General features: G+C 70.0%; 226 protein-coding genes and 1 tRNA gene (2 of these 227 only partly in view). 151 read left to right on the top strand and 76 right to left on the bottom strand.

Annotation, left to right across the window (positions count from 1 at the left end; genetic code table 11):
• The 7 genes from H4Q84_RS04455 to H4Q84_RS04425 all read right to left on the bottom strand — a co-directional run.
• A protein-coding gene (locus H4Q84_RS04455; protein ID WP_248582205.1) for a histidine kinase crosses the window boundary here: on the bottom strand, positions 1-1,494 show its 5' portion. The gene continues 99 nt to the left of window position 1, outside the view; 1,494 of the gene's 1,593 nt are visible here — the first part of the coding sequence; it begins with the start codon at positions 1,492-1,494; its stop codon lies off the left edge, out of view.
• The gene (locus H4Q84_RS04450; RefSeq protein WP_248582204.1) at positions 1,494-2,423 is read right to left on the bottom strand and encodes a type II secretion system F family protein; all 930 of its coding nucleotides are present in this window, start codon (positions 2,421-2,423) and stop codon (positions 1,494-1,496) included. Before H4Q84_RS04450 ends, H4Q84_RS04455 begins: the two co-directional genes overlap by 1 nt.
• Position 2,424: 1 nt before the next feature.
• Positions 2,425-4,338 carry a type II secretion system F family protein gene (locus H4Q84_RS04445; protein WP_248582203.1) on the bottom strand — a complete coding sequence of 638 codons (1,914 nt, stop codon included), beginning with the start codon at positions 4,336-4,338 and terminating at the stop codon, positions 2,425-2,427.
• Positions 4,338-5,888: a CpaF family protein gene (locus tag H4Q84_RS04440; protein ID WP_248582202.1), complete on the bottom strand. Its 1,551-nt coding sequence runs from the start codon at positions 5,886-5,888 to the stop codon at positions 4,338-4,340. Before H4Q84_RS04440 ends, H4Q84_RS04445 begins: the two co-directional genes overlap by 1 nt.
• Positions 5,889-5,892: 4 nt before the next feature.
• Positions 5,893-7,056 carry a P-loop NTPase gene (locus tag H4Q84_RS04435; RefSeq protein WP_248582201.1) on the bottom strand — a complete coding sequence of 388 codons (1,164 nt, stop codon included), beginning with the start codon at positions 7,054-7,056 and terminating at the stop codon, positions 5,893-5,895.
• Positions 7,057-7,062: 6 nt separating this feature from the next.
• The gene (gene cpaB / locus H4Q84_RS04430) at positions 7,063-7,788 is read right to left on the bottom strand and encodes a Flp pilus assembly protein CpaB (protein ID WP_248582200.1); all 726 of its coding nucleotides are present in this window, start codon (positions 7,786-7,788) and stop codon (positions 7,063-7,065) included.
• Positions 7,789-7,940: 152 nt separating this feature from the next.
• Positions 7,941-9,728: an AMP-dependent synthetase/ligase gene (locus H4Q84_RS04425; RefSeq protein ID WP_248582199.1), complete on the bottom strand. Its 1,788-nt coding sequence runs from the start codon at positions 9,726-9,728 to the stop codon at positions 7,941-7,943.
• Between the two features lie 173 nt (positions 9,729-9,901).
• Here H4Q84_RS04425 and H4Q84_RS04420 point away from each other — a divergent pair, with 173 nt between their 5' ends.
• Genes H4Q84_RS04420 through H4Q84_RS04400 form a run of 5 tightly spaced genes read left to right on the top strand, consistent with a single transcriptional unit; the run spans position 9,902 to position 13,805 of the window.
• Positions 9,902-10,339: an SRPBCC family protein gene (locus H4Q84_RS04420; protein ID WP_248582198.1), complete on the top strand. Its 438-nt coding sequence runs from the start codon at positions 9,902-9,904 to the stop codon at positions 10,337-10,339.
• 2 nt (positions 10,340-10,341) lie between these two features.
• Positions 10,342-11,511 (top strand): ArsA family ATPase, encoded by a 1,170-nt coding sequence (locus tag H4Q84_RS04415; protein ID WP_248582197.1) that lies wholly within the window; start codon positions 10,342-10,344, stop codon positions 11,509-11,511.
• Entirely contained in the window at positions 11,508-11,912 is a 405-nt protein-coding gene (locus tag H4Q84_RS04410; RefSeq protein WP_248582196.1) for a hypothetical protein, read from the top strand. Before H4Q84_RS04415 ends, H4Q84_RS04410 begins: the two co-directional genes overlap by 4 nt.
• The gene (locus H4Q84_RS04405; RefSeq protein ID WP_248582195.1) at positions 11,909-12,856 is read left to right on the top strand and encodes an ROK family glucokinase; all 948 of its coding nucleotides are present in this window, start codon (positions 11,909-11,911) and stop codon (positions 12,854-12,856) included. The genes H4Q84_RS04410 and H4Q84_RS04405 overlap by 4 nt, the downstream gene beginning before the upstream one ends.
• Positions 12,849-13,805: an ROK family protein gene (locus H4Q84_RS04400; protein ID WP_248582194.1), complete on the top strand. Its 957-nt coding sequence runs from the start codon at positions 12,849-12,851 to the stop codon at positions 13,803-13,805. Before H4Q84_RS04405 ends, H4Q84_RS04400 begins: the two co-directional genes overlap by 8 nt.
• Here H4Q84_RS04400 and H4Q84_RS04395 read toward each other — a convergent pair.
• Positions 13,802-15,040 (bottom strand): TIGR00300 family protein, encoded by a 1,239-nt coding sequence (locus tag H4Q84_RS04395; RefSeq protein WP_248582193.1) that lies wholly within the window; start codon positions 15,038-15,040, stop codon positions 13,802-13,804. The two genes, H4Q84_RS04400 and H4Q84_RS04395, sit on opposite strands and share 4 nt — an antisense overlap.
• A 31-nt stretch (positions 15,041-15,071) precedes the next feature.
• The gene (locus tag H4Q84_RS04390; protein ID WP_248582192.1) at positions 15,072-15,485 is read right to left on the bottom strand and encodes a hypothetical protein; all 414 of its coding nucleotides are present in this window, start codon (positions 15,483-15,485) and stop codon (positions 15,072-15,074) included.
• 73 nt (positions 15,486-15,558) lie between these two features.
• On the opposite strand from H4Q84_RS04390, the gene H4Q84_RS04385 reads away from it, so the two are divergent.
• A complete protein-coding gene (locus H4Q84_RS04385; protein ID WP_248582191.1) occupies positions 15,559-16,428 on the top strand; it encodes a matrixin family metalloprotease in 870 nt (289 codons plus the stop codon).
• 37 nt (positions 16,429-16,465) lie between these two features.
• On the opposite strand, the gene H4Q84_RS04380 is transcribed toward H4Q84_RS04385, so the two are convergent.
• The gene (locus tag H4Q84_RS04380; RefSeq protein WP_248582190.1) at positions 16,466-17,248 is read right to left on the bottom strand and encodes an alpha/beta fold hydrolase; all 783 of its coding nucleotides are present in this window, start codon (positions 17,246-17,248) and stop codon (positions 16,466-16,468) included.
• A gap of 71 nt (positions 17,249-17,319) precedes the next feature.
• On the opposite strand from H4Q84_RS04380, the gene H4Q84_RS04375 reads away from it, so the two are divergent.
• Genes H4Q84_RS04375 through H4Q84_RS04350 form a run of 6 tightly spaced genes read left to right on the top strand, consistent with a single transcriptional unit; the run spans position 17,320 to position 21,707 of the window.
• Positions 17,320-18,069, top strand: a complete 750-nt coding sequence (locus tag H4Q84_RS04375) for a lysophospholipid acyltransferase family protein (protein WP_248582189.1) — start codon at positions 17,320-17,322, stop codon at positions 18,067-18,069.
• A 17-nt stretch (positions 18,070-18,086) separates the two neighbouring features.
• Positions 18,087-19,220, top strand: coding sequence for a DUF5931 domain-containing protein (locus tag H4Q84_RS04370; RefSeq protein ID WP_248582188.1), 1,134 nt, complete (start codon positions 18,087-18,089; stop codon positions 19,218-19,220).
• Positions 19,217-19,723 carry a flavin reductase family protein gene (locus H4Q84_RS04365; RefSeq protein WP_248582187.1) on the top strand — a complete coding sequence of 169 codons (507 nt, stop codon included), beginning with the start codon at positions 19,217-19,219 and terminating at the stop codon, positions 19,721-19,723. The genes H4Q84_RS04370 and H4Q84_RS04365 overlap by 4 nt, the downstream gene beginning before the upstream one ends.
• A 10-nt stretch (positions 19,724-19,733) precedes the next feature.
• Entirely contained in the window at positions 19,734-20,405 is a 672-nt protein-coding gene (locus tag H4Q84_RS04360) for a response regulator transcription factor (protein WP_248582186.1), read from the top strand.
• Complete coding sequence (locus H4Q84_RS04355; protein WP_248582185.1) at positions 20,398-21,240, top strand: arylamine N-acetyltransferase; 843 nt, start codon at positions 20,398-20,400, stop codon at positions 21,238-21,240. Before H4Q84_RS04360 ends, H4Q84_RS04355 begins: the two co-directional genes overlap by 8 nt.
• Positions 21,198-21,707: a GNAT family N-acetyltransferase gene (locus tag H4Q84_RS04350; protein WP_248582184.1), complete on the top strand. Its 510-nt coding sequence runs from the start codon at positions 21,198-21,200 to the stop codon at positions 21,705-21,707. The genes H4Q84_RS04355 and H4Q84_RS04350 overlap by 43 nt, the downstream gene beginning before the upstream one ends.
• Here the strand turns inward: H4Q84_RS04350 and H4Q84_RS04345 are convergent, their stop codons facing one another.
• Positions 21,708-22,940: an oxygenase MpaB family protein gene (locus H4Q84_RS04345; protein ID WP_248582183.1), complete on the bottom strand. Its 1,233-nt coding sequence runs from the start codon at positions 22,938-22,940 to the stop codon at positions 21,708-21,710. It lies immediately after the preceding gene.
• 22 nt (positions 22,941-22,962) lie between these two features.
• Here H4Q84_RS04345 and H4Q84_RS04340 point away from each other — a divergent pair, with 22 nt between their 5' ends.
• Positions 22,963-23,862, top strand: coding sequence for a hypothetical protein (locus tag H4Q84_RS04340; protein WP_248582182.1), 900 nt, complete (start codon positions 22,963-22,965; stop codon positions 23,860-23,862).
• A 316-nt stretch (positions 23,863-24,178) separates the two neighbouring features.
• Positions 24,179-24,775, top strand: coding sequence for a class I SAM-dependent methyltransferase (locus H4Q84_RS04335; protein WP_248582181.1), 597 nt, complete (start codon positions 24,179-24,181; stop codon positions 24,773-24,775).
• Here H4Q84_RS04335 and H4Q84_RS04330 read toward each other — a convergent pair whose 3' ends face one another.
• On the bottom strand, positions 24,776-25,588 hold the full coding sequence (locus H4Q84_RS04330; protein WP_248582180.1) for a DUF1028 domain-containing protein: 813 nt from the start codon (positions 25,586-25,588) through the stop codon (positions 24,776-24,778).
• Positions 25,589-25,656: 68 nt separating this feature from the next.
• On the opposite strand from H4Q84_RS04330, the gene H4Q84_RS04325 reads away from it, so the two are divergent.
• Positions 25,657-26,892, top strand: a complete 1,236-nt coding sequence (locus H4Q84_RS04325; RefSeq protein ID WP_248582179.1) for an MFS transporter — start codon at positions 25,657-25,659, stop codon at positions 26,890-26,892.
• A 6-nt stretch (positions 26,893-26,898) separates the two neighbouring features.
• Here the strand turns inward: H4Q84_RS04325 and H4Q84_RS04320 are convergent, their stop codons facing one another.
• Positions 26,899-27,207, bottom strand: a complete 309-nt coding sequence (locus tag H4Q84_RS04320; RefSeq protein WP_248582178.1) for a hypothetical protein — start codon at positions 27,205-27,207, stop codon at positions 26,899-26,901.
• A gap of 91 nt (positions 27,208-27,298) precedes the next feature.
• On the opposite strand from H4Q84_RS04320, the gene H4Q84_RS04315 reads away from it, so the two are divergent.
• The 4 genes from H4Q84_RS04315 to H4Q84_RS04300 all read left to right on the top strand — a co-directional run bounded on the left by H4Q84_RS04315 (position 27,299) and on the right by H4Q84_RS04300 (position 32,520).
• The gene (locus H4Q84_RS04315; RefSeq protein WP_248582177.1) at positions 27,299-28,327 is read left to right on the top strand and encodes a 6-phosphofructokinase; all 1,029 of its coding nucleotides are present in this window, start codon (positions 27,299-27,301) and stop codon (positions 28,325-28,327) included.
• A gap of 200 nt (positions 28,328-28,527) precedes the next feature.
• On the top strand, positions 28,528-29,997 hold the full coding sequence (locus H4Q84_RS04310) for an APC family permease (protein ID WP_248582176.1): 1,470 nt from the start codon (positions 28,528-28,530) through the stop codon (positions 29,995-29,997).
• A 71-nt stretch (positions 29,998-30,068) separates the two neighbouring features.
• The gene (locus H4Q84_RS04305; RefSeq protein WP_349238404.1) at positions 30,069-31,406 is read left to right on the top strand and encodes a 3-deoxy-7-phosphoheptulonate synthase class II; all 1,338 of its coding nucleotides are present in this window, start codon (positions 30,069-30,071) and stop codon (positions 31,404-31,406) included.
• Positions 31,407-31,524: 118 nt separating this feature from the next.
• Positions 31,525-32,520: a threonine aldolase family protein gene (locus H4Q84_RS04300; RefSeq protein WP_248582175.1), complete on the top strand. Its 996-nt coding sequence runs from the start codon at positions 31,525-31,527 to the stop codon at positions 32,518-32,520.
• Here H4Q84_RS04300 and H4Q84_RS04295 read toward each other — a convergent pair.
• From H4Q84_RS04295 to pknB, 3 genes are all read right to left on the bottom strand, one after another.
• Positions 32,517-33,416 (bottom strand): hypothetical protein, encoded by a 900-nt coding sequence (locus tag H4Q84_RS04295; RefSeq protein WP_248582174.1) that lies wholly within the window; start codon positions 33,414-33,416, stop codon positions 32,517-32,519. The two genes, H4Q84_RS04300 and H4Q84_RS04295, sit on opposite strands and share 4 nt — an antisense overlap.
• An 82-nt stretch (positions 33,417-33,498) precedes the next feature.
• Entirely contained in the window at positions 33,499-34,425 is a 927-nt protein-coding gene (locus tag H4Q84_RS04290) for a DMT family transporter (RefSeq protein ID WP_248582173.1), read from the bottom strand.
• Positions 34,426-34,466: 41 nt separating this feature from the next.
• Entirely contained in the window at positions 34,467-36,491 is a 2,025-nt protein-coding gene (gene pknB / locus H4Q84_RS04285) for a Stk1 family PASTA domain-containing Ser/Thr kinase (RefSeq protein ID WP_248582172.1), read from the bottom strand.
• Positions 36,492-36,618: 127 nt separating this feature from the next.
• Between pknB and H4Q84_RS23120 the strand changes: the two genes are divergently transcribed.
• From H4Q84_RS23120 to H4Q84_RS04270, 4 genes are all read left to right on the top strand, one after another.
• Positions 36,619-36,753: a hypothetical protein gene (locus H4Q84_RS23120; RefSeq protein ID WP_282580309.1), complete on the top strand. Its 135-nt coding sequence runs from the start codon at positions 36,619-36,621 to the stop codon at positions 36,751-36,753.
• A 99-nt stretch (positions 36,754-36,852) separates the two neighbouring features.
• Positions 36,853-37,212 (top strand): Rv2175c family DNA-binding protein, encoded by a 360-nt coding sequence (locus H4Q84_RS04280; protein ID WP_248582171.1) that lies wholly within the window; start codon positions 36,853-36,855, stop codon positions 37,210-37,212.
• Positions 37,213-37,252: 40 nt separating this feature from the next.
• Complete coding sequence (locus tag H4Q84_RS04275) at positions 37,253-37,654, top strand: ribonuclease domain-containing protein (protein WP_248582170.1); 402 nt, start codon at positions 37,253-37,255, stop codon at positions 37,652-37,654.
• Positions 37,651-38,085, top strand: coding sequence for a barstar family protein (locus H4Q84_RS04270; RefSeq protein WP_248582169.1), 435 nt, complete (start codon positions 37,651-37,653; stop codon positions 38,083-38,085). Before H4Q84_RS04275 ends, H4Q84_RS04270 begins: the two co-directional genes overlap by 4 nt.
• Before the next feature lie 8 nt (positions 38,086-38,093).
• On the opposite strand, the gene H4Q84_RS04265 is transcribed toward H4Q84_RS04270, so the two are convergent.
• The 3 genes from H4Q84_RS04265 to H4Q84_RS04255 form a co-directional block, all read right to left on the bottom strand.
• Positions 38,094-38,972: an RNA polymerase sigma-70 factor gene (locus tag H4Q84_RS04265; protein WP_248582168.1), complete on the bottom strand. Its 879-nt coding sequence runs from the start codon at positions 38,970-38,972 to the stop codon at positions 38,094-38,096.
• Positions 38,969-39,583 (bottom strand): carboxymuconolactone decarboxylase family protein, encoded by a 615-nt coding sequence (locus tag H4Q84_RS04260; protein WP_248582167.1) that lies wholly within the window; start codon positions 39,581-39,583, stop codon positions 38,969-38,971. Before H4Q84_RS04260 ends, H4Q84_RS04265 begins: the two co-directional genes overlap by 4 nt.
• A gap of 77 nt (positions 39,584-39,660) precedes the next feature.
• Entirely contained in the window at positions 39,661-40,740 is a 1,080-nt protein-coding gene (locus tag H4Q84_RS04255) for a polyprenyl synthetase family protein (protein ID WP_248582166.1), read from the bottom strand.
• Between the two features lie 63 nt (positions 40,741-40,803).
• Here H4Q84_RS04255 and metF point away from each other — a divergent pair, with 63 nt between their 5' ends.
• Together metF and H4Q84_RS04245 are read left to right on the top strand one after the other, a co-directional pair.
• Entirely contained in the window at positions 40,804-41,694 is an 891-nt protein-coding gene (metF, locus tag H4Q84_RS04250; RefSeq protein ID WP_248582165.1) for a methylenetetrahydrofolate reductase [NAD(P)H], read from the top strand.
• Positions 41,695-41,716: 22 nt separating this feature from the next.
• Complete coding sequence (locus H4Q84_RS04245; RefSeq protein ID WP_248582164.1) at positions 41,717-42,322, top strand: SIMPL domain-containing protein; 606 nt, start codon at positions 41,717-41,719, stop codon at positions 42,320-42,322.
• Between the two features lie 2 nt (positions 42,323-42,324).
• Here H4Q84_RS04245 and H4Q84_RS04240 read toward each other — a convergent pair whose 3' ends face one another.
• Genes H4Q84_RS04240 through H4Q84_RS04215 form a run of 6 tightly spaced genes read right to left on the bottom strand, consistent with a single transcriptional unit; the run spans position 42,325 to position 46,651 of the window.
• On the bottom strand, positions 42,325-43,641 hold the full coding sequence (locus tag H4Q84_RS04240) for an FAD-dependent oxidoreductase (protein WP_248582163.1): 1,317 nt from the start codon (positions 43,639-43,641) through the stop codon (positions 42,325-42,327).
• 10 nt (positions 43,642-43,651) lie between these two features.
• Complete coding sequence (locus tag H4Q84_RS04235) at positions 43,652-44,236, bottom strand: DUF4126 domain-containing protein (RefSeq protein WP_248582162.1); 585 nt, start codon at positions 44,234-44,236, stop codon at positions 43,652-43,654.
• A 22-nt stretch (positions 44,237-44,258) separates the two neighbouring features.
• Positions 44,259-45,197 carry a hypothetical protein gene (locus tag H4Q84_RS04230; protein WP_248582161.1) on the bottom strand — a complete coding sequence of 313 codons (939 nt, stop codon included), beginning with the start codon at positions 45,195-45,197 and terminating at the stop codon, positions 44,259-44,261.
• The gene (locus H4Q84_RS04225) at positions 45,197-45,742 is read right to left on the bottom strand and encodes a SigE family RNA polymerase sigma factor (RefSeq protein WP_248582160.1); all 546 of its coding nucleotides are present in this window, start codon (positions 45,740-45,742) and stop codon (positions 45,197-45,199) included. The genes H4Q84_RS04230 and H4Q84_RS04225 overlap by 1 nt, the downstream gene beginning before the upstream one ends.
• 40 nt (positions 45,743-45,782) lie before the next feature.
• Entirely contained in the window at positions 45,783-46,166 is a 384-nt protein-coding gene (locus H4Q84_RS04220) for an ArsC/Spx/MgsR family protein (RefSeq protein WP_248582159.1), read from the bottom strand.
• Positions 46,167-46,177: 11 nt separating this feature from the next.
• Entirely contained in the window at positions 46,178-46,651 is a 474-nt protein-coding gene (locus H4Q84_RS04215; RefSeq protein WP_248582158.1) for a YbaK/EbsC family protein, read from the bottom strand.
• Positions 46,652-46,743: 92 nt separating this feature from the next.
• Between H4Q84_RS04215 and H4Q84_RS04210 the strand changes: the two genes are divergently transcribed.
• The 9 genes from H4Q84_RS04210 (at position 46,744) to H4Q84_RS04170 (ending at position 55,804) form a co-directional block, all read left to right on the top strand.
• A complete protein-coding gene (locus H4Q84_RS04210; protein ID WP_248582157.1) occupies positions 46,744-47,256 on the top strand; it encodes a hypothetical protein in 513 nt (170 codons plus the stop codon).
• Between the two features lie 153 nt (positions 47,257-47,409).
• Entirely contained in the window at positions 47,410-47,787 is a 378-nt protein-coding gene (locus H4Q84_RS04205) for a DUF6504 family protein (protein WP_248582156.1), read from the top strand.
• Positions 47,787-48,242 (top strand): SAV_6107 family HEPN domain-containing protein, encoded by a 456-nt coding sequence (locus H4Q84_RS04200; protein ID WP_248582155.1) that lies wholly within the window; start codon positions 47,787-47,789, stop codon positions 48,240-48,242. The genes H4Q84_RS04205 and H4Q84_RS04200 overlap by 1 nt, the downstream gene beginning before the upstream one ends.
• Before the next feature lie 27 nt (positions 48,243-48,269).
• Positions 48,270-48,851, top strand: coding sequence for a hypothetical protein (locus H4Q84_RS04195; protein ID WP_248582154.1), 582 nt, complete (start codon positions 48,270-48,272; stop codon positions 48,849-48,851).
• On the top strand, positions 48,737-49,348 hold the full coding sequence (locus H4Q84_RS04190) for an endonuclease (protein ID WP_349238419.1): 612 nt from the start codon (positions 48,737-48,739) through the stop codon (positions 49,346-49,348). The genes H4Q84_RS04195 and H4Q84_RS04190 overlap by 115 nt, the downstream gene beginning before the upstream one ends.
• A gap of 76 nt (positions 49,349-49,424) precedes the next feature.
• On the top strand, positions 49,425-53,294 hold the full coding sequence (locus H4Q84_RS04185; protein WP_248582153.1) for a DNA polymerase III subunit alpha: 3,870 nt from the start codon (positions 49,425-49,427) through the stop codon (positions 53,292-53,294).
• 22 nt (positions 53,295-53,316) lie between these two features.
• Positions 53,317-54,051, top strand: coding sequence for a methyltransferase (locus H4Q84_RS04180; protein ID WP_248582152.1), 735 nt, complete (start codon positions 53,317-53,319; stop codon positions 54,049-54,051).
• A gap of 30 nt (positions 54,052-54,081) precedes the next feature.
• On the top strand, positions 54,082-55,254 hold the full coding sequence (gene dinB, locus H4Q84_RS04175; RefSeq protein WP_248582151.1) for a DNA polymerase IV: 1,173 nt from the start codon (positions 54,082-54,084) through the stop codon (positions 55,252-55,254).
• A 127-nt stretch (positions 55,255-55,381) separates the two neighbouring features.
• A complete protein-coding gene (locus H4Q84_RS04170; protein WP_248582150.1) occupies positions 55,382-55,804 on the top strand; it encodes a DUF3040 domain-containing protein in 423 nt (140 codons plus the stop codon).
• Positions 55,805-55,966: 162 nt separating this feature from the next.
• Here the strand turns inward: H4Q84_RS04170 and H4Q84_RS04165 are convergent, their stop codons facing one another.
• From H4Q84_RS04165 to H4Q84_RS04155, 3 genes are read right to left on the bottom strand one after another with little or no spacing between them, the layout of a single operon-like run.
• Entirely contained in the window at positions 55,967-58,339 is a 2,373-nt protein-coding gene (locus tag H4Q84_RS04165; protein WP_248582149.1) for a DUF3488 and transglutaminase-like domain-containing protein, read from the bottom strand.
• Positions 58,336-59,619, bottom strand: a complete 1,284-nt coding sequence (locus H4Q84_RS04160; RefSeq protein ID WP_248582148.1) for a DUF58 domain-containing protein — start codon at positions 59,617-59,619, stop codon at positions 58,336-58,338. The genes H4Q84_RS04165 and H4Q84_RS04160 overlap by 4 nt, the downstream gene beginning before the upstream one ends.
• Entirely contained in the window at positions 59,612-60,622 is a 1,011-nt protein-coding gene (locus H4Q84_RS04155; RefSeq protein WP_248582147.1) for a MoxR family ATPase, read from the bottom strand. The genes H4Q84_RS04160 and H4Q84_RS04155 overlap by 8 nt, the downstream gene beginning before the upstream one ends.
• A 473-nt stretch (positions 60,623-61,095) precedes the next feature.
• Between H4Q84_RS04155 and mraZ the strand changes: the two genes are divergently transcribed.
• The 28 genes from mraZ (at position 61,096) to H4Q84_RS04015 (ending at position 90,177) form a co-directional block, all read left to right on the top strand.
• Complete coding sequence (gene mraZ / locus H4Q84_RS04150) at positions 61,096-61,524, top strand: division/cell wall cluster transcriptional repressor MraZ (protein WP_248582146.1); 429 nt, start codon at positions 61,096-61,098, stop codon at positions 61,522-61,524.
• 189 nt (positions 61,525-61,713) lie between these two features.
• Positions 61,714-61,863: a hypothetical protein gene (locus H4Q84_RS04145; RefSeq protein ID WP_248582145.1), complete on the top strand. Its 150-nt coding sequence runs from the start codon at positions 61,714-61,716 to the stop codon at positions 61,861-61,863.
• Between the two features lie 7 nt (positions 61,864-61,870).
• The gene (gene rsmH / locus H4Q84_RS04140) at positions 61,871-62,869 is read left to right on the top strand and encodes a 16S rRNA (cytosine(1402)-N(4))-methyltransferase RsmH (protein WP_248582144.1); all 999 of its coding nucleotides are present in this window, start codon (positions 61,871-61,873) and stop codon (positions 62,867-62,869) included.
• Position 62,870: 1 nt separating this feature from the next.
• Positions 62,871-63,443, top strand: coding sequence for a hypothetical protein (locus H4Q84_RS04135; protein WP_248582143.1), 573 nt, complete (start codon positions 62,871-62,873; stop codon positions 63,441-63,443).
• A gap of 118 nt (positions 63,444-63,561) precedes the next feature.
• On the top strand, positions 63,562-65,379 hold the full coding sequence (locus H4Q84_RS04130) for a penicillin-binding protein 2 (protein ID WP_248582142.1): 1,818 nt from the start codon (positions 63,562-63,564) through the stop codon (positions 65,377-65,379).
• Between the two features lie 118 nt (positions 65,380-65,497).
• Entirely contained in the window at positions 65,498-66,946 is a 1,449-nt protein-coding gene (locus H4Q84_RS04125) for a UDP-N-acetylmuramoyl-L-alanyl-D-glutamate--2,6-diaminopimelate ligase (RefSeq protein WP_282580340.1), read from the top strand.
• A 5-nt stretch (positions 66,947-66,951) separates the two neighbouring features.
• Positions 66,952-68,337, top strand: coding sequence for a UDP-N-acetylmuramoyl-tripeptide--D-alanyl-D-alanine ligase (murF, locus tag H4Q84_RS04120; RefSeq protein ID WP_248582141.1), 1,386 nt, complete (start codon positions 66,952-66,954; stop codon positions 68,335-68,337).
• Positions 68,334-69,422, top strand: a complete 1,089-nt coding sequence (mraY, locus tag H4Q84_RS04115) for a phospho-N-acetylmuramoyl-pentapeptide-transferase (RefSeq protein WP_248582140.1) — start codon at positions 68,334-68,336, stop codon at positions 69,420-69,422. Before murF ends, mraY begins: the two co-directional genes overlap by 4 nt.
• Entirely contained in the window at positions 69,419-70,891 is a 1,473-nt protein-coding gene (gene murD, locus H4Q84_RS04110) for a UDP-N-acetylmuramoyl-L-alanine--D-glutamate ligase (protein WP_248582139.1), read from the top strand. Before mraY ends, murD begins: the two co-directional genes overlap by 4 nt.
• 28 nt (positions 70,892-70,919) lie before the next feature.
• The gene (gene ftsW / locus H4Q84_RS04105; RefSeq protein ID WP_248582138.1) at positions 70,920-72,179 is read left to right on the top strand and encodes a putative lipid II flippase FtsW; all 1,260 of its coding nucleotides are present in this window, start codon (positions 70,920-70,922) and stop codon (positions 72,177-72,179) included.
• A gap of 5 nt (positions 72,180-72,184) precedes the next feature.
• Positions 72,185-73,258, top strand: a complete 1,074-nt coding sequence (locus H4Q84_RS04100; protein WP_248582137.1) for a UDP-N-acetylglucosamine--N-acetylmuramyl-(pentapeptide) pyrophosphoryl-undecaprenol N-acetylglucosamine transferase — start codon at positions 72,185-72,187, stop codon at positions 73,256-73,258.
• Positions 73,255-74,610: a UDP-N-acetylmuramate--L-alanine ligase gene (gene murC / locus H4Q84_RS04095; RefSeq protein WP_248582136.1), complete on the top strand. Its 1,356-nt coding sequence runs from the start codon at positions 73,255-73,257 to the stop codon at positions 74,608-74,610. Before H4Q84_RS04100 ends, murC begins: the two co-directional genes overlap by 4 nt.
• A complete protein-coding gene (locus H4Q84_RS04090; protein WP_248582135.1) occupies positions 74,607-75,371 on the top strand; it encodes an FtsQ-type POTRA domain-containing protein in 765 nt (254 codons plus the stop codon). Before murC ends, H4Q84_RS04090 begins: the two co-directional genes overlap by 4 nt.
• 225 nt (positions 75,372-75,596) lie before the next feature.
• Positions 75,597-76,808 (top strand): cell division protein FtsZ, encoded by a 1,212-nt coding sequence (gene ftsZ / locus H4Q84_RS04085; RefSeq protein ID WP_248582134.1) that lies wholly within the window; start codon positions 75,597-75,599, stop codon positions 76,806-76,808.
• Positions 76,809-76,812: 4 nt separating this feature from the next.
• Positions 76,813-77,493 carry a polyphenol oxidase family protein gene (locus tag H4Q84_RS04080; protein WP_248582133.1) on the top strand — a complete coding sequence of 227 codons (681 nt, stop codon included), beginning with the start codon at positions 76,813-76,815 and terminating at the stop codon, positions 77,491-77,493.
• The gene (locus H4Q84_RS04075) at positions 77,490-78,188 is read left to right on the top strand and encodes a YggS family pyridoxal phosphate-dependent enzyme (protein WP_248582132.1); all 699 of its coding nucleotides are present in this window, start codon (positions 77,490-77,492) and stop codon (positions 78,186-78,188) included. The genes H4Q84_RS04080 and H4Q84_RS04075 overlap by 4 nt, the downstream gene beginning before the upstream one ends.
• A 58-nt stretch (positions 78,189-78,246) precedes the next feature.
• Positions 78,247-78,723 (top strand): cell division protein SepF, encoded by a 477-nt coding sequence (sepF, locus tag H4Q84_RS04070; protein WP_248582131.1) that lies wholly within the window; start codon positions 78,247-78,249, stop codon positions 78,721-78,723.
• 5 nt (positions 78,724-78,728) lie between these two features.
• Positions 78,729-79,022, top strand: coding sequence for a YggT family protein (locus H4Q84_RS04065; protein WP_248582130.1), 294 nt, complete (start codon positions 78,729-78,731; stop codon positions 79,020-79,022).
• Between the two features lie 94 nt (positions 79,023-79,116).
• Complete coding sequence (locus tag H4Q84_RS04060) at positions 79,117-79,905, top strand: DivIVA domain-containing protein (protein WP_248582129.1); 789 nt, start codon at positions 79,117-79,119, stop codon at positions 79,903-79,905.
• 157 nt (positions 79,906-80,062) lie between these two features.
• Complete coding sequence (locus tag H4Q84_RS04055; protein WP_248582128.1) at positions 80,063-80,908, top strand: TraR/DksA C4-type zinc finger protein; 846 nt, start codon at positions 80,063-80,065, stop codon at positions 80,906-80,908.
• Positions 80,881-81,483, top strand: a complete 603-nt coding sequence (gene lspA, locus H4Q84_RS04050) for a signal peptidase II (RefSeq protein ID WP_248582127.1) — start codon at positions 80,881-80,883, stop codon at positions 81,481-81,483. The genes H4Q84_RS04055 and lspA overlap by 28 nt, the downstream gene beginning before the upstream one ends.
• Positions 81,480-82,418, top strand: coding sequence for an RluA family pseudouridine synthase (locus H4Q84_RS04045; protein ID WP_248582126.1), 939 nt, complete (start codon positions 81,480-81,482; stop codon positions 82,416-82,418). The genes lspA and H4Q84_RS04045 overlap by 4 nt, the downstream gene beginning before the upstream one ends.
• 18 nt (positions 82,419-82,436) lie before the next feature.
• Positions 82,437-83,141, top strand: a complete 705-nt coding sequence (locus H4Q84_RS04040) for a GNAT family N-acetyltransferase (protein ID WP_248582125.1) — start codon at positions 82,437-82,439, stop codon at positions 83,139-83,141.
• Entirely contained in the window at positions 83,138-83,683 is a 546-nt protein-coding gene (locus H4Q84_RS04035; protein WP_248582124.1) for an AAA family ATPase, read from the top strand. Before H4Q84_RS04040 ends, H4Q84_RS04035 begins: the two co-directional genes overlap by 4 nt.
• Before the next feature lie 158 nt (positions 83,684-83,841).
• Entirely contained in the window at positions 83,842-87,411 is a 3,570-nt protein-coding gene (gene dnaE, locus H4Q84_RS04030; protein WP_248582123.1) for a DNA polymerase III subunit alpha, read from the top strand.
• Positions 87,396-87,953, top strand: a complete 558-nt coding sequence (locus H4Q84_RS04025; RefSeq protein WP_248582122.1) for a hypothetical protein — start codon at positions 87,396-87,398, stop codon at positions 87,951-87,953. The genes dnaE and H4Q84_RS04025 overlap by 16 nt, the downstream gene beginning before the upstream one ends.
• Positions 87,954-88,036: 83 nt before the next feature.
• Positions 88,037-89,881 carry a DUF3352 domain-containing protein gene (locus tag H4Q84_RS04020; protein WP_248582121.1) on the top strand — a complete coding sequence of 615 codons (1,845 nt, stop codon included), beginning with the start codon at positions 88,037-88,039 and terminating at the stop codon, positions 89,879-89,881.
• 155 nt (positions 89,882-90,036) lie between these two features.
• Positions 90,037-90,177 (top strand): hypothetical protein, encoded by a 141-nt coding sequence (locus H4Q84_RS04015; protein WP_248582120.1) that lies wholly within the window; start codon positions 90,037-90,039, stop codon positions 90,175-90,177.
• Between the two features lie 198 nt (positions 90,178-90,375).
• Here the strand turns inward: H4Q84_RS04015 and H4Q84_RS04010 are convergent, their stop codons facing one another.
• Entirely contained in the window at positions 90,376-91,050 is a 675-nt protein-coding gene (locus H4Q84_RS04010) for an LON peptidase substrate-binding domain-containing protein (protein WP_248582119.1), read from the bottom strand.
• Between the two features lie 100 nt (positions 91,051-91,150).
• Here H4Q84_RS04010 and hisD point away from each other — a divergent pair, with 100 nt between their 5' ends.
• From hisD to H4Q84_RS03950, 12 genes are all read left to right on the top strand, one after another.
• Complete coding sequence (gene hisD, locus H4Q84_RS04005; RefSeq protein WP_248582118.1) at positions 91,151-92,467, top strand: histidinol dehydrogenase; 1,317 nt, start codon at positions 91,151-91,153, stop codon at positions 92,465-92,467.
• Positions 92,464-93,555 carry a histidinol-phosphate transaminase gene (locus H4Q84_RS04000; RefSeq protein WP_248582117.1) on the top strand — a complete coding sequence of 364 codons (1,092 nt, stop codon included), beginning with the start codon at positions 92,464-92,466 and terminating at the stop codon, positions 93,553-93,555. Before hisD ends, H4Q84_RS04000 begins: the two co-directional genes overlap by 4 nt.
• Complete coding sequence (gene hisB, locus H4Q84_RS03995) at positions 93,552-94,172, top strand: imidazoleglycerol-phosphate dehydratase HisB (RefSeq protein ID WP_248582116.1); 621 nt, start codon at positions 93,552-93,554, stop codon at positions 94,170-94,172. The genes H4Q84_RS04000 and hisB overlap by 4 nt, the downstream gene beginning before the upstream one ends.
• A gap of 2 nt (positions 94,173-94,174) precedes the next feature.
• Positions 94,175-94,819, top strand: a complete 645-nt coding sequence (gene hisH / locus H4Q84_RS03990; protein WP_248582115.1) for an imidazole glycerol phosphate synthase subunit HisH — start codon at positions 94,175-94,177, stop codon at positions 94,817-94,819.
• Positions 94,816-95,151: a hypothetical protein gene (locus H4Q84_RS03985; protein ID WP_248582114.1), complete on the top strand. Its 336-nt coding sequence runs from the start codon at positions 94,816-94,818 to the stop codon at positions 95,149-95,151. Before hisH ends, H4Q84_RS03985 begins: the two co-directional genes overlap by 4 nt.
• Before the next feature lie 179 nt (positions 95,152-95,330).
• Positions 95,331-95,846 (top strand): hemerythrin domain-containing protein, encoded by a 516-nt coding sequence (locus H4Q84_RS03980; RefSeq protein ID WP_282580339.1) that lies wholly within the window; start codon positions 95,331-95,333, stop codon positions 95,844-95,846.
• Between the two features lie 70 nt (positions 95,847-95,916).
• A complete protein-coding gene (gene priA / locus H4Q84_RS03975) occupies positions 95,917-96,657 on the top strand; it encodes a bifunctional 1-(5-phosphoribosyl)-5-((5-phosphoribosylamino)methylideneamino)imidazole-4-carboxamide isomerase/phosphoribosylanthranilate isomerase PriA (protein ID WP_248582112.1) in 741 nt (246 codons plus the stop codon).
• Positions 96,654-97,412 carry an imidazole glycerol phosphate synthase subunit HisF gene (gene hisF / locus H4Q84_RS03970; RefSeq protein WP_248582111.1) on the top strand — a complete coding sequence of 253 codons (759 nt, stop codon included), beginning with the start codon at positions 96,654-96,656 and terminating at the stop codon, positions 97,410-97,412. Before priA ends, hisF begins: the two co-directional genes overlap by 4 nt.
• 25 nt (positions 97,413-97,437) lie before the next feature.
• The gene (locus H4Q84_RS03965) at positions 97,438-98,049 is read left to right on the top strand and encodes a LysE family translocator (protein WP_248582110.1); all 612 of its coding nucleotides are present in this window, start codon (positions 97,438-97,440) and stop codon (positions 98,047-98,049) included.
• Between the two features lie 32 nt (positions 98,050-98,081).
• Positions 98,082-98,966, top strand: a complete 885-nt coding sequence (locus H4Q84_RS03960) for an ABC transporter substrate-binding protein (protein ID WP_248582109.1) — start codon at positions 98,082-98,084, stop codon at positions 98,964-98,966.
• A 38-nt stretch (positions 98,967-99,004) separates the two neighbouring features.
• The gene (locus H4Q84_RS03955; RefSeq protein WP_248582108.1) at positions 99,005-99,829 is read left to right on the top strand and encodes an amino acid ABC transporter permease; all 825 of its coding nucleotides are present in this window, start codon (positions 99,005-99,007) and stop codon (positions 99,827-99,829) included.
• 104 nt (positions 99,830-99,933) lie between these two features.
• Positions 99,934-100,650: an amino acid ABC transporter ATP-binding protein gene (locus H4Q84_RS03950; protein ID WP_248582107.1), complete on the top strand. Its 717-nt coding sequence runs from the start codon at positions 99,934-99,936 to the stop codon at positions 100,648-100,650.
• A gap of 129 nt (positions 100,651-100,779) precedes the next feature.
• Here H4Q84_RS03950 and H4Q84_RS23115 read toward each other — a convergent pair whose 3' ends face one another.
• On the bottom strand, positions 100,780-100,911 hold the full coding sequence (locus tag H4Q84_RS23115; protein ID WP_282580308.1) for a hypothetical protein: 132 nt from the start codon (positions 100,909-100,911) through the stop codon (positions 100,780-100,782).
• 101 nt (positions 100,912-101,012) lie between these two features.
• Complete coding sequence (locus H4Q84_RS03945) at positions 101,013-101,639, bottom strand: TIGR03085 family metal-binding protein (protein ID WP_248582106.1); 627 nt, start codon at positions 101,637-101,639, stop codon at positions 101,013-101,015.
• A gap of 123 nt (positions 101,640-101,762) precedes the next feature.
• On the opposite strand from H4Q84_RS03945, the gene H4Q84_RS03940 reads away from it, so the two are divergent.
• Both H4Q84_RS03940 and H4Q84_RS03935 read left to right on the top strand, forming a co-directional pair.
• Positions 101,763-103,553, top strand: a complete 1,791-nt coding sequence (locus H4Q84_RS03940; protein ID WP_248582105.1) for an ABC transporter ATP-binding protein — start codon at positions 101,763-101,765, stop codon at positions 103,551-103,553.
• Entirely contained in the window at positions 103,553-105,364 is a 1,812-nt protein-coding gene (locus H4Q84_RS03935) for an ABC transporter ATP-binding protein (protein WP_248582104.1), read from the top strand. Before H4Q84_RS03940 ends, H4Q84_RS03935 begins: the two co-directional genes overlap by 1 nt.
• 4 nt (positions 105,365-105,368) lie before the next feature.
• Here the strand turns inward: H4Q84_RS03935 and H4Q84_RS03930 are convergent, their stop codons facing one another.
• On the bottom strand, positions 105,369-106,061 hold the full coding sequence (locus tag H4Q84_RS03930) for a hypothetical protein (RefSeq protein ID WP_248582103.1): 693 nt from the start codon (positions 106,059-106,061) through the stop codon (positions 105,369-105,371).
• Positions 106,062-106,204: 143 nt separating this feature from the next.
• On the opposite strand from H4Q84_RS03930, the gene H4Q84_RS03925 reads away from it, so the two are divergent.
• The 15 genes from H4Q84_RS03925 (at position 106,205) to H4Q84_RS03855 (ending at position 123,547) form a co-directional block, all read left to right on the top strand.
• Complete coding sequence (locus H4Q84_RS03925; RefSeq protein ID WP_248582102.1) at positions 106,205-107,023, top strand: DUF4397 domain-containing protein; 819 nt, start codon at positions 106,205-106,207, stop codon at positions 107,021-107,023.
• A gap of 35 nt (positions 107,024-107,058) precedes the next feature.
• Positions 107,059-107,805 (top strand): sortase, encoded by a 747-nt coding sequence (locus H4Q84_RS03920; protein WP_248582101.1) that lies wholly within the window; start codon positions 107,059-107,061, stop codon positions 107,803-107,805.
• 67 nt (positions 107,806-107,872) lie between these two features.
• A complete protein-coding gene (hisI, locus tag H4Q84_RS03915) occupies positions 107,873-108,232 on the top strand; it encodes a phosphoribosyl-AMP cyclohydrolase (RefSeq protein ID WP_248582100.1) in 360 nt (119 codons plus the stop codon).
• Positions 108,225-108,806 carry a Trp biosynthesis-associated membrane protein gene (locus H4Q84_RS03910; RefSeq protein ID WP_248582099.1) on the top strand — a complete coding sequence of 194 codons (582 nt, stop codon included), beginning with the start codon at positions 108,225-108,227 and terminating at the stop codon, positions 108,804-108,806. Before hisI ends, H4Q84_RS03910 begins: the two co-directional genes overlap by 8 nt.
• 61 nt (positions 108,807-108,867) lie before the next feature.
• Positions 108,868-109,101, top strand: coding sequence for an HGxxPAAW family protein (locus H4Q84_RS03905; protein WP_248582098.1), 234 nt, complete (start codon positions 108,868-108,870; stop codon positions 109,099-109,101).
• Entirely contained in the window at positions 109,073-109,525 is a 453-nt protein-coding gene (locus H4Q84_RS03900) for a DUF2752 domain-containing protein (protein WP_248582097.1), read from the top strand. The genes H4Q84_RS03905 and H4Q84_RS03900 overlap by 29 nt, the downstream gene beginning before the upstream one ends.
• 151 nt (positions 109,526-109,676) lie before the next feature.
• Complete coding sequence (trpC, locus tag H4Q84_RS03895; protein ID WP_248582096.1) at positions 109,677-110,459, top strand: indole-3-glycerol phosphate synthase TrpC; 783 nt, start codon at positions 109,677-109,679, stop codon at positions 110,457-110,459.
• Complete coding sequence (gene trpB, locus H4Q84_RS03890) at positions 110,456-111,685, top strand: tryptophan synthase subunit beta (RefSeq protein WP_248582095.1); 1,230 nt, start codon at positions 110,456-110,458, stop codon at positions 111,683-111,685. Before trpC ends, trpB begins: the two co-directional genes overlap by 4 nt.
• Complete coding sequence (trpA, locus tag H4Q84_RS03885) at positions 111,682-112,479, top strand: tryptophan synthase subunit alpha (protein ID WP_248582094.1); 798 nt, start codon at positions 111,682-111,684, stop codon at positions 112,477-112,479. The genes trpB and trpA overlap by 4 nt, the downstream gene beginning before the upstream one ends.
• Entirely contained in the window at positions 112,472-113,089 is a 618-nt protein-coding gene (locus H4Q84_RS03880; RefSeq protein WP_248582093.1) for an SCO family protein, read from the top strand. Before trpA ends, H4Q84_RS03880 begins: the two co-directional genes overlap by 8 nt.
• Before the next feature lie 2 nt (positions 113,090-113,091).
• Positions 113,092-114,033 (top strand): prolipoprotein diacylglyceryl transferase, encoded by a 942-nt coding sequence (gene lgt, locus H4Q84_RS03875; RefSeq protein WP_248582092.1) that lies wholly within the window; start codon positions 113,092-113,094, stop codon positions 114,031-114,033.
• Positions 114,034-114,206: 173 nt separating this feature from the next.
• Positions 114,207-118,751: a glutamate synthase large subunit gene (gene gltB, locus H4Q84_RS03870; RefSeq protein ID WP_248582091.1), complete on the top strand. Its 4,545-nt coding sequence runs from the start codon at positions 114,207-114,209 to the stop codon at positions 118,749-118,751.
• Between the two features lie 71 nt (positions 118,752-118,822).
• Positions 118,823-120,283: a glutamate synthase subunit beta gene (locus H4Q84_RS03865; protein WP_248582090.1), complete on the top strand. Its 1,461-nt coding sequence runs from the start codon at positions 118,823-118,825 to the stop codon at positions 120,281-120,283.
• A 56-nt stretch (positions 120,284-120,339) separates the two neighbouring features.
• Entirely contained in the window at positions 120,340-121,785 is a 1,446-nt protein-coding gene (gene pyk / locus H4Q84_RS03860) for a pyruvate kinase (RefSeq protein WP_248582089.1), read from the top strand.
• Between the two features lie 109 nt (positions 121,786-121,894).
• Positions 121,895-123,547, top strand: a complete 1,653-nt coding sequence (locus tag H4Q84_RS03855; protein WP_248582088.1) for a methyl-accepting chemotaxis protein — start codon at positions 121,895-121,897, stop codon at positions 123,545-123,547.
• Positions 123,548-123,603: 56 nt separating this feature from the next.
• Here H4Q84_RS03855 and H4Q84_RS03850 read toward each other — a convergent pair whose 3' ends face one another.
• A complete protein-coding gene (locus H4Q84_RS03850) occupies positions 123,604-124,347 on the bottom strand; it encodes a helix-turn-helix domain-containing protein (protein WP_248582087.1) in 744 nt (247 codons plus the stop codon).
• Between the two features lie 37 nt (positions 124,348-124,384).
• A tRNA-Leu gene (locus H4Q84_RS03845) sits at positions 124,385-124,457 on the bottom strand.
• A 28-nt stretch (positions 124,458-124,485) separates the two neighbouring features.
• On the opposite strand from H4Q84_RS03845, the gene H4Q84_RS03840 reads away from it, so the two are divergent.
• The 6 genes from H4Q84_RS03840 to H4Q84_RS03815 all read left to right on the top strand — a co-directional run bounded on the left by H4Q84_RS03840 (position 124,486) and on the right by H4Q84_RS03815 (position 130,187).
• On the top strand, positions 124,486-125,097 hold the full coding sequence (locus H4Q84_RS03840; protein WP_282580307.1) for a response regulator: 612 nt from the start codon (positions 124,486-124,488) through the stop codon (positions 125,095-125,097).
• A 152-nt stretch (positions 125,098-125,249) separates the two neighbouring features.
• On the top strand, positions 125,250-126,401 hold the full coding sequence (locus H4Q84_RS03835; protein WP_248582086.1) for a branched-chain amino acid ABC transporter substrate-binding protein: 1,152 nt from the start codon (positions 125,250-125,252) through the stop codon (positions 126,399-126,401).
• A gap of 107 nt (positions 126,402-126,508) precedes the next feature.
• Entirely contained in the window at positions 126,509-127,510 is a 1,002-nt protein-coding gene (locus H4Q84_RS03830) for a branched-chain amino acid ABC transporter permease (protein ID WP_248582085.1), read from the top strand.
• On the top strand, positions 127,507-128,667 hold the full coding sequence (locus H4Q84_RS03825; protein ID WP_248582084.1) for a branched-chain amino acid ABC transporter permease: 1,161 nt from the start codon (positions 127,507-127,509) through the stop codon (positions 128,665-128,667). The genes H4Q84_RS03830 and H4Q84_RS03825 overlap by 4 nt, the downstream gene beginning before the upstream one ends.
• Positions 128,660-129,478, top strand: coding sequence for an ABC transporter ATP-binding protein (locus tag H4Q84_RS03820; protein ID WP_248582083.1), 819 nt, complete (start codon positions 128,660-128,662; stop codon positions 129,476-129,478). The genes H4Q84_RS03825 and H4Q84_RS03820 overlap by 8 nt, the downstream gene beginning before the upstream one ends.
• Positions 129,462-130,187 (top strand): ABC transporter ATP-binding protein, encoded by a 726-nt coding sequence (locus H4Q84_RS03815; protein ID WP_248582082.1) that lies wholly within the window; start codon positions 129,462-129,464, stop codon positions 130,185-130,187. Before H4Q84_RS03820 ends, H4Q84_RS03815 begins: the two co-directional genes overlap by 17 nt.
• Before the next feature lie 4 nt (positions 130,188-130,191).
• Here H4Q84_RS03815 and H4Q84_RS03810 read toward each other — a convergent pair whose 3' ends face one another.
• On the bottom strand, positions 130,192-130,677 hold the full coding sequence (locus tag H4Q84_RS03810) for a GNAT family N-acetyltransferase (RefSeq protein WP_248582081.1): 486 nt from the start codon (positions 130,675-130,677) through the stop codon (positions 130,192-130,194).
• Positions 130,674-131,420, bottom strand: a complete 747-nt coding sequence (locus tag H4Q84_RS03805; protein ID WP_248582080.1) for a DUF554 domain-containing protein — start codon at positions 131,418-131,420, stop codon at positions 130,674-130,676. The genes H4Q84_RS03810 and H4Q84_RS03805 overlap by 4 nt, the downstream gene beginning before the upstream one ends.
• A gap of 99 nt (positions 131,421-131,519) precedes the next feature.
• Here H4Q84_RS03805 and H4Q84_RS03800 point away from each other — a divergent pair, with 99 nt between their 5' ends.
• Together H4Q84_RS03800 and polA are read left to right on the top strand one after the other, a co-directional pair.
• The gene (locus H4Q84_RS03800) at positions 131,520-132,134 is read left to right on the top strand and encodes a GNAT family N-acetyltransferase (protein ID WP_248582079.1); all 615 of its coding nucleotides are present in this window, start codon (positions 131,520-131,522) and stop codon (positions 132,132-132,134) included.
• Between the two features lie 50 nt (positions 132,135-132,184).
• Positions 132,185-134,881 (top strand): DNA polymerase I, encoded by a 2,697-nt coding sequence (polA, locus tag H4Q84_RS03795; protein ID WP_248582078.1) that lies wholly within the window; start codon positions 132,185-132,187, stop codon positions 134,879-134,881.
• Here the strand turns inward: polA and H4Q84_RS03790 are convergent.
• Positions 134,878-136,131, bottom strand: a complete 1,254-nt coding sequence (locus H4Q84_RS03790; protein ID WP_248582077.1) for a polysaccharide biosynthesis protein — start codon at positions 136,129-136,131, stop codon at positions 134,878-134,880. The two genes, polA and H4Q84_RS03790, sit on opposite strands and share 4 nt — an antisense overlap.
• An 88-nt stretch (positions 136,132-136,219) precedes the next feature.
• Here H4Q84_RS03790 and H4Q84_RS03785 point away from each other — a divergent pair, with 88 nt between their 5' ends.
• On the top strand, positions 136,220-137,929 hold the full coding sequence (locus tag H4Q84_RS03785) for a hypothetical protein (RefSeq protein ID WP_248582076.1): 1,710 nt from the start codon (positions 136,220-136,222) through the stop codon (positions 137,927-137,929).
• 71 nt (positions 137,930-138,000) lie between these two features.
• The gene (locus tag H4Q84_RS03780) at positions 138,001-138,162 is read left to right on the top strand and encodes a DUF2613 family protein (RefSeq protein ID WP_248582075.1); all 162 of its coding nucleotides are present in this window, start codon (positions 138,001-138,003) and stop codon (positions 138,160-138,162) included.
• 58 nt (positions 138,163-138,220) lie between these two features.
• Here H4Q84_RS03780 and H4Q84_RS03775 read toward each other — a convergent pair whose 3' ends face one another.
• Positions 138,221-139,411 (bottom strand): glycosyltransferase family 4 protein, encoded by a 1,191-nt coding sequence (locus tag H4Q84_RS03775; RefSeq protein ID WP_248582074.1) that lies wholly within the window; start codon positions 139,409-139,411, stop codon positions 138,221-138,223.
• A 78-nt stretch (positions 139,412-139,489) separates the two neighbouring features.
• On the opposite strand from H4Q84_RS03775, the gene H4Q84_RS03770 reads away from it, so the two are divergent.
• Both H4Q84_RS03770 and H4Q84_RS03765 read left to right on the top strand, forming a co-directional pair.
• Complete coding sequence (locus H4Q84_RS03770; protein WP_248582073.1) at positions 139,490-140,242, top strand: class I SAM-dependent methyltransferase; 753 nt, start codon at positions 139,490-139,492, stop codon at positions 140,240-140,242.
• Positions 140,239-144,375: an alpha-(1->3)-arabinofuranosyltransferase gene (locus H4Q84_RS03765; protein ID WP_248582072.1), complete on the top strand. Its 4,137-nt coding sequence runs from the start codon at positions 140,239-140,241 to the stop codon at positions 144,373-144,375. The genes H4Q84_RS03770 and H4Q84_RS03765 overlap by 4 nt, the downstream gene beginning before the upstream one ends.
• Here H4Q84_RS03765 and H4Q84_RS03760 read toward each other — a convergent pair.
• Positions 144,270-145,487: an acyltransferase gene (locus H4Q84_RS03760; protein WP_248582071.1), complete on the bottom strand. Its 1,218-nt coding sequence runs from the start codon at positions 145,485-145,487 to the stop codon at positions 144,270-144,272. The genes H4Q84_RS03765 and H4Q84_RS03760 overlap by 106 nt on opposite strands.
• Positions 145,484-147,301 carry a hypothetical protein gene (locus H4Q84_RS03755; RefSeq protein WP_248582070.1) on the bottom strand — a complete coding sequence of 606 codons (1,818 nt, stop codon included), beginning with the start codon at positions 147,299-147,301 and terminating at the stop codon, positions 145,484-145,486. The genes H4Q84_RS03760 and H4Q84_RS03755 overlap by 4 nt, the downstream gene beginning before the upstream one ends.
• A gap of 117 nt (positions 147,302-147,418) precedes the next feature.
• Between H4Q84_RS03755 and H4Q84_RS03750 the strand changes: the two genes are divergently transcribed.
• The gene (locus tag H4Q84_RS03750) at positions 147,419-148,414 is read left to right on the top strand and encodes a DUF3068 domain-containing protein (protein ID WP_248582069.1); all 996 of its coding nucleotides are present in this window, start codon (positions 147,419-147,421) and stop codon (positions 148,412-148,414) included.
• Positions 148,415-148,480: 66 nt separating this feature from the next.
• Here the strand turns inward: H4Q84_RS03750 and H4Q84_RS03745 are convergent, their stop codons facing one another.
• On the bottom strand, positions 148,481-149,296 hold the full coding sequence (locus H4Q84_RS03745) for a class I SAM-dependent methyltransferase (protein WP_248582068.1): 816 nt from the start codon (positions 149,294-149,296) through the stop codon (positions 148,481-148,483).
• Positions 149,297-149,395: 99 nt separating this feature from the next.
• Here H4Q84_RS03745 and H4Q84_RS03740 point away from each other — a divergent pair, with 99 nt between their 5' ends.
• The 5 genes from H4Q84_RS03740 to H4Q84_RS03720 all read left to right on the top strand — a co-directional run bounded on the left by H4Q84_RS03740 (position 149,396) and on the right by H4Q84_RS03720 (position 154,559).
• Positions 149,396-150,283 (top strand): phosphotransferase, encoded by an 888-nt coding sequence (locus tag H4Q84_RS03740; protein ID WP_248582067.1) that lies wholly within the window; start codon positions 149,396-149,398, stop codon positions 150,281-150,283.
• A gap of 17 nt (positions 150,284-150,300) precedes the next feature.
• Positions 150,301-151,146, top strand: coding sequence for an oxygenase MpaB family protein (locus H4Q84_RS03735; protein WP_248582066.1), 846 nt, complete (start codon positions 150,301-150,303; stop codon positions 151,144-151,146).
• Between the two features lie 177 nt (positions 151,147-151,323).
• Positions 151,324-152,817, top strand: coding sequence for a 30S ribosomal protein S1 (gene rpsA, locus H4Q84_RS03730; RefSeq protein WP_248582065.1), 1,494 nt, complete (start codon positions 151,324-151,326; stop codon positions 152,815-152,817).
• Between the two features lie 442 nt (positions 152,818-153,259).
• Positions 153,260-153,499 (top strand): hypothetical protein, encoded by a 240-nt coding sequence (locus tag H4Q84_RS03725; protein WP_248582064.1) that lies wholly within the window; start codon positions 153,260-153,262, stop codon positions 153,497-153,499.
• 46 nt (positions 153,500-153,545) lie between these two features.
• Positions 153,546-154,559: an HNH endonuclease signature motif containing protein gene (locus H4Q84_RS03720; RefSeq protein ID WP_248582063.1), complete on the top strand. Its 1,014-nt coding sequence runs from the start codon at positions 153,546-153,548 to the stop codon at positions 154,557-154,559.
• A gap of 294 nt (positions 154,560-154,853) precedes the next feature.
• Here the strand turns inward: H4Q84_RS03720 and H4Q84_RS03715 are convergent, their stop codons facing one another.
• On the bottom strand, positions 154,854-156,128 hold the full coding sequence (locus tag H4Q84_RS03715; RefSeq protein WP_248582062.1) for an AMP-binding protein: 1,275 nt from the start codon (positions 156,126-156,128) through the stop codon (positions 154,854-154,856).
• Between the two features lie 44 nt (positions 156,129-156,172).
• Here H4Q84_RS03715 and H4Q84_RS03710 point away from each other — a divergent pair, with 44 nt between their 5' ends.
• The 6 genes from H4Q84_RS03710 to H4Q84_RS03685 all read left to right on the top strand — a co-directional run bounded on the left by H4Q84_RS03710 (position 156,173) and on the right by H4Q84_RS03685 (position 161,265).
• The gene (locus H4Q84_RS03710; protein WP_248582061.1) at positions 156,173-157,072 is read left to right on the top strand and encodes a sulfotransferase domain-containing protein; all 900 of its coding nucleotides are present in this window, start codon (positions 156,173-156,175) and stop codon (positions 157,070-157,072) included.
• Positions 157,073-157,208: 136 nt separating this feature from the next.
• Entirely contained in the window at positions 157,209-157,442 is a 234-nt protein-coding gene (locus tag H4Q84_RS03705) for a hypothetical protein (protein ID WP_248582060.1), read from the top strand.
• Between the two features lie 46 nt (positions 157,443-157,488).
• Positions 157,489-158,751 carry a Fic/DOC family N-terminal domain-containing protein gene (locus H4Q84_RS03700; RefSeq protein ID WP_248582059.1) on the top strand — a complete coding sequence of 421 codons (1,263 nt, stop codon included), beginning with the start codon at positions 157,489-157,491 and terminating at the stop codon, positions 158,749-158,751.
• A gap of 107 nt (positions 158,752-158,858) precedes the next feature.
• Positions 158,859-159,353: a hypothetical protein gene (locus tag H4Q84_RS03695; protein WP_248582058.1), complete on the top strand. Its 495-nt coding sequence runs from the start codon at positions 158,859-158,861 to the stop codon at positions 159,351-159,353.
• The gene (coaE, locus tag H4Q84_RS03690) at positions 159,353-159,955 is read left to right on the top strand and encodes a dephospho-CoA kinase (RefSeq protein ID WP_248583602.1); all 603 of its coding nucleotides are present in this window, start codon (positions 159,353-159,355) and stop codon (positions 159,953-159,955) included. The genes H4Q84_RS03695 and coaE overlap by 1 nt, the downstream gene beginning before the upstream one ends.
• Positions 159,946-161,265, top strand: a complete 1,320-nt coding sequence (locus tag H4Q84_RS03685) for a glycoside hydrolase family 3 N-terminal domain-containing protein (protein WP_248582057.1) — start codon at positions 159,946-159,948, stop codon at positions 161,263-161,265. Before coaE ends, H4Q84_RS03685 begins: the two co-directional genes overlap by 10 nt.
• A 171-nt stretch (positions 161,266-161,436) precedes the next feature.
• On the opposite strand, the gene H4Q84_RS03680 is transcribed toward H4Q84_RS03685, so the two are convergent.
• The 5 genes from H4Q84_RS03680 to H4Q84_RS03660 all read right to left on the bottom strand — a co-directional run bounded on the left by H4Q84_RS03680 (position 161,437) and on the right by H4Q84_RS03660 (position 166,890).
• Entirely contained in the window at positions 161,437-162,615 is a 1,179-nt protein-coding gene (locus tag H4Q84_RS03680; protein ID WP_248582056.1) for a GDSL-type esterase/lipase family protein, read from the bottom strand.
• A gap of 152 nt (positions 162,616-162,767) precedes the next feature.
• Positions 162,768-163,724, bottom strand: a complete 957-nt coding sequence (locus tag H4Q84_RS03675) for a sigma-70 family RNA polymerase sigma factor (protein WP_248582055.1) — start codon at positions 163,722-163,724, stop codon at positions 162,768-162,770.
• A gap of 194 nt (positions 163,725-163,918) precedes the next feature.
• Positions 163,919-164,392 carry a hypothetical protein gene (locus H4Q84_RS03670; RefSeq protein ID WP_248582054.1) on the bottom strand — a complete coding sequence of 158 codons (474 nt, stop codon included), beginning with the start codon at positions 164,390-164,392 and terminating at the stop codon, positions 163,919-163,921.
• Positions 164,393-164,402: 10 nt separating this feature from the next.
• Complete coding sequence (locus H4Q84_RS03665) at positions 164,403-166,541, bottom strand: S9 family peptidase (RefSeq protein ID WP_248582053.1); 2,139 nt, start codon at positions 166,539-166,541, stop codon at positions 164,403-164,405.
• 10 nt (positions 166,542-166,551) lie between these two features.
• Positions 166,552-166,890, bottom strand: coding sequence for an ROK family protein (locus tag H4Q84_RS03660; protein ID WP_248582052.1), 339 nt, complete (start codon positions 166,888-166,890; stop codon positions 166,552-166,554).
• Positions 166,891-166,897: 7 nt separating this feature from the next.
• On the opposite strand from H4Q84_RS03660, the gene H4Q84_RS03655 reads away from it, so the two are divergent.
• From H4Q84_RS03655 to H4Q84_RS03645, 3 genes are all read left to right on the top strand, one after another.
• Positions 166,898-167,581 carry a 5-oxoprolinase subunit PxpA gene (locus H4Q84_RS03655; RefSeq protein ID WP_248582051.1) on the top strand — a complete coding sequence of 228 codons (684 nt, stop codon included), beginning with the start codon at positions 166,898-166,900 and terminating at the stop codon, positions 167,579-167,581.
• Positions 167,582-168,021: 440 nt separating this feature from the next.
• On the top strand, positions 168,022-168,630 hold the full coding sequence (locus H4Q84_RS03650) for an allophanate hydrolase subunit 1 (protein ID WP_248582050.1): 609 nt from the start codon (positions 168,022-168,024) through the stop codon (positions 168,628-168,630).
• A complete protein-coding gene (locus H4Q84_RS03645) occupies positions 168,627-169,472 on the top strand; it encodes a biotin-dependent carboxyltransferase family protein (protein WP_248582049.1) in 846 nt (281 codons plus the stop codon). Before H4Q84_RS03650 ends, H4Q84_RS03645 begins: the two co-directional genes overlap by 4 nt.
• Here H4Q84_RS03645 and H4Q84_RS03640 read toward each other — a convergent pair whose 3' ends face one another.
• The gene (locus tag H4Q84_RS03640; protein ID WP_248582048.1) at positions 169,473-170,783 is read right to left on the bottom strand and encodes a DNA polymerase IV; all 1,311 of its coding nucleotides are present in this window, start codon (positions 170,781-170,783) and stop codon (positions 169,473-169,475) included.
• Positions 170,784-170,942: 159 nt separating this feature from the next.
• Here H4Q84_RS03640 and H4Q84_RS03635 point away from each other — a divergent pair, with 159 nt between their 5' ends.
• Both H4Q84_RS03635 and H4Q84_RS03630 read left to right on the top strand, forming a co-directional pair.
• Entirely contained in the window at positions 170,943-171,902 is a 960-nt protein-coding gene (locus H4Q84_RS03635) for a DUF4192 domain-containing protein (RefSeq protein ID WP_248582047.1), read from the top strand.
• A 38-nt stretch (positions 171,903-171,940) separates the two neighbouring features.
• Complete coding sequence (locus H4Q84_RS03630; protein ID WP_248582046.1) at positions 171,941-173,407, top strand: glutamate--cysteine ligase; 1,467 nt, start codon at positions 171,941-171,943, stop codon at positions 173,405-173,407.
• A 7-nt stretch (positions 173,408-173,414) separates the two neighbouring features.
• Here H4Q84_RS03630 and H4Q84_RS03625 read toward each other — a convergent pair whose 3' ends face one another.
• Complete coding sequence (locus tag H4Q84_RS03625; RefSeq protein WP_248582045.1) at positions 173,415-173,837, bottom strand: hypothetical protein; 423 nt, start codon at positions 173,835-173,837, stop codon at positions 173,415-173,417.
• A 134-nt stretch (positions 173,838-173,971) separates the two neighbouring features.
• Here H4Q84_RS03625 and H4Q84_RS03620 point away from each other — a divergent pair, with 134 nt between their 5' ends.
• The 6 genes from H4Q84_RS03620 (at position 173,972) to H4Q84_RS03595 (ending at position 178,887) form a co-directional block, all read left to right on the top strand.
• The gene (locus H4Q84_RS03620) at positions 173,972-174,373 is read left to right on the top strand and encodes a universal stress protein (RefSeq protein WP_248582044.1); all 402 of its coding nucleotides are present in this window, start codon (positions 173,972-173,974) and stop codon (positions 174,371-174,373) included.
• A gap of 9 nt (positions 174,374-174,382) precedes the next feature.
• Complete coding sequence (locus H4Q84_RS03615) at positions 174,383-175,222, top strand: VOC family protein (protein WP_248582043.1); 840 nt, start codon at positions 174,383-174,385, stop codon at positions 175,220-175,222.
• 9 nt (positions 175,223-175,231) lie between these two features.
• Entirely contained in the window at positions 175,232-175,735 is a 504-nt protein-coding gene (locus H4Q84_RS03610) for a GNAT family N-acetyltransferase (protein WP_248582042.1), read from the top strand.
• On the top strand, positions 175,732-176,295 hold the full coding sequence (locus H4Q84_RS03605; protein ID WP_248582041.1) for an HhH-GPD-type base excision DNA repair protein: 564 nt from the start codon (positions 175,732-175,734) through the stop codon (positions 176,293-176,295). The genes H4Q84_RS03610 and H4Q84_RS03605 overlap by 4 nt, the downstream gene beginning before the upstream one ends.
• Positions 176,296-176,414: 119 nt before the next feature.
• On the top strand, positions 176,415-177,908 hold the full coding sequence (locus H4Q84_RS03600) for an RNA polymerase sigma factor (protein WP_248582040.1): 1,494 nt from the start codon (positions 176,415-176,417) through the stop codon (positions 177,906-177,908).
• A 10-nt stretch (positions 177,909-177,918) separates the two neighbouring features.
• Complete coding sequence (locus tag H4Q84_RS03595) at positions 177,919-178,887, top strand: M28 family peptidase (RefSeq protein ID WP_248582039.1); 969 nt, start codon at positions 177,919-177,921, stop codon at positions 178,885-178,887.
• A 1-nt stretch (position 178,888) separates the two neighbouring features.
• Here the strand turns inward: H4Q84_RS03595 and H4Q84_RS03590 are convergent, their stop codons facing one another.
• The 4 genes from H4Q84_RS03590 to H4Q84_RS03575 all read right to left on the bottom strand — a co-directional run bounded on the left by H4Q84_RS03590 (position 178,889) and on the right by H4Q84_RS03575 (position 181,983).
• Positions 178,889-179,965 carry a CapA family protein gene (locus tag H4Q84_RS03590; protein ID WP_248582038.1) on the bottom strand — a complete coding sequence of 359 codons (1,077 nt, stop codon included), beginning with the start codon at positions 179,963-179,965 and terminating at the stop codon, positions 178,889-178,891.
• Positions 179,966-180,347: 382 nt separating this feature from the next.
• Positions 180,348-181,175, bottom strand: a complete 828-nt coding sequence (locus tag H4Q84_RS03585; RefSeq protein WP_248582037.1) for a DMT family transporter — start codon at positions 181,173-181,175, stop codon at positions 180,348-180,350.
• Between the two features lie 9 nt (positions 181,176-181,184).
• Positions 181,185-181,661 (bottom strand): DUF456 domain-containing protein, encoded by a 477-nt coding sequence (locus H4Q84_RS03580; RefSeq protein WP_248582036.1) that lies wholly within the window; start codon positions 181,659-181,661, stop codon positions 181,185-181,187.
• 88 nt (positions 181,662-181,749) lie between these two features.
• Positions 181,750-181,983: a hypothetical protein gene (locus tag H4Q84_RS03575; RefSeq protein WP_248582035.1), complete on the bottom strand. Its 234-nt coding sequence runs from the start codon at positions 181,981-181,983 to the stop codon at positions 181,750-181,752.
• 405 nt (positions 181,984-182,388) lie between these two features.
• On the opposite strand from H4Q84_RS03575, the gene H4Q84_RS03570 reads away from it, so the two are divergent.
• Positions 182,389-184,461 carry a DNA topoisomerase IV subunit B gene (locus tag H4Q84_RS03570; RefSeq protein WP_248582034.1) on the top strand — a complete coding sequence of 691 codons (2,073 nt, stop codon included), beginning with the start codon at positions 182,389-182,391 and terminating at the stop codon, positions 184,459-184,461.
• A gap of 162 nt (positions 184,462-184,623) precedes the next feature.
• On the opposite strand, the gene H4Q84_RS03565 is transcribed toward H4Q84_RS03570, so the two are convergent.
• The 4 genes from H4Q84_RS03565 to H4Q84_RS03550 form a co-directional block, all read right to left on the bottom strand.
• Positions 184,624-185,118, bottom strand: coding sequence for a carbonic anhydrase (locus tag H4Q84_RS03565; RefSeq protein ID WP_248582033.1), 495 nt, complete (start codon positions 185,116-185,118; stop codon positions 184,624-184,626).
• A 91-nt stretch (positions 185,119-185,209) separates the two neighbouring features.
• Entirely contained in the window at positions 185,210-186,979 is a 1,770-nt protein-coding gene (locus tag H4Q84_RS03560) for an MFS transporter (protein WP_248582032.1), read from the bottom strand.
• A 20-nt stretch (positions 186,980-186,999) separates the two neighbouring features.
• Positions 187,000-187,713 (bottom strand): LppX_LprAFG lipoprotein, encoded by a 714-nt coding sequence (locus H4Q84_RS03555; protein WP_248582031.1) that lies wholly within the window; start codon positions 187,711-187,713, stop codon positions 187,000-187,002.
• On the bottom strand, positions 187,710-190,196 hold the full coding sequence (locus H4Q84_RS03550) for a DNA topoisomerase IV subunit A (protein ID WP_248582030.1): 2,487 nt from the start codon (positions 190,194-190,196) through the stop codon (positions 187,710-187,712). The genes H4Q84_RS03555 and H4Q84_RS03550 overlap by 4 nt, the downstream gene beginning before the upstream one ends.
• A gap of 154 nt (positions 190,197-190,350) precedes the next feature.
• Between H4Q84_RS03550 and H4Q84_RS03545 the strand changes: the two genes are divergently transcribed.
• From H4Q84_RS03545 to H4Q84_RS03530, 4 genes are read left to right on the top strand one after another with little or no spacing between them, the layout of a single operon-like run.
• Entirely contained in the window at positions 190,351-193,041 is a 2,691-nt protein-coding gene (locus H4Q84_RS03545; RefSeq protein ID WP_248582029.1) for a bifunctional GNAT family N-acetyltransferase/acetate--CoA ligase family protein, read from the top strand.
• A gap of 20 nt (positions 193,042-193,061) precedes the next feature.
• Positions 193,062-193,685, top strand: a complete 624-nt coding sequence (locus tag H4Q84_RS03540; RefSeq protein ID WP_248582028.1) for a sulfotransferase family 2 domain-containing protein — start codon at positions 193,062-193,064, stop codon at positions 193,683-193,685.
• Between the two features lie 54 nt (positions 193,686-193,739).
• Complete coding sequence (locus H4Q84_RS03535) at positions 193,740-194,339, top strand: DUF5998 family protein (protein WP_248582027.1); 600 nt, start codon at positions 193,740-193,742, stop codon at positions 194,337-194,339.
• Positions 194,336-195,454: a nucleotide pyrophosphatase/phosphodiesterase family protein gene (locus H4Q84_RS03530; RefSeq protein ID WP_248582026.1), complete on the top strand. Its 1,119-nt coding sequence runs from the start codon at positions 194,336-194,338 to the stop codon at positions 195,452-195,454. The genes H4Q84_RS03535 and H4Q84_RS03530 overlap by 4 nt, the downstream gene beginning before the upstream one ends.
• Positions 195,455-195,561: 107 nt before the next feature.
• Here the strand turns inward: H4Q84_RS03530 and H4Q84_RS03525 are convergent, their stop codons facing one another.
• A complete protein-coding gene (locus H4Q84_RS03525) occupies positions 195,562-196,185 on the bottom strand; it encodes a thymidine kinase (RefSeq protein ID WP_248582025.1) in 624 nt (207 codons plus the stop codon).
• A gap of 40 nt (positions 196,186-196,225) precedes the next feature.
• Complete coding sequence (locus tag H4Q84_RS03520; RefSeq protein WP_248582024.1) at positions 196,226-196,885, bottom strand: thymidine kinase; 660 nt, start codon at positions 196,883-196,885, stop codon at positions 196,226-196,228.
• 289 nt (positions 196,886-197,174) lie between these two features.
• On the opposite strand from H4Q84_RS03520, the gene H4Q84_RS03515 reads away from it, so the two are divergent.
• On the top strand, positions 197,175-197,588 hold the full coding sequence (locus tag H4Q84_RS03515; RefSeq protein WP_248582023.1) for a hypothetical protein: 414 nt from the start codon (positions 197,175-197,177) through the stop codon (positions 197,586-197,588).
• Positions 197,589-197,683: 95 nt separating this feature from the next.
• On the opposite strand, the gene H4Q84_RS03510 is transcribed toward H4Q84_RS03515, so the two are convergent.
• Entirely contained in the window at positions 197,684-198,457 is a 774-nt protein-coding gene (locus H4Q84_RS03510) for a hypothetical protein (RefSeq protein WP_248582022.1), read from the bottom strand.
• A gap of 1 nt (position 198,458) precedes the next feature.
• Positions 198,459-198,971, bottom strand: coding sequence for a hypothetical protein (locus H4Q84_RS03505; RefSeq protein ID WP_248582021.1), 513 nt, complete (start codon positions 198,969-198,971; stop codon positions 198,459-198,461).
• Positions 198,972-199,171: 200 nt separating this feature from the next.
• On the opposite strand from H4Q84_RS03505, the gene H4Q84_RS03500 reads away from it, so the two are divergent.
• Complete coding sequence (locus tag H4Q84_RS03500; RefSeq protein WP_248582020.1) at positions 199,172-200,077, top strand: restriction endonuclease; 906 nt, start codon at positions 199,172-199,174, stop codon at positions 200,075-200,077.
• Positions 200,078-200,172: 95 nt separating this feature from the next.
• Here H4Q84_RS03500 and H4Q84_RS03495 read toward each other — a convergent pair whose 3' ends face one another.
• The 4 genes from H4Q84_RS03495 to H4Q84_RS03480 all read right to left on the bottom strand — a co-directional run bounded on the left by H4Q84_RS03495 (position 200,173) and on the right by H4Q84_RS03480 (position 201,813).
• Entirely contained in the window at positions 200,173-200,652 is a 480-nt protein-coding gene (locus H4Q84_RS03495; protein ID WP_248582019.1) for a hypothetical protein, read from the bottom strand.
• Positions 200,653-200,897: 245 nt separating this feature from the next.
• Complete coding sequence (locus H4Q84_RS03490; RefSeq protein ID WP_248582018.1) at positions 200,898-201,275, bottom strand: hypothetical protein; 378 nt, start codon at positions 201,273-201,275, stop codon at positions 200,898-200,900.
• Positions 201,275-201,493: a hypothetical protein gene (locus H4Q84_RS03485; RefSeq protein ID WP_248582017.1), complete on the bottom strand. Its 219-nt coding sequence runs from the start codon at positions 201,491-201,493 to the stop codon at positions 201,275-201,277. The genes H4Q84_RS03490 and H4Q84_RS03485 overlap by 1 nt, the downstream gene beginning before the upstream one ends.
• 62 nt (positions 201,494-201,555) lie before the next feature.
• Complete coding sequence (locus H4Q84_RS03480; protein WP_248582016.1) at positions 201,556-201,813, bottom strand: hypothetical protein; 258 nt, start codon at positions 201,811-201,813, stop codon at positions 201,556-201,558.
• Positions 201,814-202,106: 293 nt separating this feature from the next.
• Here H4Q84_RS03480 and H4Q84_RS03475 point away from each other — a divergent pair, with 293 nt between their 5' ends.
• From H4Q84_RS03475 to H4Q84_RS03450, 6 genes are all read left to right on the top strand, one after another.
• Entirely contained in the window at positions 202,107-202,352 is a 246-nt protein-coding gene (locus H4Q84_RS03475; RefSeq protein WP_248582015.1) for a hypothetical protein, read from the top strand.
• 213 nt (positions 202,353-202,565) lie between these two features.
• On the top strand, positions 202,566-203,888 hold the full coding sequence (locus tag H4Q84_RS03470) for an AAA family ATPase (RefSeq protein ID WP_248582014.1): 1,323 nt from the start codon (positions 202,566-202,568) through the stop codon (positions 203,886-203,888).
• Positions 203,889-204,128: 240 nt separating this feature from the next.
• Complete coding sequence (locus H4Q84_RS03465) at positions 204,129-204,446, top strand: hypothetical protein (protein WP_248582013.1); 318 nt, start codon at positions 204,129-204,131, stop codon at positions 204,444-204,446.
• The gene (locus tag H4Q84_RS03460) at positions 204,443-204,733 is read left to right on the top strand and encodes a hypothetical protein (RefSeq protein WP_248582012.1); all 291 of its coding nucleotides are present in this window, start codon (positions 204,443-204,445) and stop codon (positions 204,731-204,733) included. The genes H4Q84_RS03465 and H4Q84_RS03460 overlap by 4 nt, the downstream gene beginning before the upstream one ends.
• On the top strand, positions 204,730-204,888 hold the full coding sequence (locus H4Q84_RS03455; RefSeq protein WP_248582011.1) for a hypothetical protein: 159 nt from the start codon (positions 204,730-204,732) through the stop codon (positions 204,886-204,888). Before H4Q84_RS03460 ends, H4Q84_RS03455 begins: the two co-directional genes overlap by 4 nt.
• Positions 204,889-205,365: 477 nt before the next feature.
• Positions 205,366-206,148, top strand: a complete 783-nt coding sequence (locus H4Q84_RS03450; protein WP_248582010.1) for a hypothetical protein — start codon at positions 205,366-205,368, stop codon at positions 206,146-206,148.
• A gap of 81 nt (positions 206,149-206,229) precedes the next feature.
• Here the strand turns inward: H4Q84_RS03450 and H4Q84_RS03445 are convergent, their stop codons facing one another.
• From H4Q84_RS03445 to H4Q84_RS03435, 3 genes are read right to left on the bottom strand one after another with little or no spacing between them, the layout of a single operon-like run.
• Complete coding sequence (locus tag H4Q84_RS03445) at positions 206,230-207,858, bottom strand: recombinase family protein (protein WP_248582009.1); 1,629 nt, start codon at positions 207,856-207,858, stop codon at positions 206,230-206,232.
• A complete protein-coding gene (locus H4Q84_RS03440) occupies positions 207,855-208,208 on the bottom strand; it encodes a DUF2958 domain-containing protein (protein WP_248582008.1) in 354 nt (117 codons plus the stop codon). The genes H4Q84_RS03445 and H4Q84_RS03440 overlap by 4 nt, the downstream gene beginning before the upstream one ends.
• On the bottom strand, positions 208,205-208,498 hold the full coding sequence (locus tag H4Q84_RS03435; RefSeq protein WP_248582007.1) for a hypothetical protein: 294 nt from the start codon (positions 208,496-208,498) through the stop codon (positions 208,205-208,207). The genes H4Q84_RS03440 and H4Q84_RS03435 overlap by 4 nt, the downstream gene beginning before the upstream one ends.
• Before the next feature lie 261 nt (positions 208,499-208,759).
• On the opposite strand from H4Q84_RS03435, the gene H4Q84_RS03430 reads away from it, so the two are divergent.
• Positions 208,760-209,581 (top strand): sulfurtransferase, encoded by an 822-nt coding sequence (locus H4Q84_RS03430; RefSeq protein ID WP_349238403.1) that lies wholly within the window; start codon positions 208,760-208,762, stop codon positions 209,579-209,581.
• 3 nt (positions 209,582-209,584) lie between these two features.
• Positions 209,585-210,409, top strand: coding sequence for a DUF72 domain-containing protein (locus H4Q84_RS03425; RefSeq protein WP_248582006.1), 825 nt, complete (start codon positions 209,585-209,587; stop codon positions 210,407-210,409).
• On the opposite strand, the gene H4Q84_RS03420 is transcribed toward H4Q84_RS03425, so the two are convergent.
• Genes H4Q84_RS03420 through sepH form a run of 3 tightly spaced genes read right to left on the bottom strand, consistent with a single transcriptional unit; the run spans position 210,398 to position 214,265 of the window.
• Positions 210,398-211,240 (bottom strand): MOSC N-terminal beta barrel domain-containing protein, encoded by an 843-nt coding sequence (locus tag H4Q84_RS03420; RefSeq protein ID WP_248582005.1) that lies wholly within the window; start codon positions 211,238-211,240, stop codon positions 210,398-210,400. The genes H4Q84_RS03425 and H4Q84_RS03420 overlap by 12 nt on opposite strands.
• On the bottom strand, positions 211,237-213,258 hold the full coding sequence (locus H4Q84_RS03415) for an SDR family oxidoreductase (RefSeq protein WP_248582004.1): 2,022 nt from the start codon (positions 213,256-213,258) through the stop codon (positions 211,237-211,239). Before H4Q84_RS03415 ends, H4Q84_RS03420 begins: the two co-directional genes overlap by 4 nt.
• 44 nt (positions 213,259-213,302) lie before the next feature.
• Positions 213,303-214,265, bottom strand: a complete 963-nt coding sequence (gene sepH, locus H4Q84_RS03410) for a septation protein SepH (RefSeq protein ID WP_248582003.1) — start codon at positions 214,263-214,265, stop codon at positions 213,303-213,305.
• Between the two features lie 138 nt (positions 214,266-214,403).
• On the opposite strand from sepH, the gene H4Q84_RS03405 reads away from it, so the two are divergent.
• Positions 214,404-215,066 (top strand): trimeric intracellular cation channel family protein, encoded by a 663-nt coding sequence (locus H4Q84_RS03405; protein ID WP_349238402.1) that lies wholly within the window; start codon positions 214,404-214,406, stop codon positions 215,064-215,066.
• Here the strand turns inward: H4Q84_RS03405 and H4Q84_RS03400 are convergent, their stop codons facing one another.
• Positions 215,067-216,257, bottom strand: coding sequence for an MFS transporter (locus H4Q84_RS03400; RefSeq protein ID WP_248582002.1), 1,191 nt, complete (start codon positions 216,255-216,257; stop codon positions 215,067-215,069).
• A 66-nt stretch (positions 216,258-216,323) separates the two neighbouring features.
• Here H4Q84_RS03400 and H4Q84_RS03395 point away from each other — a divergent pair, with 66 nt between their 5' ends.
• The 3 genes from H4Q84_RS03395 to H4Q84_RS03385 all read left to right on the top strand — a co-directional run bounded on the left by H4Q84_RS03395 (position 216,324) and on the right by H4Q84_RS03385 (position 218,682).
• Positions 216,324-217,409: a ferrochelatase gene (locus H4Q84_RS03395; protein WP_248582001.1), complete on the top strand. Its 1,086-nt coding sequence runs from the start codon at positions 216,324-216,326 to the stop codon at positions 217,407-217,409.
• Positions 217,409-218,251 carry an inositol monophosphatase family protein gene (locus H4Q84_RS03390; RefSeq protein ID WP_248582000.1) on the top strand — a complete coding sequence of 281 codons (843 nt, stop codon included), beginning with the start codon at positions 217,409-217,411 and terminating at the stop codon, positions 218,249-218,251. The genes H4Q84_RS03395 and H4Q84_RS03390 overlap by 1 nt, the downstream gene beginning before the upstream one ends.
• Before the next feature lie 140 nt (positions 218,252-218,391).
• A complete protein-coding gene (locus tag H4Q84_RS03385) occupies positions 218,392-218,682 on the top strand; it encodes a DUF4193 domain-containing protein (protein ID WP_248581999.1) in 291 nt (96 codons plus the stop codon).
• A 74-nt stretch (positions 218,683-218,756) separates the two neighbouring features.
• On the opposite strand, the gene H4Q84_RS03380 is transcribed toward H4Q84_RS03385, so the two are convergent.
• Both H4Q84_RS03380 and H4Q84_RS03375 read right to left on the bottom strand, forming a co-directional pair.
• On the bottom strand, positions 218,757-219,077 hold the full coding sequence (locus H4Q84_RS03380; RefSeq protein WP_248581998.1) for a DUF4235 domain-containing protein: 321 nt from the start codon (positions 219,075-219,077) through the stop codon (positions 218,757-218,759).
• 9 nt (positions 219,078-219,086) lie between these two features.
• Positions 219,087-219,557, bottom strand: a complete 471-nt coding sequence (locus tag H4Q84_RS03375; RefSeq protein ID WP_248581997.1) for a DUF3093 domain-containing protein — start codon at positions 219,555-219,557, stop codon at positions 219,087-219,089.
• Positions 219,558-219,580: 23 nt separating this feature from the next.
• Between H4Q84_RS03375 and dut the strand changes: the two genes are divergently transcribed.
• Genes dut through H4Q84_RS03355 form a run of 4 tightly spaced genes read left to right on the top strand, consistent with a single transcriptional unit; the run spans position 219,581 to position 221,780 of the window.
• Entirely contained in the window at positions 219,581-220,033 is a 453-nt protein-coding gene (gene dut / locus H4Q84_RS03370; protein ID WP_248581996.1) for a dUTP diphosphatase, read from the top strand.
• Positions 220,034-220,067: 34 nt separating this feature from the next.
• Positions 220,068-220,682: a DUF3710 domain-containing protein gene (locus H4Q84_RS03365; RefSeq protein ID WP_248581995.1), complete on the top strand. Its 615-nt coding sequence runs from the start codon at positions 220,068-220,070 to the stop codon at positions 220,680-220,682.
• A gap of 1 nt (position 220,683) precedes the next feature.
• On the top strand, positions 220,684-221,046 hold the full coding sequence (locus tag H4Q84_RS03360; RefSeq protein ID WP_248581994.1) for an OB-fold nucleic acid binding domain-containing protein: 363 nt from the start codon (positions 220,684-220,686) through the stop codon (positions 221,044-221,046).
• Positions 221,043-221,780: a DUF3159 domain-containing protein gene (locus tag H4Q84_RS03355; protein ID WP_248581993.1), complete on the top strand. Its 738-nt coding sequence runs from the start codon at positions 221,043-221,045 to the stop codon at positions 221,778-221,780. Before H4Q84_RS03360 ends, H4Q84_RS03355 begins: the two co-directional genes overlap by 4 nt.
• A gap of 103 nt (positions 221,781-221,883) precedes the next feature.
• Here the strand turns inward: H4Q84_RS03355 and H4Q84_RS03350 are convergent, their stop codons facing one another.
• Together H4Q84_RS03350 and H4Q84_RS03345 are read right to left on the bottom strand one after the other, a co-directional pair.
• The gene (locus H4Q84_RS03350; RefSeq protein WP_248581992.1) at positions 221,884-222,549 is read right to left on the bottom strand and encodes a TrkA family potassium uptake protein; all 666 of its coding nucleotides are present in this window, start codon (positions 222,547-222,549) and stop codon (positions 221,884-221,886) included.
• Positions 222,549-223,211 (bottom strand): TrkA family potassium uptake protein, encoded by a 663-nt coding sequence (locus tag H4Q84_RS03345; protein ID WP_248581991.1) that lies wholly within the window; start codon positions 223,209-223,211, stop codon positions 222,549-222,551. The genes H4Q84_RS03350 and H4Q84_RS03345 overlap by 1 nt, the downstream gene beginning before the upstream one ends.
• 51 nt (positions 223,212-223,262) lie before the next feature.
• On the opposite strand from H4Q84_RS03345, the gene H4Q84_RS03340 reads away from it, so the two are divergent.
• Positions 223,263-225,335, top strand: coding sequence for an APC family permease (locus tag H4Q84_RS03340; protein WP_248581990.1), 2,073 nt, complete (start codon positions 223,263-223,265; stop codon positions 225,333-225,335).
• Positions 225,332-225,543: the 5' portion of a methyltransferase gene (locus H4Q84_RS03335; protein ID WP_248581989.1), read on the top strand. It continues 949 nt past the right edge of the window; 212 of the gene's 1,161 nt are visible here — the first part of the coding sequence; its start codon is at positions 225,332-225,334; its stop codon lies off the right edge, out of view. The genes H4Q84_RS03340 and H4Q84_RS03335 overlap by 4 nt, the downstream gene beginning before the upstream one ends.

Raw genomic sequence — 225,543 nt, 5'->3', positions numbered from 1 at the left:
CGGACCCACGTCGAGCACGCCGCCGATGAGGGCGGCGCGCTCTCGCATGATGGACAGGCCATGGGAGTCGCGTCGGCCGGGCTGGAGCCCGCGGCCGTCGTCGGTGACGACGATCTCGGCGGACGGGGCGTGGACGCGGCAGTGCACGTTGATCACCGTAGCCCTCGAGTGCCTCACGGCATTGTTCATCGCCTCCTGGGCGATGCGCAGCAGCTCCGCCTCCACCTCGTGGCGGAGGCGACTGGTCCGTTCGTCGGCGGTCACCGAGATCGGCATGCCGCTCACGTCGCTCAGATGGCGGGCCAAGGCCGCGATCGCGGCCCCGAGACTCTCGCTCGACCCGGCCTGGGTGCGCAGCGTCATCACGGAGTGACGGACCTCCCCGACCACTGAGGTGATCATCGAACGCAGCTGGTGGAGCGCGGCTTCGTGCTCGGGCGTGGGCGCCGCGCTGATCAGGGCGTCGACGATGTAGCCCATCGACGCGATGTCCTGGGCCACACCGTCGTGCATCTCCCTGGCCAGCCGGCGTCGCTCGTCGGAGGTCGCGGAGTCGCGGAACTCCGCGAACAGCTGTGCGGTGTCGAGGCGTAGCGCGATCGGCTCGAGCCTGGTCGCGAGCGAGCGCAGCTGCTTGGTCAGACCCAGCAGCTCGGGGTCGAGACCGGCAGCGAGTCGCCCGCTGACGACGGCGATCGTCACGCCGGACGTCGTCAGTGGGAAGGCGAAGTCGTGACCGACCACCTGCACCGAACCCTCCGACCAGGCCGTTTCGGCCAGCTCGTCGATGTTCGACGGCTCGGGCTCCTCGGACGACGAGTGGCTGGCGAGGGCGATCAGGACGTCGTCGCGGCTCACGTGGAGCACCGCACGCTGCACCGGCAGCTCCGAGCCGACCTCCTCGAGGATCGACCCCGCCATGCTGGTGGGGTCGAGTCCGCCGCTGAGTCGGCCGGAGAGGTCGAGCAGCTCGCGGATGAGCAGCCTGGCCTCGCGGTACGGCGCCGAGCTGTCGGGTTCTTCGTCGGCCAGTGAGCCCAGAAAGCTGGCTACCAGGCCGAGCCCGAACCCCGTGACCAGCCAGGTGAAGACGTCCGCCATCTGGTCGGCCGTCGGCGCCGCCTGTCCCAGTCCCATGACGACCACGAGTCCGATGGCCTCGGCGGAGAGAGACGCGGCCACTCCGCGGGCCCCGCGCCACAGACCGTGCGCGAACGGTGGCACGGCGAGCGCCGCCAGGAGCGCCGGCGCCTGCGCGAAGGCGATGCCGCAGATGAGTCCGACGGCGAGAGCCTCGGCCAGGCAGATCAGCGCCAGCGAGAGCCGGGTGCGCACCGCCAGTGAGACCGCCAGCCAGACACCGATGAGGGCCAGCAGACCCAGCACCCCGTAGACCTCGCGAGCCCACAGCACGGGAGCACCGAGCGCGAGCAGGACGAACGCTCTCGCGCCGTCGACGAGTCCGGAGTGAGGGTGCTGGGCCTGGGCGGCCATCACCCGAAGTTGTCCATGATGTTGATGGCTGCCGGCCCGAGGACGGCGATGAACAGGCAGGGCAGGATGCAGAAGATCAGGGGGATCGTCATCTTCACCGGCACCTGCTGGGCCTTCTCCTCGGCACGCTGTCGTCTCTTGACACGCATCTCCGACGACTGTACGCGCAGCACCTGCGCGATGGGGATGCCGAACGCGTCGGCCTGCACCAGCGAGCCGATGAATCCGCGGAACTCCGGCAGGTTGGTGCGGTCGGCCATGCCGCGCAGGGCGTCGGAGCGGCCGGAGCCGATCTGCATCTCGCGCAGCGCCCTGGAGAACTCGTCGGACAGCGGTCCCTCGGTGTTGCGGGACACCTGCTGCACGGCGGCGTCGAAGGCCAGGCCCGACTCGACGCTGATCGTGAGCAGGTCGATCGCGTCAGGCAGGTCCTTCTGCAGCTGCTTCTGGCGGTCGTAGCCCTTCTGGTACAGGTAGAAGTTCACGGCGAAGAAACCGAGCACGGCGCCTGCGCCGACCACGACGATGCGGGTGGTGAGCGAGAGGTCGAGCACTAGGAACGCCACCGCTGCCGCTATCACGGGGCCGACGACCAGCCCGACGACCTTGAGGGCAACCACCCGGTCGACGGTCCAGCCGACCGGGCTGCCGGCGAGATCGAGCTTGTGCCGGATGCGCTCCGAGGAGTCGGCGCCGGTGAACGTCCGGCCGATCGCAAGGGCACGGCGCTGGAGCGGGTCGAGCACGCGCTCCTTGAACGGCCGGTCGAGCTCGGCGGTGAGCTCGCGCGGTGCGCCACCCATCGCCTCGAGGGCGGCCAGTGCCCGGGCAACGCTGGCGCTCTCGTGCTGCGCGGTGCGACTGGCCATCGACACGAGGTAGATCGCGAGCAGGACCAGAAGCAGGCCCAGGATCAGCAGCATCGTCATGTCAGACCTCCACCTTCACGAGACGGCTCATCCAGAAGGCGCCCACGCACAACATGGCTGCCGCGAACCCGATCATCAGCCAGCCCCGGGGGTCGCTGAGCATCACCCCGAAGTAGTCGGGCTGGGTGAGGAACAGGTACAGCCCGAAGAGCGGAGGCAGCAACCCCAGCACCCACGCGGACAACCTGCCCTCGGCAGAGAGCGTCGACACCTGACGACGGAGGTACTCCCGCTCGCGGATGGTCCCGGCCACGGTGTTCAGCAGCTCACCGAGATTGCCGCCGACCTGGCGCTGGATCTTGATGGCCATCACGACCCAGGCGAAGTCCTTGCTGTCGAACCGCTCGGTGATGCCCTCGAGCGCGTCCTCGAGCGGGACACCGAGGCGGGTCTCGACGAGCACCCGCTTGAACTCCGAGCGCATCGGCTCGTTGCCCTCGCGCACGATCGTGTCCACCGACTGGGCCAGCGAGAGCCCGGCCGACAACGAGCCGGACATCAGCTGAAGAGTGTCGGGCAGAAGCGCGCCGAAGGCCTTGAGGCGGCGCTTGCGCTTGAAGCCGAGCCACAGCCACGGCAGCACCAGGCCGAGCATCAGGAACAGCATGCCCTTGACCAGGCTTCCGCCACCGATGAGCAGGCCGAGCAGGCCGGCAGCGACGACGATGCCGCCGTGCAGCAGCAACCACTCGGCAGGCTTGAAGTCGCTGCCCGCCGCGTCGAGCCGCCGGGCGATCCGGACCTCGAGCGACTTGTTGCGGCTGAGCATCTGGGCAGCGACGTCCTTGGCCTGGGACAGGGCCTGGTCCGGACCCTTCTCGTCGGTCAGGCTCGGTGCGCGGCCCCGGCCGTCGGCGTACTGGACGATGCGTGCTTCGGGAGTGAGGTCGGGGGAGCGGGTCATCGAGAGGGTCAGGATCCACAGGAAGCCCAGCAGGCCGACACCGAGCAGCCCGACGCCGCCGTAGACGGCCCACATCGGGATCTCGAGCGCCTTGTCGGCCAGCGCCGTGCGCGGCACCGCAGGGCCCTGGGTGTCGTCACTGCGGGAGCGGATCGGCGCGAAGATGTCGGCCGTCAGGGTCTGGCCGCCGGCCACCAGGGAGATCGCCACGGTGGCATCGCTGCCGGTCACCGACGCGGGTACGGCGCCCTGCACCAGCACCTGGCGGGCAAGGACGTCGGCCTCGGCCGAGAACGCCTCGGCGAGCTGCTCGGACTCGGCGCTGATGACGGTGCCGTCACCGGCCGCGGCCATCTGCTGGAGCGGCTCGACTGCTCCTGCCTGCTCGAGGGAGACCACGTCGGTCAGGACTTGGGCATCCTCGATCGCCTGAGTGACCACGGAGAGCTCGGTGCCACTCGTGTCGGCGCCGTCGGAGAGGATCAGCAGCTGTCGCTGACCCTCGGTGCCGGCCATCTCGACGCCGGCGAGCACGCCGTCGTACAGCCGGGTCTTGAGCCGCAGGCTCAGCTGGTCGATCACGGCCTGGGCGGCAGCGCGGTCGAGGGTCGGCTGGAGCGGGGTCGCCACCTCGCTGTCGAACGTGACGATGCCGACATAGACGTCGTCGGGTACGACGTCGAGGAAGGCGGTGGCGGCCGTCTTCGCCGCCGTGAACCGCTGGCCCTTCATGGAGTTGCTCGTATCGATCGCGAGAACCGTCGTGCGTCGGACCGTCGTGGTGGCGGCGGCCAGTTCGGCGCTGGCGTCGGTGTCGACACCGCCGATCGACAGGGTCGCGGAGTCGAGGTCGGGCTCCACGTCAACGGGCACCGAGACGAGCACACTGAGGGTGCCGTCGGCGTTCTCGACGTGGGCGATGGTGAGCTCGTCGGCGGCCTGGGCGGCGGGGGCCCCGACCGTGCCGAGGGCGACAACCGCGAGGGCGAGCGCGAGCAGAGTCCTGCGCATCACTGCCCGTCCATCGCGAAGAGCATCGGGTCGACGGTGACGTTGGCATACTGCATCTTCTCCAGGAAGTGCGGGCGGAGCCCGGTGGCGCGCAGTCGGCCCAAGGTGTTGCCCGAAGCGTCGAAGCCGGCGGAGTGGTCGTAGGCGAAGACGTCCTGGAGGGTGATGATGTCGCCCTCCATGCGCTCGACCTCGGTGAGGTGGGTGATCCGGCGGGTGCCGTCCTTGAAGCGGGTCTGGTGCACGATCAGGTCCACCGCAGAGGCCACCTGCTCGCGGATGGCGCGCACCGGCAGGTCCATGCCCGCCATCAGCACCATCGTCTCGAGGCGGGCCAGGGTGTCGCGTGGCCCGTTGCTGTGGAGCGTGCAGATGGACCCGTCGTGACCGGTGTTCATCGCTTGAAGCATGTCGAGCGCCGAGGAGTCACGGACCTCACCGACGATGATCCGGTCGGGCCGCATGCGCAGGCTGTTCTTGACCAGGTCGCGGATGGAGACCTCACCGCGCCCTTCGATGTTGGACGGGCGCGACTCGAGTCGGACCACGTGCTCCTGCTTGAGCTGGAGCTCCGCGGCGTCCTCGATGGTGAGGATGCGTTCGTCGCCGGGGATGAACGACGACAGCACGTTCAGGGTCGTGGTCTTGCCGGCGCCGGTGCTGCCCGAGACGATGATGTTGAGCCGGCCGCGCACGCAGGCGTCGAGGAAGGAGGCCGTGCGGTCGCTCAGCGAGCCGAAGCGGATCAGGTCCGCCACGGTCAACGGGTCGGCGGCGAACTTGCGGATGGTCAGCGCCGAGCCGTCGATGGCCAGTGGGGGGACGACCGCGTTGACGCGGCTGCCGTCGGGCAGGCGGGCGTCGACCATCGGGCTGGACTCGTCGACACGACGACCGATGCGCGACACGATCTTGTCGATCGTGCGCCGTAGGTGGGCCTCGTCGGTGAAGGTCGCCTCGGCCGGCACCAACTTGCCCGAACGCTCCAGCCAGATGTTGTCGGGCCCGTTGACCATGACCTCGGAGACCTCGGGGTCGCGCAGGTATGGCTCGATCGGGCCGTAGCCGAGGATGTCGTCGCTGATCTCGGTGGTGACACGGGTGCGCTCGACCGCGCTGAGGGGCTTGTCCTGGGCGGACAGCACGTCCTGCAGCGCGGCGCGGACCTTCTGGTCCAGCTCGTTCTGGTCGAGGTTCGAGGCGTACAGCGTCGGACCGAGCTGGCGGAGCAGCTCGGTGTGCACGCTCGACTTGATCTCATCGATCCGGTCGGTCTGCTGCGGCAGCGCCCGGCGGCCGGAACCGCGGTTGGCGCTCTCGACCTCCGCGCCCGTGGCGGCGCGCCGCTTGCCGAGCGTCGTCGGGACCGCAGCAGGGGCCGGCGGCGCAGCAGGCGCGGCGATCGTGGCGGAGGCGGGGCCGCCGATGATGAGCTCGGCGAGCTCATCGTCGCTGGCCTCGAAGTCACCCTCGGAGTCGGACTCGTCGGACCCGAGGCCACCGTCCTGACGCTTGCGAGCCGCGTTGAGGCGGTCGGCGAGACTGCTCATCTGGTCACCTCCTCTTCCTGAAGCGGCGCGAACCGCCGGACGGCACGTCGTCCGTGGACGTCATCACTTCGCCCGTCAGTCGCGTGGCCAGGGCGCGGACGACCCGGGACGACTGGTGGTCGGGAGATGAGAGGACGATCGGCAGGCCGGCGTTTGTCGCCGCGGCGATGTCGATCGAGGACGGCACCTGGGCGGCGATCTCCATGCCGAGGATCGACTCCACCTTGTCGGCGCCGAGGCCGACCTGGTCGTCGGCCCGGTTGAGCAGCAGGTGCCGGTGGTCGACGGCGATGCTGAGCATGTCGAGCGTGTCGAGGGCCACGCGGACGTTCTTGAGCGTGGGTACGTCGAGAGTGGCCACGATGACGCACTCGTCGGTGCCGTCGAGGGCGGTCAGGGTCTGCTCGTCGAACGTAGGTGCGCTGTCGACCACGATGTAGTCGAACTGCTCCTGGAGGACCTTGAGCAGCCGGCTGACTAGCGCGCCGGTCACCCGGTCGCGGGCGTCGGGCAGGCTGGGCGCGGCGAGCACCATCAGCCCGGACTCGTGCTTGGTGAGCATGCTCTCGACGAGCGGGAAGTCGAGGGAGTCCTCGCTGCCGATCAGGTGCTCGACCGAGTGCGTCGGGAAGAGTTGCAGGGTGATGGCGACATCGCCGAACGCCAGATCCATGTCGACCAGGCAGACCTTGCGGAACCCGTCCCCGGCCAGGGCAAGGGCAAGGTTGACCGACATCGTGGTCTTGCCGACACCGCCCTTGGGCGAGAACACCGTGAGCACCTTGCCGAGGCGACCCGCGGGGGCGTCGCCGCGCAGCGCGATGGACACCTCCTGGGCGCGATCGAGGGCGTAGCCGATGGCGGCCATGTCACCGTCGGCGACGACTTCGCGGACGCCCGAGTGCATGGCTCGCGTGAGCACCTCGGTGTCGACGACCTCGCGGACCAGGACGACGTAGATCATGGGCCGCTGGATGCGCATCGTGTCGGCGAGGGAGAGGGCCTCTTCCAGGGGCACGTTCGGTCCCAGTACGAGGGCGTACTCCTCGGCACGCTGGTCGAGCCACGACACGACGCGATCGGTGGTGTCCACGGCGTTGCCACCCGGAGGCAGGGACTTGAGCAGCTCGGAGAGCTTGCTCGGCTCAGGATCGACGGCGAGTGGCATCGCTGATCACCCGAACAGGTTCTCTGCGGTCACGCCCGTGTCCTTGGCGACGGTGCTGGTGGAGTTGCGCAGGGCGAACGTCAGCTCGCCGTTGGAGGTGGCGAACATGACCCGCTGAGCTTCCACCTGGTCGAGCGCCAGGGTGAGCAGCGTGGCCGGCAGCTGCTCGACCGGAGCCTGGTCCCCCTCGGCGACCACCGGGGTGGGCGTCGTGGAACCGACCGCGATGACGGTGGCGTCGGGGAGCAAGAGCCGCGTGAACGGCTCTCCGCTTGTGGCCTCGACGCCGTTGAGGAACACGGCCACCTGCGAGCCGGCCTTCACGAAGCCAGCCACTCGGGACGTGTCGGTCAGCTGGACCGAGATGGCGACCTTGCCGTCGGGGATCGGGAGCAGCGACGCGTCGCCGGCCTCGCCGAACTTGTCGCCCAGGATCTGCTCGCCCGGGAAGATTCGGGTGTTGGCCGACTCACCGGCGATCGTGTCGATGCTGGTGACGGCACCGGGCAGCGCCATCGTCTTGGGGACCGGCTCCAGCTGGAGCTTGCCCGAGGCGGCAGCAGCGTCAATGGTCTCGCCGGGTTCGATCACGGCGACGGCGCGGAGCACCTCGACGTTGTCGAACTTCGCTACGGCGCGACTCTCGGCACCCTGGACGTACAGGAACACCAGTGCGGTGCCCAGTGCAGCCACCAGCGTGGCCACCACGAGCAACAGCTTTCGTCGGTCCATCTGCGTGCGGCCTCTCGTTCAGGAGGACCTGTGGGGCCCGTCCCGGCGGTTCGTTCGGTAGGTGCACCGGCCGCTTCGAACCTTGCGGTTCGGCGAGAACTGGTGCGCGAACAAACGCTAACGGCCGAGGAGGCTGCGTGTAGTGGTTTTGCTCAAGGAAGGTAAAGGGCCTCGACGTCGTCGCGGAACTCCCGCAGGACGACGTTGCGCTTGAGCTTGAGGCTCGGGGTGAGCTGGCCGCCCTCCTCGGACCACGTCACCGGCAGGATCGTGAACTTGCGGATCGACTCGGCCTTGGACACCGCCTTGTTGGCGTCGTCGACGGCGTCCTCGACCGCGGCACGCAGATCGGGGTCGTCGACCAGTTCGGAGATGCTGCCGCTCTTGCCGTGCTGCTCGGCCCAGGCCGGGAACGACTCCTCGTCGATCGTGACCAGGGCCGCGATGTACGGCTGGCCGTCGCCGACGACGATGCACTGGTCGACCAGGGCATGGGCCCGGAGGCGGTCCTCGAGGACAGCCGGGGCGACGTTCTTGCCGCCGGCGGTCACCAGGATCTCCTTCTTGCGGCCGGTGATCTTGACGAAGCCCTCGTCGTCGACCTCGCCCACGTCGCCCGTGTGGAACCAGCCGTCGCGCTCCAGGGCCTCGGCGGTGCCCTCCTCGTTGTGCCAGTAACCGGAGAAGACCTGGCCGCCGCGGAAGAGCAGCTCGCCGTCGTCGGCCACCCGCACTGCGGTGCCGGGCAGCGGACGGCCGACCGAGCCGACCTTCTGTGCGTCGGGCAGGTTGACGGTGAGGGCGGCGGTGGTCTCGGTCAGCCCGTAGCCCTCGAGGATCGTCAGCCCGATGCCACGGTAGAAGTGGCCCAAGCGGTCGCCGAGCGGGGCGCCGCCGGAGACGGCGTACTCGCACCTGCCGCCGAGGGCGGCCAGCAGCTTGCCGTAGACGAGGCGCTTGAAAACGGCGTGCCGGGCACGTACGGCGACGCCGGGGCGGCCCCTGTCGAGGCCGCGGCTGTAGGCGATGGCGGTGTCGGCGGCACGGTTGAAGATCGCGCCCTTGCCGTCGGCGGTGGCCCGCTGGGAGGCCGTGTTGAAGACCTTCTCGAAGACGCGCGGCACCGCGAGGATGAACGTTGGCTGGAAGACCTGGAGATCGGCCAGCAGATTCTTGATGTCGGCGCTGTGGCCCATCTTCACCCGGGCCTTGACGCAACCCACCTGGATGATGCGGGCGAAGACGTGGGCGAGCGGCAGGAAGAGCAGGGTGGACGAGCCCTCGACGAAGAGCTTGTCGAGCTCCTCGACGGCCACGCCGAGCTCGAACATGAAGTTGCCGTGGGTGAGCATGCAGCCCTTGGGCAGGCCGGTCGTGCCGGAGGTGTAGATCAGGGTGGCGATGTCGAGCGGAGTCGCGGTGGTACGCCGCGCCTCGAGCTCGTCGTCGGAGATGTCCTCGGCCAGGCCGGCCAGCACGCCGACGGCGTTGTCGGTGATCGACCAGACGTGGTGCAGGTCGTCGAGGTCGGCACGCACCTCCGAGATCCGGGCGATGTGGTCGGTCGCCTCGGCGACCACGGCGCGGGCCCCGGAGTCGCGCAGGATGTGGCGGACCTGTTCGGCCGAAGAGGTCTCGTAGATCGGCACGGTGACGGCGCCGGCGAACCAGATCGCGTAGTCGAAGAGCGTCCACTCGTAGCGGGTCCTGGAGATCAGCGCGACCCGGTCGCCGGCCTCGATGCCCGCGGCCATCAGCCCCTTCGCCACTGACTGCACCTCGGCCAGGAACTCGGCGGAGGTGACGTCCCGCCACTCCTCACCCGTCGCGCGGCTGAAGACGACGGCATCGCCGGCCTCGCGTGCGTTGGTGACAACGTCGTCGGTGAGATTCCCGGTGGCCGGGATCTCGACGTTCAGGGGCGTGGAGAACTCACGCACGGGGGTGCCTCCTGCGAGTGTGGCTGGCGAACTGCGCACGTTACCGCCGGGTTGCGGGGACAGCCCATGGGGGCGTAGTCCTGGCCGATCCGGCGGGTCCGGATCCGGTAAGGTCGCAGATCCCAGCCCACCCCGTCGGTCACCCGCACCGACTCGCACCCTCAGGGGTATCGATGGCCGAACAGACCACCTCCTCGATCGTCATCGACGCCTCCCCAGCTGACGTGATGGCGGTCATCGCCGACTTTCCGGCTTATCCCGAGTGGGCGAAGGGCGTGAAGACAGCCGACGTCGTGCGCGAGGGCGCCGGCGGTCGGGCGGACGAGGTCTTCTTCTCGCTCGACGTCTCGCCGATCAAGGACGAGTACACGCTGAGCTACGACTGGTCGGGCAACGAGCAGGTCACCTGGACCCTGGTGGAGGGAAAGATGCTCAAGGCACTCGACGGCGCCTACGTGCTCCGTGACCTCGGCGCCGGCTCGACCGAGGTGACCTACCGGCTCGCGCTCGACGTCTCGATCCCGCTGATCGGCATGCTCAAGCGCAAGGGCGAGAAGATCCTCATCGACACCGCGCTCAAGGGTCTCAAGAAGCGCGTCGAGTCGCTCTGACGTTGCGAATCCTGCTCTTCACCGGCAAGGGCGGCGTCGGCAAGTCGACCGTTGCCGCCGGCACCGCGGCCCTCGCTGCCGCTGCGGGTCACCGCACCCTGGTGCTCTCGACTGATGCCGCACACTCGCTCGCCGATGCCTTCGCGACCACGATCGGCGCCGAGCCCACGCAGATCGCCGAGTCGCTGTATGCCCAGCAGGTCGACGCGCAGCTGAGGTTCGAGCAGAGCTGGGCCGACATCCAGCACTACCTGCTGCGGGTGCTCGACGTCGCGGGCGTCGACCCGGTGGCCGCTGCGGAGCTGACGGTCATCCCCGGCGCGGAGGAGGTGCTCGCCCTGCTCGAGCTGCGCCTGCACGCGCTCGCCGGCGGGTGGGACGTCATCATCGTCGACTGCGCGCCGACCGCCGAGACCCTCCGGCTGCTCGCGCTGCCGGAGGCCCTCGGCTGGTACATGCAGCGCGTGCTGCCGGTCGAGCGTCGCGTGGTCAAGGCCTTGCGGCCCGTGCTCTCGAAGGCCGCCGGGGTGCCGATGCCCGAGGACACCGTCTTCGACGCGGTCGAGAGGCTGCACGCCGAGCTGGAGGAGGTGCGCGCGCTGCTGTCCGGTCCGCAGGCCAGCGTGCGGCTGGTGATGACGCCCGAGAGCGTGGTGCTGGCCGAGGCTCGCCGGTCCTACACGACCCTGTCGCTGTTCGGCTACCGCGTCGACGGGGTGGTTGCCAACAGGATCTTCCCCGACGACGCCGGCGACGAGTGGCGCGCGGGCTGGGTCGCCGCACAGGACACCGTGCTCGCCGAAGCAGGTGCATCCTTTCCCGGACTGCCGTTCTGGCGCTCGGTCTATCGCGCGGCCGAGCCGGTCGGCGTCGAAGCGCTCGTCGAGCTCGCCCGAGACGTGTACGGCGACTCCGACCCGCTCGCGACACCCGCCCGCGGCGGACCGTTCAAGGTGGTGCGCACCTCGCGGGGCGCCGTACTCTCCCTGCGGCTGCCGGGTGTGACGAGCGCCGACGTCGATCTCGCGAGGAACGGCGACGAGCTCGTCGTGACCGTGGGGTCGTATCGTCGTCTCCTCACGCTGCCTGCCGGGCTCACCCGCTACCGGGTTGCCGGGGCACGTGTCCAGGACGGTGAGCTGCAGGTGCGGATGGAGGACGGGACGTCGTGACCCAGTCAGGGACCCACTCGGGTGACGGCGGCGAGCCCGATGTGGGCAGCCTCGCCGAGGAGGCCGCGAAGCTGATGGGCGCCCTGTCGGGCTGGGCCCGCGACCACGGCGACCTGGCCCCGCATGTCGGCGACCTGGCTTCGCGCGCGACCGACGCCCTGCGCGACGTCGACGCCCATGTGGCCACCGGCGCTGCCGAGTGCACCTGGTGCCCGGTCTGCCGCACGGTGCACGCCGTGCGATCGCTGAACCCCGAGGTGCGCAACCACCTGGCCTCTGCCGCCACGTCGCTCATGCACGCGGTCGCCGGAGTGCTCGCGACCGGCGTACCAGATCAGGGGCGCTCGCGCGACGTCGAGCACATCGACCTCGACGGTGACGACTGGGAGGACGAGGAATGAGCCTGTCGTGCGGGATCGACGTGGGCGGCACCAAGATCGCCGGCGGTGTCGTGGACGCCGAGGGCAAGGTGATCGAGGAGCTCCAGGTGGAGTCGCCGGCCACGGACGTCGAGCAGATGGAGGACGCGATCGTCGGGCTTGTCGGTGAGCTGCGGTCGCGCCACGAGATCGTCGCCGTGGGCGTCGGTGCCGCGGGGTACGTCGACCGCGACCGCGCGACGGTGCTGTTCGCGCCGAACATCGCCTGGCGTGACGTCGACCTGCGGGCCGAGCTGGAGGAGCGCGTCGACCTGCCGTTCGTGATCGAGAACGACGCCAACGCCGCTGCGTGGGGCGAGTTCCGCTTCGGCGCCGGCGAGGACGTCGACGACCTGCTGCTCGTCACCGTCGGCACCGGCATCGGTGGCGGCATCGTCCTCGACGGTCGACTGCACCGTGGCGCCTTCGGGGTGGCCGCCGAGATCGGTCACCTCCGGCTGGTGCCGGGCGGCCATTTGTGCGGCTGCGGCAACCGCGGCTGCTTCGAGGTCTACGGCAGTGGCACCGCGTTGGTGCGCGAGACCCGGGCTGCGGTAGCGGCCGGCTCGCTCCCGGCCAGGTCGTTGCTCGACCGTGCCGGCGGCCGGATCGAGGACATCGACGGACCGCTCATCTCGGCTGCGGCGGCCGACGGCGACCGGTTCGCCATCGAGCAGCTCGCCGACCTGGGCCGCTGGCTGGGTGAGGGCATCGCCTCGCTTGCGGCGGTGCTCGACCCGGCTGTCGCGGTGATAGGCGGCGGCGTGAGCGCCGCCGGCGACCTGCTGCTCGACCCGATCAGGTCGGCGTTCGAGTCGTCGCTCCCGGGCCGTGGCTACCACCCGGCCCTCGAGATCCGGGCGGCCACCCTCGGCAACACCGCAGGGCTGATCGGCGCCGCCGACCTGGCCCGCGTCCGTGACTGACGTATCGGCGCCGGTCTGGATCGGCGTCGACGTCGGCGGCACCAAGGTGCTCGCTGGCGTCGTCTCCGACGAGGGCACGGTGCTGCGCACCGCTCGCGCCGCAACGCCCGGTCGCCGGGTCGACGCCGCACTCATCGAGGACGCCCTGACCGACGCCGTACACGCGGTGGCGGGGGAGTCACCGATCGCCGGTGTGGGCCTCGCCGCGGCTGGATTCGTGGAGGCGACGGGGGAGCGGGTGATGTTCGCCCCGCACCTGCCGTGGCAGGACGAGCCGGTCCGGGCCCGGCTGTCCGGGCGCTGGCAGGTGCCGGTCGCCCTCGACAACGACGCCAACTGCGCGGCCATCGCCGAGTGGGAGTACGGCGCGGCGCGAGGCGCCGGGTCGGCGCTGGTCGTGACGATGGGCACCGGCATCGGCGGTGGCCTGGTCCTCGGCGGTCACGTGGTGCGCGGCGCGAACGGGATGGCCGGCGAGTTCGGCCACATGCAGGTCGTGCCCGACGGGCAGCCGTGCGAGTGCGGACTGCGCGGCTGCTGGGAGCAGTACTCGTCGGGGAACGCGCTGGTGCGCTACGCCCGCGAACGCCTCGGCCACGAGCCGACGATGCTCGAGGAGTCGTGCGACGGCCACCCCGAGCGGCTGACCGGCCCCATGGTCACCGAGGCGGCCGAGGCGGGCGACCTGCTGGCACGGGCGGCCTTCGCGTCAGTCGGCGACTGGCTGGGCATGGGTGTGGCCAACCTGGTGGCGGCCTTCGACCCGGAGTGTGTGGTCATCGGGGGCGGCGTCTCGGCGGCCGGTGACCGGTTGCTCGACCCGGCACGGGTGGCGCTGGAACGGTCGCTGGTGGGCGCCCGGCACCGCGTCGTACCTCCTGTGCTGGCTGCGCACCTCGGCCCGCAGGCGGGCCTCGTCGGAGCCGCCGTACTGGTGCGGTCGCTCTAGCTGCGGCGGTAGCCCGGCACCAGCTCGAGCGCGAGCTGCTCGAGGAACAGGCCGACGTCGGTCACGATGCCGCGGGCCTGCGAGGAGCCGCGGTCGGCGAGCTTGGTCACGGTTGCGGGGTTGATGTCGACGCACACGAGCGGGATCGACGCCGGCAGGATGTTGCCGGTCGCGACCGAGTGCAGCATCGTCGCCACCATCAGGCAGAAGCCGACGTCCTTGATCTCGGCACGCATCGCGCGCTGGCCCTCGATCACGTCGGTGTAGACGTCGGGCAGCGGACCGTCGTCGCGCACGGAGCCGACGAGCACGAACTTCTTCTCGTGCTTGACCATCGCGTGCATGATGCCGCCGGTGAGGATGCCGCTCTCGACGGCCGCGTGGATCGAGCCCTGCTTGCGGATCGTGTTGAGCGCGCGGATGTGGTGCTCGTGGCCGTGCTCGACGCCGCGGCCCTGGGCCAGGTCGACGCCCAGCGAGGTGCCGTAGAGGCTCGACTCGATGTCGTGGGTGGCCAGCGCGTTACCGGCGAAGAGTACGTCGACGAAGCCCGCGTCGACCATCGAGACCATGGCCGGGGCGGCGCCGGTGTGGACGACGCCGGGGCCGCCGACCCACAGCACCTTCTTGCCCGCTGCCTTGGCCTCGCGCATGCCCTCCGCGACCTGGCGCACGAGGACCGCCTGCGGCTTCTCCGACGACACGTCGGACTCCATGAAGCCGAACGACTCCTGGCTCTTGTCGACCACCGGGACCGTGACCTTGATCCCGGACGCGCCACACACGACGAGCATGCCGGTGCGTACGTCGGACATCGGCAGCGTGTAGATGCGGTTGCCACCCTCGCGGGGCTCGACGATCAGGCCGCAGTCCATCTCGGGGTTCTCGACGTCGAACCAGCGGCCATCGAGCCGGATCTTCGTCTCGAGGTTGGTCGTGGAGTAGAAGCCGTCCGGGAAGACGCCGTCGCGCTCGGCCTCGACCACGGCCGCCTCGCCGGGGTCGACCTGGTTGACGCCACGGGTCTGCAGCCGCATCAACAGCCGCTGCAGCGACTCGTCGTCCTCGGCGGTGACGGTGATGGTCGCCCGCGAGGTGTCGTTGGCCTCGTGGCCCACGTCGAACCGGTCGATGGCGTAGTCGCCGCCGTACTCGCGGATGTCGTCAAGGATGCGCGACAAGATGCCGCTGTCCATCAGGTGGCCGGTGACTTCGACGCTCTCGCTCACACTCACGGCGCCACCCTAACCGCGGTCAGTGACTCACTCAGATCCGGGCACCGTCGTCACCGGGGTCGCGCGGACCGCGCGGCATCATCACCACCAGATAACCGAAGCCGCCCAGGAACGCCAACACCAGCGCGTAGGACATCAGCAGCGGCAGGTGCCAGCCCATCACGGTGAAGACGAGCAGGATCAGGGGCGAGGCGAACAGTCCGATCCAGGCCGCTTGGCGGCGAGGCTCGGGCCGGGGGAGCGGGGGCGGCGGAGGAGGGACGAAGCGCTCCTCGTCGTCGTACTGCTCGTACACCGGCGGCGTGCTCGCCACCGCTTCGGGCTCGGGCGCGACGGGAGGTGCGGTGTCGGCCTCGACCTCGGCGCGCTCGCCGTAGTGTTCGACGATGTCCTGCCAGGCGCGGTCGACATCGCGCTCCCGCCCGGGTTCGTCCTTGCTGGTCACTCCAAGAGCGTAGACGCCTGGGCATCTGCCTGGTTCGGATGACTTCATTGGAACGGTCAGGGAGCATGTGTTCGTGTTCGGCGAAGACAAGGCGCAGCGGCGACGCAACGCCCGTGACCTCGAGCGCCGGATGCGTGAGCTCGACGAGCTCGACCGCCGGTTCGGCCTGGGAGCACTTCCGGCGACGACGGGGCCGCGCGAGGTCCGGCGTACGCGTCATGGCGTGCGGAACTTCTGGGTTGTCGTCCTCACCATGGCGCTGCTCGGGGTCGTGATCGCGATCCACCCGAGCAGCACCGCCGCCCAGATCCGGGGCGTGGTGGCCACCGGACTGTCCCGGCTGGGCGTGATCGCGCCGTCGGCCGGCGACGGGACCTACGCGTTCATCGCCACGCAGCGCGGCGGGCGGGAGCCGGTCGGCTACGACCCGTGCTCCGAGATCAGGGTCGAGGTCAACGCCGTCGGTGCACCGGCGAACTGGAAGTCACTCGTGGCCCGGGCGATCGACCACGTCGGGTCCGCCTCGGGACTGAAGCTCGTCTATGCCGGGGAGACCGACAACCGCGACGTCGAGCAGGTGGGCGAACCGGGGAATGCCACGGTGCTCGTCATGTGGGCGACCGAGGAGGACTTCCCGGTCCTCGAGGGACAGGTGGCGGGAGTCGGCGGCAGCTCTGCCGTCGAACGGCGCTCGGGGCACCGTGAGTTCGTCAGCGGCAGGATCGTCCTGGACCGCGACGCGTTCGAGGCGTACGACGGCGGCGACCTGCAGATCGCCGTCGACCAGGCGATCGTCGACCACGAGTTCGGTCACGTCGTGGGGCTGGATCACGTGGACGACCCCGGAGAGCTGATGGCTCCCGAGACCGATGGCCGCCAGCTGAGTTGGGGGCCCGGGGACAGGGAAGGCCTCGAGCTGCTGGGCGCCATTGACTGCCACTGAGTGACGTCCTTGGTCTCGAGGCTCGCTGCGCTGGCCCTCAACCAGCGGGCGAGGCGGTCACCTTGGCGATGAAGTCGGCGGACTCGGAGTAGATCGCGTCGGCGTCGTTGTCGAGGGTGGCGACGTGGTAGCTGTTCTCGAGGGCGCGCACGGTGAAGTCGGTCGAGGACACCCCCGACCGGATCAGCTCCATCGAGAGCGGGTCGACGACATGGTCCTCGGTCGACTTGAAGAACAGGATCGGCGCGGTGACCCTGGCCAGGTCGGCGCGCAGCGGCTTCCAGTTCTGCATCATCGAGTGGGCGGCCCTGAGCGGCGTCCTGATGTAGCCGTACTCCTGCCCGCCGGGCTTCTTGATGTCGTTGGCGATGCCGGGGAACGACGGCACGACCCACTTGAGCACAGGCAGGGCCAGCACGTCCTTGCGCATCGTCGCGACCGCGGCGTTGACGAGCACCAGCCCGGCGACCCGGTCGGGGTGGTCGGCGGCCAGTCGCAGCGCCAGCCCGCCACCCATGGAGAGCCCGCCGACCACGACCGATTCGTTGTCGCCCGCGAGCTTCTCGAACGACCGTGACACCTCGGCGTACCAGTGGGCCCACGTGGTGGTGTTCATGTCCTGCCACGTGGTGCCGTGGCCGGGCAGCCGTGGCACCTCCACGGCGTACCCGCGCTCGGCGAGCGACTCACCCCACGGCCGCATCGAGGCGGGAGAGCCGGTGAAGCCGTGGCTCAGGAGTACGCCGATCGAGCGGCCGCCGGTGAGCTCGGGACGCGCGGGCGCCGAGAACGGGGCGGCGGTGGGCAGCGCGGATGACATGCCGGCATCGTGTCAGAGGCGACGCGCTCTTGGGAGCGCCACCGACCGGCGGGACGGGCTAGAGTCCGATCGTGCTGTATTGGTTCCTGAAGTGGATCGCCCTCGGGCCCGTCCTGCGACTCATCTTCCGCCCTCAGGCGTCCGGCGTGGACAACGTTCCCGACGAGGGTCCGGCCATCCTCGCGAGCAACCACCTGTCGTACGCCGACTGGTTGTTCATGCCGCTGACGCTCTCGCGCCGGGTCACGTTCGTGGCCAAGGCGGAGTACTTCACCACGCCCGGAGTGAAGGGCTGGTTCCAGAAGAAGTTCTTCTCCGGCGCCGGCCAGGTGCCGATCGACCGCGGCGGTGCGTCGGCGGCCGAGGGCGCGCTGAAGTCGGCCAAGGGCATCCTCGCGAAGGGCGAGCTCTTCGGCATCTACCCCGAGGGCACGCGCTCCCACGACGGCAAGCTCTACCGCGGCAAGACCGGCGTCGCGCGGCTGGCGCTCGAGACCGGTGCACCGGTCATCCCAGTCGCCGTCGTCGGCACCGACGTCGTCGCCCCGCCCGGCAAGAAGTTCGGCTCGTTCACGCGGCCGATCGTCCGCTTCGGCAAGCCGCTCGACTTCTCGCGCTACGAGGGCATGGAGAACGACCGCTACATCCTGCGCTCCATCACCGACGAGATCATGTACGAAGTGATGCGCCTGTCCGACCAGGAGTACGTCGACGTGTACGCCGGTGTCGCCAAGGACCTCTCGAAGAAGAGCGACGACGAGGCCAAACGGGCCGAGCGGGCCGAGCGCGAGGCCGCTGCCGAGGACAAGAAGGCGTCCTGACCGGCCTGGCCGATGGCGTGGCTCCGCGGCGGTCGTCCGCCGCAGCGGTCGCCGTCGAGGACCGCCTGTACGCCGCCCTCGCGGTGCTGCGCGTCATCGTCACCCTCAACCTCCTCCTGCTGACCTGGTGGCGTCGCGACAACTTCGACCGGCCAACGGCCGCCGCGGTGCTTGTGCTCCTCCTCGTGCTGTGGACGGGCTTCGCGCTGTGGGCCTACTCGTCCTCCGCGCGCCGTACGCCGCCACTCCTGCTCGTCGACCTCGCGGTGGCGATCGCCGCACTGCTCGCGACGCCGTGGCTCAAGGGCGACGACTTCCGCGCGACGCTGCCGGGCTTCTGGATCATGGGCGTACTCCTCGCGTGGGCCGTCCACTGGCGGTGGCAGGGCGGACTGGTGGCCGGCACGGCGCTGTCGGTGATCGACCTGGTGATCAGGTCCGACGTCAGCCAGGCCACCTACGGCAACACGTTCCTGCTGATGATCGGTGGCCCGATCGTGGGCTACATGTGCCAGTCGCTGCAGGAGATGGCGGCCGAACGAGACTTCGCCCAGCGGGCCGCGGCCTCGGCCGGCGAACGCGCCCGGCTCGCCCGCGCCGTACACGACGGAGTGCTGCAGGTGCTTGCCCTCGTGCAGCGCCGGGGCACGGAGCTCGGGGGAGAGTTCGCCGACCTCGGCCGCCTCGCTGGCGAGCAGGAGTCGTCGCTCCGGTCGCTGATCCGGCAGCAGGACACCCTCGTCAGCGAGTCCGCTTCCACCGACCTCGCCGTCGCGCTCGAAGCGCTCGGCGGACCACTCGTCACCGTCGTGACGCCCGGCACAGCCGTGCCTCTCCCGGCGTACGTCGTGTCCGAGGTGGTCGCAGCGACCCGTGCCTGTCTCGACAACGTGACCGTGCATGTCGGACCGCAGGCACCGGCCTGGGTGATGCTCGATGCCGCCGACGACCAGGTCGTGGTGTCTGTGCGTGACGAGGGCCAAGGCATCGCGGCCGACCGACTCGCCACGGCCGAGACCGAGGGCCGGCTCGGAGTGGTGGCCTCGATCCGCGGCCGGCTCGAGGACCTCGGTGGCACCGCCGAGCTGTCGACCGGCTCCTGGGGCACGGAGTGGGAGCTGGCCGTGCCACGACCGGGAGGACCGACGTGACGATCCACAGCGAGCACCCGTTCCTCGATCCCGACCCCGACCAGGCCCGCCGGTTGCGCGGCCGGCTGGGCGGCCAGGTGTCCCTCTGGACCGCCGGCTCCGGTGCCGAACGCGTCGGGCTCACCGTCTCCTCCCTGCTCGTGGCGCCGAGCGAACGGCCCCTCGTCATCGGGTTGCTCGACCCCGACTCCGACCTGGCCACGCGGCTGACGTCCGGTGACGACGCCCGCTGCGTCGTACAGATGCTGGAGTGGCAGCACCGCGACCTCGCCGAGCAGTTCGCCGGTCAGATGCCCGCTCCCGGTGGGGCCTTCGCGCAGGCCGAGTGGGTGCAGACCGACGCCGGGCCGCGACTCGCCGACGTGACCACGTGGGCCGAGGTCGTCGTCCGCGACACCCGCGACGTCGGGTGGTCGGTCGAGGTCACGGCCCGGATCGACGGTCTGGTCGTCGGCGACGACAACGAGCCGCTCATCCATCGCCGTGGGCGCTACTCCCACTAGGTTGGTGCGCATGACCGACGGGGCAGCCAACGAGGCCATCAGGGTGATGGTGGTCGACGACCACCCGATGTGGCGCGACGCGGTCGAACGTGACCTGGAGGTCGCGGGGTTCGAGGTCGTCGGGGTGGCCGCCACCGGCAGGGAAGCCGTGGCTCGGTTCCCGGCAGCGCGACCGCACGTCGTCGTACTCGACCTGCAGATCCCCGAGCCCAACGGCGTCGAGGTGACGCGCACGGTGCTCGAGCACGACCCGTCGGCGCGGGTGCTGATCCTCTCCGCGTCCGGCGAGCAGGCCGACGTGCTGGAGGCCGTGAAGGCCGGTGCTACGGGCTATCTCGTGAAGTCGGCATCGCGTGAGGAGCTCATCTCTGCCGTACGACGCGTGGCCGCCGGCGACACCGTGTTCACGCCGGGGCTGGCCGGTCTGGTGCTGGGGGAGTTCCGCCGGATGTCCGGGCCAGCGCAGCCGGACCCCAGCACCCCGGAGCTCACCGAGCGCGAGACCGAGGTGCTCAAGATGGTGGCGAAGGGCATGTCCTACAAGCAGATCGCCGACCGGCTCGTGATCTCGCACCGGACCGTGCAGAACCACGTGCAGAACACCCTGCGCAAGCTGCAGATGCACAATCGTGTCGAGCTGACCAGATATGCGATCGAACAGGGCCTCGACGACGATGAGTGAGCTCGCCGCGGAGTACGTCGCGCGGCTTGGCTACACGGACCCGCCACCGACGCTCGACACGATGGCTGCGTTGCACCGGGCGCATCTCGAACAACTGCCCTACAACAACCTCGACATCGTGCTGGGCTCGCCGCAGCCGGTCGACGAGGAGAGCTGCCTGCGTCAGGTCGTCGAGACCGGGCGGTCGGGCTACTGCTTCCACCAGAACGGCGCGCTCGCGGCCGGGCTGCGGCATCTCGGCTACACCGTCGAGCGGCAGCACGGGCACGTCTGGACCGATGCCGAGATGCGCGCCAGCACCGACCTCAACCACCTGGTGCTGGTGGTCTCCGGGCTGCCCAGCGACGCCAACCCGGGCGGTCGCTGGTGGCCGGACGTCGGGCTGGGTGAGGGGTTCGTCGAGCCGGTGCCGCTCGTCGTGGGCGTGGTCGCTGACGGGCTGCTGGACGTCGAGATCACCTCGTTGGACGATCGGGGCTGGTCATTCCGCAACGACCATCGCGGCACGTTCACCGGCATGGAGGCGCGGTCGCTGCCGATGGACGTTTCCGGCGCCCACGTCGTGCTGTCCACGCCGCCCGATGGTCGGTTCGCGAGGATGCTGGTCGTCCAGCGGCGCACTGCTGGAACCGTGGACACGGTGCGGGCCTGCGTGCACACCAGGCTGGACGGTGCGGGCGCCACGACGCGCGACCTCACGACGTACGACGACTGGCGTGGCGCGCTCGTCTCGCTCGGTCTCAGTCTCACCGGGATCTCCGACGAGCGGCTGCGCGCGCTGTGGGAGTCCTCGTGGCAGAGCCACCTGGCGTGGGACGCGGCGGGCCGGCCGTGACGTTCGTGTGGCGCCGTGCCGGGGCTGACGATGCCGTGGCGCTGATGATGGCCGAGCGGGCCACCAACCTGGTCGCGCTGGCGCACGTCTTCCCGCCGGACGTCTATCCCTATCCAGACGCGGATGTGCTGGCGCGCTGGGCGCTGATCCTCGACGACCCGGGTGTCACGGTCGAGGTGGTCGACGGTGACGCCGGCGTGATCGCCTTCGCTGCCTGGGACGTCCGCACGCTTCGGCATCTCGGCGTCCATCCCGACCACTGGGGTTCGGGGCTTGCCCGGGCCGGGGTCGAGCGCGCGGTCTCGGCGATCCGCGAAGGCGGTGAGACGCCGTACCTGAAGTGCCTGGTCGAGAATCATCAGGCGCGGGGGCTCTACGACCACCTCGGCTGGGTGCCGACCGGAGTGCGTGGGGAGGCGGAGTTCCCGCCGCATCCGGAGGAGATGGAGTACGTGCTGCGGGGGTGACTACGCCGGATCCCGCGCGGGGTGCGGGCGATCGCCCTCGGGCGAGGCATCGACGAGGTCGTGCTGGACGCCGTACCGCGACCGCAGCCGGACATCCTGCTTGACCCGGTAGCGCTCGCCGAGTGCAGCCCGCACCGGGAGTGAGAACGGCACCCGGTCGAGGCCGGCGTTGACCACACCGAGGACGAGCCCGACGAAGCGGATGACGTGCTTGAGCCGGGTGTCGGGCACCGCCAACTCGTCGGCGATCTCGTCGCCGAGGAAGATCCGTTCGAGGGCCTGCACGATCGGCGGAGCCGCGCGGTGCAGGGCGCGGGGCAGGATCTCCTCGATCTCGGGAACGAGGAACTCGGCGTTGATCGACCCGACGAGGTCGCGGCAGAAGTCGTCGACCACCGGGCGGCTGAGCAGGTAGATCGCCTCGAGCGCTTCCTGGTCGGCCTCGTCGACGGGCAGCAGGTCCGGCGAGATGCCGAGCAGGTGGCCGACATAGCGCCAGCGCGCGTAGTAGGCGTCGGCCTCGTGCGGCAGGAACGGCGCGCCGACCGCACGCATGCCGCGCAACGGGATCAGGCAGAACTCCACCAGCGTGTAGGCGAGGTAGGCCTGGCAGATCGGTACGCCCCAGGCAGCGGAGTCCCACTCGTCGGAGCTGACGAGGGACTGGCGCACGAGCGCATGGATGATCCGGACCCGCACGGTGAGCTCGAAGCCGGGGGAGTGGCGGCGCAGCCCGTCGTGCGCCAGCACCTCGACCAGCCATGAGCCGACCTCGATGGTGCGCGCGCCGGCGCTCTCGACGTACCGGCCGGTGAGCTGCAACGGTCGCGACGCCGCGGAGTTGGCATAGCCACTCACCAGCGATGCGGCGCCGAGCACGATGCCCGCCTGCCGGGTGTAGCGCCCGATGTGGCGGCCGCCATGGTTGAGCACCTCGAAGTCGACCCAGTCGGGCACGTCGTCGAGCTCGGCGAAGAGTGCGCGCAGCGAGTCGGGTGGGTCGTCGACGGCGTCGATGCCCTGAGTACAGGCCTGTCGCAGCATCCGCATGCCGCGGCCGTGACCGATGGTGGCGAAGTCGGCCACGAACGCGTCGGCCAGCGGATCACCGATCCACATGCCGTCGAAGTACGGCGCGGCGAGGTCCCCGAAGCGGCGCACCGCCTCGTCGTGCCGACGGATCGTGGTGGGAATGTCGGGAGCATCCAGGGGGCGCTGCGCGGCCGTCGACATGGCCTCAGCCTATGCTCGCGGCGTGTCCATCGACCCGCTGCTGGCCATTGCCGACGAGCTCTATGCGCTGGCTGTGTCCGACTTCACGGCGGTGCGGGATGCCCGCGCGAAGGAGCTGAAGGCCACCGACAAGCCGCTGTCCGCGCGCGTCAAGACTCTCAAGCGGCCGTCTGTCGCGGCGTGGGCGGTCAACCTGTTCGTCCGCCGGGAGACAGCTCAGGTCGAGCAGGTCATCGCTGTCGGCGTGGCGTTGCGGGAGGCACAGGCCAACCTCGACGGCAACGAGCTGCGCGCGCTCACGCGACAACGCAGGCAGCTCACCGCGGCCGTGACAACGCGGGCCAGGGCATGCGCAGCCGAAGAGGGCCAGCGGTTGAGCGACTCCGTGGCCGACCAGGTGGAGGCCACCCTGACTGCGGCGATGCTCGACGAAGGCGCCGCTGCTGCTGTCCGCAGCGGGCTGCTCACCGCGTCGCTCGCCGCGACCGGGGTGGACGCGGTCGACGTCGCTGCCTCGGTGGCCGCTCCCGAGGCACTGGGCTTCACGGCGTCTGCGCGGGAGGCTGAGGAGGAGCCGCCGTCGCGGCCCGAGCTGCACGTCGTACCCGACCCGGAGGCGGACCAGAAGAAGCGCAAGGCCGCACAGGAGAAGCTCGACCTCGCCGAGGCGGAGGTGACGCAGACCCAGGAGGCGTACGACGCAGCCGCAGCCGAGGTCGGTCAGCTCGAGGCGCGCAGCATGCAGGTGCAGGCGGAGATCGACGAGCTGCGCCGCAAGATCGCCGAGCTGGAGACCGCCGCCGAGGAGATCGACGACGAGCTCTCGGACGCCGAGGACGTGCGCGCCGAGGCCGAGGAGACGCTGGCCGCGGCGATCCGCGACCGAGAGGCTGCTACGGCGATCCTGGCGAAGCTCAGGTAGCCGCCCAGCCCCCTTGCACCGCTCGACCACCTCGCTCCAGCGGGCGCGCTTGCCCCGGGGAGCGAAGCTCCGGTCGAGCTGCCAGGTGTCGCGGAGCTCGTCGGTCGACCTCCACCCACCGGTGCCGAGCCCGGCGGGGAAGGTCGCGCCCAGCGCCGTGGTCTCGACGATCTACGGTCGCTCGAGGACGACCGCGGTCACACGGTGGTGCTGGCGTCGATCGCGAGGATGCGCGCGTCAAAGGCCCGCCTCATCGCGGGCCTGATGCGGTCGGCGGTCGGCGGACGGCTGGAGAGGCTGGGCTAGGGTCTCGGCCATGCGCGACACCCAAGGTGAGGAATATGCCCGCCGTCTGCAGCGCAAAGAAGGCGCCCGCTGGAAGCAGGTGCTGAAGGTCCAGGCGCCGTACCAGTGGAACCTGCGTCGCCAGGAGCTGGGGCGCACGCTCGACATCGGTTGCGGCATCGGCCGCAACCTGGACTCACTACCTGCTGGGTCCGTGGGCGTCGACCACAACCCGGTCTCCGTCGAGATCGCCAGGCAACGTGGCTTCACGGCTGTCACCACCGTGGAGTGGGAGGAGTCAGAGCTTCGCGTCGCCGAGTCCTTCGACGGGTTCCTGGTCGCGCACGTGATCGAGCACCTGCCGCCCGAGGAGGGCGAGGCCATAATGCGCTCCTACCTCCCCTACCTGCGACCGGGTGGCAAGGTGCTGTTCATCTGCCCGCAGGAGCGCGGTTACGCCTCCGACCCCACTCACGTCCGCTGGACCACCGGCGAGCACCTGCAGGACCTGTCGAGGTCGCTGGGGCTGCAGCCCCAGCCGTGGCGCAGTTTCCCGTTCCCCCTCGTGGCCGGGAGAGCGTTCACCTACAACGAGTTCAACGTGCTGGCGACCAAGCCCACCGCCTGATCACTGGTCCCGCAGGATCGCCAGCACCAGCTGGTCTATCCAGGTGCCGTCGTGGGAGACCCGCATCTCGTAGTTCTCCGCACCGGTCCAGGCGGTCAGGTCGGGATACCCCGCCCTCTTCACGAGGTTATCGATCTCGTCGGCCAGCGCGGCGTCGATCTCGACCTTCTCGTCGTCGGTGGAGGCAGTGAGGTAGAGGTCGCTGAGGTCGAGCAGCCGAGCCAGCTCGGTGAGCGGCTCGGGGTGGTCGTCGACCCGCAGGTCGACGGCGATGTCGTCGAGGCCGTCGTACCCCGCCTCATCGCGTACGACGAGCAGCGCGGCCGACTGCCGCCCCCTGCGGTCGCCGCCGGCCCGGTCGCCGGCCCGCATGGCGGCCAGCAGCCGCCGCTCGAGGGGTTCACCGGCCGAGCCCTCCCAGGCGGCTCGCATCTCGTCGACCACCTCGGGGCCGGTGAGGATGTTGCCCTGGATCGCGAACCCGTCGCCCGTGACGCCGCCAGCCCAGTCGAAGCACGCCGGTCCCGTGTGCGAGACCGCGTTGCCCTCCACGTCGACGATGCCGACCTGGCGGTGGTCGCGCCCGTCGTCCTCCTCGAGCAGCCGTTGCAGGGCGACGCTGGCGGTCGCGCCCTCGTCGAGGTGGGCGAGCGCGAGGCCCTTGTAGGCCACGTTGGCCGACGCCTGGGTGGCGATGGCGCCCACGCCGGCGACAGCCGCCGGCACCGCGGAGCCGACCGCCAGGAACTTCGAGGCGACGGCGACACCCCAGGACTCACCGTCTTCGGACCGGGCCACGATTGAGAACGTCATGCCGCAACGCTAGTGCTTGTCCGATACCCGCTTGCGCAAATGTCGGTGGTCACCGGAAGGATGAGCAGGTGCTCTCCCGCCTCGGCTTTCCTCCCATCGGCCCCCACCGGCGCTTCGTCACGGCCATCGCCGTCGACGCGCTGGGCAGCGGCGTCTTCATGCCGCTCACGATGCTCTACTTCCTGGCGGTCACACCTCTGAGCCTGCTCCAGGTCGGCGCGGCCATCTCGATCGCCTCGGCGGTGTCGCTGCCCGCGGGGCCGGCCATCGGCGCGCTGGTCGATCGCTTCGGCGCCAAGCAGATCCTGCTGGCCGGCAACGCCCTTCAGGCAGTGGGTTTCGTGGCCTACCTGGTGACCGACTCGTTCGCGGCGGTCCTGCTGTGGACCATCGTCGTCACCGTCGGCCGCACCGCCTTCTGGGGCTCCTACGGCAACATCGTGGCCGCCATCTCGCAGCCGGGTGAGCGCGAGCGCTGGTTCGGCTTCCTCGGTGCCCTGCGCAACGTCGGTTTCGCAGTGGGCGGTGTGGCTTCCGGCATCGCTCTGGCCATCGGCTCCGACCTGGCGTTCCAGGCCGTGGTCGCGGCCAACGCCGCGACGTACGTCGTCGCGTTCGGGCTGCTGCTGGCGGTGCCCGCCACCGTGCGCGGTGGGCAGCAGTCGCTGCCCGGCTCGTGGCGGACGGTGCTTTCCGACCGGCCGTACCGGCTGCTCGTGGTCGCCCAGGTGGGCTACTCGATGCCGATGATGATCCTGAACTTCGCGCTGCCGGTCTACGTCGTGACCGTGCTCGAGCTGCCGGGCTGGATCACCGGCGTCATCTTCACCGTCAACTGCATCATGGTCGGCCTCGGGCAGGGACTGGTGGTCAACGCCATGACCGGCCGGGTGCGCTATCGCGTGCTGTTGCTGACCCAGGTCGTCTTCGCCTCGTCGTTCGTGGTGTTCCTGGTGTGCGGCTGGCTGCCTCCGGCCGTGGCGACGGGCCTGGTCGTGTTCGGCAGCATCGTCTACACGCTGGCCGAGCTCTCCGGAGGCCCGGTGCTCGCCGCGCTGTCGGCCGAGGCGTCACCGGACCACCTGCGCGGGCGCTACCTGTCGTTGATCCAGCTCGCGTGGAACCTCAGCGGCACCATCGCGCCCGTGCTGTTCGCCTGGCTGCTCGAGCGCGGGCCCGAGCCGCTGTGGGTGGTGATGATCGCGCTGGCCGTGGTGATGGTGTTCGTGGTCGGCCGGCTCGCGTCGGTGATGCCGGCCGCGGCAGCCGAGGTCACCAACGCAGCGGAGCCGGTCACCACCTGACGCGGCTCAGGGCTGCTCGCCGCGCTCCATGCGGTCGACGGCGGCCTTGGCGTCGGCGAGCCTGGCGCCGGTCACCTCGCGGTAGGTCTTGATCGCCGCGATCTTGTTGCCCTGCGCGAGCTGCTCGTGCACTCCACGCAGCCCGGCCGCCTCGACCGTGATGCCCGCGTGGTCGGCCAGCGCGTCGAGCTTGCTCTCCAGCCGGCGCAGGCGGAACTGGATGTCCTTGACGTCACGGCTGCCGCTGAACGGACCCATCAGCAAGAAGATGGCCGAGATGGCGAAGACGATGAGGACGACGTCGGCGGTGTTCACGGGGCGAGAGTAACGCTCGCCAACGACGCCCCGCGGTCGCTACCCTCGCGGAGGTTGTGAACGATCCAATTCCCAGATCTGCGGAGGTTCCATGCGTGTCGGAGTGCTCACCGGAGGCGGGGACTGTCCCGGCCTCAACGCCGTCATCCGCGCCGTCGTGCGCAAGGGCGTGCACACGCACGGCTTCGAGTTTGTCGGCTACCGCGACGGCTGGAAGGGTCCCCTCGAGGGTCTGACGATGCCGCTCGGCATCGAGCAGTGCCGCGGCATCCTGCCGCGCGGCGGCACGATCCTGGGCTCTTCGCGCACCAACCCGTTCAAGCTCGACAACGGGGTGGAGCGCATCAAGGCCAACCTCGAGAAGGACGGCGTCGAGGCGCTCGTCGCCATCGGCGGCGAGGACACGCTCGGGGTGGCCACCAAGCTCGCCGACCTCGGCGTCAACGTCGTCGGGGTGCCGAAGACGATCGACAACGACCTGTCGGGCACCGACTTCACGTTCGGCTTCGACACCGCGGTCAACGTCGCCACCGAGGCCATCGACCGGCTGCACACCACCGCCGAGTCGCACCACCGCGTGCTGGTGGTCGAGGTGATGGGTCGGCACGCCGGCTGGATCGCCCTGCATGCCGGCCTCGCGGGCGGCGCCAGCATGGTGCTGATCCCCGAGCAGCCCTTCGACATCGACGAGGTCTGCGCTCACGTCCAGACGCGGTTCAAGAGCCAGTACGCCCCGATCGTCGTGGTCTCCGAGGGAGCCGTCCCGCGGGAAGGCGGCGACATGACGCTCGTGTCGGGGGAGAAGGACGCCTTCGGACATGTCCGTCTCGGCGGCATCGGTGACCGGCTGGCCAGCGAGATCGAGCACCGCACCGGCAAGGAGGCGCGCGCCGTCGTACTCGGGCACATCCAGCGGGGTGGCACCCCCACCGCGTTCGACCGGTGGCTGGCCACCCGCTTCGGGCTCCACGCGATCGACGCGGTCGCCGACGGCGAGTTCGGCACGATGATGGCGCTGCGCGGCACCGACATCGTGCGGCTGCCCCTCATCGAGGGCACCGGCGAGCTCAAGCTCGTCAGCGAGAAGGAGTACGCCGAGGCGCAGGTCTTCTTCGGCTGACCGGCGCCGGGCGGGGTCCGCTTGTTGAGTGGGTAGTCCGGGGCAAAATGCACCTCCCCTGGCGGAATCAGGTACGGATTGCCCCGGACTATCCCGTCGCGCGACGCGAGTCCCGTCAGCGGTGCTGGAACTTCGAAGTGATCTGGGCCACCATGGGCGGCAGCCGGGACCTGCTGCCCGGCCATCGGAGGGAGCAGCCCGTGAGTGCCAGCGAGACCCCGACCACTGATGTGAACGGTCCCGAGCCCGACCTCAAGCGCGTCATGGGCCCCCGGCTCTTGCTGCTGTTCATCGTTGGCGACATCCTCGGAGCCGGTATCTACGCCGTGGTAGGCGAGATGGCGCTCGAGGTCGGAGGAGTCGTCTGGCTGCCGTTCCTGGTCGCGTTCGCGGTCGCCACCATGACGGCGTACTCCTATCTCGAACTCGTCACGAAGTACCCGCAGGCGGCCGGTGCCGCGCTCTACACGCACAAGGCCTTCGGGCTCCACTTCGTAACGTTCCTGGTGGCCTTCGCCGTGGTCTGCTCGGGTATCACCAGTGCCTCGACCTCGTCCAACCTCCTGGCCACCAACCTGCTCACCGGCCTCAATGCGCTGGGGTTCGACGTCTCTGAAGGCAACACCGCGATCACAGTTGTGGCTCTGGCCTTCATGGTCTTCCTCGCCGGGGTGAACCTGCGCGGGGTCGGCGAGAGCGTCAAGTTCAACGTGGTGCTCACCCTGGTCGAGATGGCGGCGCTGGTCATCGTGATCGGCATCGGCTTCTTCGTGATGGCGAAGGGAGACGCGGACCTCGGCCGGATCGTCGTCTTCGAATCGGGCTCGGACCGTGGCCTGTTCCTCGCGGTCACGGTGGCTACCGCGATCGCCTTCTTCGCGATGGTCGGCTTCGAGGACTCCGTGAACATGGTCGAGGAGGTCCACAACCCACAGCAGGTCTTCCCGCGGATCATGCTGACTGGTCTCGGGATCGCAGTCGTGTTCTACATCTTGGTCGCCATCTCGGTGATCGCGGTGATCCCTGAGGGTGACATCGAGGGTGTCGTGAGCAACGAGGGCAAGGTGCTCCTCGAGGTTGTCAGCCGCGGCGCGCCAGGCATCCCGGTCGACAAGATCTTCCCGTTCCTGACCGTCTTCGCGGTCGCCAACACCGCCCTGATCAACATGCTCATGGCCAGCCGGCTGCTCTATGGCCTCGCCAACCAGGACGTGTTGCCTCGCACCCTCGGCAAAGTCCTCCCGAACCGCCGCACCCCATGGGTCAGCATCGCCTTCTCAACGCTGCTCGCCCTGGGTCTGATCATCTTGGTGACCTTCGCGGCAGACACCAGCGTGATCACCGCGTTGTCCGGCACTACCGCGCTCCTCTTGCTTTGCGTCTTCAGCGTCGTCAACGTGGCGTGCGTCGTACTGCGTCGCGACGCCTCGCCCGAGGACGGGTTCAAGGCGCCAACCTGGGTGCCGTACGTCGGCGCGGTGGCCTGCCTGTTCCTTGTCGGCCCCTGGGCGCGTGACGCCGAGGACTACATCCAGTACAAGATCGCGGCCGGCCTGCTCGGACTCGGCATCGTGCTCTGGGCGCTCACCTGGCTCACCAACCGCGGCGTCCGCGCGAAGAAGACCGGCTTCCGCGACATCGAGCACATGGAGGACATGGACGACCGCTGAGGGTCCACTCGCCCTCTCGCCCAGTGGCCACGAATCGGTCGGCCTCGGCCGGTCGCCGTACGCTGGATGTCGTGAGCACCGTCCCCTCCCTCGAGCACCTGCACGCCATGGGCGCGAAGCAGCAGCCGTCCTACCCCGACCGCGACGCTGTCGACGCGGCAGTCGCCCGCCTGCGCAGGGTGCCGCCGCTGGTGTTTGCCGGTGAGTGCGACGAGCTGAAGGCCAAGATCGCGGCCGTCACTCGGGGCGAGTCGTTCCTCCTGCAGGGCGGGGACTGCGCCGAGACGTTCGACGGCGTCACCGCCGACAACGTGCGCAACAAGCTGCGCGTGCTGCTGCAGATGGCGGTCGTGCTGACGTACGCCGCGTCCGTGCCGGTGGTCAAGCTCGGCCGGCTCGCGGGCCAGTACGCCAAGCCGCGCTCCTCCAATGACGAGACCCGCGACGGCATCACCCTGCCGGCCTACCGCGGCGACGCCGTCAACGGCTTCGACTTCACCCCCGAGTCGCGGATCCCCGACCCGCAGCGGCTCGTCGACGTCTACAACTCCTCGGCCGCCACCCTCAACCTGGTGCGCGCGTTCGTCACCGGTGGGTACGCCGACCTGCGCCAGGTGCACACCTGGAACACCGACTTCGTCCGCGACTCGATCGCCGGTCAGCGCTACGAGCTGGTCGCCGCCGAGATCGACCGGGCGCTGACCTTCATGCAGGCGATCGGCGCCGACCCCGACGAGTTCCACCGCGTCGATTTCCACTCCAGCCACGAGGCGCTGGTGCTGGAGTACGAACACTCCATGACCCGCACCGACAGCCGCACCCAGACGCCGTACGACGTCTCGGCGCACTTCGTCTGGATCGGCGAGCGCACCCGCCAGCTCGACGGCGCGCACGTCGAGCTGCTCAGCCACATCAAGAACCCCATCGGCGTGAAGCTCGGCCCGACCACGTCGCCCGACGACGCCATCGCGCTCGCCGGCAAGCTCAACCCCGAGAACGAGGCCGGCCGGCTTACCTTCATCACCCGCTTCGGCGCCGGCAAGATCCGCGACGGCCTGCCGACGCTGGTCGAGAAGGTCAGCGCGGCCGGGCTCAACGTCGCGTGGGTCTGCGACCCGATGCACGGCAACACCTTCGAGGCTTCGTCCGGCTACAAGACCCGTCGTTTCGACGATGTCATCGAAGAGGTCCAGGGTTTCTTCGACGTGCACCGCGCGGTCGGCACCTGGCCCGGCGGCGTCCACGTCGAGCTCACCGGTGACGACGTCACCGAGTGCGTCGGCGGTGGCGAGGAGCTCGACGAGGCCGGCCTGGCTGACCGCTACGAGTCGGTCTGCGACCCGCGGCTCAACCGGGTCCAGTCGCTCGAGCTCTCGTTCCTCGTGGCGGAGATGCTGCGGAAGGCCTGAGGCCAGCAGACCGCAAGCTTTGCGAGCGAGCTGGGTCGGCCGAAGGGGTTGAGCAAGCCCCGCGTCGAAACACGAGGTGCGTCGCTCGGACATCGACCACGACGGTAGGTTCGGCCCCGTGATCGACCTCCGCTCCGACACCCTCACCAAGCCCACCGACGCGATGCGGGCGACGATGGCTGCCGCGCCGGTCGGCGACGACGTGTACGGCGAGGACCCCACCGTCCGCGAGCTCGAGGACCGCGTGGCGGGGATGTTCGGCCACGAGGCCGCTCTGTTCACGCCCACCGGGTCGATGGCAAACGTGCTCGCGGTGCGGCTCGGCGCGGGGCCGGGCACCGAGGTGCTGTGCGAGTCGTCGGCGCACATCGCCCGCGCCGAGCTGGGCGCGCACGGCGCCTACAGCGGCGTCACCATGCGCACCTGGACTCATCCGCGCGGCGGCATCGACGTGGCCGCCGTCGAGGCGATGTGGGCTCCCGACATGGGGCCGTTCTTCGTGCAGACGCGGATGGTCTCGATCGAGAACACGCACAACTTCGCCGGTGGCACGGTCCTGCGCGCCGACGACATCAAGCCACTCCTCGCGCTCGTCGATGAGCACAACGCCTGGCTGCACATCGACGGCGCCCGCATCTGGAACGCCCACGTGGCCACCGGCACCCCGCTGCTCGAGTACGGCGCGTGCGCCGCCGTGCTGAGTGTCTGCCTGTCGAAGGGGCTCGGCGCCCCCGTCGGCTCACTGGTCGTCGGGGGCCGCGAGGCGATCGCCGAGTCGCGCATCTGGCGCAAGCGCATGGGCGGTGGCATGCGGCAGACCGGCATCCTCGCCGCCGCCGGCCTGTACGCCCTCGACCACCACATCGAACGGCTGGCCGACGACCACGAGCACGCCCGGCTGCTGGCCGAGGCCTGCGGTGTCGATCCGACCGGAGTCGACACCAACATCGTGGTGGTGCCGCGCGCCGACGCGGCGGCGTTCGTGGCCGCTGCCGCGGACGAGGGAGTCCGCATCTCCGCGGTCGGGCCGCGCGCCGTACGCATCGTCACGCATCTCGACGTCACCCGCGCAGACGCCGCGCGCGCCGCCGCGATCCTCGCCCGGCTGGCCTAGCTGGCTGCCGAGCCGATCAGCCGGACGTCACTGACCGGCGTGAAGTCGCGGCCGTCGTCGTCGCCCGGCGCCGAGACGCTGGTCAGGGTGAGCGTGACCGATGAGGTGACCACGCCGCCGTCGACACCGATCGTCTGCAGGGCCGGGTTGTCGATGAGGTCCTGGCGCAGCGTGCTGCCGTCGTCGAACCCCCAGGTGACCGAGTCGATGCGGCGGTTGCGTGGGTACCAGTTGACCGAGCCGTCGATCTTGGCATACCCGTTGACCAGGCCCACCGACACGAGTCGGGTCGCCTCGGGCAGGGTGAACGTGAGCACGACGCCGGTGCCGTCGCCCGACATCCGCCACGCGGTCGACGGGTTGCCGTCGAGCATGTGCACGGCGTCGTACGTGACCGCATTTCCGTCGATGTCCTGGTTGGGCGGGGCCGTGTCGGGAGCGGTGGCCGTTGCCGCCTCGGTGATGTCGGCTGCGTCGGCGGGGAGCTCGGCCGGGGCCGGCGACTCGGGTGCACCGTCACCGGTGCTGCCGGACGCGCCGTTCGAGCCGGCTGCCTCGTCGTTGGCAGGTCCGCCGCTGCCGTAGGTCCAGCCGATCATCGCCGCGATCACGGCCAGCAGCAGCCAGCCGAGCAGCCACGGCAGCCAGCGCGGGACCTCGCGGGGCGTGCGCGTGGCGCGGGCGGGATCGGGCTCAGGAGCGAGGGCGACGGGCTGGACCGGCTCCGGGGCCGGCGGCGGCAGGAACGCCGAGCCGCTCTCGCGGTCGCGCACCATCGTGTCGTTGCGCCAGTCGTGCTCGGTCGTCGCGGCAGCGTCCTCGGGCAGCGCCGCTCCACAGTTGGTGCAGAAGCGGCCGAGGCCCAGCTCGTGGCCACAGGCGGCACAGGTCGTCATCGGCAGATCCTCCAGGCGTCCAGGACGCTCGACAGACTAGGCAGGCGGCGCCGGGTTTGCCCAACCGGTCCGCCAGACGGCGTCACACGGCGATGTGGGTGACTTCGCCCTCGATCTTGCGCCGGGGCGCCAGCTCTACTACCAGCATCGCCCCGAACACCATCAGCCCGCCGACCATCAGCCGGCCGGTCACCGACTCGCTGCCGAGCAGCACCGCGAAGAACGCGGCGAAGACCGGCTCCATGCTCATGATGATCGCGCTGCGGGTCGGCGGCAGGTGCGCCTGCGCCCACGTCTGCGCCACCAGCGCCAGCGCACCGGCGAAGACCGCCATGTAGATCACCGACAGCCAGTCGCGGCCGGTGCTGGGCAGCACGATGCCGTCGGGGATCGTGGCGACGAAGCAGACCACCGTGATCACCATGATCTGCACGATCGTCATGCCGACCGCCTCGCCCGCCCGCGACCATGCGCCGAGCCCGACGATGTGCAGCGCGTAGAGGATGGCGGCCAGCAGCGTCAGCGCCTCGCCGTACCCCACGGAGAGGCCCTGCAGCGTCAGCACCCCCAGTCCGGCGGTGGCCAGCGCGACGGCCAGCCAGGTCATCAGGGTGATCTTGCTGCGCAGCAGTACGGCGGCCAGCAGGGGCGTGAACACGACGTACATGCCCGTGATGAAGCCGCTGACACTGGCTGCCGTGTGCGCGAGCCCGGCGGTCTGGAGGATCTGCGCGACGCCGTACAGCAGGCCCAGCACGAGCGCGTGCTTCCGCGACTCGGACGAGAGCCGGCCCAGCGCCTTCGGGAAGCCGACCACCAGCGCGACCGAGGCGATCGCGAACCGGACCGCCAGGAAGTCGAGCGTCGGCACCCGGTCGAGCAGATCCTTGATGAGGAAGAACGTCGAGCCCCAGCACGCCGTCGTGGCCAGCAGTGCCAGCATCGCGAGCACCGTCGTACGACGTGACTCGTCGTGGCAGACGGGGTCGACGGGTGCGCTGCTGCTCATGCCCGGAACCCTAATGACAGGGGAGGATTCCCGACGAAACGCTAAATCAGGTACAGCGTGACCGTGGAGCCCTTGGGCACCAGCTCGCCGGCATCGGGATCGGAGCTGAAGACGAACCCGACACCGATGTAGTTGTCGGAGTTCTCGACGTCGACCTCGAAGCCCAGCGCCTCCAACCGTTCGGTGGCCGCCTCGACGCCCATCGCCACCACTTGCGGGACCTCGACCAGCTCAGGCCCCTTCGACACGACGATGGTGACGGTCTCGCCCTTGAAGAGGGTGCCGCTGGTGGGGTTCTGGCCGATGACGAGACCGGCGGGCACGGTGTCGCTGTACTCCTCCTGGTCGCGGTCGACGACCAGACCACGCTTCTCCATCACCTGCTCGGCACGGTCGGCGCTCTTGCCGGTGAAGTCCTTGAGGTTCAGTGGCTTGCGGCCCAAGCTGACGACGAGGTTGACCGCCGCGTCGGGCTTGAGCGAGGTGCCGGCGACGGGGTCGCTCGCGATCACGACACCCTCTGGCGCCGTCTCGCTGAACGTCTCGATCGCCTTGCCGAACGCAAGGTTGCTCCTGAGCAGCGCGTCCTGTGCCTGGTCCAGCGTCTGGCCGGTCACCTCCGGCACGGCATAGCGCTCAGGCCCGGCCGACAGCACCAGGGTGACGGTGCCGGCGTCGAGCACGCGGTCGCCGGGCTCTGGATCGGTGGAGAGCACGAGCCCGGCTGCGACGCTCTCGGAGTACGCCGGGTCGCCGACGTCGCTCTCGAGGCCGGCCTTGGTCAGCTCGGCCTCGGCAGTCGCCTGCTCGACACCGAGTACGCCGGGCGTCGTGGTGTAGCGAGCCGACCCGAACCACCAGGCACCACCGGCGAGGGCGGCCACCAACAACACGGCCAGGAGGAGCGTGATCGGGCCGCGGCGCGAGCGCCGGGGCCGCGCAGCCACCGGCCCGGAGTCGGCACGGGGAACGGGCAGCCGGTCGATGCCACCGCGCGGAGCGGGCACCACCGACGCGGGCAGCACCGGGACGGCCGTGGTGCGGTGCTCGACCGGCTCGTGACGCACCTCAGCGAGGTCGCTGGTGTCGAGCCACTCGGGCCCGTCGTCGAGGTCGGGCAGGTCGACCACGTCGGCGCGTATTGGCATCAGGTCGGCGACGAGCTCGGGGTCCTCGGGCACGCCGGCGCCGAGCGCCTGGCTGACCCGGTGCAGCTGGTGCAGGAGTACGGCGGCGTCGGCGGGCCGCTGGCCACGATCGCGAGCCGTGGCCCGCGCGACCAGCGCGTCGACGTACGCCGGGAGGCCGGGGACGATCGCCGACGGCGGCGGGACGTCCTCGTGCACGTGCTTGTAGGCCACCTGGATCGGCGACTCGCCCTCGTGCGGCTTGTGGCCGGTGAGCAGCTCGTACATCACCACGCCGGCGGCATAGACGTCGGCGCGGGCGTCGGAGCGGCCGTCGATGACCAGCTCGGGTGCAAGGTAGGAGACGGTGCCGATGAGTACGCCGCCCGTCGCGGTGTGCTGGGTGTCGGTGCTGACCGCCTTGGCCAGTCCGAAGTCGGCCACCTTGACCCGGCCGTCGTCGGCGATGAGCACGTTCTCGGGCTTGATGTCGCGGTGGATCAGGCCGGCGCGGTGGGCGGCGGCAAGGGCCGAGAGCACGGGCTCCATCAGCGCCAGCGCCCGCGACGGGGACATCGGCGCCTCCTTGCGGATGACGTCGCGCAGCGTGTGGCCGGGGACGAGCTCCATCGCCAGGAAGACGACGCCGTCCTCCTCGCCCTGGTCGAAGACGCCGACCACGTTGGGGTGCGAGAGCTTCGCTGCCGCGCGCGCCTCGCGCACGAAGCGAGCGGCGAACTCGTCGTCGTCACCGAGTCCGGGGTGCATGACCTTGATGGCCACGACGCGGTCGAGCCGGATGTCGGTGGCTTCGTAGACGCTGGCCATGCCGCCGCGGGCGATGCGCGGTCCGATGCGGTATCTGCGGTCCAGCAGACGACCCACCAAGGGGTCGCCGGATGAGGCGCGGACAGTGCGGGCGCGCTCGTCTGGCTCCACGGCTGGACCTCCGTCTGCCGGATGGGGAAGGATCCGGGAGCTCAATCGTACGGATGAGCGTCGCTCGTGGGCCAACGCGCCGGGTTGCGGCGTGGCGTGAGGGGTCGCTCAGGCCGACGGCTGGCCGGTGGACACCGACGTGCTCGTGCTCGGCGGCGACCGTGAGGCGACCGATCTCGTGCAGGCGCTGGCCGACGCCATCCCGGGCATTCGCGGGGTCTTCGCCGCCCGGCTGCGAAACCCCACCAGGTCGAGGCACTGAGCGTCAACCTGATCAGCATCAACCGCCGTTACCAGGCTCACGCAGGTGTGAAGCTCTCGGATGTCCGATGAGACGGCCAGCAGTGGCAGAGTTGTCCCCATGAGTGAAGAGCCCGACCTGTCCGTGCTGGTGCCCGAGTGGATCGACTGGGCCGAGACCGGCCGCCGGCTCGGCGTCTCGGTCAGCCGGGTCCGCACGATGATCCGCGAGCACGAGCTCGCCGCCGCCGTACCCTCACCGGGTGCCGGGCAGCAGGTGCCCGCCGACTTCGTGCAGGACGGCCTCGTCGTCAAGGGCCTGCCCGGACTGCTCACCGTGCTCCACGACGGTGGGTACGACGACCGCGAGAGCATCGCCTGGCTGTTCACCGACCTCGAGCTGCCCGGCCGGCCGATCGACGCGCTGCGCGAGAACCGCGGCGCCGAGGTCAAGCGCCGCGCCCAGTCGATGGCCTTCTGACCGTCGTGGCCGCCGTCCGGGACCACTAGGGTCGCTGGACATGAGCAACAAGCGGGCGCTGCTCGGACTGCTCGTCGCCGTCGCGGTGCTCGGGATCATCTGGTCGGCCAGCGGTGACACCGAGCCTGAGCCGGCGAGCGCCGGCAACGACTCCGTCAGCGGGTTGCCGGTCGTCCAGCTCTCGACGCTGCCGCCCGAGGCGGCCGAGGCCGTCGCGTTGATCGACGCCGGCGGGCCGTTCCCGTACCCGGAGCAGGACGGCTCGAGGTTCGGCAACTTCGAGGGCCTGCTGCCCGGCGAGATCGACGGCTACTACCGGGAGTACACCGTGCCCACGCCCGACTCCGACGACCGCGGCGCCCGCCGCATCATCGCCGGCGAGCAGGACGAGCTCTACTGGACCGAGGACCACTACAGCAGCTTCGAGAGGATCGCTCGATGAGTGGACTGGCGGCACTGCTGGCCGGGCACACCCCCGCCGGCATCTACACCTGGCACGGCGCCTTCCCGGCCGCCGACGTGCAGCACACCGTCGAGCACGCGGGCTGGCGCTTCGCCCGCCTCGACGGCGTCGGCACCGAGTCGAAGCAGGAGTTCCTCGAGGGCATCGGTCAGGCGCTCGGTTTCCCCGACTACTACGGCCAGAACTTCGACGCCCTCGCCGACCTGCTCTCCGACGTCGACGGCGGCGACCAGGACGGCGTCGTACTCCTCTGGGAGGGTTGGGCCCCCTTCGCCCGCGCCGACGAACGCGCCTTCAGCGTCGCCCTCAGCGTGCTCGGCACCCGCGTCAACGCCGAGCGCGGCGGACCGTTCTCCGTGCTGCTGCGCGGCGAGGGCCCGGACGTGCCAGGCGTTTCCAGCCTCGACTGATCCGCGAGTCAGCGGGTGAGCTCCGCCATCGCGTCGAGCCGGGTCAGCTTGTGCGGGTTGAAGATCGCGTAGATCCGACTGATCCGGCCGTCCTCGATGACCAGGTTGATCGCGCCCTTGAGCTCGCCGTCGAGGTCGATCCGCGCGGCGCGGGCCCCGTTGACCCACACCGTGTCGACGACGGCGCCCGGCGCGTACTGGCCGAACCTGGTGAGCAACTGGGCAACCCGCAGGGCACCCTCGATCGGGTGCCGCGACGCGTTCACCACGCCGCCGCCATCGGCCCGGACCACGACGTCAGGGGCGAGCACGTCGAGCAGCTCCTGCAGCTCGCCACCCTGCAGGGCGGCGAGGAAGCGCTCGACGACGGACTCCTGCTCGGCCCGGTCCACCTGCATCCGCGGCCGCCGCGCGGCGACGTGGTCGCGGGCGCGCCGCGCGATCTGCCGCACCGCGGCCGGCGACTTGCCGACCGCGTCCGCGATCTCGTCGTACGGCGTCTCGAACACCTCACGGAGCACGAACACCGCCCGCTCGGCCGGCCCGAGCGTCTCGAGCACGGTCAGCATCGCGATCGAGATGCTATCGGCGAGCTCGACGTCGTCGGCGACATCGGGGCTGGTCAGCAGCGGCTCCGGCAGCCACGGGCCGACGTAGTCCTCGCGACGCCGCGCGAGCGTGCGCAGCCGGTTGAGCGCCTGCCGGGTCACGATCCGCACCAGGTAGGCCCGCCCGTCCCGGACGTCGGCCCGGGCCGCGTCGCCCAGGTCGGCCCAGCGCAGCCAGGTCTCCTGTACGACGTCCTCGGCGTCGGCCGCCGACCCGAGCATCTCGTAGGCGACCGTGAAGAGCAGGCTCCGGTGGGTGACGAAGGGGTCGTCGCTCATGCCTGCGACGCTACGCCGATTCGCGCCTCCGGCGCCGCGCCGCTCGGCTCCGCGAGAGGCGCCAGCCCGCACGCAGTCGCGTAGCCCTGACCCTCGATGCCGAGGGCGACGTTGGTCCGCGCCATCTGGTTCGCGATGGAGATCCACACGGTGAGCTCGACCAGCCCGGGGGCCCCGAGCTGCTCGAGCAGGCGGGCGGAGAGCTCGTCGGTCACGGTGGGCGGGGTCTGCGACGCAGCCTCGGCGTACTCGAGGACGTCTCGCTCCAGCGGCGAGAAGGCGCCGGACTCCCGCCACCGCGGCACCTCGCGCGCCTTAGCGACGTCGAGCCCCTCGTTGTGTGCCTGGAAGTAGCCCAGGTCGAGGCAGAACGAGCAGCCGATCAGAGCGGCCACGGCCATGTGGGCGTAGGACTTCAGGTCCTTCTCGCACTCGTGCCACGAGGCGGCCTTTCGGCCGAGGGTCATGCCGGCCTTGAGCGAGGCGGGGTGCTGCCACATCACGCCGAGGGGCTCGGGCACCGTGCCGAACATCTTCTTGCTGAACCTCTTCACGAGAGCGCCGTAGACGCCGGTGATCTCCGTGCTGGGGACTCGGGTGTTGCTCGTCATGTCTCCTCCAGGTGTCGTTGTCTGGACATGAAGACACCGGCCGAGGCCGGCTTGTGACAGAACTGGTCGATATCGGCTCAGACGACGCGCTGGGTGGCGGCCGCGGCCAGCTCCCGGAGTACGCCGCGGGCGACCTCGTCGATCACCGCACCGTCGAGCGTGGTCAGCGCTCGGTCGGCGAGCGCCCCGATGACCTCCTCGACCTGCGCATGCGCACCCGAGGTGTCGATCACCTCGCGCAGCCGGTCGACGTCGCCGGTGGAGAGCGCGGTGCCGAGCGACGCGTCGAGCAGGGCGGCGTCATCGCGGCCCGCTGCGTCGAGCGCCAGTGCGACGAGCACTGTGCGTTTGCCCTCGACCAGGTCGTCGCCGGCGGGCTTGCCGGTGACCTGGGGGTCGCCGAAGACACCGAGCAGGTCGTCGCGCAGCTGGAATGCCTCGCCGAGCGGCAGCCCGAACCCGCCCAGCACGGCCATGGTCGCGTCGTCCGCCCCGGCCAGCGCGGCACCGATGTGGAGGGGCCGCTGGATGGAGTACTTCGCCGACTTGAACCGCAGCACGGTCATCGCGGTGTCTACATCGGCCCGCCCGCGAGCCTGCACCGACACGTCGAGGAACTGGCCGGCGATCACCTCGCTGCGACACAGGTCGAACAGGTGCAGCGCGCGGGTCACGTCCTCGGCGGGGAGTCCGCAACGGCGCAGCATCTCGTCGGACCAGGCCAGGAGCAGGTCGCCGAGCAGGATCGCCGCGGACGCGCCGTACTGCTCGGGGTTGCCGCGCCATCCGGCCGCGCGGTGCTCGGCCTCGAAGGTGCGGTGCGTGGCGGGTCGTCCACGCCGGGTGTCGCTCGCGTCCATGTAGTCGTCGTGCACGAGCGCGCTCGCGTGCAGCAGCTCGAGGGCGGCGCAGGCGCGGACGAGCGCGGCCTCGTCGACCGGCTCCCGCACGGCACGGTAGCCCCAATTGCAGAAGGCCGCCCGGAAGCGCTTGCCGCCGCTGACGATCGCGCGGGCCTCGGTCAACAGGCGTGCGGCGTCCGCTCCGAGAGGCTCGAGTCGTTCGGTCTGGTCGTCGAGGAACGCGTCCAGAGCGCCCTGCACGGAGGATCGGAAGCCTTCGGCGTCCCAACCGGAAGAGGGGGACGGGGCACTCACCCGGCTGAGACTAGCCAGTGGACGATGCCAGGTCGGGGGCCGCCCCCTGCCTAGGATTGCGTCATGAGCAACAACCGGTCCCGCAGCATCGGCGACCTCGTGCGCGAGGGCGGGCGGTCGTTCTCGTTCGAGTTCTTCCCGCCGAAGGACGACGAGGGTGAGCAGATCCTGTGGCGCTCGATCAGCGAGCTCGAGCCGCTCGGTCCGACGTTCGTCTCCGTGACGTACGGCGCCGGGGGAAGCACCCGTGAGCGCACCGTGGCGATCACCGAGCGCATCGCGCGCGAGACCTCGATGCTCCCGATGGCGCACCTGACCTGCGTCGGCCACACCACCGACGAGATCGCCGGGATCCTCGCCGAGCTCGAGAGCGCCGGCGTACGCAATGTGCTGGCGCTGCGCGGCGACCCGCCCGATGGGCCCGGCACCCCGTGGGTGCCGACCGACGGCGGGCTCACCTACGCCGCCGACCTGGTCGCCTTCATCAAGGAGACCGCACACCTGACGGTGGGCGTCGCAGCCTTCCCGGAGGGTCACCGCGACGCCGAGAGCCTCGACGCCGACGCGCAGGCACTCAAGGCGAAGTACGACGCGGGCGCGGAGTTCGCCGTCACCGAGATGGTGCTGCGGGCCAGCGACTACGTCGGCCTGGTCGAGCGCGCTGCGGCCCTGGGTGTGGCCTTCCCGATCATCCCCGGCGTGATGCCGATCCTGAACCTCGCCTCAATGAAGCGCATGGTGCACATGTCGGGTCGCGAGATGCCCGCCGAGACACTCGCGCGCATCATGCCGCTCGCCGACGACCCCGCTGCGCTGCGCACGGAGGGCATCACCATCGCCACCGAGCTCTGCGACGCGCTGCTCGACGCCGGCGCTCCGGGCCTGCACTTCTACACGCTGAACCGGTCGAAGGCGACGCGCGAGATCTTCGCCGCCCTCCGCATCCCCGTCTGAGAGGCGCGCTAACGTCGGCTGCATGCGCACCGTCACCGTCACGGGCCAGGGCTCGACCCGGGTCGCCCCCGACTCCGCGGTGGTCCGCGTTGCCGCCGTCCAGCGCGCGACCGGGGTGGCCGAGGCCTTCGCCGCGGTGTCCGCCTCGGTGGCCCGCATCGGCGAGATCGCCCGCACCCACACCGAGTCCCGTCACATCGCCTCGCAGGGCATCAACGTCTGGACCTGGCACGACAACCAGGGCGAGGCACGGGGCTTCGAGGCCAGGCATGGGCTGGCGATCGGCTGCCCCGACCTCACCGCCGCCGGTGCCCTGCTGGCCGAGCTCACAGCGCAGATCGGCGATGCCCTCCAGCTCGACGGCGTCTCGCTGGAGGTGTCCGACCCGGTGGCCGCGCAGGGCCGGGCCCGGGAGGCGGCGTACGTCGATGCCCGTGAGCGCGCCGAGCACCTCGCCGCCCTCAGCGACGCCACATTGGGCGTCGTACAGCAGATCGTGGAAGGCGGGGGAGCGCAGCCGATGGAGTCCGGGGGCTTCGCCCGGGCCGCCGCCATGGACCTGGCGAAGATCGAGCCGGGCGAGACCCAGATCGGCGCCGGGGTGACGGTGACGTTTGAGCTGCTCTGAGCTCAGGTCGCCGGGCCGATCGCCTGCGCGACCAGAGCCGCCGAGAGGCCGACGTACGGCAACCCTGAGCCTGGTGTGGCATGGGCGCCCGCGGCGTACACGCCGGCGACCGGCGTGGTCGGGCCCAGCCGCTTCGTCACCGTCGACCGGCCCTGCCACAGGACGCCGAGCGGCGAGCCGCCCCAGTCGTCGACGAGGTCACGCGGACTCAGGTCGAGGCGGGTGACGAGCCGCTGGCGTACGTCGATCCCGCGGCGCGCGAGCGCGACCAGCACGTCCTCCGCCAGCCGGCCGCGGCCGAGCACGGTCCATGCCTGCATCCCGTCGGGAGCGGTGCCGCCGGACCGCACCACCAGCACCGGCTCCTTGACCGGGTCGTTGCCGTGCAGCACGACCTCACCTGGGAGGTCCGGAGCGTCGCCGTTGAGGCCGACGTGTGCGATGACGGGCGGGATGGCGGGCATCGTCGCTCGCACGTACGGCGCCAGCGCGGGCAGCCGCCGAGGATCGATTGCGCACACCACGGCATCGGCGTCGAGCTGGCCGGCAGCTGTGGTCACCGCGACGGCCCGGTCCTCGCGGAGCACGAGGTCGAGGGCCTGCGTGGACGTCAGCACCTCCACGCCGCGGGTCTTGAGACGAGAGGCAAGCGCGACGCCCAGCGCGGCCATCCCGCCCGGCACCCGCCACGCGCCAAACTTCTGCTCGAGGTAGGTGACGACGCCGGCCCAGGCTGGCACGTTGCGCAGGTCGTGGCCGTCGGTGAGGAACGGGTGCCCGGCCACCAGGCGCAGGCGTTCGTCGGAGAAGGACTTCCGCAGCCGTTTGTGCAGCACCTCGCGACTGGAGAGGAGCGTCGACAGCTCCTTCGGTGCCACCGCGGGGTCCCACGGGCGCTCGAGGTAGTCGCGCCGCAGCACCTCCCAGTCGTCGCCGAGCCGGTCGACGTACGCCGTCCACTCCTTGCCGAGTCCGGCCTCGAGCCCGTCGAACGCCGCGGTCTGGGCAGCCCGGGAGCCACTCGGCAGCGCCAGCGTCGAGCCGTCGGCGAACCGGTGCTCGCGGATCGGGTCGACCGGCCCGAGCTCGAGCTCGCGCTCAAGGGGCCGACCGGTCTTGCGGAACAGGTCGCGGATCACCGCCGGGATCAGGGTCGTGTTCGGGCCGGCGTCCCACGAGAAGCCGTCCTGCGTGCGGGTGCCCAGCGCGCCGCCGAGAGTCGCCGACTGCTCGACCAGGGTGACCTGGTGGCCGATCTTGGCCAGCCGGGCCGCCGAGGCCAGGCCGCCGAAGCCGCCGCCGATCACCACGATGCGCATGGCGGTCACCCTAGGCGGGCGCGGGGTCTCGCTTCTTCCACCGCCGCCACCCACGTCGTACGGCGCGGCCGATGACCACCAGCAGTACCAACCCGGCCAGCAGCAGCACGCCAGCGATCGCCGCCGCGGCCTGCGGGTTGTCGATGGCGAACGCGATGACTCCGAAGACCGCGACGTCCTCGGCGAGGCTCGCGCCGATGTTGGACACGGGTTCGGGAGAGGCGTTGATGGCCAGCCGTCCGCCGGCCTTCACCAGGTGCGAGAGCAGGGCGGTGCCGCCGCCGACCGTGCCGGCGACCGCCTGGTCGAGCGAGGTGGCGTCACCCGCGAGGAGCACGCCGATCACGGCGCCGACCGTGGGCCGGATCGCAGTGGAGATGACGTCCCACGTCGAGTCGACGTACGGGATCTTGTCGGCGACGAACTCCATCGCGTAGAGGAAGCTTGCCGCGGCCAGCACGTCCCAGCGGTGCAGGACGTCCGGGATCTGGCTCACGTCGTGCAGCCGGTCGGAGACACCGAGCACCAGCACCACGAGGTAGGCGTTGATGCCGCTCGCCCAACCGCTCGAGAACACCAGAGGAAGTGAGTCCACGCCCACAGTCTAGGAACGCTGGTCACTCGACGATCGGATCTCGGTCCACGTCGCAGCTGACATCCCCCATCGCCTTGGTCGGCATCGTCCACTGGGAGCAGCCGTTCGCACCGCGTGGTGGCGTGGGCATCACCAGCGCCGGGTCGAGGCCGACGGTCGCGAGGTCGCCGGTGGGTACGACGAGTCGCTCGCGGGCAGTCGCGAGGTCGGGGGCCTGCACAGCCTCGCTGGTGTAGGTCACGAACGTCTCGGACTTGATGACCTTGACGTCGCTGGAGAACCACAGCCGGGCGGGATCGATGGTGTCGAGCTCGTCGTCGGTCACGCCCATGAAGTCGGCGCTCCAGGCCTGCAGGCCGGCGCTGCCGCGCATGGGCCTCATGGCACTCAGGGTGGTGATCACGACGTCGCCGTCGGGGGTGCGGGTGACCGAGCACTCGAGGTAGTAGCCGGCGTCGAGACCGTCGCTGCAGAAGGCGTCGGGGTCACCCTCGGCCTCGCCGCGGGAGTGGCTGAGGTTGATCGAGAGCCGGTGCTCCGAGTCGGTGCCGTAGCCAGTGAAGAGGCCGCTGGCCTTGTCCCAGTAACGCTCCGGCAACTCCTGGCTCTGCGAGTCGAACGCCACGAACCTCGCCGGCCCGAGGTCGGGCACCGAGGTGCTGAAGACCGACCGCGCATGGTCGTCGATGATCCGCGGCATCTGTGCCGCGTCGTACGTGTCGAGGGCCTGGCTGATCGCCGGGTCGATGACGCGCTCCTTGCTCGGCTCGTCGGAACGCAGCTGCGGCAGCGCGACCGCAGCGAGGGTCAGCACCGCGACACCGGCGAGGCCGGCAAGGCCGCGACGTCGGCGGACGACGGCGCGGCCGCGGCTGATCACGTCGGCGTCGGTGTGGTGGAAGGCGGGCTCGTCGGACGACACGTGGTCGCGGACCAGGGTGGCGAGGTCGTGCTCGGTCATCAGGACTCCTCGATCATGGACTGGGGCTTGTCTCGCTGACGCAGCGTCGGCAAGGCACTGGACGGGACAAGCCCTATTGAGGGCAGGTGGGTGCGGAGAGTCGCCAGCGCCTTGGCGGTCTGGCTCTTGACTGTGCCCTCGGTGATGGCGAGAGCGTGGGCGACGTCGGCCACCGAGAGGTCGTCGAGGAAGCGCAGCGCGATGATCGCCCGCTGCCGTGGCGCCAGCAGGTCGAGCGCCACTCCGACGTCGAGAGGCGACGCTTCGTCTGGCACGAGCGCCCGGTCGGGCAGGTCTTGGACGGGTACGTCGCGGCGCCTGCGCAGGTGGCTGAGGCACTCGTTGACGACGACCTTGCGGGCGAACGCGTCGGCCGAGAGCGAGCGCACCCGCGGCCACGCGGCGTACACCTTGACCATCGCCTGCTGGACGAGGTCCTCGGCGGTGTGCCAGTCGCGGACGATGAGGTACGCCGTCCGGCGCAGGGCCGCGCGCCGGGCGAGGTAGAACTCCGTGAAGTCCGCTTCGCGTTGGTCTCGACGCATCGAGGGTGTGCTCCTTGTCGACCGGTGGGTGTCACCCCTCCTACGCCGTGGCCGGGCCTCCGGGTTGCCCCGCCTCGTGAGAAATGATCTGCGCGAGCGTCTCGGCATCACGGGCGACGACGGTCGTGCCGTCGGCCGCAGTGATGATCGGCCGCTGGATGGCGATTGGGTGCGCGGCCAGCGCCACGAGCCAGGCGTCGCGGTGGGCCGGCTCGCGGGGCAGGTCGATGCCCGCGTCACGGGCCTCCTTGTCGCGGGCGATGTGCCAGGGCTCGACATCGAGGCGGGCCACGACGTCGGCGAGCTCGTCGACGGTCGGCACGTCGTCGAGGTAACGGCGCACGGTGTGCTCGACCCCGGCCTCGTCGAGCGCGGCCACGGCGGTGCGGCACTTGCTGCATGCGGGGTTGAGCCAGATCTCCATGGGCTGATCCTTCACTCGACGTCGATTTCGGTCGCGCCGGTCATCGAGACGAGCTCGGTGAACGTGGTCGAGAAGACCGCAGCCGGGTGGCCGGCGGCGGCCCACACGACGTCGTACCGGCGCAGCCAGGAGTCGATCCACGTCGGCACCGCTGCGGGATGGGCGATGGGGGAGACCCCGCCGATGACCTGGCCCGTGTGGGCGCGCACGAAATCGGCGCTCGCGCGCTTGAGTGGCGGGGCGCCGATCGCGGGCGCGACCTTGTGGGTGTCGACGCGGTGGGCGCCGGACGTGAGGATCAGGACCGGGGCGCCACCCGCGTCGAAGAGCAGGCTGTTGGCGATGGCGCCGACCTCGCAACCGAGTGCCTGGGCCGCGAGTGCGGCGGTGTGGACGCTGTCAGGGAGAATGACCACGTCGCCGGCACCGCCGCGACGTGCATGCTCGGCCCGGAAAGAGGTGATGGAGGAGTGTTCGCTAGCCATGCTGCGACCCTAGTCACTGGTTCCGACACTGGTTCCTGCAACCTGCCGGGCATCGCTGCCTGCTCCACCTTGTCGATCATTCGGGGGAATGCATGACCACCGCGCCCAACCAGCCAGCCGGCGAGCCGACCGGCGCGCCCGCGTCTGCGCGGCCGATGTCGGTGACCAACGCCGTCCGGGTGCTGCTCGCGCTGGTCGTCGTCACCGGGCTCGCCGCCCTGCTGGTCTGGCTGCGTCAGGACGAGGTCATCCGCACCTGGGCCGAGGGCAACATCGCCGCCCGCAAGCTGCTCCTCGAGGGCGGGGTACAGGCGGTCAAGGGCAGCCCCATCGCGCCATCGTTCGTGCCGCTCGCGATCGTGTTCTTCGCCGTCTTCGCGCTGCTGGTGCTGGTGCTCATCGCCTTCTTCGTCGAGGGCCACGAGTGGGCCCGGCTGTCGCTGGCGGCCACCGCCGTGTTCGGCATCCTCGCGGCCACCGTGGTCGTGCGGCTCGGTCTGCCGGCGCTCTTCGCGGTGCTCTCGATCGTCGCGATCCTGCTGTGCCTGCTGCTGCTCTTCCTGCTCTGGCACAAGGACACGAACCGGTATTTCCGCTCGTTCTGAAGCACTCGCTGCCAGACCATTGACGGACTGTCGGTGGGCCGGTGTACCTTGGCGTTGTTCGAACAACTGTTCGATGCAGCCTCGGTGGCGGTGACCTCGACCCCCACCGTCACCGGGGTTGGCCGGGGTCGACCACGCTGACAGGAGAGCCAGATGAGGCGGTACGACGACCCCGTTGAGGTCCGCAGGGGACGCATCGGTGGAGAGCCCGACACGGCCGAGGAGGGGCCCGAGCAGTTCCTGTGGCGCGGCCGGTTGTGGAAGGTCCGCTCGGTGGTGGCGCACTGGGTGGAGACCGCGCCCTGGTGGCAGTCAGCGGGGGTGCGCGCCGTGGTCGGCACCGACGACGGGCCCGGCATCGACGCTGGCGACACGGTCATCGACCGAGGTGCCGACGACCTGCTCATCGAGCGCGAGCTGTGGCGCGTGCATGCCGGCCGGGGCAGTGCCACCTCCGACGGCGGCGGCGTCTTCGACCTCTCCTTCGACTGGTCCGACGGCCGCTGGTCACTCGTCGGCTGTGTCGACTGATGTCGGCGAGCGACGTGAACCCCTACCTGCTCCCAGCCACCACTCACTCCTACCTCGCCCGCTCGGCCGAGTCGCTGCAGGAGTCGATCACCGCGGCCGACGTGCCGACTCGCTACGCCTGCGCCCACGTGGCAGCACTGCGGGCCACGGCCGCGCTGCTCGCGGCCCGCGCCCATCCGTCGCCCGGGCGACGGAGGCAGAAGAACGCCTGGGTGCTGCTGGCCGACGTCGCCCCCGAGCTGGCCGAGTGGGCGACCTTCTTCGCCGCCGGCGCGAGCAAGCGCGCGGCCGCCGAGGCCGGCTCCACCCGCGCGGTCACCGAGCGCGAGGCCGACGACCTGGTCCGTGACGCCGACCGGTTCCTCGGCATCATCGAGTCGGCGCTCGGCCTGGTGCCGCACGCGCCGCTCGAGAAGCGGCTGGTCGTCACCGGCGGACGCGCCGGAGTCGCCTGATCGGGCGCTAGTCTCTGCCCACCGGTCATGGGCTTCATCGGGGAGCCCCGGCCAGCTGTGCACCAACCTCTCGGGACGCACCGCGCGCGCACCGCGCCCGCGATCGCCACCCTTCTCGTCACGATGCTGGCGGCCCTGGCTGCCGTCGTACCCCTCACGCAGTCGGCGCAGGCCGTGCCGGCGCCGAGGTCGGCCACGGCCCTCACCGCTGCGGCACCGCTGAGCGTTGCCCAGGCGCGAGCCACGCAGAACGGCTCGGTCGCGACGGTTCCGGCTAGGCGCTGGCGCTGGCCGACAGTGCTGGGGGCGTACTTCTCCCACCCGGGCCTGACCGGTGCCAGCGCCTTCGCGTTCGCGTCGGGCACCGACCCGGGTGACCCGGGCGACCACGACGACTACTACGCAGCGGCACTGGGCAAGACCGGCCCGCAGCTGGAGTCTGCCCTGCACTCGATCATCTCCTCAGGCGTGACCAAGCTGTCCTACGACAGTGTCTGGAACGCCCTGAAGGCCACCGACCAGGACCCCGTCAACGCCAACAACATCAAGACCCTCTACAGCGGCAAGTCGATGCCCAAGTCGGCCAACGGTGGAGGTGTCGACGACTGAATCGCGAGCACGTCTGGGCCAAGTCGCACGGAGACTTCGGTACGGCGACCGGTCCGGGCACCAACATCCACTACCGACGGCCCGAGGACGTGACGGTCAACGGCGCGCGCGGCAACCTCGACTTCGACGCGGGCGGCACCCAGAACGCCGAGGCGCCCGGCAACTACGCCGACGGCGACTCCTGGGAGCCGCGCGACGCGGTCAAGGGTGTCGCGCGGATGATCTTCTACATCTCGGTGCGCTACGAGGGCGACGACGGCTTCGCCGACCTCGAGGTCGACGACCTGACCAGGCAACGGTTCAGCGCCCCACATCGGCAAGCTCTCGCTCATGCTCCAGTGGAGCCAGCAGGACCCGCCCGACGCGGGGGAGATGTGACGCAACGACATCATCTTCGGCACCTACCAGCACGACCGGAACCCGTTCATCGATCACCCCCAGTGGGCGGCCGCGATCTGGAGCTGAACGGCTTGCGACCTCCCTGTCGCGGGGGTTAGAGTGATGGAGTTATCGAACACCTGTTCGATCACTCCATCACGGTGCTGGGGTCGACACAGTCCGCGAGGCAGGCTCATGTCCGACCCGTTCGTCCATCTCCACGTGGCCTCCGGCTACTCCCTGCAGTACGGCGCCTCGCACCCGCACACGCTGGTCGAACGGGCCGCCGAGCAGGAGATGGACACCCTCGCGCTGACCGACCGAGACGGCACCTACGGCGCGGTGAAGTTCGCCAAGGCGTGCAGCCGGGCGGGCATCCGTCCGGTGCTGGGGGTCGACCTCGCCGTGCTGCCGGTCGCCGCCTCAGCTGGTCGAACGCAGTCGAGACCACTCCGTACTCCCGTGCGCGGCGGAGCGTTCCGCGACGAGGAGTCCCTGCCCCGGGTCACCCTGCTGGCTCAGGGCCGGGCCGGCTGGGCGGCGATCTGCCGGCTGGTCTCGGCCACCCACCTCACCGGTGAGCGGGGGCGTCCGGTGGCCGACCTCGACCTGCTCGCGCCGCACCTGGTGGGGGGCGGCGTGCTCGTCCTGCTCGGACCGGCCTCCGAGCTCGGGGCCGCGGTGACCCGGCACCGCGACGACGAGGCGCTGGCGATCCTCGACGCGTGGCGTGGTGCCCTGCCACCTGAGAATCTCGTGGTCGAGCTGGTCTCCCACCGACTGGCCGCCGGCACCCGGGCGACCTGGGGTCCCGGCACCACCCCGCACGCCGCCCGGATGGCCGGCCTGGCCCGCGCCGCCGGAGTGAGTGCCGTGCTGACCAACGCGGTGCGCTACGCCGACCGGCTCGACGCACCGACCATCGACGTCCTCGACGCGGCCCGCCGGCTGGTCCCGCTGGGCTCCGCCCAGTTTCGTCACCCCGGATCTGCTGATTTTCGGGGCAATGCCGAGGGCTTCCTCAAGTCCGGCAAGCAGATGCACGAGGTGGCCGACGAGATCTGCCGGCTCGCCGGCCTCGGCCCGCGCGACGCCCGGTCGCTGCTGGCCGCGACCCGCACGATCGGTGACCGCTGTGCCCTGGACCCGCGGGGCGACCTGGGCATCGGGGAGGTGCACTTCCCGGAGTTCGAGCTCTCCAGACCGGTGGTCACTGGCGCTTCAGCTGGCGGTGGCGTCCCGGGAACCCCCGACGGGAGGCGTCAGGGGGGTGCGGTAGACCGCCGCATCATCTCGACCCCCGGCGTCTCCGAGGCCGACGCGCTGCTGCGCGCCCGCTGCGAGGGCGGCATCGGCTGGCGCTACGGCGCCGCACCCCGCCAACGCATCTGGAAGCGGCTCGACGACGAGCTCGAGATCATCCGCGAGCTCGGCTACGCGTCGTACTTCCTCACCGTCGGTGACGTTACCGACCTGATCAAGAAGATGGGGGTGCGCAGCGCTGCCCGCGGGTCGGGCGCGGGCAGCCTGGTCAACTACCTGCTCGGCGTCTCCGGGGTCGACCCGATCCGTCACAACCTCCTGATGGAGCGGTTCCTCTCGCCGCTGCGGCAGTCGTTGCCCGACATCGACGTCGACGTCGAGTCTGCCCGGCGGCTGGAGGTCTACGAGGCGATCCTCGACCGCTACGGCGGCGAGCGGTGCGTGTGCGTCTCGATGATGGACACCTACCGCGTCCGGCACGCCGTCCGCGACGTCGGCGCCGCGCTGGGCATGCCGCCGGGCGAGATCGACGCGATCGCCAAGGCGTTCCCGCACATCCGGGCCCGGGACGCCCGGGTGGCGCTGCGCGAGCTGCCCGAGCTGCGGGCCAGCGGGCTGGGGGAGGAGCGACTCGACTTGATGTTCCGGCTGGTCGAGCGGCTCGACGGGCTGCCGCGCCACATCGCCGTACACCCCTGCGGGGTGTTGCTCTCCGACGCGACCCTGCTCGACCGCACGCCCGTCGAGGCCAGCTATGCGGGCTTCCCGATGAGCCAGTTCGACAAGGACGACGTCGAGGACCTCGGCCTGCTCAAGCTCGACGTGCTCGGCATCCGCATGCAGTCGGCGATGGCGCACGCGGTGGCCGAGATCGCCAGGGTCGATGGTGTCGACGTGGACCTGGACGACGAAGCGCAGGTGCCGTTCGACGACGACACAACCTTCGACATGATCAGCGCCGCCAAGACCCTGGGCGTCTTCCAGATCGAGTCGCCCGGTCAGCGCGAGCTGGTTGGCAAGTCCGGCATCGACTCCTTCGACGACATCATCACCGACATCTCGCTGTTCCGGCCGGGCCCGGTCAAGAGCGACATGATCACCCCCTACCTCGAGGTCAAGCAGGGCTGGAGGACCTCCTCCTACCTGCACGACGACCTGATCCCGATCCTGGCGCCCACCCACGGCGTGGTCGTCTTCCACGAGCAGGTCATCGAGATGATCGCCCAGTTCGCCGGGGTCGGTTATGCCGAGGCCGACGAGAAGCGCCGGGCCCTGGGCGACGTCGAGGGGATGGCCGAGACGCGGGCCTGGTTCATGCCGCGATCCCTGGGCCGGGGCTACTCCGAGGCGGTCACCGAGCAGATCTGGAAGGTGCTGGAGGCCTTCGCGTCGTTCGGCTTCTGCAAGGCCCACGCGGCGGCGTTCGCCCTCCCGACCTATCAGTCCGCCTGGCTCAAGGCGCACTGGCCGGCGCACTTCCTGTCCGGGGTGCTCACCCACGACCCGGGCATGTACCCCAAGCGCCTCATCCTCGACGACGCCCGCCACTTCGGCATCGGCGTGCACGGCCTCGACGTCAACGCCAGCGCCAAGGAGTACGTCGTCGAGCCGGCGGCCGAGGAGGTCGCCGGCTACGCCATCCGCCTCGCCCTCGCCGAGGTGAAGGGCATCAACGCGGGCGAGGTCGACCGCATCGTCGCGGCCCGGCCCTACCACTCGCTCACCGACTTCTGGCACCGCGCGGCGGTGTCCCGGCCGGTCGTGGAGCGGCTGGTGCTGACCGGCGGGTTCGACTCGATCTACCGCATCGGCGCCTCAGGCGACTCCGACGTACGCCGTCGCGGCCGGCTGACCCGCCGCGACCTGCTCCTTCAGGTGGCCGAGCTCGACCGCCATGCCCGCGCCCTCGACCGGGCCGCCCGGGCCGGTCGCGGTCGCGGGCTCGCCTCCGGACGCCGTCCGCTGCCGGCCACCCAGCGGGCCACCGACGCAGCGACCCGCAACAGCAGTGACCCGGTCACCCGAGACGCGGAACCAGTGATCCGGGGTGGCGTGTGGGGACAGGCCGCGGCCCAGTCCCGCGCCACGGCTGCCCCCCGCCCCGTCGACTCGGTGCAGCTCACCCTCGCCCTGGGCGACGAGCCCGCCGAGGGCGAGGTCACCGGGCTCCCCGAGCTGACCGGCGAGGAACGCATGAAGGCAGAGCTGGAGATCCTCGGGCTCGACGTCAGCAGGCACGTCATCGACGGCTACGCCGACTTCCTCGACGCCCTCGGGGTGACCCGCAGCCGCGACCTGCTCGCGCGCCGCAGCAAGGCCGAGCTGCTGGTGGCCGGGGTGAAGGTGGCCACCCAGACCCCGCCGATCCGCACCGGCCGTCGCGTCATCTTCCTGACCCTCGACGACGCCACCGGTCCGGTCGACGCGACGTTCTTCGAGGACGCGCAAGGTCCGTACGCCGCCACTGTGTTCGGGTCGTGGCTGCTCCTCGTCCGCGGCGAGCTGCGTCGTACCGGACGACGCGGGGTCTCGTTGCGGGCCACCGGTGCCTGGTCGTTGCCCGACCTGATGGCCAGGTGGCAGCAGGCACCGACCTCGGCCGACGGGCTGGCCGAGGTCCGGGAGGCGATGCGCACCGTGCCGGCCGGCTTCGGCGATCCGGCGGCCCCGGAGCAGCGGCGCGTGCTGGTCCACACCAGCGGCTTCCAGATGTCTCCCTACTCCGACATCAAGCCGGCAGGCGAGAACACCCGCGACGTGGCTCGAAAACTGTGGCACCGGTCGCCGGGGAGCCCGGGGTGATGCAGCCACTAGTGTTTCCGCCATGTCCGAAAGCGCCCGCCGAGGCACCGCCCGCACTGCTGTCGTGTGGGATGCCCTGCAGGAGGCACTCGACGCGCCGGGAGCCTTCTACGAGGAACGTGCGCGCATCGTCGACATCGGTGGCGGCACCGGCGGGTTCGCGGTCCGGCTGGCCCAGCTCGGCCACACCGTCACTGTGGTCGACCCGAGCCCCGACGCGCTGGCCGCGCTGGCACGGCGCGCCGCCGAGAGCGACGTCCTCGACCGCGTCACCGGTCTCCAGGGCGATGTCGACGGACTCCTCGACGTGGTCGAGGAAGCCGACGTGGTGCTGTGCCACGGCGTGCTCGAGGTCGTCGACGACCCCGCAGCCGCCCTCGCCACGATCCACCAGGTGCTCCGCCCCGGCGGCGTGCTCAGCCTGCTGGTCGCCCAGCGCCACGCGGCCGTGCTGGCCCGGGCGATGGCCGGCCACTTCCAGCAGGCCCTCGGCCTGCTCGACCGCTCGACCCCGGTCGCTGGTGGCCGTTCGGGCAGCCGCTTCACCCACGACGAGGCGGCCGACCTGCTGGCCGGTGCGGGCTTCACGGTCGACTCGGTGCACGGCGTACGCGTCTTCGCCGATCTCGTCCCCGGCTCCCTGCTCGACCTCGAGCCCGGTGCCACCGCGGCGCTGGTCGAGCTCGAGCGGGCCGTGTCGACCCGCCCCGAGTACCTCCCCCTCGCGACCCAGATCCACCTGCTGTCCCACCGCTGACACACGCCCTTACTCATCTTGGCGGCGGCCATGACCGGTACGCCGATCCTGCACGTCGACATGGATGCGTTCTACGCGTCGGTCGCCACCCGCGACCGCCCCGACCTCCAGGACGTCCCGGTGATCGTCGGCGGCGGCAGCCGGGGCGTGGTGCTCTCGGCCAACTACCTCGCCCGCCAGTACGCCGTCCGCTCGGCGCTGCCGATGACGCGGGCCCGCCGGCTCTGCCCGCAGGCGGTGGTGATCGCGCCCGACTTCGAGACCTTCGGGCAGGTCTCGGCGGCGATCATGGAGAACTTCCGGCGGATCACCCCACTGGTCGAGGTGCTCTCGCTCGACGAGGCGTTCCTCGACGTCTCCGGCGCGACCCGGCGGCTGGGCTCGCCGCCCGAGATCGCCGAGCGGCTGCGCGCGACCATTCACGACGAGCAGGCCATCACCTGCTCGGTGGGGGTGGCCGCGTCGGTGTCGGTGGCCAAGCTGGCCAGCCGCCGGGCCAAGCCCGACGGGGTGGTCGTGGTCCCGCCGCATGCCGTCACGTCGTTCCTGCACCCCCTCGACGTGGGTGAGCTATGGGGAGTGGGAGAGAAGACGCAGGCGATGCTGCACCGTCTCGGCCTGCGCACCGTCGGCGACGTCGCCCACACCCCGGTCCGCACGCTGCGCCGTGCGGTCGGCGACCATCTCGGCAGCCACCTGCACGACCTCGCCTGGGGCGTCGACCAGCGCGTCATCACGCCGCGGCGTGGTCCTGACGAGCCCGACCGGTCGATGGGCGCCGACGAGACCTTCTCCCGAGACACCGACGACCGCGAGGTGATCGGCCGCGAGCTGTTGCGGCTCTCGGCCCGGGTCACCCACCGCATGCGGGTGGCCGGCGTGGCCGGCCGCACCGTCACGATCAAGATCAGGTTCGCCGACTTCACCACCATCACCCGCTCGCGCACCCTGCCCGAGGCCACCGACGTGACCCAGGAGATCTACCGCACCGCGACCCGGCTGTACGACGCCTTGGGGTTGCAACGGGCCCGGCTGCGACTGGTGGGGGTGCGGGTCGAGGGTCTGATGCCGCGTGAGCAGGTGCACCGGCAGCTCGTCCTCGGCGAGAACGAGCACGGCTGGGCCGACGCCGACCGAGCGGTCGACCGGGCCACCCGGCGGTTCGGATCCGCCGCCGTACGCCCGGCCAGCCTGCTCGGGTGACCCCGTCACATGACCGATGACCAAGATTCGGCATCGATTTCTCCGAGCCGCCTACCGTCTTGGCGAGGCCCTGCCTAGACTTGCTGTAACGCGGGTTTCCGCGCATCGATATGGGTCAGGAGGAACCGTGCCCCTCTCCGAAGAGGAACTCCGCCTTCTGGAGCAGATGGAACGAGCCCTCGTCGAGGAGGACCCCAAGTTCGCGCACACCCTGCGCGGCACCGCATTCGCCCGTCGTTCACGTCGCCGTGCCGTGCTGGCCGGTGCCGTGTTCCTCGTCGGCATCGTCGTCCTGATGACCGGTGCCATCACCGAGAAGGCCTGGGTCGGCATCATCGGCTTCTTGGTCATGCTGGCCGCCGCAGCTGTCGCGCTCACCTCGTGGCAGGGCCGCGGCAACGAACCCGCCGCCCCTCGCGAGACCTCGCACAGTGGCTTCGGCGTGGTCGACGGTGGCCGCCGGCACAAGACCCGCACCGCATCGTCCGGCGGCTCCTTCATGGAGCGGATGGAAGAGCGCTGGCGACGCCGGCGTGAAACCGGCCTCTGAGCCCAGCGCCCGACGCCACGCCGTACCCGGCGACCATCAGCCGACGCGCCGTTCACCGGTGCCGATTGGGCAGAAACCGCACGTTTCCGGCCCTGGATGTTGCGGTTTGGGACCAAACCGCAGCCCCAGTCGGCCAGCAGACCAACCGGCCACGAGACCCGGTCAACCCACGTGGTCGGTCACGCCTCCACGGGTGACGACCTGCACCTCGGCCACATCGGAGGCCACGGCGCGGTCCCGCTTCAGCACCGACGTCGGCCACCAATGGGCCTGCTGCCGGGTCCGCGGCGTGACGCCCAGGCCGATGGCGGCGACACATTCCTCGACGTCAGCGCGTACGTCGGCCCCCTCGTCCACGCCCGTGCCGGAGCCGGGGCGGGCATAGCGCGACCGTTCGATGCGTACGACGAGCCGGTCGAGCGCCGCGACGGCGTCGGGGGCCAGCTCGGGACCACGCGCAGGTCGCTGCTGGTCGGCACCTGCCAAGGCACCGAAAAGGCCGGCGACGGCCAGCCCGGCCGCGCGGGGTGACCGGCCGGAGGGCCAGGCATGACCCAGGTCGACCACGCTGTCGCGCAGCTCCTGCCAGGCCGACTCGATGTCGCCGGCGTGCCAGCGGGCCTGGCGACGACGCTGCCGCACCAGTCGCGGCAGGAGCAGGACCCCGACCACCAACGCCAGCCCGGCCAGGATCGTCACGATGAGCCGCCACGGGATGGACCCGCCGGCGCTGCCCGTTTCGTCGCCGGCCACGGCGCTGGGGTCCTCGGTGGTGCGGTCGGGCACCGCTTCGTCGTTGGTGGCGCCGCTGCTGGGAGCCACGGTCGGCTGGGCGGGGGGCAGGTCGCCCTCGGTGTAGCCGGGGGCGTCGGGTGCGCGGTCGGCCGGCGTCGGCTCGAAGCGCACCCAGCCGGACCCGGCGAAGTACAGCTCCGGCCACGCGTGCAGGTCGTGCGACGAGAACTGCCAGCGGCCCGCACCCAGCGAGGCCGGCTCCAGGAAGCCGACCGCGACCCGCGACGGGATGCCCAGCGACCTCGCCATCAGCGCCATGGACGCGGCGAACTGCTCGCAGTAGCCCACCCGGCCGTCCTCGGCGAGGAAGTCCTCGAGCCCGCTGTTGTTGACGGCGTCGACGTTGTCGAGGCTGTAGGTGAACTCCGAGCGAAACCAGCTCTGCAGGGCCCGCGCCTTGCGGAACTGGGTGGGCTCGCCGGCAGTCACTTGCGAGGCTAGGTCGCGCACGATCGGCGGGAGATTGCTCGGCAACTCCAGGAACTCCAGCGAGACACCGGTGTTGCCGGGCGCCGCTCTGTCGAGCCTGGTCTCGTCGTACGTCAGGTCGACACCGGTCATCTCCCACCGCTGGCCGGCGGTTGTCAGGCCTTCGCTGCTCGCGATGAAGTCCATCGTCTTGCGGTCGAAGCGCCAGTCACCGGGGGCGTCGATCGACGTGACCGAGGAGGCCGTGGGCAGCCAGGTGGAGGCGAAGTTGTCGGTGGCCTGGAAAATGTACGACGACTCCTTGCGGCGTACGAAGTCGGAGACGCCCTGCAGCCGCGGCATCGCGCCGCGCGCCACCTGGGTCGTCGGGATGTCGCGGTTGCCCGGGGTCCACTGGCTTCCGTTGAACTTGGTCAGCACCGAGATGCGGGCGTAGTCGGGTCGCGGACCGGAGGTGGTCACCTGCATCAGGGGCACGTCCTCGCCGCGCACGAGGTCCTGCCGCAGGTCGACCATGGGGCTCTGGATGTTGACGTCGCCACCGGCACCGATGCCGGGTCCGTCGAAGAGGTCTAGCCCCACTGACGGCAGCGCCATCGGTACGACGATCGCCAGGGCGGTCGCGATACCACCCATGGCGAACGCGGTGCCGCGGACGGCGCCGGTGCGCACCCCGAACGCGGTCGGGTCGGCGTCCTCCTCGCGCGGGTTGAGCCCGCGTCCCCAGCGGGAGAGGTGCTCGTCGTGCTGCAGGAACAGCATCAGCAGGTAGCCGCCCGACATCAGCACGAAGAGCCACCACGAGACGCCACTCGCAGGGAGGCCGGCCGGCAGGCTGTAGAGCGCCAGCAGCGGCAGCCCCGCCAGTGCGACGCGTTGCCAGGACACCGCGACCAGGTCGACGAGCAGCATGCCGCCGACCCCACCCATGAGGAGCAGCGGCGTCACCGGCGGCACCCTGGCGGGCACCGGCGCGGCGTAGCGCGTCGAGGAGTCCATCGCGTCGCGTACGGCGGCGCCGAACTCGGCGAGGGTGTCGGGTCCGGGCAGCAGCGATCCGGTGACGACCTCGAGCACGAGCAGCGCGGCCACCACGACCTGCACGGCGAACACCGCCCACACCGGCCAGCGCAGCCAGCGGGTGAGGGTGCCGATGCCGGCGTTGACCACACCGACGAAGAACAGCGGCACGAGGAACCTGGCGGCATCCTCGGTCAGCCCTCGCCACGACACCACGGTGACGAGGACGGTCAGGGCACAGGCAGCCGACAGGGCGGCGCCCTGAGTGAGTCCGGTGCGGGAGCGAGTCATCGGATCGCCGCTTCGGGTGACCCTGAGCCGGCGGTGCGGCCGCGTCGACCGGAGCGACCGAGCTCCTGCCACGCGGCGTCGAGCCGTTCGCGCGGGCCGAGTGACACCGCGCGCCAGCCCTGTGCGACCAGGGCGGGGGCAGCGCTGCCGCTGGTGCTGCGCGGGAGGTGCGGGGCCCACGCGTCGACATCGAGAGCGATCGCCATGGAGGCGCTGCTGTGGTGCAGCAACCGGGAGAGAAACGGCTGGTCGGTCGGCGACACGGCGCCTAGTACGGCGACGACGAGGCCGCCACGACCCGACTCGGTCAGCCAGCCGGTGTCGAGCCGTGGCTGGTGCTCGTGCTGTACGACGGCGAGCGCCTCGAGCAGCGGGGCAGTGTTCACATCGGCGTCGCGGAAGTGCCAGGCAGTGCTGCGGTCCTCGCCCTGCGCCGTCACGAGCCGCACGCTGAAGCCGCGGTGCGTCAGGTGTACGGCGATCGAGGCAGCCGCCGAGACCGCGGTCTCGAGCGACGACGCGATGCCCTGGCCGCGGTGGGAGACGAGCCTGTTGTCGAGGAAGAGCGTCGCCCGCGACTGCCAGGGCTGCTCCTCGCGACGCACCATCAGCTCGCCGACGCGCGCCGAGCTGCGCCAGTGCACGCGGCGCAGGTCGTCGCCGCGGCGGTACTCGCGCACCGTGACGTCCTCGGCGCTGCCGATGGCGAACGCCCGCGGCCGGTTGTCGCCGGACCCGGTCCAGGCGCCACCGACGGGGATCTGGGGGAGTGGCACGGTGCGCGGGGTGACGGTGAGCGGCGCGCTGCTGTGGAAGGCGCGACCGAGCTCGACGAGGCCGAACGGGTCACTGACCCGCACCGTCATCGGGCCGATCTCGAAGTGGCCGCGTGCGTCGGAGCGGATCTGGTACGTCACGTGCCGCCGCCAGCCGTGGCCGATGCCCTCCAGCACGAACCGCGGCCTGGTGCCGAGCACGTAGGGCACCTGGTCCTCGAGGAGCAGGACGCCGGTCGGGGTGCGGCCCTCGTTGGTCAGGGTGAGCTGAACGCGCGCTGGCTGCCCGGCGGCGACCAGCTGCGGCGTCACCGTGCGCACCAGCGCCAGCCGGTAGCGCGAGCGCCCGATGAAGTACGCCGTCACGAGCGGCAGCGCGGCGGCCAGCACGCCGACCCGGGCCAGCGTCGGCTGACCCAGGAGCAGCGCGCAGACGATGGCCGTGACGCCGGCAGCGAGGAACGCCCGCCCGCGGACGGTCAGGCCGGCGAGCGCCTCACGCACGACCGGCCGCGGAAACCGGAGTGCCGGGGACGGGGACCGGAACGCGCTCGACGATGCCGTCGAGGATCGTGGTGCTGCTGCGTCCGCTCATGGCCGCCTCGACGTTGGGCAGCAGGCGGTGGGCCAGCACCGGCCCGGCCAGGGCGTGCACGTCGTCGGGCAGCACGTAGTCACGACCGGCCATCGCGGCTGCGGCCTTCGACGCCCGCACCAGGTGGAGGGTCGCGCGCGGTGAGGCGCCGAGCATCAGCTCGGTGCTGTGCCGGGTGGCCGTGGTGAGGTTGACGGCGTACCGCTGGACCGCCTCGGAGACGTGCACCTGGCCGACGATCTGGACCAGCTTGCGGATCTCGCTGGCGTCCGTGACCGGCTCGAGGTCGTCGAGCGGGTTACTCCGCGTGTGGGAGTTGAGCATCGCGATCTCGGCGGCCTCGACCGGGTAGCCGACCGACACGCGTGCCATGAAGCGGTCGCGCTGGGCCTCGGGGAGGGCGTAGGTGCCCTCCATCTCGATGGGGTTCTGGGTCGCTATCACCATGAACGGTGCCTCGAGGTAGTAGGTCGCGTTGTCGACGGTGACCTGACGCTCCTCCATGCACTCGAGGAGCGCCGACTGGGTCTTGGGGGAGGCCCGGTTGATCTCGTCGCCGACCACGATGTTGGCGAACACGCCACCGGGCCGGAACTCGAACTCACGGGTGTCCTGGTTGAACACCGAGACCCCGGTGACGTCCGACGGCAGCAGGTCGGGGGTGAACTGGATGCGGCGCACCGTGCAGTCGATGCTGCGCGCCAGCGCCTTGCTCAGCATGGTCTTGCCGACCCCGGGCACGTCCTCGATCAGGAGGTGCCCCTCGGCGAGCATCACGACCAGCGCGGCTGTGACCACGTCGGGCTTGCCCTCGATGACCTTCTCGATGTTGTGCCGCACCCGGCCGGTGACCCGGCTCAAGGTGTCGAGATCAGCCCCGTCTCCGGCCGGTCGGCCAGTCGCCTCCGTCACGCCACACCCTTCCCCGCACACGATGAGATCTGTTTCACAAAACACCCTAGGGCGTGCGGGCAAGATACGCGCCCGCAGCGATCCCCGTCGTGACCGGCGCATCACGATTTGGTTGCACCGCTCGATGGTGCCCGGGTAGTCCAGTCGGAACTTGTCGCCGCGGAGCCCCAGCAACGACGAGAAGTAACTGGACCACCCGACAGGTCCACCACTTTCCTCCACCGGCGGGCGAGCTCCTCCACCCGCGCTCCACTTCGGCGGTACGACGACCGGCCGGGGAGCCGATTCCACGCTCAACGAGCCATCAGTGGACCCGAACGCCGGGGAAAGCCGCCGGCCCGGGCGGCGTACGAACGCGCCCGAATCAAGGAGGAAAACACGGAAAGGATGGTTGACGGTGGAGTGATGTGGAGTAGAGTGGAGCGAAGTGGAGGAAAGGTCGATTTCTCCCGTCAGTAACGGGGAGGGTCCGGATGTTCTTCGGCACCTACACCCCGAAGCTCGACGAGAAGGGTCGGCTGTTCCTCCCGGCGAAGTTCAGGGAGCAGTTGGCGGAGGGACTCGTGGTGACCAGAGGGCAGGAACGCTGCTTGACGGTCTGGTCCATGGACGACTTCCAGAAGCTCTACGAACGACTGGCCGCGGCGCCGCTCACCGTCAAGGGCGCTCGTGACTACTCGCGCATGTTGTTCGCCGCCGCCTCCAACGAGGTGCCGGACAAGCAGGGCCGGATCTCCATCCCGTCGGTCTTGCGGGAGTACGCCTCGCTCAGCAAGGACGTGGTGGTCATCGGCTCGATGAACCGCATCGAGATCTGGGACCCGACGGCCTGGACGGCGTACTCAGAGGAGCAGGAGCAGAAGTTCTCGGACCTGTCCGACGAGGTCTTCCCCGGCATCTAGGGGCCAGCACGACAACAGAACAGACACCGCAGGGCGAGGTCTCGTGCCCGCTCTCCCGAGCCATCTGGGGTCACTTCCCCGGCACCAGACGGCACTTCCCATCGCGGGAGCGGGCAGGGACCAGGCCTTGCGGCGTCACATGCACCAAGGCAAGAAGTCAGCAGCACCAAAACAGTTGGGGTCGAGACCATGAGCAACACCTGGGCAGGTACGACGGACGCGCGGTCACCGCGCGTCCGCGACCAGGCCCGAGCCGTGGTCGCCCTGATGACCTTCTCGGCACTCGCGTCCGGGGCCCTTGCCATCGGACTCCTCCTGCTCACCACGCTGGGCAGGTAGGCCGAAGATGTCCGAGTCCCGCAACCGGCCCTCACACGTACCGGTGCTGCTGGACCGGGTGGTCGCGCTGCTGACCCCCGCCCTCGACCACCCCGACAGCGTGCTGGTCGACTGCACCCTCGGCCTCGGTGGCCACAGCGAGGCGGTGCTCGAGCGCTGCGGCCTGGCCCGGGTCATCGGCGTCGACCGCGACCAGCACGCACTGGCGATGGCCGGCGAGCGCCTCGCGCCGTACGGTGACCGCTTCACCGGCGTCCACGCTGTCTATGACGAGATCCCCGACGTGCTCGACGACCTCGGGTTGTCGTCGGTCGACGGCGTGCTGTTCGACCTCGGCGTCTCCTCGATGCAGCTCGACGTCCGTGAGCGCGGCTTCGCCTACGCCGAGGACGCCCCGCTCGACATGCGCATGGACGACTCCACCGGACCCACCGCCGCCGATGTGCTCAACACCTACCCGACCGGCGAGCTCGTCCGCATCCTCAAGGAGTACGGCGAGGAGCGCTTCGCCCGCAAGATCGCCCGCGCGGTCGTGCGCGAGCGCGAGAAGGAGCCGTTCACGATGTCGGCCCGCCTCGTCGAGCTCCTGTACGCCGAGATCCCGGCGCCCGCACGACGCACCGGCGGTCACCCGGCCAAGCGCACCTTCCAGGCCCTGCGCATGGAGGTCAACGACGAGCTGGCCGTGCTGCGCCGGGCCATCCCCGCCGCGATCGACGCCATCGGTGTCGGAGGCCGGGTCGTCGTGGAGTCCTACCACTCGCTCGAGGACCGGCTGGTCAAGCGCGCCTTCACCGAGGCCACCCGCCTCGACGTACCCGAGGACCTGCCGTTCGTGCCCGAGGGAGCCGAGCCCTCACTGCGGCTGGTCACCCGGGGCGCCGAGGTCGCGAGCGAGCACGAGATCGAGCAGAACCCGCGCGCCGCCTCGGTCCGGCTGCGCGCGGTCGAACGCACCCGCCCCCGCACCACACCCAGCAGCAAGCCGTCACGAGGAGTCGCCTGACATGAGCAGCCCGGCCGTCCAGCTCCGCTCCCGCGTCGCCCACATCGGCGAGGCCGCCGTCGAGCGCGCCCGCCTCAGCGTCGTACCCAGGGCTCGGGTGCGTGCTCCGCGCGTCCCGTTCGTGACCCTGGTCAGCCTGCTGCTGCTCGGTGGCGTGATCGGCCTGCTGATGTTCAACACCTCCATGCAGCAGGCGTCGTTCGCCGCGAGCAGTCTCGAGGAGAAGGCCTCCGTCATGGCCGCACGCCAGCAGACCCTGCGCCGCGAGCTCGACGAGCTGCGCAGCCCGCAGCGGATCGCCACGCAGGCCCAGAAGATGGGCATGGTCGTCCCGGCCGCGCCGGCCTTCTTGGCGCTCGACGGCACGGTGACCGGTACGCCGACGCCCGCGACGCCCGAGGACGCCCTCCAGCTGACGCGTCGGCCCGCTCCCAAGCCCGCGTCGCTCATCCCGCCGGTGAACACGGTGGAGGTGACGGCGCAGCCTACTGCCCAGGCCGACGCGAAGGCCCAGAAGAAGGCAGCCAAGAAGGCCGACCGCCAGCAGAGCCGGAAGAACAAGAACAACCGCTGACGCGACACGTTCTCCGGCGAGGCTCAGCCTCGGCCGGTCGACCCACTTCGACCGGTAGACAGGGGGGAGAGCGTCCGCCGATCCCGACCGCCGTTCCCGAGACCACCCGGAGCCCGCCTTGCCGTCGAATCGCCCCAAGCCCACCAGCACCCGGCAGACCCGCGGTCGTCTCGCCGGTCGGCCGGCCGGCAGGGGAGCGCCGAAGGTCCGGCTGCGCTTCGGCTTCGTGATCATTGCCATGGTGCTGTCGGTGTTCGGCGTGCGACTCGTGCAACTTCAGGGCATCGACCCGCACGCCTACGCCGCGATGGCCGCGAAGGAGGGCGTCGTCGACATCGTCCTGCCGGCCGAGCGGGGCGACATCCTCGACCGCAACGACGTGCCGCTGGCCGACTCCGTCGCCGGCAAGATGGTCATCGCCGACCCGCAGATGACCCGGGACGACGCCAACGAGCTGGCCAAGATCCTCTCGACCGAGCTCGGTGTCGACTACTTCAAGACGCTCGACAAGCTGCGTTATCAGGGTGGTGAAGGTGCCATCGGTGGCCGGTTCCAGTACATCGCCCGCCGCGTCCCGTCCACGCAGGCCACCGACGTCGTCGACGAGATCGACCAGCTCGGCTACCAGGGGATCACCACCCGCGAGGACCCGGTCCGCGACTACCCGGCCGGCGAGGTGGCCGCCAACGTGCTCGGCTTCATGGGCACCGACGAGCCGCTCGGCGGCTTCGAGCGCACCTTCGACAAGCAGCTGCGCGGCACCGACGGCCAGGCGATCTACACCGAGGGCCGCGGCTACCGCATCCCGCTCGGTGAGAGCTCTACCGTCAAACCCGTCGACGGTGCGCCGCTGCGCACCACGATCGACCGCGACCTCAACTACTTCACCCAGACCGTTCTCGACGAGACGATCGACAAGTACGGCGCCGAGTCGGGCGCCGCGGTGGTCATGGACTCCCGCACCGGCGAGGTCCTCGCGCTGGCCGACGGGCCGACGTACGACCCGAACAACCCGCTCGACTTCCCCAAGGAAGACCTCGGCTCCCGCGCGCTGAGCGAGCCCTACGAGCCCGGCTCGGTGGAGAAGGTGCTCACCGTGGCCTCGCTGATCGACGCCGGCAAGGTGACGCCGCGCACCAAGATCAAGGTGCCGCCGGTGCTCAACCGGCAGGACCGGACGATCCACGACTGGTTCAGCCACCCTGACATCAGGCTGACGCTCGCCGGCGTGATCGCGAAGTCCTCCAACATCGGCACAGTGAAGGCCACCGACCTCTTCACGCCGCCCGAGCTGACCGCCTACCTGAAGAAGTTCGGGCTGGGCGAGAAGACCGACCTCGGCGTCCGCGGCGAGACCCGCGGCATCCTGACACCCGGTGACGCGATGACGTCGCAGACCAAGGACCGCGTCGCGTTCGGCCAGTCGCTGTCGGTCAACGCCGTGCAGATGACGACGGCCGTCAACACCATCGCCAACGGCGGCGTGCGCATCGACCCGAGCCTGATCCGTGGCCACGCGGTCACCGACGACGGCATCGACGTCGGCACCGACACCGCCACCGAGACGCGCGTGGTCAGCCAGAAGGCCGCCCACCAGACGATGATGATGATGGAGCGGGTGGTCGACGACGAGGTCGGCGTCGCCCCGCTGGCACAGGTCGCGGGCTACCGCGTCGCCGGCAAGACCGGCACCGCTCAGCGCGTCAGCGCCGAGTGTGGTTGTTACGACGGCTCCAACTCCGTCTCCTTCGCCGGTTTCGCCCCCGCCGACGACCCGCGCTTCACGGTCTACGTCGTCGTGCACGGCCCGAAGGTCGATGGCGGCGGTGGCTCGATCGGCGGCCCGGTCTTCTCCAGGATCATGGGCTACGCCCTCAGCCGCTACCAGGTCCCGCCCACCGGCACCCGGCCGTCGCGGCTGCCCGTCGAGTGGTGAGCCGCGGCCCCGGCGATAGTCTCCGGGCGTGGTGAGCGACAAGCCGATCCCGGTGGCAGCAGGGCAGACCCGACCACGTCGCCCGACCCCGCACGTGCTCGCCGATCTGGCGACCTGGTTGGGCGCCCGCACCACCGTGGACGTGCTGGGTGACGTGACCGTCGAGGTCACCGGCGTCACCCTCAGTTCGCAGCGCATCGTGCCCGGAGACCTGTACGCCGCCCTCCCGGGCGCTCGCGCGCACGGAGCCGACTTCGCCGGGTCCGCGCTCGCTGCGGGTGCCGTGGCCGTCCTGACCGATCCGACCGGTGCCGACCGGCTGCCACCGGGGACCCCGGCGGTCGTCGTACCCACTCCACGGGCGGTGCTCGGTCCACTCGCCGCACGGGTGTACGGCGACCCGGCGACCGGACTGCGGATGCTCGCGGTCACCGGCACCCAGGGCAAGACCACGACCACGCGGCTGGCCGAGAACGGCCTTCAGCTGGCCGGCATCCCGGCGTCGGTCATCGGCACCGTCGGCACCCGCATCCTCGGTGCCGACGTGAAGACCGCCCTGACCACGCCCGAGGCACCCGACCTGCACGGCCTGTTCGCGCTGATGCGCGAGCGAGGCGTGGCCGCGTGCGCGATGGAGGTGTCCAGCCATGCGCTGGTGATGGGCCGGGTCGACGGGGTCGTCTTCGACGTGGCGACGTTCCTCAACCTGGGTCGCGACCACCTCGACTTCCACGCCGACGTCGACGACTACTTCGCGGCCAAGGCGTCGCTGTTCACCCCGCAGCGGGCCCGGCTGGGGCTGACCAACGTCGACGACGCCTACGGGCGGCGGCTCCTGGCGGAGGCGACGATTCCGATGCGCACGTTCTCGATCACCGGCGCCGACGCCGACTGGCAGGCCGTCGACGTGGAGTCGACGGCCACCGGCTCGACGTTCACGGTGCTTGGTCCTGACGGCCTCGCCGTCGACGCGGGGGTCGGCCTGCCTGGCTCCTTCAACGTCTCCAACGCGCTGGCTGCCGTCGCCTCCTGCGCCGAGCTCGGCTTCGAGTCGGCACGCGTCGCCGCCGGCATCGCGGCCGGTGGCGGGGTGCCCGGCCGGCTCGAGCGCGTCGATGCCGGCCAGGACTTCGTGGTGTTCGTCGACTACGCCCACAAGCCCGACGCCGTCGAGGCCGCCATCGACACACTCCGTCCGCTCACTGACGGGCAGGTGATCGTGGTGCTCGGCGCCGGCGGTGACCGCGACCCGGGCAAGCGGCCGATCATGGCCGAGATCGCGGCCCGACTGGCCGACGTACTCATCGTCACCAACGACAACCCCCGCACCGAGGACCCCGCCGCGATCCGGGCCGCCATGATCGACGGGGCAGCAGGCCCGGGCGAGGTGGTCGAGATCGGCGACCGGCGCGCAGCGATCAGCGAGGCCGTACGCCGCGCGCGACCGGGCGACATCGTGCTCGTGGCCGGCAAGGGACACGAGGACGGCCAGGAGATCGACGGCGTCGTGCACCCGTTCGACGACCGCAAGGTCGCAGCCGCGGCTATCCGCGAGGTGATCCGGTGATCGCGATGAGCCTCGCTGAGGTCGCCGCGGTCGTCGGGGGAGAGGCCGTCCGTGACGACGGCGTCATGGTCACCGGGCCAGCCTTCATCGACAGTCGCGAGACGGTCCCCGGGGGGCTCTTCGTGGCCATCGCGGGGGAGCACGCCGACGGTCATGCGTACGCCGAAGGAGCCGTCGAGGGCGGTGCTGCCGCTGTGCTCGGCACTCGCGACACCGGTGTGCCGACGGTGATCGTGGCCGACCCGGTCGCCGCGCTCGGGCTGCTCGCCCGGCACGTCCTCGACGCGCTGCCCGACGTGACGGTGCTGGCGCTGACCGGGTCGCAGGGCAAGACCGGCACCAAGGACTACCTCGCCCAGGTGCTCACCGCCGTCGGCCCGACCGTGGCCACGGCCGGCAACTTCAACAACGAGATCGGTGTGCCGCTCACGGTCCTGCGGGCCACGCCGGAGACGTCGTACCTCGTGGTCGAGATGGGTGCCCGCGGCATCGGCCACATCGGCTACCTCTGCGAGATAGCGCCGCCCCACGTGGCGGCCGTCATCAACGTCGGCACCGCCCACCTCGGTGAGTTCGGCAGCCGGGCAGCCATAGCGCAGGCGAAGGGCGAGATCGTCGAGGCGCTGAGCGCCGCCGGCACCGCCGTGCTCAACGCCGACGACGACCTGACCGTTGTGATGGGGGAGCGCACCTCCGCACGCGTCCTCACGTTCGGCTCCGTCGGCGAGGTGACGTGGCGCGGCCTCGAGTTCGACGAGCTCGAGCGGCCCACCTTCGAGATCGGGTACGCCGACCGGTGGCGGCCGGTGCGCCTCGGGCAGGCCGGCCAGCACCAGGTCTCCAACGCCGCTGCGGCCGCCGCGATGGCGCTGGCTGTCGGGGTTGGCGTCGACGTGATCGCGCACGCTCTGACCGGGAGCGTGCCGGCGAGCCGCTGGCGGATGGAGCTGCACGAGCGCCCCGACGGGCTGGTCGTCGTCAACGATGCCTACAACGCCAACCCGGCCTCGATGACCGCTGCCATCCAGACGGTCGCCCGCATCGGCACCGCCCGCCAGGGACGCAGTGTCGCCGTGCTCGGCGCGATGCTCGAGCTGGGTGCTGAGTCGTCGGAGGCGCACACCGACGTCGGCCGGGTCGCGGCTCGCGCCGGTCTGGACGTCGTGGTCACCGTGGGGAGCGAGGCGGAGGCGATCGCGGCGGGGGCTCGCGACGTACCCGGGTGGTCCGGTGAGGCGATCGTCACGGCGAGCCGGGACGAGGCACTGCTCTGGGTGATGGAGAATGTGTCGGCCCCTGACGTCGTACTCGTCAAGGCCTCGCGCGGCGCTGCTCTCGAGCACGTCGCCGACGCACTGATCGCCCACCGACCTGAAGGGGACAGCCGATGAGAGCCATCCTGTTCGGCGGTGGGCTCGCCCTCGTCTTCTCACTGCTAGGCACCCGCGTCGCCATCACCGTCTTGTCCAACCATGGCTACGGGCAGGAGATCCGTGACGACGGACCGACCAGCCACCACACCAAGCGCGGCACGCCCACCATGGGCGGCATCGTCATCATCGCCTCGTCCGTGCTGGCCTACTTCCTGGCCAAGCTGATCACCGGCTCGACGCCCTCGGTGTCCGCGCTCCTCTTGCTCTTCCTCTTCGTCGGCCTCGGCCTCGTCGGCTTCCTCGACGACTTCATCAAGATCGTCAAGCAGCGCAGCCTCGGCTTGCGCAGCAAGGCCAAGATGATCGGGCAGACCGTGGTCGCCGTCGCCTTCGGCATCCTCGCGCTCTCCCCGGCCCTCGCCGACGAGCGTGGCAAGACCCCCGCTGCGCTGCACATCAGCTGGATCCGCGACTTCGAGGCGTGGAAGCTGCCGATGATCGTCGTGGTGCTGCTGATCTGGGTGATCGTCACCGGCACAAGCAACGCCGTTAACCTCACCGACGGCCTCGACGGCCTGGCCACCGGCGCCTGCGTGATGGTGTTCGGCGCCTACACGCTGGTGAACATCTGGCAGAACAACCAGTCGTGCGGCGTCAACGCGGGCCCGTCCTGCTACGAGGTGCGCGACCCGCTCGACCTCGCCGTGGTCTCCGCCGCGATCATGGGCGCCTGCTTCGGCTTCCTGTGGTGGAACGCCTCACCGGCTCAGATCTTCATGGGAGACACGGGCTCGCTCTCGCTCGGCGGCGCGCTCGCCGGCCTGGCGATCCTGACCCGCACCGAGCTGCTGCTGATAATCCTCGGGGGCCTGTTCGTGGCCGTCACCTTGTCGGTGATGCTGCAGGTGAGCTGGTTCAAGGCCACCAGACGCATCACCGGGACTGGGAAGCGGATCTTCCGGATTGCCCCGTTGCAGCACCACTTCGAGATGCTGGGCTGGGCCGAGATCACCATCGTGATCCGGTTCTGGATCATCACCGGACTGTGCGTCGCCGCCGGCCTCGGCATCTTCTACGCCGAATGGGTGGCCGGCGCCGGATGACCTCGCCACTCGACCTCGGCCGCCACGACTCCTGGGAGGGCGTGCGCGCGATCGTCGCGGGCTTCGGCGTCTCCGGTTTCGCCGCCGCCGACAACCTCAACCACCTCGGTGCGGGCGTCGTCGCCCTCGACGAGCAGACCACCGACACCATGGCCGAGAAGGCCGAGCTGCTCGAGGTGCTCGGCGCGTCGATCCGGCTGGGGGAGGGCGTCACCGCGACTCTGCCCGACGACGTCGACCTGGTCGTCACCTCGCCCGGCTGGCGACCCGACGCGCCGCTCCTGTCGCAGGCCCGGGCACGCGGCATCCCGGTCTGGGGCGAGGTCGAGCTCGCCTGGCGGCTGCGCGACCCCAACCACTCGACGCCCTGGCTCGCCGTCACCGGCACCAACGGCAAGACCACCACGGTGCAGATGCTCGACGCGATCCTGCGAGCCGCCGGGCTCCGCTCGATCGCGGTCGGCAACGTCGGCCTGCCGATCGTCGAGGCGGTCATGGACCCCGAGCCCTACGACGTGCTCGCCGTCGAGCTCTCCAGCTTCCAGTTGCACTACGCGGAGTCGATGAGCGCCGAGTCGGCCGCGGTGCTCAACATCGCCGAGGACCACCTGGACTGGTACTCCGGTCCCGAAGGCATGCAGCAGTACGCCGCCGACAAGGGCCGCATCTACGACCAGGTGCAGCGGGCGGCCGTCTACAACGTGGCCGACCCCGAGACCCGGCGACTGGTCGAGGAGGCCGAGGTCGTCGAGGGCGCGCGCGCCATCGGCTTCACCCTGGGGATGCCCGGTGTCGGCATGCTCGGGATCGTCGAGGACATCCTGGTCGACCGGGCGTTCATCGAGCAGCGCGACACCAGCGCGGCAGAGCTGTGCACCATCGCCGACCTGAACGGGGGAGTGTCGCCGCCCCCCCACCTGGTCGCCAACGCACTGGCCGCGGCCGCGCTGGCCCGGTCGCACGGCGTCTCGCAGGTCGCGGTCCGCGACGGGCTGCGTGCCTTCCGCCCCGACGGGCACCGCATCGCCCACGTGGCCAGGCTCGACGAGGTCGACTGGGTGGACGACTCGAAGGCGACCAACCCGCACGCCGCACAGTCGTCGTTGCAGGCCTACGACCATGTCGTGTGGGTCGCGGGCGGGCTCGCCAAGGGCGCGCGCTTCGACGACCTGGTGCAGACCGTGCGCGACCGGTTGCGCGGCGTCGTACTCCTCGGTCGGGACCGCCATGTCATCGCCGAGGCGCTTTCGCGACACGCGCCCGATGTGCCGGTCGTCGAGATCGGTGACGGGGAGACTGGTGACCCCATGGAGCGCGTCGTGGTGGCTGCAGGCGGTCTGGCCCGTCCGGGCGACACCGTGCTGCTGGCGCCGGGATGCGCATCGATGGACATGTTCGCGGGCTACGGCGCACGCGGCGACGCCTTCGCCGCAGCGGTGCGCAAGCGGGCCGCAGGCAGGGACGACTGACCGACCGCGAGACACGAGGAGGGGACCGATGGCCACCATTAGCCCCGAGCGCGTGAAGGTCGCTCCCGGCTCCTGGCAGGGTCGCCGTTCGGTCTCGTCCTGGTTCGCCACGGCGCGGCACGCCCTCGACCGCCCCCTCACGTCCTACTACCTGCTCCTCGGTGCGTCTGCGCTGCTGCTGACCATCGGCCTGATCATGGTGCTGAGCGCGTCGAGTGTCTCGTCGTTCCGCGGCACCGGCGACTCCTACACCGTGGTCAAGCGCCAGCTGCTGTGGGTGCTCCTCGGCCTGCCGGCCGCCTGGCTCGCGTCGCGACTGCCGCACCAGTGGATCCGTCGGCTCGCCTGGCCCGGCTACATCGTGTCGCTCACGCTGCTGCTCCTCACCACGTTCCTGGGTGAGGAGCGCAACGGCAACCAGAACTGGCTCGCCGTCGGCCCGCTGGCCATCCAGCCCTCGGAGATCGCCAAGCTCGGCCTGGTGCTGTGGGCGGCCAACATCTACGCCCGCAAGGAACGCCGCCTCGACCGCGTGCACGAGATCATGATCCCGGTGGTGCCAGGCATGCTGCTGGCCACCGTCCTCGTGGTCGCCGGACACGACCTCGGCACCGCGCTGGTGCTCTTCGCGATCCTGCTCGCCATGTTGTGGGTCGTCGGTGCACCCGCCCGGCTGTTCGTCTTCGCGGTGTCGATCATCGGGTCGGTGGCGCTGTTCTTGGCCACCACCAACAGCGAGCGCCGCGATCGTCTGACCTCCTTCGTCGACCCGTTCACCGACTTCCACGGCACCGGCTGGCAACCCGCCCACGGCCTCTACGCGCTCTCGACGGGCGGCTGGTTCGGCCAGGGCATCGGTGCCAGCACCCAGAAGTGGGGCGACCTGCCCGAGGCCCACACCGACTTCATCTTCGCGGTTCTCGGCGAGGAGCTCGGTCTGGTCGGCACGCTGCTCGTGGTCGGCCTCTTCTTCACCATCGCCTACGCCGCCCTCCGAGTCGCCCTGCACACCACCGACCCCTTCACCCGCTACATGACCTTCGGCATCATCGTGTGGTTGCTCGGCCAGATGATCATCAACGTCGGCATGGTGCTCGCCCTGCTGCCAGTCATCGGCATCCCGCTGCCACTCGTGTCGTACGGCGGGTCCGCGCTGCTGCCCTCGCTGGTGGCCCTCGGTCTGCTCGTCGGCTTCGCGCGCCGTGAGCCCGAGGCCGCTGCCGCGCTTGCCGCCCGCAAGCGCAACCGGTCCGCCGGCCTCGCTGCGAGTGGCCGGCGCCTAGGCTGAGCACGATGCACGTCCTCCTCGCCGGCGGTGGCTCCGCCGGGCACACCTCACCCCTGCTCGCCACCGCAGACGCCCTGCGCCGGCTGGCCCCCGAGACCGTCATCACCTGCCTGGGCACCCGCGAGGGACTCGAGGCACGGTTGGTCCCCGAGGCCGGGCTGCCGCTGGAGTTCGTGCCCCGCGTGCCGCTGCCTCGTCGACCGGGCGCCGACCTCTTCCGGGTGCCGGGCCGGCTCCGCGCTGCCCGCCGGGCCGCTGTCGAGGTCGTCGACCGGGTGCGCCCCGACGTGGTCGTCGGCTTCGGCGGCTACGTCTCGGTGCCGGCCTACCTCGCCGCACGTTCGCGCGGCCTGCCGCTCGTCGTACACGAGGGCAACGCGATCGCCGGCGTCGCCAACAAGCTGGGCGCGCGCTTCACGTCGCACGTCGCGACGAGCTTCCCCGACACCGCCTTGCCGTACGCGACGTACATCGGCCTGCCGATCCGGCGGATGATCTCGACCCTCGACCGGGCGGCCCTGCGCGACGAGGCGCTCGCCCACTTCGGCCTGTCGGCCGATCTGCCGACGCTGCTCGTGACAGGTGGGTCGCAGGGTGCGGCGCGCATCAACGGCGCCGTCTCGCAGGCCGCGCCGGCGCTGGCTGCGGCCGACGTCCAGGTGCTGCACGTCGTCGGGCCCAAGCACACCGTCGAGCTGCCCGCGGGCGCCGGCACCTACGTCATAGAGCAGTACGTCGACCGGATGGACCTTGCCTACGCAGCAGCCGATGCCGTGCTGTGCCGCGCCGGCAGCAACACCGTCACCGAGGTGTCGGGCGTGGGGCTGCCGGCGGTCTACGTGCCGCTGCCCATCGGCAACGGCGAGCAGGCGCTCAACGCCCGGCCCGTCATCGACGCCGGCGGCGGACTGCTCGTCTCCGACGAGGCGCTCACCCCCGAGTGGGTCGAGTCGACGCTGCCCGCCCTGCTCACCGATCGCGACCGCCTCGACGCCATGGGCGCAGCCGCCGCACACGTGGTCCCGCTCGACGCCGACGAGAAGCTGGCCCGGATCATCCTCGAGGCGGGCGCTCGATGAGGGTGCCCGTGCCCGACGTGCTGCTGCCAGCCGCCGAGCTTGGCCGCATCCACTTCATCGGCATCGGCGGCGCCGGGCTGTCGGCGATCGCGCGCATCATGGCCAGGCGCGGACTGCCGGTCACCGGCAGCGACAACCAGGACACCCCGTTCCTGCCGTCGCTGCGTGAGCTCGGCGTGACCTGCCACCTCGGCTACGCCGCCGGGCACCTCGGCGACGCCGACACAGTCGTGGTCACGACCGCCGCGCGCGACGACAACCCCGAGGTGCTCGAGGCGCAGCGTCGTGGGCTGCGGGTGCTGCCCCGGTCCGCCGGCCTGGCCGCGGTGATGGCCGGCCAGCGGGTGCTCGCCGTCGCGGGCACGCACGGCAAGACGTCTGCCAGCAGCCTGCTCACCGCTGCGCTCCTGCACGCCGGGGCCGACCCGGCCTACGCCATCGGCGGGGTGCTCTCCGCGACCGGCCTGAACGCCGACGCCGGCTCCGACGCGCTCTTCGTCGCCGAGGCCGACGAGAGCGACGGCGCCTTCCTCGTCTACTCACCATATGCCGCCATCGTGACAAATATCGAGGCAGACCACCTCGACCAGTGGGGGACCGAGGAGGCCTACCGCGCGGCCTTCACCGAGTTCGTCGGCCGCATCGACGCCGACGGCCTGCTCGTGACGTGGGCCGACTCCGACGCCACCCGCGACCTCGCCGCCGCGGCCCGGGCTGCAGGTCGTCGGGTGATCACCTACGGCCGCTCAACCGACGCCGACGTCACGCCGGCCGACCTCGAGGTCGAGCTCCTCGTGCCGGGTGAGCACAACGTCATGAACGCGCTCGGGGCGCTCGCCCTCGGCGCCGCCCTGGGTTTCGACGCAGGTTCGCTGCGCGCCGGCCTCGCGTCGTACGCCGGAACGGCCCGGCGGATGGAGCTCAAGGGCGCCGCCCGCGGAGTGCGCGTCTACGACAGCTACGCGCACCACCCGACCGAGATCGCGGGCGACCTGCAGGCAGCCCGGTCGGTGGCCGGGCCGGGACGGGTCATCGCAGCCTTCCAGCCGCACCTCGTCTCGCGCACCCGGATCTTCGGCGCCGAGATGGGCGCGGCCCTCGGTGCGGCCGACGAGGTCGTCGTACTCGATGTCTATCTCGCGCGCGACGAGGTCGACCCCGACGTCACCGGTGCGCTGGTGGCCGACGCGGTGCCTCTGCCGGAGGGCTGTGTGACGTTCGTGCCCGACTTCGACGACGTGCCTGCCGAGCTCGTACGACGCGCTTCCGACGGCGACCTGATCATCACCCTGGGCGCCGGCACCATCACCTCGATCGGCCCCCGCGTGCTCGAGCTGCTGGCGGACCGATGAGCGCCAATGCGGGAGCGGCGCCGAGCAACAAGGGCCGCGAGCGCACCCGCAGAAGGTTCGCGCGCCGCCAGTGGGCGCGCCGGTGGCTGACGTGGCGCTACGTGCTGGCCATCGTCGTGCTGGTCGCCGCCGTGGCCTCGGTCGTCTGGCTGGTCTTCTTCTCCGCCGTCCTGTCGGTCAGGTCCGTCACGGTGACGGGAGCCGACATCCTCAGCGAGCGGGAGGTCAAGAGAGCCGCCGCCGTGCCCGAGGGCGAGCAGCTCGCCGTGCTCGACATCTCCGCGATGCGGGCTCGCGTCGAGGCACTGGTCGCGGTGAAGTCGGCCGATGTGGCGCGCCACTGGCCCGATGGGGTCGAGATCAGCATCGTCGAGCGTCAGGTCGTCGCCGTCGTCGACCTTGGTGGCCGGTGGCGGGGCATGGACGCCGACGGCGTCGTCTTCCGCGACTACGAGCGCCCGCCCGGCGGCGTACCCCGCGTGCAGGTGCTCGCCACCGCCGACCGCGACGCGTTGCGCGAGGCCGCGCAGGTCATCTCCTCGCTGCCGGCCGATCTGTCCGACCGGGTCGACCATGTCGAGGTCGAGACCGTCGACAAGATCGCGCTGGTGCTGCGAGACGAGCGCCGGGTCGAGTGGGGGAGCGCGGAGGAGTCGGACGAGAAGGCCAGTGTCCTCACCGCGCTGCTCCAGGCCCGTCAGGCCAAGGTCTACGACGTCAGCGTCCCGGGCCAGCCCGTCACCAGCGACATCGCGAGATAAGTCGGCAAGTCGCGACTCTCCCGGCGTGTCTGACGAGTTCACGGGCCCGCCGTCCCTACTGTCATGACCAACGCGAGGTTGACATAACTATAACCCTCAGGTTCACGGTTAGGGTTCCAGCCCGCAGAGGTACGACGACGACGCAGATCGCTTCCCCACCAAGCGAATCCACCCGGACGTCCGGTGAGGCACCGGACCCGAAACACGGAAAGAGGCGCACCAACCGTGGCAGCAGCGCAGAACTACCTGGCCATCATCAAGGTCGTGGGTATCGGTGGTGGTGGAGTCAACGCCGTCAACCGGATGATCGAGGTCGGTCTGAAGGGCGTGGAGTTCATCGCCATCAACACCGACGCCCAGGCCCTCCTCATGAGCGACGCCGACGTCAAGCTCGACATCGGCCGTGAGCTCACCCGCGGACTCGGCGCCGGCGCCAACCCCGATGTGGGCGCCCAGGCCGCCGAGGACCACGCCGACGAGATCGAAGAGGTCATGAAGGGCGCCGACATGGTCTTCGTGACCGCCGGCGAGGGTGGCGGCACCGGCACCGGCGGCGCGCCGATCGTGGCTCGCATCGCCCGCTCGCTGGGTGCCCTGACCATCGGCGTCGTGACCCGCCCGTTCGCCTTCGAGGGCCGCCGTCGCGCCAACTCCGCGGAGGAGGGCATCTCCCAGCTCCGCGAAGAGGTCGACACCCTCATCGTGATCCCCAACGACCGGCTGCTCTCCATCAGCGACCGCAGCGTCTCGGTTCTCGACGCCTTCAAGCAGGCCGACCAGGTGCTGCTCCAGGGCGTCTCGGGCATCACCGACCTGATCACCACCCCCGGCCTGATCAACCTCGACTTCGCCGACGTGAAGTCCGTGATGGCCAACGCCGGCTCCGCCCTGATGGGCATCGGCTCGGCCCGCGGCGAGGACCGCTCGGTGATGGCCGCCGAGCAGGCCGTCTCGAGCCCGCTGCTCGAAGCGAGCATCGACGGCGCGCACGGCGTGCTGCTCTCGATCGCCGGTGGCTCCGACCTCGGCCTGTTCGAGATCAACGAGGCGGCAGCCCTGGTGTCCGACTCGGCGCACCCGGAGGCCAACATCATCTTCGGTGCCACTATCGACGACGCGCTCGGTGACGAGGTCCGCGTGACCGTCATCGCGGCCGGCTTCGACGGCGGCATGCCCAAACGTCGCGAAGGCGAGTCGGGCCTGCGTCGCCCGGCCCAGCAGACCCAGACCCAGGCCGAGACCCGGGCCGCCGTCCAGACGGCCGCGACCCAGCGCCCGGAGGCCCGGCAGCCCGCGTCGGTCGGGGCAGGTCAGTCCTCTGCACCGGCTCGTTCGTCCGAGCCGGCCCCACCCGCCACCCCGGCTGCACCGGTCCGCCAGGCCAAGCCGGTCCAGTTCGACGACGACGACCTCGACATCCCCGACTTCCTGAAGTAGGCACGTGTTCCGGTTCCGCGACACCCGGGAAGGCGACGTCCATGTGGACGTCGCCTTCACCGACTCCTCCGTCGACCTCCAGGGCCTCCGGCCCGGGTTCCCTGAGCTCCTGACCCGGCTCGAGGCAGAGATGGGCGGGCGGTTCGCCCGGCTCACGCAGGTGCACGGGGGCGACGTCATCGTCGTGGACGCGCCGATGGCCCTCAACGCCGTGCCGACCGGTGACGCCCTGGTGACCACGGCTCCACGTCTGGGCCTGATGATTCGGGTCGCCGACTGCGTGCCCGTCATGCTCGCCGACCCCGGGGCCGGAGTCATCGGGGCGGTGCACGCCGGCCGGCCCGGGATGGTCCTCGACATCGCCACCCGCACCGTCGAGGTGATGCGTGAGCAGGGCGCCCGCAACATCGTGGGCTGGCTCGGACCACACGTCTGCGGCGGCTGCTATGAGGTGCCCGAGCAGATGCGCGACGAGGTGGCGGCGGTCGTGCCGGAGTCCTACGCAACGACCACCTGGGGCACCCCGTCGGTCGACATCGGCGCCGGAGTGCGTGCCCAACTCGGCAGGGCGGGCGTCGACGTCGTCGAGGTCGGCGGCTGCACCCGCGAGGACGCCGGGTTGCACTCCTACCGCCGCGACGGTGCTGCCTCCGGTCGGCTGGCGGGCCTGGTGTGGATGGCATGAGCGAGCGCGCAGACGAGATCGCGGCCGGCCTGGCCGACGTACGCCGTCGCATCGAGGTCGCCAGTGAGGCGGCCGAGCACGACGAGCCGGCCGTGCTCGTCGTGGTGACCAAGTACTTCCCGCCCGGTGACGTGCGCATCCTGGCCGACCTCGGAGTGACCGACGTCGGCGAGAACCGGCACCAGGAGGCGCAGCAGAAGGCCCACCAATGTGCCGACCTCGGTCTGCGCTGGCACTTCATCGGCGGCCTGCAGAGCAACAAGGCCGCCGCGGTGGCGGGCTATGCCGACGTCGTCGAGTCGGTCGACCGGGTCAAGCTGGTCGCCGGGCTGCAGCGCGGTGCCCACGATCGCGGTGGAGGCGTCGACGTACTCCTGCAGGTGAGTCTCGATGCACCTGGCAGCGACCGGCGTGCAGGCGCCGACCCGGGCGATCTGGAGTCGTTGGCGATGCGGGTGGGGGAGTGCGCAGCCCTGCGGTTGAGGGGAATCATGGCGGTCGCGCCCCTCGGCGAGGACCCCGACACGGCGTTCTCGCGGCTGGGCGAGATCCGGGCCGCGCTGCTCGCTCAGCACCCGGGCGCCACCCAGCTCTCGGCCGGCATGAGTGGCGACCTCGAAGCAGCGATCAGACACGGCGCGACACACGTGCGTGTCGGCTCGGCGGTCCTCGGTCCGAGGCCCCCCGTCTTGTAGTGTCGAACCAGACGACGGTGCCCGCAGCGGGCGCCACGACGTACCGGAGGAAACTGTCATGAGCGGCGCGATGCGCAGGATCGGCGAGTACCTCGGCCTGCTCGAGGACACCGGTCGGTACGACGAGTACACCGGCGGAGCAGGCGATGACGTGACCTCGTCACATGAGCAGGTCGACCGTCGTCCCGCCCCCGTTTCCGACCTGTCCGAGCGCCGCCGTCCGGCCTCGGTCCCGACCGCCGGAGTGGTAGCCGAGTTGAGCCGCATCACGACCTTGCACCCCAGCACCTACAACGAGGCGCGCACCGTCGGCGAGGAGTTCCGCGACGGCACCCCGGTGATCATGAACCTCTCCGAGATGGACGACTCCGACGCCAAGCGTCTGGTCGACTTCGCTGCCGGCCTGGTGTTCGCCACCCGCGGAAGCATCGAGCGCGTCACCAACAAGGTGTTCCTGCTCTCGCCTCCCAATGTCACGGTGGCCGCCGAGGACAAGGAGCGCATCGCTGAGGGCGGCTTCTTCAACCAGAGCTGATCGCAGTGTTGCTCGTTGGTCAGATCCTCTACGGGATCCTCTGGTTCTTCATCGCCCTGCTGTGGGTGCGTTTCATCATCGACTGGGTGCAGGTCTTTGCGCGCAACTGGCGCCCCAGCGGGCCGCTGCTCGTCATCCTCGAGGTCGTCTACTCGCTGACGGATCCGCCGATCAAGCTGGTCCGTCGCTGGCTGCCCACGCTGCGGATAGGCTCCGTCGCGCTCGACCTCAGCTTCCTGGTGGTCATGATCGTGGCCTGGCTGCTGCTGCAGGTCGTGGTCATGGTGTTCTTCGGTTGACCCAGCAGCCCCATGGGTCACTAACCACCTGCGTGCATGTGGCGCTATTGTTCCAACGACAGATCGAACTGCCGACTAACGAATGGGTGAGGTCATGCCGCTGACGCCTGAGGACGTGAGCCTGAAGCGCTTTACTCCCGTCCGGCTCCGCGAGGGGTACGACATGGGGGAGGTCGACCAGTTCCTCGACGAGGTGGAGGCCGAGCTGGCTCGCCTCACCAAGGACAACAACGATCTTCGGGCCAAGCTCTCTTCGGCGCAGGTCTCCGGCTCGACCTCCACGCCTGCTCCCGCGCGCGTCGAGGAGAAGGCGCCCGAGCCGGTCAAGGAGCCGGAGGCGGTGAAGGAGACTCCGGCGCCCGTCGCCGCTGCGGTCGCCGCGCCTGCTGCGGTCGAGACGGTCCAGGTCCAGACGATGCCGCAGGCGTCCAACGCCGCCGCGCGTCTTCTCGAGATCGCGACCCGCAATGCCGACGAGCTGGTCGAGGAAGCCAAGGAAGAGGCCGACAAGATCGTCGGTTCTGCCCGCACCAAGGCCGAGCGCCTGGAGTCGGAGTCGAAGGGCAAGTCCGACCGCCTCGAGGCGGACGCCCGCCAGCGTTCGCAGATGCTCGACTCCGAGACGGCCGAGCGTCGCCAGCAGATGTTCGGTGACCTCGAGAAGGAGCGCGACAAGCTCAACGGTGAGGTCGAGAACCTCCGCTCGTTCGAGCGCGAGTACCGCTCCCGCCTCAAGAGCTACTTCACCCAGCAGCTCGCCGCTCTCGACGGCAACGCCGAGAGCGACGCGCCCACCACGGGTCTCGGCGGGTCGGCTGGACCCGGCGGCGAGGTGTCGGCACCCAAGCGGCTCCGTTCGATCCTCGGTGACGACGAGGCCTGAGCACCCGCATCACCCGTACGACGACGGCCGGTCCCTTCTGGGGCCGGCCGTCGTCGTACGGCGAGGCTGTTGTGAACCTCTTGTGCGAAGGGGCTATCCTCCCTGCGAGCATGTGGCAGCGGCCGCATCTTTTTCTTTTCCTCGTGAGGGGGCTCTCGTGGCTCGCAGTACGCGCAAATCGTTGACGGGTACGGCGGCTGCTGCAGCCAGGAAGATCGTCGGCCGGAAGTCAGCTGCCGCCCCCACCACGAAGAAGGCTGCGCCGGCCACGAAGACTGTTCCCGCGAAGAAGGCCGCAGCCACCAAGAAGGCCGCGCCGGCCAAGAAGACGGCGCCTGCAAAGAGGGCCGCACCCACCAAGAAGGCCGCGCCGGCCAAGAAGCCGGCGCCCGCGAAGAAGGCCGCACCCACCAAGAAGGCCGCGCCGGCCAAGAAGGCCGCGCCCGCAAAGAAGGTTGCCCCCGTGAAGAAGGCTCCGCCGGCCAAGACGGCTGCCAAGAAGTTGGCCGCACCCGCCAAGGCCGTGTCGCCCAAGCGCGACGTGGCGGCTCGCAAGACGCCCGCCACGAAGGCGCCGGTCAAGAAGGCCGCGCCGCGCAAGGCATCGGCCGGCTCGCTGGCGGTCAAGGAAGGCGAGACCGCCTGGACCAAGGGCGAGCTCAAGGAGGTTCTCGACGAGCTGCACGGGCACCGCGACCGTCTGGTCACCCTCCTCGAGGAGCAGGAGCGCGAGCTGGTCGGTCTCATGAGGGACGCCGGCGACGGCGCCGGCCACGACCAGGCAGACATGGGCGCGACCAGTTTCGAGCGTGACCACGAGCTCACCGTCGTCAACAACGAGCGGGAGATGCTGGCCCAGATCGACCGGGCCCTGGCGCGCATCGACGACGGCACCTACGGCATCTGCGAGTCGTGCGGGGAGCCCATCGGCAAGATGCGGGCCATGGCCTTCCCGCGTGCCACACTGTGCCTGCCATGCAAGCAACGGGAGGAGCGTCGCTGAACACCAGCGACCACGCCGAGTCACACCAGCCGGCGTCTACGTCACCGGGGCGAAGCCTGTGGTGGCTCTTCCCCGGCGCCGCCCTGATCGCGTACGCGGTCGACCTCGGCACCAAGACGTGGGCCGTTGGCGCCCTCGACGACGGCCGCGACCGCGAGCTCATCGGTGACCTGCTCACCTTGCACCTCACGTTCAACCCGGGCGCTGCGTTCTCGACCGGGACTGAATACACCGTGCTTCTCACCTGCCTGGCCATCGTCGCGGTCTGCCTCGTGCTGGTATTCAGCCTCCGGGTGCGCAGTGGGCTTTGGGCGGTGGCCTTCGGGCTGCTGCTGGCCGGTGTGGGCGGCAACCTCACCGACCGGCTCTTCCGTGCGCCGGGCCCGATGCGCGGCCACGTCGTCGACTTCCTTCAGCTGCCCAACTGGCCCGTCTTCAACGTCGCCGACATCTGCATCAACCTCGCCGCCGGGCTGATCATCCTGCAGACGTTCCGGGGGATCGCGCTCAACGGGTCGCGCGACCGTGACGAGCCTGCCGACGCGGGCGACCAGCCCGATGGGGCCACGTCGTGAGTGCCTTCGCCGACCATCGCACCGTGCTCGTGCCCGAAGGCCTCGCCGGCGAGCGCGTCGACGCCGCGATGGCCCGGATGTTCGGGTTCTCGCGCACCCGCGCGGCTGACCTGATCAGGCAGGGGCACGTCCAGCTCGATGGCGGACCCGTTGGCAAGAGCGACCGGGTGCACACCGGCTCGGTGCTCGACGTTGCGATCCCGGTCGAGGTCGACCCGCTCGAGATCAGGGCCGAGATCGTCGAGGGCATCAAGATCATCCACGACGACGACTCGATCGTGGTGATCGACAAGCCCGTCGGAGTCGCCGTACACCCCTCGCCGGGATGGTCCGGCCCGACCGTCGTCGGGCACCTCGCCGGGGCGGGCTTCCGGATCGCCACCAGCGGCGCCTCCGAGCGCCAGGGCATCGTGCAGCGTCTCGACGTCGGCACCTCGGGCGTCATGGTGATCACCAAGTCCGAGCGCGCCTACTCCGTGCTCAAGAACGCGTTCCGCCACCGCACCGTCGACAAGACCTACCACGCGCTCGTGCAGGGCCACCCCGACCCGCACGAGGGCACCGTCGACGCACCCATCGGCCGGCACCCACGACACGACTACAAGTTCGCCGTGATGGCCGACGGGCGCAACAGCGTCACCCACTACTCCACGCTCGAGGCACACCGCTTCGCCAGCCTGCTCGAGGTGCATCTGGAGACCGGTCGCACCCACCAGATCCGGGTGCACATGGCGGCGCTCAAGCACCCGTGCGTCGGCGACCTCACCTACGGCGCCGACCCGACGCTCGCCGCCCGGGTGGGCCTCGAGCGGCAGTGGTTGCACGCGGTGAAGCTCGGCTTCGAGCACCCCGACTCCGGAGAGTACGTCGAGTACGAGTCGTCGCATCCCGACGACCTGGCGCACGCGCTCGAGGTCATCCGGGACTCCGACTGAGGCAGACGGAGGACGCGCATGTCTGACCCTGACCTGACCATCCGGCGCGGCACGCGCGAAGACCTGGCGGCCGTGGCCGAGCTCTACCTGGTGGTGCGCAAGGCCGCCGAGCCGCTGATGCCGCCGCTGGCCCACGACGACGACGACGTCCGCGCCTGGGTCGGCGACTGGAGCCTGCACCTGCGTGAGGTCTGGCTGGCGTTCGCCGGCGACCGGCTCGTCGGCTTCGTCAACCTCACCCCGCACTGGCTCAACTCCTTGTATGTCGACCCGGCCGCGCAGCGCGAGGGTGTCGGCAGCGCGCTGCTCGACATGGTGAAGGCGCGTCTCGAGGACGGCTTCGCGCTGTGGGTGTTCGAGTCCAACACCCCGGCCCGTGACTTCTACCTGCGGCACGGGCTCGTCGAGCTCGAGCGCACCGACGGCTGGGGCAACGAGGAACGCTCGCCCGACATCAAGATGGCCTGGCCGGGGACCGACGCGGTCGGGTTCTACCGCTGGATGATCGACGAGGTGGACGACCAGATCGCCGACCTGCTCTCCCGCCGGGTCGCGCTCACCCGCGCCGTACAGCCGCACAAGACCAGTGACGAGCGTGACGCCGTCCGGGAGCGCGAGATCGCCGAGCGGATGGCTGGGAGCGCGCCCGAGCTGGGCGCCGGGCGGATCGCCCGGATCATGGATGTCGTCATCACCGAGTCGCTCGACGCCACCGACCGGTGACGGCCCGGCTCATCCACCTCAACGGCCCGCCGGGCGTCGGGAAGTCGACGCTTGCGGCCCGCTGGACCGCCGAGCACCCCGGCACCCTGAACTGCGACATCGACGTGCTGCGCACGCTGGTGGGCGGCTGGCGGGAAGACTTCTCCGGGACGGGTGAGCTGATCCGCCCGGTTGCCCTGGCGATGATCTCCGCGTACCTGGCCGGCGGCCACGACGTCGTAATGCCTCAGCTCATCGCGCGGGCGCAGGAGCAGGAGCGCTTCGAACATGCCGCGCTGAGCGTTGGCGCGCGGCTGGTCCTGGTCTTCGTCGACGCCCCGGACGAGTCGCTGCGCGTCCGCTGGCGCCGACGAACCGGCCAGGACGCGTGGGCCGCCGCGTCGGTGGCGGTGGTCGAGGCACACGGAGGCGACGAGGTCGTCGACCGCTTCGCCGGGCAGATCCGGGAACGGGCCCGTGCTCGCCCCGAAGCGCCGGTGCTGATGGCTCCGGAGGGCGAGATCGACGCGACGTACGACGCGTTGGTGCGATTGCTCGGCTGAGCATTTCGGGGCCGGGGCGAATGTCGGTGAGCCCTGCCAGAGTGACGGCGTGCGGTCCCGTAGGCTGACGTCCTTCCCCGAGACAGACGTCCGGCTGCACCTGCCGGGCTGCCTGGTTCCTGTCCGTCTCGACCCGTGTTGGGAGCAGTACCCCGCCCATGGCTGAAGGTTCTCGCGACTCCTTCGTGCACCTCCACGTGCACACCGAGTACTCCATGCTCGACGGCGCTGCCCGCCTGCAGCAACTGGCCGAACGCACCGCCGAGCTGGGCATGCCCGCGATCGCGATGACCGACCACGGCAACGTGTTCGGTGCCTATGAGTTCTACAAGAAGTGCAAGGCCGCCGGGGTCAAGCCGATCATCGGCATCGAGGCCTACTTCACGCCCAACATCTCGCGCTTCGAGCGCAAGGGCGTCAACTTCTACGACGGCGGCCCCGACGACGTCTCGGCCCGCGGCGCCTACACCCACATGACGCTGCTCTCCGAGTCGACCGAGGGCATGCACAATCTCTTCCGGCTCACCACCAGCGCCTGGCGCGACGGCTTCTTCAAGCAGCCCCGCATGGACCGCGAGCTGCTCGCCAAGCACGGCAAGGGCATCATCGGCACCACCGGCTGCCCGTCGGGCGAGGTGCAGGTCCACCTGCGCTACGGCAAGTACGACGAGGCGCGCAAGGTCGCCGGTGAGTTTCAGGACATCCTCGGCCGTGAGAACTACTTCCTCGAGCTGATGGACCACGGCCTGTCCATCGAGAGCCGGGTGCGCGACGGCCTCCTGCGGCTGGCAAAGGACCTCCAGATCCCGCTGCTGGCGACCAACGACTCCCACTACGTCATGCAGGAGGACGCCAAGAGCCAGGAGCACCTGCTCTGCATCAACTCGGGCTCCACGATGGACATCCCGGCCGGTGACGGCCCCGGCCAGCGGTTCGCGTTCAGCGGCGACGGCTACTACATCAAGAGCCCCGAAGAGATGCGCTCGCTGTGGGTCGACAAGTACGACCTGCGCGAGGCCTGCGACAACACCCTGCTCATCGCCGAGCGCTGCGACGTCTCCTTCACCGAGGGCAACGGCACCTTCATGCCGCGCTTCCCCTGCCCCGAGGGAGAGAACGAGGACTCCTGGCTGGTCAAGGAGGTCGAGAAGGGCCTGAAGTTCCGCTACCCCGGCGGCATCTCCGACGAGGCTCGCAAGCGCGCCGACTTCGAGGTCGGCGTCATCACCGCGATGGGCTTCCCGGGCTACTTCCTCGTCGTCTCCGACTTCATCAACTGGGCCAAGGAGCAGGGCATCCGGGTCGGCCCGGGCCGTGGCTCCGGCGCGGGCTCGATCGTGGCCTACGCCCTGCGGATCACCGACCTCGACCCGCTCGTGCACGGCCTGCTCTTCGAGCGTTTCCTGAACCCCGACCGCGTCTCGATGCCCGACTTCGACATCGACTTCGACGAGCGCCGGCGTGGTGAGGTCATCCGATACGTCTCCGACAAGTACGGCGACGACCGGGTGTCGATGATCGTCACCTACGGCACCATCAAGGCCAAGCAGGCAGTCAAGGACTCCTCACGGATCCTGGCCTACCCGTTCTCGATGGGTGACCGCGTCACCAAGGCGATGCCGGCCTCGGTGATGGGCAAGGACGTCCCGCTCAAGGACATCTTCGACCCCGCCCACAAGCGCTACGGCGAGGGCGGGGAGTTCCGCGCGCTCTACGACGGCGACAACGACGTCAAGCGCGTGGTCGACACCGCCATCGGCATCGAGGGCCTCAAGCGCCAGTGGGGCGTGCACGCGGCCGGCGTGATCATGTCCAGCGAGCCCCTGCTCGACATCATCCCGATGCTCAAGCGGCCTGCCGACGGCGCGATGATCACCCAGTTCGACTACCCGACGTGCGAGTCGCTCGGCCTGATCAAGATGGACTTCCTGGGGTTGCGCAACCTCACCGTCCTCGACGACGCCATCAAGAACATCGAGGCCAACCGCGGCGAGACGATCGTGATCGAGGAGCTCGAGCTCACCGACGAGGCGACGTACAAGCTGCTCCAGCGCGGCGACACGCTCGGCGTCTTCCAGCTCGACGGCGGACCCATGCGGTCGCTGCTGCGCTCGATGAAGCCCGACACCTTCGAGGACATCTCGGCCGTAGGTGCGCTCTACCGGCCGGGACCCATGGGTGCCGACTCCCACAACAAGTACGCCCGCCGCAAGACCGGGCGCGAACCCGTCGACGCCATCCACCCGGAGCTGGCCGAGCCGCTCCAGGACGTGCTGGGCGAGACCTACGGCCTGATCGTCTACCAGGAGCAGGTGATGGCCATCGCGCAGAAGCTCGCGGGCTACACCCTCGGCCAGGCCGACATCCTGCGTCGCGCGATGGGCAAGAAGAAGAAGGAAGAGCTCGACAAGCAGTTCGAGGGCTTCTCGGCGGGCATGATCGCGCGCGGCTACAGCAAGGGCGCGATCAGCAAGCTGTGGGAGATCCTGCTGCCGTTCTCCGACTACGCCTTCAACAAGGCGCACTCCGCGGCGTACGGCCTGGTGTCCTACTGGACGGCCTACCTCAAGGCCAACTACCCGGCTGAATACATGGCCGCGCTGCTGACGTCGACCAAGGACGACAAGGACAAGTCGGCGATCTACCTCAACGAGTGCCGCCGGATGAAGATTCAGGTGCTCCCACCCGACGTCAACGAGTCGGCGTCCAACTTCACCCCGGTCGGCAACGACATCCGCTTCGGGCTCACCGCCATCCGCAACGTCGGCCACAACGTGGTCGAAGGCATCGTCGGCGCCCGCGAGGAGAAGGGTCGCTACACCGACTTCAACGACTTCATGGAGAAGGTCCCCGCGCTGGTCTGCAACAAGCGGGTGATCGAGTCGCTGGTCAAGGCCGGCGCGTTCGACGACATGAAGCACAAGCGCCGGGCGCTGGTGACCGTCCACGAGACGGCCGTCGACCAGTACATCGACATCAAGAAGAACGAGGCCATCGGCCAGGACTCGCTGTTCGCGGAAATGGCCAGTCTCGACGGCGCTGATTCTTCTGGCTTCGGCGTCTCGGTGCCGGTGCCCGACATCGAGGAGTGGGACAAGATGACCCTCCTCGGCCATGAGCGCGAGATGCTCGGTCTCTACGTCTCCGACCACCCGCTGCTCGGCCTCGAGCACGTGCTGTCCAACGGCACCGACTGCACCATCGGCCAGCTGATGCTCGACGAGGAACGCGCACACGGCAGCACGCTGACGATCAGCGGGCTGATCACCTCGGTGCAGCGCAAGATCACCAAGCGCGGCGACGCCTGGGCCACCGTCACGCTCGAGGACCTCGACGGCGCCATCGAGGTGCTGCTCTTTCCGAGCTCCTACCAGCTGGCGTCGCCGTTCCTCGTCGAGGACGCCATCATCCGGGTCAAGGGGCAGCTCTCGCGCGACAAGGACCAGCCCGAGCTCCGCGGCCAGGAGGTCACCAAGCCCGACCTCTCCGACGGGCCGGCTGGCCCGGTCATCATCTCGTTGCCCGCGACCCGCTGCACGGCCGCGACCGTCGACCAGCTGCGCGAGGTGCTCGCGACGCACCCCGGCATGACCGAGGTGCAGCTGCGCCTGATGGCCCGCACGTCGACGACCGTCATGCGGCTCGATGACCGGCTCCGCGTCACCCCGACACCGGCGCTTTTCGCCGACCTCAAGCAGCTCCTCGGACCCGGATGTCTGGCGAGCTGACCCGGCCGCGCCCGCAGGTCTCCCGGTGGCTCGTGCAGGCCCTCCTGGTGCTCGTCGGCGCCGCGGTGCTCGGCTCCCTGGCGGGCGTCGTGTGGGAGTGGGTCTGGACCCCGCCCAGCGGCGTCGCCTACCAGGGCAGATTCGTCCTCGACGAGAACGGTCTGCCGGGCGAGTTCTCCGGCACCGGCTGGTACGTCGTCGTCTCGGCCGCCGCCGGCATCCTGCTCGGGGCCGGCGCGGCACTGCTCTCCCGAGACGGCGAGGTCGTGAGCCTGGTCGCGGTGGCCCTGGGCGCCGTACTCGCGGGCTGGCTGATGTTCCAAATCGGTCACTCACTGGGCCCACCCGACCCGGCCGTGCTCGCCGCGTCGGCCGACGACCTCACCGCGATCAACGGCGACCTCCGGGTCGGTGGGGCCGGCGTGCATCCGCACGTCTACACGTTCGACTCCGCGGCGTTCGTCGCGTTCCCCGCGGGGGCACTGCTGGCGTTCTCCGCCCTGGTCCTGGCGCTGACACCTCGTCGCCGTACCGGCGATTGAGGATGCCTCGACGCGGGTAGGCTCCGCGGTAATTGTTGTTCGCGGGATGGCAGAACGCCGTCCCATCGTCAGGGGGAGTCACCGTGTCAGATCAGTTCCCGCCGCAGGGTCCGCAGGACCCGCATGGCCAGTCGCCCCAGGGGCAGGCGCCGCAGGGCTACGGCCAGCCCGAGTACCTCACCAGCGGCAGCGGCGAGCCAGTCGGCCCGGCTCCGGTTGCTTCAGCAGGAGGTGGCAAGAAGAAGGCCATCATCGCTGGCGCCGTACTGGGTGGTCTCGCGATCGCCGGCGGCGCTGCCTACGGCATCACGTCGTTCATGAGCGCCGGAGCGCAGGCGGCTGAGGCGCTGCCCGCCGGCACCATCGGCTATGTCTCGGTCAACCTCGACCCGAGCGGTGGCCAGAAGATCGAGGCAATCAAGACGCTGCGCAAGTTCCCGGCGTTCCGCGACGAGGTCGACCTCGACACCGACGACGACCTGCGCAAGCGGCTGTTCGAGGAGATCCAGAAGTCGGGGGCCTGCGAGTCGGTCGACTACGACAAGGACATCAAGCCGTGGCTGGGTGACCGGATGGCCGTGGCCGCCGTCGACACCGGCGCCGAGCAGCCCAGCCCGGTCGCGGTGATCGAGGTCAAGGACGCTGGTGCGGCCGAGGACGGCTTCGCCAAGCTCGAGGAGTGCGGCGGTTCAGCGGCAGCCGAGGGTGGCGACGAGAGCGCCACGGGCGGCTACAAGATCGAGGGCGACTGGGCGATCATCGCCGAGTCCGACGACATCGCCGACAAGGTCGTCAAGGCAGCCGCAGACAAGTCGCTGGCCGACGACGCCTCCTACAACCGGTGGATCGACGAGGCCGGAGACGCGGGCATCGTGAGCATGTACGCCGCCCCGGCCGCCGGCGAGTACTTCGCCTCTCAGCTCGGCATGTTCGAGGACCAGCTGAGCAACCCGCTCGCCGACTCGATGCCCGGTGCCGATACCGACACCGGCTCCGGCTCCGACCTGGGCGTGACCCGCGACGAGCTCAAGGAGATGGGTTTCAGCGACCAGGAGATCGACGACCTCGGCCTGCTCGACGAGACGGCTCCCGAGACGGCTCCCGAGACCCCGACCGAGACGCCTTCGGTCCCGCCCGAGGTGACCGACGCGCTCAAGGACTTCGAGGGCGCCGCGGCCACCATCCGCTTCGACGACGGTGCGCTGGAGGTCGAGTTCGCTGGCGACGCCGGCAAGCAGACCGACACCCTCGCCGGCAGTGACCGCGGTGGCGACGTCGTCGAGACGCTGCCAGAGGACACGCTGCTCGCGGTGGGAGTCGGGTTCGCCGACGGCTGGTTCTCCAAGGCCATGGACCAGTTCTCCAGCATGTCCGGCGAGGAGATGGACCTCGACACGATGATCGCCGACCTCGAGGAGCAGACCGGCCTCGCCTTCCCCGAGGACGTCGAGACACTTACCGGTGAGTCGCTGGCGGTTGCGGTCGGCAGCGACATCGACCCCGAAGCGATCTTCAACGTCGGCGGGCCCGCCGACATCCCCGTGGGCATCAAGATCAAGGGCGACGCCGACGAGATCGACAAGGTCCTCGCCAAGATCGCGCCCCAGTTGGGCGAGCAGGCATCCATGCTCGAGACGGAGTCGAAGGGCGACTACGTCGCGCTGGGAGCCAACGCCGACTACCGCGCCACGCTGGCCGAGGACGGTGGGCTCGGTGACGTCGATGCCTACAAGAGCGTCATCGAGGACTCCGACAAGGCCGGTGCGCTGGTGTTCCTCAACTTCGACGCCAACGGTGACTGGTTGAAGTCGCTCTCCGGGGACGACCCGAGCATCGCCGAGAACGTCGAGCCGCTGTCGGCCTTCGGCATCTCCGGCTGGGTCGAGGACGGCGTCTCGCACGGCGTACTCAAGCTGACCACCGACTGAGGACGAGCGACACCTCCACCGGCCGATCCTGGTCGCGACCACCTCGGTGATCGCGCCGGGGTCGGCCGTTACCGTTGTCTGGTGGATGTCACCGCCTCGTAAGGCCCAGCACCACGATCCGCGCCTAGGTTCGAGGTGAGCCTTGGGAGGCAGTCATGATGTCGATGCACTCGTTAGCAGTCCTGATGATCGGCCTGGTGGTCGCCATCGTTGTGATCGGTGGTCTGCTCGTCGCCCTGCGCGTGTACGGCGCGCGACAGGTCGAGGGCGACCACCCGACGCGTTCTCGCCGCTAGTGGCAGCGGCGGGGTTGCGAAGCGCCTGAGGTGCGGCGTGAAATGGAGCTCAGCCGAGTCAACTACTGATGGTTACCGAAGTTCGACGCCGTCAGCTGCGATCACCCGTCGTTGTTCCACGCTGGCAGGCTGGCATACCGATCCCTCGGCGTCGTGCACGGTTCCCCCAGCCGCTTCCGGGCCCTCAGACGCGAGCCTTCAGTTGGGGGACCATCGGTTCCTGGCGACCTCGGTCGCGGGTAGCGACGGGATCGCGTTCATCGCACGCAGCTCGGCGCGCAGCAGGTCGGTGACCAGGACCAGCCGCTCGGCGGGGTCCTCCGCCTCGAGCAGGCTCTGCCGCTCCGCCATCGGCAGTGGTGCGAGGGCGGCGAGGGTCCAGGAGAGGTACAGCGGGTCGCGGGGGAGCCGGCCGGCGAACGGGTCGCCCCGGAACTCGCTCACCCTGGCCCGGTAGGCGGTGAAGACGGCGCGGGCCCGGTCGACGATCTCGCTGTCGACAGGCGCCTCGGGCTCGGGGAAGTCGCTCACGTGTCCGGCGGGGAACTCGCCGCTGGTCTCGAGTTCGTCGAGGCGGATCCGGTCACGCCCGACCGCGACGATGTCGAAGCTGCCATCAGGGCGCGACTCGACCTCGCCGAGCTGGAGCCGGCAGCCGACCCGGTAGAGCGACTGGGCGCCGTGGTCGCCGACCTCGTAGCCATCACGGATGGCGACCGACCCGAAGACGCGCTGCTCGGGATCGGGCTCGCGAAGCAGGTGGTGGACCAGGGCCCGGTAGCGGTCCTCGAAGACGTGGAGAGGCACCTGCACGCCCGGAAAGATCACGGTGTTCAGCGGGAACATCGGCAAGGTGGGCTGTGGGTCGCTCACGTGACGACACTAGCCCCGCGCCGGACCTGTCACGTGCCGCCTCGCCCGACCGGCGGACGGCGGCGGTGGCCGGCGCGTCGTACCCGCCTAGAATCAGCTCATGATTCGCCGCATCGACCTCCGGGGAGCCGCCAGCCAGGGCGGCCCCGTCGACTACCGCTCCGCCGTGCCGCGGGCCGACTTCGACGTCGAGGCCGCGACCCATCTTGTGCAGCCGGTGTGCGACGCGGTGCGGGCCCGTGGGGTCGACGCGATCGTGGAGTTCACCGAGCGCTTCGACAACATCGTGCAGCACGACATCCGGGTCCCGAGGTCTGCGCTCACCCAGGCGCTGGCCGACCTCGACCCCGCCATCCGGGCGGCGCTCGACGAGTCGATCCGCCGGCTGCGGCTGACGTGCGAGGCCGAGCTCGAGCGCGACGTCGTCACCCAGGTGGCCGACGGCGCCACCGTGACCCACCGGCTGGTGCCGGTCGACCGGGTCGGTCTCTACGTGCCGGGCGGCCTGGCGCCGCTGGTCTCCAGCGTGCTGATGAACGTCGTACCCGCCCAGGTCGCGGGTGTCGGCTCGCTCGCCCTGTCGAGCCCGCCCCAGAAGAACAACGGCGGCCTGCCCGAGCCGACCATCCTGGCGGCGTGCGAGCTGCTGGGCGTCGACGAGGTCTACGCCGTCGGGGGCGCCCAGGCGATCGCGATGTTCGCGTACGGCGCGGGCGACTGCCACCGCGTCGACCTGGTCACCGGCCCCGGCAGCATCCACGTGGTCGCCGCCAAGCGGCTGCTCAAGGGCGTGGTCGGCATCGACTCCGAAGCCGGTCCGACCGAGATCGCGATCCTGGCCGACGACACCGCCGATGCCTCGTACGTCGCGGCCGACCTGGTCAGCCAGGCCGAGCACGACCCGCTGGCCGCGGCGGTGCTCGTCACCGACTCCGAGCGGCTCGCCGACGAGGTCGAGGCCGAGCTCGACAAGCAGGTCTTCGCGACCCGGCACACCGCGCGCATCCAGATCGCGATCGGCGGGCAGCAGTCGGGCATCGTGCTCGTCGACGACATGGAACAGGGCCTCGACGTCGTCAACGCCTACGCCGCCGAGCACCTCGAGATCCACACGGCCGACGCGTCGGCTCTCGCGGGGCGGGTGCGCAACGCCGGCGCGATCTTCGTCGGTGCGTTCGCGCCCGTCTCGCTCGGTGACTACTGCGCCGGGTCCAACCACGTGCTGCCGACCGCCGGCTGCGCGTGCCACTCCAGCGGGCTGTCGGTGCGGTCGTTCCTCAAGGCCGTGCACGTCATCGACTATTCCCGCGATGCATTGGCCGAGGTGGCCGACCACGTCGTCACCCTGGCCGAGGCGGAGGACCTGCCCGGTCACGGCGCCGCCGTGGCGGTGCGATTCGCGGAGCCGTCACGATGACCTTCCCGCCGCTGCGCGAGGAGCTGCGCGGCATCGAGCCGTACGGCGCTCCCCAGCTCGACGTGCCCGTGCAGCTCAACGTCAACGAGAACCCCTACCCGCCGTCGGCCGAGTGCGTGGCCGACATCGCCGAGGCGGTGGCCGACGCCGCGACCAGCCTCAACCGCTACCCCGACCGCGAGTTCGGCGAGCTGCGTGCGGCGCTCGCGACGTACCTGTCGAGCGACACCACCCAGCCGGTGACGCCCGAGCAGGTGTGGGCGGCCAACGGCTCGAACGAGGTCATGCTGCAGCTGCTGCAGGCTTTCGGTGGGCCGGGCAGGTGCGCGCTGAGCTTCGCGCCGACCTACTCGATGTATCCGGAGTACGCCCGCGACGCCATGACCGAGTGGGTCGTCGGCCACCGCGAGACCGACTTCTCGCTCGACATCGGGGCGGCCCGCGAGCTGATCCTCGAACGCCGGCCGGCCGTCGTACTCCTGCCGTCGCCAAACAACCCGACGGGCACCGCGTTGCCGCCCGCCTCGGTGTCGAAGCTGTGCGAGGCAGCAGGCGACGGGATCGTGGTGGTCGACGAGGCGTACGGCGAGTTCCGGCGCCCGGGTGTGCCGAGCGCGCTCGACCTGCTGTCCGAGCATCGCAACCTGGTCGTCTCGCGCACCATGAGCAAGGCGTTCGCGCTGGCCGGTGCCCGGCTGGGCTACCTGGCCGCGGACCCGGCGATCTGTGACGCGATCCGCGTGGTGCGGCTGCCCTACCACCTCTCGGCCGTCACCCAGGCGACCGCGCTCGCAGCCTTGCAGCACGCCCCGGCGCTGCTGGCTCGGGTCGCCGACCTGCGCGCCGAGCGCGACGAGACCGTGACGTGGCTGCGCGCCCAGGGACTGGAGGTGGCCGAGTCCGACGCCAACTTCGCGCTCTTCGGCACCTTCGCCGATCGGCACGCGATCTGGCAGGGTCTGGTCGACCGCGGCGTGCTGATCCGCGAGACCGGGCCCGACGGGTGGCTGCGTGTCTCGATCGGCACAGCGGTGGAGATGACAGCATTCAAGGACGCACTGGTCGACGTGATGAAGGAGCAGGCATGAGCCGCACCGCCAGGCTGGACCGCGCGACCAAGGAGTCGAAGGTCCACGTCTCCGTCGACCTCGACGGCGCCGGTCGCAGCGACATCACGACCGGGGTCGGGTTCTACGACCACATGCTCACGGCGTTCGCGCGGCACTCACTGATCGACCTCGAGGTCCACAGCAACGGCGACACCCACATCGACGCCCACCACACCGTCGAGGACACCGCCATCGTGCTCGGCCAGGCGCTGCGCGAGGCGCTCGGCGACAAGCAGGGCATCCGCCGCTTCGGCGACGCCACCGTGCCGCTCGACGAGGCGCTGGTGCAGGCCGTCGTCGACGTGTCCGGTCGGCCCTACTGCGTGCACAGCGGCGAGCCCGAAGGTCAGGAATACGTCGCGATCGGTGGCGGCGGCCAGCCCGGTGGCGCGGCCTACCAGGGGTCGCTGACCCGGCACGTCTTCGAGACGCTGGCCTTCCACGCCCACCTCGCCCTGCACGTGAGAGTGCTGGGTGGCCGCGACCCGCACCACGTGGTGGAGGCGCAGTTCAAGGCCGTGGCCCGCGCGCTGCGCGACGCGATCGCGCTCGACCCGCGCGAGACCGGTGTGCCGTCGACCAAGGGCACGCTCTGACCGTGGCCGACCAGAAGCCCAGCGTGGTCGTCCTCGACTACGGGTCGGGCAACGTGCGTTCGGTCGTGCGCGCGCTCGAGCGTGCGGGCGCCGACGTCACCCTGACCGCCGACCGAGCGGCCGCGCAGGACGCCGACGGCCTCGTCGTACCCGGTGTCGGTGCCTTCGCCGCCTGCATGGACGGACTCCGAGCCGTGCGCGGGCACGAGGTCATCGGCCGTCGGCTCGCCGGTGGTCGCCCGGTGCTCGGCATCTGCGTGGGCATGCAGGTGCTCTTCGAGACCGGCGTCGAGCACGGCGTGACCAGCGAGGGCTGCGGCGAGTGGCCGGGCACGGTCGAGCGGCTCCGGGCGCCCGTCGTACCCCACATGGGGTGGAACACAGTCGAGGTCCCCGATGGCACGTCGGTCTTCGCGGGCGTCGAGGGGGAGCGGTTCTACTTCGTCCACTCGTACGGCGTCCGCGACTGGACGCTCGTGACCAACGACCGCACCCGCGCGCCACTGGTCACGTGGGCCGAGCACGGCGGTGACCGGTTCGTCGCGGCGGTCGAGAACGGCCCGCTCACGGCCACCCAGTTCCACCCCGAGAAGTCCGGCGACGCGGGTGCCGCACTGCTGCGCAACTGGGTGCTGAGCCTTCGATGAGCAAGGAACGCGCGCGCCGCCGGGTGGAGCGCGAGCGAGAGTCGGCCATCAGGTCGGCGGCCCGCGCTGCCGAGGAGGAGCGTCGCGGCCGAAGCGCCCAGCGCAAGCGGCGGCTGACCGGCTGGGCTCCCGACCGCAGCCACAGCCGGCAGATGGGCGTCCTGGCGCGCCAGCGTCGTCAACAAGTGACGATGTTCGTGACCGGGCTGGTGGTGCTGAACCTGATGATCTGGTTCATCTGGTCGGACCTGCGCCTGCAGGTACTCGCCGCGATGGTGACCATCTTGGGTGCCCCGGTCTTCTACACCCTGATGTTCCCACGCAAACGCTGACTCGTCCTCACGCACCTGCCCCGATATCGGGTCGCGTCGCCGCGCGCGGATGACTATCTTCCCTGCATGGCGACGATGAGCATGAACCAGATCATCCACGCTGCTGTACGCCGCGACGTGGCGCGTACCGAGCACGCCCTGCGCGCGCTGCGCGCTGGTGACGGGGCACGAACCGGCAGCTGCAGCAGGCCTGGCAGAACTTGGTCCGGGAGCTGACCCACCACCACGAGGCCGAGGACCAGCTGGTGTGGCCGTTCCTGCTCTCCCGGGGGCTGGATGCCGAGCTGATGGGAGCCATGGAGGGGGAGCATGCCGCCATGAAGAACGCGCTCGCCGAGGCTGGTCGGGCGATCGACGGTGTCGTTGCCGAGCCGACCGCTTCGCGCGCCCGGGCGGCGGCCGACACCGTGTCGCGGTCGAGTGTGGTCATCAACGACCACCTCGAGCACGAGGAGAGCGACGTCGAGCCGCTCGTCGCGCAGTTCGAGGACGATCCAGAGTGGAAGGCCGTGTCGAAGAAGCTCCGGCCGGCCGCGCTGGCGGACGCCGGGAGCGCCCTGGCCTGGATGCAGGACGGGGCGGGCGAGCGCGAGCTGACCTCGTTGCGGGCGACCATCCCGGGGCCGGTGGTGACGGTGATGGCGCGGGTGTTCGGCCGCCGTTACGCGCGCGAGGTTGCGCCCACCTGGCGCTGACGGCGGGGGCGCGTCTCGCGTCCACACCGCCGTCCACCTGGCTGATCGCCCGACTCCTAGGATCGACCCCATGACCGACCACCTCCAGCTGCTGCCCGCCGTCGACATCGCCGACGGCCAGGCCGTCCAGCTCGTGCAGGGTGTCGCGGGCTCGGAGAAGCGCTTCGGTGACCCCGTCGAGGCCGCGTTGCGCTGGCAGGCGGCCGGCGCCGAGTGGATCCACCTCGTCGACCTCGACGCGGCGTTCGGCCGCGGCCACAACCGGGAGCTGCAGGCCAGGATCGTCGGCGCGCTCGACATCGACGTCGAGATGAGCGGTGGCATCCGCGACGACGAGTCGCTGGAGGCCGCGATGGCCACCGGCTGCCGCCGCGTCAACATCGGCACCGCCGCACTGGAGTCGCCCCAGTGGTGCGCGTCGGCCATCGCGTCGTACGGCGACCGAGTCGCTGTCGGCCTCGACGTGCGTGGCCGCACCCTCGCCGCGCGTGGCTGGACCCGCGACGGCGGTGACCTGTACGACGTGCTGACGCGGCTCGACTCCGAGGGCTGCGTGCGCTACGTCGTCACTGACGTCAACAAGGACGGCATGCTCCAGGGCCCAAACCTGCAGCTGTTGCGCGACGTGTGTGCCGCGACCGACCGGCCGGTCGTCGCCTCGGGTGGCATCACCGAGCTGGCCGACATCGAGGCCCTGCAAGGTCTCGTGACCGACGGGGTCGAGGGGGCGATCGTCGGGACCGCCCTCTACGAGGGGCGTTTCACCCTCGAGGACGCCCTCGCGCTGACCCTGCCCGGGCGGGCGACGTGAGTCTCGCCGTACGCGTCATCCCATGCCTCGACGTCGACGGCGGCCGGGTGGTCAAGGGCATCAACTTCGTCGACCTCCGCGACGCGGGCGACCCCGTCGAGCTCGCGCGCGCGTACGACGCCGAGGGCGCCGACGAGCTGACCTTCCTCGACATCTCCGCGTCATATGAGGGCCGCGCGACCACGATGGAGATCGTGTCGCGCACGGCCGAGGAGGTCTTCATCCCGCTGACCGTCGGCGGGGGAGTGTCGTCGGTCGACGACGTCGACCGGCTGCTGCGTGCCGGTGCCGACAAGGTCGCCATGAACACCGCGGCCATCCACCGCCCCGAGCTGATCAGCGAGGTGGCCGACCGCTTCGGCAACCAGGTGCTGGTGCTCTCTGTCGACGCGCGCCGGGCGAGCACCGACTCCGGCTTCGAGGTCACCACGCACGGGGGCCGCAAGTCGGCCGGGCTCGACGCGATCGAGTGGGCTGCCCGCGCGGCCGAGCTCGGCGCCGGCGAGATCCTGCTCAACGCCATGGACGCAGACGGCACCCAGGATGGCTTCGACCTCGACCTGATCCGCGCCGTACGACGCGAGGTCAGCATCCCGGTCATCGCGTCGGGCGGCGCCGGCCGGGCCGAGCACTTCGCTCCAGCGGTCGAGGCCGGTGCCGACGCCGTACTCGCCGCCACCGTGTTCCACTTCGGCACCCTGCGCATCGGTCAGGTCAAGGACGCGCTCTCGGCTGCGGGACACCCTGTCCGCTGACGCGGATCCGGTCTAGCGTGGCGCCATGGTCCTGACGTTCCTGCTGACCTCGCTGGTCATCGTCGCGACGCCCGGCACGGGCGCGCTCTTCACCCTGGCCGCCGGCCTGACCCGCGGAGCCAAGGCGAGCGTGCTCGCTGCGTTCGCCTGCACGCTCGGCACCGTGCCGCACATGGTCGCCGCCGTCACCGGCCTGGCCGCCGTACTGCATGCGAGCGGAGTGGCGTTCCAGGTCATCAAGTACGCCGGCGTGGCCTACCTGCTGTACATGGCCTGGACGACATGGCGCGACCAGGGCGCCCTCGGCGTCGACGAGGACGCTGGCCCTGCGTCGTGGCGGAGCGTTGTCTGGTCCGGCATCACGCTGAACCTCCTCAACCCCAAGCTGACGATCTTCTTCTTCGCGTTCCTGCCACAGTTCGTGCCCGCGGGGCAGCCCGGCAGCCTGGTGAAGATGCTCGTCCTCAGCAGCGTCTTCATGGCCATGACGTTCGTGGTTTTCGCCGGCTACGGGCTCGCGGCCGCCGCCCTGCGTGACAAGGTGCTGAGCCGGCCGCGGCTGGTGGACCGGATCCGCAAGGTCTTTGCCGTGACGTTCGCCGCACTCGCCGGACGACTGGCGGTCGAGACGCGCTGACCGGACGCCGTACGCGGTTCTAGGATTCGGCCATGCCTACGACCAAGCCACTGACTGCCGGCCTCGCCGGTCTCGCCGCCTCGATCGTCCTCCTCACCGCGTGCGGTGCGCCGGTCGACGAGGAGCCCACTGCGACCGACGCCTCTTCATCGGAGCCAGCTGCGCCCGACTGCACCGCAGACCAGCTTGAGACGTACGCCGACGGCGTGCTCACCATCGCCACCGACGACCCGGCCTACGGCCCGTGGTTCGTCGACAACGACCCGTCCAACGGCCAGGGCTACGAGTCGGCGGTCGGGTTCGCGGTCGCCGAGCAGCTCGGCTTCACCGCCGAGCAGGTCGAGTGGGTGACCGCGCCGTTCAACGCGGTGGTGAGCCCGGGGGAGAAGAAGTTCGACTTCGATCTCAACCAGGTCTCGATCACCGAGAAGCGCAGGAACGCCGTCGACTTCTCCGCCGGCTACTACGACGTCCGGCAGACCGTGATCACCACCAAGGGCAGCGCCATCGACGGGGCGACCTCGCTGGCCGACCTCAAGGACGCCAAGCTCGGCGCCCAGGTGGGCACGACGAGCTACGTCGCGATCACCGACCAGATCCAGTCGAGCGAGCAGGCCGCGCCGTACGACACCAACGACCAGGCCGTGCAGGCGCTCGAGAACGGCCAGATCGACGGCATCGTCGTCGACCTGCCCACGGCGTACTACATGACCGCGGCCCAGCTCGACGCGGGCGTGATCGTCGGACAGCTGCCCGCGGCGTCCGGTGACGTGGAGCAGTTCGGAGCGGTGCTCGACAAGGGCAGCCCGCTCACGACGTGCGTCAGCCAGGCGGTCGACGCACTGCGCGAGGACGGCACGCTCGACCAGCTTGCCGAGGAATGGCTGGCCCAGCAGGGCGCTCCCGAGCTCTCCTGATGAGCTCGGGAACGACTGACGGCTGGCAGCCTTCGGCGGTGCAGGTCGAGCGCGACGAGTTTCGTCGTCGTCGCACGATCCGCAGTGCGCTGGTGGCTGCCGCCAGCACGACCGTCCTGCTCGGCGGCGCGACGGCCCTCGTCGTCACCTCGCCCGGCTGGGAGCGGGTCCGCGAGACCTACTTCAGCTGGGACAAGGCGGTCGAGTCGTTCCCTGCCGTGCTCGACGGGCTGTGGCTCAACATCCGCGTGATGGCGGTGTGCGCGGTCGTGATCGTGGCGCTGAGCCTGACGATCGCGGTGATGCGCACGATCCGCGGTCCGGTCGCGTTCCCGCTGCGCCTGATCGGCACGGTCTACGTCGACGTGTTCCGCGGCCTGCCCCTGCTGCTCGTGCTGTTCCTGCTCGGCTTCGGTGGCCCGGCGCTGAACCTGTCGGGACTGCCGCGGTCGGCGCTGTTCTGGGGATGTACGGCGCTGGTGCTGTCCTACTCGGCCTACGTCGCCGAGGTCTTCCGGGCCGGCATCGAGTCGGTGCACCCGTCCCAGCGACTGGCCGGCCGGTCAATGGGTCTCAGCACCTCGCAGACGCTGCGCCACGTCGTACTCCCACAGGCCTGGCGCCGGGTGCTGCCGCCGTTGATGAACGACCTGGTGTCGCTCCAGAAGGACTCCGGGCTGATCGCAGTGCTCGGCGTCATCGACGCGATCAGGGCCGCGCAGATCGAGACGGCCGTCGACTTCAACTACACGCCGTACGTCGTCGCGGGGGTGTTGTTCATCTGCCTGACGATCCCGATGGCGCGGGCGACGGACTGGTACGCGCGCAAGCAGGGGTTCCACGGGGCCGGGGGGATGATGTGAGCGAGCGAGCGAGCTCACCCACAAGCGATGTGAGCGACCGAGTCGAGCGAGGAACGAGCGGGCGACCGAGCTCACGCGCGAGTGCCGGGAGCGCGCTGCTGGAGATGAGCGGGGTGCGCAAGACCTTCGGCTCACACGTGGTGCTGCGCGACATCGACCTGGCCGTCGAGCCCGGGCAGTGCGTCGTCCTCATCGGGGCGTCCGGGTCGGGCAAGTCGACGCTGCTGCGCTGCGCCAACCTGCTCGAGACGATCGACGACGGCGTGATCACGTTCGAGGGCGAGGACGTCTCCGACCCGCGCGTGGACGCCGACGCGGTGCGTGCGCGGATGGGGCTGGTCTTCCAGTCCTACAACCTGTTCCCGCACCTGAGCGTGCTCGGCAACGTCACCCTCGCGCTGCGCAAGGTGCACGGCGTGGCGAAGGACGAGGCCGACGAGCGGGGTACGGCGATGCTCGAGCGCGTGGGGCTCGCTGAGAAGGCAGCCGCGCGCCCCGACGACCTGTCCGGCGGTCAGCAGCAACGCGTTGCGATCGCCCGCGCGCTGGTGGCGAACCCCGGCCTCATGCTGCTCGACGAGGTCACCTCGGCACTCGACCCGGAGCTGGTGGGGGAGGTCCTCGACCTGCTCACCGGCCTGCGGGACGACGGCGTGACGATGCTGCTGAACACCCACGAGATGGGCTTCGCGCGTGATGTCGCCGACACGGTCTGCTTTCTTCACGACGGCGTGATCCACGAGACGGGCACTCCCGAGCAGGTGCTTGGGGACCCTCAGGAGCAGCGCACCCGCGCGTTCCTGTCTCGTCTGCGGACCTGACGCCCGGCGCTCAGCGGATGCAGCCGGCCGTCAGGCCGACCTTGCGGAGGCCGGTGAGGTCGCCCGCACCCCACTGCAGGGGAGGCGAGCCATTGCCGGTGATGGCCGGGGTACATGTGCTGGAGCGGGTCAGCCGACGACGGCGGTCGAGGCCGACCAGGTCGCGGAGGTCCGGGTCTTCGACGGGCGGGCTGCATCGGCCGAGGCGGCGAAGAGACCCGACATCACGAGCATGCCGGTCGTGATGGCGGCAACGGGCATCGCGAGTCGTCTGGTCGTGCTTGCCTCCGGGGAATCGGGTGGGGGGTGGCCTCCTCGGTCTGCGCCGGCGGGAGCCCGCGCGAACCCCGCCACCCGAGGGGCTAGATGCCCAGGTCGGCGGCGCGCAGTGCGTCCACGCGGTCTGCCGGGCCGTCGTACACGAGACCCTCGGTAGGCCGGTTGTACAGCATCAGCACCAGCTCTGCGGGCACCCCCGTCACCACGACCGGGTCGTCGCCGCGGCGCAGGGTCGCCGTGGCGCCGGTGCCGGCACGCACGAGACGGACGGGCACGCCGGCCGGCCGGACGAGGCCAGGTCCGAGGACGCGGGTCGCCTGCCAGAGCAGGCTGGACGCGCCGGCTCCGATCTCGCGCGGGGTCCAGTCGGTCCGGACCCGGCGCAGGTCCTCGTGGTGGACGAAGAACTCGACGGAGTTGATGAGTGCGTCGGCTCCGGGAAGCAACAGCAGGGGCGACGGCCTGCGCAGCCGTTTGACCAGCTTCTTGAAGGGCTCGTGTGCGAGCCCGGCCATGGCCCGGTCGGTGAGGCCGGAGAGCGGAGAGATGAGCATGCCGGGAGCGCCCAGCGGGCTGCGCTCGCGCACCAGCAGGTGGATCACCAGCTCTTTGACGTTCCACTCGCCGCACCGGGTCGGGGCGTCCGGGCCGACCTCGAGAGCGAGGTCGCAGAATGCAGCGCGCTCCTGACGCGCGAAGGTGGTCGACACGTTCGACACCATAGATGCCCGAGAAACGATTGGGTGAGTGTCGGTGGTGGGGAATAGCCTGACGGGGCCCGATGGTTGCGGGCGAGTGATGACGGGGAGGCGAGCGCGCGAGTGAGTGACCAGATGGATCGGTCAGCAGGCAGGAGCGATCGACGGGGCACGACCGGCGCGGGGTTCCGTGTCCTGGCCGTCGGCATCCGGCGGGAGCCGGGCATCTTCACGCTCTCCACGCTCGGCAGCGTGCTCTTCGCGGTCCTCACCGTGGCCGATGCCTGGGTGCTCGGCTGGTCCACCGACCACGTCGTGATCCCGGCCTTCCGCGACGGCGAGATCGGCGCCGGCCTCATCTGGGCGGTCGTCGGCCTCTTCCTGGGCGTGGCCATCCTGCGCGCCGTCGGCATCGTCGCGCGGCGCCTCGGCGCCGGCGTCATGCAGTACCGCATGCAGGCGCACACCCGACGGGCCGTCACCCGGCAGTACCTCTCCCTCCCCATGGAGTGGCACCAGCGCCACCCGACCGGCCAGCTGCTCTCCAACGCCTACTCCGACGTCGAGGCGGCCTGGGGCCCGATCGCGCCGCTGCCGATGGCACTGGGCACTCTGGTGATGATGGTCATCGCGATCGGGCAGATGCTCGTCGCCGACGTCGTGATGGCCGTGGTGGGGCTGCTGGTCTTCCCGGCCGTCGTCGTTGCCAACCTCGCCTACCAGAGGCTGGCCTCGCCCCTGATGACTCGTGCGCAGGGCCTCCGTGCCGAGGTCAGCGAGATCGCCCACGAGTCGTTCGACGGCGCGATGGTCGTCAAGACCCTGGGTCGCGAGACCGAGGAGACCGACCGCTTCACCGCCCGGGCTCACGAGCTCCGCGACGTCAACATCCGCGCCGGCCGCATCCGCGCGGCGTTCGACCCGACGCTTGCCTCGCTGCCCAACCTCGGTGTCCTGGTCGTGCTCGCGGTCGGCGTCGAGCGGGTGATGAGCGGCGCGACCGATGCGGGTGACGTGGTCACCGTCGCCTACCTCCTGACCATCGTCTCGTTCCCGATCCGAGCCATCGGCTGGCTGCTCGGCGAGTTCCCGCGCAGCGTCGTGGGCTATCGCCGGGCCAAGGCCGTGATCGACGCGACCGGCTCCATGGAGTACGGCGCGGCCACCCTGCCGACGGTCGCGCGCGGCGCCCGCCTCGAGGTCGACCACCTCGCCTACTCCTATGACGCCTCGGTGCCGCTCCTGCGGGACCTCTCGTTCTCCGTCGAGCCCGGCCACACGGTCGCCATCGTCGGCGCCACCGCGTCCGGCAAGAGCACGCTCACCAACCTGATGGCCCGCCTCGTCGACCCCGACGCCGGTGCGATCATTGTCGACGGCACCGACCTGCGCGACCTCCGTCCCGGCGCGCTCGCCGAGGCCGTTGCCACCGTTTCGCAGACCGCGTTCCTCTTCGACGACACCGTGCGCGGCAACGTCACGCTGGGTGCCGACATCTCCGACGCAGACGTCTGGGCGGCGCTGCGCGACGCTCAGGCCGACGGGTTCGTGGCTGCCCTCGAGCACGGTCTCGACACCACCCTCGGCGAGCGTGGCACGTCGCTCTCGGGTGGCCAGCGCCAGCGCATCTCGCTGGCCCGGGCGCTGGTCCGCCGACCCCGCCTGCTGATCCTCGACGACGCCACGTCGGCGGTCGACCCGGAGGTCGAGGCCCGCATCCTGGCCAGCCTGCGCAAGGGCTCGGGTGACACGTCGCTGGTCGTGGTGGCCTACCGCAAGGCGACCATCGCGCTGGCCGACGAGGTCGTCCACCTCGAGGACGGCCGCATTCTCGACCGAGGCACCCACGCCGAGCTGCTCCGACGTAGCCCCGGCTACGCCCACCTCGTCAACGCCTACGAACACGTCCCTGCCGAGGAGAGCTGATGACCGCCGTGACCACCGAGCGCCGTGCCGTCGGCCCCGGAGTCGACTCCGGCGAGGACATCGGCGCGATGGAGACGATCCGCCGCGGCGTGCACTTCTCGCCCGAGCTGCGAGAAGGCATCGGCGTGACCCTGCTTCTCGCGGTAGTCGCCTCGCTCGGTCAGATCATCGTGCCGGTCGCGGTCCAGCAGACCCTCGACCGCGGGCTCGCCGGGTCAGGTGGCCCCGACGTCTCGTTCGTCGTGTGGATGGGAGTGATCTGCGCGGTCGCCATCGCGGTGACCAGCACCGCGTCGTACCTCATGACGAGTCGGCTGTTCACCACGTCCGAGCGCGGGCTGGCGACGCTGCGCATCAAGGCTTTCCGTCACGTGCACGATCTGCCGCTCCTCACCCAGAACACCGAGCGTCGCGGCGCCCTGGTCTCGCGGGTCACAACCGACGTCGACCAGGTCAGCCAGTTCCTGGTCTTCGGCGGCCTGATCTTCGTCGTCAGCGTCGGCCAGATGCTGGTGGCGACGGTGATCATGGTGATCTACAGCTGGCAGCTCGCGCTGGTCGTCTGGCTGGCCTTCGCGCCGCTGTTCGCCTCGATCCGCTACTTCCAGCGCAAGCTGTCGGCCGCCTACAGCGTCGTACGCCGCCAGGTCGGCGTGCTGCTCTCGGCGATCTCCGAGCCGGTCGTCGGCGCCGCGGTGGTCCGGTCGTACGCCGTCGAGGGCCGCACCCAGCAGCGCATCGACGAGGCGATCGACGAGTTTAAGGACGCCAGCACGCGGGCCCAGAAGTTCACCGTCGTGTCCTTCTCCCTGGGCGGCATCTCCGCCGGCCTCGCCAACGCCGGAGTGCTGGTCGTGGGTGTGCTGCTCGGGTTCACGACCGACATGACCCCCGGCACGATCCTGGCCTTCGCGTTCCTCGTGACGTTGTTCGTCGGGCCGGTGCAGATGGGCACCCAGATCCTCACTGACGCGCAGAACGCCATCGCCTCCTGGCGTCGCGTCATCGGCATCCTCGAGACGCCTGCCGATCTCGTCGACCCGGGGGAGGAGGGCCACGACCTGCCCCGCGGCCCGATCGACGTCTGCTTCGAGGACGTGACGTTCGCCTACCCCGGCGGTCCACCGGTGCTGCGCGACGTCACGATGGGCATCGCGTCCGGCAGCCGCATCGCCATCGTCGGGGAGACCGGGTCCGGCAAGTCGACGTTCGCCAAGCTGCTGACCCGGCTGATGGACCCGACCGAAGGGTCGGTCCTGCTCGACGGCATCGACGTGCGCGAGGTCCGCCAGGCAAACCTGCGCAAGAGCGTCGTACTCGTGCCGCAGGAGGGTTTCCTGTTCGACGACACCATCACCGCCAACGTTCGCTACGGACGGCTGGGCGCCACCGAGGCAGAGATTCTGGCCAGCGCCGAGGAGCTCGGCCTGGCCGACTGGATCGCCGGACTGCCGGGCGGTCTGGCGACCAAGGTCGGCCAGCGAGGTGAGTCGCTGTCGGCCGGGGAGCGCCAGCTCGTGGCCCTGCTGCGAGCCCACCTCGCCGACCCCGACCTGCTCGTCCTCGACGAGGCGACGTCGTCGGTCGACCCGGCTCTCGAGATGCGCATCGGCCGTGCCCTCGAACGGCTGATGACCGGTCGGACCAGCGTCACCATCGCCCACCGGTTGTCCACCGCCGAGGCCGCCGACGAGGTCGTAGTGGTCGACCGCGGACGCATCGTCCAGCGCGGCCCGCACGCCGCGCTCGTCGGAGTCGAAGGTGTCTACGCAGGCCTGCACGCGTCCTGGATGGCCCAGCAGTCGCACTGACCGCTCAGACTGGGGGCAGGTCGACCTGGGCCACCACGGTCGAGTCGCCGGCAGAGATCGGTGTGGTCGCCCAGCCGCCGTCGGTCTCTCGGCCGCACAGCTGGTCGGTGATCGGCAGGTCGGGGCACACCATGTTGAGTACTACGGCGCCGCGCACCCGCACCACCACCGGCACATCGGTCTCCGCCTCGTCGAAGGTGAGCGGGCGGACCTGGAGAAGGGCCCGACCGGGCGGAGCGGACGCCCGGTGGCTCGTCACGCCGATCAGGCGGTAGGTCAACGTGACGCTGCGGGTACGCCGAGGCAGGGCGACCGTCCACCGTCCGGAAACCGTCTGCCTCGGCTCGATCGCCACGCCGTTGACCGTGAGATCGACCACGCTCGGCTGCGTGCCCTGGGGACGCGCGGCGGGAGGGAGGGTCAGCCGCAGCGATGCGATGGGTGCGTCGATACGCATCGTCTCGACGGCCGTGATCGCTCCGGACGGGCGGACCGTGATCATGAGCGACAGAGCTGACTCGACCACATCCGGATGCGCGGCCCGCGGCTCCACCGCCTCGGGGCGAGTGAGGACGTAGGCGGCAATGGCGACGATCAGGACGAGATACACCGCGACGAGGGCCAGTCGCCCGTCCAACAGCGGGTCAGGGTCGGGCCCGCCTTCGTCGTCGTCCGAACCCGATCTCTGCGCCGTCATCGTCCCACCGAACCTGGCGTTGTGTCCCCGACCCCGACCGTACGGCGGTGAGCCCGGCCACGAGACCCGCAGATTGGGTATGCGCGCACCGCCACTGCGGGGTGACAGTAGAAACCCAACACTCAGGCCTCAGGGGGCTCGCGGTGGCAATCATCCGTATCGGTGTGGGCCTAGTGCTCACGACCTTGCTCATTTCACCCGCGGCCGCTGAGGCAGCAAAGCCGACGATGGCATCGGCGTACTTCGTGCAGGGCGTCACCGGCTCGACCTGGAGCGTGACCGTCGACGGCGAGGAGCTCGACGACAATGTCGACGGCAAGGGCATCGTCGGGCCCTTCAAGCTCGAGGCCGGGAAGCACCAGATCGGCGCCATCAACAACGGCAGTGGCGCTGAGGTCGGCGCGATCTTCACGGTGAACGCGGGCGAGAGCGTCGACGTGGTGCTGCACCGCCCGGTGGACCCGACGGACCCAGCCATCATCACGACCTTCGACAACAACCTCACCTCGGTGCCGTCGGGCAGCGGGCGGTTGACGATCGCTCACACTGCGGCAGCTCCACCTACCGACATCCGGGTCAATGGCGACGTGCTCCTGGCCGATGTCGCGAGCGGCGAGGCGGCGTCCACGATCGTGCCGCAGGGCGTCTATCCCGTCGACGTCGTGCGGACGGCCACCGCAGGCCCGGCCGTGCTGGGACCGGTCGACCTCAAGGTCGCCGGCAGCGCGCTCACCCGGGTGTTCGCGGTCGGCGTGGCCGCCGACCAGACGATGGATGCGGTCGTCCAGGTGTTGCCGGTCGCCGAGACCGACGCCACGGCGCCCACGGGTGTGCCGGCCGGGACCGGAGGACAGGCGGCCGCGGCCGGGACTTCGGGCTGGGGCGGTGCGATCGGGCTGGCGGGCCTGCTCGCCGGGTCGCTTGTCGTGGCCCTTGGCCTGCGCCGTCTGCGTTCGGTTTGACCCGGCCCGCACGGACCAGGAGCAAGGGTGGCGCCGTGACGACTGAAGGACGGCGGCGGCTGGCTGCCTGCCTGCTGGTGGCACTCGGAATTGCGGCGATGGTCGCGGGCCTGCGGCTGCTCATCGAGCCTGCGGGCACGACGGTCTCAGCGTCGGTGCCCCCTCCCGCACCGAAGGTCCATCTCGAGGGCGCCGCGCCGGGGTCCCGCCTGGAGGTGTCGGAGCCGCTGGCGCCGGGAGTGAGCACCTTCGGCGCCACACCGGACGGTACGTCCTTGCCCGAGGCGGCTCGGGCCCCGGCAGCGCACCCCGAGCTGGCCCCCTTCGAGCCCGTGTCGGTGCAACTGCCGGGCAGCGGTGCTGCGAACATCGATCCCGTGGCCACCGGACGCGACGGAAACCTCGGCCTGCCGGAGGACCCCAGTCGGATGGGCTGGTGGACCGGAGGGTCGCGCGCGGGCTCGCCGTACGGCGGGGTCGTGGTCGCGGGCCACATTGACTCCAGAAGCTTCGGCATCGGCTTCGCGGCCAAGCTCGCCGACCTGCAGACCGGCGACCGGGTCGTGCTCACCGGTGGGCACCAGAAATTGGCCTACGTGGTGACCGAGCGCTACCTGCTGCCGCGTGACCGGGTGGATCGGCTGGTGTCGTTGTTCTCCCAGCGCACCAAGCCCCGGCTGGTGCTGCTCACGTGCGGTGGGAGCTACCGCCCCGACCTGGGCTACTCCGACAACCTGGTCGTCGAGGCTGTCCCGGACGGGGTGCCGCGGTCGTTGTCCTGAGCGGGGGATCAGGTCGATGGTGCAGCCGGCCCGACGCGCGGTTCGGCACAGCCGCGATACTGGAGGCGTGACCGACCTCGACCCCGCGATTGCCACGCGGCTCACCCGCAACCCCGACGGCCTCGTGCCGGCGGTGGTCCAGCAGCATGGCACCGGTGAGGTGCTGATGCTGGGCTGGATGGACGACGAAGCGCTGGCGCGGACCCTGGCCACCGGCCGGGCGACGTACTGGAGCCGCAGCCGTCAGGAGTACTGGGTCAAGGGCGACACATCCGGGCACGTCCAGCACGTGCGTGGCGTCCGCCTCGACTGCGACGGGGACACCCTGCTCGTCACCGTCGACCAGGTCGGGGCGGCCTGCCACACCGGTGACCACACCTGTTTCGACGCCGACGTGCTGCTCGAGGATCAGCCGACCGATGGCTGACTCTCGCCCTACGTTCGGGCCGGTTGTGCTGCTCGGCCTGGCCTCCGCCGGCCTCGGTGCCGTGGCGGGCAGCAAGGAGCTGGTCAGCGCGGATCTCGGCAGCGCGGAGCCCAACGCTGCCTTCGCGTCGACCCTGGTGATCGGGGCCGGGCAGCTGCCGCTGGCCGGCGCACTCTCCCTGGTCCTGCTGGCCTGTTGGGGGGTCCTGCTCGTGACGCGCGGGCGCGTACGACGCGGCGTGACCTGGTTGGCCCTGCTCGCCGCTCTCGGTCTGGTGACGACCATGATCACCGGCTGGTTCACCCTCGCCGACCAGTTCCGCACCGCGCTGGGCGAGGTCACCGAGGCGGACATCGACATCACGTGGTCCGCCTGGTTCTGGGTCGCATGCGTCGGCGCGGTGCTCTCGCTCGTCGCTGCGGCCGCAGCCGTGCGCTTCGTCGGCACCTGGCCCGAGATGGGCAGCAAGTACGACGCGCCGACCGACCAGCGGCGCCGCCTCGCCGATGCCGAGACCGACGAGAGCCAGGACTTGTGGAAGGCCATCGACGAGGGGCGCGACCCCACCGCCTGACGCATCTCCTAGACTCGGCCAACAGCACCCCGCCCCCTCCGGCACAGCACAGGAGCACCTCATGGCTGACAACCACGGCAACACCCCCGCGGCATGGACGGCGGTCGGGGTGGCCATGCTCGGCTTCCTGGTCGGCAGCATCGCGCTGATGCTCAGCCCGGTCAGCGTGACGCTGTTCTGGGTCGGCCTGGCGCTGGGCGCGATCGCGCTGCCGATATTCCTCGTGATGGCCAAGCTGGGTCTCCACGACCACGCGACCGACCACCGTGGCTACGCACCCGACGCCACCCGCTGACCTCGCGGGCCGGCGCGACGTCGAGCCTTCCCGGGCCCGGCGGCTGGCCTCACCTCTGGGTACGGCGGCCCTGGCCGCCATCGCGACGACCGCGCTGCACGTCCGCGACCCGCACGTCGGCGGCTCGTGGGGCGCGTGTCCGACCGCGTTGCTGGGCTTTGCGTGTCCGTTCTGCGGCGGCCTCCGCGCCGTCAACGACCTGACCAACCTCGACATCGGCGCCGCGGCGTCCAGCAACCTGCTCCTCGTCGTCGCCCTGCCGGTCATCGTCCTCTTGTGGGTACGACGCGTCGCAGCGTGCTGGCGCGGGGGGACCGTGATGGCGCCGCTGGCCCCGCCGATGTGGATGTGGTGGGCGCTGGCCGCCGTAGCCGGCGGCTTCATGCTGCTGCGCAACCTGCCCGGCAGCTGGCTCGCGCCCTGAAGGAGTCTGCTGAAGCGTCGGCTCTGCTGCGCGACGCGATGCACGCACGCGACGAGCGGCTTCTTCAGCACCCTCCTAGCCCCACACCCGGCGGTGACCGCCGGGGTGAGAGGCTGGACCCCTACCCGAACCACGCGTCCTGGAGGCAGTTGTGTCCGTGCTTGACGACATCGTCGCCGGTGTCCGCGACGACCTCGAGCAACGCCGCGCGAGCGTCCCGGTGGCCGACCTGCGGGCCGCGCTCGCCGATGTCGCGCAGCCCCGCGACCCGATGCCGCAGTTCCGTGCTGCCGGGTCCAGCGTGATCGCGGAGGTCAAGCGCAAGAGCCCCAGCAAGGGTGAGCTGGCCGATATCCCCGACCCGGCCGACCTCGCAGCTGCCTACGCTCGCGGCGGCGCCGCGGCGATCAGCGTGCTGACCGAGCAACGGCGCTTTGGAGGCAGCCTCGACGACCTCCGCGCCGTGCGGGCCGCCGTCGACACCCCGCTGCTCCGCAAGGACTTCATCGTCGAGAGCTACCAGCTCGTCGAGGCCCGCGCCGCAGGCGCCGACCTGGCGCTGCTGATCGTGGCGGCGCTCGGTGACGACGACCTCCGCTGCCTCCACGACGAGGCCCGAGAGCTCGGGCTGACCGTCCTGGTCGAGGTCCACGACGAGGCCGAGACCGAGCGGGCTGTTGCTCTGGGCGCCGAGCTGATCGGTGTCAACGCCCGCAACCTCAAGACCCTGGCGGTCGACGACGACACGTTCGGCCGGCTGGCCCCGATGATCCCCGATGACCGGGTGCTGGTGGCCGAGTCGGGCATCGGTGGCCGCGATGACGTGCAGCGCTACGTCGGCGGGGGCGCCCGCGTCGTACTCGTCGGGGAGACGCTGGTCCGCGACGGCGACCCCGAGCGGGCCGTGCGTGAGATGACAGGAGTGCACGCATGACGACCCACACCTACGACGCCGACGAGCTCGGCTACTTCGGCGAGCCCGGTGGCCAGCAGTGGGGCGGGCGCTTCATGCCCGAGGCCCTGGTCGCAGCCCTCGACGAGCTGACGGCTGCCTGGCAGGACGCGATGGCCGACCCGGAGTTCGTGGCCGAGTTCGACGCGATCCTCACCGACTACGCCGGGGTGCCGAGCCGGCTCTACCACGCGGAGCGGCTCAGCCAGCAGGTCGGCGCCCGCATCCTGCTCAAGCGCGAGGACCTCAACCACACCGGCGCCCACAAGATCCGCAACGTGCTCGGCCAGGCGCTGCTGACTCGCCGGATGGGCAAGACCCGCGTCATCGCCGAGACCGGCGCCGGCCAGCACGGCGTCGCCAGCGCCACCGCCGCGGCATACTTCGGCATGGACTGCACCGTCTACATGGGCTCGGTCGACACCCGCCGCCAGGCGCTCAACGTGGCCCGCATGCAGCTGCTCGGCGCCAAGGTCATCCCGGTCGACTCCGGCAGCGCGACCCTCAAGGACGCCATCAACGAGGCCCTGCGCGACTGGGTCGCCTCGGTCGACCACACGGCCTACCTCTTCGGCACGGCCGCCGGCCCGCACCCGTTCCCGAGCATGGTCCGCGACTTCTGCCGCGGCATCGGCGACGAGGCCCGTGCCCAGTGCCTCGAGCAGTACGGCGCGCTGCCGGACGCCATCGCCGCGTGTGTCGGCGGCGGCTCCAACGCCATCGGCCTGTTCACCGCGTTCCTCGACGACGACGGTGTGGCGATCCACGGCTTCGAGCCCGGTGGCGACGGCGTGGAGACCGGGCGGCACGCCGCGACCATCCATGTCGGCGCCAGTGGCGTCCTCCACGGCGCGCGCACCTACGTCCTGCAGGACGACGACGGGCAGACCATCGAGTCGCACTCGATCTCGGCCGGCCTCGACTACCCCGGGGTCGGGCCGCAGCACGCCCATCTCGCGGCGATCGGCAGGGCGACGTACACACCGGTCACCGACAACGAGGCGATGGACGCGATGGCGCTGCTGAGCCGCACCGAGGGCATCATCCCCGCGATCGAGAGCGCACACGCCCTCGCTGGCGCGCTGAGGCTGGCGGAGGAGATGCCGGGGAAGACGATCCTGGTCAACCTCTCTGGCCGCGGCGACAAGGACATGGGCACCGCGATCGAGCACTTCAGGCTCGGCGAGCCCGACGAGGAGCCGGTATGAGCGTGGCCCGTGCATTCGAGACCGTGCGTGCCGAGGGCCGCTCGGCACTGGTCGGCTACCTGCCCGCTGGCTTCCCCGACATCGAGGGCTCGATCGAGGCGATGCGCTGCATGGTCGACGCCGGCTGCGATGTGATCGAGGTAGGCCTGCCCTACAGCGACCCGGTGATGGACGGCCCGACCATCCAGGCCGCCGCCCAGCAGGCGCTCGACGGTGGCGTCCGCACCATCGACGTGCTGCGCACGGTCGAGGCCGTCGCCGCGACCGGTGTGCCAACCGTCGTGATGACCTACTGGAACCCGGTCGAGCGCTACGGCGTCGAGCGCTTCGCCACCGACCTCGCGTCCGCCGGGGGAGCGGGGCTGATCACCCCCGACCTCACTCCTGACAGCGCCGCGGGCTGGATCGCCGCGGCCGACGCGCACGACCTCGACAAGATCTTCCTGGTCGCGCCCTCCTCGACCGACGCCCGCATCGCGATGACCACGGCCGCCTGCCGGGGCTTCGTCTACGCCACCGCGGTCATGGGCGTCACCGGGGCGCGCGCCAGCTCGAGCGACCTCGCCGGCCCGCTCGTCGCCCGCACCCGCGCGGCCACCGACCTGCCGGTGTGCGTCGGGCTGGGCGTCTCCCACGGCGACCAGGCTGCCGAGGTCGCGTCGTACGCCGATGGCGTGATCGTCGGCTCCGCGTTCGTCCGTGCCCTGCTCGACCACGCCGACGACCGCACCGCCGGCCTCAAGGCGCTCGCCGAGCTCACCGCCGACCTCGCCGACGGGGTGCGCCGTGGCTAGGTCGCTGCTTGGCCTGCTTGTCGGCGTCCTGCTTCTCGGCGGGTGCAGCAGTGCCGGCCAGGTCGTCGTGCCCACCGACGACGACGGGCTGCACGGCGCGCGGCTCGACCAGCCCTATACGGCGCCGACCGCCCCGCTCACCGCGACCGACGGGTCGTCGTACTCCTTGGCCGACAGCACCGACAAGCCGCTGACGCTGGTGTTCTTCGGCTACACCAGCTGCCCAGACATCTGCACCATCGTGATGAGCTCGCTGGCCGCCGCGGTCAACCGGCTCGACGACGCACAACGCGAGCAGGTCGACGTGGTCTTCGTGACCACCGACCCGACCGTCGACGACGCCGAGAAGGTACGCCGCTTCGTCGGCCGTTTCGACCCCGACTTCATCGGCCTGACCGGCGACCTCGACACGATCATCGCCGACGCCGGCGCGCTAGCCGTCGCGGTCGAGAAGGGCGACAAGCTGCCGTCGGGCGGCTACGCGGTCGCCCACGGCGCCCAGGTGATCGGGATCTCCGCTGACGATCGCGCCCACGTCGTCTGGAACGAGGAGACCTCGGCCGCTGACTTCGCCGACGACATCGCCACCCTGCTCGACGAAGGAGCCTGACCGTGCCGCTCGGTCTCTACGCAGCGTTCATCCCCAGCCCCGCCGACGGCGTCTGGAACCTCGGACCCGTGCCCCTGCGCGGTTATGCGCTGAGCATCATCGTCGGCATCATCTTGGCGATCTGGATTGGCGAGCGCCGCTGGGTCGCCCGCGGCGGCACCCTCGGCGAGGTGCAGGATCTCGCCATCTGGATGGTGCCGTTCGGCCTGGTCGGTGGACGGCTCTACCACGTCATCACCGACTATCAGCTGTACTTCGGCGAGGACCGCAACCCGGTTACCGCCCTCTACGTCTGGCGCGGCGGCCTCGGCATCTGGGGTGCGGTCGCGCTCGGTGCGCTGGGTGCGGCGATCGGTGCCCGGCGCAAGCACATCCGACTGCTGCCGATGCTCGACGCCCTCGCTCCCGCCGTACTCGTCGGGCAGGCGCTGGGCCGATGGGGCAACTGGTTCAACCAGGAGCTCTTCGGCCGCCCGACCGACCTCCCCTGGGCGCTGGAGATCGACGCGGCGCACCGCCCCGACGGCTACCTCCAGTACGCCACGTTCCACCCGACGTTCCTCTACGAGTTCTTGTGGAACCTCGCCGCCTTCGCACTGGTGATCTGGGTCGACCGGAAGTTCCGACTCGGCCACGGCCGGGTGGTGGCCCTCTACGTGATGGCCTACACGGCCGGCCGCGGCTGGATCGAGTACCTCCGCATCGACACCGTCCAGATGAACGACGTGTTCGGGCTGCGGCTCAACGTGTGGACCTCGATCGTGCTGTTCGTGCTGGCGCTGGCCTACTTCGTGTGGTCCTCACGGGCCCGCCCCGGTCGCGAGGAGATCGTCTACACCGACGGCCGCCAGGCGACCACTCAGAATGGCGAGGACGCGCTGGACGTCGAGGCCGAGACCCGCGCCGACGCTGACGCCGAGTCGAAGCCCGAGTCGTCTGCCTGAACGGCGTTCCAAGGCCTGAAACGGTCATCCCATCTGGCGGAGCGCCAGTGATAGCCTTCCGAAACCGCTTGGGCCAACGTCGTCCCGCGCAGCAACATCGCCAGACCTGCACCTCTTCACGTGCATCCAGTTCGCCCACCATGGTGGGCGCAGACGACGACGGGAGAATGCGCATGCACGCGTTCCCGGCGCCACAAGGGCTCTACGACGGCCGCCACGAGCACGACGCCTGTGGCGTGGCCTTCGTCGCGACCCTGACCGGTGTGGCCAGCCACGACATCGTTGCGAAGGCGCTCACGGCGCTGCGCAACCTCGACCACCGCGGAGCCGCCGGCGCCGAGGTGAACTCCGGTGACGGCGCGGGCATCCTCATGCAGGTGCCCGACGCGTTCCTGCGGGCCGTTGTCGACTTCGAGCTGCCGGCCCACCACTCGTACGCCGTGGGCACCGCGTTCATCCCCGGCGATGCCGAGACAGTTGCCAAGACCCGGCAGCGCATCGAGGAGATCGCCGGCGAGGAGGGCCTGGCCGTCCTCGGCTGGCGCGAGGTCCCCGTCGAGCCGAGCATCCTCGGCGCCACCGCGCGCGGTGTGATGCCCGCGTTCGTGCAGCTGTTCGTGTCCGGGGCGGGCAAGCGCGTCTCCGGCATGGCCCTGGAGCGGCTGGCCTTCTGCCTGCGCAAGCGCGCGGAGCACGAGACCGACTCCTACTTCCCGTCACTGTCGTCGCGCACGCTCGCCTACAAGGGCATGCTGACGACCGACCAGCTCGACAACTTCTTCCCCGACCTGGTCGACGAGCGGATGGCCTCGGCGCTGGCCGTGGTGCACTCGCGGTTCTCGACCAACACGTTCCCGAGCTGGCCGCTGGCCCACCCGTTCCGGTTCATCGCGCACAACGGCGAGATCAACACCGTCATGGGCAACCGCAACTGGATGCGCGCCCGCGAGGCGCTGCTCGACTCCGACCTGATCCCGGGCGACCTCGAGAGGCTCTACCCGATCTGCACCCAGGGCCACTCCGACTCCGCGTCGTTCGACGAGGTGCTCGAGGTGCTGCACATGGGCGGCCGCTCGTTGCCGCACTCGGTGCTGATGATGATCCCCGAGGCGTGGGAGAACCACACCGAGATGGACGCCGCCCGCAAGGCGTTCTACGAGTTCCACTCCGCGCTGATGGAGCCGTGGGACGGCCCCGCATGCGTGGTGTTCACCGACGGCTCGCAGATCGGCGCCGTGCTCGACCGCAACGGCCTCCGGCCTTCCCGCTACTGGGTGACCGACGACGGGCTGGTCGTGCTGGCCTCCGAGGTCGGCGTACTCGACCTCGACCCGGCCACCATCGTCCGCAAGGGCCGGCTCCAGCCGGGCCGGATGTTCCTCGTCGACACCGACGAGCACCGCATCATCGAGGACGAGGAGGTCAAGGCCGAGCTCGCCGCGGAGCACCCGTACGACGAGTGGCTGCACGCCGGCCAGATCCATCTCGACGCCATCCCCGAGCGCGAGCACATCGTGCACACCCACGCGTCGGTCACCCGTCGCCAGCAGGTCTTCGGCTACACCGAGGAAGAGCTGCGCGTGCTGCTCACCCCGATGGCCAACAACGGCGCCGAGCCGCTCGGCTCGATGGGCACCGACACCCCGATCGCGGCCCTGTCGCAGAAGCCGCGACTGCTCTTCGACTACTTCGCACAGCTGTTCGCGCAGGTGACCAACCCGCCGCTCGACGCCATCCGCGAGGAGCTCGTGACGTCGCTGTCGGGCACCATCGGCCCGGAGGCGAACCTGCTGAATCCGACGCCCGCGTCGTGTCGCCAGGTCGTGCTGCCGTTCCCGGTGATCTCCAACGACGACCTCGCCAAGATCCGCCACATCAACCGTGACGGCGACATGCCCGGCTTCATCACCCACGTCTCCCGCGGCCTCTACGAGGTCGAGGGCGGCGGCACGGCGATGGCAGCCCGCCTCGACGAGATCTGTGCCGAGGTGTCGGATGCGATCGCCGGGGGAGCCCGCATCATCGTTCTCTCCGACCGGCACTGCACCGCCGAGCTCGCGCCGATCCCGTCGCTGCTGCTGACCGGTGCGGTGCACCACCACCTGGTCCGCGAGAAGACCCGCACCCAGGTCGGTCTGCTCGTCGAGGCCGGCGACGTGCGCGAGGTCCACCACGTCGCGCTGCTCATCGGGTACGGCGCGGCCGCTGTCAACGCGTACCTCGCCATGGAGTCGGTCGAGGACCTCGCCCGCGAGGGCTACTACGTCAAGGCCGAGCCCGAGGTCGCGGTCAAGAACCTCGTCAAGGGCCTCGGCAAGGGCGTCCTCAAGGTGATGTCGAAGATGGGCGTCTCCACGATCGCCTCCTACACCGGCGCCCAGATCTTCGAGGCCGTCGGACTGTCCCAGAGCGTCGTCGACAAGTACTTCACCGGCACCAGCTCGAAGCTCGGTGGCATCGAGCTCGACACCATCGCCGAGGAGGTCGCGCGGCGGCACGCCACGGCGTACCCGCGAGGCGGCATCGCGCCCGCTCACCGCGAGCTCGCGATCGGCGGCGAGTACCAATGGCGCCGCGAGGGTGAGCCGCACCTGTTCGACCCCGAGACCGTCTTCCGGCTCCAGCACGCCACCCGCACCGGGCGCTACGACATCTTCAAGCAGTACACCGCTGCCGTCGACGAGCAGTCGGCGCGGCTGATGACGCTGCGCGGGCTGTTCAAGTTCAAGGAGGGCGAACGGCAGCCGATCAGCATCGACGAGGTCGAGCCGGTCTCCGCGATCGTCAAGCGCTTCTCCACCGGCGCGATGTCCTACGGCTCGATCAGCAAGGAGGCGCACGAGACCCTCGCGATCGCCATGAACCGGCTGGGCGGCAAGTCCAACACAGGTGAGGGCGGCGAGGACGCCGACCGTCTCCACGACCCCGAGCGCCGTTCGTCAATCAAGCAGGTGGCCTCCGGCCGCTTCGGTGTCACGAGCGAGTACCTCACCAACGCCGACGACATCCAGATCAAGATGGCGCAGGGCGCGAAGCCCGGCGAGGGCGGCCAGCTGCCCGGCAACAAGGTCTACCCGTGGGTGGCCAAGACCCGGCACTCGACGACCGGAGTGGGCCTGATCAGCCCGCCGCCGCACCACGACATCTACTCGATCGAGGACCTCGCCCAGCTGATCCACGACCTCAAGAACGCCAACCCGTCAGCACGGGTGCACGTGAAGCTGGTCTCCGAGGTCGGAGTCGGCACGGTCGCGGCCGGCGTGTCGAAGGCGCACGCGGACGTCGTACTCATCTCCGGTCACGACGGCGGCACCGGCGCGGCACCTCTCACGTCGCTCAAGCACGCGGGTGGTCCCTGGGAGCTCGGCCTGGCCGAGACCCAGCAGACCCTGCTGCTCAACGGCCTGCGCGACCGGATCGTCGTACAGACCGACGGGCAGCTCAAGACCGGCCGTGACGTCGTAATCGCCGCCCTGCTCGGGGCGGAGGAGTACGGCTTCGCGTCTGCCCCACTCGTCGTGTCGGGCTGCATCATGATGCGGGTCTGCCACCTCGACACCTGCCCCGTGGGTGTCGCCACCCAGAACCCCGTGCTGCGCGAGCGCTTCACCGGCAAGCCGGAGTTCGTCGTGACGTTCTTCGAGTACGTCGCCGAAGAGGTCCGCGAGATCCTGGCCGAGCTCGGCTTCCGCACGATCGAGGAGGCCATCGGTCAGGTGGGCGCCCTCGACGTCGTAGAGGCCGTCGACCACTGGAAGGCGACCGGGCTCGACCTGGCCCCGATCCTGCACCAGGTCAACCTCAACGAGGAGTTCGGCGGCCAGTTCGCCGACCAGGACCTGCGCTGCACCAAGGGGCAGGACCACGGCCTCGAGAAGGCGCTCGACAACAAGCTCATCGAGCTGGCCGAGCCGGCGCTCGAACGCGGTGAGCAGGTGCGCGCCGAGGTCACCATCCGCAACGTCAACCGCACTGTCGGCACGATGCTCGGTCACAAGGTGACCAAGCGTTACCGCGGTGAGGGGCTGCCGGACGGCACGATCGACCTCACCCTGACCGGGTCGGCGGGTCAGTCGTTCGGCGCGTTCCTGCCGCGCGGCATCACCATGCGGCTGGTCGGCGACGCCAACGACTACGTCGGCAAGGGCCTCTCCGGCGGTCGGCTGGTCGTGCGTCCGCACGACACCGCGACCTTCGAGGCGCACGAGCAGATCATCGCCGGCAACACCATCGGCTACGGCGCGACGTCGGGCGAGATCTTCCTGCGCGGCGGCGTCGGGGAGCGGTTCTGCGTGCGCAACTCCGGTGCCACGGCGGTCGTCGAGGGTGTCGGCGACCACGGCTGCGAGTACATGACCGGCGGCCGGGTCGTCGTACTCGGACCGACGGGTCGCAACTTCGCGGCCGGCATGTCCGGTGGATACGCGTTCGTGCTCGACCTCGACGTGAACCGCGTCAACGGTGAGCTCGTCGAGCTGACTCCGCTTGACGACGAGCGCGCCGACGAGGTGCGTGAGCTCGTCGAGCGTCATCACGACGAGACCGGGTCGAGCGTGGCGAAGGCGCTCCTCGCCGACTGGGCGGATGCGCGTGAGCGCTTCCACCTGGTCATGCCGAGCGACTTCAAGCGGGTGCTCGACGCTCGGGAGGAGGCCCTCGCCGAGGGCCTGTCCGAGGACGAGGCCTCGCACCGGATCATGGAGGTGCTTCATGGCTGACCGCAGCCGTCGTCGAGGTTCGCTCGGGCTGGCGTGTCCAGCCCGGATCATGGAGGAGGCTCTGCTCACCAATGGCTGATCCCAAGGGATTCCTCAAAAACGGCCGCGAGGTCGCCACGCGCCGCGAGGTCGCCGAACGGGTGCACGACTGGAACGAGGTCTACCCCGACGGCATCGGCCGCGCACTGCTGCCGATCATCAGCACCCAGGCCGGCCGCTGCATGGACTGCGGCATCCCGTTCTGCCACCAGGGCTGCCCGCTGGGCAACATCATCCCGGAGTGGAACGACCTGGTCTGGCGTGACGACTGGGAGGGTGCGATCGAGCGGCTGCACGCCACCAACAACTTCCCGGAGTTCACCGGGCGGCTGTGCCCGGCGCCGTGCGAGACCGCGTGCGTGCTCGGCATCAACCAGGACCCCGTGACCATCAAGAACGTCGAGGTCGCGATCATCGACAGGGCGTGGGAGTCGGGCAACGTCCGGCCCCAGCCGCCCGAGTGGCTCTCGGGCAAGACGGTCGCCGTGGTCGGCTCCGGGCCCGCCGGTCTGGCCGCTGCCCAGCAGCTCACCCGCTCCGGCCACACGGTCGCGGTCTACGAGCGTGCCGACAAGATCGGCGGCCTGCTGCGCTACGGCATCCCCGAGTTCAAGATGGAGAAGAAGCACCTCGACCGCCGCATCGACCAGATGCGCCGCGAGGGCACCGTCTTCCGTGCCGGCGTGAGCGTCGGCAACGACGACCTCACCGGGTCGCGGCTCCGTGAGCGCTACGACGCCGTGGTGCTGGCAATGGGCTCGACCGTCGGGCGTGACCTCGACGTGCCCGGTCGCGAGCTCGACGGCATTTACCAGGCGATGGAGTTCCTGCCGCAGTCCAACCGGGCCTCACTCGGCGAAGAGGTCGAGGGGCAGATCACCGCCGAGGGCCGCAACGTGGTCATCATCGGCGGCGGCGACACCGGCGCCGACTGCCTCGGTACGTCGATCCGCCAGGGCGCCGCGTCCATCACCCAGCTCGAGATCATGGCCCAGCCGCCGGAGCAGCGGCCCACGGGCCAGCCGTGGCCGTCGTACCCGATGACGTTCCGGGTCTCGTCGGCCCACGAGGAGGGTGGCGACCGCGTCTACGCCACCTCGACGACCGAGTTCGTCGGTGATGCCGACGGCCGGGTGCGCGCGCTGCGCGTGGTCGACGTCGACGAGAAGTTCCAGCCGGTGCCCGGCTCCGACCGGGAGATCCCGGCCGAGCTGGTGCTGTTCGCGATGGGCTTCACGGGTCCGGAGAAGCCGGGCCTGGTCGAGCAGCTCGGGGTCGACCTCGACGAGCGCGGGAACGTCGCCCGCGACGCGTCGTACGCCGCCTCGGTGCCGGGAGTGTTCGTGGCCGGCGACGCCGGTCGCGGCCAGTCGCTGATCGTCTGGGCGATCGCGGAGGGCCGTGCCGCGGCTGCCGCTGTCGACACGTTCCTGACCGGCTCGACGACGCTGCCGTCGCCGATCCTGCCGACGGAGCGTCCGCTGACCGTCTGATGCTCGCTGGTTGAGCAGCCCGGCGAATTGGATCGTTCAAGTAGTAGGGTCGGGGCGTGCGTAGAGCAAAGATCGTTTGTACCCTCGGCCCCGCGACGTCATCCCCCGAGCAGATCCGAACGCTCGTCGATGCCGGCATGGACGTCGCCCGTCTGAACATGAGCCACGGGTCCCACGAGGACCACGCTCGCTCCTACCGGCTGGTGCGGGAGGCGAGTGACGCGAAGGGGCACGGCGTCGGCATCTTCGCCGACCTGCAGGGCCCCAAGATCCGGCTCGAGACGTTCGCCGAGGGCAGGGTGATGCTCGAGGTCGGGCAGACCTGGACCATCACCGTCCGGGACGTGCCGGGCGATGCGGTCATCTGCGGTACGACGTACAAGGGCCTGCCGGGTGACGTCGCACCCGGCGATCCGATCCTGATCGACGACGGCAAGATCCGGCTGCGCGTGACCGAGGTCAACGAGACCGACGTCACCACCGAGGTCATCGTCGGGGGTCCGGTCAGCAACAACAAGGGCATCAACCTGCCCGGCGTCGCCGTGTCCGTGCCGGCCCTGTCGGAGAAGGACATCAAGGACCTGCGGTTCGCGCTGCACCTCGCCGTCGACTTCATCGCGCTGTCGTTCGTGCGGTCGGCGGCTGACGCCGACGACGTCCGACGGATCATGCACGAGGAGGGCGTGCTGGTCCCCCTGATCGCCAAGATCGAGAAGCCGCAGGCCATCGAGAACCTCGACGAGATCATCAAGGCGTTCGACGGGTTCATGGTCGCGCGTGGCGACCTGGGCGTCGAGTGCCCGCTCGAGGACGTGCCGTTCCTCCAGAAGCGGGTCGTTGACAAGGCCCGGCGCAACGCCAAGCCGGTCATCGTTGCCACCCAGATGCTCGAGTCGATGATCGTCAACCCCGCGCCGACGCGCGCGGAGGCCAGCGACGTCGCCAACGCCGTACTCGACGGCGCAGACGCGGTGATGCTCTCGGGCGAGACCAGCGTGGGCGCGTATCCGTTCGAGGCCGTGCGCACCATGGCGCGCATCATCACCTCGACCGAGAACCACGCCCTCAAGAGCATGGCGGCCATCGACTGGCAGCCGCGTACCCCCGGCGGGGTGATCGCCAAGGCGGCCGCCGAAGTGGCCGAGCGCATCGGTGCGTCCTACCTCGTGGCGTTCACCCAGAGCGGTGACTCCGCGCGCCGGCTGGCGCGTTACCGCGGGTCGATCCCGGTGCTGGCGTTCACGCCCGAGGCCATGGTGCGCTCGCAGCTCTCGCTTACGTGGGGCGTCGAGACGTTCCTGACCCAGATGGTCGAGCACACAGACGAGATGGTGCGGCAGGTCGACGAGGCGTTGCTGCAGATCGGTCGCGTCAAGGAGGGCGACCGGGTCGTCATCATCGCCGGCAGCCCGCCCGGCATCCCCGGGTCGACCAACGCGCTGCGCATCCACACGATGGGTGACGCCATCAACGAGGTCGCGCCGGCCTACCGCCGCCGCTAGGTCGCACGACCGCATTCTCCTCAACTCGGGTCTCTCCCGGTCGATGGATCCACCGGTGACCTGACGACACGGACGTCGCGTGGCGCCGCGGCCTTCGGGAGACCTGCTGATGACGAAGCTTCGCCAGACCCTGCGCGACATGAGGATCGGGGTGCGGCTGGCAGCCGCCTTCGCTCTGTGCGGCGTGCTCGTGGGATCGGCGGCCTACCTTGGCCTGTCGGCGCAGGGCAGGGCCGATGCGCTCCGCGACGAGCTCGACGACATCGGACGGCAGAACCAGCTAGCCGACTCGATGCTCATCAACATCAACGACATCACCGGCTGGCAGGGGCTGTACCTCGCCGAGGTGCCGGCGTTCGGCGTGGAGGTCGCGATCGCCGACGACGGCTACAACCGCGCGGGCTACCTGACGAGCAAGGCCACCATCGAACAGATGTTCCGCGACGTCGACACCACGGGGCTGACGAAGAACGAGATCAAGATCCTGCGCAGCACCGAGAGCAATTTCCGTCAGCTGTTCAACGAGGACGACTGGATCATCGGCAAACTTACGGCCAAGGGCATCGACGCGATGCCGGAGATCATGGAGAGCATCAACGGTGGCGCGGCTGGTCAGGCGTGGACCGCGGTGTACGAGGACATGACCGCCTTCGGCGAGTCGCTCGACGTCCGCGAGAAGGATCTCCGTGCCGAGCTGGAGGTCGTCGCCCGCAACGGCCGACTGACGGTCCTCATCGGGCTCGCGCTCGCCGTCGTCGCCGGCACGGTGGTGCTCTGGCTGGTGACCCGCTCCATCACGCGGCCGCTGCGTCGTACGGTCACGGTCCTGCAGTCGGTGGCCGACGGTCATCTCGACGCCCGCATCGAGGAGGACCGCAAGGACGAGATCGGCCAGCTCGGGGTCGCCCTCAACAGCGCGGTGAGCAACCTCGGACACGCGATCGCGGAGATTGCGGGTACGGCGGTCGAGCTGGCCGCCGCGTCCGAGGAGCTGTCGGCCGTGTCGAGCCAGATGTCCAACTCCGCCGAGGAGTCCTCTGCACAGGCCGGTGTCGTCTCGACGGCCGCCGGGCAGGTGTCGCTGAACGTGCAGACCGTCGCCGCGGCAACGGAGGAGATGAGCGCGTCGATCCGCGAGATCGCGGTCAACGCCACCAACGCGGCCGGTGTCGCTGCCCGTGCAGTCACCGCCGCCGAGTCGACCACGCGGACCGTCGCCAAGCTGGGGGAGTCGTCGACCGAGGTCGGCAAGGTCGTCAAGGTCATCAACTCGATCTCCGAGCAGACCAACCTGCTGGCGCTCAACGCCACCATCGAGGCCGCCCGGGCGGGGGAGTCGGGGAAGGGCTTCGCCGTCGTGGCCAACGAGGTCAAGGAGCTCGCGCAGGAGACCAAGTCGGCCACCGGCGACATCGACCGGCGCATCAAGGCGATCCAGACCGACACCCAGGAAGCGGTCGCCGCCATCGCCGAGATCGCCGCGATCATCGCCCAGATCAACGACACCCAGAACGCGATCGCCTCGGCGGTCGAGGAGCAGACGGCCACCACACACGAGATGACCCGCTCGGTCTCCGACGCGGCTGTGGGCTCCTCCGACATCGCCGAGAACATCACCGGCGTCGCCCGCACCGCTGGCGACACGCAGGCCGCGGCCGGCAGCACCCGTTCGGCGGCCGAGGAGCTCTCGCGGATGGCGCAGCAGGTGCAGGTACTCGTCTCGGGGTTCACCTACACGCGCGAGGAGCCGGTGCACGACTGAGCCGGGGTCGGTCCCGCCCGAAGGACATGGGGTGCTGCGGGAGAGGCCACCCCACTTCAGCTCTTGGCGCCGATGTGCGCGTCGAGGCGTCGTACGTCGTGGCGACGAGACACTGCTATCGCCGTCGCCCGCGGGCACCGGTGGGCGATCTCGACCAGGTCCAGCGCCCCCGCGCACAGCCCGAGGACGTCGTCGGACCTGTTCACGAACTCCCATCGTGGGTAGTCGTAGCGCTTCCGCTGACCCGCCACGATGCGGGTAGCCCAGTTGTTGGTCCGTGAGCCGTCGGAGTGGAACAGCCCGCGCAGGAACTCCCACGGTTGCGCCTCGACGATCTCGCGCTGCCAGGGCTCGAGCGCGATCGTGCGATCGTGCTTGCGCCCGGGTCCGTGCTGTGGGAACAGACATGGCCAGTGCTTCCAGTTCGCGTGGACGACCACGGTGCCCGGCGCAGCGACGTGGAAGACCCGACTGCGCGGGCGGGTGGCCTTCATGAGGCCGGTGACGTCCGCCACGATGCCGGGCAGGCGCGCGTCGCACGAGACCCGGAACGAGTGGTCCCGCCGCTGCTGGGAGAGACAGCCGTCACCCAGGTAGTAGCCCAGCAGGGCAGAGTAGGCACCTGCGTCGAAAACGGCGGCGTCACACCGAGGACAGTCACCGAGCCGGGCCCGGAGAGGCTGGTCGCGCCAGCCACGTATCGTCGAGCGGTGAACGCCGAGCTCGCGGCTGACAGCCGAAATGGTCCGGCCCTCGCGCAGGAGCTGGAGCCCTCTCGTGCGCACGGAAATCGGGCACATGCGACAGATGTTCGTCGAGGCCACCGACAGTGGACAGTGCCCCGGGTGGGATTCGAACCCACACTGGATGGTGTTTGAGACCATTGTCTCTGCCGTTGGACTACCGGGGCCTGAGGGCGCTCACGATAACCTGCGGCCGTGTGCCCATCGCCATCGGAGACCCCTGCCAAGACCGCTCCTCGCGTCGTCATCGCCGAGGACGAGGCCCTCATCCGCATGGACCTCGCCGAGATGCTCGAGGAGGAGGGCTACGACGTCGTCGGTCAGGCCGGTGACGGCGCCAAGGCGATCGAGCTGGCACAGGAGCTGCGCCCCGACCTGGTGATCCTCGACGTGAAGATGCCGGTGCTCGACGGCATCGCCGCCGCCGAGCGCATCGCGGGCGACCGGATCGCACCCGTCGTCATCCTGACGGCGTTCTCGCAGCGTGACCTGGTCGAGCGGGCGCGCGACGCCGGCGCGATGGCCTACCTGGTCAAGCCGTTCACCAAGCAGGATCTGGTGCCGGCGATCGAGATGGCGGTCAGCCGGTTCGCGGAGGTGCAGTCGCTCGAGGCCGAAGTCGCTGACCTGGCCGAGCGCCTGGAGACGCGCAAGGCGATGGATCGCGCGAAGGGAATGCTGCAGGCAGAACTCGGGCTGAGCGAGCCCGACGCCTTCCGCTGGATCCAGCGTACGGCCATGGACCTGCGGCTCTCGATGCGCCAGGTGGCCGAGGGTGTGGTCGAGCACGGAGTCCCCGCTCCGTAACCCAAGCGTTACGCCGTACGTCACAAATCTGCAACGACCCGAAATACCCCTCAGCCAGGTCATCCCCAGAGCGCATTCTTGGTGCTAGGTTTCGGTCCACAATCGACCGTGTGGCGTGACTCACGCCTGCGGCCCAGCATCGCGGAGGATTAATGACCCGTTCCAACAAGCGTGTGCGCGTACTCGCTGCACTGATCGCCACGGCAGGGCTCACCCTGAGCGCCTGTGGCACCACGGACGACAGCGGTGACGGCGGTGGCGGCAGCAACGCTGCCGACTGCAAGAGCATCGCCTTCTTCGGTGCCCTCACCGGACCCGCCGCTGGACTCGGACAGCAGATCCTCAACGGCGTGCAGCTCGCCGTCGACCAGTACAACGAGGACTCCGACTGCGAGGTCGGCCTCGAGGAGTACGACTCCCAGGGCAGCCCGGACGCCGCTCCCCAGCTGGCCACGCAGGCTGCTGGAGACGACAAGGTCATCGGCATCGTCGGCCCGGCGTTCTCGGGCGAGTCGGCTGCTGCCGGCCCGATCTTCGCCGAGGCCGGTCTCCCGACCATCACCCCGTCGGGCACCAACCCGACCCTGGCCGACAACGGCTGGGACACCTTCCACCGCATCCTCGGCAACGACGCCACGCAGGGCCCTGCCGCCGCGGCGTACATCCAGGACACCCTGGGTGCCAAGTCCGTCTTCGTGATGGATGACGCGTCCGAGTACGGCGCCGGCCTGGCCGGCATCGTCAAGGACTCGCTGGGCGACGTCGTCGTCGGCGAGGACACCATTCAGACTGGCGACACCGACTTCTCTCCCTCGGTCACCAAGGTGAAGGCGTCCAAGGCCGACACGCTCTTCTTCGGTGGCTACTACGCCGAGGCGGCGCTGCTCATCAGCCAGCTGCGTGACGGCGGCTGGGACGGCACCTTCGTGGTGGCCGACGGCGTGAAGGACCCGGGCTTCATCGACGGCGCGAAGGATGCCGCCGAGGGCACCGTCATCACCTGCCCGTGCATCCCGCCGGAGGACCCGGCCGTCGCCGAGTTCGCCACCGCTTACGAGGCCGACTTCGACGCCGCTCCCGGCACCTACACGGCTGAGGCCTACGACGCCGCGAACGTCTTCCTCGACGGCCTGGCCGACGGCGCAGACGACCGCCCGGCGATGCTCGACTTCGTCAACAACTACGACGAGGCCGGCATCACCAAGCAGGTCAAGTTCGACGAGAAGGGTGAGGTCGCAGACATCCACGTCTACGCCTACAAGGTCGAAGGCGGCGAGATCGTCTCCGACACGGAGATCGAGTGACCACCTACCTGTCCATCAGGTAGTCAGCACGAGCACGCGGCCGGGGGGCTCGACCCCCCGGCCGCTGCACGTGCAACGGCCCTTCAACCAGCCTCACGGGAGAACACGTGAAGTTCGACTACCATTTCCTCTTCAGCAACTTCCCCGAGCTGACCGTCGGCGGTCTCGCCTTCGGCGCCATCTATGCGCTCGTCGCTCTCGGCTACACGCTGGTCTACGGCGTGCTGCAACTGATCAACTTCGCGCACTCCGAGGTCTTCATGTACGGCACCTTCGCCGCCATGTGGACCGTGATGATCCTCGGTGGCACCAGCTCCACGTCGACGGGAGCCGCGATCGGATTCCTTCTCGTCGCACTGATAGTCGCGATGGTCGTCTCCGGCGGTATCGCCCTGCTCCTCGAGCGAGTGGCCTACCGCCCACTCATCCAGCGCAATGCGCCGCGGCTGATCGCCCTCATCTCAGCCATCGGTGCGTCGTTCTTCCTGGCCGAGCTGATGGGCCTGCGCCAGAAGGTGACCGCGTGGGTTGGCCTCGACGACAACCTCAACGAGTACGTCACCCGCCCGCGTGACCCGCGCAGCTGGCCGCGCATGCTCGACCAGGTCGACCTGTTCTCCATCGGTGGCTTCACGGTGCGCAGCACCGACGCCCTTGTCATCGTCTCGGCCATCGTGATGATGGTGGTCCTCGACCAGTTCGTGCGCCGCTCCAAGACGGGCCGCGGCATCCGTGCCACCGCCCAGGACCCCGAGACGGCGCTGTTGATGGGCGTCAACTCGACCCGCGTCATCCAGATGACCTTCCTCATCGGTGGCCTGATGGCCGGTGCGGCAGCCTTCCTCTACATGTTCAAGATCGGTACGACGAAGTTCGACGTCGGCTTCATTCTCGGCGTCAAGGCGTTCACGGCGGCCGTGCTCGGCGGTATCGGCAACCTGCGCGGTGCACTCCTCGGCGGTCTGGTGCTCGGTGTCGCCGAGAGCTGGGGCTCGGGTCTCTTCGGCACCGAGTGGCGCAGCGTCGTCGCGTTCGTCCTCCTCGTGGTGATCCTGCTCTTCCGGCCGACAGGCCTGTTGGGCGAGGCGCTCGGAAAGGCACGCACATGAGCAAGACGACCGCCGCACCCAGTGCGGCCAAGAAGTCCCTCACGGCCCGCCTGACCGCGCTGCCCGGGTCCGTCAAGATCGCGCTCTGGGTCCTGCTGGTGCTGGTGGCCTACGCGCTCCCGCTCCTTGAGCCACCATTCCTGTCCACGCCCGACTCCGACTTCGGTGGAGTCCTGTTCCTCGTCACCATGTACATGCTGGTCGCCCTCGGCCTCAACATCGTGGTCGGCTATGCCGGGCTGCTCGACCTGGGCTACGTCGGCTTCTACGCGATCGGCGCCTACACGGTCGCGGTCCTCACGTCCGGCCACGGTTCCTGGCCGTTCCTGCTCACCGTGCCGTTGGCTGTGCTCTTCACGACCATCTCTGGTGTGGTGCTCGGCGCGCCGACCCTGCGGGTGCGTGGTGACTACCTCGCCATCGTGACTCTCGGGTTCGGCGAGATCATCCGGCTCACCGCCACCAACCTGGAGTGGCTGGGGGGGAGCAGGGGCATTCCCAACATCAAGCGCCCGCCGAGCCTGGACCTGTTCGAGATCCCGCACCTCAACTGGGACTCCGGCACCCCGCTGCTCGACTTCAACGACAGCACGAAGTTCGTCGTCTTCGGCGTGCTCGACCAGATTCCCTACTACTGGCTCGGCCTGACCGTGGTCCTGGTCGTGCTGTGGGCCGACCACCGGGTGAAGGACAGCCGGGTGGGCCGAGCCTGGGAGGCCACGCGGGAGGACGAGGACGCCGCCGAGTTGATGGGCGTCCCCACGTTCCGGTTCAAGCTGTTGGCCTTCTCGATGGGCGCCTTCATCGGTGGCCTGGCCGGCTCCATCTACGCCAGCCGGCAGAGCTTCATCAACCCGCAGTCGTTCCTGCTGCTCTTCTCGATCCTGTTCATCGCGGCCGTGGTGGTCGGTGGGCAGGGCAACAGGTGGGGCGTTCTCGTCGGTGCGTTCCTGGTCGCCTACCTGCCTGAGCGGTTCCGTGAGTTCTCCGACTGGCGGGTGCTGGTCTTCGGACTGGCGCTGATGCTGCTGGCGATCTTCCGGCCCGAGGGCCTGCTACCGCCGCGACGTACGATCCGGGCCAAACAGGCCGAACAGGCCGAACAGGAGATCGTGCCCCTTGAAAGGGGCAGCGACGAGGAGGGATCCCATGTCTGAGCAGCAGTCTGAGCAGACCCCTGAACAGACCACGGGACGCGCCAAGGTTCTCGAGATCGACCACCTGACCCTCAGGTTCGGTGGCCTCACCGCGCTCGACGACGTCTCCTTCCACATCAACCAGGGCGAGATCCTTGGCCTGATCGGACCCAACGGCGCCGGCAAGACGACGTGCTTCAACGTCGTCACCGGCGTCTACCGGCAGACCAGTGGCGACGTCCGTTTCAACGGCGCCTCCCTGACTGGCAAGAAGCGTTTCCAGGTCACCAAGCTGGGCATCGCTCGCACGTTCCAGAACATCCGGCTCTTCAAGTCGATGACGGCGCTCGAGAACGTCCTGGTCGGCGCCGACGCACAGCACAAGACCGGCCTGTTCGGTGCCCTCTTCCGGTTGCCTGTCCACAAGCGTGAGGAGGAGCAGGGCCACGAGCGCGCGATGGAGCTGCTGCGCTTCATGGGCATCGCCAAGCACGCCGACGAGCTCGCCTCCAACCTGTCGTACGGCGACCAGCGGCGCCTCGAGATCGCCCGGGCGATGGCCACCAACCCGAAGCTCATCTGCCTCGACGAGCCGGCGGCCGGCTTCAACCCGGCCGAGAAGCGGCAGCTGATGGACCTCATCCGCAAGGTGCGCGACCAGGGCTACACCGTGCTGCTCATCGAGCACGACATGCGGCTGGTGATGGGCGTGACCGACCGGATCGTCGTACTCGAGTTCGGTCGCAAGATCGCCGAGGGCAGCCCCGCGGAGATCCGAGACAACCCGGCCGTGATCGCGGCCTACCTGGGAGTGGATGAAGATGCTTCTTGAGGTCCAAGGCCTCTGTGTCAACTACGGCCACATCGAGGCGATCCGCGACATCTCCTTCGGTGTCGAGGAAGGCACCATCGCGACCCTGATCGGCGCCAACGGTGCCGGGAAGACCACCACCCTCAAGACGATCTCGGGGCTGCGCAAGGTCCGTGACGGCACCGTCATGTTCGACGGCAAGGACATCACGTCGCTGCCGCCGCATGAGCGGGTAGGACTCGGCATCAGCCAGTCGCCCGAGGGTCGCGGCATCTTCGTCGGCATGTCGGTGCGCGAGAACCTCGACATGGGCGCCTACGTGCGCAAGGACCGGGGCTCGGCTGCGTACCAGGCCGACTTCGACCGCGTGATGGCGCTGTTCCCGCGGCTCGAGGAGCGGATCGGCCAGATCGCCGGCACGATGTCGGGCGGTGAGCAGCAGATGCTGGCCATCGGCCGGGCACTGATGGCCAAACCGCGGCTGATCCTGCTCGACGAGCCGTCGATGGGCCTGGCTCCGAAGCTGATCCAGCAGATCTTCTCGATCGTGGGGGAGATCAACCAGCAGGGCACCACGGTGCTGCTCGTCGAGCAGAACGCCGCGCAGGCGCTCAAGCGGGCCGACACCGCCCACATCCTCGAGACCGGCTCGATCGTCCGCTCCGGCACCGGTGCCGAGCTGGCCGGTGACGACTCGGTCAAGGCCGCCTACCTCGGCGGCGACGTCTAGACCGTCACAGCTGCAGCTTGAAGCCGACATGTGACGCACGGAAGCCCAGCCGCTCGTAGAAGCGGTGGGCATCCGTGCGCGACTTGTCGGTGGTGAGCTGCACGAGCGCGCACCCTCGCTGCCGCGCCTCCTGGATCGACCATTCGATCACGGCGGCGCCCAGGCCCTGGTTGCGGAAGTCGCGGTGCACCCGCACGGCCTCGATCTGGGCGCGCAGGGCGCCGCGCCGTGCCAGGCCGGGGATGAACGACAGCTGCAGCGTGCCCACGACCCGGTCGCCGTCGACGGCGACCAGGAGCAGGTGCGCAGGGTCGGCCGCGATGGCGTCGTACGCACGTTGGTAGGGCAGCAGGTCGGACGCGTCGTCTCGGGTGAGGCCGAGCTGGTCGTCGGCGAGCAGGGCGACGACGGCGGGTACGTCGTCGGAGGTGGCCGCACGCAACCCGATGGCGGTCGAGCCGAGCTGCAGGGTGGTGGGCAGCGTGGTCATCTGAAGGCCGCCACCAGGGTCACGAGCGGTGGCGCCACGACGAGCGCGGGCAGCAGATCGGCCACCGGGATCTCCCGGATGCGCAGCAGCCTCAGTGCCACCCCCACCAGCAGCAGGCCTCCGGTGGCGGTGAGGGCCGCGAGCTGCGCGTCGGAGAGTACGTCGCCCAGCGCGACGCCGACGATCGTCAGCCCGCCCTGGATCACCAGCACCGTCAGGGCGCTGGCGGCTACGCCCCAGCCGAAGGATGCAGCGAAGGCGATGGCGGCGAAGCCGTCGAGTGTCGCCTTGAGGAACAACTGGTCTGCACCATTGCCGAGCCCGTCACTGAGTGACCCGAGGATCGTCAGCGGACCCGTGCAGAAGATGAGCGACGACACCACGAAGCCTTCGACGAAGCGGTGCCGCTCGGCCGTGCCCGCCCCGCCGGCCAGCCGGCGCTGCAGCCATCCGCCGAGCGACTCGACCCGCGACTCCAGTCGCAACAGGGAGCCGGCGATTCCGCCGATCAGCAGGGAGCCCAGCACGATCAGCATCGGCGCACTCGAGCCGACGGCGTCGGCGAGCACGGGATCCAGCACCGCCCAGGCCGACGTACCGGCGATGAGCAGCGTCACCAGTCCCAGCGCGTCGGTCACGACGTCGCGCGTGCGCTCGGGCAGCCGATGCCCCAGCAGGACGCCGAGACCGGCGCCGAGCAGCACGGTCGCCACGTTGGTGAGGGTGCCGATTCCGGTGATCACAGGTCTCCTAGGCGAGGTGGAGGAACAGAGCGTAGTCTCAGCCACCGGTGCTCACGGGGGGTGAGAAGGCATCACCCTGTCTGTGATCTGGAGGTGGTCATGAGTCGGCACCCCGCACATGCCCGTGTGACTCTGCGCAATGCTGTTCCCGACGATGTTGCCTTCCTGCGTGAGCTCTGGAGCGACGTTCTACGTCGCGCCGACGCATCGGACCAAGCCGAGGATCTCCACACCGTCATCGGCGCTGCCGGCCTCACCGACGACGATCGCCTCGTCGTCGCCGAGTACGACGGCCAGCCGGCCGGCGCGGTCTACCTGCGCGCCACGACCGTCAGCCCGATCAACCTCGAGCGCCTCGTGCAGGCGGTGTCGCCGCACGTGCTTCCCCAGTTCCGCCGCCACGGCATCGGCTCCGCGCTGATGGAAGAGGCCGTCGGCTTCGCCGAGGACCGAGGCATCGGCCACATCGGCGCGGCGGCCACGTCGGCGTCGCGCGACTCCAACCGGTTCTTCGCGCGGCTCTCCATGGGGCCGCAGGCGGTGCTCCGCGTCGCCACCACGCAGGCCGTACGCCTCAAGCTCACTGTGCAGCGCTCGGCGCTGAGCCAGTCGCCGTTCGCCGCTCTCGGCCACACCAAGGGCGGCGTCCGGCACATCGACCGAGTGCTGGCCGCCCGCCGCGGCCGTCGTCGCGAAAAGGCCACTGCTGGCTGAGCCCGTGGTGGCCGTGCGGGACTGTCGGTGGCCCTCGATAGAGTCGCGTCGTGCCCGACGAAGAGCTCAACCCTGGGATCCGACCGCGCCTGCTCCTGCTCGACGGCCACTCGTTGGCCTATCGCGCGTTCTTCGCGCTGCCGGTCGAGAACTTCTCCACCACCACCGGCCAGCACACCAACGCGGTCTACGGCTTCACCTCGATGCTCATCAACGTGATGCGCGACGAGGTGCCGACCCACATCGCGGTGGCGTTCGACAAGTCACGGCAGACGTTCCGGCTCGAGGAGTACCCCGAGTACAAGGCCAAGCGCAACAAGACGCCTGACGAGTTCAAGAGCCAGCTGCCGCTGATCCAGGAAGTGCTCGACGCCCTCCACATCACGCACATCGAGCTCGACGGCTTCGAGGCCGACGACATCATCGCGACCCTCACGACGCAGGCCGTCGCGCAGGGCCAGGAGGTGCTGATCCTCACCGGCGACCGTGACGCACTCCAGCTCGTCGGCACCGACTCCACCGTGCTCTACCCGATGCGCGGCGTGAGCGAGCTGGCCCGGATGACGCCCGACGCCATCGAGGCCAAGTACGGCGTCCCGCCGCACCGCTACCCCGAGATCGCCGCCCTCGTCGGTGAGGACTCCGACAACCTGCCCGGCGTGCCGGGTGTGGGGCCCAAGACCGCGGCCAAGTGGATCAACGAGTACGACGGCCTCGAGGGCGTCATCACGCACGCCGACAAGATCAAGGGCAAGGCTGGCGAGAGCCTGCGCGAGCACCTGGCCGACGTCATGCGCAACCGCAAGCTCAACGCGCTGGTCTGCGACCTGCCGCTGCCCTTCGGACCGGCCGACCTCGCTCGTCAGCCGTGGGACCGCCACGAGGTGCACACGCTCTTCGACGGACTGGAGTTCCGGGTGCTGCGTGACCGGCTCTTCGAGACGCTGGAGTCCGAGGAGGTCATCGACGACTCGGGCTTCGACCTGGCCGCTGAGCGGCTCGAGCCCGGCGCCCTCTGCGGCTGGCTGGCCGAGCACGCGGCCGGCGCCGAGCGTGTCGGGCTGGCCGTGCAGGGCAACTGGCGGTCCGGCACCGGTGAGGTCTTCTCGGTGGCGCTAGCCGCGGGCGATGGCACGGCCGCGTGGTTCGACGCGGCCGAGGTCACCCCCGACGACGACGCCGCCCTGGTCACGTGGCTCGGCGACCCCGCCCGGCCCAAGGTCATGCACGACGCCAAGGGGCCGATGCTGGCCCTGGCCGCGCGTGGGTGGCACCTCACCGGCCTGGTCGTCGACACCGCCCTCGCGGCGTACCTCGTGCGTCCCGACCAGCGCTCCTACGACCTGGCCGACCTGACGCTGCGCTACCTCAAGCGAGAGCTCAAGCAGGAGTCCGGTGACTCCGACCAGCTGAGCTTCGACGCCCTGGGTGACTCCGGCGCGAGCGACACCGCGATGCTGCACGCCCGTGCGGTGCTCGACCTGGCCGAGTCTCTCGACGCAGCTGTCGAGGAGCACGGCGGCACCGGCCTGCTGGCCGACGTCGAGCTGCCGCTCGTCGACACGCTGGCGCGCATGGAGCAGGTCGGCATCGCCGTCGACCTCGAGCACCTCGAGACCCTTGAGGCCGAGTTCGGCGTCGAGGTCAAGAAGGCCGCCGACGACGCCTACTCGGTGATCGGCAAGGAGATCAACCTCGGCTCGCCCAAGCAGCTCCAGGTGGTGCTGTTCGACGAACTGGCGATGCCCAAGACCAAGCGCACCAAGACCGGCTACACGACTGACGCCGACGCACTGCAGAGTCTCTTCGAGAAGACCGAGCACCCGTTCCTCCTCCACCTGCTGCGGCACCGCGACGTGATCCGGCTGCGCCAGACGGTCGAGGGGCTGCTCAAGACGGTCGCCTCCGACGGGCGCATCCACACGACGTTCAACCAGCTGATCGCCGCCACCGGCCGGCTCTCCAGCACCGACCCCAACCTGCAGAACATCCCGGTCCGCACCGAGGAGGGTCGGCGCATCCGCGAGGGTTTCATCGTCGGCAAGGGCTACGACTGCCTGCTGACCGCCGACTACAGTCAGATCGAGATGCGGATCATGGCGCACCTCTCCGAGGACGCCCAGCTCATCGAGGCGTTCCGGTCGGCCAAGGACTTCCACTCGATCACCGCGGCCAAGGTCTTCGGCGTGGCGCCCGAGGCCGTCACCATCGAGATGCGCGCCAAGATCAAGGCGATGAACTACGGCCTGGCCTACGGCCTCTCCGCCTACGGACTATCGCAGCAGCTGCGCATCGAGCCGGCCGAGGCCAGGCTGCTGATGGACGACTACTTCGAGACGTTCGGTGGCATCCGCGACTACCTCGGCGGCATCGTCGACGAGGCCCGCAAGTCGGGCTTCACCGAGACCATCTGGGGTCGTCGGCGCTACCTGCCCGACCTCACCAGTGACAACCGCCAGCGCCGCGAGATGGCTGAGCGGATGGCTCTGAACGCCCCGATCCAGGGCTCGGCCGCCGACCTGATCAAGGTGGCCATGCTCAACGTCGAGCGCGCGATCCTCGAGCAGGGCCTGGCTTCGCGGATGCTGCTGCAGGTGCACGACGAGCTCGTGTTCGAGGTCGCCGCGGGGGAGCGGGAGGCACTCGACGCGCTGGTGCGCGAGCAGATGGGCAGTGCCGCCGACCTCGCCGTGCCCCTCGACGTCTCCGTTGGCACCGGCCACAGCTGGCACGAAGCCGCCCACTAGGAGGTCGTGGCCTCCGCGGGCACGGGGGGGTCGTTGTGCACGAGGTAGTAGCTGATGCCGATGAGTACGACGAGCAGGCCGGCGTCGACCAACGTGACCCAGAGCAGCAGGTTGATCAGCGAGTGCATGAGCAGCCCGCCGCCGACCAGCGTGATGAGCGCGGCCCAGACGATGTAGATCGAGCGCTGCCCCTGGCGGGCGATCACCGAGTAGACGACCAGCTGCAGCATGGCCAGCAGCGTGCCGAGGATCGCGAACAGCCAGAGCCGGTCCTCGATGTCGGCGAACTTCGACCCACCGGCAAAGATCAGCGCCAGCGACGAGAGCAGCCAGGCGCCCAGCGTCACGCAGACACCGAGTGCGGTGACCAGCGCCAGGCTGAGCGTGAGGGCGCGGCGGCGTTCGTGCGACGTGGACATCGCCGGGAAGGCGACCACCACGACGAACTGTGGCAGGAACAGCACCGCCTTGGTCAGGATCAGCCCGCCGGCGTAGAGGCCGGCCTCGTGCCCGTCGAGCACGTTGCGGGCCAAGATGATGTCGACGTTGGAGAGCGCGAAGAACGCGAAGAGCGTCTGGGAGTGCCCCAGCGCCTCACGCAGGATGAGCCCGCCGGCGTGGGTGTCGGAGTGGTTGGACTGGTCGCGGTGGCCGCGCAGCGCGAGCCAGCCGACGATGACGGGCGCGATCGCACCGATGAAGACGCCGACGAGCGCCCAGAACTCGGTGGGGCGCCAGACGACCAGGGCGGTGCCGAGCAGCAGGCGCGGGACACCCGCCGCGATGTACAGCAGGCCGAGCGCGGTCCAGCGGCGCTCACCCTGGAGGATGCCGGCCTGGCCGCCCAGCAACGTCAGCGGTACAGCGATCACACCGACGAGCGCAGCGGTGCCGAGGCTGTCGAGCCGCAGGGCGATCTTGATGACGGGGCTGAGCCCGACCAGGACGACGCCGAGCACCAGAGAGGCCCGCCACGAGACCCGGAGGATCCCGCGCTCGATCTGCGCGACATGCTGGGGGTCGGCCGAGATACGGCGGGCGGCGGTGGCCTGCAGGGCGAGCGAGAGCACGCTCACCACGAGCAGCACGTTCATCAGCGCCGCGAAGGCGCCGTACACCTGCGTGCCCATGAGCCGGGCGGCGATGTAGGTGTAGAGGTACGTCGCGATGTTCATGACGGCCATCGCGATGGCGATCAGGCTGCCCTTGTCGGCCAGGCGCGACGAGAGTCCGTCAGCTTGTCGAGCCATCTCATCGCTCCTGTGGTTCCGGCCGGTGGTGGCCACGCCGTTCAGATACCGTGACCGCTCCAAACCCTACGGGCGACGGGATGTCGGTGTGAATCGTGGTGCCCGCGTGGCGGCGCTGGCCTGGCCGTGGCTGCTGTCCGCGGTGGTCCTCGGACCGGCCCTGTTCGGCCGCGGTTACGTGCTGACCTACGACATGGTGTGGGTGCCTGACCTCGTGTTGCGCCCCGACTTCCTCGGCACCGGCAGCGGCCTACCGCGGGCGGTGCCGTCCGACGCCGTCGTCGCCGTGATCGACGAGCTGTTGCCGGGCATGCTGCTCCAGAAGCTCCTCCTGTACGCCGCCCTGGTGGCCGCCGCGCTCGGGTGCCGGCGCCTCGTCGGACCGTCCCGGACGGCCCAGTGGGTGGCGATGACCGTCGCCATCTGGAACCCGTTCGTCGCCGAGCGGCTGGTCATCGGGCACTGGCCGGTCCTCGTCGGTTACGCCGCGCTGCCGTGGCTGGCCCTGGCCGCGGGCCGGGCAGGGCGCACGGGAGCGATGCCTGCTGCCCTGCCGCTCTTGATGGTGCTCGGCTCTCTCAGCGCGTCGGCCGGCCTCGTGTCAGCGCTCGTGGTGCTGGTCTTCGGGCTGCGTCGCGGTGGTGGCCGGGCCAACCTCTGGCTCGCCGTCACCGTCCTCACCGCCAACCTGCCCTGGCTGGTTGCGGGGCTGACGCATGCCTCGTCCGCTGTCGCCGACGCCGACGGTGCACGTCTCTTCGGCACCCAGCCCGAGGGCAGCCTGCCGGCCCCGCTGGCGGCGCTGACCCTCGGCGGCATCTGGAATGCCGAGGTCGTGCCCGGCTCACGCACCACCCTGCTCGCCTGGGCCGGCGTGCTGGTGCTCCTGGCGCTGGCCCTGACTGGTCGCCGGACCTTCCTGGCTACCACGCCCGACGCCCGCCGCTGGCTCCTCGTCGGTGCTGTCGGCTGGGCGGTGGCCGTCTTGAGCTGGGCTTCGCCGGAGGCCATCGGGTGGCTGGGGGAGCAGGTGCCCGGTCTCGGCCTGCTCCGAGACGGCACCCGGATGCTCGGCGCCCTCGTGCCCGTCGAGGCCGCCCTCTTCGCCGCCGGGGCAGCACGCATCGTCGCGCGCGCCCGCGACGCGGAGTGGGTGGTCGCGCCGGCGTTGGTGCTGTTGCCGGTCCTGCTCCTGCCCGACCTTGCCTGGGGCGCGTCCGGCGCCCTGCGCCCGGCGACGTACCCCGCGTCGTACGACGTGGCGCGGGGCGCCGTGGCCGAACGCGCCGCACGTGGTCCGGACGGCGACCTGCTCGTGCTGCCCTTCACGTCCTACCGGGCTCCGGCGTGGAACGACGATCAGAGCGTGCTGGACCCGCTGGGCCGCTACCTGACGCCCGACTACCTGGTCAGCGACACCCTGTTCGTCGGCGGCACGGAGGTGACGGGGGAGGATCCGCGCGGGCCGGCGGTCCTCGACGCGCTGGCTGAGTCGTCAACCGCCTCGCGGGCGGACGGTCTGGCGGCGGTGGGAGTGCGCTTCGTGGTGTACGACGAGAGTGTCCAGCTGCCCAGCAGCCAGCACGCGATGTTGGCCCCCGAGGTGGCCGGTGACCCGGTGGTCAAGACCGGAGATCTGACCGTGGTCGAGCTGACCGACCCGCGGTCCGACCCGGCACCGAGAGCGACCGTGATGGTGCTGGTCCTGGCCTGGGCAGGCTGGCTGCTCTGGCCGCTCGTCGCACTCCTAGCCGCGGTAGCACGGTTGGGCCGTCAACGATTTGGAACCGGCCGGTAACAAAATGCGTTGCGCTTCCCTGATCGGCTGATCCGGCTGTTATTCTCGCCGTCGGAGAGGGAGGAACTCACGTGGGATCTTTCACTGGAGCCATTGCGGCTCTCGTCGTGGGCATCGGGGTTGCCGGTGCGACCGTTGTCGGTGTCGTCCAGTCGCAGCAGTCGGCTGGCGAGAAGCCGAACAAGCAGGTCGAGCAGTCCGTTCTGGACTACGGCACCAACGCCCAGCAGTAGCTCAGCGATCCGTTCGCGCACGCCGACCCAGACCTGACGGTCTGGGCCGTTGTTGTGACTAGGGCGCCGCATCCTCGTCGGGGTCCATGACGGCCTCGATGATCCCGCCCATCGCGTCGCCGAGCACGGTCGCGAACGACCCCTGCGCGTGCCCCCAGGTGAAGCGGTGGCTCATCTCGCGGGCCCCGTCGGCGAGCCGGTCGCGCTCGTCCGCGGCGTCGAGCAGGTGACCGATCGCCGCGATGAACTGCGTCGGGTCGTCGACCAGCACCCCGGAGGTCCCGTCGTCGATCGACTCCTGGGTGCCACCGGCCGAGCGGTACGCCACCGTCGGGGTGCCGTGCATGCCGGCCTCACCGATGACCAGGCCCCAGCCCTCCTTGAGCGACGGCAGCGCCATCAGCCACGACTCGGCGTAGATCTGCTGCTTGCGCTCCTCGCTGACGTGGCCCTCGAACACGATGGCGTCGTCGACGCCGGACGTGCGCGCGTGGTCGAACAGCTCCTGCTCCCACCAGCCCGACCCGACCACGGTGAGCCGGAGGTCGGGATGCGCGGGCCGCAGCGCCGCGACCGCGTCGATGGCGTGCTCGACCTGCTTGTGCGGCACCAGTCGCCCGACGACGCAGATCGAGGGGTACGACGTCTTGGCGGGGGTCAGCGGCAGCGCCGGGTCGGTGCCGTTGTGCACGACCGAGATCCGCTCAGGGTCGACCCCGAGCGTGGCCAGCTCGGCGCGAGTGGCCTGCGAGACGGCGATGTACTGACTCGTGCGGTAGAGCCGCGGTGCCAGCCGGCTCTCGATCCACCAGCCCACCCGACCTGTCAGCCCGGGATAGACGACCGGCCACTGCTCGCGGTGCACGTGGTGCACGAGCACGATCACCGGACGTCGGCTGGCCAGCCGGGTGAAGAACGGGAGGCCGTTCTGCACGTCGACGATGGCGTCGTAGGCACCGAAGCGCCGGCGGGCCAGCGCGGCCAGCCCTTGGGCGTAGACGCCCATCTTCGACCCGGCGCGCACGAAGTGGATGCCGCCACGCATCTCGTCGGCCGGGGCCTCGGTGTGCTCGGCGCAGAAGATGGTGACGCGGACACCGCGCTCGACCAGGCCGAGCGCCATCTTCTCGAGGTAGCGCTCCGCGCCGCCGCCCTCGGGGTTGGTCGTGTCACGCCAGCTGAAGAAGACCACGTGCCGCCCGGTGACGGCGTCGGTCCCGAGCGCGGGAGGGGTCGTCTCATCCGGCATTGGGCCAACGCTAGCGAAGGCGGGGCGGCCCTACCCAACTCTTCAGTAACAAACCAGACTCTCCGGTAGGGTCACCGCGTGCCGCGCCCCACCAGTCCCGCCAGTCGCCCCTGGCGGGCGTCGTTGCGGCGCTCGGTGCGGCTGTTCCGCGACTTCCGCCACGAGCAGGACGACCCGGCCCGCTTCTACACCGCGCTGGCCACCGACTCGGCCGCACACGTCGGGCAGTACGCCGACCTCGCGGACGCCACGCTGCTCGATGTGGGCGGTGGTCCGGGCTACTTCCGTGACGCGTTCACCGAGGCAGGGGCGAAGTACTTCTCACTCGACGCCGACGTCGGCGAGCTCTCGGGCCTGGGCGAGATCGTGCCGGGCACCGTCATCGGCAGTGGCTTGGCTCTGCCGTTCCGCGACAACGCGGTCGACGTCTGCTATTCCTCCAACGTGCTCGAGCACGTGCCCGACCCGTGGCTGATGGCCGACGAGATGGTGCGGGTCACCCGGCCAGGCGGCGTGACGTTCATCAGCTACACCGTGTGGTTCGGCCCGTGGGGTGGCCACGAGACGGCGCCGTGGCACTACCTCGGCGGTGCACGCGCCCGCCGTCGCTATGCCCACGTGCACGGCAAGGAGCCCAAGAACAAGTACGGCGAGTCGCTCTTCCCGGTGACCGTCGCCGCCGGGCTGGCCTGGGCCGATCGTCAGCAGGGCGCCGAGGTGGTTGACCTGGCGCCTCGCTACAACCCGCGCTGGAGCCGATTCCTGATGTTCGTGCCCGTGGTGCGGGAGGTGGTGACGTGGAACCTCGTCATCGTTCTCCGCAAGCGATGAGCGGCCGCACCCTGTCATCGCCGCCGTCCGGCACCGTCCGCTGGCGGCTGCGGCTGCTCGCCTGCGTGGTGCTCCTTGCCGGACTCGCGTTCGTACAGTCACCCGGGCTGCTCGTGCCCGACACGAAGATGGACCTGGTCCTCTCCCCGGCGGAGTTCCTCGGTCGGGCCACCCACCTGTGGGACGCCGAGGGCGCGTTCGGGCAGCTGCAGAACCAGGCCTACGGGTACCTGTGGCCGATGGGTCCGTTCTTCCTGTTCGGCTGGCTGGTCGACGTCCCCGGCTGGATCGTGCAGCGGCTCTGGCTGGCGCTCGTCATGGGAGCGGCCTTCCTCGGCACCGCCAAGCTCTCGCGAGCACTCGGCGTCCGCTCGGAGGTCGCCTGCATCGTCGCGGGGTTCGCCTTCGCCCTCTCGCCCCGGATGCTCACCACCCTTGGCCAGATCTCCATCGAGGCCTGGCCTAGCGCGCTCGCGCCGTGGGTGCTGCTGGCCCTGGTGCGCGGCTCCGAGCGCGGGTCGCCTCGACGCGCCGCCGCCCTGGCCGCGCTGGCCGTGGCGATGGTCGGTGGCGTCAACGCCGCGGCGACGTTCGCCGTACTCCCACTGGGAGTGCTGTGGATCGTCACCCGAAGCCCCGGGCCGCGACGTCGCTCGCTGATGGTCTGGTGGCCGGTGTTCACGGTGCTCGGCACGCTGTGGTGGCTGATCCCGCTCTTCGTGATGGGCGCCTACAGCCCGCCGTTCCTCGACTACATCGAGTCGGCGGCCAACACGACGTTCCCGACGACGCTCTTCGACGCCCTCCGCGGCACGTCCAACTGGGTGCCCTACATCGACCCGACCAACCGTGCGGGCAACGACCTGCTGCGCAACTTCTACCTGCCGATCGACAGCGGCGTGGTGCTGTTCCTCGGCTGCGCCGGGATCCTGCTGCGTGGCAACAAGCACCGCCTCTTCCTCGGCCTGGGCGTTCTCGTGGGTCTCGCCATGGTGACGATGGGGCACGCGTCGGGGGTGCACGGCTGGTTCGCCGACGACCTGTTCCGGCTGCTCGACGGCCCGCTCGCGCCACTGCGCAACGTGCACAAGTTCGACCCGATCCTGCGGCTGCCGCTCGTGCTCGGCGTCGCCTTCCTCGTCGACCACGTCATCGAGCAACGCCGGGCCGTCGTCCCGGGAGCACCACGCGACCTCGACGCCTGGGCGAGCCGCGTCACCAGCACGGTGATCGTCGGCACCGCGGTCCTGGCCGTCGTCGGCGCCGCGGTGCCGGGCGTGCTCGGCCGGATCACCCCGTCGACCGGCTTCCAGGACGTCCCCGACTACTGGAACGAAGCCGCCGCCTGGTTGAAGGACATCGACGATTCCGGTACGGCGCTGCTCGTCCCCGGCTCCGCCTTCGGCACCTACGTGTGGGGCCAGCCGCGCGACGAGCCGATGCAGTCCCTGGCCCGGTCGCCGTGGGCAGTGCGCAACGCCGTACCCCTGGCGCCGCCGCAGAACATCCGGATGCTCGACGCGATCTCGCACCAGCTCGACCAGGGCAGGGGCTCGGCGGCCCTCACCGGTTACCTTGCCCGGGCCGGCATCACCCACCTCGTGCTCCGCAACGACCTCAGCCGCAACGGGCAGCCCGACCCGGTGCTCGTGCACCAGGCGATCAACGGCTCCACCGGCCTCGAGCGCGTCGCCCAGTTCGGGCCCACCGTCGGTGGCGAGGCGCACCTCGAGCGCAGCAACACCAAGATCGTGATCAACGGCGGTTGGCAGAACGATTACCCCGCCATCGAGGTGTACGCCGTCCCCCCGACGACGGCGACCGACGGGCCGGCGTATTCCGCGACTGGCCTGCCCGTGGTCGTGGGCGGCGCCGAGGACCTCTATGACCTGCAGGACCTCGGCCTGCTCGGGGACCAGCCGACGCAGCTGGCGACCGATGTCGACGAGCCGCCCGCCCCCGAGACCTCCGTGGTGCTCACCGACGGTCTGCGATCGGTGGAGCGACACTTCGGACGCGTGCACGACGGCACCTCGGCGACGCTGGCACCCGGCGACCGCACCCACATGGGCAACCCCACCCGCGACTACCTCCCCTCCGATGCCGCCCGCTGGCTGACGCGGGCCAGCACGTCGGGGGCGGCCTCGGTGACGGCGTCGTCGTCGACGGCCGACGCCGACGCCTTCGTCAACCTCCAGCCCGGCGAGCTGCCCTATGCCGCTGTCGACAGCCACGAGGAGACGTTGTGGCGCGCCAACTACGTGCCGGGCGAGGACGCCTGGTGGCAGCTGGACCTCGGCGAGGAGACCCAGGTCGACTCGATCCAGGTGACCGTTGGCCCCGATCGTCAGGTCGTGCAGGTGCGCACCGCCCAGGGCGTGACCGAGCCGATCGAGATCGGGGAGGGCGCTACCCGCACGATCCGGCTCGACGCCGGGACCTCGTGGCTGCGCATCGAGGATGCCTCGGGTCGGCCGGGCAACCAGATGGAGCTGGCCGAGGTCGAGGTCCCCGACGTGTCGGTCTCGCGAGCCCTGAAGCTGCCGTCGCTGCCCGACGGGTGGGGCGACCCCGACGTGATCGCGCTGCGCGCCCTGGCCGACGGCCGCACCGGCTGTGTCGACATCGACGGCGCGGTGCGCTGCGTCATCGGCCGCGACGTCAAGGGTGAAGAGCCGTTCGACATGCGCAGGACCTTCACCCTGGCCTCCGCCGGTGAGTGGACGCCAGAGCTGTGGGCCCGGCCACGCCCCTCGAACGACCTGGACAGCGAGATCACGCAGGGCCTGCCGATCGGCGCCTCCGCCTCGTCGACGGGGGTGCCCGACTCGCGGGCCCGGGCGTTCGCCGCCATCGACGGCCGCACGGGTACGACGTGGACCGCCGCCATGGACAGCCTGCGCCCCGAGCTGCGGCTGAGCTGGCTCGGTAAGCGCACCATCACCGGGCTAGACGTGTCGGTCGCCGCCGACACCGCAGCGCGGGCACCCGAGAAGCTCACCCTGTCGTGGCCCGGCGGCAGCCGCACGGTGCAGCTCAACCGCGAGGGTGCGGTCGGCTTCCCCCCGATCCGCACCGACACGCTGCGCCTCCGGGTCGAGGAGGCCGAGCCCGCCACCAGCCTCGACTTCTCGTCCTTCGGCTCCGACCTGCCCATCGGCATCTCCGAGCTGAGGATCGAGGGCATGCCTTTCGCCCCGGCGTCGTCGCTGAGCTCCCGGCCCCGGCGGCTGCCCTGCGGCTCGGGCCCGGCGCTGACCGTCAACGGCACCCTGCTCGACACGTCCGTCACGGCCAGTCCGCTCCAGCTGTACGCCGGCTCGCGGGTGCCGGTGAGCGTGTGCGGCGAATCGACCGTTCAGCTCGTCGCCGGCCCCAACGTCGTCGACTTCACGTCATCCTCGGCGTTCGTGCCCGACGCCGTCGTCCTGGCGTCCGGCCCGGTAGCCCTGGGTTCGCCGAAGGCGGCTGCGCTGTTCAGGCCCGACCCCAGCCGGGCCCGCATCGACGCCGGCACCGATGCCGGCGACGTGGTGGTGCTGCGCCAGAACGCCAACCGCGGCTGGCAGGCCCAGCAGGACGGCGATGCCCTCGAGAGCGTGGTCGTCGACGGCTGGCAGCAGGGCTGGCGGGCAACCGGAGCCGACGAGGTCAGTGCTTGGTTCGCGCCCGACCGTGGCTACCGGATGGGTCTCCTGGCCGGGTTGCTGGCGCTGCTCGCCCTGACGGTCGCCGTACTGCTGCCGGACCGGAGGTGGCGTGATGACCAGCGGGCCGCGCTCGGCGCTGCACGCGCGCCGGTCCTGCTCGCCGTAGCGACAGCTGCCCTGGGCGGAGGAGTGCTCGCCGGCTGGTGGGGTCTCGCACTCGGGCTCGTCGGCAGCCTCGTCGCCGCGGTGCTGACTCGCCGGGGGCCGGAGTCGGCGCCGTGGGTGCTGGCGGCGCTCGTGCTGCCAGCGGCCGCGGCGTACGCCGTCAGGCCGTGGGGCGGCGCGCAGACGTGGGCGGGCTACCTCGACTGGCCGCACTACCTCGTGGTGCTGGTCTGCGGCTTCCTGCTCGGCGGCGCTGCCGGCGGGCGCTGGCGACCGAGGTCCTTCAGGCGCATGAAGGGCATCTCGACCACGCGGTAGAGCACCTCGGCGACCACCAGTGACAGGGCCAGGGTCAGCGTCCAGATCTGGAGGCCGTGGCCCCCGAACAGCGGGTACTCGGTGACCGACATGACGCCGTACAGGATCGGCAGGTGGATGCAGAAGATGCTGTAGGAGATGTGCCCGACGTGTCGCAGCGGCGACCACGAGAGCGCACGTGCGTACGACGACCCGACGGGCGCGAAGATGCCGGGCAGGACGACCAGCCCGGCGACCACGGCATACAGCAGGTGCTTGGTCAGCGACTGCCCGGGCGTGGCTACGAAGAGCAGCGTCGGGCCGGCGATCGGGCTCGCGGCGACCAGCATCAGGCCGCCCGCGAGCACCCAGCAGACGCCCGGCATCGAACCCATCGACCAGAGGCCCCGCACCATGCGCGGCGGATTGTGGGAGCCCTGGCCCAGCACGTGCGCCCAGGCAAAGCCGATGCCGACGGCGAACCACACGAGAAAGGCGGGCAGCCACATCATCGGGTTGCCCGAGGTGTGCGGTGCGATCACGTCGGCGAGGCCCAGGTGCCACCACACGGTGAGCGCTGTCAGACCCGCCATCAGGGTGAGGATGCGAGCCGTGCGGAGTTCGCGACCCGCGCCGATCGCGAGCCACATGACCAGCGGGAGCACGACGTAGAACGCCACCTCGACGGAGAGGCTCCACATCTGGGTGAGCCCCTGGTTGAGGCGGCTCTCGACGTAGGGGTCGCCGAGCAGCAAGGTGGTGACCCAGTCGTTGAACGAACGACCGTGGTTGACCCTGATCAGGGTGAACGCGGCGACGACCGTGACGACGTACACCGGGTAGATGCGAAGCACTCGCTTGAAGTAGTAGCGGCCCAGCCCGGGGCCGGCGCTGCGGGTGGCGGCACGGGCCAGCCACGGCCGGGCGAGCAGGAATCCGGACAACACGAAGAAGAGCGCGACACCGATGTCGAGTCGCGAGAGCAGCGAGCCGAAGACGCCGTAGCGCAGGTAGTCGCCCGACTGGAACGCGGCATGGGTGGTGAGGACGGCCAGCGCGCCAATGGCTCGCATGGTGTCGAGCGCCGGGAACTCCGGCGCCAGCTGCACGCGGTTCTTGCCATGCTTGGTCACTCGAGCACCTCTCCCGGCACCGGCTGACCGACGATGATGGTGTCGACGCAGAGCGTGACGTCGGCGTCGAGCCCGTCGATCCGCACCTCGTCGAAGGTCCCGTCCAGCATGACGTACACCGTGTTGAGCCCGCTCTGCACGTCAGTGTCGATGCGGCTGCCTCCCGCGCTGACCGTCACGGGTGAGTCGGCTGAGGCCAGGTAGCCGATCTGCAGCCACCACCCCCAGGGGAAGGCGGCACCGGTTAGCGGGATGTCGCGGCCGCGGTCCGTCACCGGCCACCCGCAGCCCTCCCTCGGGCCGTCCTCCGAGACCACGCCGGGCTCCACCAGGGCACGGTGGATGGTGCCGTCCGAGTCGACGACCCCCAGCTGGCCGCTGCTGTCGGGGAACCGCAGGTCGGCTCCGAGCAGGGCTGCGAACGAGCTGACCTTGTTGTCCGGCGCGGCCAGCTGGGACATGACGTCATCGGGGACCGGTGAGTCCGCGAGGTCGACGATCCCCACGCGGTCGCGCTCCCGGGCGAGCGTCCGGAGGTAGGGCTCGCTGGCATTCCCCTCGTGCCAGTAGGCAACGTAGGGGACGCTGCTCGCCAGGCCCGACACGGCCACGAGGCAGGTAAGGGCGACGACCAGGCGGCGGTCCGTCCGGCCGGTGAACAGCGGCTGCGTGCGCGGACTGCTGGACCCGAGTGCCCCCGGCACCTCCAGGTAGGCGAACGCGAGGCACAGGGCCGCGATGGCCGCCGAGTCGGTGAGGTATCGGTACTCGAAGCCGATGAGCGAGGTGAAGCTGGAGGCACGGCTCGTCAGCAGCAGGCCGATGAGACCGCCGAGGTAGAGGCCGAGCAGCAGCCAGGCCCGCAACGTGCGCACCCGAGTCAGGGCGGCATGCAGGACGACGAGGGCGAAGACGACGCAGGCGCCGTGCGCCGCCCAGCTCGGTGGGTCTGCGAACGCCGTCGGAGGGGAGGGATCGGTCCACCGCCACGGGCCTCCCACGACGCCCGAGACGAACGAGGTGAGCATGGAGTCCGACAGGCGGTCGAGGATGCTCCAGTCGGTTCGGCCGGTGATCTGGGGCACCTGCGTCAGGTAGTACGCGAGGTAGGCGCACGTGAGGAGCGCCAGCCCCACGAGGGCCGGCCAGGTCCTCCGCACGGACGCCACGGTTCGTCGAAGCGGTCGCCCTGTCGAGAACCAGCCGAGGGCGATCACCAGCAGCACAGGCACGACCGCGATGGTCTTCACGTAGAAGCAGAGGCCGACGGCGAGCGCGGCCAGGGTGAGGGCCAGCCAGCGCGTCCCTCGTCCGCGCAGGTGCTCCACCCAGGCGCCGATCGCCACCAGGAGGGCGGCTTGCTGCGGCAGCTGGTTCACGGCTGCGGACGCCCACATCGTGGCGGGCAGCGTGATGGCGGAGAAGAGGTAGGCAGCCAGGGGGACGAGGATGCCCCAACGGCGGCCGAAGACGCGGACCAGCATCCACAGCGCAGCGCCCCAGGCCACGACCTGCAACCCGAGGAGCATGGTGGCGACCGCCGGCCACGGGAGCGGCCCGGTGCGTCCGGCGAGCCAGAACAGGAGGCGACCGCCGGGCATGAGGTGCCCGTTGTAGGGCTCCAGGAGGTTCTCGACGGTCAAGGGGGCGGCTGCCGAGCGGAGCAGGTTGTAGTCGTCGAGGTAGAACCAGCTCGGGTACAGCGCCCAGGCACGGAAGCCGGCAGCCAGGAGCACCATCAGCAGACCCGCGGCGACCACCGGATCGCCGAGCTGCCTCCGGTGGTCGGACGAGGTCGTACGCGCGCCATACACGGGCTGGACTATCCCACACCGCACGGCCCCTGTAGACCGGTTCGGCGCGCTAGGTGACTGGTGAGTAGCAACGCTGCTACGCTCCGCGCCGAGAGTCACTTCTGGGAGGAAAATCACGTGGGTAGAAAACTGGGCGCCGTGCTCATCGGCCTTGGGGTACTGGTGCTGGTCATGGCACTGATGATGAAGTTCTATGCCTACGACCGGCTGGCCGTCGCACCGATGAACCAGAAATCAGTGTCTTACTCCGAGGCCAAGGGCGCCACGATCTTCTCCATCGCTGAGCAACAAGAGGTGACCAAGGATCTACTGACCACCGTCAACGTGGTCGGCGACGTCGAGGCCAGCAAGTTGGCCAGTGACGACGCCGGCGAGCAGATCGACGTGTGGGAGAAGGTCACCTACACCGACGAGCCCAACTTCGACATCAACTCCGGCGAGCCGCCGCTGTCGGGCAGCCACCTGCGGATCGCGTTCGACGCCAACACCGGTGCGGCCGTCGACTGCTGCGAGACCTACGCGGCCGACGGCTCCGACCTGGAGTCCGGCGAAGAGAACCGCAACTTCGACGCGAACTTCGAGGGCCAGCTGGTGAAGTTCCCGTTCCACACCCAGAAGAAGGCCTACGACTACTTCGACAGCACCCTGAAAAAGGGCGTCTCGATGGACTACCAGGGCTCGGAGGCTCTCGAGGGTCTCGACACATACAAGTTCGAGGCGGTCATCCCGCCCACCGAGTACGCCACGCTCACGGCCCCCGCCAGCTTCTTCGACCTCGATGAGGAGGGCGACGTCGACCTCACCCGCGTCTACTCCAACACGCGGACGCTGTGGATCGAGCCCGAGACCGGCGTGATCATGAAGAGCCGTGAAGAGGTCGACACCTACGCGACCTACGAGGGCCAGCGGGTGGCGACTCTGACCCAGGCGCTCAGCGAGTTCCCCGAGAGCCAGATCAAGGCCAATGTCGAGGACTACAAGGCGAAGTCCGTGCTGCTCAAGGCGGTCCGCACCTGGTTCCCGTGGGCCGGCGGCATCGTCGGTCTGCTCGCCATGCTGGCTGGCGTGTTCCTGACGCTTGGCAGCCGCGAGAAGAAGCCTGCCCAGGCCTGACCAGACCGCTCCACACCAGCCGGCCCCGATCGTCCCCGGACGTTCGGGGCTGCTGCGTTGCGCGGCTCAGCGCAGGTCTGCCACGAAGATCGCGGTGCCAGGGGTGAGCAGGCCGCGCATCCGGGACCAGCCTCCCCAGACCCGGTCGTGCTCGACTGGCCATTCGGGCTCGAGCAGCCGCTGCAAGGCGAAGCCGCGCTCGGCCAGGAGGGCGACCCAGTCACCCAGCGTGCGGTGGTGCTCGACGTACGACACGACGCCGGAGGCATCGTCGACCTCGACGTACGGCGTCCGGTCCCAGTAGGACTGGCTCGCGATGAGCCCCGGCCGGCCGGGGTCGTCGGGAAACATCCAGCGCGTCGGGTGGGTGATCGAGAAGGCGTAGCGGCCCCCCGGGCGCAGCACGCGCGCCGTCTCGTCGAGGGCGACCCCGATCTCGCTGACGAACTGCAGCGCCCCGAACGAGCAGAACACCACGTCGAAGGAGTCGTCGGCGAAGGGGAGTGCGGTGGCGGTGCCGCGCACCGAGGGCACCGCGATGCCGGTCTCCTCGTCGAGCCGCTTGCTGTGCTGGAGCTGCCGGTGCGAGAGGTCGAGGCCCACGGCCCGGCCGCCCTGGCTGCGTACCCAGCGCGAGCACTGCCCGGCGCCGCTCCCAACCTCGAGTACGTCGCGGTCGCGGATCTCGCCGAGAGCACCCGCCTCGGACTCGGTGAAGCCCTCGGGACCCCACACGAAACCGACGTCGCCGAGGAAGCCGCCGTGGGTGGCCTGGTACTCGTCGGCGTAGCGGTCCCAGTCGGGGCCGTTGGCGCGGCGCGACTCCGTCTCGGTGACGGGGCGCCGTTCGACGCGCACGGACTGGGGGAGGTGGTCCTGCACGGGTCGAGGCTAGCCCTGCGCCTCTCAGCCTCGGTTTCGAGGCTCCTCGCTGCACTCGTCGCACCTCAACCAGCGGCGAGGCGTGGCAGCATCAGCCGGGTGAACGAAGACCTGTCGGAGCTGACCCCGCTGGCCGGAGGCTGGTCGGGGGAGACGTTCCTCGCGCAGGCGGCCGGAGAGCGCTCGGTGGTGCGCATCTACGCCCGGCCCGGCGACCGCGGCGAGCATGCCGCCGAGATCGATGCGGCGCTGCTGCGGCTGGTGCGCGGGCTGGTGCCGGTGGCCGACGTCCTCGAAGTACGCCGCGCCGTCCCGGAGGCCGACGTGCCGGCCATGCTCGTGACGGCGTTCGTCGAGGGGGAGCGCGGTGACGTCCTGCTCCCGACGCTGAACCAGGCAGGCCTGGCGACGCTCGGCCGCGACGTCGGCAGGTTGGTGGCGACGCTGGCCGGGATGCCGACGCTGGAGAGCGGCACGTTCCGAGACGGCACGCTGGCCGTCGAGCCCTTCACCCTCGACCTCTCCGAGTGGGTCGACCAGCACGCCGCGGCGTACGCGCACTGGACCGCCGACGAGCGGGCCGGGCTGGCGGAGGTGGCCGACACCGCGCAGGACCTCCTCGACACCGTCGGCCGCACCTGCCTAGTGCACAGTGACTTCAACTCGAAGAACCTCATCGTCGACCCGGAGACGCTGACCGTCACGGCGCTCCTCGACTGGGAGTTCGCGCACAGCGGCCACCCCTGCACCGACCTCGGCAACGTGCTGCGCTTCGAGCGGCACCCGGCCTGGGTCGAGGCAGTCGTCACGGCGTACGTCGACCGCCACGGCGGCGACCCGGCCGAGACAGTCGAGCTGGCGCACTCGGCCGACATGTGGGCACTGGTTGGGCTGGCCGCTCGCCGCGGTGCCAACCCGGTGGCCGACCGCGCGCACGACCTGCTGAGAGCCATCGCCGCCAGGAGGAACGTGCACGTCACCACCTGACGGGCACGATGGCTCCTATGAGCTACGTCGATGACCTGCGCGGGCGGATGGGACACGCACTCTTCCTCCGGGTGGCCGGACCCGACGGGCCGAAGCACCGTGAGCGGATCCATGAGACGCCCGGGCCCCGCTGGTTCGAGACCGGCAGCCCGATCACCCAGGTCCACTCCGACGCGTCGATGTTCGTCGGCGGCCTGCGCGCGGTGCTGCTCCAGACCCTGCACCCGGCAGCCATGCAGGCGGTGTCCGACCACTCCGGCTACCGCGGCGACATGTGGGGCCGGCTGGCCCGCACCAGCACCTTTTTGGCGACCACCACGTTCGGCGCCGCCGACGACGCCCAGCGCGCCGTCGACATCGTGGCCGCCATCCACCGTCGGGTCACGGGGGAGATGCCCGACGGATCGGCGTACACAGCGGCGGACCCGCATCTGCTGATGTGGGTGCACGTGGCCGAGGTGGAGAGCTTCCTGCTTGCGCACTCGACGTACGGGCGCAGGCCGCTCGACCAGGCCGGTCGCGACGAGTACGTCGCCCAGCAGGGCGAGGTCGCCCGTCGACTGGGAGTGCCGGAGCCGCCGGCCACCGAGGCCGAGCTGGCCGAGGTGATGCGGTCCTTCCGGCCCGAGCTGAAGGCGACGCCGGCGGCTCGCGAGGCCGTCGGCCACGTGCTCTGGAAGCCGCCGCTGCCCCTCGTCGCCCGGGCGCCGTACGCCGCACTCGCCACCGCCGCCGTCGGGCTCCTGCCCCGATGGACACGCCGTCCGCTGGGCCTGCCGCCGGCCCTGCCGGTCGCCGACCAGCTGGTCTCCCGCGCGCTCGGCACCGTCTCGACCGGGGCGATCCGCTGGGCGCTGCCCTGAGCGTGCGGCCTCGGTTGGACTCACCAGCGCGCCCGCGCGTAGACTCACGAGGCGCTTGAAGTCCGCCTGGGTCCCACAGGAGTGGACGCTCGCTCGCTATCTCAACTCCACGGTAGTGAAACGGGGCTTCCTGCGTGCCCGGACGACTTTCTGACCACCCAAGGAATCACTTCCCTTATGACGAGCACCATCTCGATTCTTCCCGATTACGACGCGCCTCAGATCGCGATCAACGACATCGGTTCCGAAGAGGACTTCCTCGCGGCAATTGACGCGACCATCAAGTACTTCAACGACGGCGACATCGTCGAGGGCACCATCGTCAAGGTCGACCGTGACGAGGTCCTCCTCGACATCGGTTACAAGACCGAAGGTGTCATCCCCTCCCGTGAGCTCTCGATCAAGCACGACGTCGACCCCTCAGAGGTCGTTTCCGTGGGCGACAAGGTCGAGGCCCTGGTTCTCCAGAAGGAGGACAAGGAAGGCCGGCTGATCCTGTCCAAGAAGCGCGCCCAGTACGAGCGCGCCTGGGGCACCATCGAGCAGGTCAAGGAAGAAGACGGCGTCGTCGAGGGCACCGTCATCGAGGTCGTCAAGGGCGGCCTCATCCTCGACATCGGCCTGCGCGGCTTCCTGCCCGCCTCGCTGGTGGAGATGCGTCGCGTCCGCGACCTGCAGCCGTACGTCGGCCAGGTCCTCGAGGCGAAGATCATCGAGCTCGACAAGAACCGCAACAACGTGGTCCTGTCGCGCCGTGCCTGGCTCGAGCAGACCCAGTCCGAGGTTCGCCACGGCTTCTTGACCCAGCTCCAGAAGGGTCAGATCCGCAAGGGTGTCGTCTCGTCGATCGTCAACTTCGGTGCCTTCGTGGACCTCGGTGGCGTCGACGGCCTGGTGCACGTCTCCGAGCTGTCCTGGAAGCACATCGACCACCCGTCCGAGGTCGTCACCGTCGGTGACGAGGTCACGGTCGAGGTTCTCGACGTCGACATGGACCGCGAGCGCGTCTCGCTGTCGCTCAAGGCCACCCAGGAAGACCCGTGGCAGCACTTCGCCCGGACCCACCAGATCGGCCAGATCGTCCCGGGCAAGGTCACCAAGCTGGTGCCGTTCGGCTCGTTCGTCCGTGTCGAAGAGGGCATCGAGGGCCTGGTGCACATCTCCGAGCTCGCCGAGCGTCACGTCGAGATCCCCGAGCAGGTCGTCCAGGTCAACGACGACGTCATGGTCAAGATCATCGACATCGACCTCGAGCGTCGCCGGATCTCGCTGTCGCTGAAGCAGGCCAACGAGACCGCTGCTGCCACCGAGGTCGAGGAGTTCGACCCCACGCTCTACGGCATGGCGGCGACGTACGACGACCAGGGCAACTACATCTACCCCGAGGGCTTCGACCCCGAGACCGGCGAGTGGCTCGACGGCTTCGACGACCAGCGTGCGGTCTGGGAAGAGCAGTACGCCAAGGCGCACACCCGCTGGGAGGCGCACGTCAAGCAGCAGGCCGAGGCCAAGGTGGCTGCGGTCGAGGCCAGCGAGGCGACGTCGTACAGCTCCGGTGGCGACGAGGCCACCACCGAGGATGGCGGCAGCACCGTCGAGACCAGCGGCTCGCTGGCCTCCGACGAGGCTCTGCAGGCCCTCCGCGAGAAGCTCACCGGCGGCTCGAACTGACCCGCTGAAAGCATCTGAACGGCCCACCAGCCTTGGCTGGTGGGCCGTTCGCCATTTCGGCGTGCCCAGACGACGGCGGCCGGTCACCGAGGCCGACGTAGGCGCCGCCGGACGGCGCGAGGTAGCTGCTGTCGCACAGCATGGGAGCACCACGAAGACCAGGCCGAGTACGCCGACCGGCAGGATTGTCGGCCCCAGTCGGGATCGACGAAACTGCGACGGGGCATGCGCTCTGGAAACTGGCTGAGGGGCCTTGACGCGTGACCTTGATATGCCTGGAATCGAACACAAGTTCGAGCCAACATGTCGACGCTGATGGGCTCGGCCCGGACCACCCGGTGGGTGGTTCGCCCCTCACAGGCGCGCTGTGTCGAGACACGTGAGATGCCCGGTGGCAGTCGCTGCCGGTCACGGTCTCTGACGCGCGATGGGGGTGGCTTCGATGACGCTGTGGCAGACGCCGACGCGACCACTGGTGTCCGGGCTGGCGGGTGTGCACGCGGCCCTCGATGAGCTAGCCGCGGTGCCGTTGCCGCCCCTGGGTGATGTCGAGGTCGCGGCGGCACTTGCTGACCTGTCCCGGCTGAATTCCCGGGTCCGGGAGCTCGAGCTCCGGGTGGCGGCCGAGGCCGACCGCCGGCGGCTGGGCGACGCCACCGGTGCCGCATCGACCGCGGTGTGATTTCGAGACGGTCGCTGCGCGACCTCCTCAATCCGGCGGGTGGGCGGTGGCCACCCGGCAGACCAGGGCTGGTGCTCGCCGGGCGATGGTGCTGGCCCACGCCCTGGACACTGACCGGCATGCCCCAGGCCGGGCGGCGCTGGCCGCCGGTGACGTGTTGGCCGACCAGGCGCAGGTGCTCGTCGACGCTATCGAGGCGCTGCCCGGCACCGTCGACCCTGTGGTGGTCGACCGGGCTCAGACCCGGTTGCTGGCCCTGGCCGCCGATCACGACGCGGCCGCGTTGCGGGTCCTGGGCCGGCGCATCCTCGACGTCGTCGCGCCCGAGGTCGCCGATGCCGAGGAGGCCCGCCAGCTTGAGGCCGAAGAGGCCCACGCCGACGCGACCACCCGGTTCACGATGACCGACGACGGCCAAGGGCGTTGCCACGGCCGGTTCACTTTGCCGTCGGCTGTCGGGCAGATGCTCCGCAAACAGCTCCTCGCCCTGGCCGCACCCAAGCACCGCGTCGCCCACGGCTTCGGCTCGTACGACGCGACCCACCCAGTGCCGACGGCGTTGCGGCTGGGGCTCGCGCTCGCCGAATGGGTCGAGACCTACCCCGACCGGCACCTGCCGACCAGCGGCGGGGTCTCGGCCACCGTGGTCGTCACGATGACCCTCGAGACCCTCCAGGGCGGACTGTCCGCGGCGACCCTGGACACCGGTGGCCGGGTGTCCGCCGGCGAAGCCCGACGGTTGGCGTGCGAGGCCGGAATAGTCCCGGCGGTGCTGGATGGCGAGTCCCGGGTACTCGACCTCGGCCGCACCCGCCGCCTGCACGACAAGTCCCAACGCCTCGCGATGGCCTTGCGCGATGGTGGTTGCACCGCCGACGGCTGCGACATGCCACCGGGCCTCTGCCACGCCCACCACGACGTCCCGTGGTCCCGCGGCGGGCCGACCACCCTCGACAACGGCCGCCTCCTGTGCCACCGACATCACCGGCTGGCCCACGACCAGCGCTACACCACCAGCCACACCCAGACCGGCAAGGTCGCCTTCCACCGACGAGAGTGAGGCTCGCGGAGCGTAGGGTCCACCCGCGAGCCGTGTGATCTTCATGTGCGGTCCCTCCGGGTCGGGAAAGTCGACGTACGCCAGGCGGCTGGAGATCGATGGCATGGTCCGACTCTCCTTCGACGCGGAGATGTGGCGTCGCGGGCTCTCGACCTTGCCGCTCCGACCGCGAAACGGTCCTGAACCGCCTCAGGGCCAAGCGCGGCAGCCATCGCGACGACTGCGTGCTGCCCGATCAGCTCGCAGCCGAGCACTTCGACCACTTCGAGCCGCCGACGGCTGGCGAGGGACCACTCAGGACGATTCGTTAGCACCGAGGTCGGTACGTCGCACCTTGCCGGTCGCCGTACGCGGCAGGTCGGAGAGGAAGGAGTAGTCCTTGGGTCGCTTGGGTGGCGCGAGTCGGGTGCGTGCGAAGGCGTCGAGCTCTTCGGCGGAGGCGGTGCCGACCACGGCGGCACACACGCGCTGCCCCCAACGGTCGTCGGGGACGCCGTACACGGCGATGTCGTCGATGCCGGGGTGCTCGCGCAACGCGTTCTCGACCTCGACGGGGTAGACGTTCACGCCGCCGGTGATGATGAGGTCCTCGCGGCGGCCGTCGAGCCATAGGTAGCCGTCGTCGTCGAGCCGCCCGAGGTCGCCCACGGTGAACGCCGGTCCGTCTGGGGTGTCGCGCCAGGCCGCAGCGGACTTGTCGGGTGCGCCGCGGTAGGTGAACCGCGCGTGCTCGGGTACGACGCACCAGATGTGGCCGTCGTCGTCGAGGAACAGCCGGCGGCCGGGCCGGGCGCGGCCGACGGTACCGGGACGCGCGAGCCACTCCTCGGACCGACAGGCGGTGAACTGGCCCTCCGTCGAGCCGTAGAACTCCCACGTGCTGCCGTCGGGGAAGAGCTCGACAAGTCGCCTCTTGATCGACGGCGGACAGGGCGCGCCGGCATGCGCGACCAGCCGGAACGACGAGAGGTCGGGCACGCCGACGTCGTCCCAGTGCGCGAAGAGCCGCTGCAGGTGCGCGGGCACGCAGAACATCGTGGTCGGACGTTCGGTGCCGATCACGTCGGTGACGCGCGCAGCGTCGAAGGCGCCCGGGACAACCAACCGGCCGCCGGCCAACAGGGTGCCCATCGCGAACCGCAGCGGCGCGGAGTGGTGGAGCGGGCTGATGACGAGGTTGACGTCGGTGGCGGTGAAACCCCACAGCTCGCACTCCTCGGCCAGCAGCGCCTCGGCCCCGGCCACGGCGAGCGTGCCGGAGTCGACGGGCTTGGGTCGTCCGGTGGTGCCGCTGGTGACGTGCATCGGCCGGCCCAGCGGCAGTCCGAGCCGGAAGCGTTCGGGGGTGTGCTCGACCATGGAGGCGAGCAGGTCGGGGGAGTCGACGACCAGTCGCGGGTCGACGTCCTCGACGATTCCGGCCAGCTCGGGCTCGGTCAGCCGGGTATCGAGCGGCACCGGGAAGATGCCGGCGGCGAGCAGGCTGATCACCAGGTCGACGTACGCCGCGGAGCCGGGCTGCAGCAGCAGCACCCGGTCGCCGGGGCGCATGTCCACGTGCTCACTCACGACGAGGATCCTGTCACGCGGGCTGCGTGCTAGCGTCCCGGCGCATGCCCGTCGCCTCGTCATCCAGCACAGGCGAACCGCCGCTGGGCTGGCAGCCGTACACGTTCTCGATCGTCGGCGTACAGAAGGCCGGCACGTCCACGCTGTCGTCGCTGCTCGACGCTCACGTCAACATCGCGCGGGCGCCCCGCAAGGAGCTGCGGTACTTCGACGACGACGCGGTCGACTGGGACCACACCGACCACGCGTCGTACGCCGTGGCTCGTCGGCGCAGGGCGCACCGGCACATGGGGGACGCGAGTCCGCGCTACCTGGTGTGGCCGCATGCGCTTGAGCGGATGCATGCCTACAACCCGGAGATGCGGCTGATCGCGCTGTTCCGCGACCCGATCGACCGGGTGTTCTCGCACTGGGTGATGACGCGTTCACGCGAAGGAGAGGCCGGGCCCGACTGGCCGGAGTTCATGGCCTGGCGGCCCCAGGAGTTCCCGGCCGAGATCCCGGGCGAGCTGGGCGGGCCTGAGGCCCGCAAGCGGTTCCGGCTGGCGAATGGTGTGGTGCGCGGCTACTACGGGAGCCAGCTTCGGCGCGGATTCGAGGTCTTCGACCGTGAGCAGTGGCTGCTGATGGACTTCGCGTCTTTCCTGGCCGACCACGAGCGGCACCTCGACGCGGCGACCGACCACCTCGGCGTACGGCGCTTCACCGAGCACCCGCCGCTCAAGCATCTGATGGCCGGCACCGAGGCGGTGACCGGCACGGCTCCTACCGGCGACGACCTGATGGTGCTCGCGTCATCGTTGCGGGGGGAGATCGAGGAGCACGCCCGGCTCTCCGGGCTCGACGTCGGCCACTGGACGACGACGCGCCTGCTCGGCGGGACGATCGATCCCGACGAACAGGCGCGGAAGTACGCCGCCAAGGCCGGCCTCACGCAGCGCTGACGAGGTCTCCGGTGGTGAGCCCGCCGCGGATGCGCTGGCCGTACGTCCCGGCGTCGAGCAGCAGCTTCTCGTGGGATCTCGGAACCCGCCCGATTCGAGACCTCATCGAGCTCGAGGCACCGGGGCAAGCCACTCGATGCAGAACATCAGCCAGTCAGACATCCTGAACCTCCCTATGGAGCTCCCGACCGTCGAGGCGCAGCGCCTGGCATTGGCCGGTATCCGGGATCAGACGGGATCGATAGACGACCTCATCGAAGAGAGTCGAGCGCTGGTGACACTCCTCAAGGAGCGCCGTTCCGCCCTCATCACGACCGCCGTGACGGGGCACAATCGATGTGCGGCTCTCAGACTGACCGCGCCAGGTTGAGGCTGAGAAGCGCCGGTGCTGTCTGGCACGGTGACACCGGGCGGGAATGATCGTTCCCGAGAAGTGTCACCGAGCAAATCTCTGTGAATTGGCATTAGGCTGCAAAAGTGGACGTGACAATGTTCGACAACAACTCGACCGGCACCCTGTCGAGATTTCTGGCCACGACCCGCGGAAGGGGCCTTGGACACACCGGGCGTTCCGACCGGCGCCTCTGCCACGCCAGTCACCCCTGCTCCAGGGGTCGACGTACCTCGCGATAGCCGATTCCCGCGCGGCCCTGGCCGCGCTGGACAGCACTGCCCGGCGGCTGCCCAACCCGACACTGCTACGCCGGCCCACGCTGCGTAGAGAGGCGCAGGCCACCTCGGCGCTCGAGGGCACGTACGCTCCCCTGAGCGACGTCCTGACCGCCGACGAGGAGAGGCCGGGAAGCGCGGACCTGCGCGAGATCCTCAACTATGTCCAGATGGCGAATCACGCATTCGGCTGGATCGGCGACGGTCGCCCGCTCTCCCTGGGCATGCTCGAAGATCTACAGCGGCTCCTCGTCACGGGCACCTCATCCGACGGACCTTCGTCGGGACAGGTCCGCGACATCCAGGTCGCGATCGGTCGGCGCGCAGACGCTGCTCTCGGTGAGCTCCCTATCCGCGCTGCGAGGTTCGTCCCACCTCCGCCGGGCGACGACCTGGTGGGTGACCTGCGTGAGCTCCTCGACTGGATGAGGGCAGACCACACCGGAGAGTTCGATCCGGTGGTCGCGTGCGCGATGGCCCACTATCAGTTCGAGACGTTGCACCCGTTCAACGACGGCAATGGTCGCATCGGTCGACTGCTGGTTATCCTCCACCTGCACGCCATGGGACTCTTGGAAGAACCGACCCTGACCATCTCGCCGTGGTTCGAAGCGCGGAGGACGGACTACTACGAGCGATTGCTCGGCGTCAGTGTCAGCGGCGACTGGGACAGCTACGTCGAGTACTTCGCCACCGGCCTGCGTGAATCCGCGGAGCTGACACACCGGCAGATGCTAGCTCTGGTGCGTGTGCAAGCAGATCTGAAAGAAGTTGTCCGCGGTTCCTCCTTGCGCGCCGACAGTGCGCTTCTGCTGGTCGACTTCTCGGTGGCCAACCCCTCCTTCTCGGTGAAGGCTGCCGCTCGCGGTCTCGGCGTGTCGGTCGGGCGGGCCAACGCACTGGTGGCCACGTTCATCGAACTCGGGCTCCTGGAGCCGTGGGACGCGGCCACCTACAACAGGCGTTTCTACGCGCCGCGCGTCATGGACGTGCTGCTCGACCGGGGTTGAGTCTGCGGGAGTTGATACAGCTGAGGTGAAGCCAATGGATCTGGTCAACTCCTCCGAGCATCACCACTCGGGCATCATGGGCCGAATGAGCTACTCCGGGGGCACTAATGGCTGACTACCACGAGGCCACGTTCGAGCTAGAGCTCTGTGAGCACCTGGCCGCGCACGGCTGGCTCTACAGCGAAAACGATGCTGAGTACGACCGCGAGCGAGCGCTCTTTCCCGAGGACGTGTTCGGATGGCTCGAGGACACCCAGCCAGACGAGCTCGAGAAGGTCGCCGGCAGGGCGCAGGTGCTCGACCGGATCGTACGGGTCCTCGACGGACCCTTGGAGTCGACCGGCGGCACACTCAACCTCCTGCGACGTGGCTTCCAGACCGGTGCCGCCAGCTTCGCCAAGGTGCAGCAGCGACCCGAGACGACGCACAACCCGGACACGACGAAGCGTTACGAGGCCAACCGCGTGCGCGTGATGCGGCAGGTGCACTATTCGTTGCACAACCAGAAGTGTCTCGCCGGGGAAAGGAAGCGGGTCGACTACTTCCACAGCCTGATCTCATTGCTCTACCTCGAGGCCGCACGAGCGGGAGACGCAGGATGATGCGGGTCGGACTCACCGGAGGCGTGGCCTCCGGCAAGAGCACCGTGTCAGCGATGCTGGCGAGCCTTGGTGCGGTCGTGGTCGACGCCGACGTGCTGGCACGCGAGGTCGTGGCGCCGGGCACCAGCGGGTTGGCCGAGATCGTGGAGGCCTTCGGGCCGGAGGTGCTGGGCGACGACGGAGGTCTCGACCGGCCGAGTCTGGGGGCGCTGGTGTTCGCCGACGAGCAGAAGCGACGCACGCTCGAGGCGATCATCCATCCGCGGGTGCGCGCACGAGGCGCCGAGCTCGAGGGGGCGGCCGGACCCGACGCGATCGTCGTGCACGACATCCCGCTCCTGGTCGAGACGGGGCAGGCCGGGTCGTTCGACGCGGTGATCGTGGTCGATGTGCCAACCGAGGTGCAGAGCGACCGGATGGTGCGCATACGCGGCATGTCCGAGGCCGACGCGCAGGCTCGCCTCGACGCCCAGGCGAGTCGTGAGGAGCGCCTCGATGTCGCGACGTACGTCGTGGAGAACACCGGCTCAGTCGACGACCTGAGGGACCGCGTGATTGAGGTCTTCGAGGACCTGCGAGGTAGCGTCCCGGCGTGCGACTGACAGCCCGACGACTTCGCGTAGCCGCCTGCGGCCTGGCAGCCGCGGCGGCGCTGGCCGCGTGCTCGATGTCGTCACCGGAAGGCGCATCGGCGCCCTCCGAGGACGCTCCCTCCGTCTCGCCGAAGTCATCCGAGTCGGCACCCGACGAGCCTGCCCCCGACGAGCCCACGCTGTGGGGGCCGACCGAGGCCGAGATCGCCGAGGCGCACGAGCTCGTGGCTGACTGGTCGCCCGAGCAGCTGGCCGGACAGGTCATCGTCGGGCGCTACTTCAGCACCGACCCGCAGGAGGCGGCCTCGCTGGTGAGCGACCTGCACCTGGCCGGCATGTGCGTCACGTCAGCCAACGTCACCGACGAGGCCCAGGTGCTGGAGACCACGCAGGCGATCAGCGACGCGGTGGCTGCCGACGGACGCGAGTTCCCCGCGGTCGTCGGAGTCGACGAGGAGGGTGGGTCGGTGGCCCACCTGCGCGGCATCGCCACGACGTTCCCGGCCTTCCAGGTCGCGGGCGCCGCGGTCGAGCGCGACCGGGCCGACGGCGGTCGCGCCGGACGCAAGGCCGTGCTGGGCGCCGCGCGTGCCTCCGGCCTCGAACTGCGCCAGCTCGGCTTCACCTGGGTGTTCGCCCCCGTCGCCGACGTCACCATCGGTGAGGCGGATCCGACCATCGGTACCCGCTCGGCCGGCATCGACCCGCGCACCGCCGCGACGGCGACCGCGGCCGCCGTGCGCGGGTACGACGACGCCGGCATCGTCTCGACCGCCAAGCACTTCCCGGGCCACGGCTCGGCCACCGCCGACAGCCATCTGGTCATGCCGCGCCTCACCAAGTCGCTCGACGAGCTGCGCGCCCACGACCTGCTGCCGTTCAAGACCGCGATCAGGGCCGGCGCCCCGTCGATCATGCTCAGCCACCTCGACGTCGAGGCGCTCGCGCCGGGTGTGCCGGCGAGCATGGCGCCAGAGATGTACGACTTCCTGCGCGACGACATGGGCTTCGACGGGGTCGCGATCACCGACTCGATGGGCATGGGCGCGGTCGCGACTCGCGAGCTGCCTGGCGTCACCGCCCTCCGGGCCGGCGCCGACCTGCTGCTGATGCCGTCCGACACGGCCGGCACGCATGCCACGGTCACGAAGGCGATCATCGAGGGGACCATCTCCCGCGAGCGCATCGAGGATGCCGCGGCCACCGTGGTCGCCGTACAGCTCTGGCAGGAGCGGAAGGCCGCCGAGGAGCCGGTGCCGGACGACGCCACGTCGCAGGCCGAAGAGGCGTCGGCGGCCTTGAGTGACGTTGCCTACTGAGTAGTGTTCCGGTGATGGCCGACAACGTGCTGTGGATCAGGTGACGGTGTATGATCGGCACGTTTCTCGGCTCGACGGGCTGGACGACCCCAAGTACAGGTCCCACCGGGCGACCGTGGAATCCCCAAGTTGGGGACGCTCACCGGTGCGTACGACGAGCGGAACAGATGGCTACGAGCCGGGCGACGGTGACGTATGAGACCACGGGCCGCCGAGCGCCAGGGCGGCGAAGCGCTCGCCGATGCGGGTGTGCGTGGCGGCGTCCGGGTGCAGCTGGTCGGGCAGGGGAAGCTCTGTGAAGTCCGCTTCTCCGTAGAGGTCCCGGCCGTCGAGGTGGTGCAGGTTCGGGTCGTCGGCTGCCCGCTGCTTCACGATGCGGGCCAGCTCGTCACGGATCACATTGAGGGTCAGCTTCCCAGCCGCGCGCTCCACAGGGTCACCCGTGGCCACGAACCGGACCTTCCCCTCGCTGAGGCTGCTGAAGTCCGGGGCGAGGGGACCGGGCGTGTCCTCGTGGATGGGGCACAGGATCGGGGAGACGACGAGCAGGGGGGTGGTGGGATGCCCGTCGCGGATGGTGTCGAGGAAGCCGTGCACCGCGGCGGTGAACGCCCGAAGGCGCATCACGTCGGTGTTGACCAGGTTGATGCCGATCTTGACGCTGATCAGGTCGGCGGCGGTGTCCCGCATCGTGCGAGCGATGAACGGGTCGAGCAGCGCGCTGCCTCCGAAGCCCAGATTGACCAGCTCCACGCCGCCGAGGGACGCGGCGTACGCCGGCCAGGTCGCCGTCGGGCTGGCAGCGTCGGAGCCCTGGCTGATCGAGCTGCCGTGGTGCACCCACACCACCCGGCCGGTGGCGGGCGCGGCCTCGACGGGACAATCCGTGCGCAGCGCGACCAGCTGGGTGATCTCGTTGTGGGGCAGCCAGATCTCGAGGTCCTTCACCCGGTCGGGCAGGTCGCGGAAGCGGACGGTGCCGACCGGCCCCGGCCGCATCTCCACGGACCCGGTCGTCATGTCCACCATCAGCACGTTTCCGTCGGTCACGCTTGCCTGCGCCGACAGCCGGCCGTCGACTCGCAGGTCGTAGACGCCGTCCGGGCGGGGCGGGGCACCCTGATAGGCCATCTTGGTGCGCAGCGTGTCCAGCTCGACGACCGTGGCTCGGGTGCGCAGCACCAGTCGCACCCCGGACGGCTGTGACTCCGCCATCGCCAGCTGCCCGTCGGCGCACTGGGCCCGCGCCCAGGCCGGCAGCCGGTGCGGCAGCAGTCCGTGCTCGGTGCGCTCCAGGTCGAGGGCGCCGCGCAGGAGGTCGGCGCCGATGGCGGTGGTGATCAGCGTCATGGGCCAAGCCTCTCAAGCCGGCGGCAGATCATGCACATGGGTTTCAGGCCAGCGCGGCAGCAGCCGGCGCGAACAAATGCTGTGCCCGCTCATGACGATCGGCAGGCACCCGGAGGGTCCCCGCCGATCGGCTGGTGGTGCTGTGTCTCGCGTCAGGCGGCGAGGTCGGGGTCGCCCAGGCGACGCAGCTTCTGCAGCGCCTCCCGCTCGAGCTGGCGCACCCGCTCGGCGGAAATGCCGTGCTGGGCGCCGATGTCGGCGAGCTTGTGCTGGCGTCCGTCGACCAGGCCGTATCGGGCCCGGATGATGTCGGCCGCCCGCGCGTCGAGCTGTCCGACCAGAGAGTTGAGCCGCTCGCGTGCCTCCACGTCGAGGACCGTGAGGTCAGGCCCCGGAGAGGTCTCCTGAGCCATCAGGTCGCCCAGCGACGTGTCGCCGTCCTCATCGAGGGGAGTGTCGAGCGAGACGTGCTCGCGGCCCCAGGCCATCAGGTCGAGCACCCGGTCGACGTCCATGTCGAGCTCGGCAGCGATCTCGGTCGGATCGGGGTCGCGGCCCAGCTGGCGCTCAAGGGTACGGCGCGCGCCACCGACCTGGTTGAGCTCCTCGACGACATGCACCGGCAGGCGTACGACGCGGGCCTGCTGGGCGATGCCCCGGGTGATGGCCTGGCGCACCCACCACGTGGCGTAGGTCGAGAACTTGTAGCCCTTGGTGTAGTCGAATTTCTCGACCGCGCGGATCAGGCCGGTGTTGCCCTCCTGGATCAGGTCGAGCATCGGCATCTGGGCCCGGCCGTACTTGCGGGCGATCGACACGACCAGCCGCAGGTTGGCGCTGATGAAGGTGTCGACGGCCTTGCGGCCCTCCTCGGCCAGCCACTCGAGCTCTTCCTGGCGGGCCTGCATCGGGGCGCCGCCCTTGCGGCGACCGACCCGGCCCTGTTCGAGCAGCTTCTCGGCCAGCAGGCCGGCCTCGATGGTCTTGGAGAGCTCGACCTCCGTCTCGGCGTCGAGCAGGGGAGTGCGGGCGATCTCGTCGAGGTAGAGGCCGACGCTGTCGCGTCCCTCGATCTCACGTACGAACTTCTTTGCGGTTGCAATAGCCATGGTGTCGCCTCCTCGTCCCGGTGAGCGTCAGAGTGCGACTGCCCACGCCTACTTCAACGGCCCGGTACCCCGTCAGATTCCCGATCATCAGTGCGCTGGGTTTGCGTGCCTTCACCTCCAATGACGCACGAGGAGGCGCAGGAGTTGCCGAGCGGTGGAACTCTCAGGGACTTCTCAGGGGTGGAGGGCTACCCTCAGGAACCCTGCACGATCGTGGCGCCCGCGGCGCCGAGCATCCACAGGAGCTGATCGGCGTAGCGCCGCTCCCGCAGGTCCTTGAAGTCGTTCTCCATCCACTGGTTGATGTGCTCGCGGCTGACCGTGATGTTGAGCCGGCCCCAGCCCGGAGCCTCGACCCAGACCTCCTGGCGCTCCAGCATGCTGTTCTTGCCGGCCAGCAGGGTCGGGACGGGCACGCTCCAGGCCGGCTCGCCGGGGACGTCCGGCTGGAACGCGAGGTGACCGCTGGCGACGCTGATGGTGCCGAGGCCGCCGCGGACGAACATCGTCGACGACGAGACCTGCGCGTGCCACTGGTCGGCCGCAGGCAGTACGACGTCGGCCGGCGCTGCGTTCACGCGGCGCGTGCGGAGCCAAACGAACACCAGGAGAGCGGCGCCCAGCAGCGGGATCAGCCCGACGGCGTACGAGAAGAGGTCGAAGATCACCCGCGTCACGCTAGCGGTCGGCGAGGCCCATCCGGTCGAGCACCCAGGCGAGCGAGAAGGCCCGATCGTGCCACGACTTGTAGCGCCCGGAGACGCCGCCGTGCCCGGCGCTCATCTCGGTCTTGAGCAGGAAGTCGCGGCGTCCGGTGGCGGTGGCGCGCAGCCGGGCGATCCACTTGGCCGGCTCGACATAGAGCACCCGGGTGTCGTGCAGGGAGGTCTCGGCGAGGATTGGCGGGTAGTCGAGCGCCGCCACGTTGTCGTACGGCGAGTAGCTGGCCATGTTGTCGTAGACGTCGGCGTCGCCCTCGGGATTGCCCCACTCGTCGTACTCCGGGACGGTCAGCGGCAGCGTGGAGTCGAGCATGCTCGTCAGCGCGTCCACGAACGGCACCTGGGTGAGGATGCCGCCGAACATCTCGGGCGCCTGGTTGACGATCGCGCCCATCAGCAGCCCGCCGGCGCTGCCACCTTCTGCGACCAGTCGCTCGGGGGTGGTCCAGCCGGTGTCGACGAGGTGGTGCGCGCACGCGATGAAGTCGGAGAACGTGTTGCGCTTGTGCAGCATCTTGCCGTCGTCGTACCACCGGCGGCCGAGCTCGCCGCCGCCGCGTACGTGCGCGATGGCGAACGCCGCGCCCCGGTCGAGCATCGAGAGCCGGGCGATGGAGAAATAGGGGTCGACCGACATCTCGTAGGCGCCGTAGCCGTAGAGCAGCAGCGGCACCGGACCGCCGCCGGACCGGACGTCGCGGCGGCAGACGACCGAGATCGGCACGCGCTCGCTGTCGTCGGCGATGGCCCAGAGCCGGTGCTCCTCGTAGTCGGCCGGGTCGTAGCCGCCGAGCACGGGAGTACGACGCAGCAACGTGAGCTCGCGGGTGCGGATGTCGTAGTCGTGGATCGAGGCAGGCGTGGCCATCGTGGTGTAGCCGAGGCGCACGGTCGGCTGCTCGAACGACGGGTTGCCGCCCGAGCCGATCGTGTAGACCTCGTCGTCGAACTCGACCAGGTAGTCGTCGGCCACGCCGCTGTCGTCGAGCGGGAGGATGCGCAGCTGGGTCAGACCGTCGCTGCGCTGGTGCACGACGAGGTGGGTGGCGAAGGCGTCGACGTCCTCGAGCCGCACGCTCGGGTCGTGCTTGATGAGAGGCACCCACTCGTCGACCGCGGTCGGCTCGGCCGGCGTGATGGCCAGCTCGAAGTCAGGCCCGGCGTCGTTGTGGAGCACCAGGAACCGGTCCTCGCCGCCGATGACCGCTGCCTCGAGGCCGTACTCCAGCCCGTCGCGGCGGGCCGCGAACAGCCGGAACTCGCCCTCGGGGTCGACCAGGTCGAGAACGTGCCACTCGGCAGTGGTCTTGGAGCTGCTGGCCAGCATGATGAAACGGTCGTTGCGGGTGCGGCCCACGCCGACGGAGAACCGCGCGTCGGCCTCGTGGAAGACGATCTCGTCGTCGGCCTGGGGGGTGCCGAGCCGGTGGCGCCAGACCTTGTCGGAGCGCCAGGAGTCGTCGACGGTGGAGTAGTAGACGCTGCGGTTGTCGGGTGACCAGGTCACCCCGCCGAGCACACCGGTGATCTCGTCGTCGAGCAGCTCGCCGGTCGCGATCACCTTGAAGCGCACGGTGTAGCGCTCGTCGCCGGTGGTGTCGGTCGACCAGGCCAGCATCGTGTCGTCGAGGCTGAGCGAGGAGCCACCGAGCGAGAAGAACTCGTGTCCCTCGGCCAGCTCGTTGAGGTCGAGCAGCACCTCCTCGCCGGGCAGCGCCGGCTCGTCGGGTGCGGCGTCCTGTGCGGGCTGCGGGGGAGTCCAGTCGGCCTCGTCCGCCACGGCGACGCGGCAGCTCGCGCCGTACTCCTTGCCCTCGAAGGACCGGGAGTAGATCCACCAGCCGCGGTTGCGGCTCGGCACCGACAGGTCGGTCTCGCGCGTGCGTGCCTTGATCTCGTCGAAGATCGACTGGCGCAGGTCGGCCAGGTGGTCCGTGCGCTCGGTCGTGTAGGCGTTCTCCGCCTCGAGGTACGACGTCACGTCCGGGTCTTCCTTGGCGCGCAGCCAGTCGTAGGCGTCGGTGCGCTCGCGACCGTGGAACTCGGACGTGACGGGGCGGCGTTCGGCGACAGGTGGAGTGAGCGGGGGCTGCATGCCCGGAACGTTAGCCCGACGCTGCGAGGGTCTCCGACGCCGCCTCGATGGACGCAGGCGACAGTGTGTGCTCGACGGCCATGGCGACCGCGCCGAGCACGCCCGCCTCGGTGCCCGCGCGCGACGGGATGATGCGCAGGTGCTCGGTGGCCAGTGGCAGGGAGCGGGTGTAGACGACCTCGCGGATGCCGGCCAGCAGGTGCTCACCGGCGAGAGCGAGTTGACCGCCGATGACGACCACCGAGGGGTTGACGAGGTTGACCATCGTCGCGACGACGTCGCCCAGGTCACGGCCGGCCCGCCACCCACGGCGGCCTTCGACGCGGCGTTCTCGCAGGAGAGGTGACACTGGCTTCGTGACGCTGGACCTGAACGCCGACCTCGGCGAGGAGATCACCGACGACGCCGGGCTGTTGGCGGTGGTGACGAGCGCCAACGTGGCGTGCGGCTACCACGCCGGCTCCGCGACGATCATGCGCGACGTGTGTGCCGAGGCGGCTCGCCTCGGGGTCTCGGTGGGTGCCCAGGTGTCCTACGACGACCGGGAGCACTTCGGCCGGGTCGCGCTCGACGTGCCGGCCGAGGTGCTGCGCGAGCAGGTGGCCGACCAGGTCGGCACGCTGACCGCGATCGCCACCGCCGCGGGCACGAGCGTGCGGTACGTCAAGCCGCACGGTGCGCTCTACCACCGGGTGGCCTACGACGAGTTGCAGGCGGGTGCCGTGCTGGGTGGCTCGGGAGACCTGCCGGTCCTCGGCCTGCCGGGCGCGCGGATCCTGCAGCTGGCCGCCGACGCCGGACGTCGGGTGTGGCGCGAAGGGTTCCCCGATCGTGGCTACACCGACGACGGGCGGCTGCTGCCGCGCGACCGGCCCGGCGCCGTACTCGAGGACGAGGAGGCGGTGGTCGCTGCCGCACTCGACCTCGCGAGCCGCGTCGACTCGCTGTGCGTGCACGGCGACCACCCCGGTGCAGTCGCTCGGGCACTGGCCGTACGACGTGCCCTCGAAGCCGCCGGGCATGAGCTCGCCGGTCTCTGATTTCATCCACAGGCGGCACGCAATCTGTGGAGGAAAGTGCCTGGCCTGTGGAGGACCTGTGGAGGACACGCCGGGCCAGGTAAAAGTCGGCAGAAAGTTGGCGAAGCCCCTTGTGCGATGGGGGTTCCGCAGCATAGAACTCTTCCTACCAAGTCCGTTCGCGGAGTTGGGGATCGGACAGGAAAGATGGTCCAGACGGCGACTTCGGTCGCCGCGCAACCCCGGTGGCGGGGGTGGCGGGACCGGGAGGCCTGATCGATCGATCGGATGTCACCCAGCCGGTCAAACCGAAGGGCTCTTGATGCTCATACCATCAAGAGCCCTTCACCTTTTCTCCCGTGCGTGACGAGACGCCTCAGAGTCTGATGCGCTCCGCAGAGGCCGACAACCAACGGCCGGTGAAGGCCGTGTGACGGGCAGACTCGGGGGAGGATGTGGCCATGGCGGCCTACCTCGACCTGCGCTCGGTCGGCGCGCACGCGGTGCGTGCCAAGGTCGGAGAGACCCGGAGCGCGCTGGCCCTGGCTTCGTGGGCCCGTTCTGCGCGCGTGCCGGCGGTCGAGATCGTGCCGGCCGCCACGACGGTGCTCTTCGACGGCGTCGCCGATGTCGCGGCCGTCCGTGACCTGCTGGCGATGTGGCCGGGTGACGTGGACGCGGCGACCGAGGGCGACCTCGTCGAGATCCCGACCGTGTACGACGGACCCGACCTGCCCGAGGTCGCGGAGCTCTGGTCGATGTCGGTCGACGACGTCGTCACGCGCCACGGCGCCACCGAGTTCGTCGCGGCGTTCTGTGGGTTTGCGCCGGGCTTCTCCTACCTGGCCGGCCTGCCTGATGAGCTCGCGGTGCCGCGTCGTGCGACGCCGCGCACTCGCTGCGGGGCAGGAGCGGTGGCGCTGGCCGACACCTGGTGCGGGATCTATCCCAACGACTCTCCGGGTGGCTGGCAGCTGATCGGCCGCACCGACGCCGCCTTGTGGGACGCAGGCCGCGACGCGCCGGCCCTGCTGCCGCCGGGGACGCGCGTGAGGTTCGTGCCGGCATGACGCTCCGCGTTGTCGATGCCGGGGCGCTGACCACCGTCCAGGACCGCGGCCGGTTCGGCCTCGCCCACCTCGGCGTGCCGCGGGCCGGCGCGCTCGACGGCCCGGCCGCGGAGCTGGCCAACCGCCTCGTCGGCAACTCCTCCGATGCGGCGCTGCTCGAGACCACCTTCTCCGGGATCTCGTTCGACGCCGGACGCGCGCTGGTCGTCGCAGTGACCGGCGCGCGGTGCATCGTGCGAGTGGAAGGGCGGTCGGTCGCGTTGGCCGAGCCGGTCTCAGTGCGGTCGGGCGCTCGCGTGGAGATCGGGCCGGCTGTCGACGGCGTGCGTTCGTACGTCTCCGTGGCCGGCGGCATCCACGTCGCGCCGGTGCTGGGCTCGCGGTCGACCGACACCCTGGCCTGGGTTGGCCCGCCCGTCGTGTGCGACGCAGACGTGTTGCCGGTCGGTCGCCCGGTGGGCGATCCCGTGGGGGTCGACCTCGACCCACGCCGACGCCCTGCCCCGGTGCTGCGGCTCCTGCCCGGCCCGCACGGTGACTGGTTCCAGGGCGACGTGCTTGCGCGCCTCGACGGGACGTCGTACGACGTGGCGACGGAGTCGAACCGCATCGGGCTGCGCCTGTCCGGCCCGCGCATCGCCCGCTCCGGTGCGGGAGAGCTGCCGAGCGAGGGGATGGTGCTGGGCGCGGTCCAGGTGCCGCCGAGCGGCCAGCCGGTGGTGCTTCTGCACGACCATCCGGTGACCGGTGGCTACCCGGTGGTGGCCGTGCTGCACCCTGATGACCTGCCGGTGTGCGCCCAGGCCCGGCCTGGCGACGTACTCACCCTGCGACTGGCCTGATCACTCCTCGGCAGGCCGCGCGAGGGGTGCCAGCAGCGGGTCGTCGGTGGAGAACGACCGCACCGGGCCGGGAGGGGTGTCGCGGGTCTCGAAGCGCACCGTCACGACGCCGCGGCCCGAGCCCCACACCCAGCCCTGGCCGTGCTCCTCGTGGGTGACGTCCATGCCGGGCGCCCAAGTCGTACGACGCGACTCCATGAGGCCGGGCACGTCGGCGTGCTCGTCGTCGGGCTCCTCGGTCTCGCCGAACAGGTCCTCCTGGATCCAGTCGGCCAGGCCGGAGACACCGACGCCCAGCAGGCGTACGCCACCGGAGGTGTCGAGGTCGGCCAGCAGTCGGCGGGCCAGCCGGCCGACCGTCGACGCGCTGTCGGTGGGCGCGGTCAGGGTCGACGAACGACTCAGCGTGGTGAAGTCGTGGAGGCGCACCTTGATGCTCACCGTGCGGCCCGACAGGCCGTTCTTGCGCAGCCGCTCGGCGACCTGCGAGGCCTGCCGGGTGAGCAGTCCCTCCATCAGCTTGCGGTCCATCAGATCGGTGTCGTAGGTGCCCTCGACGCTCACCGACTTCGTCTCGCGCTCCGCGACCACGGGCCGGTCGTCGTCAGCACGTGCCAGCCGGTAGAGGCCGTGGCCGTGCGCGTTCCCGAGCAGCCGCACCAGCTCGTCCTCGCTGACCGTCTCGAGGTCGGCGACCGTGGTGATGCCGGCCCTGCGGAGCCGTTCGGCGGTGGCGGGGCCGACGCCGGGGATCACGGTGGCATTCATCGGCCGCAGCAGGTCGCGCTCGGTGCCGGGGAGCACCACGGTCAGGCCGTCGGGCTTGTCGATCTCGCTGGCGATCTTGGCGATGAACTTCGACGACCCGACGCCCACCGATGCCGTCAGGCCTCCCGTGGCCTCCACGACGGCGGCGCGCAGCCGCTGGGCGCAAGCGGTGACAGTGGCGACCTCGTGGTCGGGTAGGTCGGCTGCGCGCAGGTCGACGAACGCCTCGTCGAGCGACAGCGGTTCCACGAGAGGGGAGGTTGCGCGGAGCAGCGCCATCACCTGCTCGCTCGTCTCGCGATAGGCGTGGAAGCGGCCGGTCAGGAAGGCGGCGTGCGGGCACCGGGAGCGCGCCTCGCGCGTCGACATCGCCGAGTGCACGCCGTACGCCCTCGCCTCGTACGACGCGGTGGCGACCACACCACGGCCACCGACGCCGCCGACCACGACGGGCTTGCCCCGCAGCGACGGCTTGTCGCGCTGCTCGACCGACGCGAAGAACGCGTCGAGGTCCAGGTGGAGGACCGAAGCATGGGCGCGCACGCGTCGATTCTGCGTGAAACCGGCCGGAAGTCGTCCACAGACCCACCCAAACGTGCGTTACTCACAGGCGCTGCGCGCGGCCGGCTGCTCGTCGGTGGTCGCGGGAAGCGTGGACCCATGACCAGAAACCAACAATCCCGTCCTGTCCACCCACCTCCCATGGCCAAGCTGACCGCCCGGTGTCCCGACGACCTGCTGGCCTTCGTCCCGGTCGCGCTCGGGTTCGTGCCGGAGCAGTCGATCGCGATGCTGACGTTCGGGCCGGGGCCAGGCTTCCACGCGCGTGTCGACCTGCCGACCGACCCGGCCGACACCGACCTCGTTGTCGAGGCACTGGTCGAGCCGTGCCTGCGCCACGACGTCGACCGTGTGGTCCTCGTGCTCTATGCCGACGGCCCCGGGGCGGTGCGCGAGGTCGCCGACCGGCTCGAGTCGGGGTTCGCCCGCGAGGGCATCGTCGTGTTCGAGATGATGTGCGCCGACGGGCAGCGATGGTTCCCCATGCAGTCCGGTCGGCCGCCCGACCTCTACGACGGCGTTCCGTACGACGTCTCCATCCATCCGTTCGCAGCGGAGGCCGTGGTCGCCGGGCTGGTGACGCATGCCTCGCGCGGTGACCTCGCGGCGACGCTGGCGCCCGATCCGGCCGCGGTCGCGGGCGTGAAGGCCGCGCTCGGTGACATCGTGCCGGCGCAGGGCAGTTGGGTGCGCCGGCTGACCCGGCGCCATGCGCGGGACGGCACGGTGCCCGACACTGCCGACCTGGCCCGGTTGCTGGTCTCGATCACCGACCCGGTGGTCCGCGAAGCCGCCTGGTGCGCGATCAGCCGAGCCGAGTCGCGCTCCCACGCCGTGCTCTGGACCGCAGTGTTGCGCGCTGCGCCGCCCGGGCTTGTCGTCGGTCCGGCCGCGGTGCTCGCCTTCGCCTGCTGGCTGGCCGGACACGGCGCGCTGGCCTGGTGCGCCGTCGACCGGGCGCTGACTGCGGACTGCGACTGCAGCCTGGCCGAGACCGTCTCGGGGCTGCTCGTCGCGGCGGTGTCTCCGGCGCAGTGGCAACCACCCGGCTGGCCGCCTCCTGGGTGCGAGGAGGCCCACGCCGCGGGCGGCGCTGCCTGACCCTGCTCCAGTCGGCGCAGGTGCCCTATCGTGCGTGCATGGGAGAAGAGGTTGAGGCACAGGAGTTCTCACGCGCCGACCGCACGCGGCATCGCGAGAAGGTGCGCCGATGCCTCGACGTGTTCGCGCGGATGCTGCGTGAGGCGAGGTTCGACACCGACGACCCGATGACCGGGCTGGAGGTTGAGTTCAACCTCGTCGACGAGGCCGGCGACCCCGCGCTGAAGAACGCCGAGGTTCTCGCGGCCATCGCCGACCCCGACTTCCAGACCGAGCTCGGCCAGTTCAACATCGAGATCAACGTGCCCCCGTCGACCTTGCGCGAGGGCGGCTTCGCCCAGTTCGAGGACAACCTCCGCCGCAGTCTCAACGACGCCGAGTCCAAGTCGGCCAAGGTCGGCGCGCACATGGTGATGATCGGCATCCTGCCCACGCTGGCCGAGGGCCACATGGGCATGAGTGCGTTGAGTGCAAACCCACGCTACCGGCTGCTGAGCGAGCAGATCCTGGCCGCCCGCGGCGAGGACATCTCGATTTCCATCTCCGGCGCCGAGCGGCTCGAGACCACCGCAGACTCGATCGTGCCGGAGGCCGCGTGCACGAGCACTCAGTTCCACGTGCAGACCTCGCCCGACGACTTCGGCGACTACTGGAACGCCTCCCAGGCGATCGCGGGGGTCCAGCTCGCGGTGGGCGCCAACTCGCCGTACCTCCTGGGCAAGCAGCTGTGGCGCGAGACCCGGATCCCGCTGTTCGAGCAGGCCACCGACACCCGCAGCGAGGAGCTGAAGGCTCAGGGTGTCCGGCCCCGGGTGTGGTTCGGCGAGCGCTGGATCACCTCGGTGTTCGACCTGTTCGAGGAGAACGTCCGCTACTTCCCGGCGCTCCTGCCCATCAGCGACGAGGAAGACCCGCTCGAGGTGCTCGAGGCGGGCGGCACCCCCAAGCTGCACGAGCTGCGGCTGCACAACGGCACGGTCTACCGGTGGAACCGGCCGATCTACGACATCGCCGACGGCACCCCGCACCTGCGCGTCGAGAACCGCCTGCTCGCGGCCGGCCCGACGGTCGCCGACACCATCGCCAACGCCGCGTTCTACTACGGGATGGTGCGTGCGCTGGCCGAGAGCGAGCGGCCGTTGTGGTCGCAGATGTCGTTCAGCGCCGCCGAGGAGAACTTCCACGTCGCGGCCCAGCAGGGCATCCACGCCAAGATCTACTGGCCCGGCATCGGTGGCGCGGTCAGTGCCACCGAGCTCGTGCTGCGCCGGCTGCTGCCGATGGCCTACGAGGGCCTCGACTCATGGGGCGTGCCAGCTGCCGACCGTGACCGGCTGCTCGGCATCATCGAGCAGCGCTGCCTGACCGGCATGAACGGCTCCGAGTGGTTCGTGGGCAGGATGAAGGACCGGGCGAAGGAAGACCGCTACGACGCCCTGCGGGCGACACTTCTGGAGTACACCGAGCGCATGCACACCAACGAGCCGGTGCACACCTGGGACTGAACCCACCTCACGACCGGGGGCGCAGCCGGTCCCACGCGCGGCCGGCGCCGGTCGTGGGCTCGCGCCAGCCGTGCCGGGTGACCACGACGAAGCGGGTCGACAGCCCGGCTTCGGCCAGCGCCGCGCGGCTCGCGGAGGACCAGGCCAGGTCGGCATCGACCACCGACAGCGGACCCGGCCGGGTGATCCACAGCCACGGTGCAGCGGCGCGCGGGCGAACCCGGTGCACGAGGGCAGCGGCGACCTCGGTGCGCAGCGCGTGGTCGAGCCGGTCGTCGACCCCGATCTCGAACCAGTGGGCCGGGCCACCCGGCATGCCTGCGCCGACACGGATCGCGAACCTGCCGCGCGGGTTGCGGGTCTTCAGCTCGAGCACCGCGGACCGCAGGCCGCGCCGTTCGGCGGGGGAGAAGTCGTCGGTGCCGGTCATGTTTCCACCCTGCCCGAGAGCGACCCGCGCCTGCTGTGCGCTTCCACAGGCTCCCGCTTGCCGGTCGGATTCGATACGGTGCCCACGGAGCGGTGCGGTCGACGCATCGCCGCAAGGCAGCGAGGAGGCCGTCAATGGGGACTGTCGTGGTGGGGTACGTTCCGAAGCCCGAGGGAGATGCGGCGCTCAACACCGCGATCGACGAGGCGAAGCTCCGTGACGCCAAGCTGGTCGTGGTCAACTCGCACCGGGGAGGCGCCGACTTCGACGGCCCCGCAGCCCGCAAGGCCGAGTCGGAGATGGACAGCGTCCGCACCCGCCTCGACGAGTCGGGGGTGACCTACGACCTGCGCCAGATGGTGCGCGGCTTCGAGCCGGCCGAGGACCTCATCAGCATCGCCGAGGCCAACTCCGCTGAGCTGATCGTCATCGGCCTGCGTCGCCGTTCACCGGTCGGCAAGCTGATCCTGGGCAGCAACGCCCAGCGCATCCTGCTCGACGCGCCCTGCCCGGTCCTGGCCGTCAAGGCTGGCTGAGGGGTTTGCGTGGGCAACATCGAACCGCTCGCCCGGACCTACCCGGCAGGTGTCACCTGCTGGGTGGAGTGCGAGCAGCCTGACGTCGCGGCCGCCGTGGACTTCTACGGCGGCCTGTTCGGTTGGCAGTTCGCGGACGTGCTGCCCGAGGGTGCTCCCGGCCGCTACGTGATCGCCACGCTCGACGGTCTCGACGTGGCCGCGCTGGCGGGTCCGGCGACCGGTTCGGCCGCGTGGTCGACGTACGTCGCGGTCGACGACGTCGATGCGACAGCGGCCGCCATGGTCGATCTCGGGGCCAGCTTGGTGGCGGCGCCGGAGGATGCCGGACCCGGTGGCCGCGCCGCGACGCTGACAGATCCACAGGGGGTTCTGGTGCGGCTCTGGATGGCCCGCCGTCGGCTGGGTGCCCAGGTCACCAACACACCGGGCGCGTGGAACTTCAGCGACCTGCACACCACCGACCCGGCCGCGGCGGGGGAGTTCTACAGGAGTGCGTTCGGCTGGCGGGTCCTCGACCAGGGCTGGGGTACGGCGATCCAGGTGCCCGGCTACGGCGACCACCTCGAGGCGACGATCGACCCCGAAATCCGTACCCGACAGGCCTCCGCGCCAGAGGGCTTCGAGGACGTCATCGGCGGCATCGCCGGCGTCGGTGACGGCGAGCACCCGCACTGGCACGTCACCTTCACGGTCGCCGACCGCGACGAGGCCGCTGCGACCACCGAGCGGCTCGGCGGCACCGTGGTCTTCTCCGACGAGAACGACTGGACCCGCACCGCCCTGGTGCGTGATCCCCAGGGCGCTGTGCTGACGCTCAGCCAGTTCGCCCCGAAGGACTGGGGCTGACGGCTGGCCATGGAGTGGTCGTTCCGGCCGATGGAGGTCGGCGACCTCCCTGGCCTCTTGGTCCTGCAGGAACGCGGAGCGGTCGCGGCCCTGGGGAAAGTGTTCCCGCAGGAGACGTACCCGTTCCCCCGGGACGCCGTCCGAGAACGGTGGGAGTCCGAGCTGGCGAGCCAAGACATGACCTCGTACGTCGCGACTGCTCCCGACGGGCGACTGGTCGGCTTCGCGGCTCGCTGGGAGGACGAGGTCATGCACTTCGGCACCGCGCTGGAGACGTGGGGGAGCGGTCTGGCCACCTGGCTGCATGACGAGCTCGTAGCGACGTACGCGCCCGAGGTGACTCAGCTCCGGCTCCGCGTGTTCGAGGGCAACACCCGGGCCAGACGGTTCTACGAGAGGCTCGGGTGGATGGCCACTGGCGAAGAATCTCGGACTTCTTTCCCGCCCCACCCGACGCTTCTCGCCTACGTCCTCGACCGCGCTGACCGGCACGCGGCAAGATGTGGGGCATGAGCTTCCACATCACCGGCGACCCGGCTGCCGACGCCGTACTCGACGAGTCACCGTTCGCACTGCTGGCCGCGATGATGCTCGACCAGCAGTATCCGATGGAGCACGCGTTTCGCGGGCCGGCGAAGGTGGTCGACCGGTTCGGCACGTTCGACCCGGCGGCGATCGCGGCGGCCGACCCGGAGGAGTTCGCGGCGATGGCCATGGTGACGCCGGCGATCCACCGGTTTCCGGGCTCGATGGCCGCGCGACTGCAGGAGCTCGCAAGGATCGTCACCGACGAGTACGACGGCGATGCCTCGCGCATCTGGACCGACGCCGCTGACGGCAAGGACCTGCTCAAGCGGATGATGGCGCTGCCCGGGTTCGGCAAGCAGAAGGCGCAGATCTTCGTGGCACTGCTCGCCAAGCAGGTGGGGGTTCGTCCCGAGGGCTGGGAGGACGTCGTCGGTGCGTACGCCGAGCCGGGGTATCGCTCGGTCGCCGACGTCGTCGACGGTGCGTCGCTCCAGAAGGTGCGGGACTTCAAGAAGGCGAAAAAGGCCGAGGCGAAGGCCACCTGAGGGCTCCTCACCCGCGGCCAGCCGGGGCCATGGTGGAAGTCCTGGGAGGCCGTGGCAGAATGACAACGCGGCTCTTGACTTTACCGGGCCTTGCCGCGCCCCTTTGTCGTTCACGAGAGGTGTTCGTGTCTTCGAACGCACGCAAGTTGCTCCCCGCCGAAGTCCTTTCCCACCCTGCCGTGACCACCCTGGTCGAACGCGGCGCCGCCTCGGGTCAGGTCTCCCCTGATGAGGTACGCACGGCCAGCGATGACGCTGCGATCGAGCCCCGGCACCTCAAGGCACTGCTGACGCATCTCAGCGGCCTCGGCATCACCGTCGACGTCTCGGCAGTCGGCACCCGTGCCGCCGCCGCGGCGACAGCACGCAAGACCACCACCGCCAAGGCGCCGGCGAAGAAGGCAGCGGCCAAGAAGCCGGCCACTGAGCGGGAGCCCGCCGAGGCGGCGCCCGCAAAGAAGGCGGCCGCCACGAAGGCGCCCGCCGCGAAGCAGACAGCTGCTGCCAAGAAGGCTGCTGCTGCGCTGGATCCCGCGGCGATCGGTCCCGACGGCAAGAAACTGCTGCCCGATATCCCGGACGACCAGTTCGAGAAGGACGTCGTGGCCGACCCGACGATCAAGGAGGACGAGAAGTCCGCCTCGTTCGTCGTCTCGGCAGCCGACGAGACCGACGAGCCCGAGCAGCAGGTCATGGTGGCCGGCGCGACGGCCGACCCGGTCAAGGACTACCTCAAGCAGATCGGCAAGGTGCCGCTCCTCAACGCGGAGATGGAGGTCGAGCTGGCCAAGCGCATCGAGGCCGGCCTGTTCTCCGACGAGAAGCTGGCCAAGGGCGGCAAGGTCAGCCCCAAGCTGCACGAAGAGCTCGAGTGGATCGCCGAGGACGGCCGCCGGGCCAAGAACCACCTGCTCGAGGCCAACCTGCGACTCGTGGTCTCGCTGGCGAAGCGCTACACCGGCCGAGGCATGCTCTTCCTCGACCTGATCCAGGAGGGCAACCTCGGACTCATCCGTGCAGTCGAGAAGTTCGACTACACCAAGGGCTACAAGTTCTCGACGTACGCCACGTGGTGGATCCGTCAGGCCATCACCCGCGCCATGGCCGACCAGGCTCGCACCATCCGCATCCCGGTGCACATGGTCGAGGTCATCAACAAGCTGGCCCGCGTGCAGCGCCAGATGCTCCAGGACCTGGGCCGCGAGCCCACCCCGGAGGAGCTCGCCAAGGAGCTCGACATGACCCCCGAGAAGGTCATCGAGGTCCAGAAGTACGGCCGCGAGCCCATCTCGCTGCACACCCCGCTGGGTGAGGACGGTGACTCCGAGTTCGGTGACCTCATCGAGGACTCCGAGGCGATCGTCCCGGCCGACGCCGTGTCGTTCACGCTCCTCCAGGAGCAGTTGCACGCCGTGCTCGACACGCTCTCCGAGCGCGAAGCGGGCGTGGTCAGCATGCGGTTCGGCCTCACCGACGGCCAGCCCAAGACGCTCGACGAGATCGGCAAGGTCTACGGCGTGACGCGCGAGCGCATCCGTCAGATCGAGTCGAAGACCATGTCCAAGCTGCGCCACCCGAGCCGTTCGCAGGTCCTGCGCGACTACCTCGACTGACGACTCGCACGTGAAGGCCGCGCCCGCCCCGCTGTTGCTGGGGTTGGGCGCGGTCCTGTTTCTGGGCTGCTCCGCCAACCCAACCGTACGGCGCGCCGACCCGCCACTCGTCGAGTCGGCGTCCCCGTCGGCCAGCGCCTCGGTGGCGCCGGGGCCGCAGCTGGAGGCGCCCACCCGGCCACGGCGGTTCGACGTGACGATCGCCCGGCACGCCGTGCAGCACCTCGCCGGCGAGATCGGGCCGCGGCACGCCACCAGCCCGGCCTTCATGGAGGCCACCGAGTGGGTCGCCGCCCGCTTCGAGCAGGCGGGTCTGCGCGTCCGGCTCCAGCGTGTGGAGACGCCGGGCGGGGTCTCGTGGGGCGTGCCGGTCGAGGCCGGCGCGTCGTTGAACGTCATCGCCGCGACGCCCGACTACGTGCCCGACGAGCCACATCTGGTCGTCGGCGCGCACCTCGACACGGTGCCGCAGGCACCCGGTGCCGAGGACAACGCCTCGGGCGTCGGCGTACTCCTGGGCGTCGCGCAGGCGATCCAGGACCGTGAGACGCGGCTGCCGGTGGTGCTGGTCGCGTTCGGGGCCGAGGAGCCGCGCGGGGAGGGCGACGCCAACCACCACTACGGCTCTCGCGCGTACGTCGAGTCCCTCACGCCCGGCGAGCGCGAGGCGGTGCGCGGGATGATCTCGCTCGACCGGGTCGGGGTCGGCTCGGTCGTCCCGGTCGGCTCGGCCGACGAGGGCCGCGACCGCCCGGCCGACGCCGTGGCTCGGGCCGCGAAGCAGGCCGGGGTCCCGGTGGTGCGTGAGCTCAACCGGTCCAGCGACCACTGGTCGTTCGCCCGCGCCGGGCTGCCCGGTGTGCGGCTCGGCAGCACGCCGTACGCCGGGTATCACTCCGCGGGTGACGTGCCCGAGGTAGTGGACGACCGTCAGCTGCGCTGCGTCGGGCGCATCGTGCTGGCGTGGCTCAGCAACTGACTCAGCGCCCCATGTCGGCCAGGATCGCCTTCGCCGCGGCACCCCGGACGATCCGCGGCGCGAAGTCGGCGCCCATCCGGTACGGCGTGAAGACGACGTCGTCGAGCCGGTCGTCCTCGAACGTCGCGGTGAGGGTGACGCCCTCCATCGTCGGCTGGCTGAAGTCCATGTCGAAGATGAAGTTGCCGAGCGAATGGGCGATCACCGCACCACGGTGCCGCTCGGTGCCCTGGACCCAGTGCGGGTGTCCGCCGGCCACCAGGTCGGCGCCCGCGTCGACGAGCCGGCGCCCGACGAGCGACTGCACGGGCCAGGGAGTGTGGGTGTACTGCTCGCCCCAGTGCGGGAGTACGACGACCACGTCGGCGCGCTCGTCGAGCCGGCGTACGGCCCGCAGCACGTGACGCAGGTCTGCTTCGTCGAGCGGCCCGGTGCGGGGTGGCATCCGCACGCTGAGGGCTCCCGACGTGCCCGGAGCAGCCTGCGGGGTCTCGCCGATGGCGTTGAAGCCGAGGAAGCCGAAGGTGACCCCGTCGTGCTCGAGCAGCGCGGGCCGCGAGGCCTGGCGCAGGTCACGCCCGGCGCCGAAGGCGCTGATGCCGCTGCCCTTGAACTCCTCGACCGTGTCGAGGAGAGCAGGGGTGCCGTAGTCGCCGGTGTGGTTGTTGGCCAGCGACAGGGCGTCGAAGCCCGCCTCGCGGAGGTCGGCGAGCACCGCGGGCGACGCCGCGAAGGAGTCGCCTGCCGGAACCTGGGCCGGCTCACCGCGCTCGGACAGCGTGCTCTCGAGGTTGCCGACGGTGAGGTCGGCCTTCTGCAGGTGGCGCCTCATGTGGAGTAGCGCGCCGGCCGGCGTCGTACGAGCTGTCACGCCGCGGTCGAGCATGATGTCGCCCACGATCGTGACCTTCGTGACCACGGGAGCGGGCGCCGGGGTCGGGGCGGGCGCCGACGACGCGCTGGTGGGCGACGGGCTGGGCGACGGTGCCGCTGCGTCGCGTTCGCCCGGACCGGTGCATGCCACGAGCATCGCGGCGGTCACCAGCGCGAGGCCCAGGCGGGGGTGGGTGCGTCCCATCCGCGCAACTGTGGCACGAGGCACGCAACCTGCGAACCGCAGTAGCCTCGTCCGGTGGGTGTGGCGTCACGACCACAGCAGTCGTCGACCGAAGAGTGCCCCCTGCAAGCCGTTCGACTCGCCACCGCTGCTCTCGCAGCCACCGCCGCCGTCGCCCTATCGGCACGATGACGGGCCGACACGACAACCAAGAGCTCCTGTCGTGTGCGAGCAACCTCGAGCTCGACTACGACAGCGCGAAGGCGACGCACTGGGCGAGCGGGCGTGCTTCGACGACCCCGACGAGGTGCGGATCGCGACCTGGGTGAAGGACACGACGGCTCGCACGTCGTCACCGAGTGGTGCCCATCCGTCGCGCCTTCACCGACTGGCTGGCCGCGTCCTAGCCCGCCGCCACCAGCGCGACCGCGACCCCGCAGAGCAGCAGACCGAGTGCCTGCGCGCGATGCACATGCTCACGGAGCACGACGACCGCCAGCAGCACCGTGGCGGCCGGGTAGAGCGACGTGAGCACCGCGGACACCGCGAGCAGCCCCCGGTGGGTGGCCAGGAGGAAGGCGAGCACGGCCAGGCTGGCCAACAGGCCCGCAACGGCGCCCCACCAGTCACTGGCCGCGCGCGGCACCCAGGACTGACGCAACGCCACGGAGAGAGTCACGATGAAGGCCATCGAGACCAGCTGGGTCATGGCCAGCGGCCAGTAGCCGGCGCCGTCGTCCACCTGACCCGTCCCGGCGAACAACAGGCCGAAGCCGATGCCGGCAAGCACTCCATCGAGTACGCCGGCGGAGGGGGCACTCGACCCGCCCGGCTCGCGGGACACCAGCCAGATGGCCGGCACCGCGGCGCCGATGCCGAGCCACACCAGCGCCGACGGCCGCTCGCCGGTCGCCACGCCGGCGACCACGGGCAGCAGCGCCGCAAAGATGGCTGAGATCGGTGCCACGACGCCCATCCGGCCGAGCGCGAGGCCGCGGTAGAGGAAGGCAGACCCCATCCCGCTGCCGAGGCCTGCGACCCCACCCCAGGCGAGGTCGCTGCCAACTGGGTCGCCGGGAAGGGCCAGGGCCAGCACGACCGCGCCGAGGAGGGCGCCGATGGCAGCCATGATGGCGACCGGCCACGCCGACGTGCGACGTGAGGCCAGGCCGGCAACGAAGTCGGAGACGCCGTACGCGACGGCGGCGGTGAGCGCGAAGAGGACAGCCATCGGACCGGGTCAGGCGACGAACGCGCCCACGACCCACGTCGCGGCGGCGAGCATGCCGGCGACCAGCTCGATCAGGATGCTCAGCCCGACCGCCTTGAGGGCATGCTTGGTCGACGGCCAGGCCTCCGCAGCACCGACGCGGACACGTTCGGCGGCATAGACGCCGCCCACGAAGCCGACGAACAGCCCTACCACCGGGATGACGAAGAACCCGACGATGCCGACGACCGCGCCGAGCAGCAGCGTGGTGTTGGGGACGCCGGTTGTCTTCAGGCGACGCCCCGGCACGGCGTACTTCACGACCGTGCCGCCGACGAGGAACGTCGCGGCGATGCCGAAGACCACCCAGGCGGTGTTGGTGCCGACCTCGAGCGCCCAGACGAGGATCGCGCCGAGCACGAGCACCGAACCCGGCAGGACGGGGACGATGATGCCGGCCAGGCCGACGGCGATGGCGATGGCCACGGCGATGGTGGTGAGCGTCACCGGGTCAGCGTCCCACACGGTCCGGACATGCCAGACGGCCCCGGACCGTGAGGTCGGGGGCCGCCTTGTAGGTCAGTGGTGGTGTCGATCAGTGCTCGCCATCGGGAGCGGGAGCAGGTGTGTTGGAGAGCTTGTGGGTCTCGTCCACGACGGTCACAGCAACCTCGCGGAGCGCATCGGCGTGCTCGCGGGCGTGGTGAGCGCAGAAGAGCAGCTCGCCGCCGCTCTGGAGCTCCACCCGAAGGTAGGCCTGAGCTCCGCAGCGGTCACAGCGATCGGCCGCGGAGAGCGCGGCGGCACTGGGGGCAACGGCAGTAGTCACATCGGCCTCTTCCCATTGAGTGGTGAGCGTGTCATCTGGTTCGTCTCGTTCGTATTCATCGGTACCTCTTCAACGTAGCCAAGGGTGCAAATCATTCCCTGGTGCCTCGGTCCGACTGTTGTTCATCCCATCACACCGAGTTCTACCCCGAGAGACCGCATCCACAACGCGAAACGGCCGATATGCAGGTACTTCGTTTCTGCATCGTGATGCGGATTGCGTTTCGCACTGATTCACCGTAGGCCGCATCGGCGGATCCGCCCGGCAACGGGGCGCCGAGTCGTCGTACGGCGTGTCGGGATGGCCTGCCTCCCGCTGTCCGCCGTCGCGGGTAGGTTTGGACAACTGTCCGGAGCGAGAGTCAGCCCTCCGGACGTGACCGCATCACGATGGGACAGGACGTTCGTGGCAGCACCGACCGACAACTCGTACAACGCAGCACACCTCCTCGTTCTCGAGGGCCTCGAGGCGGTGCGCAAGCGGCCGGGCATGTACATCGGCTCCACCGACACCCGCGGCCTGATGCACTGCCTGTGGGAGATCATCGACAACGGTGTCGACGAGGCGCTGGCCGGCGCCGCGCACCGGGTCGAGGTCACCCTGCATCCCGACGACTCGGTCGAGGTGCACGACGACGGACGCGGCATCCCGACCGACAGGGAGCCGAAGACCGGGCTGCCCGGTGTCGAGGTCGTGGCCACCAAGCTGCACGCGGGTGGCAAGTTCGGTGGCGGTTCGTACGTCGCCACGGGCGGCCTGCACGGCGTCGGACTCTCGGTAGTCAACGCGCTCTCGGTGCGGATGGACATCGACGTCGAGCGCACGCCGTCCGAGCAGGGGCTGAGCTTCCGTCGCGGCGTGCCCGGTGTCTTCGACGGCGACGGTCCGCTTGCGTCGTTCACGGCGAAGTCCGGGCTGTCGCGCAAGGGCAAGCGGGTCGCCAAGGGCCGGTCCGGCACCCGCATCCGCTTCTGGCCCGACCGTCAGGTCTTCACCAAGGACGCGACGTTCGAGTTCGAGGGGCTTCTCGGCCGGGCCCGCCAGACGTCGTTCATCGTGCCGGGCCTCGAGCTGGTCATCCGTGACCTGCGGGGCGACCAGCCGGTGGAGGAGAAGTTCCGCCACGACGGCGGCATCGCGGAGTTCGCTGAATACCTCGCAAACGACGAGCCCGTCACCGAGGTGCTGCGGCTGCAGGGCTCCGACACGTTCACCGAGACGGTGCCGCTGCTCGACGCGAAGGGCCACATGACGCCGCAGGAGGTCGAGCGCGACCTCCAGGTCGACGTCGCCCTGCGCTGGGGCACGGGCTACGACACCGAGCTGCGCTCTTACGTCAACGTCATCGCCACGCCCAAGGGCGGCACCCACGTGAGCGGGTTCGAGGGCGCCGTCACCAAGACGTTCAACGAGGTGATGCGGTCAGCCAAGGCACTCAAGGTGGGCGACGCCGACGTAATCAAGGACGACGTCATGGAAGGCATGACGGCCGTCGTCACGGTGCGGCTCGCCGAGCCCCAGTTCGAGGGTCAGACGAAGGAGATCCTCGGCACTCCGGCCGCGCGTGGCGTCGTACGCAAGGTCGTCGGTGCGGAGCTTAAGAAGTTCCTCACCTCGACCAAGCGGGCAGAGAAGGCGCAGGCCAGGCTGGTGATGGAGAAGGTCGTCGGTGCCTCGAAGACCCGGATCGCCGCGCGCCAGCACAAGGAGACGCAGCGCCGCAAGAACGCGCTGGAGTCTTCCGCACTGCCGACCAAGCTGGCCGACTGCCGCTCCAACGACACCGAGCGCACCGAGCTCTTCATCGTCGAGGGTGACTCGGCGCTCGGCACGGCCAAGCTGGCCCGCGACTCGGAGTTCCAGGCGCTGCTGCCGATCCGAGGCAAGATCCTCAACGTCCAGAAGGCCTCGGTGGGCGACATGCTCAAGAACACCGAGTGCGCCTCGATCATCCAGGTGGTCGGTGCCGGCTCGGGGCGCACCTTCGACCTCGACTCCGCGCGCTACGGCCGGATCATCTTCATGGCCGACGCCGACTCCGACGGCGCGCACATCCGGTGCCTGCTCGCGACGTTGTTCTTCAAGTACATGCCCGACCTGATCACGTCCGGCCGGGTCTTCACCGCGGTGCCGCCGTTGCACCGGATCGAGCTGTCGAACCCCAAGAAGGGGATGGACAAGTACGTCTACACCTACTCCGACGACGAGCTCCAGCGCCGCCTGGCGGAGCTGAAGAAGAAGAACATGCGCTGGAAGGACCCGGTGCAGCGCTACAAGGGTCTCGGTGAGATGGACGCCGATCAGCTGGCCGAGACGACCATGGAGCCCCGCCATCGCACCCTGCGCCGCCTGACGGTCGACGACGCCGTGGTCGCGGCCGAGGTGTTCGAGCTGCTGATGGGCGCCGACGTCGCGCCACGCAAGGAGTTCATCGTCCAGGGTGCCTACGAGGTCGATGCGGAGACGCTCGACGCCTGAGGACCTAGGCTCGGAACATGTTCGGAGTCGGCAAGGAGCGGTCGCCCAACTCCCGATGCTGACCCTGCCCAGCGGCGCGCCGTACCGGGTACTCCGGGGCGAAATGCACCTGTTCACGTCTCCGGAGGTACGAATTGCCCCGGACTACCCCGCTGGAGCGCGTCAGAACTTTTGGTCGATGAGCCCGGTGTCGACGTGGTAGATGAACCCGCCGACCTTAACCGACTCGGGGATGAGCGGATGCGATCGGACGGTCTGGACGTCCTCATGCAGGGCCGCGATCTGGTCGGTGATCACGTGGAACTGCTGCCAGCTGGCGTCGACACCCGCCGACTGCCCGACCTTGAGTTTGAGCTCGGCCTCCGTGTGCGTGGCCATCGCACAGTTGGTGTGCGGGATGACCAGGATGCGTTCGACGCCGAGCAGGTGTACGCCGAGCACCAGGGCCTCGAGGGCGGCGGCGGTGACGCGGCCACCCGGGTTGCGGAAGATCTTGGCGTCGCCGGGCCCGAGACCGAGCATGCGGAGCGGGTCGATCCGGCTGTCCATGCACGTCACGATCGCGACGCCGGCATGCGCGACACCGTCGAAGCCGGCCAGGTCGAAGTTGGTTGCGAACTCGGAGTTGGCCGAGATCAGGTCGTCGAATTCACCCACATCTCCGAAGGCTAGCGCAGGCGAGACCTGGTACGACGACACGACCGGTGCGCTGGACCCCTCGATCGCGACCAGACCGTGGGCGCGAGCCTCAGTGTGCCGACAACGCCTCGCGGGCGCTGATGCTGTCGGTGCGGGCCTGGCGGAAGAGCACCAGCGCCAGCACCCCGGCGATGACTGCGCACACCGCGGCGCCGAGGAACACCGTGTGCTCCTGCGCGATGCCAGCCTGCTTGAGCAGCAGCGTGAACTCCTTGCACCGGCTCTTGCCGTCGCAGACGTCACGCACGGTCGGGAAGTTGTCCTGCTCGGAGTAGTAGCGACGCAGGCCGATCACCGTCAACGCCGAGATGCCCACGAGCATGCCGACCATGCGCGAGACGACGACGAGCGCACTGGCGAGGCCGTGCACGTCGTCGTCGGTGTAGGCGAGCACCGCGGCGTTGACCGGCGCCAGCGCCAGACCGAACCCGAGGCCGCCGATCACCAGACCGAGGTTGGCGTGCCAGTGCTCGAGGGAGGTGAGGTCCCACCGGCTCATCAGCACGAACCCGGTGGCGGCGAAGCCCATCCCAGTCGCGGTGGTCGGGCCGGCACCGATCGTGCGCGAGAGGTAGCCGCCGATGACCGCGCCGACCGGAAGCGCGATCAGGAACCGCACCAGCACGAGGGCGGCCATCAGCTGCGAGTCGGCGTAGATCGTCGTACGCGCGAAGAGCGGGATGTCGATCAGTGCGGCGATCAGGGCCGCGCCCACGAAGAAGCTGACCAGCAGCGCACCCCACGCAGGAGTACGACGCAATGCACCGTGCGGGATCAGCGGAGCGTCGTCGCGGCGCAAGTGCCAGACCAGCAGCGCCGAGGCGACCATGGCGCCGAGGAGGTACCACCAGCCGTTATCGGCGAACACCTGCACCTTGGGGTCGGCCGTCGCGAACGCCAAGATCACGCCGCTCAGCGCGGCCGCCAGAAGGAGTGAGCCGGTGAGGTCGGCCTCGCGCATCGAACCGACCCAGCCGCGTACGTCGACCAGCGGGCGCCGCGCGGTGACGCACCGGACCACGAACAGCAGCCCGGAGGCCATCGCGACCACACCGACCGGGGTGAGCCAGCGGCCGTCGCCGGTGAACGGCACGAACATCTCGCCCCAGGTGACGTCGCGCATCAGCGAGGCCGGCCGGACGAAGACGAGCGATCCGGTGACCAGGGTGAGGGCGAGGAGGAGGCCGCCGACGATGTCGGGGACCCCCTCGATTGGTCGAAAACCGCGCGTCTGGGGCCTGCTTTCCCGCGGATTGGTCCCAAACCGCATGGTGCGGAGCGCCGCTGCCAGCAGCAGCCCGACCGCCAGGTTGACCAGGAAGATCGCCCGCCAGTCGGCCACGGAGAGCACCAGCGCACCGAAGAGCGGGCCGAGCACCGAACCGATCTCCTGGACGGCCGACACGATGCCGAGCGGCACGCTGCGGCGGTCGGCGGGGTAGAGGTCCGCGACCAGCGCCAGGGTGGCCGGCACCAGCCCGCCACCGCCGACACCCTGCAGGAAGCGGCCGGAGACCATGCTCGGCATGTCGTAGGCCAGCGCGGTCACCAGCGACCCGAAGGCGAAGACGACCAGCGCCATCAGCAGCACCGGCAGGCGGCCCCGAAGGTCGGCGATGCGGCCGATGAGCGGCAGCATCGCGACGTACCCGAGGAGGAAGCCGGAGATGACGGGGGCGGCCCGCTGGAGCTCTTCGACAGGTACGCCGGCCGACGCCATCATGTCGGGCAGCGCGAGCACCACGACGTAGGTGTCGGCTGCCGCGAAGGCGACCGCCACCGCTGCCAGCCCGAGGAGCAGTCTGGAGTTCCGGCTCACCGGTGGGCTGGCCGCGGCTGTCACGGCGCGGTGATCGCCTTCTCGGTGCCGTAGTCGTCGAAGGTGACGGTGTAGGTCATCTCGTCGGAGTCGGGGTAGAAGACGCCGGTCAGCTCGGCCTCGCGGAGCTCGCCGTCGTCGGAGATGAGGTAGGAGGCGTCGAAGGAACCGCCCGAGGAACTCGGGATGACCTTCTTCATGGCGGCACCGGGGATGGTGCCGGTGTAGGTGGTGAGGATCTCGCTGTTGTTGTCGCCGCCGCGGACGCTCTCACCCTTCTTGACGTCGGTCGTGACCGGCAGCAGGGAGGAGAAGCCGCGGTCGGGCGTGATCAGCGCGGCCGGGTCGGGGGCGCCGTACTCGGAAGGATCGACGTCGGAGTAGCCGGGCGTGAGCGGGATCTGGGCGTAGACCTTGCCGTCGACGGCGATGACCGGCACCTCGAACTCCGTGCCCGACAGCACCACCTTGATGGCGCCGGCGAACGCCGGCGCCCTGGTCGCGGTGCCGACCGCGCTGGTGATGCCGGTGATGCCTTCGGGCAGGTTGTCGGTGGTGAGGCTCAGTCGCACACCGGAGGTCTCGTCGAGGGTGCTCCTGGCGGCCCCGAGGATCTCCTCGGGCGTCGTGTCGGCGGCGGCGGCCTTCTTGTCATCGCCGCCGCACGACACCATGAGCAGGGCCACCAGGACCGCGATCAGGGCGGCGAGGGAACGGCGCAGGGGATGCCTCATGACGCAGAGCCTTCCACACTGTCGGTGACCCCGACCTGCGTTGCGACCGGCCCGGCGCAGGCGGCGATCGGCTGGGATGCGGGGGTGCCGGATCCGTCGCGTCGGCCGGTCGCCTCGGGCAGCTCGATCGGGGCACCGCTGGAGGCAGCGGCGCGGGCCGGCTCGGCGCCAGCCCAGGCGAACACAAGGGTGTCCTCGCCCTTGAGGAAGCGGTGGCAGCGCACGCCGCCGGTGGCGCGACCCTTGGGCGGGTACTCGCTGAAGGGCGCCACCTTGACCGCACCCGGCTCGGTGCCCGGGAGCGCGGTGGAGGAGCCGGGGGAGGTGACGACGACCGAGTGCGTCGGGTCGATCGCGCCGAACCAGGCGACCCGCTCGCCCGTGGTCAGCCGGACGCCGGCGATGCCGCCGCCCGTGCGACCCTGCGGACGCACTCCGTCGGCGCCGAAGTGGAGCAGCTGGGCATCGCTCGTGATGAAGCACAGGCTCTCGTTGCCGGTGACCAGCTCGACCGCGCCGACGACCTCGTCGTCGTCCTTGAGGCCGATGAGGTCCCAGTCGTCCTTGGCGAGGACCTCGGGGTTGACCCGCTTGACGATGCCGTCGCGGGTGCCGAGCGCGAGGCCGGGGCCGTCGGTCGGCAGCGCGGTCAGCGCCAGGGCACGCTCGCCGACGTCGAGCGAGAGCACCTCGGTGAGCGGCAGCCCGCCCTGCAGGTTGGGGTCGTTGGCCGACGCGGGCAGCTCGGGCATGTCGAGCACCCCCAGTTTGAGCACCCGCCCGCGGGAGGTGATCACGCCGATCTCTCCCCGCGCGGAGGTGCGCACCGCCGACACGATCACGTCGTGGTTGGCCCGGCCGCCGCCTTCGCCTGGTGCCTGTGCCGTCGACGACCGGGCCATCAGGCCGCTGGACGACAGGAACGCGAAGCACGGGTCATCGGCGACCTCGAGCGCGGTGGACGTCGCGGCGGTGACGGTGGTGCCGGCCGACGCGAGCAGGACGGTACGGCGCGGGGTGCCGAACGTCTTGGCGATCTCGGCCAGCTCGTCGGACACCACCTTCCGGAGCAGCGCGTCGTCGGCGAGGATCGCGTCGAGCAGCTCGATCTCGCGCTCGAGCTCCTCCCGCTGCTTGTCGAGCTCGATCTTGGAGAATTTCGTCAGTCGGCGCAGCGCCATGTCGAGGATGTGCTCGGCCTGGATCTCGGTGAGCTCGAAGACCGAGATGAGCCGCTCCTTCGCGCCAGCGGAGTTGTCGCTGGTGCGGATCACCGCGATGACCTCGTCGATGTCGAGGATCGCGATGAGCAGACCAGCCACGAGGTGGAGCCGGTCGGCGGCCTTGCCACGGCGGAACACCGTGCGGCGTCGTACGACCTCGAAACGGTGCCCCAAGAAGACCTCGAGCATCTCCTTGAGGCCGAGGGTGCGGGGCTGGCCGTCGACGAGGGCAACCGCGTTGATGCCGAACGACTCCTCCATCGGCGTGTGCCGGTACAGCTGCTCGAGGAGTGCCTCGGGCACGAAGCCGTTCTTGACCTCGATCACGAGCCGGAGGCCGTGGTGACGGTCGGTGAGCTCCTTGAGGTCGGCGATGCCCTGGATCTTCTTGGCCTGCACGAGGTCCTTGACGCGGGCCTTGATGCGTTCGGGCCCGACGCCGTACGGCAGCTCGGTGACGACGATCGCCTTGCGGCGGCCGATCGTCTCGATGCGCGCCGTGGCCCGCATGCGGAACGACCCGCGGCCCGACTCATAGGCGTCGCGGATGCCCTCGAGGCCGACGATCTTGCCGCCGGTGGGCAGGTCGGGACCGGGGATGAACCGCATCAGGTCGTCGATGCCGGCCTTGGGGTGCGTGATCAGGTGGCGCAGTGCCTGCACGACCTCGACCAGGTTGTGCGGCGCCATGTTGGTGGCCATGCCGACCGCGATGCCGGTCGTGCCGTTGACGACTAGTTTGGGGATCGCCGCCGGGAGCACCGACGGCTCCGTCTCGCGGCTGTCGTAGTTGGGCTTGAAGTCGACGGTGTCCTCGTCGATGCCCGCGGTCATCGCGACGGCCGCGGGAGCCATCCGGCACTCGGTGTATCGCATGGCGGCGGGTACGTCGTCGGGGGCGCCGAAGTTGCCGTGCCCGTCGATCATCGGCAACCGCATCGACCAGGGCTGCGCCATCCGGACCAGGGCGTCGTAGATCGCGCCGTCGCCGTGCGGGTGCAGCCGGCCCATGACCTCACCGACGACGCGGGCGCTCTTGACGTGCCCGCGGTCGGGCCGCAGGCCCATGTCGTTCATCGTGTAGAGGATGCGTCGCTGCACCGGCTTGAGCCCGTCGCGCGCATCGGGCAGGGCCCGGGAGTAGATGACGGAGTAGGCGTACTCGAGGAAGGACGCGCGCATCTCGTCGCCGACGTCGATGTCGAGGATGTGCTCCTCGAAGTCGTCGGGCAGGGGCTGTTTGGTCGTACGACGTGCCATGGGTCGCATTCTTCACGGTGCCGCCGACGCTTCGGTGGGGGGCTCGCCGTCGCCTCTCGCGTCGTTGGTCGAGTAGCGAGCGCCAGCGAGCGTATCGAGATCTGGATCGCCCGGATGGGGTCGCGGCCAACGAGCGACCCGATAGATTCGCTCCGTGCCCGCCCAGACCACCGCCCCCCGCCACTGGGAGGCCGATGTGCTGCTGCGCGACGGCCGCGTCGCCCACATCCGGCCGATCAAGCCCGACGACGCGGAGCTGTTGGTCGAGTTCTACTCGCGGGTGTCGGCGGAGTCGAAGTACTACCGCTTCTTCTCTCCCATGCCCGAGCTGTCCGCCAAGGACATCGCGCGGTTCACGCAGGTCGACTACACCGACCGGGTGGCGTTCATCCTGACCGTCGGCGGCAAGATGATCGCGGTCGGCCGCTACGACGTCGTCGAGCCGGGGCAGGCGGAGGTGGCGTTCCTCGTCGAGGACCAGCACCAGGGCCGCGGCATCGGCCAGCTGCTGCTCGAGCACCTCGCCCAGGCGGGCCGCGAGCGCGGCGTCGAGCGGTTCGTGGCCGACATCCTCCCCGACAACCACGCGATGATCCGGACCTTCCGCGACGCCGGCTACAAGATCGCCAGCGAGTACGACGACGGCGTGATGGCGCTGGTCTTCGACATCGACCCCACCGACACGGCCATCGGCGTCATGGAGCAGCGGGAGCACCGCGCCGAGTCGGCGTCGATCGAGAAGTTCTTCAACCCCAAGTCGATCGCCGTCATCGGCGCCAGCCGCCGGCAGGACACCATCGGCCGGGCGCTGGTGCGCAACCTGGTGATGGGCGACTTCACCGGACGCGTGTACGCCGTGCACCCGAGCGCCGACGCCGTGTCCGGCCTGCCGACGTACCCCACGGTCTCGGAGATCCCCGGCGACGTCGACGTGGCGATCGTGGCGGTGCCCGCCGAAGCCGTGCACGACGTGGTGCTGGACTGTGCGGCAAAGGGCGTCCACGGCCTGGTCGTGATCTCGTCGGGCTTTGCCGAGACCGGCGAGGAGGGCCGCATCCGGCAGCGCCGGCTGGTCGGCCTCTCACGCTCCTACGGCCTGCGGCTGATCGGCCCCAACGCCCTCGGCGTCATCAACACCGACCCCGACGTGTCACTCAACGCGTCGCTGTCGTCGCTGATGCCGCCTCGTGGTCGGGCGGGATTCTTCTGCCAGTCCGGTGCCCTCGGCTCCGCGATCCTCGAGAAGGTCAACAACCGTGGCCTCGGCCTCTCGACGTTCGTGAGCGCCGGCAACCGCGCTGACGTGTCGGGCAACGACCTCCTGCAGTACTGGGAGAAGGACGACTCCACCGAGGTCGTGCTGCTCTACCTGGAGTCGATCGGCAACCCCCGCAAGTTCTCCCGCATCGCCCGCCGGGTCTCGCGCCGCAAGCCGGTGATCGCGGTCCGGTCGGGCCGCAACAGCCAAGGCGTCCCGATGGGCCACGCCGTCCGCAAGATCGCAGCACCGCAGCAGGCCGTCGACGCGATGTTCAAGCAGGCCGGCGTGATCCAGGTCGACACGCTCGACGAGATGTTCGACGTCGCGCAGCTGCTCGCCCACCAGCCGCTTCCGCGCGGCCGTCGGGTCGCGGTCGTCGGCAACTCCGACGCCCTCGGCCTCCTCGCGACCGATGCGGCAGCTGCGGTCGGGCTGGTCGTCAACAAGCAGGTCCCGCTCGGCGCCGACGCCAACGCCGAGGACTTCGAGGACGCCCTCGACGCGGCCATCGACGACCCCGAGGTCGACGCGGTCGTCGCGATCTACATCCCGCCGCTCAATGTCTCCGGCGAGGACGTCGCCAACGTGCTCGCCGCCGTCGGCGAGCAGTCCGACAAGCCGCTCGTCTCGACGTTCCTGGGCGCCGAGGGCGTGCCCGAGCTGTTGCGCGTGCCCGACGTCGCAGGCATGACCGCCGGCCGCGGCTCCGTGCCGTCGTACCCAGCCGTCGAGGCGGCCGTGCGGGCACTGGCGCACGTCGTCACGTACGCCCTGTGGTCGCGCACGCCCGACACCCAGGCGGCCGACGCGGCGCTGGTCGACCGGATCGGCGCGAAGCGGCAAGTCAACGAGCTGCTCATGCACCACCGGGAGGGGCACGACCTCACCCACGACGAGGCACAGGCGCTGCTCGGTGCCTACGACGTCGACCTCTGGGAGACCATCCTGGTCTCGACGCTCGAAGAGGCACAGGCAGCGGCCAGGAAGCTCGGCTACGACGTCGTGCTCAAGGCCACCGCCGACCACCTCCGGCACCGGCCCGACCTGGCCCACGTGTGGCGCAACATCGACGACGCCGCCGAGATGGCCGACGCCTGGGCCACCCTCAACGAGGTCATCACCGAGCCCGAGAGGGCCGGCTTCGTCGTGCAGCGCAACGCTCCTCCCGGCGTGCCCGTGGGCCTCGCCAGCATGGAGGACCCGCTCTTCGGCCCGGTCATCTCGTTCGGCATCGGCGGCCCGCTCACCGAGCTGCTGGGGGACCGGGCGTTCCGGATCCCGCCTCTGGCCGAGCACGACGCCCAGGACATGGTGCGCGAGATCAAGGCGTCGCCGCTGCTCTTCGGCTACCGCGGCAGTGAGATCGTCGACGTCGGCGAGATCGAGCGCATCGTCCGCCGGGTCGCGCAGCTGCAGCACGACCTGCCCCAGATCCGCGCCCTCGACCTGCCGCTGATCCTGGCCGGGGCCGGCGGCGCAACGGTGCTTGGCGCGAACATCCGCATCGAGCCGGTACTCGACCCGCGGTCCGACTGGTTCGTACGACGGCTGAGCACGATGCCGGGCGACACACTGCCCGACTAGGCCCGACTAGGCTCGCGCCCGTGCTGGTCTCCGACGCTCACCGTTTCCTCTTCGTGCACGTTCAGAAGACCGGCGGGGTCACCATCGACGGCCTGCTGCGGCCACAGCTGGCGGACGCCCGCTCGGTCGACGGCCTGACCCGGCACGCGCGGCTCGACCAGATCCTGTCGGCCGAGCCCGACCTCGGCGACTACTCGATCGCCGGCATCGTCCGCAACCCGTGGGCCAGGCTGTTGTCGTGGTGGAGCATGGTGGAGCGCTTCCGCGAGCTGGCCGAGCAGGGCGCACCCAAGGCGCAGGGCTTCCTGTCGGGGAAGGGCTTCCTCGCTGTGGTGGCCCGGGAGTACGCCGACTTCGAGGCGTTCGTACTGCGCGGCACGCTCGAGCGGCCGAGGCTGCGGACCCCTCAGCTCGCCTACCTCTCGACGCCCACGCGGCGGGCCGACTTCATCGGCCGGCAGGAGACCTTCGACGCCGACGTAGCCACCCTTGTCGCCCGGCTGGGGCTGCCACCGGTGGCACAGGTCCCGCGCGACAACGCGTCGGCTCCGCGCGACCACCGCGACGCCTTCACCCCGAAGATGCGCGACCGGGTCGCTGAGGTCTTCGCCGACGACATCGAGGCGTTCGGCTACACGTTCTGACGGCACCGGCGCTGGGTGAGGTCGTCGTCGGTGCACCGTGACAGACTGCTTCACATGCGTAGCAAGACCGCCGACCACACTCCTGCCGAGAAGGACCGCGCCCGCGAGCTGCGCGGCGCGATCGACCGCACCGGCTACTACCCCGAGGTCGTGGCCGACGGGGTCTTCTCGGCGGTCGCTGGCGAGGACGTCTCGTCCTACTACGTCCACCACGAGCCGACGTTCGAGCGTGACGAGGTGCGCCGGCACCTCACCGTCGTCGTGCTCACGCCGACGCGCCTGGTGCTGGCCCACACCGACGAGCACCCCGGTGACGACCTGCTGCCCGAGCCCTACACCTCGACCTCCACAGAGGCCATCGCGCTGTCGTCGGTCCGCTCGGTCGTGGTGACCCGCATGGTCGCCAACCCGACCAGCGGGCCCGCACCCGCAGCTGAAGCCGTGCTCACCATCAGCTGGGGCGGCGTCGGTCGCATCGACCTCGAGCCGGCCGACTGCGCCGACCCCGACTGCGAGGCCGACCACGGCTACACCGGCGTCCTCGCCGGTGACGACTTCTCGCTGCGCGTCTCCGCCGCGGCCGACGGTGGCGACGCCGTGGCCGGGCTGCTTGGCTTCGCCGAGGCACTGTCCGCCCGCACCCGCGGGGCATGACCGCTTTCGTCGAGCCGGCCTATGGCGAGCGCTCGCTCGGCGACGTGGTCCCGGCCATTGCGGCCGCGCTCGGACACCCGCTCGGCGAGCAGCCCTCGCGGCTGACGCTGCCCGACGCGTCGTCGTACGTGCTGTTCCTCGTCGACGGGCTCGGGGCGGAGCTGTTGAAGCGCTACGCCTACATGGCGCCGTTCCTGTCCGAGCTGCTGGAGGACCAGACGCCGGGCACGGCGGGCGTGCCGTCGACCACCGCGACCAGCCTGACCTCGCTGGGCACCGGGCTCGCGCCGGGCACGCACGGGCTGGTCGGATTCACCTCGCGAATCCCGGGCACCGACCGGCTGCTCAACGCGCTCTCCTGGGCCAAGGACGTCGATCCGGTCGCGTGGCAGCCGCACCCCACGGCGTTCTCCCGGCTGGTCGCCGGCGGCGTGACCACCACGGTGGTCAACAAGCGTGACTTCCGGGCCAGCGGGCTCACCGTTGCCGCGCATCGCGGCGCCGACTACGTCGGTGCCGACCGCGTCGGCGAACGCATCGCAGCGGTGCTCGAGGCCTCGTCGACGAGCCCGTCGCTGACCTATGTCTACGACGGCGACCTCGACTGGACCGGCCACCGCTTCGGCGTCGCCTCCACGCCGTGGCTGCAGCAGTTGTCCATGGTCGACGCCGAGGCCGAGCAGATGCGCGAAGCGCTGCCGGCGCACACCCGGCTGCTCGTCGTGGCCGACCACGGCATGGTCGACAGCCCGCAGGAGTCGCGCGTCGACGTCGACGAGCGGCGCGAGCTCCGCGACGGGGTCTGGCTGCTGGGTGGCGAGGCGCGCTTCCGCCACCTCTACTGCGACCGCGGTGCCGTCGACGACGTCCTGGCCACCTGGCGCGAGGTGCTGGGCGACCGGGCCGACGTACTCACCCGTGAGGAAGCAGTACGCCGCGGCTGGTTCGGCGCCGCGAGCCCCGCCGTACTCCCGAGGATCGGTGACGTGCTGGTCGCCTGCCGTGGCGATGCCGCCGTCGTGTCGACCGTCGACTTCGCCTACGAGAACACGCTGGTCGGGCTGCACGGCTCGCTCACGCCGGCCGAGATGCTGATCCCGATCCTGGTCAGCTGACGAGAGTCAGCGCCGAGCTTCCTGACCCTTGCTTGCGCCTTGGCGTCGTTGCAACGTACTCACAGCGACGTGATACCCGGCTGACCGGGTATCACTGCAGAACTGGACTACCCGAACGGCAGCGGCTCGGGCGCCAGGCTGTCGGCCTTCGCGCGCGCCGCGGTCAGCCGGCGGCGGTGGTGCTGGCGGCAGAGCACCTCGTAGGCCACGTCGGCCGGGGGCTCGTCGGCCTTGTCGACGTCGCCGACCACGATCACCTCGCCCTCGACCACCATCACGCCGTTCTCGGTGCGGGCGTTGTGGGTGGCCCGCTTGCCGCACCAGCACAGCGCCTCGACCTGGAGCACGTTCATCCGGTCGGCCAGCTCGATCAGCCGCCCGGAGCCCGGGAAGAGCTGGGTGCGGAAGTCGGTGAGGATGCCGAACGCGAACACGTCGATCTGCAGCTCGTCGACGACCTTGGCGAGCTGGTCGATCTGGTCGACGGAGTAGAACTGGGCCTCGTCGCAGATCAGGTAGTCGATCCGGCCGCCCTGGGTGAGCGTCGTGACGACGTACGTCCAGAAGTTGAACTCGGGCTCGACCTCCAGCGCCTCGTGCGTCAGCCCCAGCCGGCTGGAGACCAGCGCCTCGCCGGCCCGGTCGTGGGTGGTGAAGATGCGGCCCACCCGGCCGCGGGCGGCGTGGTTGTGGTTCGTCTGCAGGGCGAGGGTCGACTTGCCGGAGTCCATGGACGCGGTTACAGAAAGTCACATATTCTGACCTGCAGGTTTACCCGAACGGGAGCGGCTCCGGCGCAAGCGACACAGCCTGTGCCCGTGCGGCAGTGAGTCCCCGGCGGTGGTGCTGACGGCACAGCACCTCGTACGCCACCTCAGCAGGCTGCCCGTCCGCCTCCCGGTCTTCTACGTCTCCAACGACGATCACTTCGCCCTCGGTGACCATCACGCCGTCCTCGGTCCGAGCGTTGTGGGTCGCGCGCTTCCCGCACCAGCACAGGGCCTCGACCTGCAAGACCTCGGTCCTGTCGGCCAACTCGACCAGGCGCGCCGAGCCGGGGAACAACTGCGTCCTGAAGTCGGTCAGGATGCCGAAGCAGAACACGTCGATCTGCAACTCGTCCACGATCTTCGCTAGCGCCTCGATCTGCCTCGGCGTGTAGAACTGCGCCTCGTCGCAGATGAAGTAGTCCACCCGACCGCCCTGCGTCAGCGTGTCCACTGTGTACCGCCAGAAGTCGAACTCGGGCATGACTTCAAGCGCGTCATGGGTCAGGCCCAATCGCGAGGAGATGTGCGCCTCGCCCGCGCGGTCGTGCGAGGTGAAGATCCGACCGACGCGGCCACGGGCGGCGTGGTTGTGGTTGGTCTGCAACGCGAGGGTGGACTTTCCAGCGTCCATCGTGCCCGTCCAAAACGTCAGTTCCGCCACGACGCGCATCCTCTCACCTCGACGGTGCTTGACCGATGTGGCTCCCACCCCGCACACTCGTTTCGCAACACAACTCAATGGCCCAGAACGGGCCGAGACAACCTGGTCCGAACACGTCGTCCATCACGCAAGTGGTGGCTGCTGTGTTCGGGCCTTCTGCGTTGGTGGGCGACGTGTTCGGCCAACGAACGGAAGGCTCCGCATGAATCAGGAATCTAAGCGCATGACATGGACTCGCTGGGCGGTCACGATCGCGTCTCAGTACCCACCCAGCACTCACGCGATGCTCATGACCAGTCTGACCGAGAACAGTCGCTTCAAGGTCAACGCAATGGGCTTCACGGAAACGCAAGTCCGCCTCGTGGTCGAGTACACCGCCGCTGGAGCGAACTCCGACGACATCAAGCGCAAGTTCACGACGCTGGGCATCGACCGCAGTGCGATCGGAACGGCCAAAACCGCCAGCATCGAAACGGCGTGGGCCTTCAATTCAGACCTGGTTCGTTCGATCGATCCCGCCGCCGATGAAGTCGCCAGTCGGATCGTTCGCGACGTCGCCTCTGCGCTTCAACAGGCGGCGCCCGACGAGCCGATGCAGGTCTCATGGGTGGTTCACTCGATTGACGAGTACAACGCCCCGATCCGCGAGGGCACCCACCTCATCAACGCCCAGGAGTACTCCGCGACTGTTGCTGTCGCCTGAACCGCCAGCCTGCGGAACGCCCCGCGTCTGAATATCTTCGGACGCGGGGCGTACGGCGTTCGGGGGAGGATCCAGGGGCCGTCCAGCCCACCTGATCATGCCTTCGAGGCGACCAGTTCCTCCGCCGAGGTCACTCCCGGGGGCAGAAGCCGGACGGTGCGCTTCTCGGTGTCGTACTCGATCTGGCGCGCTCGGTGCAGCGGCTTGAGCACGTCCTTCCGAAGGCTGGCCATGCTGGGGTGTTCCAGCCACCGGAACAGGTCCGCCTCAGGGACGTCACCCGCCTGGGTCAGCATCAGGACGAGCGTCTGCTGCTTCCACGTCATGCCAGTCCGGAGGACGCGCTTCTTGTCGCCATGCGTCCATACCCAGGCGACCTCCCGCTCGATGAGGCCGTCCACGATCGCCGTAGCCTCGTCGATGTGGAGCGTGTGCAGGAGGCGCACCAGCTCGGCCATGAGCCACTTGGCCGTGTAGAGGACCACGGTCGCGTCCATGTGGTTCGGGTCTACCTCGGCACCCGCATGCCCGACCCCGCGGTTGTTGCGAATGTCGTACAGCCCGATCATCATGCGCGGGATCAAGATCCTCGGTGAGCGACTGTCCGGGATAGTCGCGTATTTCTGCTCCATGGCCCAGCAGGTCTGCGGGAAGCGGTTGGGCTTCTTCGCCCGTGCTGGGTACGTCCCACCCTCCAGCCAGCCCACGGTGATGGTGTAGGCCGCCTCGCACAACTTGCCGCCGTTCAGTTCCGACGGCTCCCACTTGTGCTCGCGGTAGTTCTTCACGATGTCGTTGAAGGCCGACAGCAGGTCGTCTCGAAGGGTCGAGGGCAGGACTGAGAACGCGTCCTCTGGCGCCAGCCCCACGTCAGTCGTCGCTTCGGCTGAGCATGCCTTGTACGTACACCAACCCCTCATGGGTGACCTTGTAAGTCTTGGTCGCCTGTTGGCTGCTGCCCGACTTTCGCAACTGGATGACCCGCTGAGGCTTCTTCCGCATGTTGCTGCTCAGAGCCTCGGTAATGTTGGCGATCGGGTGGCCGAGATTCTTCAGTTCCACGTTCAGCAGGCGAGACGCCCACTGGTCCTTTCCCTCGATCGCCTGCACCCAGTAGGCCGCCACCAGCGCCTTGTCCTCGTTCGTCTTGGGCTGTGCCGCCGAAAAGAGCTCGGCGAAGTGCTCGTAGACGGGAGCCTCCGCCTTGATCTCGTCGTCGGTGACGTCTTCGCCGTCCTCGTTGTCAGCCCCGCCACCACCAGCGCCTCCACGCCGTCCGCTGCCCTTGGCGAGCGTGACGCCGTAGCGCTCAGCCGCCCAGCGCAGCACGCGGTCCTGCTGGTCCTCCTCGAGGTTGGTCAGCGCGGTCGCGACTGCCGACATGGCGTCAATCTCTGGGTCTCCCATGATGCCTCCACATTGGTTATGTCCTCAAGATGATACCTCATGCGAAGAGATCATGCAGTTCATGTCTGCCCTCATGTCAAGCGATCGGCTTAATAGTCCGCAGGCATGTCGAGCACGGCGTAGAGCCGATTGGGTTTGAACCAGCGCGCAGTGGAGCGAGCGCTTAAGCTCGCCGCATGTCTGACCACGAAGTCGAGATCCCCTCGGCGTTCTCGTTTGCCTGGGACACCGTGCAGGTACTGCGCGACCTTGGTGGCTCAGGAAGTATCGAGGAGATGAACGAAGCCGTTGTGCAACTGCGAGGACTCTCGGAGGAGCAGCAGGCGGTTCCTCATCCACGCGGCAACCGCTCTGAGATCGAGTACCGCCTCGCGTGGGCGAGGACGCTCGTCAAGGACCTCGGGCTGATCACGAACAGTCAGCGGGGCGTTTGGGCTCTAACGCCCGCTGGGCAAACGGCCACGAAAGCCGACGTCGACCAGCTAAAGAAGGAGCGCAGTCGCCGTAGGGCAGCCGAGCGCAAGAAGGCGAAGCAGGCCGCCGTCGATGCCGGCCTTGAGGCCGGCGACGTTACCGAGGTCGTCGAGCCAGATGACGATGAGGAGGTCGAGGAGACTGACTGGCAGACCGAATTGCTCGACGTCTTGAAGGCCATGGACCCGTATGCGTTTGAGCGTCTCACCAAGCGGTTGCTCCGCGAGGCCGGTTTCGTGAACGTGACGGTCACCGGGGGCTCCGGCGATCAGGGGATCGACGGCACCGGCGTCTACCGCGTTTCACCGCTCCTCTCGTTCCCCGTCTACTTCCAGTGCAAGCGCTACGCGGGGACGGTCGGCTCCAGCAAAGTGCGGGACTTTCGTGGCGCCATGATTGGTCGCGGGGATAAGGGTCTGCTGATTACCACCGGCACCTACACCCCAGACGCCAAGGCCGAGGCCACCCGAGACGGCGCTCCACCGCTCGATCTGATCGACGGCGAAACGCTGGTCGAGCTGCTCCGTGAGCACGGAGTCGGCGTGACCTCGACGGCCCGAACCGTGTTCGACGTAGAGATCGATCGGGAGTTCTTCAAGGGCCTCTGAGCGTGGGTATGGGTAGACCCTTCGCCCCGTTAGTCAGAAGCTCTGGAGGCGCTTCCGGATCCCTGTGGCGGCTACCTCTGGTCTGCTCAGGTGCCTCACAGGCCATCGACGAGACGTCGGATCACGGCGTCGTGGACGAAGTCGTGCTTCATCACGGAGTCGGCCAACTCGAAGGCGGCACCGATCCGAAAGCCCTTCGGCCACTCCCACATGTTGTAGCCGGTGCGGACGTCCCAGCGCGAGGGGCCGCACAATGTGCGGGCGAGAACGACCGTCGCCTCGATCACGACCTCCGGCAGGTCACCGCCGTGCTCGGCACGGGCGCGGTCCACCAGCATCTTCAGGGCGTCGAGCCGGGGCTCCAACTGGTGGATCAGCCGGTCCACGTCGCCGGACTGGATCGCGCGGGTCAGGCGGACCTGCGTCTCGGTGGTGTTCTGGTGAGCGCGAACGATGCGGCCCTGTGAGAGGTGCCGCATGGTCACGGTCAGCGGGTGGGCCGACGTGTCGTCGCAGCGGCAGCGGATGTCGTTCGGGTTGCCAAGGCCGCAGGCGTCGATGATCAGGCCGTCCACTACTCGCTGGCTTCGCAGGCTCCCGCCCTGAGAGCGAAGCGAGGACCAGTCGGGATGACCCTCGGGTGGGACCGCAGCCACAGGGCCACGGATGTGATTTGCCGTGGGGCCTGTTTCATGGAGTGGGCAGGCAGCGCCGCCCGTCGCAGAGACGATGACTTTCAGCCCGTCCGGCTCAGACAGGCGCTCGGGCTCGTCCTCTACCGCGTGCAGCGGCGTGCGGAGGAGGTACTTCTGTGCGGTGCTCATGCTGTCTCCTTGTCGATATTGTCGATGCGGGTTCGCCCGCGGTGGTGGTCTTTGGCTCGTTGGTGACGGGCAACGCCCATCGCGTGCGAGACGAACGTGCAGTCGTTGCACTTCCAGCGCTGGGCCGTGGAGACGAGACCGGCGTTGTGGTTCGCCTCGGCGGCTTTGTCGGGGTTGGCCGCTCGCCACGCCGACCAGTTGTCGGCGGCAACAGCGGCAGCCTGCGCGTGAGTCTCAGGGTCTTCGCGGCGGCGACGGTTGGCTTCACCGCGAGCACGCGCCCACGTTGGTGACTGAGCGGCGCGCGCCTTGCGCATGTTCTCGGCGGACGCGGCCCTGGCCTCCGGCGTGCGGTCGTACTGGCCCTTGGGCATCAGCGGTTCCGCGTCCCGAGCGCCTGCTTCATCTTGTTGTCGAGAGCGGCCTGGCGCTGCTGCTGCGCCATCTGCTGGCGCTGCTGGTCTTCGGTCTGCTGGCGCTGCTCGCGCTCGCGGCGTGCCCGGCGCTTGACGTTGCCCGACCTGCCTTTCGCCCTCCGCCGTTCCGACTCTCGGTGCTCGGGGTGACCTGACTGTCGCGTGTGCTCAGCCATGCGCTCGGGACTGGTAGTCGTGAAGTCACAGAAGGTGCACTCGTAGTGCGTTCGGTAGCCCATCAGGCCGCGTCCTCTGCGAAGCGGAACGTCTGTGCGGTGATCAGCGCGTAGCCGTTGCCCAGGTCCAGACGGTCGACCTCGTAGAACGCGAACTCACCCGGGCGACCGAACTCGGGATACTTCGCGATCATCGCGGCGAGGCCGTCGATCGTCAGGACAGGCTCGGTGTCGGGAACGACGTAGGTCAGCTGCTTGGGCGACGACGACTTGCGAGGCTCGGGGTCCTCCATCAACTCGCGCCAGGTCTTGAGTGGCAAGGCATTGGCCTTTCACGTCCGGGAGTGGGGTCTCGACCTGGGACGTGTCTTGGCTTGACGGGTGGGTCCAAAGGACCTGAGCGGCCCAAGAATGGACTGGCCTGAAACAACCCTAATAAGGGTCAAGCCAGTAGGTACAAGCACTCGTCGGTTGTTATACCCTGTACCTACCGGGGCGACCCGGTTCGCTTACAGGCAGTGGGCTCTTCGCGGAGAAGGAAATCCGAAGTACCGCGCAAACCCTCATCGGCCCAGCCGACAGCCGCTCGCGGACATAGCGCTAGGAGCGCTGGATGTCTGCCACTGAATCGCCGTCGTTGACGGCACAAGACCGCATGGCCAAGGCCAGAGCGGTGAGCCACACCCCGCTCGGCAACGCTCGCCGTCGGCTCGCATGGGCAAACAAGCGGATCGACCGGATCGAGACGCGGTACCAGCAGGACCTCACCGCCGCGAAGGCCCATCTCGCGAGGTGTGAGGCGGCCGTGCGCTACTACGAGGAGCTCGCCAACGTCGAGGCTGCTGAGGCGGCGGGCTGATATGGGCGCCGACACGACACCAGCCGGGCGGACAACCCGGCTGGCATCAGAGGAGCAGAAGAACCCTCGGACGGTTCCAATTTATCTCACCCGGTTCGGTGGAGTAACCCACCGAGCGCACGAGGTTGCCCGCTGGATCAGTGCAGCGATGCTGGCAATGGGATACCTCGTGCTCGCGCTGGCGATGGTCCTGGCGCTCACGGGTGGTGCCGGATGAGCGACGAGACCCCGCCGATCCCGCCCGACGCTGACTGGGCTGACCTGACGCAGGAGCAGACCGACTTCCTACTCGGCGGACTGACGACGATCGAGGCGACGGCCGAGGTGAGCAAGACGCCCGTCGCCACGCGAAGCGGCGTCGTGGTGCCCGTGGGTCAGTGGCGCAACGCGGTTCGCGCCGAGGCTGCGCGTGATGACGCGCGTGAGGTCGTGCGCGAGGGCAACAAGGCCGAGGAGCGGGCGACCGTCACCGAGGCGTTCGCAGATCTGGCCGCCACGATGCCGCGCGGCGTGCAGGATCTGATCGAGCGTGCCAAGGACGAGCCGTTTCGCTGGCACGTCGACCATGTGATCGCCCATGAGGCCAAGGTGCTGCTCGTATCGCAGGCGGGTGCGGGCAAGACGACCCTCATCCGTGACACGGCGGGGGCGCTCGTCTCGGGTGAGAAGTGGCTCGGTCACTTCGAGGTGACGGAGCCGATCACGGGCTCGGTCGTCGTGATCGACGCCGAGATGCACCCCGCGATGCTGGCCGGCTGGTACGAGCGGGCGGCATGGACCGACGAGGTCATGTCGCGGGTGATCCCGATCCCGCTGGTGAACGACGAGCGTCGGCGCACGCTTCTCAACCTCATGGACAAAAATGTGCAGGACGCGTGGGCGTCGCTGCTGCGGGAGGTGGGCGCGGGGGCTCTGGTGCTCGACCCGGCTGCGGACTTCTTCGAGGCGTGCGGCCTGGACGAGGACAAGAAGGGTTCGTGGTCGGCGTTTCAGGAGGCGGTCGACTCGATCTGCATCGCGGCCGGGGTGGGCGTGCGCGTGATCACCCACCACACGGGCTGGGACACGGATCGTGAGCGCGGGTCCTCACGTGCGCGTGACTGGGCCACGACGGTCATCCACCTCACGAAGCAGGACGCGACGGACAACAGCAAGCCGCGTGTCCTCACCTCACCCAAGGGACGAGACGTGGTGCTTCCCAAGGGCTCGTTGGAGCTCTCGGAGGACGGCTCCCACCTCACCTACCTCCCCGTGGTGGGAGGGCGTCTGACGGCGTCGGTGGGGATCGACGAGGGATCGTTGGAGTGGAAGATCAAGGTGCTCGACGTGCTGACCAAGGCCTATCCCAAGGGACTGTCGGTCTCAGACACCAAGGCCGCGCTCGGCTCGAAGTCGTCGCACGTAAGCGGCACGCTCGCGCTGATCGAGGCCAACGGCTGGGCATCGGTGGAGAAGGTCGGCAAGTCGTCGGTCTACACCATCACCACCTCGGGGCTGGCGTTCTTGGACTCGGTCAGAGGAGGCGACGGCAAGTGATGGTCGCTTCACGTTCAGGTCAAAACCCATTCAGGAGCGCCGTACACGTTCAGGGCCATATAGGCCCTGAACATGAACGTGTTCTGGTGAACGCGTTCATCACGTTCACGAGCCTGAACGTGAAGCAGCCGGAGGACTGCGGGGAGGCGGTCGGGACCGAGTCGGGTCCGCCATCTCTCACACGTGCGCGGGTGTACACGCGTTGTACCTGGCTACACGACGACTCGCGGGGAGACCGTCATGCCCGTTGACCGCCACCGAAGCCCGCCCGTGACGCCGTACCAGAAGTCGCGCCGCGTCTGGCTCGACACGGTGACCGCGCTGACAGCCAGAGCCACCGTCGAGGCGAGCGAACACGTGCAGCGGGCATGGCTGCCGCTGTCCATCATCCTGACCGCCGCCTGCCCGAGGAAGGGCCACATCGGCAAGAGCACGGCCATCCTCAAGCCCGCTGCCGTCGAGGTGAAGGCGCTGGACCTCGTGCGCGAGCACATCGCGCGATGCACATGCCGAGACGACGACTGGAAGTGGATCACCAACCCGAAGGAGACAACATGACCAACGAAGACGACCCCACCGCCGTCCGGCAGGAGGCGCAGACGCTCGCGATGCACGTCGGAGCGCAGCGATCCGTGCTCGCGGCGACCGGCCAGCGAAGCGAAGTGCTCGACGAGGCCGCCGAGCGCCTCACCGACGTGTTGATGCGAGCGGGCGAGACCGAGGCCAAGGCCCTCACGGCTGCCATGGAGACGCTCGACCCGACCGAGTTCTCCCGCAAGCGCCGAGCCCGTCTGCGCATGGCCGCTCTGCGCGGCAAGACCAGCAAGTACGGCGAGCGGTCATGAGCGCCGCCGACCAGCACCAGCGCGGCTGCCGCTGCGCTGGCCTCGACCGTCTGTGCCCGGTCCAGTACCGCCGCTCGGAGGTGGAGCACCGACGCGAGCAGGTCGAGGCCCGCCGTCGCAAGGCCGAGGAGGGTACGCAGGAGCCCGCCAGATAGTCCGTGGTGGTCTGCCGCCGTCTGTCCGATGGGTTCTGTACCCGAGGCGGCAGCTGCCCTCACGGACCGCCGACCGGGCGGACCGCCGAGGGGTGGCAGACCGGACTACCGCGTTCCACGATCCAATGATGATGGAACACGGGCGGTGCCGGGACCGCTGGGAACCGCTCGCCACGGTGGTGGTGTGAGCAGTGGAGTGACCGGTCGAAACGGAGTCCCAGCGGCGCAGGGGCCTGCTCTACTGCCTCCATCCAGAAGTCAGTCCACACCAAGTTTTCCGGCGTTCACGTACTTGACCCGGACACCGTTTTCTAGTCCCGACTCTGTACGGAGTTGACTCTGCACGGAGTTCGCCTCGTACGTGTCTGGCGTCCTCCCACCGCTCGCATGACTGAGTTATCCACAGGCGGTGCGCGTCCTCCGCACTCGGGACGAGAACCGGCGTATCGTGAGAACACACGTTCGAGGGGATCGCCCATGATGACCGTTCAGGAAGTCGCCGACCGGTACCAGTGCACGACCACGCTCGTGATGACGCTGCTCGCGAAGATCGGCTTCAATGCCAGCGGGCCTGACACGCCGCTGTCGGCTGCCACGGTCCACCGGTTCGACAAGGAGTGGGGCGACAAGATCCGCGCCAAGCGACCGGCTCCCGAGCCTGAGTTCACCGTCGAGTCGGACGCCGCGCCGCCGCCGAGCACGGCTCGCGACCGCTTCAAGCCCAAGCCGCAGGTCATGCGAGTCGCCCACGACCGGGTCGGTGCCGGACGGGACGCGCAAGGCAACCGCGAGAAGCGGCTGCTGCCGAACCCCGGCCTCATCCACGCGATCGACCTGGTCGGGACTTGGGACGGCGATCCGTGGCGCGGCGAGGCCGTCCCCGGCGCTGTCCACTTCTTCGGCGGGGCCATGAACAGCGGGCCTCCCGCCGCGTGCGGTAGGTCGCACATGCGAGCCGTTCTCGGAGACGAGTTCGTGCCTGACGAGAACGACCCGGCCAAAGCGGGCCAGTGCCCGAGGTGCGCCCAAGTCGTCGCGGACGGCAGGGGCTTCCGGAACCCGCCCGGCTCCTACGACCCGTTCTGCCACGCGTTCTTGCACGTCAAGATCAACGGCCAGGTCGAGGTCCAGAACTGCAAGCTGAGCGGCCAGCACCGGGGCCTGCACCGCACTCGCGACGGGGCGACCTGGGACATCGGCTTTGACGACTTCGTCCCTGCTCCGCTCGACGCGGGCTGCCGCATCACGAAAGCCTCCTGAACGCTTCACCACCCCGAGCCATATAACCCTTCGGACCCGGGGTGAAGAAGCACCAGAAGCGATCTGGCGAGTCCAGCGGCGCTACGCGGCTCCCACGTCGGACTTACGCGGACGACCGGGCTTGCGCTTCAACTTGGCCCGCGCGACCTCTGAGGGGTCACCGTCCTTGGGTACGAACTTGATGGTGTCTCGCGAGACCTCCACCCTCGTGATGACTCGCCGGAGGATCTGCGCCCACTCGGCGTGGCTGACGGTCTCGCCGCCGTTGATGAGGGCGTCCAGCGTGTCTTCGTCCGAGACATGAGTCACGGCGACGGCCTCGGCTGCTTCCAGCACCTCGCGGTGGCTCTCGGCTTGGGCTTCGAGGTCGGCCAGTCCGGCGCGGTACTCCGCGTCCCCGAGGTCGCTCATCGCCCAAGCGGTCGCCAGACGAGTCCGCGCCGTTGAGATCTTCTCCAGCGCCTCGCGAGCGACGGCGGAGCGGGTGTCAGCCTCCATCTGCTCGCTGGCAGCAGTCTTGTTCGCGCCGCGCTTGATGCGGTCGGCCAGCACGTCGAGATGACCGGCCAGGAAGTACGTGAACTGGTTCTCCAGCGTCAGGCGGTTCACGAACACCCCGCCCGCCTCCGCGTCATCCGAGCCGTACTCGATCTGCCAGTCCGGCGCGACGGGAGGAGCAGCCAGCACCGGGACACCTCGGACGTTCCTGCACTCGGCCTTGCCGCGCGTGCGGTACGTCGAGCACGCGGCCATGCCTTTCGGGTCCACCAGCGAGGTCACGGTCAGGCGCGACCCGCAGTAGGCGCACACGGCGATCCCGGCCAGCGTCCACTTCGGGGCCTGCGAGCGGTTCGGGATCTTCCGGCGGCGCTTGCGCTCGACCTCGAAGGCGCGCCACTGGGTCTGGGAGATGAGCGAGTCCCACCCGCCCTTCGTCAGTTCCCCTCGAAAGCGCAGCAGCCCGGCAGCGGCACCGTTCTCCAGCAGGCGCTTGATCGTGGACACGGCCCACGTCGAGCCGCCCGGTGACGGAACGCCCTCCGAGTTCAGCGTCTCCGCGATGGCGCGCAGGCCTTCGCCCGACAGGTATAGGGCGTACATCCGCCGCATGACTGGGGCCGTCTCGGGGTCCTCGACCAGCGCCCCGGTGGGCTTGCCGTCTTTGCCGATCACCGCCGCGTAGCCGTACGGGACTTTGCCGGTCGGGGACTTCCCCACTGTGGCGCGCTTGTTGAGGACTTTGGTCCACTTGGTCCCGATGTCACGGGAAGTCCGCTCGGCGAACATCCCCGCGAAGTGCAGTCGGTCTTGCCAATTCTCTTCGTCGGTGTCGATCCCGTCGCCCGCGACAATCACACGCCCACCCGCCGGAACGATTTTGTGCTGCACGTCGCCCAGCAACTTCCAGAGGTTCCTCGACAGGCGGGAGGTGTCGTATGCGACGATCATCCGCTCGCGTGGGCTCTCCATCACCCAGTCGACGCATTCCTCCCAGCCAGGACGGTAGATACCTGAGTAGCCAGACTTGTCCGGGTCGTAGCGGTAGCCGACAAACACGCCGCCTGCCGCCTCCGCAGAGGCCTTGACTGTGTCGAGCTGCATCTCTGGGGAGTGGAATCGCGATGCGCTTTCGTCTTTGTCGCGTCCGGCGACCTTCGAGACGCGGATGTAGCCCATGGCCTCGCGCGGTTTGGCGGTCTTGGACTTCATCGCACCCTCCTGTCGTTCACGTCACCGAACACGGTAGGCGTCCAGTGCAGGTCCCGCTCGACCACGACCGAGAAGCCGTGCCGCGTGTCGACCACGATCTGCCTCAACTCCACGAGGTCGATGTAGCCCCACTCGGCGTTCTGCGGGTCGCCCATGTTGACGTAGCCGAAGGCGATGCGGCGGTCTTCGCCCAACTCCGCGATGTACCAGTCGCACGCTCCGACGAAGTAGTGGAGGTGAACGGTCTTCTCCCACAGCGACGTGTCCTCCGTGGCGTACAGCCTCGGGATGGTGTCCAGCACGTCCTCGCTCGGGTAGAAGTCGTGGCCTCGGAGGTCGTCGGCGTTCATCGGACGACGTCCCAAGCAGCGCGGGGCGCGTACGGCTGGTCGTAGTGCTGGCTGCCCTCCACGAGGTAAACGATCGAGCCGTCGTCTTGCAGCCGCCCCTCCGCGCAGTCCTCGCAGTTGTAGAAGTCGTGGTCCTCGCAGCGGCGGTCCATCGCGATGTCCTCGGTAGTGGCGATGCCCGCGAGGTGGTACTGCAACGGCCAGTTCGGCTGTGTCGCGAGGCGAACCTCGGCGTCCGGGTCGCAGTCCTGCAACCGCTCGATCAACTCAGTGACGGTGATACCGTTCATCTGTCGAACTCCAATCCAGTTCGGCTGCCCCGGCGGTGTTAGCGCACCGACCGGGGCGTTTTCATTTGTCGCCGGGGAACCCCGGCAATGTCTACTATATCACAATAGATTACCTATTGGAACCGTATCCATCGTGCCGGTGAAGAAATGCAGTTCAGCCACGAGGTGGGATCCTTCCACACCACCCGGGCCGTCGAGTCGTCCGCCTGAGGGCGTGCCGGGACCCGCTCTCAGGCGGACGACCCGAAGGACACTGACAAGATGACCGCCATGACCGGACCCCTCATCTCCGCCGACGAGCTCCGCGCGGTGCTGGCCGACGTGACCGTCTTGGACGTCCGCTACCGGACCGGCGCTCCCGCCGGCCCGGAGGCGTTCGCAGAGGGTCACGTGCCGGGCGCGGCGTACGTCGACATGGACACCGACCTGGCCGCCCCTCCGGGCGATGGCGGCCGTCATCCGCTGCCCGAGTCGGCTGACTTCGTCGCCGCGATGCGCCGCGCCGGCGTCTCGAACACTCGCCCCGTCATCGTGTACGACGACTGGTCGGGGCACGCGGCCGGCCGCGCGTGGTGGCTGCTGCGCCACCACGGCCACCCGGACGTGCGGGTCCTCGACGGCGCCTGGCCGGCGTGGCGGGCGGCCGGGGGAGAGGTCGAGACCGATGTGCCGGCGATCGAGCCGGGCGACTTCGCGGGCGGCGGGAGCAGGGCCGGTCTGGTCGATTCAGACGACGTGCTCTATGTCGGCGTCCTAGTCGATGCCCGAGCAGCCGAGCGCTACCGGGGAGAGACTGAGCCGATCGACCCGGTTGCCGGCCACATCCCGGGCGCGGTCAACGTCCCGACCTCGCGCAACCTGACCGACGACGGCCGCTTCCGCAGCCCCGACGAGCTGAGAGCGATATATGCCGAGGTGGGTGCGGTGCCGGGCGCGGATGTGGCGGCGTACTGCGGCTCTGGCGTCACCGCCACGCACGACCTGCTCGCCATGGAGGTCGCGGGCATCGCGGCCAGGCTCTACCCGGGCAGCTGGAGCGGCTGGATCACCGACCCGTCACGGCCGGTCGCCACGGGTGCGTGAGCGATGGGCGAGGTCCGGATCGGCATCTCGGGGTGGACCTACCCGGCCTGGCGAGGGGACTTCTACCCGCCCGGCCTGGTGCAGCGCCGTGAGCTGGAGTACGCCTCGTCCAGGCTGACGTCGATCGAGATCAACGGCTCGTTCTACTCGCTCCAGCGCCCGTCGTCGTACGCCAAGTGGCGCGACGAGACACCGGACGACTTCGTCTTCGCGGTCAAGGGTGGCCGGTTCATCACGCACCTCAAGCGGCTGCGTGAGGTCGAGGCGCCCCTTGCCAACTTCTTCGCCTCCGGCGTGCTCGCGCTGGGGCCGAAGCTCGGGCCGGTGCTGTGGCAGCTACCCGAGGCGCTCGAGTACGACGCGGGCGTGCTGGACGCCTTCGCGCGACTGCTGCCACGCACCACCCTTGAGGCCGCAGCGTTGGCGAGGCGTCATGACGACCGGCTCTCCGGCGACCGGGTGCACGCCGAGACCGACGCCGACCGTCCTGTCCGGCACGCCCTGGAGTTCCGCAGCCCCTCGTTCGCCTCCGAGGAGGCTCTGGCCCAGCTGGCCGCACACGACATCGCGGTCGTGCTGGCCGACACCGCAGGACGGTGGCCGAAGGTGGATCGCGACACCTCGGACTACCGATACGTCCGGCTGCACGGGGACCGCGAGCTGTACGCCAGCGGCTACGGCCCGGCGGCCCTCGACCAGTGGGCCGAGCGTCTCCGTGCGTGGTCGGTGAGCCAGGACGCGTTCGTCTACTTCGACAACGACGTCAAGGGATTCGCGCCCCATGACGCCGAGGCGCTGATGGAGCGAGTCGGTCGGTCAGCCGACTGAGAGCTCGTCCCCGACCCGGATCGTGCCGGTGCCCTCGGGGATCAGGTTGACGGCGAACAGAGTGTCGCTGCCCGACCGGCGGTGCCTGGCCAGCGTGCGGATCGGCTCCTTGCCCGTGCGCAGCGAACCGATGTCGAGGGTCGTCACCACGCACCTCCCGGTGGGCATGGCCATCCGGAAGCGGACTCCCGCGATGTCGACGTACGACCAGTGGTCCTCGACGAACGGCTCCTCACCGTCGATGACCAGACTGGGTCGGAAGCGCTGCACGGGCAGTGGTTCGGGTGGCTCCTCACCGCGTTCGAGGGCGCCCTCGAGGATCCAGTCGTTCAGCTGCCTCAGCGACGCCTCGGACGCCAGGGTGACCGGGTAGCCGTCGGCGTAGGCCGTGTGGTCGCCGGGGGAGGAGTACGCCGGATTGAGCCGCCGCCGGGACGGGTCGTCGCACCACAGGAGCCGCAGGCCGGGGCGCCCGAGGGTCGTGCTCAGCCACTCCCCGACAGACGCGTCGGTGGCGATGCCGTAGAGATCCTGGCTGAACAGTCGCACCGGGACGAGCGGCCCCGAGGGCTGGTCCAGCGACAGGGTGGGCATGCCGGGCGCCGTCAGCCGCAGCGCGCCCGACACCGAGGGATCGGTGGCAGGAGTGTCGGCGACGATGGCGAAGAGGTCGTGCACCTGCCGTGCCGAGACCATGACGCCGTCGGGGTCGACGACGATCCACGAGCGGTCGTCGGCCAGACCACGTAGCAGCACCTCGGCCGACTCGACCGGGCGGATCGCGGTGCTCTTGACGGGGTGGACGTTGAGGCCGGTGAGCTTCAAGGTCACCAGTGCACTCCCTTGAACACCTTGGCCAGCATGACCTGCTCCGACTCCCTGGTCCCCGACTCTGACGTCTGGCCCTTGGCCGCCGCCGAGTCCGGGAACACGTGGTAGGCCATGTTCAGCAGCCGGAACGTCGTCTTCGGGGCGATCGTGTGTGCGATCGCCCCGGTGTTGCCGAGGGCGGTGTTGATCTCGTGCGGCTTCTCGACCATCGCCCTGATCACCAGGTCGGCGGCCTGCGCTGGGGAGATCGTGGGGAACTTGTCGTAGATCTTGGTCGGCGCGATCATCGGCGTCCGCACCAGAGGCATGTGGATGCTGGTGAACGTGATGCCGTTGCCGACGACCTCGGAGGCCACGACGTTGCTCCACGAGTCGAGCGCCGACTTCGACGCGACGTACGCCGAGAAGCGCGGGGGGTTGGTCTGCACACCGATCGAGCTGATGTTGACGATGTGGCCGGCCTTCTGCTTGTGCATGGCAGGCATCAGGCCCATCACGAGCCGGATCGCGCCGAAGTAGTTGAGCTGCATGGTGCGCTCGAAGTCGTGGAACCGGTCTGTCGACAGCCGCAGCGACCGGCGGATCGAACGGCCGGCGTTGTTGACCACGAAGTCGACGCTCGGCAGCTCGGCCGTCATCTGCTCGCACAGCGCGTCGATCGCCTCGAGGTCGGAGAGGTCGCAGGGGAAGACGTGGGCCTGCCCGCCGCGCAGCTCGATCGTGGCCCGGGTGTCCTCGAGCTTGTCCTTGCCACGGGCGACCAGCACCGGGATGCCGCCGGCCTGCGCCACCTTCAACGCTGTGACCTGGCCGATGCCCGACGAGGCGCCGGTGATGACGACGTACTTGCCCTGCAGGGCGCCGCGGATCGTGGTGTCCTTGCCGGTCGACTCGTCGAGGTGTTCCTCCCAGTAGCCCCACAGGGTCCGGGCATACGACTCGAGATCGGGTACGGCGATGCCCGAGCCCGAGAGCGCCTTCTCGGTTGCCCGGGAGTCGAAGACGGACGCGAAGCTGGTGTGCGCCAGCACCTCGGCCGGCACACCGAGGCGGCCCAGGGTCTGGTCGAGCACGAGCTGCCCGGCGCTCGACTTCACGATCGCGGAGACGATGGTCGACGGCCGCAGCATCCGCGGCACGAGACTGAGCGGTCCGCTGGCGGTCATGCGCCGGTCGATCGGCGTCGCGAACCGCGGCGCACCGGCGGCACCGCAGAACAAGTTGATGGTCTCGACCACGGGCTGCGGCTCGGGGTTGACCAGATGGAAGGCCTCGCCGTCGCGGTCGGGCAGGTGCGCGAGGTGGTCCATCGCGGCCGCGACGTAGTCGACGGGCACGACGTTGGTGTCGCCCAGGTCGACGCCCATCATCGGCAGCCACGCCGGCAGCACGTCGCGCAGCGCCTTGAGCATCGGGAAGTAGTAGTAGGGACCGTCGACCTTGTCCATCGCGCCGGTCTCGCTGTGGCCGACCACGATCGCGGGCCGGTAGACCCGCCACGGCACCGTCGCCTCGTCACGCACGATGCGCTCGGACTCGTACTTCGTGCGGTGGTACGGCGACGGCAGGTGCTGACCTTCGGCGAACATGGTCTCGTCGAACCGGCCCCGGAAGTCACCCGCGGCCGCGACCGACGACACCTGGTGGAAGCAGCCGGCCCTGAGCGACGCAGCCAGCGCGAGCGCCTCGCGGGTGCCGCCGACGTTCATGGTCTCGTTGGTCGCGTCGTCGGCGGTGAGGTCGTAGACCGCCGCCAGGTGGAAGAAGTGGTCGATCTTGCCGGCGTGCCTGGTGACCCACGACTTCGCAACGCCCAGGCCGGGCTTCGTCAGGTCTCCGGTGACCGGTACGACCCGGCCGGCGCCGCCCTGGGAGTTCCACCGCTCGACGAGCGCCTGCATGCGAGGCAGCGAGCTCTTGCGGACCAGGACGTGGATGTCGCCCTCGCGATGGTCGATCAACTGCTGGACGAGATGCCGGCCGATGAAGCCGGTCGCCCCGGTAACGAAGTACGACATGGGCGCACCCTACTGAGAAGTAGTGGTCCGGGTCACTGGCCGCGCTACGCGCGGCCGTCGTCGCTCGAACCGCCGCCGAACATGATCTCGTCCCAGCTCGGCACCGACGCCCGGCCGCGGGTCTTCTTGACCGGCCGGCGGGCGGGCTCGTCGGCCTCGTCGTCGGTCCCGGCCTCCGGCTCATCGGCAGCGACCGGTGCCTCGACCGGCTCGTCGTCGGCGCTCTCGAGCTCGGCCTCACGCAGCGCCTCGGTCAGGTCGAGCGTCTCTTCACCGGCCGTGCCGGGCTCATCGCCGGAGACCATCTCGATCGCGTCGTCCCCGAGCGGCAGCTCCTCGACGGGTACGGCGGACAGCCGGCGCTTGCGCGGGGCAGGCGCGTCGTCCTCGACGACCGGTGCGGCAGCAGCGGCCGGCTTGGCGGACGAGCCCTCACCGACCAGCCAGCGGGCGTCGTCGTTCTCGACGGTGACGTAGTTGCCCGGCATGTCGAAGGAGAAGGTGGCGGGGCCCTTGTGGGAGCCGGCAGTGAACTCTGCGGTGAGGGTCCAGCGACCGTCTTCGCGACGGTAGGCGTCCCATTCGACCGTGCGGGGATCGACGTTGAGGCCACGCAGGTGCTCGGCAACCGCGTCACCCAGGGTGCGACCGCCACCCAGCGAGCCCTCGCCGCTTCGGCGGCGTACGGACGACTTCTGGGCGCGCTGCGCGACGTGGGCACGTTCGTCGAGCACCGGCCCGGCGAACGTCATGATCTTCTCGACGGTCGTCTGCGCCGCCTGGGCCACCGACTCGGCCGACTCGCCTGCACGGATGCGGGCCTGGATGTCTCGCGGGCGAATGGCGCTGTCCATCTGAATCTCCAACTGGCCGAGGCGGGCGTGCTCGCCGCGCAGAGCGGCCCGGAGCAAGGCATCGACGGTGAGTGTGTACTCGCCGCCGGCATCGTCGAGCAGCAGCAGACGAGTGCGGTCATCGCTCAGTCCTGCGAGCGTGAGGTGCACCATCGCCTGCCTGCTTCTGCGTCGTCGTGCCGTGATCCGGTTGGTTGCCGAGCCTACGCCAGGGCACGCCTTGCTCCGGGGTACGGCCAGCGGCGCGCCCACGCCGAATGTGCTTGCGGTCCGGGGCGATACCCTCCGGCTGTGCTGCCGACCGTGTTCGCGATGGCGCTCGTACCGCCCAAGCCGTCAGCGACCCTGGTGGTGCTCGACCTCGTGGGCATCTTCGTCTTTGCGATCTCCGGCGCGCTGGTGGCGGTCCGCAAGGGTCTCGACGTCTTCGGAGTGCTCGTCCTGGCCGGCACCACGGGGCTCGGCGGCGGTTTCCTGCGCGACGTGCTCATCGGCGCGACCCCGCCCGCGGCGCTCGCCGACTGGCGCTACCTGATGGTCCCGGTCACTGCCGGCGTCGTGACGTTCTTCTTCCATCCCGTGCTCGGCCGCGTGGAGCGGGTGGTCAACGTCTTCGACGCGTTCGGCCTCGCGCTGTTCTGCGTGACAGGCGCGCTCAAGGCGACGGCGTACGGACTGGGGCCGGTGCCGGCCGCCCTGATGGGCATGGTGACCGGCATCGGTGGCGGCATGGCCCGCGACGTCCTGGCCGGGCGGGTGCCGGTGATCTTCCGCGGTGAGCTGTACGCGACGCCTGCGCTCGCCGGCGCGTTCATCGCGGTGTTGGGCGACCGCTACGACCAGCCGATGTACGTCGTCGTACCCCTGGCCGCCGGCACCTGCCTGGTCTGGCGGCTGCTGGCGATGTGGCGCGACTGGCAGGCGCCGATGCCGACAGGCCCGGCCAGCGTCTGACTACCCGGCCGAGGAGTAGTCGGCGCCGCGCGTCGCCTGCGCAGCGAGTACGGCGACCAGGCCGGCCGCGACCGGCACGGCGTACGCCCAGGAAGCGCCTCGGGCGTCCACGACGAGCCCGGCCAGCGTGGCTCCGGGAGCCACGCCGGCCACCAGCGCGGTGTGCATGATGCCCATGCCCTCGGTGAGCCGGGCACGCGGCACCACCTGCTCGGTCAGCATCATCGTCGAGATCAGCGTGGGCGCGATCGAGAGCCCGCCGAGCAGGAGCACCGGCGCCATCAGCGTGACGTGCCCGACGAACGCGAGCGGCGCCATCGCGGCCAGCATCGCCATCGTGCCGATCCGCAGGCGGGTCTCGAGGCTCGACCTCCAGTGCACCGCGCCGGTGACCAGCCCGGCCAGCAGGCTGCCGAAGCTCCAGATCGCGAGCAGCACGCCCGCGAGCCCCTTCGAGCCCTCCTCCTCGGAGAACGCCACCGTCGTCACCTCGGCCGCGCCGAAGAGCGCGCCGAGCGCCAGGCAGACGATCGCCACCGGCACGACGGCTCGCCACGGCATCCTCGGCCGGGGACCGCTGTCGGCGTGCCGGGTCTGGGGCGGAGGCTGCGTGCCGGTCTGCGCGGCGTACGTGAGGGTCCCGATCAGGCCGGTGACCAGCGCCACGAGCAGGCCGGCGAGCGGGTGCCAAAGGGTGGCGAGGAGAGTGACGACGATCGGGCCGATGACGAAGACGACCTCGTCGAGCACCGCCTCCAGTGCGTACGCCGTGCCGACCTGGCCGCGGTCGGTCAGCACGTGCGACCAGCGGGCCCGGACCGACGAGCCGACCTGCGGCACGAAGGCGCCGGCGACGACCGCGGCGAGGTACGGCGTCCACGTCGGCCACTCCAGCTCCACGGTCAGCATCAGCGCGGCCAGGGCCGCGCCCCAGACCGAGATGCCGGTCGCGAGCACCTTGCCCTGGCCGACGCGGTCGACCAGCGAGCCCTTCACGATGGCCAGCGCGGCGTCCGCGATGACGTAGGCCGCCGACAGCAGGCCGGCAAGGCCGTAGGACCCGGTGCGCGCGGAGACGAGCAGCACGATGCCCAGCCCGACCATCGAGATCTGCAGGCGGCCGAGCAGGGCGGCAGAGGAGAAGCGGAAGGCGCCGGGCACCTGAAGCAGCCGGCCGTACGAATCGAACATCACGGCGAACGCTAGGCCGGGCGACCGGTCACCGACCAATTGAGGACTGCTCCTTACGATGAGGGCATGCCTCTGGACGTCACGCCGTACGACGCGCTCCTGCTGTTGTCGTTCGGGGGACCGGAGAAGCCCGACGACGTCGTGCCGTTCCTCGAGAACGTCACCCGCGGTCGAGGCATCCCGCGTGAGCGGCTCGAGGAGGTCGGTGAGCACTACTTCCTGTTCGGCGGTCGCTCGCCGATCAACGACCAGAACCGCGCCCTCCTGGCCGCGATCGGCGAGGACCTGGCCGGTGCCGGGATCGACCTGCCGGTCTACTGGGGCAACCGCAACTGGACGCCGTACCTCGCCGACACGCTGCGCCAGATGACCGCTGACGGAGTACGACGGGCGGCGGTGCTGACCACGTCGGCGTACTCGTCGTACTCCTCGTGCCGGCAGTACCGGGAGAACCTCGCCGACGCCGTGGCCGAGGTGCCGGGGGCGCCGCGGCTGGACCGGCTGCGGCAGTACTTCAACCACCCCGGCTTCGTCGAGCCGGTCGTCGACGCCACCCTGGCCGCGCTAGCCGAGCTGCCCGACGCGGTGCGCGAGCAGGCCCGCCTGGTCTTCGTGACCCACTCGATCCCGGTGGCGATGGCCGAGGGCAGCGGCCCCGACGGCGATGCGTACGTCGTCCAGCACGGCAGCGTCGCGGCCGAGGTGGTCGAGCGGATGCGCCAGGAGACCGGCCGCCGGCACCCGCACGACCTCGTCTACTGCTCTCGCTCCGGCCCGCCGCAGGTGCCGTGGCTGATGCCCGACGTCAACGACCACCTGGAGGCGCTGGACGGGCAGGGCGTGCCGGCCGTGGTGCTGATCCCGGTGGGCTTCGTCTCCGACCACATGGAGGTCATCTACGACCTCGACACCGAGGCGCTGGCGACCGCCAAGCGGCTCGGGCTGCCGGCCGCCCGCGCGGCGACCCCGGGCATCGACCCGAGGTTCGTGGCGATGGTGCGCGACCTGCTCGCAGAGCGCGCCGCCGTCGAACGCGGCGAGGACGCCACCCGCCAGGCCGTCGGGTCGATGGGCCCGTGGCGCGAGGTCTGCGCGCCGGGCTGCTGCGCCAACCCGCGTGGCCAGCGCCCCGCCCTGTGCGGGTCCGACTGATGAGCGCGCCGAAGCCGACCGACCTGCGCGACCTGGCCCTCGACGTCGCACGTCAGGCAGCCGTCCTGGTCGCCGAGAGGCGCGAAGCCGGAGTCTCGGTCGCCGACACCAAGTCGTCGGCCGTCGATGTCGTCACCGAGGCCGACCGCGCCAGCGAGGAGCTGATCCGCGGCCTGCTCGTGGCCGCGCGCCCCGACGACGCGATCCTCGGCGAGGAGGCCGACGACCGGCCCGGCACCAGTGGGGTCCGCTGGGTGGTCGACCCGATCGACGGCACCGTCAACTACCTCTACGGCCTGCCCGAGTACGCCGTCTCCATCGCGGCCGAGTGGCAGGGCGAGGTCGTCGCCGGCGTCGTGCTCAATGTCGCCACCGGAGTCGAGTACGCCGCGGCGAAGGGCGCGGGCGCGACGCGCGACGGCGAGCCCCTGCGCGTGCGGCCGGTGCCGCCGGTGGCGCAGCGGCTGGTGCTGACGGGGTTCGGATACCTGGCCGAGGTGCGAGCCCACCAGGCAGCCTGTGTGGCCCGGCTGCTCCCGCAGGTGCGCGACATCCGGCGGATGGGATCGTGCGCGCTGGATCTGTGTCACGTGGCCGAGGGCAGTGCCGACGGGTACGTCGAGGAAGGCCCGCAGCCGTGGGACTGGTCGGCCGGCAGCCTGGTGGTGACCGAGGCCGGAGGCCGCTTCGGCGTGCTCCCCGGGGTCCTCGGGACCCGCCTGCCAGGCTGGCCGGAGATGACCCTCGTCACAGCCGCTCCGGCCGAGGGTTGGGACGACTTCGTCACAGCCCTGGAGGCGGCCGGCTTCCTCGCCGGCGAGGCGTTGGGAGATGGGGAATAGGGTTCCGTCACCGGGTGTTCACGCGTCACGACGGACACCAGTGGTGCATCAACAACGTTGATGGTGCACAATCTGGCGCGCCGACGGACGAGATGGGACGACGACCGCCTGAGCGGTTGTCGGGGAGTGGGACGAGGGACATGGCGACTGATTACGACGCACCACGCAAGAACGAGGAAGACCAGAGTGAAGAGAGCATCGAGGAGCTGAAGGCTCGTCGACACGACAAGAACTCGGGCAAGGTCGACGAGGACGAGGCCGAAGCGGCCGAGTCCTTCGAGCTGCCCGGTGCAGACCTGTCGCACGAGGAGCTGGCCGTCGAGGTCAAGCCCAAGCAGGAGGACGAGTTCACCTGCATGAGCTGCTTCCTCGTGCACCACCGTTCGCAGCTTGCGGACGAGAAGAAGATGATCTGCCGGGACTGCGCCTGACCAGGCACAGACCCTGAACGTGACGAGGGCCGCAACCCGAAACGGGTTGCGGCCCTCGTGCGTCTACGTGCGACTCAGGTCGTTGGAGCGTCGGCGGCGTCGGCGTCCTGGTTGTCCTTCCGGAGGTCCGGCGGCAGGTGGCCGGTCGACTTGGCGTAGTAGTTTGCCGCCTTCCGGGTGGCCAGCATCCTGGCGATCGCGATGGCCGTGCCACTGACGGCGGCCCAGGCCACGGCCTCCCACAGATCGACGTCGGGGTCGGCAGGGTTGGCAGGCGGGTTCTTCCCGGTGGCGGCGCGCCACGACGTGTTGAGGGTCTTCTTCGCCACGGCGGCGGCACCGAGTGCCGCGACCAGCGAGAAGACCGACCAGAACTTGGACTTGTCGGATGCCATGCGGTCAGCCTACTGAGACCGGTCGTTCGTCGCTTCGCCGACAGGGGTGGAGGCCAGTGCCGCGGCCAGCCGGTCGGGATGGCGGGTGTGCACGAGCCAGTACGGCGTCCGGTCCGCCGGGTCGGTGATCTCGACCCGGACCGCGCGCTTGAGGAAGGGCCGGAGCAGCAGGTAGGCGCGGGCGTCGGCCTCCGCGCCGGCCAGCCGCCGGGTCTGGTCGGCGTCGAGCGTGGTGACCTCGCCGAGGTGGCGGGTCTCGATGTGCGCCCGGCCCGCGCGGAACTCGCCGCCGGTGACGGACACCCGTGCCGCGCCGTACGCGAGGAAGCCCCAGGCGAGCAGCACCATGGCCACGGCGGTGACGGCCCAGGCGACGGTCGCGGGGAGTGCTACGACGACCGCGAGCCAGAGGCTGGCCACCAGCATCGTGCCCTGCACCCACCAACGCAGGGGGACGTGCAGGCGTTCGGCGTAGTCCACGCCGCCCAGCCTAGGCTGGGCGAGTGACCGAACTCGACGTGGCCCTGCTGCGGCTGGACCCCGGCCTGCCCCCGCCGTCGTACGCCCATCCCGGCGACGCCGGCGCCGACCTCCAGACCACCGTCGACCTCAGCCTCGGGCCGGGGGAGCGGGCGCTGGTCCCGACCGGTGTCTCCATCGCGCTGCCCGAGGGGTACGTGGCGCTGGTGCACCCCAGATCCGGCCTCGCCGCGCGGCACGGCCTCTCGATCGTCAACGCGCCCGGCACCGTCGACGCGGGCTACCGCGGCGAGATCAAGGTGATGCTGATCAACCACGACCGCCACGACTCGGTCGAGCTCAAACGAGGAGACCGGATCGCCCAGCTCGTGATCCAGCGCCACGAGCGGGCGCGCTTCGTCGAGGTCGACGCCCTCCCCGAGTCGGTCCGTGGCGACGGGGGCTACGGTTCTACGGGAGGATTCGGTCCGTCCTGACCGCCTCGCACAGACGCAGAAGCAGGAGTTCGCAGTGAAGTTCCGTCGCAAGGCCGCAACCGACGACACCACGCCGGAGGGGGCCGACGACACGGTCGCTCCGGTGGAGTCGGGTCCGTACGACGCCGAGACCATCGCCGACTCCGTCGACCGGGTCGACCTCGGGTCCCTGCTCATTGCTCCGACCGAGGGCCGCGAGCTGCGGCTCCAGGTCGACGACGAGACCGGCAAGGTCGCCGCGGTCATGCTGGCGTCCGAAGAGGGCGCCATGGAGCTGCAGGCCTTCTCCGCTCCGCGTGGCGGTGACCTCTGGACCGAGGTGCGTCCCCAGATCGCCGCCGACATCACCCAGCGAGGTGGCCAGGTCAGCGAGCGCGAGGGCCGTTTCGGCACCGAGCTCGTCTGCCAGATGCCGGTCAAACGCGCCGACGGCACCGACGCCGTGCAGCCCTCGCGCATCATCGGCGTCAACGGCTCCCGCTGGATGCTCCGCGCCTCGCTGCTGGGTCGCCCGGCAGTCGAGCCCGAGATGGCCGGGGAGTGGGAGGACGCCCTCGCCCTGGTCGCCGTACGACGAGGCGCCCAGGCCATGCCGGTGGGTCAGCCGCTCCCCGTGACGCTGCCCGAGAACGCCCGCAAGGTGCAGTGACGTGACCGAGAAGAGTCGGCTGCGCAAGACCATCAGCCGATGGGCCAACAGCTCCGACCAGGACCTGCGGCACCTGCGCGAGACGCACGTCCACGAAGGCGACCTGTCGATCGCCGAAGCCCCCGACCGTGAGCGGGTGCGGCTGCGCGGCACGCTGCGCACCGTGACCCTGCGCCCTCGCGGTGGCGTGCCCGCGCTCGAGGCCGATCTCGACGACGGCTCCGGCACGATCACCATCGTGTGGCTCGGCCGGCGCCGGATCGCCGGCATCGAGGCGGGTCGCTCCCTCCGGGTCGAGGGCCGCATCGGCGCCCACGACGGCAAACGGATGATCTACAACCCGCGCTACGAGCTGCTGCCGTGACCGATCAGCACCAGCCCCAGACCGACGCGCCGTCGGTCGACACCGTCGAGGCCGTCGTACGCCGCCAGCTCTCGCAGGCCCTCGGTGGCCGGCGCGGCATGGTCGAGGCCGCCGTCCCGACGATCCTCTTCACCGCGCTGTGGCTGACCACCAAGGAGCTGTACCTCGCGCTCTACGTCAGCATCGCGGCCGCCGCGGCCCTGCTGCTGGTGCGGCTCGTGCAGCGCTCGACCGTGCAGTTCTGCGTCAACGCGCTGCTCGGCATCGGCATCGGCTGGTTCTTCGTGCACCGGTCCGCTGCCGCGGGTGGCAGCGCCGACGACCAGGCGCTGGCCTACTTCCTGCCCGGCATCATCTACAACGCCGGCTACTCCGTGGTGCTGGCGGTCACCTGCCTGATCGGCTGGCCGGTCGTCGGCTTCATGGTCGGCTCCGTCACCGGCGACCCGACCGCCTGGCACCGCAACCGCCAGGTGGTGCGCCTGTGCACTGCGCTGACGTGGATGCTCGCGCTCCCGTGCCTGCTGCGCGTCGCCGTACAGGCTCCGCTGTGGCTGGCTGCCAAGTCCGGCTCGCTCGAAGCCGACACGGCCGTCGCGTTGCTCGGCGCGCTCAAGATCGGGCTCGGCTGGCCGCTCCAGCTCGCCACGCTCGCCGGCATGGTCTGGCTGCTGGCGCGCAACCACACGCCCCTCGAGGACTCCACGCCCATCACGCCGGCAGAACCCGCCTGAGGCCGAGCTTCGGCGTCAGTCCCGTCGCTGTGTGTACGTTGCAACGACGCCACACCGACGTGATACCCGGCTGACCGGGTATCACCACGGCAACAAGAAGCCCTCAGTGCTGGACGGGCGCCAGCAGGCTCTCGAGCTCCTGCTCGACATCGGCGGAGACGACGAACAGCAGCTCGTCCCCGGCCTCGACGGGCTGCTCGGCCTCGGGCGTGTAGACCTGCCCGTCGCGCAGGATCGTGACCAGCGAGCAGTTCTCGGGGAACGGGATGAGGCCGGCGGGCTTGCCGACGTACGGCGAGTTCTCGGGCAGCGTCATCTCGACCAGGTTGGCGTTGCCGCGACGGAACGTGAACAGCCGCACCAGGTCGCCGACGGTGACGGCTTCCTCGACCAGCGCCGACATGATGCGCGGCGTCGACACGTTGACGTCGACGCCCCAGGCCTCGGTGAAGAGCCACTCGTTGTTGGGGTGGTTGACCCGGCCAACGGTGCGCGGCACGCCGAACTCGGTCTTCGCCAGCAGCGAGGTGACCAGGTTGGCCTTGTCGTCACCCGTGGCGGCGATGACGACGTCGCACCGGTCGAGCCGTGCCTCCTCGAGCGACGACAGCTCGCACGAGTCGGCCAGCAGCCACTCGGCGTTGGCGACCCGCTCGGGCTTGAGCGCGTTGGGGTCCTTGTCGATCAGGAGCACGTCGTGTCCGTTGTCGATGAGCTCGCGGGCGATCGATCGTCCGACGGCACCCGCTCCGGCGATGGCGACGCGCATCAGTTCTCCTCGGGGCCGGACTCGAACACGGAATAGGCACGGGCGGCGTGCTCCTCGCGCATGACGAGGTGGAGCAGGTCACCCTCCTGGATGACCGACTCGCGGGTCGGCAGCATGCCTTCACCGAGCCGGTCGATCCAGGCGATGCGGCAGCGGGTCTGCTCCTGGAAGTGGATCGTGCGCTGCCCGATCCAGACCTCCGGCACCGGCACCTGGTCGAGGCGGATCGTGCCCGACGGGTCGCGGAAGTCGGGCTCGGCGCCGGCCGGCAGGATCCGGCGCAGCACCTGGTCGGCGGTCCACTTGACCGTGGCGACCGTGGTGATGCCGAGTCGCTGGTAGACCTCGGCCCGGCCCGGGTCGTAGATGCGGGCGACGACCTGCTGGATGCCGAACGTCTCGCGGGCCACGCGCGCGGCGATGATGTTGGAGTTGTCGCCGCTCGAGACAGCCGCGAACGCATCGGCCCGGCGGATGCCGGCCTTCTCCAGGACTTCCTGGTCGAAGCCGTAGCCCGTCACCTTGTCGCCGTTGAACGAGGGCCCGAGCCGCCGGAAGGCGTCGGGGTCGCTGTCGATGATGGAGACAGTGTGGTTCCGGTCCTCGAGGGAGCGGGCGAGGGTCGAACCGACCCGGCCGCAGCCCATGATCACGACATGCACGTGGCAAACCGTATCCCAGTCGAGACGCGTGGTTGCGGGCGCGAGGTCTGAATGGGTCTAGCCTTCACGCTCGTGAGTGTCGGCGACGTTTCCAAACGCATCCTGCTCGGTCGCAAGCTGCGCAGCTCCCAGCTGGGAGAGACGCTGCTGCCCAAGCGGATCGCCCTCCCGGTGTTCGCCAGCGACGCCCTGTCGTCGGTGGCCTACGCGCCCGACGAAATTTTCATCATGCTGTCGATCGCCGGCGCGTCGGCGTACGCCTTCTCGTGGAAGATCGGCATCGCCGTCGCCCTGGTGATGACCGCCGTGGTCGCGTCCTACCGGCAGACCGTGCACGCGTACCCGAGCGGTGGCGGTGACTACGAGGTCGCGACCAAGAACCTCGGTGTCAACGCCGGTGTCACGGTCGGCAGCGCCCTGCTCGTCGACTACGTGCTCACGGTCGCCGTGTCGATCTCGTCGGGATCCCAGTACGCCGCGTCCGCGCTGCCGTTCCTGTCGGGCCACGAGGCGACGTTCGGCGCGATCATGGTGCTGGTCCTGATGGCCATGAACCTGCGCGGGATCCGCGAGTCCGGCACGTTCTTCGCCGTACCCACGTATCTCTTCATGGTCGCGATCCTCGGCATGTGCGGCTACGGCCTGCTGCGGCTGCTCAACGGCTCACTGCCCGACGTCGAGAGCGCCGACCTGCGGCTCGATGCAGCACCGGGCTTCGAGGGCCCGCTCACCACGTTCGCGCTGCTCTTCCTGCTGGCCCGCGCGTTCTCGTCGGGCTGTGCCGCACTCACGGGCGTCGAGGCCATCTCCAACGGCGTGCCAGCGTTCCGTAAGCCCAAGAGCAAGAACGCCGCGACGACGCTGTTCCTGCTCGGCCTGATCGCCATCACGATGATGATGAGCGTGATCGTGCTGGCCAAGCAGATGGGTCTCAAGTACGTCGACCCGCTCGAGCTCGACCGTCTGACGAACGCCGACGGCAGCCCGCTGCCGGCCGGCTACGACCAGCACACGGTCATCGCGCAGATCGCCCGCGGCGTGTTCGACAACTTCACGCCGGGCTTCTACCTCGTCGTCACGGTCACCGGCATCATCCTCGTGCTGGCCGCCAACACGGCGTTCAACGGCTTCCCGGTGCTTGGCTCGATCCTGGCCGAGGACGGCTACGCCCCGCGCTCCCTCGGCTCACGCGGTGACCGGCTCGCCTACAGCAACGGCATCGTCTTCCTAGCCGTGATGGCGATCGCGCTGATCCTGGCATTCGACGCCGAGACGACCCGGCTGATCCAGCTCTACATCGTCGGGGTGTTCGTGTCGTTCAACCTCAGTCAGCTGGGGATGATCCGGCACTGGACCCGGCACCTGAAGACCACGACCGACCCGGCGGACCGGCGGCGGATGGTGCGATCGCGGCTGATCAACGCGGTCGGCCTGTCGTTCACGGGTGTGGTGCTCGTCATCGTGCTGATCACGAAGTTCACGCACGGCGCCTGGATCACGATCCTGGCGATGATCATCTTCTACATCATCATGAAGGGCATCCACTCGCACTACGACCGGGTCGCCCTCGAGCTCGCCGCCGACGAGCAGGACAAGGTGATGCCGACCCGCGTCCACGCGATCGTGCTGACCTCCAAGCTCCACAAGCCCACGTTGCGCGCACTGGCCTTCGCGAAGGCGACCCGCCCCAACGTCCTGGAGGCGGTGTACGTCGACATCGACGCCGCCGCGACCAACCGGCTCCTCGACGAGTGGGACGAGCGTCGCCTCGACGTCCCGCTCAAGGTCCTGCACTCGCCGTACCGCGAGGTCGTCCGGCCGATCGTGGAGTACGCGATGGAGATCCGTCGCGCCAACCCGCGCGGCGTCGTGGCCGTCTACATCCCGGAGTACGTCGTGGGCCGCTGGTGGGAGCAGCTCCTGCACAACCAGACCGCCCTGCGTCTCAAGGGTCGGCTGCTGTTCGCTCCCGGTGTCATGGTCATCTCCGTGCCCTACCAGTTGCGCTCGTCGCAGATCGCCCGCGAACGTGAGCTGCGTGGTGACGAGCGGGTCAAGGCCGGCGACCTGCGTCGCGGCCGCGTGATGCGTTCATCGTCTTCGAAGGGACAGATCCAGAGATGAGTCGCGGACAGCAACGCCGCCCCCGCCGCCCCCAGCCGAAGGGCGAGTCGCGCGTCGGCCAGCGCTTCGACGCCGAGGTCGGCCCGGTCGCCCACGGTGGCCACTGCATCGTCCGGCTGCCCGAGCCCGAGTCGCGTGTCGTCTTCACCCGGCACGCGATCCCGGGGGAGCGGGTGGTCGTCGAGATCACCGAGGGCACCGACGGCGA

Source organism: Nocardioides sp. InS609-2, assembly GCF_023208195.1.
GTDB lineage: Bacteria > Actinomycetota > Actinomycetes > Propionibacteriales > Nocardioidaceae > Nocardioides.
The sequence above is the reverse complement of the archived record's forward strand: the minus strand, read 5'-3'. Positions and strand labels throughout refer to the sequence as shown.

Excerpts from the sequence above, each read along its gene's own strand:
- H4Q84_RS03515 (WP_248582023.1), top strand. The coding sequence starts at position 197,175 with ATGACCAGTCTGACCGAGAACAGTCGCTTCAAGGTCAACGCAATGGGC.
- H4Q84_RS03395 (WP_248582001.1), top strand. The coding sequence starts at position 216,324 with ATGCCTCTGGACGTCACGCCGTACGACGCGCTCCTGCTGTTGTCGTTC.
- H4Q84_RS03910 (WP_248582099.1), top strand. The coding sequence starts at position 108,225 with ATGGCTGACTCTCGCCCTACGTTCGGGCCGGTTGTGCTGCTCGGCCTG.
- H4Q84_RS04380 (WP_248582190.1), bottom strand. The coding sequence starts at position 17,248 with ATGTCATCCGCGCTGCCCACCGCCGCCCCGTTCTCGGCGCCCGCGCGT.
- H4Q84_RS04015 (WP_248582120.1), top strand. The coding sequence starts at position 90,037 with ATGATGTCGATGCACTCGTTAGCAGTCCTGATGATCGGCCTGGTGGTC.
- H4Q84_RS03800 (WP_248582079.1), top strand. The coding sequence starts at position 131,520 with ATGAGTCGGCACCCCGCACATGCCCGTGTGACTCTGCGCAATGCTGTT.
- H4Q84_RS04000 (WP_248582117.1), top strand. The coding sequence starts at position 92,464 with ATGACCTTCCCGCCGCTGCGCGAGGAGCTGCGCGGCATCGAGCCGTAC.
- H4Q84_RS03905 (WP_248582098.1), top strand. The coding sequence starts at position 108,868 with ATGGCTGACAACCACGGCAACACCCCCGCGGCATGGACGGCGGTCGGG.
- ftsW (WP_248582138.1), top strand. The coding sequence starts at position 70,920 with ATGGCCACCATTAGCCCCGAGCGCGTGAAGGTCGCTCCCGGCTCCTGG.
- H4Q84_RS03705 (WP_248582060.1), top strand. The coding sequence starts at position 157,209 with ATGCAGAACATCAGCCAGTCAGACATCCTGAACCTCCCTATGGAGCTC.
- H4Q84_RS03695 (WP_248582058.1), top strand. The coding sequence starts at position 158,859 with ATGGCTGACTACCACGAGGCCACGTTCGAGCTAGAGCTCTGTGAGCAC.
- H4Q84_RS03390 (WP_248582000.1), top strand. The coding sequence starts at position 217,409 with ATGAGCGCGCCGAAGCCGACCGACCTGCGCGACCTGGCCCTCGACGTC.
- mraZ (WP_248582146.1), top strand. The coding sequence starts at position 61,096 with ATGTTCTTCGGCACCTACACCCCGAAGCTCGACGAGAAGGGTCGGCTG.
- H4Q84_RS03935 (WP_248582104.1), top strand. The coding sequence starts at position 103,553 with ATGACCGCCGTGACCACCGAGCGCCGTGCCGTCGGCCCCGGAGTCGAC.
- H4Q84_RS04025 (WP_248582122.1), top strand. The coding sequence starts at position 87,396 with ATGTCTGGCGAGCTGACCCGGCCGCGCCCGCAGGTCTCCCGGTGGCTC.
- H4Q84_RS04345 (WP_248582183.1), bottom strand. The coding sequence starts at position 22,940 with ATGTCGACGGCCGCGCAGCGCCCCCTGGATGCTCCCGACATTCCCACC.
- H4Q84_RS03585 (WP_248582037.1), bottom strand. The coding sequence starts at position 181,175 with ATGGCTGTCCTCTTCGCGCTCACCGCCGCCGTCGCGTACGGCGTCTCC.
- H4Q84_RS04185 (WP_248582153.1), top strand. The coding sequence starts at position 49,425 with ATGTCCGACCCGTTCGTCCATCTCCACGTGGCCTCCGGCTACTCCCTG.
- H4Q84_RS03425 (WP_248582006.1), top strand. The coding sequence starts at position 209,585 with ATGGGCGAGGTCCGGATCGGCATCTCGGGGTGGACCTACCCGGCCTGG.
- H4Q84_RS04355 (WP_248582185.1), top strand. The coding sequence starts at position 20,398 with ATGAGTGAGCTCGCCGCGGAGTACGTCGCGCGGCTTGGCTACACGGAC.
- H4Q84_RS03930 (WP_248582103.1), bottom strand. The coding sequence starts at position 106,061 with ATGACGGCGCAGAGATCGGGTTCGGACGACGACGAAGGCGGGCCCGAC.
- H4Q84_RS04420 (WP_248582198.1), top strand. The coding sequence starts at position 9,902 with ATGGCCGAACAGACCACCTCCTCGATCGTCATCGACGCCTCCCCAGCT.
- H4Q84_RS04100 (WP_248582137.1), top strand. The coding sequence starts at position 72,185 with ATGCACGTCCTCCTCGCCGGCGGTGGCTCCGCCGGGCACACCTCACCC.
- H4Q84_RS03380 (WP_248581998.1), bottom strand. The coding sequence starts at position 219,077 with ATGGCATCCGACAAGTCCAAGTTCTGGTCGGTCTTCTCGCTGGTCGCG.
- H4Q84_RS03645 (WP_248582049.1), top strand. The coding sequence starts at position 168,627 with ATGACGCTCCGCGTTGTCGATGCCGGGGCGCTGACCACCGTCCAGGAC.
- H4Q84_RS04445 (WP_248582203.1), bottom strand. The coding sequence starts at position 4,338 with ATGCGCAGGACTCTGCTCGCGCTCGCCCTCGCGGTTGTCGCCCTCGGC.
- H4Q84_RS04440 (WP_248582202.1), bottom strand. The coding sequence starts at position 5,888 with ATGAGCAGTCTCGCCGACCGCCTCAACGCGGCTCGCAAGCGTCAGGAC.
- H4Q84_RS04200 (WP_248582155.1), top strand. The coding sequence starts at position 47,787 with ATGTCGGCGAGCGACGTGAACCCCTACCTGCTCCCAGCCACCACTCAC.
- H4Q84_RS04280 (WP_248582171.1), top strand. The coding sequence starts at position 36,853 with ATGAGTGAAGAGCCCGACCTGTCCGTGCTGGTGCCCGAGTGGATCGAC.
- rsmH (WP_248582144.1), top strand. The coding sequence starts at position 61,871 with ATGTCCGAGTCCCGCAACCGGCCCTCACACGTACCGGTGCTGCTGGAC.
- H4Q84_RS04450 (WP_248582204.1), bottom strand. The coding sequence starts at position 2,423 with ATGACGATGCTGCTGATCCTGGGCCTGCTTCTGGTCCTGCTCGCGATC.
- H4Q84_RS04435 (WP_248582201.1), bottom strand. The coding sequence starts at position 7,056 with ATGCCACTCGCCGTCGATCCTGAGCCGAGCAAGCTCTCCGAGCTGCTC.
- H4Q84_RS04245 (WP_248582164.1), top strand. The coding sequence starts at position 41,717 with ATGCGCACCGTCACCGTCACGGGCCAGGGCTCGACCCGGGTCGCCCCC.
- H4Q84_RS04215 (WP_248582158.1), bottom strand. The coding sequence starts at position 46,651 with ATGGCTAGCGAACACTCCTCCATCACCTCTTTCCGGGCCGAGCATGCA.
- murC (WP_248582136.1), top strand. The coding sequence starts at position 73,255 with ATGAGGGTGCCCGTGCCCGACGTGCTGCTGCCAGCCGCCGAGCTTGGC.
- H4Q84_RS03700 (WP_248582059.1), top strand. The coding sequence starts at position 157,489 with ATGATCGTTCCCGAGAAGTGTCACCGAGCAAATCTCTGTGAATTGGCA.
- H4Q84_RS03550 (WP_248582030.1), bottom strand. The coding sequence starts at position 190,196 with ATGGCACGTCGTACGACCAAACAGCCCCTGCCCGACGACTTCGAGGAG.
- H4Q84_RS03530 (WP_248582026.1), top strand. The coding sequence starts at position 194,336 with ATGACCGCTTTCGTCGAGCCGGCCTATGGCGAGCGCTCGCTCGGCGAC.
- H4Q84_RS03610 (WP_248582042.1), top strand. The coding sequence starts at position 175,232 with ATGGAGTGGTCGTTCCGGCCGATGGAGGTCGGCGACCTCCCTGGCCTC.
- H4Q84_RS03385 (WP_248581999.1), top strand. The coding sequence starts at position 218,392 with ATGGCGACTGATTACGACGCACCACGCAAGAACGAGGAAGACCAGAGT.
- H4Q84_RS04075 (WP_248582132.1), top strand. The coding sequence starts at position 77,490 with ATGAGCGAGCGCGCAGACGAGATCGCGGCCGGCCTGGCCGACGTACGC.
- H4Q84_RS04330 (WP_248582180.1), bottom strand. The coding sequence starts at position 25,588 with ATGACGTTCTCAATCGTGGCCCGGTCCGAAGACGGTGAGTCCTGGGGT.
- H4Q84_RS03535 (WP_248582027.1), top strand. The coding sequence starts at position 193,740 with ATGCGTAGCAAGACCGCCGACCACACTCCTGCCGAGAAGGACCGCGCC.
- H4Q84_RS04210 (WP_248582157.1), top strand. The coding sequence starts at position 46,744 with ATGACCACCGCGCCCAACCAGCCAGCCGGCGAGCCGACCGGCGCGCCC.
- H4Q84_RS04315 (WP_248582177.1), top strand. The coding sequence starts at position 27,299 with ATGCGTGTCGGAGTGCTCACCGGAGGCGGGGACTGTCCCGGCCTCAAC.
- H4Q84_RS04195 (WP_248582154.1), top strand. The coding sequence starts at position 48,270 with ATGGGCTTCATCGGGGAGCCCCGGCCAGCTGTGCACCAACCTCTCGGG.
- H4Q84_RS04090 (WP_248582135.1), top strand. The coding sequence starts at position 74,607 with ATGAGCGCCAATGCGGGAGCGGCGCCGAGCAACAAGGGCCGCGAGCGC.
- sepH (WP_248582003.1), bottom strand. The coding sequence starts at position 214,265 with ATGGTGCACCTCACGCTCGCAGGACTGAGCGATGACCGCACTCGTCTG.
- H4Q84_RS04205 (WP_248582156.1), top strand. The coding sequence starts at position 47,410 with ATGAGGCGGTACGACGACCCCGTTGAGGTCCGCAGGGGACGCATCGGT.
- trpA (WP_248582094.1), top strand. The coding sequence starts at position 111,682 with ATGAGCGTGGCCCGTGCATTCGAGACCGTGCGTGCCGAGGGCCGCTCG.
- H4Q84_RS03605 (WP_248582041.1), top strand. The coding sequence starts at position 175,732 with ATGAGCTTCCACATCACCGGCGACCCGGCTGCCGACGCCGTACTCGAC.
- H4Q84_RS04040 (WP_248582125.1), top strand. The coding sequence starts at position 82,437 with ATGTCTGACCCTGACCTGACCATCCGGCGCGGCACGCGCGAAGACCTG.
- H4Q84_RS03590 (WP_248582038.1), bottom strand. The coding sequence starts at position 179,965 with ATGGGACGCACCCACCCCCGCCTGGGCCTCGCGCTGGTGACCGCCGCG.
- H4Q84_RS03465 (WP_248582013.1), top strand. The coding sequence starts at position 204,129 with ATGCCCGTTGACCGCCACCGAAGCCCGCCCGTGACGCCGTACCAGAAG.
- H4Q84_RS03825 (WP_248582084.1), top strand. The coding sequence starts at position 127,507 with ATGAGCAAGACGACCGCCGCACCCAGTGCGGCCAAGAAGTCCCTCACG.
- H4Q84_RS03415 (WP_248582004.1), bottom strand. The coding sequence starts at position 213,258 with ATGTCGTACTTCGTTACCGGGGCGACCGGCTTCATCGGCCGGCATCTC.
- hisB (WP_248582116.1), top strand. The coding sequence starts at position 93,552 with ATGAGCCGCACCGCCAGGCTGGACCGCGCGACCAAGGAGTCGAAGGTC.
- H4Q84_RS03340 (WP_248581990.1), top strand. The coding sequence starts at position 223,263 with ATGGGTCTAGCCTTCACGCTCGTGAGTGTCGGCGACGTTTCCAAACGC.
- H4Q84_RS03430 (WP_349238403.1), top strand. The coding sequence starts at position 208,760 with ATGACCGCCATGACCGGACCCCTCATCTCCGCCGACGAGCTCCGCGCG.
- H4Q84_RS03450 (WP_248582010.1), top strand. The coding sequence starts at position 205,366 with ATGATGACCGTTCAGGAAGTCGCCGACCGGTACCAGTGCACGACCACG.
- H4Q84_RS03505 (WP_248582021.1), bottom strand. The coding sequence starts at position 198,971 with ATGTCGGCAGTCGCGACCGCGCTGACCAACCTCGAGGAGGACCAGCAG.
- H4Q84_RS03485 (WP_248582017.1), bottom strand. The coding sequence starts at position 201,493 with ATGGCTGAGCACACGCGACAGTCAGGTCACCCCGAGCACCGAGAGTCG.
- H4Q84_RS03810 (WP_248582081.1), bottom strand. The coding sequence starts at position 130,677 with ATGACCACGCTGCCCACCACCCTGCAGCTCGGCTCGACCGCCATCGGG.
- H4Q84_RS03630 (WP_248582046.1), top strand. The coding sequence starts at position 171,941 with ATGGGAGAAGAGGTTGAGGCACAGGAGTTCTCACGCGCCGACCGCACG.
- H4Q84_RS03675 (WP_248582055.1), bottom strand. The coding sequence starts at position 163,724 with ATGGCTATTGCAACCGCAAAGAAGTTCGTACGTGAGATCGAGGGACGC.
- H4Q84_RS04135 (WP_248582143.1), top strand. The coding sequence starts at position 62,871 with ATGAGCAGCCCGGCCGTCCAGCTCCGCTCCCGCGTCGCCCACATCGGC.
- H4Q84_RS03665 (WP_248582053.1), bottom strand. The coding sequence starts at position 166,541 with ATGCAGCCCCCGCTCACTCCACCTGTCGCCGAACGCCGCCCCGTCACG.
- H4Q84_RS04230 (WP_248582161.1), bottom strand. The coding sequence starts at position 45,197 with ATGACCGAGCACGACCTCGCCACCCTGGTCCGCGACCACGTGTCGTCC.
- H4Q84_RS03470 (WP_248582014.1), top strand. The coding sequence starts at position 202,566 with ATGAGCGACGAGACCCCGCCGATCCCGCCCGACGCTGACTGGGCTGAC.
- H4Q84_RS03710 (WP_248582061.1), top strand. The coding sequence starts at position 156,173 with ATGCCCGTCGCCTCGTCATCCAGCACAGGCGAACCGCCGCTGGGCTGG.
- H4Q84_RS03555 (WP_248582031.1), bottom strand. The coding sequence starts at position 187,713 with ATGAGGCATCCCCTGCGCCGTTCCCTCGCCGCCCTGATCGCGGTCCTG.
- H4Q84_RS03815 (WP_248582082.1), top strand. The coding sequence starts at position 129,462 with ATGAAGATGCTTCTTGAGGTCCAAGGCCTCTGTGTCAACTACGGCCAC.
- murF (WP_248582141.1), top strand. The coding sequence starts at position 66,952 with ATGAGCCTCGCTGAGGTCGCCGCGGTCGTCGGGGGAGAGGCCGTCCGT.
- H4Q84_RS03940 (WP_248582105.1), top strand. The coding sequence starts at position 101,763 with ATGGATCGGTCAGCAGGCAGGAGCGATCGACGGGGCACGACCGGCGCG.
- hisD (WP_248582118.1), top strand. The coding sequence starts at position 91,151 with ATGATTCGCCGCATCGACCTCCGGGGAGCCGCCAGCCAGGGCGGCCCC.
- H4Q84_RS03950 (WP_248582107.1), top strand. The coding sequence starts at position 99,934 with ATGAGCGGGGTGCGCAAGACCTTCGGCTCACACGTGGTGCTGCGCGAC.
- coaE (WP_248583602.1), top strand. The coding sequence starts at position 159,353 with ATGCGGGTCGGACTCACCGGAGGCGTGGCCTCCGGCAAGAGCACCGTG.
- H4Q84_RS03525 (WP_248582025.1), bottom strand. The coding sequence starts at position 196,185 with ATGGACTCCGGCAAGTCGACCCTCGCCCTGCAGACGAACCACAACCAC.
- H4Q84_RS04270 (WP_248582169.1), top strand. The coding sequence starts at position 37,651 with ATGAGTGGACTGGCGGCACTGCTGGCCGGGCACACCCCCGCCGGCATC.
- H4Q84_RS04165 (WP_248582149.1), bottom strand. The coding sequence starts at position 58,339 with ATGACTCGCTCCCGCACCGGACTCACTCAGGGCGCCGCCCTGTCGGCT.
- dnaE (WP_248582123.1), top strand. The coding sequence starts at position 83,842 with ATGGCTGAAGGTTCTCGCGACTCCTTCGTGCACCTCCACGTGCACACC.
- H4Q84_RS03500 (WP_248582020.1), top strand. The coding sequence starts at position 199,172 with ATGTCTGACCACGAAGTCGAGATCCCCTCGGCGTTCTCGTTTGCCTGG.
- mraY (WP_248582140.1), top strand. The coding sequence starts at position 68,334 with ATGAGAGCCATCCTGTTCGGCGGTGGGCTCGCCCTCGTCTTCTCACTG.
- rpsA (WP_248582065.1), top strand. The coding sequence starts at position 151,324 with ATGACGAGCACCATCTCGATTCTTCCCGATTACGACGCGCCTCAGATC.
- H4Q84_RS03960 (WP_248582109.1), top strand. The coding sequence starts at position 98,082 with ATGCCTACGACCAAGCCACTGACTGCCGGCCTCGCCGGTCTCGCCGCC.
- H4Q84_RS03775 (WP_248582074.1), bottom strand. The coding sequence starts at position 139,411 with ATGCCGGATGAGACGACCCCTCCCGCGCTCGGGACCGACGCCGTCACC.
- H4Q84_RS03725 (WP_248582064.1), top strand. The coding sequence starts at position 153,260 with ATGACGCTGTGGCAGACGCCGACGCGACCACTGGTGTCCGGGCTGGCG.
- H4Q84_RS03820 (WP_248582083.1), top strand. The coding sequence starts at position 128,660 with ATGTCTGAGCAGCAGTCTGAGCAGACCCCTGAACAGACCACGGGACGC.
- H4Q84_RS03865 (WP_248582090.1), top strand. The coding sequence starts at position 118,823 with ATGGCTGATCCCAAGGGATTCCTCAAAAACGGCCGCGAGGTCGCCACG.
- H4Q84_RS03835 (WP_248582086.1), top strand. The coding sequence starts at position 125,250 with ATGACCCGTTCCAACAAGCGTGTGCGCGTACTCGCTGCACTGATCGCC.
- H4Q84_RS04240 (WP_248582163.1), bottom strand. The coding sequence starts at position 43,641 with ATGCGCATCGTGGTGATCGGCGGCGGCTTCGGCGGCCTGGCCTCGGCG.
- H4Q84_RS03620 (WP_248582044.1), top strand. The coding sequence starts at position 173,972 with ATGGGGACTGTCGTGGTGGGGTACGTTCCGAAGCCCGAGGGAGATGCG.
- H4Q84_RS03735 (WP_248582066.1), top strand. The coding sequence starts at position 150,301 with ATGAGCTACGTCGATGACCTGCGCGGGCGGATGGGACACGCACTCTTC.
- H4Q84_RS03490 (WP_248582018.1), bottom strand. The coding sequence starts at position 201,275 with ATGCCCAAGGGCCAGTACGACCGCACGCCGGAGGCCAGGGCCGCGTCC.
- H4Q84_RS03765 (WP_248582072.1), top strand. The coding sequence starts at position 140,239 with ATGAGCGGCCGCACCCTGTCATCGCCGCCGTCCGGCACCGTCCGCTGG.
- cpaB (WP_248582200.1), bottom strand. The coding sequence starts at position 7,788 with ATGGACCGACGAAAGCTGTTGCTCGTGGTGGCCACGCTGGTGGCTGCA.
- H4Q84_RS03965 (WP_248582110.1), top strand. The coding sequence starts at position 97,438 with ATGGTCCTGACGTTCCTGCTGACCTCGCTGGTCATCGTCGCGACGCCC.
- H4Q84_RS04145 (WP_248582145.1), top strand. The coding sequence starts at position 61,714 with ATGAGCAACACCTGGGCAGGTACGACGGACGCGCGGTCACCGCGCGTC.
- H4Q84_RS04335 (WP_248582181.1), top strand. The coding sequence starts at position 24,179 with ATGCGCGACACCCAAGGTGAGGAATATGCCCGCCGTCTGCAGCGCAAA.
- H4Q84_RS04275 (WP_248582170.1), top strand. The coding sequence starts at position 37,253 with ATGAGCAACAAGCGGGCGCTGCTCGGACTGCTCGTCGCCGTCGCGGTG.
- H4Q84_RS03460 (WP_248582012.1), top strand. The coding sequence starts at position 204,443 with ATGACCAACGAAGACGACCCCACCGCCGTCCGGCAGGAGGCGCAGACG.
- H4Q84_RS04220 (WP_248582159.1), bottom strand. The coding sequence starts at position 46,166 with ATGGAGATCTGGCTCAACCCCGCATGCAGCAAGTGCCGCACCGCCGTG.
- H4Q84_RS03680 (WP_248582056.1), bottom strand. The coding sequence starts at position 162,615 with ATGACGCTGATCACCACCGCCATCGGCGCCGACCTCCTGCGCGGCGCC.
- gltB (WP_248582091.1), top strand. The coding sequence starts at position 114,207 with ATGCACGCGTTCCCGGCGCCACAAGGGCTCTACGACGGCCGCCACGAG.
- H4Q84_RS04265 (WP_248582168.1), bottom strand. The coding sequence starts at position 38,972 with ATGAGCGACGACCCCTTCGTCACCCACCGGAGCCTGCTCTTCACGGTC.
- H4Q84_RS04360 (WP_248582186.1), top strand. The coding sequence starts at position 19,734 with ATGACCGACGGGGCAGCCAACGAGGCCATCAGGGTGATGGTGGTCGAC.
- H4Q84_RS04260 (WP_248582167.1), bottom strand. The coding sequence starts at position 39,583 with ATGACGAGCAACACCCGAGTCCCCAGCACGGAGATCACCGGCGTCTAC.
- H4Q84_RS04180 (WP_248582152.1), top strand. The coding sequence starts at position 53,317 with ATGTCCGAAAGCGCCCGCCGAGGCACCGCCCGCACTGCTGTCGTGTGG.
- priA (WP_248582112.1), top strand. The coding sequence starts at position 95,917 with ATGACCGACCACCTCCAGCTGCTGCCCGCCGTCGACATCGCCGACGGC.
- H4Q84_RS03435 (WP_248582007.1), bottom strand. The coding sequence starts at position 208,498 with ATGAACGGTATCACCGTCACTGAGTTGATCGAGCGGTTGCAGGACTGC.
- H4Q84_RS03650 (WP_248582050.1), top strand. The coding sequence starts at position 168,022 with ATGGCGGCCTACCTCGACCTGCGCTCGGTCGGCGCGCACGCGGTGCGT.
- H4Q84_RS03440 (WP_248582008.1), bottom strand. The coding sequence starts at position 208,208 with ATGAACGCCGACGACCTCCGAGGCCACGACTTCTACCCGAGCGAGGAC.
- H4Q84_RS03625 (WP_248582045.1), bottom strand. The coding sequence starts at position 173,837 with ATGACCGGCACCGACGACTTCTCCCCCGCCGAACGGCGCGGCCTGCGG.
- H4Q84_RS04225 (WP_248582160.1), bottom strand. The coding sequence starts at position 45,742 with ATGCGTCGAGACCAACGCGAAGCGGACTTCACGGAGTTCTACCTCGCC.
- H4Q84_RS03790 (WP_248582077.1), bottom strand. The coding sequence starts at position 136,131 with ATGGCTCGACAAGCTGACGGACTCTCGTCGCGCCTGGCCGACAAGGGC.
- trpB (WP_248582095.1), top strand. The coding sequence starts at position 110,456 with ATGACGACCCACACCTACGACGCCGACGAGCTCGGCTACTTCGGCGAG.
- H4Q84_RS03400 (WP_248582002.1), bottom strand. The coding sequence starts at position 216,257 with ATGTTCGATTCGTACGGCCGGCTGCTTCAGGTGCCCGGCGCCTTCCGC.
- H4Q84_RS04290 (WP_248582173.1), bottom strand. The coding sequence starts at position 34,425 with ATGAGCAGCAGCGCACCCGTCGACCCCGTCTGCCACGACGAGTCACGT.
- H4Q84_RS04405 (WP_248582195.1), top strand. The coding sequence starts at position 11,909 with ATGAGCCTGTCGTGCGGGATCGACGTGGGCGGCACCAAGATCGCCGGC.
- H4Q84_RS03855 (WP_248582088.1), top strand. The coding sequence starts at position 121,895 with ATGACGAAGCTTCGCCAGACCCTGCGCGACATGAGGATCGGGGTGCGG.
- H4Q84_RS03445 (WP_248582009.1), bottom strand. The coding sequence starts at position 207,858 with ATGAAGTCCAAGACCGCCAAACCGCGCGAGGCCATGGGCTACATCCGC.
- dinB (WP_248582151.1), top strand. The coding sequence starts at position 54,082 with ATGACCGGTACGCCGATCCTGCACGTCGACATGGATGCGTTCTACGCG.
- sepF (WP_248582131.1), top strand. The coding sequence starts at position 78,247 with ATGAGCGGCGCGATGCGCAGGATCGGCGAGTACCTCGGCCTGCTCGAG.
- H4Q84_RS03985 (WP_248582114.1), top strand. The coding sequence starts at position 94,816 with ATGAGCAAGGAACGCGCGCGCCGCCGGGTGGAGCGCGAGCGAGAGTCG.
- H4Q84_RS03475 (WP_248582015.1), top strand. The coding sequence starts at position 202,107 with ATGTCTGCCACTGAATCGCCGTCGTTGACGGCACAAGACCGCATGGCC.
- H4Q84_RS04060 (WP_248582129.1), top strand. The coding sequence starts at position 79,117 with ATGCCGCTGACGCCTGAGGACGTGAGCCTGAAGCGCTTTACTCCCGTC.
- H4Q84_RS03455 (WP_248582011.1), top strand. The coding sequence starts at position 204,730 with ATGAGCGCCGCCGACCAGCACCAGCGCGGCTGCCGCTGCGCTGGCCTC.
- murD (WP_248582139.1), top strand. The coding sequence starts at position 69,419 with ATGACCTCGCCACTCGACCTCGGCCGCCACGACTCCTGGGAGGGCGTG.
- lspA (WP_248582127.1), top strand. The coding sequence starts at position 80,881 with ATGCAAGCAACGGGAGGAGCGTCGCTGAACACCAGCGACCACGCCGAG.
- H4Q84_RS04295 (WP_248582174.1), bottom strand. The coding sequence starts at position 33,416 with ATGACGACCTGTGCCGCCTGTGGCCACGAGCTGGGCCTCGGCCGCTTC.
- metF (WP_248582165.1), top strand. The coding sequence starts at position 40,804 with ATGAGCAACAACCGGTCCCGCAGCATCGGCGACCTCGTGCGCGAGGGC.
- H4Q84_RS03850 (WP_248582087.1), bottom strand. The coding sequence starts at position 124,347 with ATGTGCCCGATTTCCGTGCGCACGAGAGGGCTCCAGCTCCTGCGCGAG.
- H4Q84_RS23115 (WP_282580308.1), bottom strand. The coding sequence starts at position 100,911 with ATGCCCGTTGCCGCCATCACGACCGGCATGCTCGTGATGTCGGGTCTC.
- H4Q84_RS03350 (WP_248581992.1), bottom strand. The coding sequence starts at position 222,549 with ATGCGCGTCGCCATCGCCGGAGCGGGTGCCGTCGGACGATCGATCGCC.
- H4Q84_RS03635 (WP_248582047.1), top strand. The coding sequence starts at position 170,943 with ATGGCCAAGCTGACCGCCCGGTGTCCCGACGACCTGCTGGCCTTCGTC.